The sequence below is a fragment of the Rathayibacter sp. PhB1 genome, from assembly GCF_004362935.1.
GTDB classification, from domain to species: domain Bacteria; phylum Actinomycetota; class Actinomycetes; order Actinomycetales; family Microbacteriaceae; genus Rathayibacter; species Rathayibacter festucae.
Genome location: NZ_SNYD01000002.1, coordinates 57,512 through 286,442 on the forward strand (window position 1 = coordinate 57,512; position 228,931 = coordinate 286,442).

A 228,931-nucleotide genomic window follows, 5' to 3' on the forward strand; every position below is an offset into this window, starting at 1 on the left:
GACCGCGAGGGCGACGACGTAGCTGTTGATGAAGAAGCGGACCTTCGTCGGGTCGCCCAGGATCCCGGCGTAGGCCGAGAACGAGAACGTGTCGGTGATCAGCCGGGGCGGGTACTCGAAGATCTCGGTGTTCGACTTGAACGAGCTGGCGGCCATCCAGACGATCGGCAGGCCCGCGAAGGCGGCGCCGATCAGGAGGAGGACCCAGACCCCGGCCTTCGCGGCGAGGAGTCGCGGCGTGCGGACGGCCGGGCGGGTGGCGGTGGCGGTCACGTCAGTCCCTGGCTTTCTGGTTCCGCACGTAGAAGAACGCGAGGACCATGGTGAGGAGGAGGATCAGGACGGCGCTCGCCGAGGCCACCGAGAACTCGTAGCGGCTGAACGCGAGCTTGTAGGTGTAGGTGCTGAGCATCTCGGTCGCGTCGATCGGGCCGCCGCCGGTCGTCATCCAGATCAGCGCGAACTGCTGCGAGGTCCAGATGATGTCCAGGACCGACATGCTGATGATGATCGGCTTGAGCTGCGGGATCGTGACGTTCCAGAACCGCTGCCAGGCGCTCGCCCCGTCGACCTTCGCCGCCTCGTAGAGGTCGTGCGGGATGCCCTGCAGACCCGCCAGCAGCGTGATCATGTAGAACGAGTAGCCGGCCCAGATGTTGATGAAGGTCACCGAGAGCAGCGCGGTCGCGGGGGAGGCGAGCCACTCGATGCCCTTGTCGGTCAGCCCGAGCGAGATCAGCGCGTAGTTGATCACGCCGTTCGGGTTCAGCAGCAGCCGCCAGAGCACCGCGATGATCGCGACGGTGAACAGCCACGGCAGGACGTAGACCACGCGGAAGAGCGACTTGGCGACGGTCGGCACGAGCGGCGAGTTCAGCAGCATCGCGAAGCCGAGGCCGAGCACCAGGTGGGCGGCGACGCTGACGCCGACGAAGACAATGGTGTTGCCGGTGGCCGTGCGGAACTTCGGATCGCCGAGGACCTCGAGGTAGTTGGCGAGGCCGACGAAGGCGGGCTTCGGGTTCGTGATGACGTTGTCGAAGAACGAGTACCCGATCACCAGCAGCACCGGCACGAGCATCAGGACGAGCATCACGATCGCCGTGGGGGAGAGGTAGAGGTAGGGCGCGACGTCGCGGCGCTTCCGGCGGCCCGTGGGGGCGGGGGCGGGCGTCCCGGAGGCGGGACGCTGGGGGGCGCTCAGCAGGGAGACCACGGCGCTCCTCCTTCGATCGGGGACGGGGTGAGGGGGGACCGCGCCGCGGGAGAGGACTCCCGCGGCGCGATCGGGGACGGACGGGTCACGGCTCAGAACTCGCCGAGCCAGGCTTCCTGGGACTTCTCCAGCGCCTCGTCGACGCTCTGGTCGCCGTTGAGGGCGGCCTGCAGCTGCTCGTCGAAGTCGCGCATCAGCTGCTCCGCGACGGGCAGTCCGACGAACTCGTTCGCCGGGTAGCCGGCCGAGTAGATGTCGAAGGCCTCCTGGTACAGCGGGTCGCTGTCCGAGAAGTCCGGCGTCGAGGCGGTGTTGCCGGGGAAGGCGTTCGCCAGCGTGGACAGCTTCGAGTTCGTGTCGCCGCTCATCAGGAACGACACGAGCTTCGCGGCCTCGGCCGGGTGCTCACTGCTGGCCGAGACCCCGATGCCCCAGGAGGCGAAGGGGATGCCGCGCTCGCCGCTGAAGCCGTCCTCGGCCGGGATGGCCGAGATGCTGAACTTCAGGTCGGGGTTGGACTCGCGGATGGTGGCGATGTGCGAGAGGGAGTCGATCATCATGCCGACCCGGCCGTTGGTGAACTCCTCGACCTTGTCCTGCTCCTTCATCGTCGCGGCGCCGGGGGCGATCACGCCGTCGGCGTCGAGCTGCGCGATGTAGTCGACCGCGCTGGTGACGGCGTCGTTGGTGAGATCCGGCTTGCCGTCGTCGAGCATGCTGCCGCCGGAGGCCCAGACCCAGGACATGACGTCGTTCTGGATCCCGTTGGGGGAATCGCTCGAGAGCGGGAGCACCCAGCCGCTGGTGTTGTCGCCCAGCGCCGTGATCGCCTTGGCCGCGGACTCGAACTCGCTGCGGGTCGAGGGCGGAGCGGCGACGCCCGCCTCGGAGAGCAGGGCGTCGTTGGTGAAGAGCGGGTAGACGAAGTTGACGACCGGGACCATGGCGGTCTTGCCGTCGACGACGACCGTCGAGGAGAGCTGGCTCTCGTCGAAGCCCGCGTCCGAGAGCAGGGGACCGAGGTCGGCCAGCGCGCCCTGCTTGGCGAAGTCGCTGATCCAGGCGCCGTCCAGTCCGACGACGTCGGACATCGTGCCGGCCGCGGCGCCGGCGAAGAGCTGCTCCTTGGTCGAGGCGTACGGGCCGCTGAGCAGGTCGACCGTGATGCCGGGGTTCGCGGCCTCGAAGTCGTCCATCAGGCCGCGGAGGGCGCCGTCCGAGAGCTCGGGCTCCCACCACTGCGCGAATTCGAGGGTGACGTCTCCGCCTGCCGCGGAGTCGCCGCCACCCTGACTGCAGCCGGTCAGCATCGTCGCGGCGAACGCCGCGCTGACGGTGAAGACGACGGCTCTCTTGATGCGAGCACCTTTGCTCATGTCACTCCCTGCAACTCTGCAGTTATCTGCTGTTGTGTGCGCATTCTTGCGCTTGTGTTCTGCGAATGTACCTGGCGATGCGTGGTCATGCAAGAACCGGCAGGAAATTGCCGAGATGTGCGACAGACGAGGACCAGACCGCAGGATCCACCGCGATCCGAGTGCGACAAGTTGCAGGATCCGGCACGGCGGTGTTAGACAACGCACATGCCCGACACCGACGACGCCCCCGCCGCGAACGACGTCCCGCTCCGTCTGCCGGCCGGCCGGAAGGCCGATCTGGCCGCCTACGTCGCCGAGGCGGGCGAGGTCACGGTCACCACGCTCGCCCGCCGCTTCGCCGTCTCGGCCGACACCGTGCGCCGCGATCTCGACCAGCTCGACGCCGACGGCTACCTCGTCCGCACGCACGGCGGCGCGGTGAGCCTCTCGGTGATGCCCGCGACGGAGAAGCGCCTGGACGTGCGCCTGGGCATCCAGCGCGGCGCGAAGGAGAAGATTGGCGCGCTCGCCGCCGGCCTCGTCGAGAACGGGGCGGTGGTGATGCTGAACGCGGGCACCACCTCGCTGGCGGTCGTCCGCCACCTCAACGACCACCGCGAGCTGACCATCGCGACGAACAACCTGCGCGTCCCCGCCGAGATCGGCTCGAAGACCTGCCGCGACCTCTTCGTCTTCGGCGGCGCCGTCCGCCTCGGCGGCCAGTCGACGGTCGGGCCGGTGGGCTTCGCCGCCGCGGAGCCGGGCGGCGCCGTCGACCTGCACTGCGACATCGGCCTGATCTCCGTCGGCGCCGTGTCGGCCGAGAACGGCTACTCGACCAGCAACCTGGCGGAGGGCGTGATGATGAGCGAGATGATCGCCCGCTGCGAGCGCGTGGCGATCCTGGCCGATCAGACCAAGTTCGGCCGGACCCTCTTCGCCCAGGTGGCGGAGCTCGGCCGGGCCGACTACCTCGTCACCGACGCGCCGCCGCCGCCGGAGCTCGAGGAGGCGCTGCGCGAGAAGGGCGTCCAGGTGGTGCTGCCGCCGGTGGCTCCCGTCCGCGAGCGCTGACCCGGGCGTGCCGGCGTGCGAGCGCCGAGCCGCGAGCGCCGGCCGGTCTCAGAGCACGTTGATCGCGGTCGCGCGCCAGCGGGCGTCGGTGCCCTCCAGCCGGATGGCGACCGCTCGGGTGCGCACCCGGTTGTGCACGAGGACGACCGCCTCGACGATCCCGTCCCGCGGCTCGGTGACGACGACCCGGCCGACGGTGGACGGGAGGCGCTGCGTCGACCGCCCCTTGAGGCTGCGGGCGCGGGCGGCCATCACCACCCGCTTCTGCAGATGCCGGTAGACGTCGTCGCTCAGCCAGCGGGCCAGCTGGTCGATCTCGCGGGAGCCGGCCAGGACCTCGACCACCTGCAGCGTCAGGCAGGCGAGGATCGGCTCGGGATCGGGCAGCTCCGCCCGCGTGGCCGGCTGCGGGGCGAAGAACGCGGCGGCCGACGTCGCGGGGGCCGCCGCGTCGGCGTCGAGCGGCAGGGTGCGGTAGTGGAACGCGTTGGTGGGGTGGATCATGCGGCGTGCTCCAAAGGCAGGACGAGCGACTCACGGTTCGGATCTCCTCTCGGCTCGGGCGGTACGTGCCGCAGCAGGACGAGCGCGACGGGGTGCCCTCATCGAAGCAGCCGAGCGATGCTCACGTCAGGCTCAGCGCCGGACTGTGGATAACCGGGCGCGGGGCACCGCAGGTGCGGTGCGCGCGATGACGGGACCTAGGCTTGTCGGGTGTCGACCCTCAGTGATCTCGTCCTCTCCCACGGCCGCTCCACGGACGCGGACGTCGAATGGCTGCACCTCCTCGTCGGCGACCTCCAGCTCCTCGCCGACCTCGCCTTCGCCGACATCGTGCTCTGGGTGCCGACCGCCGAGGGCGGCTTCGTCGCCGTCGCGCACGCCCGGCCCTCGAGTGCGGCGACCCTCTTCTACCGCGACTTCGTCGGGCAGAAGATCAAGGCGGAGTGGCGCGCCCAGGTCGCCGAGGCCTTCGAGAGCGCCCGCATCGTCGACACCTCGGCCCCGGACTGGTTCGAGGAGACGCCCACCCGCGTGCGCGCCGTGCCGGTCATCCGGCGCCTCGGCGGCTCCGACAGCGCGACCATGGATCAGCCGATCGCGGTCGTCACCCGGCACACCAACCTCAGCGAGACGCGCACGCCCAGCCGCCAGGAGCTGACCTTCAACGACTGCGCGAACGACCTCTTCTCGATGATCGCCTCGGGCGACTTCCCTGACCTGGGCGCGCCGACCGGGCCCCGGCGCGGTGCCCCGCGCGCCTCCGACGGCCTGATCCGCCTCGACGTGGACGGGATCACGACCTTCGCCAGCCCGAACGCGCTGTCGGCGTTCAACCGCATCGGCTTCGCGGACGAGCTCGAGGGCGAGTCGCTCGCCGAGGTCACCACCGGCCTGGTCGCCGGCAAGGTCGTCATCGACGAGTCGCTGCCGCTGGTCGTGACCGGCCGTGCACCGTGGCGCACCGACATCGAGGCGCGCGGGGTCACCGTCTCGCTGCGCGCCATCCCGATCCGCGACCGCGGGGAGCGCGTCGGCGCCGTCGTGCTCTGCCGCGACGTGACCGAGCTGCGCCACCAGGAGCGGGAGCTGATCACCAAGGACGCGACGATCCGGGAGATCCACCACCGGGTGAAGAACAACCTGCAGACCGTCGCGTCGCTGCTGCGGATCCAGGCCCGGCGCACCCATTCCGATCTCGCCCGCGAGGCGCTGACGCAGGCCATGCGGCGCGTCGCGGCGATCGCGGTCGTGCACGACACGCTCTCCGAGGGGCTCGCGCAGAACGTCGACTTCGACGCGGTGTTCGACCGGGTGCTGCTGCTGATCGCCGAGGTCGCCTCGACGCACAACACCACCGTGCACCCCACCTTCACCGGCAGCTTCGGCGACCTGCCGAGCGAGTACGCCACTCCGCTCGCCCTCGCGCTGACCGAGCTGGTCACCAACGCGGTCGAGCACGGGCTCGCCGGCCGGGAGGGCGACGTCGAGATCGTCGCGACCCGCGGCGACGACGAGCTCACGGTCAAGGTGCGCGACACCGGCGTCGGACTGCCGGAGGGCAAGGTCGGCTCGGGTCTGGGCACGCAGATCGTGCGCACCCTGATCCAGGGCGAGCTCGGCGGCACGATCGACTGGCACACGCTGGTCGGCCGCGGCACCGAGGTGACCATCGAGGTGCCGCTGCGCTGGCTGAAGGGCCCGCGGGTCTGAGCCGGACCGCTCCGAGCCGGACCGGTCCGCGCCGCGCGGCCCCGGCTCCCGCCGGGCGTCCTCGGGAACGACGCGACCCCCGCTGCCGGAGGGCGAGCGGGGGTCGGGGTCGTGCGGTGCCGGGTGGTCCCGGTGCCGGCGCTACGAGGCGCGGCGGGCGCGGGCGGCGCGGCGCTTGAGGGCGCGGCGCTCGTCCTCGCTGAGGCCGCCCCAGACGCCCGAGTCCTGACCGGTCTCGAGGGCGTACTGCAGGCAGACCTCGGTGACGGTGCAGCGACCGCAGACGGTCTTCGCCTTCTCGATCTGGTCGACCGCGGGTCCGGTGTTGCCGACCGGGAAGAAAAGCTCGGGGTCAGCGGTGAGGCAAGCGGCCTTGTCGCGCCAGTCCATGCGGGTGCTCCTTGTGTGACAGCGTGCGTGGAGGAACCACGCAGTGTTCGGGTGGGATGATCGAGTCACACCGACGGCCTGGACCATCGGTATGCACCGGGCGCCCGAACCGGCGCACGCCACGAGACCCTGCGCAGCTGCGCAGGGCGGTTCGGGTGCGGGACCGGACGGTGCTCGGTTCTTCCCGACAGATCGCCCCGCTCGCACGCATGCCTCTCGGCACGGCAGGATCGGGGTGTTCACATCGGCGGTAACCCACGACCCTGTGAGCGGTGAAACGAACTGCACTAGCCTGTCACGGAGGCAGGCTCGAATCAAGAGTGCTGGATGGGATGCAGCTGTGATCATGGACGGGAACCGGCCTCCGACCAGGCCGGGAAGCGGCCGGCGGCCCCTCGGCCTGCTCCTCCTGGTCGCCGTTCTGGCGCTGGAGACCGCTGCCGTGGCGTGCATCACGGGGTGGCTCGTGATCGAGCTCCTCACCACCCGGGCCGGCTCGATCGGCGGCGGGATCGCGATCGTCGTGCTCTCCTTCATCGCCCTGGCCTGGGTCGCCGCGACGACCGTGGGCACCGCCCGGCGCCGCAGCTGGATCCGCGCCTCCGCTCTGACCATCCAGCTGGTGATGATGGCCGTCGCCCTCGGCGCGTTCCAGGGGCAGTACGCCGTGCCGGACATCGGCTGGGCGCTGCTGGCCCCGGCCCTGCTGGCCGTGGTGCTGCTCTTCCTGCCGAGCACGGTCGCCGCCACCCGCCGCGATCCCGGGCTGGGCTAGCGTCTCCGAGCCGGCCGCCCCGGGCCGGCGTCACTGGGCTAGCGTCGGAGGATGGACTCCACCCGACTCGGCCTCAGCGGCCTCCAGGTCTCCCCGATCATCCTCGGCTGCATGAGCTTCGGCGCCCCCGACCGCGGCGCGCACGGCTGGAGCATGGGGGAGGAGGAGTCGCGGCCCTTCCTCCGCCGGGCGCTCGAGCTCGGCATCACCACCTTCGACACCGCCGACGTCTACTCCGACGGCACGAGCGAGGAGTTCGTCGGCCGGGCGCTGGCGGACTTCGCCGTGCGCGAGGAGGTCGTCATCGCGACCAAGGTGCACGGCACGATGCGTCCCGGAGCCAACGGCGGCGGGCTCTCGCGCCGCCACATCCTCAGCGCGATCGACGACAGCCTCCGCCGCCTCGGCACCGACTACGTCGACCTCTACCAGATCCACCGCTGGGACCCGCAGGTGCCGATCGAGGAGACGATGGAGACCCTGCACGACGTCGTCCGCTCCGGCAAGGCCCGCTACATCGGTGCGTCGAGCATGTGGGCGTGGCAGTTCGCGAAGGCGCAGTACACCGCGGACCTCGGCGGCTGGACGCGCTTCGTCTCGATGCAGGACCAGTACAACCTGATCCAGCGCGAGGACGAGCGCGAGCTGCACCCGTTCTGCCTCGACCAGGGCGTCGGCGTCATCCCGTGGTCGCCGCTGGCCCGTGGGCGCCTCACCCGCGACTGGGACGCGACCACGTCGCGCACCGAGACCGACCTCTACGGCAAGACGCTCTACCACCAGCAGGAGGAGGCCGACCGCCGGACCGCGGGCACCGTCGAGTGGATCGCGGCCGAGCGCGGCGTCCCGCGCGCGCAGGTCGCCCTCGCCTGGGTGCGCCAGCAGGAGGCGGTGACCGCCCCGATCGTCGGCGCGACCAAGATGCAGCACCTCGAGGACGCGGTCGCCTCCGTCGACCTCGAGCTGACGGCCGACGAGCTCGACGCCCTCGGCGCCGACTACGCCCCGCGCTTCAACGAGGGCTTCTAGCCCTCGGCGGATCTCGATGCGCCCGCTGCGCGGGCTACTCGATCAGCATGGAACGCCGGAACGGCGGGCAGCCGCCTTGCACGGCGCGCCGGAACGCCCGGCGGCTGCCTCGCGTGGTGTGCCGGAACAGCGGGCGGCCGCCCTGCATGCTGATCGTGGAGGTGCCGAAGGCGTCGTATCGAGCGGCGAAGCCGCTTTGCGTCTCGGTGGTGAGGGAAAGGACGCGGCTGCGCCGCGTCATGCTGGTCGAGTAGCCCCGCAGGGGCGTATCGAGACCCGCCACCACCAGCAGGGCGGGTCTGCAGACTCGCGTTCTGACGGTGGTGGATCTCGATACGCCCGCTCCGCGGGCTACTCGATCAGCATCGTTCTCCCATACGTTTCGGGTGATCTTTCCTAAAAGACCCGGCGGGTCAGGCCAGCTTGAGCTTCTTGCGCAGGGCCTGCACGTGGCCGGTGGCGCGCACGTTGTACTGCGCGAACTCGAGGGCGCCCTCGGGGCCGACGACGAAGGTCGAGCGGAGGACGCCGACGACCGTCTTGCCGTAGCTGTTCTTCTCGCCCCAGACGCCGTAGGCGCGGTGCACGCTCATGTCCGGGTCGCTCAGCAGCGGGTAGGCGAGGCCGTGCTCGTCGGCCCAGCGGCGCAGCGCCTCCGGGGTGTCGCGCGAGACGCCGAGCACCTCGTAGCCGGCCGCCTGCAGGGCCGCGGTGCTGTCGCGGAAGTCGCACGCCTCGGTCGTGCAGCCGGGGGTGTCGGCCTGCGGGTAGAAGAAGAGGATGACGCGGCGGCCGCGCAGGCCCTCGAGGGCGACCGGGCGGCCGTCCTGGTCGGGCAGCGTGAAGTCGGGGGCGGCGTCGCCCGCGGCGAGGCGCTCGTCGACGGGGATCGGGGGGAGGGCGGTGTCGGTCATCGTCTGCTTCCGTCGGTGGTGGCGAAGGTGGTCAGGAGGCGCTGGAGCGAGTCGAGGCGCTCCGGCCCGCTCGCGCCGAGCAGCCCGCCCTCGACGGCCTCGATGATCGCGCAGTCGGGGGAGTCGGGGAGGTGCGTGCAGCCGCGCGGGCAGTCCTCGGCGAGCACGGCGAGCGTGGTGAAGGCGCCGAGGATGTTGTCGGTGTTCACGTGGCCGAGGCCGAAGGAGCGCACGCCCGGGGTGTCGATCACCCAGCCGTGCCGGTCGCCGCGCTCGACGCGCAGCGAGACGGTGGAGGAGGAGGTGTGGCGGCCGCGCCCGGTCACCGTGTTCACCCGGCCGATCGCCCGGTGCGCGTCGGGGACGAGCTTGTTCACGAGCGTCGACTTGCCGACTCCGGAGTGGCCGACCACGACGGTCTCGTGGCCGAGCAGCGCCTCGGCGATCTCGTCGACGGGCGGCTCGTCCTGGCTGGAGAGGAAGACGCGGAGGTCGAGGCCCTCGAAGTTGCGCAGGAACGGCGCCGGGTCCGCCAGGTCGGTCTTGGTGATGCAGAGCATCGGCGTGATCCCGGCGTCGAAGGCGGCGACCAGGTAGCGGTCGACCAGCCGGGTGCGCGGCTCCGGGTCGGCGGCGGCCACCACGCAGACCATCTGGTCGGCGTTGGCGACGATCACCCGCTCGATCGCGTCGGTGTCGTCGGCACTGCGGCGCAGCAGCGTCGAGCGCTCGCGGATCCGCACGATGCGGGCGAGGGTGCCCTCGTCGCCGCTGGAGTCGCCGACCACGTCGACGCGGTCACCGGGGACAATCGCCTGCTTGCGCAGCTCGCGGGCGCGCGCCGCCGTGAACTCGTGCTCCTCCGGGGTGCCGTCGCCGATCATCACCGTGTAGCGGCCGCGGTCGACGCCGAGGACCATCGCGATCTCGGCGTCCTCGTAGGCCGGCCGGTTCTTCGTCCGCGGCTTGGTGCCCTTGGGGTTCGGCCGCACTCGCGCGTCCGACTCGTCGTAGCCGTCGAAGTCGTCGAGCACTCCGTCGGCGTCGAGGCCGCTGTCCGTCCACCACGACACGGGTCAGACCCCGCCCGCGAGTGCGGTCCAGAGCTCGGGGAACTGCGGCAAGGTCTTCGACGTCGTCGCGATGTCCTCGATCGCGACGCCGGGGACGACCAGGCCGATCAGCGCACCGGCGTGGGCCATGCGGTGATCGGAGTAGGTGCGCCAGCGGCCGCCGTGCAGCGGCGCGGGCTCGATCCGCAGGCCGTCCTCCAGCTCGGTGACGGAGCCGCCGAGGCCGTTGATCTCGGCGGCGAGGGCGGCGAGGCGGTCGGTCTCGTGGTGGCGGATGTGGCCGATGCCGGTCAGCGTGCTCGGGCCGCTCGCGAGCGCGGCGAGGGCCGCGAGGGCGGGGGCGAGCTCGCCGCCCTCCGAGAGGTCGAGCTCGACGCCGAGGATCTCGTCCCCGCCGCGGACGACGAGGTCCTCGCCGTCGCGCTCGACGCTCGCGCCGAACAGCGGCAGGATCCGCTCGAGGTGCGCGCCGACCTGGGTGGTCTCGGCCGGCCAGTGCCGGAGCCGGACGGTGCCGCCGGTGACGAGTGCGGCGGCCAGGAACGGCGCGGCGTTGGAGAGGTCGGGCTCGATCAGGACCTCGGCACCGGCGATCCGCTGCGGGGCGATCGACCAGGTGCCGGGGGTCGAGGCGTCGACGCTCACGCCGCGGGCCGCGAGGGCGGCGATCGTCATGTCGATGTGCGGCTGGCTCGGCAGCGCGCCGCCCTCGTGCGTCAGGCGCAGGCCCTCGTCGAACCGGGCCCCGGCGAGGAGCAGGGCCGAGACGAACTGGCTCGAGCGGGTGGCGTCGACCACGGCGTCGCCGCCGCGGATCGAGCCGGAGCCGTGCACGGTGAAGGGGAGCGAGCCGCGCCCGTCGTCCGCCACGTCGACGCCGAGCGAGCGGAGGGAGGCGATGGTCGCGCCCATCGGCCGCTTGTAGGCGTAGGCGTCGCCGTCGAAGGTGGTGGGCCCGAGCGCCAGCCCGGCCAGGGGCGGCAGGAAGCGCATCACCGTGCCGGCCAGTCCGCAGTCGATCGTCGTGGAGCCGAAGAGCTCCTCGGCCGGCTCGACGACGAGATCGGCGCCGAAGGAGCCGGTGGCGCCCTCCTCGCGGATCGTCGTGCCGAGCGAGCGCAGGCCCTCGATCATCAGGGCGCTGTCACGCGAGTGCAGCGGCGCGCGCAGCACGGACGGAGCGTCGGCCAGAGCGGCGAGGACGAGCTCGCGGTTCGTCAGCGACTTGGAGCCGGGCAGCTCGACCACGGCGTCGAGGGCGCCGGCGGCGGACGGCGCGGACCAGTCCTCCTCGCCGGGGAGCGCGCGGGCGTCGCCGTACGGATCGAACTCGGGAGCGGAATAACGCGAGAAGACCATCGGTTGTCAGAGTAGTCGGCGAACGGACCGACGGCAGGATCAGGCGGGAGGCGAGGCATGACGGCGACGATCGACCTCGTGCGACCCCGGCCGGCCCGGCAGGCCGCCGCCCGGCGCCGCGGCCTAGAATCGCGTGTGATGACTCGCGACGACAGCACACGCCCCAGCACCGCCGACGAGGCGCAGGCGACCGAGGAGACCGAGACGATCGAGGAGACCGTCGAGGAGGCTCTCGACGACGCCGCTCCCGACGCTCCGGTCGATCTCCGCGCGCTGTTCGAGCAGCAGGCGCTGCCCTTCATCGACCAGCTCTACGCGGCCGGCCTGCGGATGACCAAGAACCCCTCCGACGCCCAGGACCTCGTCCAGGAGACCTTCGCGAAGGCGTTCGGCGCGTTCAAGCAGTTCGAGCAGGGCACGAACCTCAAGGCGTGGCTGTACCGCATCCTCACCAACACCTTCATCAACTCGTACCGCAAGAAGCAGCGCGAGCCGTACCAGAGCGCGATCGACGAGCTCGAGGACTGGCAGCTGGGCGGCGCCGAGTCGACCACCGCCACCTCGAGCCGCTCGGCCGAGGCCGAGGCGATCGACCACCTCCCCGACACCGCCGTCAAGGAGGCCCTGCAGGCGATCCCGGAGGACTTCCGGCTCGCCGTCTACTTCGCCGATGTCGAAGGCTTCTCGTACCAGGAGATCGCCGACATCATGAAGACCCCCGTCGGGACCGTGATGAGCCGGCTGCACCGCGGCCGGCGCATGCTGCGCGAACGACTCACCGACTACGCACGCGAGCGCGGGATCCGCGCCGCTTTCACCACCGGGAGCACGAAATGACCGACTGCGGCTGCACGAAGGCGAAGGCCGAGCTCGAGGAGTACCTCCACAACGAGCTGTGCAAGGAGGACGCCGCCGACATCCGCGAGCACATGGCGAACTGCCCCGACTGCTCCGGTGAGGCGAAGGTCGGCGTCGTGCTGACCGTCGCCGTCCAGCGCGCGTGCAAGGAGACGGCGCCGGAGGACCTCCGCGCCCAGGTGCTCGGCATGCTGCGCGATGCGCAGGCGAGCCACGCGGCGGCTCCGGCGCGCGTCTAGCGCTCAGCACTCCCCGCTCGACGACCTCCGGCTCGTCGGAACGTGCCCGGCCCGCAGGAGCCGCCCGTTCCGGCGAGCCGGAGGCGTTTCTGTGTGCCGGAGGTGGGCCGGGCAAGCGCTCGACGAGGTCCGGCACGCGGAACGACGTTCGGCTCGCCGGATCCGAGGATTCCGACGAGCCGAACTCGATTCTGCGAGCCGGAGCCGCCGCCGAGGGGGGCGGCTCCGGTCGGGCGGTCAGCGCTGCAGCGCCCGGCCCAGCAGATCGGCCTGCTCGGAGGCGTGCCGCTTCGCCGAGCCCGCGGCGGGGGAGGCCGCCGCCGGGCGCGAGACGACGCGGATCGGCCGGTCCAGCTGCGGAGCGACGTTCAGCGCGATGAACGGCCAGGCGCCCTGGTTCTCGGGCTCGTCCTGCACCCAGACGAACTCCGCGTCCGGGTAGCGCGCGGCGATCGCGCGCAGCTCCTCGATCGGCGCCGGGTAGTACTGCTCGACGCGCACCAGCGCGATGCCGTCGTCCGGCTTCTTCTCCAGCTCGGCCTTGAGGTCGTAGTGCACCTTGCCGGCGTGCAGGAGCACCCGGGTCACGGCCGACGCGTCCTGGACGCGGGCGTCGTCGATCACGGGCTCGAAGCGGCCCGAGGTGAAGTCCTCGACCGGGCTCGACGCCCCGCGCAGGCGCAGCATGGCCTTCGGCGTGAAGACCACCAGCGGGCGGCGCGGCCGCGAGTACGCCTGGCGGCGCAGCAGGTGGAAGTACGACGCCGGGGTCGACGGACGCGCGACGGTCATGTTCCGCTCCGCGCACATCTGCAGGTAGCGCTCGATGCGGGCGGAGGAGTGGTCCGGGCCCTGGCCCTCGTAGCCGTGCGGGAGCAGGAGCACGAGCGACGAGCGCTGGCCCCACTTCTGCTCGGCGGAGGAGATGAACTCGTCGATGACGATCTGGGCGCCGTTCGCGAAGTCGCCGAACTGCGCCTCCCAGAGCACGAGCGAGTCGGGGCGCTCGACCGAGTAGCCGTACTCGAACGCCATCGCGGCGTACTCCGAGAGCAGCGAGTCGTAGATCCACAGGCGGGCCTGCGAGTCCGACAGGTTCATCAGCGGCAGCCACTCCTGGCCGTTCTCGCGGTCGTGCAGCACCGCGTGGCGCTGGACGAACGTGCCGCGGCGGGTGTCCTGGCCGACGAGGCGCACCGGGGTGTCCTCGAGCAGCAGCGAGCCCAGGGCGAGCAGCTCGCCGAACGCCCAGTCGATCGAGCCGGAGCGGCTCATCTCCTGACGCTTGGTGAGGAGCTGCTGCAGCTTCGGGTGCACGGTGAAGCCCTCGGGCGGCGAGGTGAACGCGTCGCCGATGCGGGTGACCACCTCGGCCTTGACGCCGGTCACCTCGGGCTCGCCGGGGTAGTCCTCGCCCTGCTGGGCGTCCGGCAGCTCGAGGTCGGCCACGGAGTCGCCGTCGGCGCTGATCACCGGGATCGCGCCGGTCTGCGCGGCGTGCGTCTCGGCGAAGGCGCGCTCGAGGCGGTCCTGGAAGTCCTGGTGCGCCCGGTCGTACTCCTCCTCGGTGATGTCGCCGCGACCGACGAGCGCCTCGGTGTAGAGCTTGCGCACCGAGCGCTTGGCCTCGATCAGGCTGTACATCAGCGGCTGGGTCATCGAGGGGTCGTCGCCCTCGTTGTGGCCGCGGCGGCGGTAGCAGATCAGGTCGATGACCACGTCGCGGTTGAACCGCTGGCGGTACTCGAACGCGAGCTGGCCGACGTGCACGACGGCCTCGGGGTCGTCGCCGTTCACGTGGAAGATCGGCGCCTGGATCGTCTTCGCCATGTCGGTCGAGTAGATCGAGGTGCGCGCCTCGTGCGGCGGGGTCGTGAAGCCGACCTGGTTGTTGATGTTGATGTGGATCGTGCCGCCGGTGCGGTACGCCCGCAGCTGGGACATCTGCAGGCCCTCGACGACCACGCCCTGGCCCGCCATCGCGGCGTCGCCGTGGACGAGGATCGGCAGGGTGGTGAAGGTGCCGATCGGCTTGCGGTCCTGCTTGGCGCGGACGATGCCCTCGAGCACGCCGTTGACGGCCTCGAGGTGCGAGGGGTTCGCCGCCAGGTAGACGGGGATCTCCTCGCCGCCGGCGCCGCGGAAGGTGCCCTCGGTGCCGAGGTGGTACTTCACGTCGCCCGAGCCCTGGACCGTCTTGGGGTCCTGGGTGCCCTCGAACTCGCGGAAGATCTGGCCGTAGGTCTTGCCGGCGATGTTGGTCAGCACGTTGAGGCGGCCGCGGTGGGCCATGCCGATGGCGACCTCGTCGAGGTCCGCGTCCGCCGCGCCCTGCAGGACGGCGTCCAGCAGCGCGATCAGCGACTCGCCGCCCTCGAGCGAGAAGCGCTTCTGGCCGACGTACTTGGTCTGCAGGAAGGTCTCGAACGCCTCGGCCTCGTTGAGGCGGCCGAGGATCCGCAGCTGCTCGTCGTGGCCCGGCTTCTCGTAGCCGCGCTCGAGCTTCTGCTGCATCCAGGCGCGCTGCTCCGGGTCCTGGATGTGCATGTACTCGACGCCGACGGTGCGGCAGTAGGAGTCGCGCAGGATGCCGAGGATGTCGCGGAGCTTCAGCTGGCGGGAGCCGCCGAAGCCGTCGGTGACGAACTCGCGGTCGAGGTCCCAGAAGGTGAGGCCGTGGCTCTCGATGGCGAGGTCGGGGTGCGAGCGCTGGACGTACTCCAGCGGGTCGACGTCGGCCATCAGGTGGCCGCGGACGCGGAAGGAGTTGATGAGCTCCTGCACCCGCGAGGTCTTCGAGACCCGCTCGGCGAGGTCGACGGCGATGTCGGTCGACCAGTGGATCGGGTCGTAGGGGATGCGCAGCGCGGAGAAGATGTCCTCGTAGAAGCCGCGCTTGCCGAGCAGCAGCTCGTGCACGATCTTGAGGAACTCGCCCGAGCCGGCGCCCTGGATGACGCGGTGGTCGTAGGTCGAGGTCAGCGTGATCGTCTTGCCGATGCCGAGCTCGACGAGCGTCTTCTCGGACGCGCCCTGGAACTCGGCCGGGTACTCGAGGGCGCCGGCGCCGATGATGCAGCCCTGGCCCTTCATCAGGCGGGGCACGGAGTGCACGGTGCCGATGCCGCCCGGGTTGGTCAGCGAGAGGGTGGTCCCGGCGAAGTCGCCGGCCGCCAGCTTGTTGCCGCGGGCGCGCTTGACGAGGTCCTCGTAGGCGGCGAGGTAGGCGGTGAAGCTCAGCGTGTCGGCGCGCTTGATGCTCGGGACGAGCAGGGCGCGGGTGCCGTCGGGCTTGGGCATGTCGATCGCGATGCCGAGGTTGATGTGCGCCGGGGCGACGACCGAGGGCTTGCCGTCCGGCTCGTCGTAGTAGACGTTCTGGCTCGGGAAGTCCTTCAGCGCGCGGATCAGCGCCCAGCCGATCAGGTGGGTGAACGACACCTTGCCGCCGCGGGTGCGCCGCAGGTGGTTGTTGATGACGATGCGGTTGTCGATCATCAGCTTCGCCGGGATGGTGCGCACGCTGGTGGCCGTCGGGATCGACAGGCTCGCGTCCATGTTCGTGGCGAGGCTCTTGGCCATGCCGCGCAGGGGGGAGACGACGTCCTCCTCCACGGCGGCGGCGGGCTCGGCCGGCTTGCTCACGGGCGCGTCGGCCGGGATGGGCTGCGCCTTCGGCTGCTTCGAGGTGGTCTTCGCCGTGCTGGTCGCCGAGGTGGCCGGGTGGCTCACCGCTCCGCCCGCGCTCGTGGACACGCGCTCGGCGACGGGCGCCTTCGCCGGGGCGGCGGGGGCGGCGGCCGCAGGGGCCTCCGCGCCGGCGGGGGCGGCACCGCCGAGCTGCTTGCCGTAGCGCTCGAGGATCGGCCACCAGGACTCGTCCACCGAGGCCTTGTCGGCGCTGTACTGCTCGTACAGCTCCTCCACCAGCCACTCGTTGGCCCCGAAGTCCTCCGAGCCCTGATCTGTTCCCGCTCCGGTCAACTGGCTCGACACAGCCGATCGCCCACTCTCTCCGTTGATTCGTTCTCGATCATCCGGACGGCACCGTCGCATCCGACACGCATCTGGGCGTCGTCGCCCGGTCCCGTCCCGGTCGTCAAGCCTAGCCCGGATCCTCCGGCGAAGGTCCCCAGCCGGGCCGGAGTAGCGTCGTCTCCATGCGCTTCTACGGTGGAACACCCTCCGGCGACCTCACCTACTCGGACGTCTTCCTCGTTCCCGGCCGGTCCTCCGTGACCAGCCGGCTCGACGTGTCGCTCGCTCCCGGTGACGGCACCGGAGCCAGCATCCCGATCGTCTCCTCGAACATGAACTCGGTCACCGGGCCCCGGCTCGCGGCGACGCTCGCCCGGCGCGGCGGCCTCGGCGTCCTGCCGCAGGACATGCCGCTGCAGCAGCTCGACGCGGCCATCCGCTGGGTGAAGGACCAGCCGGTCGCCTTCTCCGGCGCGCTCACCGCCTCGCCGTCGACGACGGTCGAGGAGGCGCTCGCGATCCTCCCGGCCGTCGCGGGCCACGGATTCGTGGTGCAGGAGGAGGACGGCACGATCCTCGGCTGCGTCCCGGCCGCGCGGCTCGCCACTGCCCTGGAGGACGCCAGGCTCGGCGACCTCGTGCACGGCGCCTCCGCCTCGATCGACGCCGACGACGTCACCACCGCGCGCGCCGCCTTCGACCTGATGGTCGCGGCCGATCTCGACTTCGCCCCGGTGCTGCACCACGGCGCACTGGTCGGCACGCTCTCGCGCACCGGCGCGCTGCGCTCGACCATCTACGACCCCGCGCTGGACGCCGACGGGCGCCTGCGGATCGCCGCGGCGGTCGGCATCAACGGCGACGTCGCGGCCAAGGCGCGCGCCCTCGTCGCCGCGGGCGTCGACGTGCTCGTGCTCGACACGGCGCACGGCCACCAGGAGGGGATGCTGCGCGCGCTGCGCACCGTCTCGGCGCTGAAGCTCGGCGTGCCGATCGCCGCCGGCAACATCGTCACCGCCGACGCGGTGCACGACCTCGTCGACGCGGGCGCAGACATCCTCAAGGTCGGCGTCGGCCCGGGCGCGATGTGCACCACGCGGATGATGACCGCTGTCGGGCGGCCGCAGTTCTCCGCGGTGCTCGAGACGGCGGAGCGGGCCCGCGAGCTCGGCGCGCACGTCTGGGCCGACGGCGGCGTGCGCTACCCGCGCGACGTGGCGCTCGCGCTCGCGGCCGGTGCGGCCTCGGTGATGATCGGCTCCTGGTTCGCCGGCACGATCGAGGCGCCGGGCGAGCTGCGCAGCGACGCGGCCGGCCGGATCTACAAGGAGAGCTGGGGGATGGCCTCGGCCAAGGCGGTGCAGGAGCGCTTCGACCGCCTCGACCCCTACGAGCTCGCCCGCAAGCGGCTCTTCGCCGAGGGCATCTCCTCGTCGAAGATCTACCTCGACCCGCTGCGCCTCTCGCTCGAGGACCTGCTCGACATGATCACCTCGGGCGTGCGCTCCTCCTTCACCTACGCCGGGGCGCGCAGCGTCGCCGAGTTCCACGAGCGCGCGCTGGTCGGCCTGCAGTCGGCGGCCGGCTACGAGGAGGGCAAGGCGCTGCCGGTCAGCTGGTGACCGCTCGCCGGTGACCGTCAGCCGGTGCCCGGCGCGCGCGTGCTAGAACCGAGGCCATGACGATCGTCGACAACGCCGTGTACGTCGGCGGTCACCGCATCCGGAACCCCGACTCGCTCGAGGACACCTTCGAGCTGATGCGCGACGAGCACGGCATGGCCTGGATCGGGCTCTACCGCCCGAGCCGTGAGGAGGTCGAGGCGGTCGCCCAGGAGTTCGGGCTGCACCCGCTCGCCGTCGAGGACGCGCTGAGCGGCCACCAGCGGGCGAAGCTCGAGCGCTACGACGACGGGCTCTTCGTGGTGCTCCGTCCGGCGCGCTACGTGGACTCGGCCGAGACGGTCGTCTTCGGCGAGCTGCACGTGTTCGTGGGCCCGGACTTCGTGGTGACCATCCGGCACGCCGACTCGCCGGACCTGGCGGCGGTGCGCAAGCGGCTCGAGGGGGATCCGTCGCTGCTCTCCCGCGGACCGGAGGCGGTGCTCTACGCGATCCTCGACCAGGTCGTCGACGAGTACGCGCCGGTGGTGCACGGCGTCCAGGGCGACGTCGACGAGATCGAGGACCAGCTCTTCGGCGACGGCTCGGACGACGGGCTCTCGGAGCGCATCTACCGGCTCTCCCGCGAGGTCATCCACTTCCAGCGCTCGGTGCAGCCGCTGACGGCGCTGCTGCACGAGCTCGCCGAGGCGCCGGATGCGGCCCCGGGCGTCGACGCGACGCTCGACCACGTCGAGCTGCACCGCTCGCTCCGCGACGTGCTCGACCACACCATCCGGGTGACGGAGGCGGTCGACGCGCTGCGGGCGATCCTGGACAAGGCGCTGACCGTGCACTCGACGCTGGTCTCGCGGCGGCAGACCGAGACCGGGCTGGCCCAGAACGACGTGGTGCGGAAGATCTCGTCCTGGGCCGCGATCCTGTTCGCGCCGACGCTCGTCGCGGGCATCTACGGCATGAACTTCGACGACATGCCGGAGCTGCACTGGCGGCTCGGCTACCCGTGGGCGATCGGGCTGATGCTGGTCTTCGGCTTCGTGCTCTACGCCGTGTTCAAGCGCAAGAAGTGGCTCTGAGCGCGGCCCTGCCGGAGCCGGGCTGCCGCTAGACTCGACGCCACAATGGACGACCCCCCTTCTGCGCATCCGCCCTCGCACCGGCTCGTTCGGATCTCCCCGATCCCCTCGCGCTCGATCCTGCAGCCGCTCCCGCTTCCGCTGACCGGGGGTGACCCCCGTGGGCACTGAGTGGCTCCTGCTCGGCGTCGGCCTGCTGCTGACGCTCGGCACCGGCGTGTTCGTCGCCAGCGAGTTCGCGCTGGTCAACCTCGACCGCGCCGATCTCGAGGCCCGCCGCGACCGCGGCGAGACCCGCCTCGGCATGACGATCGCCGCCCTCCGCGTCACCTCGACGCATCTCTCCAGCGCGCAGCTCGGCATCACGCTGACGACGCTGCTCACCGGCTACACGATGGAGCCGGCGCTCTCGGCCCTGCTGCGGGTGCCGTTCGGCGGCCTCGGCATCCCGGACGAGGTGCTGACGCCGATCATGACGGTGCTCGCCATCGTCATCGCGACGCTGCTGTCGATGATCCTCGGCGAGCTGGTGCCGAAGAACTTCGCGCTGGCGCTGCCGCGGGCGACGGCGAAGCTGGTCGTGCCGATCCAGACCGCGTTCACCACCGTCTTCCGCCCCGCCGTCGCACTGCTCAACGGCAGCGCCAACGCCTTGCTCCGCCTGGCCGGCATCGAGCCGAAGGAGGAGCTCTCGGGCGCCCGCAGCGCCGAGGAGCTCTCGAGCCTGGTGCGGCACTCCGCGAGCGCCGGACTGCTCGAGGAGGACACGGCCGACCTGCTCGGGCGCACCCTCCGCTTCTCCGCGCTCTCGGCGGGTGACGTGATGACGCCGCGGCTGCGGCTGTCCACGCTCGAGCGCTCCAGCACCGCGCAGGACGTCCTCGACCTCGCCCGGACCACCGGGCTCTCGCGCTTCCCGATCACGGACGACGACATCGACGACATCGTCGGCGTCGTGCACGTCAAGCAGGCGGTCGCGGTGCCGCGCGGCAAGCGCTCCGAGGTGCCCGTCACCGCGCTGCGCTCGGAGCCGCTCCGCGTGCCCGAGACCATGAAGCTCGACGTGCTGCTCACCGAGCTGCGCGGCCGCGGCTTCCAGCTCGCCGTCGTCGTCGACGAGTACGGCGGAACGGCGGGCGTCGCGACGCTCGAGGACCTCGTCGAGGAGCTCGTCGGCGAGGTGGCGGACGAGCACGACCGCTCCCGCCCCGACGTCGTGAAGCTGCCCGGCTCGACCACCTTCCCCGGCATGCTGCGGCCCGACGAGGTGCGCGACCGCGCCGGCGTCGTCATCCCCGAGGAGGGGCCGTACGAGACGGTCGCCGGGTTCGTGATGAGCGAGCTCGGCCGCCTGCCCGCCGTCGGCGACGAGGTGCCCGTCGAGGGCGGCTCGCTGCGCGTCGAGCGGCTCGACGGCCGGCGCATCGACCGGCTCCGCTTCACCCCGGACCCCGACGCGGCGGGCGAGGGCATCCCCGACCCGCTCGCCGACGTGGGCCGGCCGCACCGAGGACGCCAGGAGGCCGACCATGAGTGACTGGGCAGGAATCGCCTGGCTCGTGGTGCTGCTCGCCGCGAACGCCTTCTTCGTCGGAGCGGAGTTCGCGGTCATCTCCGCGCGCCGCTCCCAGATCGAGCCCCTCGCCGAGAGCGGACGCCGCAGCGCGATCACCGCGCTCGCCGCGATGGAGCACGCCACCCTGATGCTGGCGACGACGCAGCTGGGCATCACCGTCTGCTCGCTGCTGATCCTCAACGTCAGCGAGCCGGCGATCCACCACCTGCTCGAGGTGCCGCTGCACGCGGTCGGCATCCCGGACGAGTTCTCGGGCACGGTCGCCTTCGTGATCACCCTGGTGATCGTCTCGTTCCTGCACGTCGTGCTCGGCGAGATGGTGCCGAAGAACATCTCCTTCTCGATGCCGGACCGCGCCGTGCTGCTGCTCGCGCCGCCGCTCGTCGCGATCGCCCGCGTGATCAGCCCGATCATCGTCGCGCTCAACGCGATCTCGAACGGGGTGCTGCGGCTCTTCCGGGTCGAGCCGAAGGACGAGGCGAACAGCACCTTCACGCTCGAGGAGGTGCAGACGATCGTCGACCAGTCGACCCGCGAGGGCACCCTGCGCAGCAACGGCACCCTCCTCGCCGCGTTCGAGTTCACCGAGAAGAAGGTGCACGACGTGGCGCTGCCGCTCGACGGCATCGTCAGCCTCCCCGCCGGAGCCTCGCCCGCCGACGTCGAGCGCGCCGTCGCGAAGCACGGCTTCTCGCGCTACGTCGTGCTCGGCGAGGACGGACAGCCCGAGGGCTACATCCACCTCAAGGACGTCCTCGACCTCGACGGCGACACCGAGGGGCCCAAGTTCCGCCTGCCCATCCCGGCCAAGCGGATCCGCCAGCTCGCCTCGATCTTCGAGGCCACCGACCTCGAGGACGCCCTCGCGATCATGCGCCGCACCGGCGCCCACCTCGCGCGCGCCTTCGACGAGCAGGGCCGCGCGACCGGCGTCCTCTTCCTCGAGGACATCATCGAGGAGTTGGTCGGCGAAGTCGACGACGCCACCCGCCGCTGAGGCGCGGGCCGGGGAGGCGGCGCTCGCGGCGTTGTCGTCGGACGCGATACCGCCGGTATCGCTCCCTCCTCCGCCTTGCGATCACCACCTCCCCGGCCCGCGCCTCCACTCGAGGTGGGGTGGCAGCGGCTTCGCCGACTGCGGTGGGCAGCGGCTTCGCCGACTGCGGTGGCAGCGGCTTCGCCGACTGCGGTGGGCGGCGGCTTCGCCGACTGCGGGAGCAGCGGCTTCGCCGACTGCGGTGGGGTGGCAGCTGCTTCGCCGGCTGAGGTGGGCAGCTGCTTCGCCGACTGGGCTTCTCGGCGGCAGCGTCACCGGCTGCGGGTGCAGCAGCGGCGGCCCTTCATGCTGGTCGAGTAGGCCCGCAGGGGCGTATCGAGACCCGCCATCACCAGTAGGGCGGGTCTGCAGACTCGCGTTCTGACGGTGGTGGATCTCGATACGCCCGCTCTGCGGGCTACTCGATCAGCAGGGTTCTCCCATACGTATGAGGTGATCTCTCCTAGGAGACCAGGCGCCATCAGGCGCGCGGCTGCCGACGTTCTGCTGCGGGTGGATCTCGCAGAGGGCGGCGTCGGGGGTGCGACCTAGGCTGGCGGGATGACGGATGGGCAGAGGGAGTTCGGGCTCGCGGAGGCGGCGTCGGCCGTGCGGGTGCCGCGCGCCGACGACGACAAGTACAGCCGCGGGGTGCTCGGGATCGCAACCGGGTCCGAGCGCTACCCGGGGGCGGCGGTGCTCGGCGTCGAGGCGGCGGTGCGCACGGGCCTCGGCATGGTGCGCTACCTCGGGCCGGAGCGGCCATCCGCGCTCGTGCTGGCGCGTCGCCCCGAGGTCGTCACCTCGGCCGGGCGGGTGCAGGCCTGGCTGCTCGGTTCCGGGACGAGCGCGGACGACCGGTCCGAGGACGAGCGCGCCGCGCTGCTCGAGCAGCTGCACTCGGGGATCCCCGTGGTGCTCGACGCAGGCGCGCTCGACCTGATCGGCGAGGCCCGCGGGCCGGTGGTCATCACTCCGCACTACCGCGAGCTCGCCGGCCTGCTCACGCGGGCCGGGGTGGACGTCGACGCGGCGGCGATCGCCGCCGACGCGAGCGGCTGGGCGCGGCGCACCGCCGAGCGCTTCGGGGTCTGCGTGCTGCTCAAGGGCAGCACCACGCACGTGGTCTCCGGGAGCACCGCACACGAGGTCAGCGGCTCGACGCCCTGGCTCGCCACGGCGGGCAGCGGGGACGTCCTCGGCGGAGTGCTCGGCGCACTGCTGGCCGGCCGGGCCGCGGACGCGGAGAGCCGGGGGACGGCGCTCGGGGACGAGGATCTCGCGGCGGTGGCCGCCGCCGCGGCCGTCCTGCACGCGCAGGCCGGCGCGGCGGCGTCCGGAGGCGGGCCGATCGCGGCCCTCGACATCGCCGAGCAGCTCCCCGGCGTCGTCGCACGGCTGCTGAACTGAAACGCCGGCATCGCCTGCCGCACTGAACCGATCGCGTCCTCGGCCCGTTGACACAGGAGAGACGGCCTTCCCCCGCGACCCGGACATCGGAGCCGCACAGCCGCCTCATCGGAACCCCCGAGCTCCCGGCCCTAGCGTCGGAGACGACAGCCGCGTCCGCCCCCCATACAGGAGAACAGACATGACCGCGAAGACCACGACTCCCGTCCGCTACGCCCTCACCCTCCTCGCCGGCGCCGGCACCCTCGCGGCCCTCGCCGCCTGCTCGAGCACCGCCACCGCCGGGACCGAGGACGCCGGCTCGAGCGCCGCCGCGACCAGCGCGCCCGCCGCCACCTCCAGCGCCGCCCCCGCGTCGACCGATTCCGCGTCGACCGGCTCCGCCGCGACCGGCGCCTACGCCGACGGCACCTACGAGGCCGACGGCTCCTACACCTCGCCCGGCGGCAACGAGTCGGTCGGCGTCGAGCTGACCCTCGAGTCGGGCGTCGTCACCGCCGTCACAGTGACCCCCGAGTCGGAGAACCCGACCGGCCAGGAGTACCAGACCCGCTTCGCCAGCGGCATCTCGGGCGAGGTCGTCGGCAAGAGCCTCGACGAGCTCGACGTGACCAAGGTCTCCGGCTCCTCGCTCACCTCCGGCGGCTTCAACGACGCCGTCGAGACGATCAAGGCCGATGCCGCGGCCTGAACCTCTGCACCCTGACGCCGCGCCGACCGCGACCCGGCGCGTCCTCGAGAGCGCCTGGCGGTTCGAGGCGATCGGCACCACCTGGCAGATCGACACGGACGCGCCGCTGGACGCGCTCGTGCGCGAGCGGGTCCGCGCGCGCATCGAGGCCTACGACCGGACCTGGTCGCGGTTCCGCGACGACTCCGCCGCCTCGCGCCTTCGGACCGAGCCCGGCGAGCACGTCTTCCCGGCGGAGGCGGTCGAGCTGTTCGCCCTCTACGACGAGCTCTTCGCGCTGACCGGGGGCGGCGTCACGCCGTTCGTCGGCGTCGCCCTCGAGCAGCTCGGCTACGACCCGGCCTACTCCCTGGTGCCGCGCGGCCCCGTCGCGCCCGCTCCGTCCTGGGCCGCGGCCCGCGGCGGCGGGGGAGCGACGCTCCGCACGGCCGCCGGAGTCGTGCTCGACGTCGGCGCGGCCGGCAAGGGTCAGCTCGTCGACCTCGTCCTGGACGAGCTCGCGAGCGCCGGCGTCGAGCGCGCCGTCGTCGACGCGAGCGGCGACCTGCGCGCCCGCGGGGTCGGCGCCTACCGCGTCGGCCTCGAGCACCCCTTCGACGCGAGCCGCGCGATCGGCGTCGCCGAGCCGGGCGAGCGCGCGCTCTGCGCCTCGGCCGGCAACCGCCGGGCCTGGGGCGACGGGCTGCACCACGTCCTCGACGGCCGCACCGGCCGCCCGGTCGACACCGTCATCGCCACCTGGGTCGTCGCCGACAGCACCCTCGTCGCCGACGGTCTCGCGACCGCCCTCTTCGTCTGCCCGCCCGAGGTGCTCGCCGAGCGCTTCGACTTCGAGTTCGTCCGCGTGCTCAGCGCCGGCGGCCTGCACTACTCGCCCCGCTTCCCCGGAGAGGTCTTCTGATGATCGGCACCCTCGATCGCGCCCTCGGTCGCATCACCATGTACCGGCTGGTCTGGCTGACGCTCGCCGCGCTCCTCGTGGTCGCGCTCGGCTACTCCGCCGCCGGGCTGATCTTCTTCACACCGATCGAGATCGCGGCGACCGCGGTCGTGGCGATCGTCTCGACGACCGGGGCGACCTGGCTGATCGCCCGGCTGGTCGGCTCGCCCGCCCACCTCGAGTCGTCGCTGGTGACCGGACTGCTGATCGCGTTCCTGCTCTTCCCGACCTCGGAGCCGCGCGCGCTGCTCGTCGTCGCGCTGATCGGCGTGATCGCCGCCGCCTCGAAATACGTGCTGGTCTGGCGCGGACGCCACCTCTTCAACCCGGCCGCCGTCGCGGTGCTGATCGTGGGCATCGCGCAGGGCCTGCTGCAGGACACCCCGTTCGCGGGCTCGCTGACCGCCGCGGCCTGGGCGCTGCCCACCGGCGCGCTCTGGCCGTGGGTGCTGCTCGGCGCGCTCGTCGTCGTCGCACGGGTGCGCCGCTGGGCGATCGTCGTCGTGTTCATCGCGGTCGCCGGCGCCGTCTCCGTGCTCAACTCGGTGATGAACGGCCAGGAGCCCGGAGCCGCGCTGTCGCTGGTCCTGACGGCGTACCCGTTCGTGTTCGCCGGCGCCTTCATGCTGACCGAGCCGCTGACCCTCGCCCCGCGCCGCTCCCAGCAGCTGATCGTGGCCGTCGTCGCGGCTCTGCTCACGACGGTCCCGTTCTCGCTCGGACCGCTGCACGCCAGCCCGGAGCTCGGCCTGGTCGCGGGCAACGCGATCGCTTTCTTCTTCGGCCAGCGCCGGCGGCTGTCGCTGGAGCTGCGCTCCTCGAGCGTCATCGCGCCGGGCATCACGGAGTACCGCTTCGCCCCGCGGACGCCGGTGCGCTTCGAGGCGGGCCAGTGGCTCGAGCTCGACGTGCCGCACCGCTCCGACGGCCGGGGGAGCCGCCGCACCTTCTCCATCGCCTCCGCTCCCGCCGACGGCGAGATCGCCGTGGCCATGCGGCTGCCCGAGAAGTCGAGCAGCTTCAAGCGGGCGCTCGCCGGGCTCGAGCCCGGCGCCGTGGTCCGCGCCACGAGCGTCGGCGGCGACTTCGTGCTGCCGGCCGACCCGGCGACGCCGCTGCTCCTGGTCGCGGGCGGGATCGGCATCACCCCGTTCGCGAGCCAGCTCACGGCGATCGCGGCCGGACCGGAGCGCGACGTGGTCGTCGTCTACGCGGCCGCCCGGCTGGAGGACGTGGCGTACCGCGAGCTCCTCCGCGCCTCCGGGGCCCGCGTCGTGCTGGTCTCGCCCGAGGCGCCGGATCGGCTGCCCGAGGGCTGGTCGCACGTGGCCGGACGGATCACGGCGGATCGCCTCGCGGACGCCGTGCCCGACGCGCCCCGTCGCGTCGGCTTCGTCTCCGGGTCGCCCGCGTTCGTCGACTCAGTCCGCGGCGCCCTCCGCTCGGCCGGTGCGAAGAAGGTCCGCACCGACGCCTTCGCCGGCTACTGATGCGGGCGGTGGCCGCTCAGGGAGGGGTTCCCGGGGCCGTTCAGGGGTCCGATGAGGGCGCCGTCTACACTGACGCGGTGCCGACCCCTGCCGCCTCAGAGACCGCCGCCCCCCGGGCCTCCTCGCGCCCGATCGCGTGGCTGCGCGAGAACCGCGACTCCGCCGCCGTGCTGTGGTGCGGCTTCGCCCTCGTGCACGTCCTGCTCTCCCTGCTCGCGCTCTACGCCCCGGGACTGCCGATGGGGGACGTCAGCGTCGTCTACAAGGGCTGGATGCGGACCGCCGTCGAGGGCGGCGGGCTCGTCGGCTTCGACGGCGGCTGGGTCTACCCGATCCTCGCCCTGGTGCCGATCAGCGCCGCCTGGCTCTTCGGAGAGGCGGGCTACGACCTGACCTGGCTGGCCGGCGTGCTCGCCGTCGATGCGGCGGCCTTCGCGCTCCTCCTGCACCGGGGCGTCCCCGCCCGGCTCGCCGCGGCGCGCTGGTGGCTGCTCTTCCTGGTGCTCCTCGGGCCGATCGCCGTCGGCCGGATCGACGCCTTCACCGTTCCGCTCGCCATCGCCGGGCTGCTCTGGGCCTCGAGCCGCCCGGTGATCGCGGCGCTCGCGCTCACCGTCGCCACCTGGATCAAGGTCTGGCCCGCGGCCCTGCTGGGCGCCGCCGTCCTGGTGCTGCGCGGCCGCTGGCGGCTCGTGGCGGTCGGTGCCGGGCTCTCCGTCGCGATCATCGCCGGCGTGTACGCGCTCGGCGGCGGCGAGTACGTCTTCAGCTTCGTCACCGACCAGACCACGCGCGGTCTGCAGATCGAGGCGCCCGTCAGCACGCTCTGGATGTGGCTCTCGATCGGCGGCTGGGCCGGCAGCTACGTCTGGTACGCGGCCGACATCAACACCTTCGAGATGCACGGCCCGTTCACCGACGTCGCCGCCGAGCTGATGAACCCGGCGCTCGCGCTCGCGGTGATCGGCACGGTGCTGCTCGGCCTGCGCGCGCTGCGGGCGAAGGCGTCGCCGGTGCGGCTGCTGCCGCTGCTGAGCCTCGGGCTCGTCCTGGTGCTGATCGACATCAACAAGGTGCTCTCGCCGCAGTACATCGTCTGGCTCGCGCCGCCGGTGATCGTCGGGCTCGTCGTGGCCGGTCGCGACTTCGCGACGCCGGCGAAGCTGACCCTGGCGATCGCGGTGTTCACGCAGATCGTCTACCCGTACCTCTACCTCTTCCTGCTCTGGTCGAACGCGGGCATGGTGCTGGCGCTGACCGTGCGCAACGTCCTGCTGCTCGTGCTGCTCGGCTGGGTGCTCCGCGAGCTGTGGCGGACGGGGAGCCGCGCGAAGGACGTCTCGCCGGAGGCCTCGGGGGAGCGGTCGCCGCTCGCGCAGGCCGTGGTGACCGACGGCGCCGTCGGCGGTCCGCGCGCCTAGGCTGGACGGCGGGTCCGGTGGTCGGGTCCGCTGGGAGGTCCCTCGTGCTGGTCGCATTCTCCGTCGCTCCGTCCGGCGGTGAGGGTCCCGACGCCTCCGTCCACGACGCCGTCGCCGCCGCCGTCCGCATCGTCCGCGACTCCGGCCTGCCGAATCGCACGACCTCGATGTTCACCGAGCTCGAGGGCGAGTGGGACGAGGTCTTCGACGTGATCAAGCGCGCCACCGAGGCGGTCGGCGCCTACGGGTCGCGGGTCTCGCTGGTGCTGAAGGCCGACATCCGGCCCGGCTACTCGGGCGAGATCGACGCGAAGATCGAGCGGCTCGGCCGCGCGCTCGAGGAGTGAGGCACGCGAAAGCGCTCTCCGACTCGAATCGTTTCGATCCGCTTCCGATCCTCGCTATCGTGGTCCGGTGACCCTCTCCCCGGCCCGGACCCGCCTCGCCCTGCTCGCCCTCGCGATGGGGGGCTTCGGCATCGGCTCGACCGAGTTCGTCGCGATGGGGCTGCTGCCGCAGCTCGCCGCCGACCTGCTCCCGGACGTCTACGCCGCGAGCTCCGAGCAGGCGAACTCGCAGGCCGGACTGCTGATCTCCGCCTACGCGCTCGGCGTCGTCGTCGGTGCTCCGACGATCGCCGCGGCCGCCGCTCGCTGGCCGCGCAAGCGCCTGCTGCTGATCCTGCTGGCCGCGTTCACGATCGGGACCGTCGCCTCGGCCCTGCTGCCGACCTTCCCGCTCGTGCTGGCCGCCCGCTTCGTCGCGGCGCTTCCGCACGGCGCGTACTTCGGCATCGCCTCGCTCGTCGCCGCGGACCTGATGGGGCCGGGCAAGCGCGGCAAGGGCGTCGCCTTCGTGCTGTCGGGGCTCACGATCGCGAACGTGGTCGGGGTGCCCGCCATCACCTGGGTGGGGCAGAACGCGGGCTGGCGCAGCGCGTACCTCGTCGTCGCGGCGATCTTCGCAGTGACCGTGGTGGCCGTGTGGCTGCTCGTGCCGTTCCAGCGGGGGAACCCGGGCGCGACCATGCGCAACGAGCTGAAGGCGTTCGGCCGGCTGCAGGTCTGGATGACCCTGCTGATCGGCGCGATCGGCTTCGGCGGGCTCTTCGCGATGTACAGCTACATCACGCCGCTGTCGACCGAGGTGACCGGGCTGCCGCTGGGCGCGGTGCCGTGGATCCTGGTGGTGATCGGCCTGGGCATGACGGTCGGCAACCTGGCGGGCGGCTGGGCGGCCGACCGGAACGTGCGGCTCGCGCTCGTGGTGCTGTTCCTCGGGGTGCTCGTCTCGCTGATCGGCCTGGCGCTGACCGCGACGTCGGTCGTGGGCCTGGTCGTGTTCACGTTCCTCGCGGCGGGCTTCTCGGCGGGGGCGTCGCCGGCCATCCAGACCCGGCTGATGGACGTCGCCCGCGACAGCCAGACCATCGCCGCGGCGCTGAACCACTCCGCACTCAACATCGGCAACTCCGTCGGCGCCGCGCTCGGCGGGGTCACGATCGCCGCCGGCCTCGGCTACCTGTCGCCGATCTGGGTGGGCGTGGTCCTCACCGCGGCCGGCATCCTGCTCGCGTTCGCCAGCATCGCCATCGACCGGGCCCGCGGCACCGTCGACGCGCCGCGCGACCCCGCCCGCCCCGCCACGGGCAGCGTCCCGGTCAACGCCCTGTAGGGCTTCGCTGCCGCACATGCAGGCACCGGACGGGGGTCTGCATGCCACCCTGTCGACGCCGGTGGGTCTCGATACGCCCCTGCGGGGCTACTCGACCAGCATGGAAGAGGGCACGGATCTATCGTGACTGAGGACCGCGCATGCTGATCGAGTAGCCCGCGCGAGCGGGCGTATCGAGATCCACCGGCAACGCACGGGGGGTCTGCAGGCCGCTCTGTTGACGTCGGTGGGTCTCGATACGCCCCTGCGGGGCTACTCGACCAGCATGGAAGGGGGCACTACTCGGTGGGTCTTGCCTGCAGACGAGCCAGCCACGCAGCGGCGCAGACGGAAATCCGCGTGCCAGCGGATTTCCGCAGCCGCGGCGAGACGCTCTGCGGAACGCGCCCACTTCGTGGAGCCGACTGCGGCGGGGGCGGGCGGGGACCGCCCCCGCGAACGGATTCAATTCGTCGCGCCGCGCGGCGCGACGAATTCAATCCGTTTCGATCAAGATGCCGTCGTGGATGGCGCGCTTGCGCAGCGCGACCTTGGTGCCGACGTCGATGCCGACCACGCGGTACTTCTCGCGGATGCGCTTGAGGTAGGACTTCGCGGTCTCCTCGGAGATGCCGAGCTCGAAGGCGACGGACTTGACGGGCTCGCCGCCGCCGTAGAGCGCCATCACCCGGCGCTCCTGCGCGCTGAGCTTGGGGGCGCCGTCGGAGTCGCCGGTGGAGAGCGCCATGTCGAGCTCGTGCGAGATGTAGGAGTGGCCGTCCTTGGCCGCGCGGATCGCCTCGACGATCATGTCGGCGTCCTCCGTCTTGACGAGGTAGCCGAGGGCGCCGGAGGCGAGGGCCTCGCGGACCACGGCCGGCTCGGAGTAGGTGCTCATCAGCACGGTCTTCACGCCGGTGGTCTTCAGGGTGGAGAGCTTGACCGAGATCGGGATGTTGTCCTTGAGGTCCAGGTCGAGCAGCACGACGTCGACGGGGAACTCGGGGTGGGTGAGCAGCTCCGGCCAGGAGGCGACCGCGGCGACCAGCTGGATGTCCGACGCGGCGCCGCGGATCCATTCCGTGAGGGCACCGAGGAGCATCTTGTGATCGTCGACCACGGCGAGCGTGATCTTCGGTTCTGCGGTGGAGGTCATCGGTGTCCTTCGGCTCGGCGGGAGGGCGGGGCGGTCGTCTCTGCTCAGCGATCGGCCGGATTCTCGACGTAGCAGTCGATCTCGATCCGGAGCGCGTCGTCGTGGGACGTGTCGCGGAACGCACCGACCTGTGCGATAGCCTCCCACGTCGCGGGATCGACTCCGCGCACGGGCACGCCCTCGGACTGCAGAGTGAGCGGCACCAGCAGGGAGCGCGGCGGCGCGTCGGCGTCCGGTTCGCGCGGTGCTCCGGCCTCGACGTGCAGCACGACGGTGAGCCCGGAGGTGCCGTCGAGGATGAGCCAGATGGCGGAGAGCAGGCCGTCGCGCTGCTGGTGGCCGAGGAGGCCGGCGGTGCCGTCGGGGTCGTGCAGCTCGACGAGCGGGGCCAGCAGCTCGGACTCCTGGATCGCGTGGTGCAGCCAGGTCTCGCGGCGCCCCTCGATCAGGTGCAGCCGGAGGCTGGTCGCGAGCGCGGCGGCGTGCGCGGCCCGGTGCGGGTCGAGCGGCAAGACCGTCGTGCCGTCGCCGACCTCGGCGAGCAGGCGCTCGGCCGCGAGGTCGAGGCGGGCGAGCTCCTCCGAGGCGAGCATGCCGACCGCGTAGCGCGGCCCGAGCGTGGTGCTCTGCACGAGGGCGCGGTCGATCTCGAGCTGCACCATGCGGCGGAAGCCGCGCATCATCACGACGGCGACGACGGCGGGCGCGAGGGTCACGGCCATCGCGCTGATGCGCACCGAGAACGAGGTCTCGTCGCCCGCGCCCATGGCGCCGTAGGCGATCAGCTCGGCGACGGCGATGGCGAGGGCGACCGCGAGGACCTCGATGCTGCGGCGGTGCACGATCATCGCGGCGTGGGCGACCGCGGCGGCCACCGCGGCGGTCGGGACCGCGGCGGACGGGCCGTGCCCGGCGACGGCGATCAGGTCCAGCGCCACGGCCCCGGTGATCCCCACGAGCAGGCCGACGTAGGCGGCCGTGGGCAGCCGCTGCCCGCAGGCGTGGATGGCGACGACGGTCGCCGTGAAGGAGGCGACGAGGAGGAGCCAGGCGACGACGACCAGCCCCGGCCGCGCGTAGTCGTCGACGGTGGCGAGGAAGACCAGGAGCTCGTAGGCCATCAGCGCCGCCGCGATGCCGGTGAGGCCGCTGCCGAGGTAGCTGGTGCCCAGGGTCTCCTGCTGTCCCTTCCGCGCGCGGGCGGAGCGGGGCGAGCCGTCGGGCCGGCGAGGAGCGGCGCCGGGTCCGCCGAGGAGGGGGGAGGCCCGCTCGGTGCCGGCGCTCACTTGGGCACCTCCAGCACCACGGTCGTGCCGGAGCCGGGCGAGCTGAAGAGCCGGGTGCGGCCGCCGACGTCCGCGAGCCTCGCGACGACCGACTCCTTGAAGCCGAGCTTCGTCGCGGGCACCGTGGCGATGTCGAAGCCGGCACCGGCGTCCGTCACCATCGCGCGGACGGTCTGCTCGTCCTCGGTGATGGTGACGTCGGCGGACTCGACACCGGAGTGCCGCCGCACGTTCTCGAGGCACTCGGCGAGGGCGAGCAGGAAGGAGTCGAGCGCGGCGCCCTCGAGGACGACCTCGCCGGAGCCGTGCAGGACGACCTCGAGACCCAGCCGGCCGAACCGGTCCCGGACGTCCTCGAGCGAGGTCGCGGCGGGCGACGCCGTGACGCTGGTCAGCTGGTAGGAGCCGGACGCGCTCGGCGTCGGCGTCCCGCCGAGGCGCAGCTGGCGCAGGAGCTGCGCGTCCTGCGCGGCCTGGCGGCGGAGCGCGTCCTCGGAGACGCCGCGGCCGGAGTGGGCGAGCAGGGTGAGCGTCGCCAGCACCGTGTCGTGCAGGAGCCGCGCTCCCTGGCGGCGCTGCGCCTCCGTCTCGCTGGCCTGCCGCTCGACGCGGTGCGCGTTGCCGATGCTGTCGATGCGCCGGACGACCCGGGGGACGGCCGTGCTGATCCAGAGCGCGAAGCCGGCGAGCGTGCCCCAGGGCAGCAGGCTCTGCACGAGTGCGTTGGACAGCATCGCCTCCTCGGCGACCAGCACGGAGACGACGACGCTCGGCACCAGGACGGGCAGGAGCAGCAGCAGCCGACGGACGGAGGTGGTGATGACGACGGCGACGGTGCTGGTGACGGCGTTGGCGGTGCCGACGAGCACGTACCCCTCGAAGCCGCTGCTCACGCCGATGGCGCTCGCGAGCCCGATGCTCAGCGCCAGGCCGCCGACGGCGAGCAGGAGCACCCAGAGCGTGCGTCCGCTGCGGCCGAGCTGCAGGTGGAGGACGGCGAGTCCGAGGAGCAGCGCCACCGCGAACGGCACGGCGTCGGGCGCCAGCGCCCCGGGGCCGAGGACCAGGGCGATCGCCGTGGCGTCGATCAGGAGGCCGATGCCGCACGCGGACTGGCGGAGGAGGCGGTCGCGCTCGCGAGCGCTGCGGACCAACGGCACGGGCACGCTCCTTCCGGTGGGCGGCGCGGGGCGGACCCCCGTCTCACGATAGTCACAGACCGGCGGTCGGCCCGCGGGACGGCCGGGATCGGGTCAGACCGCCAGGAGCCTCGCGAGGTGGCCGCCGACCGCGTCGTCCTCGATGAGGAAGGCGTCGTGCCCGAACGTCGAGCTGATCACCGCGACCTCGTCGTCGTCGATGTTGCCGCGGGCGTGGGCGGCGATGATCCGCTGCCCGTCCACCGGGAACAGCCGGTCGCTGTCGATCCCGAGCACGAGCGTCGGGCTGGTGATCCGCTCGAGCGCCTCCGCCTCGCCGCCGCGCCCGCGCCCCACGTCGTGCGAGTTCATCGCCTCGACGAGGGTGATGTAGCTGTTGGCGTCGAAGCGCCGGGTGAACTTGTTGCCGTGGAAGTCGAGGTAGGACTCGACCGCGAACCGGCCGCCGCCGCCCAGGGGGCTGAGGCCGGACTGCCAGCTCCGCTCGAAGCGGTCGTTGAGCTCGGACGGGCTGCGGTAGTTGAGCAGCGCCATCCGGCGGGCCAGCGCGAGGCCGTGGTACGGGCCCTTGCCGTCGCCGGCGTCGTAGTAGGCGCCGCCCGCGAAGGCGGCGTCGTTGCGGATCGCCTCGAGCTGGACGAAGTTGAGCGCGATCTGGTCGGAGGTGGCGCGCGGAGGAGCGGCGAGGACGGCGAGCCGGGCGACCCGCTCGGGGTGGTCGATGCCCCACTCCAGGGCCTGCATCCCGCCCATCGAGCCGCCGATGACGGTGTGCCAGCGGTCGATGCCGAGCCGGTCGGCGAAGAGCGCCTGCACGGCGACCTGGTCGCGGATCGTCGTGTACGGGAAGCGCGCACCCCACTCGTGCCCGTCGGGGGCGAGCGAGGCGGGGCCGGTCGAGCCCTGGCAGCCGCCGAGCATGTTCGGAGCGACGACGAAGTAGCGGTCGGTGTCGATCACGAGACCGGGGCCGACGAGCCCGGACCACCAGCCGTCGGTCGCGTGACCCGGGTCACCGCGGCCGATCAGGTGCGAGTCGCCGGTCAGCGCGTGCAGGACGAGGATCGCGTTGTCGCGCGCGGGGGAGAGCTCGCCCCAGCTCTCGTACGCCACCCGGACGTGGGGGAGGCGACCGCCCGCCTCGAAGGCGAACGGGCCGATCTCGACGAAGCGCCGCCCGCCGGGGTGGTCGCCCTCGCGCCAGGCGCCGGTGGCGGGCGGCTTGCCGATCACCGAGCGGAGCTGGCGCTCGGTGACGAACGCCGAAGGGACGGTGTCCTCGAGTGTCTGCTGCCAGTCCATAGCGGTGTCCATCGTGGCAGAGCGCGGCGGGCGCCCGGCCTTTGTTACGCGGGGGTGACGCTCGTCCTGCTGATCGAGTAGGCCGCGGCGCGGCCGCCCGCCCATGCTGATCGAGTAGGCCGCGGAGCGGACCCCTGCTGATCGAGTAGGCCGCGGAGCGGCCGTATCGAGATCCGCCGTTCTCAGCACGGTGGGTCTCGATACGCCGCTGCGCGGCTACTCGACCAGCATGAAGGGCGCCGCTGCGCGGCTGCTCAACGGACGGAGGCGCGCCGTTTCATGCTGATCGAGTAGGCCGCGGAGCGGCCGTATCGAGATCCGCCGTTCTCAGCACGGTGGGTCTCGATACGCCGCTGCGCGGCTGCTCGACCAGCATGACGGGGCCGTCAGGCGTTGGCGCGGGAGGCCTCGACGACGCTGCGGGCGGCCTGCAGGGCCTGGGCGAGGTCGGCGCGCAGGTCGTCGATGTTCTCGAGGCCGACCGAGAGGCGGACGAGCCCGGGGGTGACGCCGGCGGTGAGCTGCTGCTCCGGGGTGAGCTGCGAGTGCGTGGTCGATGCCGGGTGGATCACCAGCGAGCGGACGTCGCCGATGTTCGCCAGGTGCGAGAACAGCACGAGCGAGTCGACGAACGCGCGTCCCGCGTCCACCCCGCCCTTGAGCTCGAACGAGAGCACCGCGCCCACGCCCTTCGGCGCATAGTGGTTCGCCGCCGCGTACCAGGGCGAGGTGGGCAGCCCCGAGTAGTTGACCGTCGCGATGTCGGAGTGGTTCTCGAGGTACTCCGCGATCTCCTGCGCGTTCTGCACGTGGCGCTCGATCCGCAGCGACAGCGTCTCGATGCCCTGGATCAGCTGCCAGGCGCTCGCCGGGGCGATCGAGGCGCCGAGGTCGCGCAGCAGCTGCACGCGGGCCTTGATGATGTAGGCGAGGGAGTCGCCGACCGCGTCCGTGTACACGGCGCCGTGGTACGAGTGGTCCGGCGTGGTCAGCCCGGGGAACTTCGCCGCGTTCGCGGTCCAGGAGAAGGTGCCGCCGTCGACGATCGCGCCGCCGATCACCGTGCCGTGACCACCGAGGAACTTCGTCGCCGAGTGCACGATGATGTCCGCGCCGTGCTCGAACGGGCGGATCAGGTACGGCGTCGCGATGGTGTTGTCGACGATCAGCGGGACGCCCGCCGCGTGCGCGACATCGGCCACGGCGCGGATGTCGAGGATGTTGATCTTCGGGTTGCCGATGGTCTCGGCGAAGAAGAGCTTGGTGTTCGGGCGGACCGCGCGGCGCCACTCCTCCTGGTCGTCCTGGTTCTCGACGAAGGTCGTCTCGATGCCGAGCTTGGCCAGCGTGTACTTGAAGAGGTTGTAGGTGCCGCCGTAGATCGACGACGACGAGACGAGGTGGTCGCCCGCCTGCGCGATGTTGAGGACCGCCGCGGTCTCGGCCGCCTGGCCGGACGCGAGCAGCAGCGCCCCGGAGCCGCCCTCGAGCGCGGTGAGGCGCTCCTCGACGACGGCCTGCGTCGGGTTCTGGATGCGGGTGTAGATGTTGCCGAACTCCGCGAGCGAGAAGAGGTTCTTCGCGTGCTCGGCGTTGTCGAAGACGTAGGAGGTGGTCTGGTAGATCGGGGTCGCGCGCGCCTTGGTGACGGGATCGGGCGCAGCTCCGGAGTGGATCTGCTTGGTCTCGAACTGCCACTTCTCGGAGTCGGTCATGGTGCATCCCATCGCATCGTCGGTTCGGAACGGAAGGCCGTTCCCCGTCGCGACGAGCCTAGGTGCGGGTCCCCGGCGCGGCCAGGGCGCCCGACACACGGGGTAACCGCGACGGATCAGCGGCCGGTGCGGATCCCGGACGTCGGATGCGGGTCGCGCTTGGACCCGGTCGGGTCGGCCCGGTTCGGGCGCTCGGGCCGCTCGTCGACCACCGGCGCGAACAGCCACGCCGCCCTCGGCTCGACGATCTTGTGGAAGACGGTGCGCGTCCAGCCCAGCGAGAGCACGATCGCGACCGCGATGCAGAAGACGATCATCAGGATCAGCGCGACCGTGCTCTCGGTCGCGGACAGCAGCCCGGACTCGCGCAGCGGGTAGAGGACGAAGCTGTGCAGCAGGTAGACGTACATCGTCGACTGCCCCCAGGCCGTCATCGCGGTGCGTCGGCGCGGGATCAGGCTGAACAGCGCGAGCGAGAGCACGACCGCGGTCGCCATCAGCGCAAGCCGGACGAGCCCCGCCCACCACGCGGTCTCGCCGAGCGCGTCGTACGGCCGGTCGTAGAAGAACCAGTAGCGCAGATCCGCCGCGCGGAAGGCGTCGATGTTGACGGTCATCACGACGACCGTCGCCGCGAAGAGCGCGACGGCGATCACCCGGGAGAGCAGGATCTGCCGCGGCGTCAGGTCGAGCCAGCGGTCCACCAGCAGCCGCGAGCCGGCCTTCCAGCCGCGCAGCCGCCAGCCGAAGACGAAGAACGGCAGGATCCCGATCGCCCGCGCGAGCGAGAAGGTCGAGTCGATGTTGTCGTAGTAGCTGACGCCGACGGCGAGGACCACGCTGATCAGCAGCGGCCAGCGCAGCAGCGCGAGGTAGGGGAGGACCAGCCGGAAGATCCCGAGCGCGAGCAGGAACCACAGCGTCCAGCTCGGCTTGGTCGGGTTGAACTCCTGCTTGCCCTCGACCGCGAACTGCACCAGCGTCCAGATCGTCTCCATGATCAGGTAGGGCAGCAGGATGTCGGTGAGCACCCGGCGCATCGCGCGGGCGTTCGGCGCTCCGCCCTTGGAGAAGTAGCCGGAGATGATCGCGAAGGCCGGCATGTGGAAGGCGTAGATCGTCAGGTAGACGACGAGCGACGTGTCCGAGTTCGCGGTCAGCCGCTGGATGCCGTGGCCGATCACCACGAGCGCGACGCAGACGAAGCGGGCGTTGTCCCAGAGGGGCACGCGGCGCTTGGGGGCGGTGGGCGACCCGGCGGTGGCGGGAGCCGGGTCGGCGGGCTGCATGCGGCCAGGCTAGCGTTGGCTCCGACGACGGAGTCGATGGTGTCCGAGGCTTGACGGAAAGAGGACGAGCGTGGTTCGACGCGTCGTGGTGACAGGAGCGAGTTCGGGGATCGGTGCGGCGACGGTCCGCCTGTTCCGCGAGCACGGCTGGGACGTGGTGGCGGTCGCCCGCCGCCGGGAGCGGCTGGAGGCGCTCGCCGCGGAGACCGGGGCGGGCCTGTTCGTCGCCGATCTCACCGACGCGGCGCAGGTCGACGCGCTGCGCGACCACCTCGCGGAGACCGGTGCGGTGCACGCGCTCGTCAACAACGCCGGCGGCGCGCTCGGCCTCGACTCGGTCGAGGCGTCCGACCCCGCCGACTGGACCCGGATGTTCGAGATCAACGTGCTCTCGGTCAAGCTCGTCACGAGCGCTCTGCTCCCGCTGCTCCGGGCGGGCATCGCCGACGCCGGCTCCGAGGGCTCGGCCGACATCGTCACCGTCACCTCGATCGCAGGCCACGTCGCCTACGAGGGCGGCGGCGGCTACAACGCCGCGAAGTTCGCCGCGCACGCGCTCGTCGCGGTCCTGCGCCTCGAGCTCGCCGGCGAGCCGATCCGCGTGATCGAGATCGCGCCCGGGATGGTGCACACCGAGGAGTTCTCCCTGGTCCGCTTCGGCGGCGACAAGGAGCGGGCCGACAAGGTCTACGCCGAGGTCCCGGCCCCGCTGGTGGCCGAGGACGTCGCCGCGGCGATCGTCTCCTCCGTCGAGCTGCCGCCGCACGTCAACCTCGATCTGGTGACGATCAAGCCGGTGGCGCAGGCCGCCCCGCACAAGGTGATCAAGGGCGCGCTCACCCCGAAGGCGTGACAGGTGCCCGTCGCGGGGCCCCGTGATGTGACGCGGGGCCTCGCGACGCTCTAGCCTGTCCCTCATGGTTTCCGACGCCGACGACTCCGCCGCCCTCCTCGCCGCCACGGAGAAGGAGGTCCTCGGCTGGCTCGAGTTCGGTGACGCCGCTCGCCATCTCGCCGACGACGTCGTCGCCTCCGGCTACCGCCCGGAGCTGGTCGTGGCCATCGCGCGCGGCGGTCTGCTGCTCGCGGGCGCGGTCGCCTACGCGCTGGGCATCAAGAGCTGCGGTGCGCTGAACGTCGAGTTCTACACCGGCGTCGAGGCGCGGCTGGCGGCCCCGGTCGTGCTGCCGCCGCTGCTGGACGAGGCGTCGGTGCGCGGCAAGCGCATCCTCCTGGTCGACGACGTCTCCGACTCCGGCCACACCCTCGCCCTCTCGGTCGACCTGATCCGCGCGATGGGCGCCGAGGTGCAGACCGTCACGCTCTACACGAAGCCCCGCACGGTGCTCGAGCCCGACTTCTTCTGGCGGCGCACGCCGCGCTGGATCGTCTTCCCCTGGTCGGCGCTGCCCCCGGTGGCCGGCGCCCTCGCGGAGGACGACGAGTGAGCGTCCACCTGATCGGCGGCGGCGGCGGAGCGGAGCACGACCCGCAGCTCTACGGAGCGTTCCTGGCGGAGGCGCACGACCGCGCCGTCGACGCCGGCCGCATCGAGGGCCCGCGGATCGCGATCGTCGTCGTGCACGACGGCCTCGGCCCCGAGGTCTACGCGGGCTGGGCCGCGACGCTCGCCACGGTCGGCAAGCTCCTCCCGTTCGCGGTGATGAAGCCCGAGGGCGGCCGGATCGACCCCGCGGTCTTCGACGACGTCGACGGGATCTTCGTCGGCGGCGGACTCACCCCCGCCTACCGCGACGCGCTCGAGGCGTCCTTCCCGCGCCTGCGCGACCTCGTCTCCTCCGGAGTGCCGTACGCCGGCTACTCGGCGGGCGCCGCGGTCGCCGCCGACCGCGCGATCGTCGGCGGCGACCGCATCGGCGGAGTCGCCGTGGCGCCGGAGCACGCGGCCGAGGAGCTGGACGAGGTGACGGTGCTCGAGGGCATCGGCCTCGTCGACGTCTCGATCGACGTGCACGCCGCGCAGTGGGGCACCCTCGGCCGCCTGGTCGCGGCCGTCGAGGCCGGACTGGTGGACGGCGGCGTCGCGATCGACGAGTCAACCGTCCTCACCGTCGGCACGGGTGCCCTGCGCGTCCGCGGCGCCGGCTCGGTCTGGCGCGCGAGCGCGGGCGAGGCCGGAGTGTCGGTCGCCACCCTCGCCGCGAGCTGAGCGTGGACCTGCAGGAGCTGGCGGGTGCCGGCCTGATCGACCGCGGCTGGGCCGAGGCGCTCGCCCCGGTCGCCGGCGACATCGCGGCGATGGGCGACTTCCTCCGTGCGGAAGTGGCGGCAGGGCGGCCCTACCTCCCCGCCGGGGCGCAGGTGCTCCGCGCGTTCGCCGCGCCCCTGGAGGACGTCCGCGTCCTGATCGTCGGGCAGGACCCGTATCCGACACCCGGGCACCCGATCGGGCTGTCCTTCGCGGTGGACCGGCACGTCCGGCCGCTGCCGCGCAGTCTGCAGAACATCTACCGCGAGCTCCGCGACGACCTCGGTGTCGCCCCGCCCGAGCACGGCGATCTCAGCGGCTGGACGCGCAGCGGCGTGCTGCTGCTCAACCGCGTGCTCACCGTCGCGCCGGGCGCACCCGCCTCGCACCGCGGCAAGGGCTGGGAGCGGGTCACCGAGCACGCGATCCGCACGCTCGTCGCCCGCGAGCAGCCGCTCGTCGCGATCCTCTGGGGGCGCGACGCGGCGAACCTCCGGCCGCTGCTGGGCGACTCCGGGATCGTCGAGAGCGTTCATCCCAGCCCGCTGTCCGCCTCCCGCGGCTTCTTCGGCTCGCGCCCGTTCAGCCGCGCGAACGAGCTGCTCGCCGAGCGCGGGGCCGAGCCCGTCGACTGGGCGCTCCTGCCCTGAGCCTCGGGGCCCGACACCCCGGCCCGCCGCGCGTGCGGTGCTCCGCCACCCCGGCTACGCTGGCCCGGATCGCGGCCGCCGCCCGGGATCAGCGACGCCGACCACCACCGCCGAGAAGGAGCGAGATGCTCGAGGAAGAGTACGAGCAGCGCCGGGTCCTCCCGCCGCACCTGCGCCGGGCGCCCGCCCCCGAGCCAGAGTTCTCCTTCGAGATCCGCGAGGCGCGCAGCGCGGATCTGCCGGACATCCAGGAGATCTACAACCACTACGTCCGGAACACCGTGGTGACCTTCGACGAGGACGACTCGACGCTCAAGGAGTGGCGCTCGAAGTTCGCGCGCAATCAGAAGCTCGGGCTGCCGTTCATCGTGGCCGTCTCGCCGTCGGGGCAGATCCTGGGCTACGCGATGGTGTCGCCGTGGTCGTCCAAGCGCGCCTACCGCTTCACCGTCGAGAACTCGATCTACCTCCGCGCGGCCTCGACCGGCAAGGGCCTCGGCAAGGCGCTGATGACCGAGCTGCTCGACCGGGCGAAGGCGGTCGGCATCCGCCAGGTCATGGCCGTCATCGCCGACAAGGGGGCGGAGGCGTCGCTGACGATGCACGCGAAGTACGGCTTCGTCGAGGTCGGCCGGATGGGCCGCGTCGGCTTCAAGTTCGAGCGCTGGCTGAGCACCGTGCTGATGCAGAAGACGCTGAAGTAGCGCCACCGGCGTCTCTGCGAATGCGCCGGACTGCGAAGAACGGCGCGGGGTCCTTCCCTACACTTGTCGGCATGGAATGGCTCGTCCCGCTCATCGTCGTCGTCGTGCTCGTCGTGATCCTCGGGATCTACCTCTGGGCGACCTACAACTCCCTGGTCACGCTGAACGTCCGCGTGGACGAGGCCTGGAGCGACATCACCGTCCAGCTGAAGCGGCGGGCGGATCTCATCCCGAACGTCATCGACTCGGTGAAGGGCTACGCCTCGCACGAGCGACAGGTGTTCGATTCGGTGACCCGCGCCCGCGCCGAGACGCTCTCCGCGCAGGGTCCGGCCGAGGCGTCCGCCGCCGAGGACCACATGCAGAAGGCGCTGAAGTCGATCTTCGCCGTCGCCGAGGCGTATCCGCAGCTGCAGGCCAGCCAGAACTTCCTGCAGCTGCAGGGCGAGCTGGTCGACTCGGAGGACAGGATCCAGTCGGCCCGCCGCTTCTACAACGGTGGCGTCCGCGAGATGAACACCAAGGTCACCGTCTTCCCCAACACGCTCTTCTCCCGCCGCCTCGGCTTCTCCGAGCGCGAGTTCTTCGAGGTCGGCGACCTCGCCGCCATCTCGGAGCCGCCCCGCGTCCAGTTCTGACGCCACCCACCCGCGCATGCTGGTCGGGTGACGGCGGAGCGGCGCATCCATGCTGGTCGCTGAGCCGCAGAGCGTTGCAGTCATGCTGGTCGAGTAGCCCCGCAGGGGCGTATCGAGACCCACCGTCATCGACACGCCGGGTCTGCAGACTCGACTTCCGACGGTGGTGGATCTCGATACGCCCGCTGCGCGGGCTACTCGATCAGCATGTGCTTCCTCGGTCGCGTGAGCTGCGGAGCCGCGCAGCGGCGCCTCCCTGCTTTCCGCAGGGCCGCGGAGCGGCCCTGCATGCTGGTCGAGTAGCCCCGCAGGGGCGTATCGAGACCCAACATCGTCAGCAGGGGTGGTCTGCAGACTCGACTTCCGACGGTGGTGGATCTCGATACGCCCGCTGCGCGGGCTACTCGATCAGCATGTGCTTCGTCGGTCGCGTGAGCTGCGGAGCCGCGCAGCGGCGCCTCACTGCTTTTCAGACGGCCGCGCAGCGGCGCATCCATGCTGGTCGATCAGCCGCGCGGCGACGCTTTCATGCTGGTCGAGTAGCCCCGCAGGGGCGTATCGAGACCCCGCGTCAGCGCGCGTCCGGGGCTCCCGCCGCGAGCGGGCCGCCGTCGAGCGTCGTGAGGTACTCGTCGAAGACGGGGGACGGGTCGGTGCCCGTCGCTACGGCGTCCACGAGGGCGCGCCGCACCAGCGCGAGCACGACCGTGGCGAGCACGGCCGCGCGCGGCTCGTCCGCCGCGGGCAGGCCCATCCGCTGGGCGATGCTCGGGGTGAGCGCGGCCTCGCCGTCGTGCAGCGACTGCGCCCAGACCGCGCGCATGCCGGGCGTCTCGGTGAGCAGCGGCATCAGCCGCAGCGTCCGCTCGAGCTGCGGGCCGGACGCGGCCGCGGCGAAGGCGGCGCCCAGCGCGGTGTTCAGCGACTCCGACTCCGGCCGCGCGACGAGCTCGCGCGCCATCGCCGCGATGGCCGCGTAGAGCACGGGCCGCACGCAGTCCTCCTTGCCGCCGAGGTAGCGGTGGAAGGTGCGCAGCGAGATGCCGGCGGCGTGCGCCAGGTCGATCGAGCTGACGCCCTTCGTTGTCCCGCGCTCGAGCAGCAGGGCGACGCACTTCTCGGACAGGGCGAGCGCGATGGTGCCCTGCCGCTCCTGCGGACCGCTCATGCGAGGACCTCCCGGTGGCCGGTGGTGAGGGCGACGAGGAGCTCGGGCGCGAGGGTGCCCCGCCCGACGACGTCGACCGTGTCGAGCCCCTGCCAGTGCGCGGCGGCGACGAGCAGCGCGGCGAGGCGCTCGGCCGTGTCCGGCGGCGCTCCGGGCTCGCGCCACGCGGCCTGCACCCGCAGCACGCCGTTCTGCCGGTCGCTCTTGAGGTCGACGCGCGCCGCGATCACATCGTCGAGCAGCACGGGCAGCACGTAGTAGCCGTGCACGCGCTGGGCCGCGGGGGTGTAGATCTCGATCCGGTAGTGGAAGTCGAAGAACAGCTCGGCGCGCGGGCGGTGCCACACCACGGGGTCGAAGGGGGAGAGCAGTGCGTCGGCCCGCAGCTCGCGCGGTCGCCGCGCCGCGGTGTGCCGCCAGAGGGGCAGTGGGCGCCCCGAGCGCTCCCAGCCGCGGACCTCGACCGGCACCAGCTCGCCCGCGTTGACGAGGTCGTGCACGGCCGCGAGCGTCGGCGCCTTCAGCAGCCGGTGGTAGTCGGCCAGATCGCCGAGCGTGCCGACGCCGAGCGCGAGGGCGGAGCGGCGCACCAGCTCGCGGACCGCGTCCTCGGTGGAGAGCTCGGCGTCGAGCACCTCGCGGGGCAGCACCTGCTCGGCGAGCGCGTAGGAGCGCTCGAAGCGCGTGCGCCCGGCGGTCACCACCTCGCCCCAGCGGAAGAGCACCTCGAGCCCGCGCTTCATGTCGGACCAGCCCCACCACGGACCGGTCCGGGTGTTGGCCTCGTGCTCGATCTCCGACGCGCGCAGCGGCCCGTCGGCGAGGGCCGCCCGCAGCCAGTCGAGCGTCGACCGGTTCTCGGCCGCCCAGCCCTCGTGCTCGGGCAGGCGCACGCGGCGGTAGTGCTCCATCCGCCAGCGGTAGAGCGGGAGGTCGGCGCGGCGGATCAGCGCCGCCTCGTGCGCCCAGTACTCGAGGTAGTGGCCCTTCGGCGAGAACGCGACCGCGTCGAGGAGGGCGCGGTCGTAGGGGCCGAGCCGGGCGAGGACGGGGAGGTAGTGGCTCCGCTCGAAGACGTTGACCGAGTCGAGCTGCAGCGGCCGGATCCGGTCGATCACGCCGAGGATCTGCCGCGTGCCGACCCGCGGCGGCGGCGCGGCACCGAAGCCCTGGGCGGCCAGGGCGATGCGGCGCGCGAGCGCGGGGCTGAGCTGCTCGGTCATGGTGCCCCCACGCTAGCGAAGGCCGCCGACATCGGCCGATCCCGCCCCGGCGCCGAGTGTTCCCGTCCGGTTCATCCGGGTGGCCCCGGGATGTCGGGAGCCGCCCCTACGTTTCCCGAGGCGCCCGCAGGGGCCCACCCACCCGACTCCTGGAGGACTCTTGACGACCCAGCGCTTCCCCCGCGCCGGCGTGCTCGCCGCCGCGACCGCCGCTCTCGCTCTTACCCTGACCGCCTGCTCCGGCGACGCCGGCGCCTCGTCCGGCGACGCGTCGGTCGACGCCTCGACCGCGACCTCCGCCGCCGACGTCGGCGGGCTCGACGCCCTGGTCGAGGCCGCGACGGCCGAGGGCGAGCTGAACGTGATCGCGCTGCCCGACAACTGGGCCAACTACGGCGAGCTCATCTCGGGCTTCGAGGACGAGTACGGCATCACCGTCAACTCGGCCGACCCCGACGTCTCCTCCGCCGAGGAGATCAGCACCGCGCAGAACCTGGCCGGCCAGGACACCGCTCCGGACGTCTTCGACCTCGGTGCCGCCGTCGCGCTCGCCAACACCGACCTCTTCGCGCCGTACAAGGTCGAGACCTGGGACGACATCCCCGAGGGCAACCGCGAGGAGACCGGCCTCTGGGTGAACGACTACACCGGCCTGATGTCGATCGGCTACGACGCCGACGCCGTGCCCGCGCCGGAGTCGCTCGACGACCTGCTCGGCGCCGACTACCGCGGCTCCGTCGCGATCAACGGCGACCCGACCCAGGCCGGTGCCGCGGCGGCCGCCGTGCAGCTCGCCGCCCTGCAGTCGGGCGGCTCGGCCGACGACGTCCAGCCCGGCATCGACTTCTTCGAGAAGCTGAACGACGCGGGCAACTTCCTGCCGCTGGACCCGACCGACGCGACCGTCGCCTCCGGCGAGACCCCGGTCGTCTTCGACTGGAGCTACAACAACCTCGCCGCCGCGAAGGCGAACGAGGGCACGCGCGAGTGGACGACGACGGTGCTGCCCGGCACCGCGGTCGGCAGCTACTACAACCAGGCGATCAACGCCGACGCGCCGCACCCGGCCGCCGCGCGCCTCTGGCAGGAGTACCTCTACTCCGACGCCGCGCAGAACCTCTACCTCGCGGCCGGCGCCTACCCGGTGCGCCTGGCGGCCATGGTCGACGCCGGCACGGTGGACAAGGACGCCCTCGACGCGGTCGGCGCCGCTCCGGAGGACCTCGTCCAGTTCACCTCCGAGCAGACCGAGGCCGCCTCGGCCCTGCTGGCCGAGAAGTGGGGCGCGGCGATCCAGTGACGACCGCCGCCGTCCGCGCCGTTCCCGGGGCCCGCGCGCCCCGGGGACGGCGCGGTCTCCCCGCAGCGCTCGGCGTCGCTCCGTTCGCGGTGTACGTCCTGCTCTTCCTCGCCGTGCCGACCGTCCTCGCGGTCGGGACGGGCTTCGTGGACGGCGACGGGCGGCCGACGCTCGCGAACGTCGCGGCGCTGGGCGACCCGGTCGTCCTGTCCGCCTTCGGCGCCTCGCTCGGGCTGTCGGCGCTCACCGCCGTCGTCGGCGCGGTCCTCGGCGGCATCGTCTGCCTCGCCCTGCTCGGCGCCGATCCGCGCGGACCGCTCCGCACGATCGTCGACGCCGCGGCGAGCGTCCTCGCCCAGTTCGGTGGTGTGATGCTCGCCTTCGCCTTCATCGCGACGATCGGCGTGCAGGGCCTGGTCACGACCCTCCTGGCCGGCGCCGGCGTCGACCTCTACGCCGACGGCGTGTGGCTCTACCAGCTGCCCGGGCTGATCCTGCCCTACCTCTACTTCCAGGTGCCGCTGATGGTGCTGACCTTCCTGCCCGCCCTCGAGGGTCTGCGCCCCGAGTGGGCCGAGGCGAACGCCGTGCTCGGCGGGGGAGCGGTGAGCTACTGGTGGCGGGTCGCGGTCCCCGTGCTCGCGCCCTCCTTCCTCGGCTCGGTGCTGCTGCTGTTCGCCAACGCGTTCTCCTCGTTCGCCACGGCCGCCGCGCTGATCAGCCAGGGCGCGCAGATCGTGCCGCTGCAGATCCGTGCCGCGCTCGTCAGCGAGACGGTCCTCGGCCGGGAGAACCTGGCCGGCGCGCTCGCGCTCGGGATGCTCCTCGTGATGATCGTGCTGATGTCCGGCTACGCGCTGCTGCAGCGCCGCGCCCGGCGGTGGCAGCGATGACCCGCGCCCTCTCGCGCATCGTCCTGGTCGTCACCGGCCTCGGCTTCGCGGTGCCGCTGATCGCGATGGCCGAGTTCACCCTCCGCGGCGCCGGTGGCTACGACCTCTCGCACTGGACCGCGATCCTCGACCCGGAGAACGAGCGCGGCTACCGCGCGCTCTTCCAGGGCATCGGCAACTCGCTGATCCTCGCGGTCGTCACCGCCCTGATCGTGCTCGTGCTGCTGGTGCCGACGATGCTCCTCGTCGAGATCCGCCTGCCGCGCCTGCGCCGGGCGCTCGAGCTGGTCTGCCTGCTCCCGCTGACCGTCCCCGCGATCGTGCTGGTCGTCGGGCTGGCCCCGGTCTACTCGGTGATCACCCGGCTCGTCGGCTCGGCGCCCTGGACGCTCGCGCTCGCCTACGGCGTGCTCGTGCTGCCCTACGCCTACCGCGCGATCGCTGCCGACCTCGCGGGCCTGGACGCGATCACGCTCTCGGAGGCCGCCCGCTCGCTGGGCGCCGGCCCGGTAGGCGTGCTCGTCCGGGTGCTGCTGCCGAACCTGCGCCGCGGTCTCGTCGCCGCCGCGCTGATCACGGTCGCCGTGGTCCTCGGCGAGTACACCATCGCCTCGCTGCTCAGCCGCACGACGCTGCAGACCGGTCTCGTGCAGGTGTCGAAGCAGGACGCCTACGTCGCCGTGATCTTCTCCCTCCTCTCCCTCCTGTTCGCCTTCGCCCTGCTGCTCGGGATCGGCCGCCTCGCGCGGATCGGCCTCGTCGCCACCGGGCGCCGCGCCTCGAAAGGAACCTCGTGACCGCGCCCCTCTCCCCGGGCGCCCGCGTCCGCTTCCTCGACGTCGCCCGGCACTTCGGCGCGGCTCGCGCCCTCGACGGCGTCTCGTTCGACGTGGCGCCCGGGGAGTTCATCGCCCTGCTCGGCCCGTCCGGCTGCGGCAAGACCACTGCTCTCCGCGCCCTCAGCGGGCTCGAGCGGATCGACTCCGGCCGCATCCTGGTCGACGAGCGCGACGTCGCCGATCTGCCGGTCGCCCGCCGCGACATGGGCATGGTCTTCCAGTCCTACTCGCTCTTCCCGCACCTGCGCGCCCGCGAGAACGTCGAGTTCGGCCTGCGCACCCGCGGTGTCGCGGCGAAGGAGCGGCGGACGGCCGCGCAGGACGCGCTCGACCTGGTCGGGCTCGGCGCCCTGGGCGACCGCTACGCGCACCAGCTCTCCGGCGGGCAGCAGCAGCGGGTCGCGCTGGCGCGGGCGCTCGTCACCCGCCCCCGGGTGCTGCTCCTGGACGAGCCGCTCTCCGCGCTGGACGCGAAGGTCCGCGTGCAGCTGCGCGACGAGATCAAGCGGCTGCAGTCCGAGATCGGCATCACCACCTTCTTCGTCACCCACGACCAGGAGGAGGCGCTCGCCGTCGCCGACCGGGTCGCGGTGATGAACGCGGGACGGATCGAGCAGCTCGGCGCGCCGGAGGACCTCTACGCCCGGCCGTCGTCGCCGTTCGTCGCCCACTTCGTCGGCCTCTCCAACGTCGTGCCGGGGGTCGTCTCAAGCGGGGCCGTCTCCGTGCTCGGCGCGCGCCTGCCCCTGGTGGACGGCGCGGCCGTCGACGGCGCCGTCTCGGCGTTCCTCCGGCCCGAGGACATCGAGATCGTGCTGGGCGGCGCTCCGGGCGATCTGCCTGCCGTGGTCCTCGCGACCAGCTTCCTCGGACCGGTGCGCCGCTCCACGGTCCGCACCGAGCAGGGGGACGAGCTCGTCGTCCAGCACGCGGCCGGGATCCGGCTCGAGCCGGGGGAGCGGGTCGGCCTCGCGCTCGCGCGGCGGCCGGTGGCCGTCCGCGCGGCCTCGTGAGCTGTCGCGGATTCCGCCCGCGGAATGCGGCGGGGATTAGTCTGGGCGGATGAGACTCGGCCGGTCCCGCCGCACGTCCGGCGCCCGCGACGCCGTCCGCGCCGCCGCGGCTCCCGAGCGGGCTCCGCAGCCCCGCCCGCTCGACCCGGACGTCGCCTTCGTCAGCACCGGGATGCGCATCGCCGGCGCCTGGGCCTGGCGGATCCTCGTGGTCGCCGGCGCCCTCGCCGTGATCGGCCTGCTGGTGATCGAGCTGCGGCTGATCGTCATCCCGCTGCTGCTCGCGATCGTCATCGCGGCGCTGCTCGTGCCGTTCTCGACGTTCCTGCAGCGCCACCACTGGCCCAAGTGGCTCGCGATCGTGGTGGCCGAGCTCGGCATCGTCCTCGTGATCGGCGGCCTGCTCTTCCTCGTCGTCACCCAGGTCACCTCCGGCTTCGACGACCTCAGCCGCCAGACGGTGCAGTCCTACGACGCCCTGAAGTCGTGGCTGCTCGAGGGGCCGCTGCACCTGACCGAGACCGACATCAACCAGTACGCGCAGCAGGCGCTCGCCGCCGTGCAGCAGGACTCGGGGATGCTCGTCAGCGGCGCGCTGAGCGTCGGCTCGACGGTCGGGCATGTGCTCACCGGCGTGCTGCTGACCCTGTTCTCGACCCTCTTCATCCTGATCGACGGTCCGAACATCTGGCGCTGGGTCGTGCGGCTCTTCCCGCACCGCGCCCGGAGCGCCGTCGACGGGGCCGGCCGCGCGGGCTGGATCACGCTGACCAACTTCGTCAAGGTGCAGATCCTGGTCGCCTTCGTCGACGCGGTGGGCATCGGGCTCGGCTCGTTCCTGCTCGGCGTCCCGCTCGCGATCCCGATCGGCGTGCTGGTCTTCCTCGGCTCCTTCGTGCCCGTGATCGGCGCGGTCGTCACCGGCGCGCTGGCCGTCTTCATCGCTCTCGTCTACAACGGACCGGTCATCGCGCTGATCCTGCTGATCGTCGTCCTCGGCGTGCAGCAGCTCGAGGGGCACATCCTCCAGCCCCTGATCATGGGCTCCGCCGTCAAGGTGCACCCGCTCGCCGTCGTCCTCGCGGTCGCCGGCGGGTCGATCGTCGCCGGCATCGCGGGCGCGTTCTTCGCGGTCCCCGTGGTCGCGACCCTCAACGTCATGGTCAACTACGTCGCGAGCGGAGCCTGGCGCTCGCCGACCCGAACCCCCGAGAGAGTTGCCGAAGAGCATGCAGACTAGCCGCGTCGTCGGACCGACCCTGAGCGAGTTCGAGGCGGCCCGAACCGTCCTCGCCCCCGTCATCGCGAACACCCCGATGGAGACGAGCACGTTCCTCGCCGAGGTGCTCGGCTCGCCCGTCTTCCTCAAGTGCGAGAACCTGCAGCGCACCGGCTCGTACAAGATCCGCGGCGCCGTGTTCCGGCTCTCCCACCTCACCCCCGAGGAGCGGGAGCGCGGCGTCGTCGCCGCCTCGGCCGGCAACCACGCCCAGGGTGTCGCCTTCGCCGCGCGCGAGCTCGGCATCAAGGCGACGATCTTCATGCCGATCGGCGTCGCGCTGCCCAAGCTCGCGGCGACCCGCGACTACGGCGCGGAGGTGGTGCTCAGCGGGCACATCTTCAACGAGGCGCTCGCCGCGGCGGCCGAGTTCGCCGAGAGCACCGGCGCCGTCTTCATCCCGCCCTACGACCACCCCGACGTGATCACGGGCCAGGGCACCATCGGCCTCGAGATCCTCGAGCAGGCGCCGGGTGTCGAGACGCTCGTCGTGCCCATCGGCGGCGGCGGGCTCATCGCCGGCGTCGCGTCGGCGGCGAAGCAGAAGGCCGCCCAGGAGGGCCGCACGCTGCGCGTCATCGGCGTCCAGGCGGCGAACGCCGCGCCCTACCCGCTCTCGCTCGCGGCCGGCGAGCCGATCGCCATCACGATCTCGCCCACCATCGCCGACGGCATCGCGGTCGCGAAGCCCGGCCAGCTGAACTTCGAGATCATCCGCGAGGTCGTCGACGAGGTCGTCACCGTCGAGGACGACGACACCGCCCGGGCGCTGCTGGTGCTGCTCGAGCGCGCGAAGCTCGTCGTCGAGCCGGCCGGAGCGGTCGGCATCGCCGCGATCCTCACCGGCAAGATCCGGAACGCGGGCCGCACCGCGGTCATCCTCTCCGGCGGCAACATCGATCCGCTGATGATGGAGCGGGTGATCAGCCGGGGCCTCGCCGCCTCCGAGCGCTACCTCAAGATGAGCATCGGCCTGCCGGACCGACCGGGTCAGCTCGCGCGGATCGCCGACCTGATCTCGGAGGCGAACGCCAACGTCGTCGAGGTGCTGCACACCCGGCACGGCCGCGGCCTGCAGATCAGCGAGGTCGAGCTCGAGATCAGCGTCGAGACCCGCGGCCCCGAGCACGCCGACCGCGTCCTCCAGGTCCTCCGCGACGCCGGCTACAGCCCGCGCCTCTCCCGCGGCTAGCCCTGCAGAAACGCGAGATGCCACTTGTGACGTCCCGACACGGCGTGTCGAGCGCACAAGTGGCATCTCGCGGAGTGCGTCAGCGCTGAGGGTCAGTGGCCGTTCCAGGTCTCGACGTCGACGACCTTGACGGTGATGTTCCGGCCGTTGGGGGCCTCGAAGGTGGTGGAGTCGCCGACCTTCAGGCCCATGATCGCGCCGCCGAGCGGGCTCTGCGGGCTGTAGACGTCGAGGTCGCTCTCGCCGGCCATCTCGCGGTTGCCGAGGAGGAAGCGCGACTCGTCGCCGGCGATCTCCGCGGTGATGATCGTGCCGGCCTCGACGACGCCGTGGCTCTCGGGCGGCGTGCCGATCTCGGCCTCGCGCAGCAGCGCGGTCAGCTGGCGGATGCGCGCCTCGATCTTGCCCTGCTCGTCCTTGGCGGCGTGGTAGCCGCCGTTCTCCTTGAGGTCGCCCTCCTCGCGCGCGACCTCGATGCGCTTGGCGATCTCGAGGCGTCCGTTGGTGGACAGCTCGGTGTGCTCCGCCTGGAGGCGGTCGTACGACTCCTGGGTCATCCAGGTGACCTGAGGCTGGTCGGCCATGGTGGGCTCCTCACATGACGGCCGCGCGCGACCGACGGTGCTGTCGGGCGCCTGGCCCGTCGAGCGGATCGACCGAGGGCGTGCGGCGGGGGAAAAGACAAGGCCCCGACGAGTCCGTCAGGGCACCCCGACACCCTACGGGAGCCAGCAGGAGGAGATCAAACCTGTCGTGGCGAGCTCCGTGGTGCGCACCGTCTCGGTGTAGGAGCGGAAGCGATCGCTGGACGCGGGGTACTCGACGACGAGCCAGCCGACCACGGCGGACTGCTCGTTGAGCGCCTGGACGGCGCAGGCGGCGTCGCGGCCGGTGGGGACGGTCAGGTCGAAGGACACCTCGACCGTGCGGTCGTCGACGACCTGGTGTGCCGTGTCCTGCACGTCGACGCCGTCGCGGGCGCCGTCGAGACCGGCCCAGATCACCCAGGCGGCGAAGACCGCGACGAAGGCGACGGCGACGAGGGCGAAGAGGCGGCGGTCGCCCCGGCGGCTGCGCGGGGTGCGCCCGTAGCGGGAGGCGAGGGGTCCGGCGGCGCGGACGGCGTCCGGGTCGAGGGCGGGGTCGCTCGCGCGCTCGTCGCTCTCGGACGTTCGGGCGGCCACGGAACTCCCTGGGTGAAGCGACTATTCTGGCGGGTGACGTGCGCCGGTGAGAACCGAGCGACGCCCCCCATTAAACCCCGAGGAATCGAGCGATCGTGTCCCAGGCCGTCCAGGTCTCCGCAGATTCAGAGGCGCGTGCAGCTGTGGCGCCGCGCGAGGTCCCGCGCCTGCTCGCCGTGCACGCCCACCCGGACGACGAGTCCAGCAAGGGCGCCGCGACCCTCGCCTCCTACGCCGATCGCGGCGCCGAGGTCATGGTCGTCTCCTGCACCGGCGGCGAGGCCGGCTCCGTTCTGAACGAGGCGCTCGGCGCCCGCGCGCACGCCGAGCGCGACATGGGCGGCCTGCGCCGCTACGAGATGGCCGCCGCGCAGCGGGCGCTCGGCATCGAGCACGCCTGGCTCGGCTTCGTCGACTCCGGGATGCCCGAGGACGGCGCCGTCGCCGCGGACTCCTTCGCCGGCCTGCCGCTGCCGACCGCCTCGGCACCGCTGGTGCGCCTCGTCCGCCGGTTCCGCCCGCACGTGATCATCAGCTACGACGAGAACGGCGGCTACCCGCACCCGGACCACATCCGCGCGCACCAGGTCGCGGTCGAGGCCTTCCGCGCCGCGGGCGAGGCCGACGAGTACCCCGGCACCGGCGCCGCCTGGTCCGTCTCGAAGCTCTACTACGACCGCGTGTTCTCCTCGCAGAAGCTGCGGGCCATCGCCGAGCACATCCGCTCGATCGACCCGGAGGACCCGCTGCTCGCCTCCTTCGAGGAGATGAAGCGCTGGAACGAGGAGACGCCCTACCTCGCCACCACGAAGATCGTCGTCTCCGGCTTCCACGACCGCCGCGACGCGGCCCTGCTCGCGCACGCGAGCCAGGTCGCTCCCGACAACAAGTTCTTCTTCCTCCCGCACTCCGCGATCGACGCCGCCTGGCCGACCGACGACTTCCAACTCGTGCAGAGCCGGGTCGACTCGCCGACGCCGGAGACCGACCTCTTCGCCGGGATCGACGTCGCGCTGCCGGGTGACGCCGGCCCGGCCGCCACCACCGTCCCCGAGGAGCAGCCCGCATGATCGTCGCGACCGTCCTCGAGGCCGCCCACGTCGCCCTGATCCGCGCCGCCGAGGCGACGCCGGTGCCGACGACCGCGCCGGAGTTCAACGAGGACACGGTGACGCCCGGCCTGTTCGGCTTCATCACGATGTTCGTGATCGCGCTCGCCGCCGTGTTCCTCGCACTCGACATGGTCCGCCGGGTCCGCCGGACGACCTACCGCGCGCAGGTGAACGAGCAGCTCGACTCCGAGGAGCGCGAGCGCGCCGAGGACGCCCCGTCCGGACGCTGACGCCCGGGCGCTGACGCGCCCTGCGCTGACGGCGCCCGGCGCTCAGCCGACGTTGTAGGTCGGGTGCAGGCAGACGATCAGCGCCGCCGTCCAGTGGCAGAGGAACGCCACCGCGGTCAGCGCGTGGAAGATCTCGTGGAAGCCGAAGACCCCGGGCACCGGGTTCGGCCGCTTGATCCCGTAGATCACCGCGCCGACGGAATAGCAGAGGCCGCCGACCAGCACGAGCACCATCATCGCCGCGCTCGCCTCGAACAGCGGGCCGAGGTACATCACGGCCGCCCAGCCCAGCAGCAGGTAGAGCGGCACGTAGAGCCAGCGCGGCGCGGAGATCCAGAACACCCGGAAGCCGATCCCGAGCAGCGCCCCCGCCCAGACCAGCACGAGCAGCAGCGAGCCCTGCGCGGGCGGCAGGGCGAGCGCGGCGAGCGGCGTGTAGGTGCCGGCGATCAGCAGGAAGATGTTCGCGTGGTCGATCCGCTTGAGGATCATCTTCGTCCGCGGCGACCAGTCGAAGCGGTGGTAGAGCGCGGAGTTGCCGAAGAGCAGCAGCGACGAGACGGCGAACACGGCCGCCGCCCACTTCGCCGGTGCGCCGTCCGCGACGCTGACCAGGACGATGCCGGCGACGATCGTGACCGGGAACAGTCCGGCGTGGATCCAGCCGCGCCAGGTCGGCCGCGCCTCCGTCGCCGCACCGTGCGCGATCTCGTCCTCGACGAGCGGGAGAGCGGGGAGCGAGGGGCCGGCCGCGTCGTCCTCCGCCACGGCGCGCGCATCCGGATCGGGCGTGGGGGAGGTCGGCCGGTGGCTCATACGGACGAGGATACGACCCGCCACCGCAGGGCGCCCGGGAGAGCCCGCTCGAACGGGGGAACAGCGGTGGTCCGGTACCGGGCCGCGGTTTCGACTACCGTGGCACCGTGCCGAAGCCGAGACTGCCCGTGGGGAGCGACTTGCTCTACGGCGTCTACAAGAAGCGGCTGCGCTCGAGTCTCGAGGGCGCCGCGCTGCCGAACCACGTCGCGATGATCATCGACGGCAACCGCCGCTGGGCCCGCCAGCGCGCGCTGGAGACGGCCGCGCACGGCCATCGGGCGGGCGCCGCGAAGGTGCACGAGTTCCTGCAGTGGTGCGACGAGCTCGGCATCCGGCACGTCACCCTCTACCTGCTCTCGCAGGACAACCTGGTCGGCCGGGAGAGCTCCGAGCTCACCGAGCTGATCGCGATCATCGCCGACCTCGCCGAGGAGGTCTCGCAGCAGCCCGAGTGGCGGGTGCAGCACGTGGGCTCGGACGACGGGCTGCCGGAGTCGCTCGTCTCGGCGCTCGACCGCGCGGAGGAGCGCACCGCTGCGCACACCGGCCTGCACATCAACCTCGCGGTCGGCTACGGCGGCCGCCACGAGATCGCGCAGGCGGTCCGCAGCATCCTCGACGAGCACGGCAAGCGCGGCTCCTCGATCGAGGACGTCGCGGGCCTGCTCACGCCCGAGCTGATCGGCGAGCACCTCTACACCAGCGGTCAGCCCGATCCGGATCTGGTGATCCGCACCTCGGGCGAGCAGCGCCTCTCCGATTTCATGCTCTGGCAGAGCGCGCACAGCGAGTTCTACTTCATGGAGGCGCTCGGCCCCGACATCCGCGAGGTCGACTTCCTCCGGGCGCTGCGCGACTACGCCGGCCGGCACCGCCGCTTCGGCAGCTGAGCTGCGGCTCCCGCGCGCGCTGTTCACATAGCCGTTACACGTTCGTCTCGGCAAGAACCACACGGCTGTCATTTCCGGGATTAGGTTCGGATCATCAGGTGACGCACCTGGTCGAGTCGGCCACACAAGTACGACTCGATGACTGCCAGTGAAGGAACTGCGCGGTGCCGAGACGCACCACCGGCCGACTCGAATCCTCTGAAGTGAGTCGGGGGCTCCGGCCCCCGGAATGTGGAGAGTCGACGTGACAGTTCCCCAGGGTACGGATCCGCAGAACGGCACGCAGGGCGCGGTCCACCGCCGCGCGCAGCACGGCTCCTCGGATCGCACCGAGCAGCTCCAGCGCACCTACGTCCTCGACACCTCGGTGCTGCTGTCGGATCCCTCCTCGATGTTCCGCTTCGCGGAGCACGCCGTCGTCCTGCCGATCGTCGTGATCAGCGAGCTCGAGGGCAAGCGCAACGACCCCGAGATCGGCTACTTCGCCCGCCAGGCGCTGCGGCACCTCGACGAGCTGCGGGTCAAGCACGAGCGGCTGGACTTCCCGATCCGCGTCGGCCGGGGCGGGACCCTCCGCGTCGAGCTGAACCACTCGAACATGTCGGTGCTGCCCAGCGGGCTGCAGCTCGGCGACAACGACTCCCGGATCCTCGCCGTGGCGATGAACCTGCAGAGCGAGGGCGCCCTCGTCACCGTCGTGTCCAAGGACATGCCGATGCGCGTGAAGGCCGCCTCGATCGGCCTCGCCGCGGAAGAGTACCTCGCCGAGCTCGCCCCTGAGTCGGGCTGGACGGGCATGGACGACGTCACCCTCCGGGGCGACCAGATGAGCGAGCTCTACGACCGCGAGCGGCTGTTCACCGACGAGGTCGCCGACATCCCGATCAACACCGGCCTGGTCGTGCACTCGGATCGCGGCTCCGCGCTCGCCCGGGTGACCGGCAAGCGCCAGATCACGCTGGTGCGCGGCGACAAGGACGTCTTCGGGCTGCACGGCCGCTCCGCGGAGCAGCGGCTGGCGATCGACCTGCTGCTCGACCAGGAGGTGGGCATCGTCTCGCTCGGCGGCCGGGCCGGCACCGGCAAGTCGGCGCTCGCACTCTGCGCGGGGCTCGAGGCGGTGCTGGAGAAGCGCCAGCACAAGAAGATCATGGTCTTCCGGCCGCTCTACGCGGTCGGCGGCCAGGACCTCGGCTTCCTGCCCGGCGACGCCGCCGAGAAGATGAACCCCTGGGCGCAGGCGGTCTTCGACACCCTCGGCGCGCTGGTCTCGCAGAACGTGCTCGACGAGGTGATCGAGCGCGGGATGCTCGAGGTGCTGCCGCTGACGCACATCCGCGGGCGCTCGCTGCACGACGCCTTCGTGATCGTGGACGAGGCGCAGTCGCTCGAGCGCAACGTGCTGCTGACGGTGCTGTCCCGGGTCGGCCAGAACTCGCGGGTGGTGCTCACGCACGACGTCGCGCAGCGCGACAACCTGCGGGTCGGCCGCTACGACGGCGTCGCCTCGGTGATCGAGACGCTGAAGGGGCACCCGCTGTTCGCGCACGTGACGCTGACCCGCTCCGAGCGCTCGGCGATCGCGGCGCTGGTGACCGAGATGCTGGAGTCGAACGAGTCGGCCTGATCCTCCCTGCCTGAGGCTTGCGTCTGGCGGCCTCCGGCTCGCGGAACAGGTTCCGGCTCGCCGGAACGGCTGGTTCTCGCGAGCCGGAGGTCGTTCCGCGTGCCGGAGGTGCTCCGCGACGGGAGTGATCCGGTGCTGCGGCGCGTAGCGTGGGGCGGGTGAGCATCCTCGACGACGCGCTCCTCGAGCGCTTCCGCCTCCGCGCGGCCGACTACGACGCGCGCAACGTCTTCTTCAGCGAGGATCTCGAGGAGCTGAAGGCCGCCGGGTATCTGACGATGCTCATCCCGGCGGAGCTCGGCGGCGGCGGCCTCGGCCTCGAGCAGGCCACGGCCGAGCACACCCGGCTGGCGACGGCCGCTCCCGCGACCGCGCTCGCGACCACGATGCACCTGGTCTGGACCGGGATCGCGAAGGCCCTGCGCGCCCGCGGCGACGCCTCGCTCGAGCACGTCCTCGTCGACGCGGCGGCCGGGCACGTCTTCGCCTTCGGCAACAGCGAGCCCGGCAACGACCTCGTGCTCTCCGACTCGCTCACCCGCGCGGACCCGCTCGGCGACGGCGGCTACCGCTTCACCGGCACCAAGATCTTCACCTCGCTCTCGCCGGCCTGGACCCGGCTCGGCGTCTTCGGCCGCGACGACAGCGGGCCGGAGCCGCGGCTCGTGCACGGCTTCGTCGACCGGCCGTCGCCGGACGCGCCGGTGGCGGGGCTCACCGTGCACGACGACTGGGACACCCTCGGCATGCGCGCCACGCAGAGCCGGACCACGGTGCTCGACGGCGTCGAGGTGCCGGCCGCACGGATGTTCCGCTCGCTGCCTGTCGGCCCGACCGCCGACCCGCTGGTCTTCGCGATCTTCGCCGACTTCGAGCTGCTGATCGCCTCGGTCTACCTCGGGGTCGCCCAGCGCGCCCTGGAGCTCGGCGTGGCGTCGGCGCGGAAGCGGACGTCGCTCCGGGCCGGCGGACGGCCGCTGTCCGAGGACCCGGACATCCGCTGGCGCCTCGCCGACGCCGCGATCCTGCTCGACGGGCTCCGGGCACCACTCGCGAGCGCGGCGGCCGACGTGGACGCGCTCGTGGACCGCGGGGCGGGCTGGTTCCCGTCGCTCGTCGGTGTGAAGATCCGCACCACCGAGGCGGCGCTGCGCATCGTCGAGAGCGCGGTCCGCGTCTCGGGCGGCTCGTCCTACCGCCGCGACTCCGAGCTCTCCCGGCTCTACCGCGACGTGCTCGCCGGGCTCTTCCACCCCTCCGACGACGAGTCCGCGCACGGGCTCTTCGCGAACGCGCTGCTCGGGCCGGTGCCGCCGAGGGAGTGAAGGGTGGCCGTCCGGCATCGCCTGTGGAGAACTCCGGCGGGCGCGGGGCGATCGGCCCTACAGTCTCCGGATGCATCGGCTCCAGGACCTCTCGGCGGTGGTCGTCGGCGCGGTCCTGCTCGGCGCGATCGGGCTCGCGCGGGTCGAGGGGCGGGCGGCGATCGTCGTCCTCGTCGTCGCCATGGCGACCGTGCCGCTCGTGGTCGCGGACGTGCGCGAGCGGCGGCTGCCGAACGCAATGACGGTGCCGATCCTGCTGGCGGGGCTCGCGTCGACGGTCGGCGGGGTCGTCGCGGGCCGGACGCCGGGGGAGCTGCCCGTAGTGCTCGCCACGGCTCTCGCGCTCGGAGTGCTGAACCTCGCGGGCGGGCTCGGCCGGGGCGACGTGAAGCTCGGGACGGGGCTCGCGCTTCCGCTCGCGGCGGTCGATCCGGGGCTCGCGCTCCTGGCGCCGGTGCTGGCGTTCCTCCTGGCCGGGGCGTGGAGTCTGCCGTCGGCGCTCCGGGGCGGGGGCGAGCGGATCCCGTTCGGACCCTTCCAGCTCGCCGCGTTCTGGCTCGTCATCGCCGGGGCGTGACGGGCGAGCCTCGGACGCTGGTCCGCACGGTCGCGGAGGTGTAGACCGGGTGCCGAGCGAGGAGGCCGACGTGGCGGACGGCGACGGGGACGACGGGGTGGACGGCGGAAGCACGGTGCGGGAGCGGCGGACGACCTGCGCGATCGTGGGCGGCGGCCCGGCGGGCCTGGTGCTCGGTCTGCTGCTGGCGCGGGCCGGCGTCGCGGTGACGGTGCTGGAGAAGCACGCCGACTTCCTCCGCGACTTCCGCGGCGACACGGTGCATCCGACGACGCTGGGGCTGCTCGAGGACCTCGGGCTCCTCGACCGGTTCGAGGCGATCCGGCACTCGCGGGTGGAGCGGGTGACGATTCCCGGCCACGACGGGCGCGACGTGGTGATCGCGGACTTCACGCGGCTGCCGGTGCGCCACCCGTACGTCGCGATGGTGCCGCAGTGGGACCTGCTGGTCCTGGTCGCCGAGGCGGCGCAGGCCGAGCGCTGCTTCACACTCCTCACCGAGCACGAGGTGACCGGCGTCGTCCGCGAGGGCGGGCGGGTCGTCGGTGTCGAGTACCGGTCGCCGGCCGGGGAGGGGCGCCTGCTCGCCGATCTGACGGTCGCCTGCGACGGGCGCTGGTCGGCGGTGCGTCGCTCGGCCGGGCTGCGGGTGCGGTCGCTGCCGGTCGGCTTCGACGTCTGGTGGTATCGCCTGCCGACCGCGCGGGCCGTGGGCGAGTCGCTCCTGCCGCGGATCGGGCGCGGGCGGGTGTCGATCGCGATCCCGCGCGACGGCTACCTGCAGATCGCGCGGCTGGGGCCCAAGGGGACCGACGCGGTGGTGCGGGAGCGGGGGATCGAGGCGTTCCGGGCGGAGGCGGCCGAGCTGCTCCCCGAGGTCGCCGAGGACGTGTCGGGGATCGCGTCGATGGACGATGTGAAGCACCTCGACGTCCGGCTCGAGCGGCTGCCGCGCTGGCACGTTCCGGGGGTGCTCTGCCTCGGCGACGCGGCGCACGCGATGTCGCCGGTGGGCGGCGTCGGCATCAACCTGGCGGTGCAGGACGCGGTGGCGTCGGCGCGGCTGCTGGCCGGGCCGCTGCGCCGCGGGGTGCTGCGGACGGCATCCGGCGAGCGCGTCCTCGCGCGGGTGCAGCGGCGGCGCGCGCTGCCCGCCCTGCTGATCGAGTCGCTGCAGCGGGTGCTGCACGCGCGCCTGATCCTGCCGGCGCTGGCCGGGCGGCTCTCAGGGCCGCCGCCCGCGCTGGCGGCGCTGCTCCGGCTGCTGCCCGGGCTCGCCGTCGTGCCGGCGGCACTGGTCGGCATCGGTCCCCGACCCGAGCGCGCGCCGTCGTGGGCGCGGCGGCCGGCCGCGCGCTGACGGCCGACGTCCCGGCCGCGGTGGGTCTCGATACGCGCCTGCGGCGCTACTCGACCAGCATGGTGTGGGCGCCCGTCCCACGGCGGCGGCCCGGTCCATGTTGATCGAGTAGCCCGCGGAGCGGGCGTATCGAGATCCACCAGGGTCAGGACGTGAGTCTGCAGACTCGCCCTGCTGAGCACGGTGGGTCTCGATACGCGCCTCCGGCGCTACTCGACCAGCATGCAGGCGGCGCCCGTCGCGCGGCCGCCGATCATCGCATACCGCAGGGTGGGCATGCTGTGCATGCTGATCGAGTAGCCCGCGCAGCGGGCGTATCGAGATCCACCGTCATCAGGGCGTGGGCGGCTGCATGCTGATCGAGTAGCCCGCGGAGCGGGCGTATTCCATGCTGATCGAGTAGCCCGTGGAGCGGGCGTATCGAGATCCGCCGTTGTCCGGAGGGTGGGTCTCGATACGCACCTCCGGCGCTACTCGACCAGCATGGGAGGGCGGGATTCAGCCCGGGTGGGTCATCGACATGACGTCGAGGGCGCTGTCGAGCTGCGCCTCCGTCACCTCGCCGCGCTCGACGAAGCCGAGGTCGACGACGGACTCGCGGACGGTGATGCCCTTCGCGACCGAGTTCTTCGCGACCTTGGCGGCGGCCTCGTAGCCGATCACCTTGTTCAGCGGCGTGACGATCGAGGGCGAGGACTCGGCGAGGGCGCGCGCGTGCTCGACGTTCGCCTCGAGGCCGTCGATGGTCTTGTCGGCGAGCAGCGTGGCCGAGGCGGTGAGCAGGCGGATCGACTCCAGCAGCGCCGTGCCCATCACCGGGATGGCGACGTTCAGCTCGAAGGCACCGGAGGCTCCGGCCCAGGCGATCGTCGCGTCGTTGCCGATCACGCGGGCGCACACCATCAGGACCGCCTCCGGGATCACCGGGTTCACCTTGCCGGGCATGATCGACGAGCCGGGCTGGAGGTCCGGGATGCTGAGCTCGCCGAGACCGGTGTTCGGGCCGGAGCCCATCCAGCGCAGGTCGTTGTTGATCTTGGTGAGGCTGACCGCGAGGACGCGGAGCGCACCGGAGGCCTCCACGAGCGAGTCGCGGGCGCCCTGCGCCTCGAAGTGGTTGCGCGCCTCGGTGACGGGCAGCCCGGTCTCCTCCGCGAGGCGGGCGATGACCTTCGCCGGGAAGCCGGCGGGCGTGTTGATGCCGGTGCCGACGGCGGTGCCGCCGAGCGGGACCTCCGCGACCCGGGGGAGGGCGGACTGCACGCGCTCGATGCCGAGGCGGATCTGCGCCGCGTAGCCGCCGAACTCCTGGCCGAGGGTGACGGGCGTCGCGTCCATCAGGTGGGTGCGGCCGGCCTTGACGACCTCGGCCCACAGCTCGGCCTTGGTCTCGAGGGCCTCGGCCAGGTGCTCGAGGGAGGGCACCAGGTCCTGGATCAGCGCGCCGGTCACGGCGACGTGCACCGAGGTCGGGAAGACGTCGTTCGAGGACTGCGAGGCGTTGACGTGGTCGTTCGGGTGCACCGGGCGGCCGAGCGCGGTGGTCGCGAGGGTGGCGAGCACCTCGTTCATGTTCATGTTCGACGACGTGCCGGAGCCGGTCTGGTAGACGTCGATCGGGAAGTGCTCGCCGTAGCCGCCGCCGACGACGAGGTCGGCCGCGTCGGCGATGGAGCGGGCGATCTCGCCGTCGAGCACGCCGAGATCGGCGTTCACGAGGGCCGCGGCCTTCTTGATCCGGGCGAGGGCCGCGATCTGGGCGGGCTCGAGGCCGGCGCCGGAGATCGGGAAGTTCTCGACCGCGCGCTGCGTCTGCGCGGCGTAGAGCGCGTCGCGCGGAACGCGGACCTCGCCCATCGTGTCGTGCTCGATGCGGAAGGCGTCGTCGGCGCCGGAGTCGGTCGGGGAGGTGTCCACCACGCTGTGTTCGTCCTGTTCTGTTCGGTTCATCGGTTCGGAGAGAGGAGGTCGAGGGCCGGCTACTCGGCGGCCGGAGCGGTCGCGTCGGGGCTCGACACGCTCTGCAGGGGGCTGGAGGTGCGCTCCTGCTCCGAGCGGTACGGGCTCATCTGCGGCGGGTCGATGCCGAGGACCACGTCGGAGTCGACGGTGCCGTCGGCGAGGCGGTAGTTGGCGCCGACGACCGCGAGCTCTCCCGAGGCGACCGCGTCGGCGATGAGCGGGGAGCGCTGCAGCAGCTCGGCCACCGTGTCGCGGAGGTGCTCGCGGCCGACCGCGAGGGCGTCGGTCGTCGACGGGTCGACGAGCACGCGGCCGTCGGGCTGCGGGCCGACGATGCGGCGGACGGCCGGGATGATCGGCTCGATCAGGTGCTCGATGTGCGGCGGGAGGCGCTCGGCGTCGGGCGCCTGCGACTGGATCGCGGCCTTGACCGCTCCGCACTCGTCGTGCCCGAGGACGAGGATCAGCTTCACGCCGAGCACGGCGACGCCGTACTCGAGGGAGCCGATGATCGAATCGGCGATGACCTGTCCGGCGTTGCGGACCACGAAGAGGTCGCCCAGGCCGAGGTCGAAGATGATCTCGGCCGCGAGGCGTGAGTCGCTGCAGCCGAACAGCGCGGCGAGCGGCTTCTGCTCGGCGGCGAGCTCGTTGCGGCGCTCGACGTCCTGGCGGGGGTGGCGGGGCTCACCGGCGACGAAGCGCTGGTTGCCGCGCAGCATCTCCTTCCAGACCCACGACGGCGGGCGCGATTCGCGCGCGACGGCGATGCTCTGCGGGACCTCGTGCTGGGGACTCGACGGATCGAAGCTCAACGGGACTCCTCCTGGCCGATCTGCGGGGTGATGGCGTCGACGACCTGGCGGATCTCGTCCGTCGGCGCCGTGCCGTAGACGAGGTAGGTGCTGCCACCGGCCGTCGTCTCGAGGGCGTAGGGGCTGTTGCCGGTCTCGCCGGCACCGTCGCGGTGGTCGTAGACCGTCCACTCGCGGCCGTCGATCTGCTCGACGCCGGTCGCCGCTGCGCTGTCGAGCTGGCCGGAGACCCAGCGCTCGTCGGCGTCGAAGCCCTGGCTGACGCCGATGTAGCCGTTCTTCGGCGTGATCAGGCCGACGTACCAGTACTCGATCCCGCCGTCCTCGCGCAGCTCGGCCGCGTTCGAGGACCAGGAGTCGGGCATGTCGGGCGCGGCGAGGGTCTCGCTCTCGCCGAGCTGGAACTGGGCGGCGACCGCCGGGACGTCGACGGGATCGCGGACGGTGCCCTCGCCGCGGGGGACGATCAGGACGATCAGCGCGACGGCGCCGACGGTGGCGAGCAGCGAGAAGACGAGGTTGTTGACGGTCTTGCGCTGGCGGTAGAGCCGGGAGTTCTCGGCCTTGCGGGCCGCGGTCTCGGCAGCCGTCTCGGGACGGCCGAGCTCGGCGACGACGCGCGGCGGCTTCTCGCGGCTCATCCGGCGCTCGATCCGCCGGCGGCCGATCCGCCCGAGCGGGCGGCGTCGAGCCGGGCGCGGGCGCCGATCAGCCACTCCTCGCAGCGGGCGGCGAGGGCCTCGCCGCGCTCCCAGAGGGCGAGCGAGCGCTCGAGGGTGGAGCTGCCCTGCTCGAGCTCGGAGACGACGCGGACGAGCTCGTCGCGCGCCTGCTCGTAGCTGAAGCCGGAGACGTCGGTCTCGCGGGTCGGGACGGGGTCGCTCGACGGCACGGCGGGGGAGTCGGTGCGGGCGTCGGCCATGGGGGTGATCCTATCGATCGGGGCTGCGAGGAGGGCGCGGGCGGGTGGGAGCGGGACGGGTCAGCCGCGGCCGGCGGGATCGGCCGCGGGCCCGGTCGAGCGGGCGGCGACGGCGCCCTCGGCGAGGGTGAGCACGAGCGCCTCGCCCTCGGCCGCGTCCTGCGGCGTGCGGACCACGTGACCGCTGCCGTTCTGCACGATCGCGTAGCCGCGGTCGAGGGTGTGCTGCGGCGACAGCGCGCGGAGCTGGCCGTGCAGGCGCTCGACCTCGAGGTGGGCGCGCTCGATCCGACGCTCGACCAGCTCGGCACCGCGGGCGACCCAGCGGGTCAGCTCCTCCGAGCGCTGGTCGACGAGGACCCGGGGCTGCGCGAGGACCGGCCGGGAGCGCAGCTGCGACAGGCGGTCGATCTCGTGCGAGACGAGCCCGCTGACCCGGGTGGTCATCCGCAGCCGCGCCTGCTGCACCCGGAGCAGCTCGTCGGAGACGTCCGGGACGACCCGCTTCGCCGCGTCGGTCGGGGTGGAGGCGCGGAGGTCCGCGACGTCGTCGAGCAGCGGGCGGTCCGCCTCGTGCCCGATCGCGCTGACCACGGGGGTGGTGCAGGCCGCGACCGCCCGCATGAGGGACTCGTCGCTGAAGCCGAGCAGGTTCTGGAAGTCGCCGCCGCCGCGGGCGATCACGATCACGTCGATGCTCGCGTCGGCGTCGAGGGTGCGCAGGGCGGAGGTCACCTCGGACACCGTGCGCTCGCCCTGCACGGCGGCGTGCACGACGCGGAAGCGGACGGCCGGCCAGCGCAGCTGCGCGTTGCGGAGGACGTCCTTCTCGGCGTCGGAGTCCTTGCCGGTGATCAGGCCGATCCCGTGCGGGAGGAAGGGCAGCCGCTGCTTGCGCGCGGGCTCGAACAGCCCCTCCGAGGCGAGCTGCCGGCGCAGGCGCTCGAGCTTCTCGAGCAGATCGCCGAGCCCGACGTGCCGCATCTCGAACACCTGCATCGAGAGCGTGCCGCCCTTGACCCAGTAGTTCGGCTTGACCAGGGCGATCACCCGGTCGCCCTGCTTGAGGTCCGCCGGGAGGCGGGCCCGGATGGAGGACCAGACCGTGAAGCCGACGGTGGCGTCGCCGGAGAGGTCCTTCAGCTTGCCGTAGACGTTGCCGCCGGAGACGCCCCACTGCGTGATCTCGCCCTCGACCCACGCGGTGCCGAGGCGCTCGATCCAGCCCTTGATCTTGCTCGCGAGCAGACCGACCGGCCAGGGAGCATCGGCGGTGGGAGGGGCGTCTGTCATCGGTGCCTTCGCTGGAGCGGGCGGGTGGAGGAGCGGGCGGCGGACCCGCGACGACAACGGTACGGGATGCCTCCGACACCTCGGTGGCCGCGGCGCCGGGCGGGCGCGAGGCCGCCCGTCCGGGCGCCGGTCAGCGGATCCGGCCCTTCCGCGGGGAGCACAGGATGCACCGCGTAGAATCGCGGGGTGAGTGAAGCCCCGATCAGCCTGCCCATGCCGCGCATGCCCCGCGCTACCGGGCGCCTGCGCGACGAGCCCGTCGACGGCGCCAAGCGGGTGCTCCTCGCCGCCCCGCGCGGCTACTGCGCCGGCGTCGACCGCGCGGTCGTCGCCGTCGAGAAGGCCATCGAGCACTACGGCGCCCCCGTCTACGTGCGCAAGCAGATCGTGCACAACGTGCACGTCGTCTCCACGCTCGAGAGCCAGGGCGCGATCTTCGTCGAGGAGGTCGACGAGGTCCCCGAGGGCTCGCACATCGTCTTCAGCGCGCACGGCGTCTCGCCGGCGGTCGTGCAGGGCGCGGCGGATCGAGGCCTCCAGGCGATCGACGCGACCTGCCCCCTGGTCACCAAGGTGCACCGCGAGGCCGTCCGCTTCGCACGCGATGACTTCGAGATCCTCCTGATCGGCCACGAGGGGCACGAGGAGGTCGAGGGCACCGCGGGCGAGGCCCCCGATCACGTGACCCTGGTCGGCAGCCCCGACGACGTCCCGAACATCGTGGTGAAGGACCCGGACAAGGTCGTCTGGCTCTCGCAGACCACGCTCTCGGTCGACGAGACGATGGAGACGGTCCGCCGCCTCCGCGAGCGCTTCCCCAATCTGCAGAACCCGCCGAGCGACGACATCTGCTACGCCACCCAGAACCGCCAGGTCGCGATCAAGAAGGTCGCCGAGCACGCCGAGCTGGTCATCGTGGTCGGCTCGGCCAACTCCTCGAACTCGGTCCGCCTCGTCGAGGTCGCGCTCGAGTACGGCGCGAAGGCCGCGTACCGGATCGACTACGCCAGCGAGATCAAGCAGGAGTGGCTCGACGGCATCCGCACCGTCGGCGTCACCAGCGGCGCCTCGGTGCCCGAGGTCCTCGTGCGCGAGGTGCTCGACGACCTCGCCGCCGCCGGCTACGGCGACGTCGAGGAGGTCAAGACGGCCGAGGAGGACCTGATGTTCTCGCTCCCCAAGGAGCTCCGCAAGGACGTCGCCGGCAAGCGCGACGCCCGCGGGGCCGGCGGACGCGTGAGCGCCTCCGTCAGCGCCTGACGCTCCGCACGCAGAACGCCGAGAAGGCCGCCGCTCCCGAGGGAGGGCGGCCTTCTCGCGTGAGCGGGTCCGGGCGCTAGACGTCCGTGCCGGTCCCGGCGGACATCCGCGAGACGTAGTCGGCGAAGGTCGGGTCGCCGAGGATGGCGATGGCCGCGACCGTCAGCGAGAGCACGACCGTCGCGACGATCCCCAGGATCGGCACCAGCACGGCGCGCTTGCCGGCCCACAGCCGGCGGATCGAGATCCAGACCGCGAACGCGACGATCAGCGCCTGCGCGAGCGCCACGACCAGCCCGAGGGTGCGGGCGAGTTCGGGGGAGGCGTAGGTGCCGATGCCCTGGCTCGTGTAGAGCTCGGAGAGCGTGGTGGCGAAGCTCGACGGGTCGAGCAGCGTCGGCACGGCGAAGAAGACGCCGAGCGCCAGCAGGATGATCGTGATCAGCCGGTCGACGGGGTGCGCGACGGTCCTCGCCGACGGCGCGGTGGCGGGCCGCGGGTCGGTCTCGGACCCTCGCGGGTCGGGGACGACGACGGCGTCCTCCGGAGGCGTCCACGACCAGCCGGGCGGCGCGTACTCGCCGTACTGCGGTTCCGGGCGCGGGGAGCCGCTCGGCTGGTCGTGTGCGTTCGTCACGGAGCGGTGCCCTACTTCCCGGAGTGGCCGGCGGAGCCGAGCTGGCGGGTCGCCTCGGCGACGCGGACGGCCATGGCGGACTCGGCGATCTTGCCCCACGAGCGCGGGTCGTAGACCTTCTTGTTGCCGACCTCGCCGTCGACCTTGAGGAAGCCGTCGTAGTTCTTCAGCACGGTGTCGGCGACCGAGCGGCTGAAGGCGTACTGGGTGTCGGTGTCGATGTTCATCTTCACGACGCCGTTGCGGACAGCCTCGGCGATCTCCTCGTCGGTCGAGCCGGAGCCGCCGTGGAAGACGAGGTCGAGCGGGAGGGCCTCGGTGCCGTACTTCTTCTGCAGGCCGTCCTGGATCTCGCGGAGCAGCTCGGGGCGCAGGCGCACGTTGCCGGGCTTGTAGACGCCGTGGACGTTGCCGAAGGTCAGCGCGGCCATGTAGCGGCCCTGCTCGCCGAAGCCGAGGGCCTCGACGGTCGCGATCGCGTCGTCGAGCGTGGTGTAGAGGTGCTCGTTGATGTCGTGCGAGACGCCGTCCTCCTCGCCGCCGACGACGCCGATCTCGACCTCGAGGATCGCGTTGATCGCCTTCACGCGCGGCAGGATCTCCTGGGCGATCTTCAGGTTCTCGTCGAGGGGCACGGCCGAGCCGTCCCACATGTGCGACTGGAAGAGCGGCTCGCGACCGGCCTTGACCTCCTCCTCGGAGGCGGCGATCAGCGGGTAGACGAAGCCCTCGAGCGCGTTCTGCGGGCAGTGGTCGGTGTGCAGCGCGACCGTGACCGGGTAGTTCTTGGCGACCTCGGTGGCGAACTTCGCGAAGGCGATCGCTCCGGCGGCGCGGTTCTTGACCGTGTGGCCGGCGAAGTAGTCGGCGCCTCCGGTCGTGACCTGGATGATGCCGTCCGAGCCGGCCTCGGACAGGCCCTGCAGCACCGAGTTGATGGTCTGCGAGGAGGAGACGTTGAACGCGGGGTACGCGAAGCCGCCCTTCTTCGCCTTGTCGAGCATCTCTGCGTACTGGTCCGGGGTAGCGACGGGCATGGCATCTCCTTTGACGGATGAACGGGAGGGGGTCGGGCGAGGCCCGCGTCGGCGTCGAGTCTAGCGAGGCGGCTGCGGGGCATCCCCCGGGCGCGGGGCACGCCTCCGATAGGCTTCGCCCTGGGATGGGGATCCGCTCCGCGGGTCCTGCGACGACGCCGTCTGCACGAACTCGAACGCGAAGGACTCCGCGCTGTGACCGATATCGACCACGACTCGCTCTACCTCCACCCGGACCGCAACCTCGGCATGGAGCTCGTCCGAGCCACCGAGGCGGCGGCGATCCGCGCCGTCCCCTTCATCGGCAAGGGCGACAAGAACGCCGCCGACGGCGCAGCCGTCGACGCGATGCGCACCTTCCTCGGCACCGTGAACTTCGACGGGGTCGTCGTCATCGGCGAGGGCGAGAAGGACAACGCGCCGATGCTCTACAACGGCGAGCACGTCGGCAACGGCTCCGGGCCGGCCGCCGACATCGCCGTCGACCCGATCGACGGAACGTCGCTGACCGCGGCGGGCCGGCAGAACGCGCTGTCGATGATCGCCGTCGCGGACCGCGGGGCGATGTTCGACCCGTCCGCCGTGTTCTACATGGAGAAGATCGTCACCGGGCCCGAGGGCGTGGGGATCATCGACATCGAGCGCCCGATCGGCGAGAACATCCGCGCGCTCGCGCGGGCCAAGCGCAAGCCCGTCGACGAGATGCGGATCGCGGTGCTCGACCGCCCGCGGCACGCGCAGCTGATCGACGACATCCGCGCGGCGGGCGCCGGCACGCGGCTGCTGCTCGACGGCGACGTCGCAGGCGGCATCAACGCCGCTCGGCACGACTCGCGGGTCGACATGTGCGTCGGCACCGGTGGGACGCCCGAGGGCATCATCACCGCGTGCGCGATCCGCGCGCTCGGCGGCGTGATCCAGGGCATCCTCCGCCCCAAGGACGACGACGAGCGCCAGCGCGCGATCGACGCCGGCCACGACCTCGACCGCGTCCTGCACGCGAACGACCTGGTCCGCAGCGACAACACCTACTTCGTCGCCACCGGCGTCACCAACGGCGGGCTGGTGAAGGGCGTCCGCAAGGAGGGCCACATCATCACCACCGAGTCGATCGTCCTGCGCTCGCGCTCGGGCACGATCCGCCGCGTGACGGCCCAGCACCTCGCGGAGAAGTGGGTCTAGGCCGAGGCCGCCACACGCCGGTCGAGTAGCCGCGGAGCGGCGCACCCATGCTGGTCGAGTAGCCGCGGAGCGGCGCCCACATGCTGGTCGAGTAGCCGCGCAGCGGCGTATCGAGACCCGCGTTCATCCGTGGGTGGATCTCGATACGCGCCCCGGGGGCGCTACTCGATCAGCATGGACGGCGCGCTCGGCCGCTGCATGCACGGCGCGTGCGGTCGTACGACGTCGACGCGTCCCATGCTGGTCGAGTAGTCGCGGAGCGGCGTATCGAGACCCGGCGGCTCAGGCCGTGCGCTCGTCCGGGGCGAGGAGCTCGACGGCCGTCAGGCGGCGCGGCGACGTCGTGACGCCGCCGGCCGGCGCGATCACGCGGGACTCGTCGAGGGTGTCGAACTGGCGCGCGGTGACGAGGACGCGGGTCTCGAGCGAGCCGGCGAAGGCGTTGTAGGAGTCGACCGTCTTCTCGATCGAGCGGCGCAGCCCCTCGGCGTGGTCGGCGAGGGTGGCGAGGCGGGCGTAGAGCGTCTTGCCGAGGTCGAGCAGCCGCTTCGCGTCGTCGGTCAGCACGTCCTGCTGCCAGGTGTAGGCGACGGTCTTCAGCACCGACCAGAGCGTCACCGGCGAGGCGAGGGCGACCCGCTTGCGGAACGCGTACTCCAGCAGCGTCGGGTCGGCGTCGAGCGCGCTGGCGAGCAGCGGCTCGCTGGGGATGAACGCGATGACGAACTCCGGGCTCGCCGGCAGCCCGGTCCAGTAGGCGCGGCCGGCGAGGGCGTCGATGTGCCCGCGGAGGGCGCGCACGTGCGCGCGCAGCAGCCCGGCACGCCGCGCCTCCTCCTCGGCCCCCGCCCCCGCGGGGATCGCGCTCGCCTCGAGGTACGCGTCGAACGGCACCTTGGCATCCACGGCGATCGCCTTGCCGCCGGGCAGGCGCACGACCATGTCGGCGCGGCCCCTCCCGCCCTCGCCCTCCAGGCCGAACTGCACGTCGAAGTCGACCCGCTGGGTCAGCCCGGCCGCCTCCACCACGTTGCGCAGCTGCGTCTCGCCCCACGCACCCCGGCTGGCGCTCGAGCGCAGCGCCGAGGCGAGCGTCTCGGTGGTCGAGCGGAGCCTCTCCCCGGCGAGCCGCTGCCCCTCCAGCTGCTCGGTGATGGCGCCGAACTGCGCGGCGCGCTCGCTCTCGAGGCGGCGCACCGACTCCTGCATCCCGCGCAGGCTCTCGGCGACGGGGGAGAGCGTCTGCAGGATCCGCGCGTCGTGGCGCTCGCGCTCGGCGACGACCCGCAGCTGCTCCTGCAGCTCGCGGATCTGGTCGCGGGCGGAGCCGAGGTGCTCGCGGTGCTGCTCGACCACGGACTCGTGCCGCTCCTCGAGCCCCTCGGCCCGCGCCTGCGCGGTGGCGAGCTCCAGGGCGAGCGCGGTGTCGGGAGTGCGGGCGCGGGCGAGCAGCACGGCGACGACGGCGGCGAGGAGCGCGCCGACCGCGAGGCCGAGGACGAAGCTGAGTTCCATGCGCCGAGGAGACCACGGACCTCCGACATCCGAGCGGCGGCGCTCCGGAGCGGCCGCTCTGCGCCCCGGGAGAGGTGCTCGACGGAGTGTCCTCCACCGGTTCGCGGGGCGCCGGCCACGCGATCGGACGCTGCCGCGCGGCTCGCGCCCTGCGGCGGACCGTCCGGCGCCCGGCCGCTAGCGTGGAGGGATGAGCCCGGCCGATCCCTCACCGGCCGCCGCCTCCCCGTCCGCCGTCCGACGGCGCCGCGGAGGGACGGCGGCCCTCGCCGCCCTCGCGGTCGTGCTGCTGCTCACCGGAGCCTCGGACCTGAGCGCCGCGGCCGCTCCCGCAACCGAGGTGCCCGGCATCCGGATGTGGACGGACCTGGCCGGCGGCGTGGACGAGTCCGGCTTCGATCCGGGCGACATCGTCTCGGACGAGGTCTTCTTCGACGGCGGCGCGCTCGGCCCGCTGACCGTGCAGGCGTTCCTGAACGCGCGGGTGCCCTCCTGCGCCGGGACCGACGTCCCCTGCCTGCGCGACTACGCCGAGGACACCGGCGACGTCGCCGCCGCCGAGCAGTGCGACGCGTACCTCGGCGGGCAGGACGTCTCCGCCGCGGAGATCGTCAGCGCGGTCGCGGGCGCCTGCGACGTCAGCCCCGCCGTGCTGCTGACACTGCTGCAGAAGGAGCAGTCGCTGGTGACCGACAGCGCGCCGAGCGAGCGGCAGTTCCGCAGCGCCACTGGCTACGGCTGCCCGGACACGGCGGACTGCGACAGCGACTACTTCGGCTTCTTCGGCCAGGTCTACGGCGCGGCCTGGCAGTTCCAGCGCTACCGGAACCCCGACAGCAGCTTCGACTGGTACCCGGTCGGCGAGACCAGCGAGATCCAGTACTCGCCCGACGCCGCCTGCGGGACCGCTCCGGTGCGGATCGAGAACGCGGCGACGGCGGGGCTCTACTACTACACGCCGTATCAGCCGAACGCCGCGGCGCTGGCGAACCTCTACGGCTCGGGCGACGCGTGCTCGGCCTACGGTAACCGCAACTTCTGGCGCATCTTCAGCAACTGGTTCGGCGACCCGCGCGCGGGGGAGTGAGTAGCAGGGGCTCTCGGATCGCCGGCCCGGGCGTCAGGCGGCGACCGGCGCCTTCGGCCGCAGGCGCTTGACCGAGACTCCGGCCAGCTCGCCGAGCTCGGCCAGGCTCCCGGCCCCGTGCCGGCGGGCGGCGTGCACCACGATCGCGGCGCAGGCCTCGGCGTCGGCCGAGGCGTCGTGGTGACGGAAGTCGTCGTAGCCGGCGGCGAACGCGACGGACGGCAGGCGGTAGGACTCGAGCTGGTAGGTCCTGCGGGCGAGCTGGAGCGAGCAGAGGTAGTCGTAGGCGGGGAGCTCGAGAGCGGTCGCGGCGCAGGCGGCGCGGATGACGCTCATGTCGAAGCCGGCGTTGTGGGCGACGAAGACGTCCTCGCCGGCGAAGGCGACGAGGTCGGCGAACTGCTCGACCCAGGAGGCCGCGCCGTGCACGTCGTGCTTGCGGATGCCGTGGATGCGGGTGTTCCACTCGAGGAAGTCGTCGTAGCCGTAGGGCGGGCGGATGAGCCAGCCCGCGCGGTCCACGACGCGGCCGTCGCGGACCTTCACCAGCCCGACCGAGCAGGCGGACGCTCCGTGCGAATTGGCGGTCTCGAAGTCGATGGCGGTGAAGTCGATGGGCACGACTTCACCCTCTCACGCACCTCCGACGCCGCCGGGACCGGCACGCGGCGCCCCCGCGACCACGCCGTAGGATGGATGCCCGTGGCTCTCACTATCGCAATCGTCGGACTCCCCAACGTCGGCAAGTCGACGCTCTTCAACGCGCTGACCAAGAACACGGTGCTCGCCGCGAACTACCCGTTCGCGACGATCGAGCCCAACGTCGGAGTCGTGAACCTGCCCGACTCCCGCCTCGAGGTGCTCGCCGGCATCTTCGGGTCCGAGCGCATCCTCCCCGCGCCCGTGTCGTTCGTCGACATCGCCGGCATCGTTCGCGGCGCGTCGGAGGGCGAGGGCCTGGGCAACAAGTTCCTCGCCAACATCCGCGAGGCCGACGCGATCGCGCAGGTCATCCGCGGCTTCGAGGACGCCGACGTCGTGCACGTCGACGGCAAGGTCGACGCCGCGAGCGACATGGAGACGATCAACACCGAGCTCGTCCTCGCCGATCTGCAGACCCTCGAGAAGGCCGAGGCGCGCTACGAGAAGGAGCTGAAGGGGAAGAAGATCGAGCCGATCGTGCTCGAGACGGCGAAGAAGGCGCGCGAGTTCCTCGACTCCGGCAAGCCGCTCTCGGCGTCCTCGATCGAGCTCGAGCCGATCCGCGAGCTGGGCCTGCTCACCGCGAAGCCCTTCATCTACGTCTTCAACGTCGACGAGGCCGTGCTGACCGACGACGCGCGCAAGGCCGAGCTGGCCGCGCTGGTCGCTCCGGCGCACGCGATCTTCCTCGACGCCAAGATCGAGTCCGAGCTGATCGACCTCGACGAGGCGGACGCCGCGGAGATGCTCGAGTCCACCGGCCAGACCGAGTCGGGCCTCAACCAGCTCGCGTCCATCGGCTTCGACACCCTCGGCCTGCAGACCTACCTCACGGCGGGCCCGAAGGAGACGCGCGCCTGGACGATCGGCAAGGGCTGGACCGCCCCGCAGGCGGCCGGCGTGATCCACACCGACTTCCAGAAGGGCTTCATCAAGGCCGAGATCATCTCGTTCGACGACCTCGTCGAGACCGGCTCCATCGCCGAGGCCCGCGCCAAGGGCAAGGCCCGCATCGAGGGCAAGGACTACGTGATGCAGGACGGCGACGTGGTGGAGTTCCGCTTCAACGTCTGACGCTTCGCCGGGCTCCGGCTCGCGGAACGGCCTCCGGCTCGCAGGATCTAGATGATCCGGCGAGCCGGAGGTGTTTCCGCGTGCCGGAGGGCCGCGTCGGCCGACGTGCCGAGCCTCAGTTGAGGATGTCGCCGATGATCCAGCTGGAGAGGCCGACCAGCGTGCAGACGCCGACGACGACCCAGGCGACGGTGCGGCGGGTGGACCGGGCCACGGCCTCCGAGGTGCGCGGGGTCGGGCGCAGCGGCGCTACGTAGGCGGGCGGTGCCTCCGTGGCGCCGGGGATCAGGTGGGGGAGGGTCGCCGGGCGGCCGTCGACCCAGTCCGCGGGCAGCTCGGCGGCCCGGGCCGCCTGCAGCGTCAGCTCGGCTTTCAGCGGCGAGCCCTGGAGCGAGCAGTAGGCGACGGCGGTGAGGCCGAGGCCGGCGAGGTGGCGGAGCGTGGGCGCGAACTGCTCGGACATCGCCGCGGTCAGCTCGCCCACGCGGTCGCCGTCGAGGCGGATCTCCACGAGGCCGCCGACGGGGTGGAGCGTCACGAGGAGGAGCCCGCGGCCGCCCTCGGGGACCACGCCGGCCAGACGGACGAAGTGCTCGTCCTCGCGCTGCACCTGCAGGGCACGGCCCCAGGGCAGGATCGAGTAGCGCTCCTGGGGCGGAGCGTTGAGCGGGATCAGCAGCTCGGGGGCGACGAGGGCGACCGTGACGGAGGCGCGCAGTCCCTCCTCCGTCCGCTCGGCGCGGAGCCGGGCGGTGGTGCTGGGGGCGGCGCGACTCGCGACCACGCGGTAGAGCCCGGGAAGCGCGGGGGAGCGGCGGTAGGCGTCGGGGAGGTAGCCGATCACGCGTCCGCCGGCCCGGACCGAGACGGCGGGAGTGCCGGTGGGGTGGTCCGGCTCGGGCACGAGGACGACGTCGAGGATCTGGTCCGAGATCTCGCCCACGCGCAGAGGGCGGCCGACGACGGCGGCGATCTCCTCGATCCGCTCCGCCTCGTCGACGGCGTCGACGGTGGGGGTGCCGGCGGAGTGGGGGAGGCGGTACTCGACGTGCTCGGGGGCGGGGTCCGGCAGCCTGCGCTTCTCCTGCTCGTCCGGGTCGCCGGGCTTCGAGTCCTCCGCGGAGCGGCGGGCGTCGGTCCAGGCGGTGCCGTCCCACCAGCGCATCGACCCCGGGTGGGCGTCATCGCGGTACCAGCCCGCAGGTGCGGCGCGTTCGTCGTCCACCGGGTCCCCGTTCTCTCGGCCCGTCGAGTCTACGAGGGGCCCGCGGCATCCCTCCGCCCGGCGGGGGAGGCCGCGACTCCGCAGAAGTCGCGGTAGTCGCGCTCGACTACCGCAACTCTCGGGGAGTGGAGCGAGGCCGGGAGGCGGAGGCACCTCCGAGTCCGCGGAAGTCGCGGTACTCGCGCTCGACTACCGCGACTTCGGAGGAGTGGGGCGAGGCGGCGACGTGCCGGGTGACGCGGTGGCCGTCGGTGCGCTCAGAGGGCCGGGTTCTCGTCCGCCGGGTCCTCCGTCGCGAAGGCGACGAGCTGGGCCGGGGCGCCAGCGCAGTCGCGGAGCGCCGGGGCGGAGTCGAGGGCGCCGGCGAGCAGCCCGCTCACGTGCCGGGCGTGCCCCGGGTTGATCGGCGCGGGGTCCTCGAGGACCTCCACCAGTCGGTGGAGCACGGCGCAGGTGTCCGGACGCGACATGCGATCCACCGTATTGACGGCCCTCGCCGCCCGGTAGAGGCGATTCGCGCCAGACCCCCCGTCTACGCTTCGGACATGACTCGTTTCGAAGGCTCCGTCGTCCTCGTCCTCGGTGCCTCCGGCGGCCTCGGGCGGCTGATCGCGGACGAGCTGGAGCAGCGCGGCGCGACCGTGGTCCGCTCCGGGCGCCGCGCCGCCGACCTCGGCGACGCGCCGCTCGTCGCCGATCTGCTCGGCGAGGACGCCCCGCAGCGCCTGGTGGACGAGGTCCTCCGCCGCCACGGGCGCCTCGACGGCGTCGTCGTCGCGGCCGGCGTCGTCGCCTTCGGCCCCTCGGCCGAACTCGATCCGGCGGTGCTCGAGGAGCTCGTCGACGTGAACGCCCTGGCGCCGATCCGCGTGCTCACGGCGTCGTTCGCCGCCCTGTCCGCCTCCGGGAATCGGCCCTTCGCGGTCACGATCAGCGGGGTGGTCGCCGAGGCACCGACCGCCGGTCTCGCGGCGTACTCCGCCTCCAAGGCGGCCCTGTACTCGTTCGTCCGGGCATCGGCCCGGGAGTACAGGAAGTCGGGCGTCCTCCTGCTCGACGCGCGGCCCGGCCACACGGAGACCGCGCTGTCGCAGCACCCGCTGGCGGGCACGGCTCCGCGCTTCGGCGCGGGGCACTCGCCGGAGTCGGTCGCGGCGCGCATCGTCCGCGCCGTCGAGGACGGCGAGACGGACCTGCCGCCGGCGGCCTTCGACGCCTAGACGAGTCCGGGAACAGAAGCGGTCGCTCGTCCCTCCACAGCCGCGAGATCGCGCGGCCCTCCCCAGATCTCGGGATCCGGCGCCGGAGCGAGCGTGGCCCTCGCCAGCATCGACGCATGGGAATCCGTTATTACGCTTACGCCTTCGATGCCGATCTGACCGAGCGCGCGCTCGCCGACCCGCGGAGCGTGATCGGCGAGACCGCACTGGCCGGCGCCTGGGGGATGCCGCACGGCGCCGCGATCGAGGCCGCCGACCTGCCGCAGCCGGTTCCGGAGGACGACATGCTCTGCCTCGACCGGGCGTGGTCCGGGTTGCAGGCGCTGACCGCTCCGCGCTCGCCGGGGCAGCCGCCGCGGCCGGCGCACCGGATGCTGGAGGGCCGGGTCTCGCTGCGGGGGATGTGCTGGGACCCGTGGACGCGCGCCGTTCTCCCGGGCGAGGTCCCCGAGATCGCCGACGATCTCCTCGCGCTCCGGCAGGAGCTCGAGGAGGGCCTGTCGCAGCATCCTGAGGGGGAGCAGCTCGGGCAGTACCTGGACCGCGCCGTGGACTTCGCGTCCCGGATCGCGCGGTCGGGTCGCGGCTTCGTCTACCTGATCGGCTAGCGCGTGCCTCGCCCGGACCGGCCGGCGCGAGAGGGCGGACACCCGCCGTTCACCCCGGCGTCGCTCGGGCGCCCTAGCGTCGCTCCGTGCCCTCCGTCTCCGATCGCTCCCTCAGCTCCGACGCCGTCCTCGATGCCGCTCCCGACGCCACTCCCGATGCCGCTCCCCACGGCGCCCTCGTGCCGACGCCCGAGCTGCTCCGCTCGCTCACGCCCGAGGACGCCCGCGATCTCGTCGTGCTCGACGAGGACGACGACGATCCGGTGCTGCTGCGCCGCGACGGCACGCAGATCGACACCTGGCGCGAGGGCTACCCGTACGACGAGCGGATGTCGCGCGAGGAGTACGAGGCCGGCAAGCGGCTGCTGCAGATCGAGCTGCTCAAGCTCCAGAACTGGATCAAGAAGCACGGCCGGCGCCTGGTCGTCGTCTTCGAGGGGCGCGACGCCGCGGGCAAGGGCGGCACCATCAAGCGCTTCACCGAGCACCTCAACCCGCGCGGCGCCCGGGTCGTCGCGCTCGAGAAGCCGACCGAGCGGGAGGGCACGCAGTGGTACTTCCAGCGCTACGTCTCGCACCTGCCCGCCGCGGGTGAGATCGTGCTGTTCGACCGCTCCTGGTACAACCGGGCGGGGGTCGAGCGCGTGATGGGCTTCTGCACTCCGGAGCAGTACGACGAGTTCGTCCGGCAGACGCCGCTGTTCGAGAGCATGCTCGTCGGCGAGGGCATCGACCTGGTCAAGCTCTGGTTCTCGGTCTCGGCCGAGGAGCAGCGCACCCGGTTCACCATCCGGATGATCGACCCGGTGCGGCAGTGGAAGCTCTCGCCGATGGACCTCGCCTCGCTGGACAAGTGGGACGACTACACCGCGGCCAAGGAGGCGATGATGGCGGCGACCGACACCGCCGACGCGCCGTGGACCATCGTCAAGAGCAACGACAAGAAGCGCGCCCGGCTCGAGGCGATGCGCTACGTGCTGAGTCTGTACGACTACGACGGGCGGGACGACGAGGTCGTGTCGCCGCTCGGGCCGGACCCGCTGATCGTCGGCTCGGCGGCGGACGTCTACGAGCGCGGCGAGCACGCGGCGACCGCTCGGGCCGCCGAGTAGCGCCGGACCGGGGGAACGGGATCATGGGGGACACGACCGTGGGGGACGGGATGAGGAACGACGACGGCGTGCGCGATCTGCCGGGGGTGCACCTGCGCTGGCTCGCGCTCGACGAGCAGCGCCTCGACGCCGAGCGGCTGCTGCCGCTGCTCGGCACGGCGGAGCGGGAGCGCTACCGGGCGACGGGGTCGGCGGCGGTGGCGGAGCGCTTCGTCTTCGGCCGCGTCCTGCTGCGCATGCTCGCGGGCGAGCTCCTGGGGCTGTCCGCCTCGATGGTCCGGGTCACCGCCCGCTGCTCCCGCTGCGGCGGTCCGCACGGGCGCCCCTGGATCGAGGGCGCCGAGCACCTCTCCGTCAGCATCGCGCACTGCCCGGGCGCGGTCGTCGTCGCGGCCAGCAGCGCGGGCGTCGTCGGGGTCGACGTCGAGCCGGTCGCGGGTCCGCCCGAGCGCGGCGTCGCGATCACGCGGATCGCCGGCGCTCCGTTCGCCACGGGCGGGTTCCGCGCGGCCGACCCGATCCTGCACTGGACCCGCATCGAGGCCGCGCTGAAGGCCGACGGCCGCGGGCTGGACGTCGACCCGCGGCGCGTCCGGATCCACGAGTCGCGCTTCACCGCGGAGGCCCGGATCGACACCTCGCGCTTCCGGCTCGCCGAGCCGCACCTCGACCCGTCGCTCCGGGTCAGCGTCGCGCTGGGCGACTCCGTCGGCGGTGCCGGTCCGATCATCGGCTGGCGCCGCGAGCACGGCGACGCGCTCGAGGACTCGCTGGTCTCAGCGGGCGGCCGGTAGCGGCGGCAGCCGCACGTCGACGAGCCAGGCGTCGAGCAGCGATTCGACCGCCGTGACGGCCGTGCCGCCCGCGATCGCCGAGCCGCCGGCGACCTCGGCGCAGAGCGCGCGGAAGTCGTCCTCGCTCGCGGTGGCGGACGCGTGCCGCGCGGTCCAGGTGCGCAGGAGCCGGAAGAACGCCTCGTCGCCGAGCCGGAGCCGCAGCGCGTGCAGCGTCAGCGCGCCCCGCTTGTAGACGCGGTCGTCGAAGAGGTCCACCGGTCCTGGGTCGCCCAGCACGAGGTCCTGGCGCTGGAACCGCAGGAGCGCGTGGTGCCGGCGGGCCTGGGCGTCGGCGCTGAGTCCGCCCGACTCCTCCGACCACAGCCACTCGGCGTAGCAGGCGAAGCCCTCGTTCAGCCAGATGTGCCGCCAGCGGGCGAGGCCGACGCTGTTGCCGAACCACTGGTGCGCGAGCTCGTGGGCGATCAGCCGCTCCGAGCCGCCGCGGCCGTCGACGTGGTTCGCGCCGAACACGGCCATGCCCTGCGCTTCGAGCGGGATCTCCAGCTCGTCCGCGGTGACCACGACGGTGTACTGGCGGAACGGGTACGGGCCGAAGACCCGGGAGAAGAACGCGAGCATGGCGCTGAGCGGTGCGAAGTCGCGCGCGACCCGCGTGGCCAGCGCGGCCGGGCGCGCGAGCGTGACGGCCACTCCGGCGAGCAGGCGGTCCTCGAGCACGTAGCGGCCGATCTGCACCGACGCGAGGTAGCTCGCGGTCGGCTCCAGCTGCTCGTACAGCCAGGTGCGGCGGCCCGAGCGCTCGCTCGTCTCGAGCAGCACGCCGTTCGCGAGCACGGAGTAGCCCTCCTCCGCGCTCACCCGGATCCGGTAGGTCGCCTTGTCGGCGACGTCGTCGTTGCAGGGGTACCAGGTCGACGCGCCGGAGGGCTGCGAGGCGACGAGCACGCCGTCGGTCAGCTCCTCCCAGCCGAGCTCGCCCCAGTGGCTGGCGCGCGGCCCGGGGTGCCCGCCGTACTCGATCTCGACGACGGCGCTCGCGCCGGCCTCGAGCGGCTCGGCGGGGGTGATCCGGAGCTTGTGCGCCGCCTGGTCGCTGCGCGCCTTGCGTCCGGCGACCCGCACCCGCGTCGCCCGGAGGCGGCTGAGATCGAGCGAGAAGCGGCGCAGCGGCTGCAGCGCGACGATCCGCAGGGTCGCGCGGCCGGCGAGCCGGTTGCTCGAGACCCGGTAGTCCAGGTCGAGCTCGTAGGACTCGACGCGGTAGCCGGTGTTGCCGATGCCGGGGAGGTACGGGTCGCCCGCCGTCTCCAGCCCGGTCTGCGCGTCGCTCACGCGACGGGCGCGTGGTAGTCGCCGACGCGGACCTCGCGCCACGGGCCGATCGGGTTGCCGCTCCAGCGGCTGCCCGCGGGCACGAGCTCGCCGCGCATGACGAGGGAGGCGGGGCCGACCGTGCCGTGCGCCGCGATGGTCGCGGCGGGGAGGATCACGCTGTGCGGGCCGAGGGTCGCGCCGGCGTCGAGACTCACGAGATCCATGCTCATGATTCGATCATGGAACAGGTGGGTCTGCACGACGCAGCCCCGGTTCACGGTCGCTCCGTCGCCCAGATCGACCAGATCGGCCTCCGGGAGCCAGTAGCTGTCGCACCAGACTCCGCGGCCGATCCGCGCGCCGAGGCTCCGCAGCCACCAGACGAGGGCGGGCGTTCCGGCCGCGGCGTGCGCGAACCACGGCGCCGCCACCATCTCGGTGAAGGTGTCGGCGAGCTCGCTGCGCCAGACGAAAGAGGACCAGAGCGGGTGCTCGCTCGGGCGGACGCGCTGGATCAGGAGCCACTTCGCCGCGGTCGAGACACCGGCGGCGACCGCACCGGCGGCGAGCAGGACGACGCCGCCTGCGACCGCTGTCGCGATCGCCCCGGTCGCCGGCACCAGTGCCAGCAGGGCCGCGACGACGCCGAGGCCGATCGCCATCGAGACGACGACCGGCACGAAGCGCAGCAGCTCCCAGACGATCCGGGCGGCGCGGAGGCGCATGGCCGGCCGGAACGTGCGCGCCGACTCCGCCTCGACCACCGTGCGCCGCAGCCGCACCGGTGGCGAGCCGAGCCAGGACGAGCCCGCCTTCGACTTCCGGGGGGCGGAGGAGAGCACCGCGACCAGTCCGCCCGCCGGCACCGTGTGGCCGGGCGCCGCCATCCCGGAGTTGCCGAGGAAGGCGCGCTCGCCGATCTCCGCGCGGGCCAGCCGCATCCAGCCGCCGCCGAGGGCGTAGGAGGCGACGAGGGTGTCGTCGGCGAGGAAGGCGCCGTCGCGGATGGTGGTCATCGCGGGCAGCAGCAGCACGGTCGAGGCCTCGACGTCGCGGCCGACCTTCGCGCCGAGCAGCCGCAGCCAGACCGGTGTGAACAGGCCGGAGTAGAGCGGGAAGAGGAGGGCGCGGGCGTGGTCGAGCAGGCGCTCCGTGGACCAGACCTGCCAGCCGATCCGGCCACGGACGGGATGCGTGCCGGCCTCGACGCCGCGACCGAGCAGGCGCACGAGCACGACGACCAGGCCCGCCAGCACGACGCCGGTGACGGCGACCGCGGGGACGAGGGCGGCGACGGCGCGGGGGAGCGCCTCCGCGAGATCCGCTGCGCCCTGCACGGCGAGGGCGAGCACGCCGAGTCCCGCCGCGAAGGAGACGACCGGCACGGCGGCGAGGCCGACCGCCGAGACCGCGTAGGCCCAGACCCACGGCGTCGCACGCGGCGGCCGCTCGGCGGGGAAGCCCGCGCTCGCCTTGCCGAGGCGCTGCGCCGGCGAGCCGCCCCAGCGCTGGCCGGCCGGCACCCGGCCGAAGACCGCGGAGCCGGGCTCGATCTGCGCGTTCTTGCCGATGCGGGTGCCGGGCAGGAGGGTGCTGCGGGCGCCGACCGTGCTGCCGGCGCCGACGCGGACCGCGCCGACCCGCAGGACGTCGCCGTCGATCCAGTAGCCGGAGAGATCTACCTCGGGCTCGATGGCGGCGCCGCGGCCGAGGGTGAGCATCCCGGTGAGCGGCGGCAGCGAGTGCAGGTCGACGTCGTCGGCGATCCGGGCGCCGAGCGCACGGGCGTAGTGCGCGACCCAGGGTGCTCCGGCGAGGCTGACGGCACCGAGCTGGTGGGCGATCCGCTCGGCGAGCCAGAGCCGCAGGTGCACCCCGCCGCCGCGCGGGTGGTCGCCGGCGCGCACCCCGCGCAGCAGTGCGCGGGCGGCGAGGACGGTGAGGCCCATCCGGCCGAACGGGGTGCAGAAGAGCGCGAACGCGACGACGAGCCCGGGCAGCGGCACGGTGGGCAGCCAGCCGAAGCCGGGCAGGAGGTCGAGGAGGGCGCAGACCGTGAGCACCACCGTCGTCCAGCGGGCGCCGCTCAGCACCAGGAGCGGCGCGCCGAGGAGGGTCTGCAGCACCTGCATCCGGCGCGGGACCGGGGCGATCCGGTGGCTCGAGACCTCGCCGGCGCCGGTCGCGCGACTCGCGATCTCGGCCGACATCGCCGCGAGCCGGGGGTGCGCGTAGACGTCGGCGACGGTGAACTCGGGGTCCTGCTCGCGGATCCGGGCGACGAGCTGGGCGGCGGCGAGCGACCCGCCGCCGAGGTCGAAGAAGTTCGCCCTCTCGTCGACCGGGACGCCGAGGACCTCGCGCCAGAGTCCGGCGAGCCAGGCGGTCCCGGCGTCGAGCCCGGGGTCGGCTGCGGTGCTCTCGGGCAGCGGCCAGGGCAGAGCGGCCCGGTCGACCTTGCCCGACACGCGCGTCGGCAGCTCGTCGACCACCGCGAGCAGCGGCACGAGGGCGGCCGGCAGCTCCTCGCGCAGCCGCGCCAACGCGACGTCGCGGTCCAGCTCACGACCGCCGGCGAGGGCGAGGTAGCCGACGAGCACCTGGATCCCCGCGCCGGTGGTGCGGACGGCGGCCGCCGCGCCCGAGACTCCGGGGAGCCCCTGCAGCGCCGCCTCGACCTCGCCGAGCTCGATCCGCCGGCCGCCGAGCTTGACCTGATCGTCGGCACGGCCCTGGAAGACCAGCCCGGCGCTCTCGAAGCGCACGAGGTCGCCGGAGCGGTAGGCGCGCTCCCAGCCCAGCGTCGGCGCGGGGGCGTACTTCTCGGCGTCCTTCGCCGGGTCGAGGTAGCGGGCCAGGCCGACGCCGCCGATGATCAGCTCGCCGACCTCGCCCTCGCCGACGCGGCGGCCCTCGGGGTCGACGACGGCCAGCCGCCAGCCGTCCAGCGGCAGGCCGATCCGCACCGGGCCGGACCCGCCGAGGGGAGCGGCGCAGGCGACGACGGTCGCCTCGGTCGGGCCGTAGGTGTTCCAGACCTCGCGGCCGTCGACGGCCAGGCGCTGGCCGAGCTCGGGCGGGCAGGCCTCGCCGCCGAAGATGAGCAGGCGGACGTTCTCGAGCGACTCGGCGGGCCAGAGCGCGGCGAGGGTGGGCACGGTCGAGACGACGGTGATGCCGTGCGTCGTCAGCCAGGGGCCGAGGTCCATCCCGCTGCGCACGAGCGAGCGCGGCGCGGGCACGAGGCAGGCGCCGTGCCGCCAGGCCAGCCACATCTCCTCGCAGGAGGCGTCGAAGGCGACCGAGAGGCCCGCGAGCACGCGGTCGCCGGGGCCGAGGGGCTCGGCCTGGAGGAAGACGCGCGCCTCGGCGTCGACGAAGGCGGCGGCCGAGCGGTGGCTGACGGCGACGCCCTTCGGCGTGCCGGTCGAGCCCGAGGTGAAGATGATCCAGGCGTCGTCCTCGAGGGTCGGCGGCTGCAGCAGCGGGATCGAGGCGGTGCTGGGGTGCGGTGCCGACCCGGTGAACAGTCGCGCGGGCTCCGCGTCGGCGCGCTCGAAGCGGCCGGAGCCGGTGACGACACCGCGGACGGCGGCCTCGCCGAAGACGAGTCGCGCCCGCTCCTCGGGGTCGTCGGCGTCGACGGGGACGTAGGCGGCGCCGGCGGCGAGGATGCTGAGGATCGCGAGGTAGAGCTCGCGCGAGCCGCTCGCCATCCGCACGCCCACCCGGTCGCCGCGACGCACCCCGGCGGCGGTCAGCTCGGCGGCGGCGGAGACGACGCGGGCGAGCAGCTCCCGGTAGCTGAGGGCGCCGGCGGGATCCTCGAGCGCGGAGGCGTCGGGGTGGCGCTCGGCGGTGTCGCGGAGGACGTCGATCAGCGTGCGCGGTGCCGGGGCGAGGGCGCCGGCGTCGAGGAGGTCCTGAGGATGCGCGTCCGTGCTCACGAGTGCTCTCCGTTCCGGCCGCGCGTCCGGGAGCGGGTCGGCCGGGGCGCCACGGTAGGGGCACCCGGTGTCGCGGAGGTGAACAGCCGGTGCCCCGCGCTGACGCGGAGCACCGGCGGTCGGCCTAGTGCGCGACGACCGGGCGCGGGCCGTCCGTCTCGGCGGGGCGCTTCACGAAGAAGGCGGCGACGATCGCGGCGGTCGCGATCGAGGCTCCCCAGACGAACGCGGAGTGGATGCCGCCCGCCGTGGCGACGACCTCGTCGACGCCGTCGCGGGCGAGCGCGGCCGACTGCACCGAGAGCACCGTGACGAACAGCGCCGTGCCGGCCGCGCCGCCGAGCTGCTGGACCGTGCCGATGATCGCGCTGCCGTGCGAGTAGAGCGCGGGGCGCACCGAGCCGAGGCCGGCGGTGAACAGCGGAGTGAAGACCAGCGCGAGGCCGAGGCTCAGCACGACGTGCAGGGTGAGGATGAACCAGGAGACCGAGTTCTCGTCGAGCGTCGTGTAGCCCCAGAGCGCACCGGCCACGATGATCGAGCCGGGCACCAGCAGCACCCGCGGGCCGAAGCGGTCGTAGCCGCGGCCGACGAACGGCGCGAGCAGACCCATCAGCAGCCCGCCGGGGAGCAGCAGCAGGCCGGTCTCGAGCGGGGTGAGGCCGAGGACGTTCTGCGTGTAGAGCGGGAGCAGGATCAGCGTGCCGAAGAGCGCGGACATGCTCACCGCCATCATCACGATGACCACGGTGAAGTTGCCGGAGGAGAAGGTGCGCAGATCCATCAGCGCGCGGTCCGTCCTCTGCAGCAGCAGCTGGCGGACGATGAACGCCGCGAGCGCGACACCGGCGACGACGAAGGGCACCCAGGGCGCGACGATCGCCTCGCCGCCCTCGCCCAGGCTGCTCAGGCCGTAGACCAGCCCGCCGAAGCCGAAGACCGAGAGGACGACGGAGAGCGAGTCGATCGGGATCTTCCGCGGCTCGGTGACGTTCTCGACCTTGCGGAGGCCCAGGATGAGCGCGCCGACGGCGATCGGCAGCACGATCCAGAACATCCAGCGCCAGCTGAGGAAGTTGAGGATGACGCCCGAGATCGTCGGCCCGACGGCAGGTGCGACCGAGATGACGATCGAGATGTTGCCCATCATCCGGCCGCGGATCGCCGGCGGCACGAGGGTCATCACGGTGGTCATCAACAGCGGCATCATGATCGCCGTGCCGCCGGCCTGCACGACGCGCGCGGCCAGCAGGACCTCGAAGGTCGGCGCGAGCGCGGCGCTGAGCGTGCCGAGGCTGAAGAGGGTCATCGCGGCGGCGAAGAGCGTGCGGGTGTGCAGCCGCTGGATCAGGTAGCCGGTGATCGGGATGACGACCGCCATCGTCAGCATGAACGCGGTGGACAGCCACTGGCCCACGTGAGCTTCGACACCGAAGTCGCGCATGAGGTCGGGCAGCGCCACGCTCATGATCGTCTCGTTGAGGATGACGACGAAGGCCGAGACCAGCAGCAGGCTGATGACCAGGCGGCTGCGCGGATCGAGCGCCGTCGAGGGCGTGTCGGTCGCGGCGGCGGGCCGCGTCTCGGGAAGGGTGCGCTCGGTCACTGGTGCGTCTCCGGTCGTGAAGGGGATCGTCGTGAGGGGGCGCATCGCCAGGGTGACGTCGATGCGACGGGTGGTACGAGACTCAGAACACTGCCAGGCGCCTCCGACATTCCCGATCGGCCGACATCCGTCGCGCATCCGGCGTGTCGGCCGCGAGGCGAGCGGTGGCGCGACGGCGCACCGCCGCCGCTCTGCAAGCTGGTCGACTAGCCCCGCAGGGGCGTACCGCATGCGGGTCGAGCAGCCCCGCACGGCCTGTCGCGACTGCATGCGGGTCGAGCAGTCCCGCACGGCCTGTCGCGACTGCATGCGGGTCGAGCAGTCCCGCAGGGCCTGTCGCGACTGCATGCTGGTCGAGTAGCCCCGCAGGGGCGTATCGAGACCCACCGTCCCCAGCAGGGCAGGTCGACAGTCGTCTCGTCTGTCCCCGGTGGATCTCGATACGCCCGCTCTGCGGGCTACTCGATCAGCATGAAGGGCGCAGCGACGTCTCGAAGAGTGCCCGTCACTCGACGGGAATCGGATCCCCGATCAGGCACCGACCGGTCGCGAGCGGCGCGACGACCGCCCCGAGGTACCTCGGGTCGCCGTCCTCGCCCGAGGCCTTGTGCCGGTACTGACCCACGAGGCAGGAGTCGCCGACCCTCACCGCGACGAAGACCGCATCGGCCCTCTTGTCGGCGGTCGTGACGTCGGCCGTGACCTCGAGACCGGCCCGGTCCACGCCACCGGCGGCCAGCGCCCGCGTCAGATCCGCGCCGCTCGGGTCGCCGATCGACGCGACCGTTGCGCTGTTGATCGCATCGAACTCCTCGAGATCGAGAGGCACGGCCGGACCGGGTCCGTCGACGCTCGGGACGGCGCTCGGAGCGGGCGACGGCGGTGCGGATCCATCGATCGGCGGCAGTCCGAGTGCGCAGCCGCTGAGGACGGCGGTCACGACCGCGAGGACGGTCGCCGCCCCGGCGCCGGTTCGGGAGGGCGACGGCGTCCGCTCGCGAATCCTCATCTGCACACCGACCGATCGTCCTTCTGCAGGATCGTCGTCGTCCTGGTCCGTGGAGGACCCTAGGCACGGTCGACAGCCAGAGCCTTCCCGGCGCAAGAACTCGAGGACATCGGCGCACGACGTCTGGTCAGTGGGTCGGGCCGCACGCACATGCTGGTCGAGCAGCCCCGCAGGGGCGTCTCGAGAACTGCCCCGTCGGTAGGTGAGCGCTGAGGGCCCTGCTCGGGACGGTGGTGGATCTACTGGGAAGAGACGCCCGCAGACATGCTGGTCGAGTAGCCCCGCAGGGGCGTATCGAGACCCGCCCCCGCCGGCGCGCGGGCTCGAGGGCCCTGCTCCTGACGGTGGTGGATCTCGATACGCCCGCAGCGCGGGCTACTCGATCAGCAGGGAGGAGGTGTGCCTGCTCCACTCCTCACCAGCAGGGAGGAGGTGCACTCGCGCCGCGCCCTACGCCCGCGCGAGCACCGCCGCGAACGCGTCCGCCGCCGCGTCCGCGTCCGCCGGCGTCGACTCCGCCCCGAAGCTGAACCGCACCGCCGTCTGGGCGACGGCCGGCTCGAGCCCGAGCGCCAGGAGCGTCGGCGACGGCTCGTCGCGGCCGGCCGCGCAGGCCGAGCCGCTGGACACCACGACGCCGCGCTCCTCCAGGGCGAGCAGGATCGACTCGCCGCTGCGTCCCGGCACGACGAACGACGCGATCGAGGGGAGCCGGTGCTCCGCCGCCCCGAGCGGCACGGCCCGCGGCACCTCCGCCGCCACCCGCGCCGCGAACGTGTCGCGCACCGCCGAGACGCGGGCGCCCCGCGCGGGATCCACGAGCTTCACCGCCGCCCCGAGTGCCACCGCGAACGCCACGTTCTCGGTCCCCGAGCGCCGCGCCCGCTCCTGACCGCCGCCGTGCACGAGCGGCTCGAACGGCACGCGACTGCGCAGCAGCAGTGCCCCCACGCCCTTCGGCGCCCCGAGCTTGTGCCCCGAGATCGACACCGCGTCCGCGCCGAGTCCGACCAGGTCGATCCACCCCGCCGCCTGCACCGCGTCCACGTGCAGCGGAATCCGGTGCGGCCGGCAGAGCGCCGCGATCGCCGGCACGTCCTGCAGCGTGCCGATCTCGTTGCTCGCCGCCAGCACCGAGACCAGCGCCGTGTCCGGTCTCAGCAGTGCGGCGAGCGCCGCCGAGTCGAGCCGCCCCGCGCCGTCCACCGGCGCGACCGACACCTCGAAGCCGTGCAGCCGCCGCAGATGATCGGCCGACTCCACCGTCGCCTCGTGCTCGATCGCCGAGATCACGACGTGCCGACCGCGTCCCGCGGCGAGACCGCCGAGCGCGATGCCCTTGACCGCCGTGTTGATCGACTCCGTCCCGCCCGAGGTGAAGAGGACCTCCGAGCCGCGCCCGCCGAGGAAGCGCGCCACGTGCCGCCGCGCCTCCTCCAGCGCACGCGCCGCCGACGCGCCCAGCGCGTGACTGCTCGACGGGTTGCCGTACTCGCCGGTCAGGAACGGCCACATCGCCTCGAGCACCTCGCGGCGCACGGGCGAGGTCGCCGCGTGGTCGAGGTAGATCACGCGGCCGGAGCCTCGATCGCGATGTCGAGGCCGAGGTCGAGCGAGCGGACGCTGTGCGTGAGCGCGCCGACGGAGATCACGTCGACGCCGGCCTCGGCGATGGCGCGGACCGTCTCGAGGTTCACCCCGCCGCTCGCCTCGACCACGGCCCGGCCGCCGATCAGCACGACGCCCTGCGCCAGCTGCTCGGGGGTGAAGTTGTCGAGCATGATCGTGTCGGCGCCGCCGGCCAGGGCCGCGCCGATCTGCTCGAGCCGGTCGACCTCGACCTCGATGTGCGTCGTGTGCGAGACGGCCGCGCGCGCCGCGAGCAGCGCCTCCGTCAGGTCGAGTCCGCGCTGGGCGAGGATCGCGAGGTGGTTGTCCTTCGCCAGGATCGCGTCCGAGAGCGAGAAGCGGTGGTTGTGCCCGCCGCCGCTGCGCACCGCGTGCCGCTCGAGGGCGCGCAGCCCCGGCGTGGTCTTCCGGGTGTCGACGATGCGCGCGCGGGTGCCCGCCGCGGCCTCGACGTAGCGCGCGGTCAGCGTCGCGATGCCGCTCATCCGCTGCACGAGGTTGAGTGCCACGCGCTCGCCGCGCAGCACTCCGCCGGCCGGTCCGTCGATCCGCGCGAGGACATCGCCGGCCGCGAAGACCGTCCCGTCCGCGACGACGTCCTGCACGCGGATCCGCGAGTCGGCCTGCAGGAAGGTGCCGAGCAGCACCGCCCCGCCGCTGAAGACGCCGGGCTCGCGGGCGACGAGGGCCGCGGAGGCCGTCGCGTCGGCGGGCAGCAGGGTGTCGGAGGTGAGGTCGCCCCAGGGGGCGTCCTCCTCCAGGGCCAGGGTGACGATGCGCTCGATGCTCTGACGGGTCAGCACGGGACGGCGACCTTTCTCGTACCGGCGACGCGGTAGGCGCTCGCCGAGGGGTGGGGGTGGTCGGTGCGGTGGTGGGCGCCGCGCGACTCGGCGCGGGCGAGGGCGGCGTCGATCAGGGCGAGGCCGCAGGCGCGGAGGTTCGCGTCCTCGAGGGTCCCCCGGGACAGCGCGGCGGGGGAGCGGGCGGCGGCGAGAGAGGTCCGTGCCGTCTCGAGGCCGGCGGCGTCGCGCGAGAGACCTGCGCCGGTCCAGAGCGTCTCCTGCAGGAGCGCGCGGTCGAGCGCGAGCGGCACGAGGGCGGAGGGCTCCGGCGCCTCGGTCGAGGGCACCGCGGGCGGTCCGTCGAGCGCCGCCGCGACCCGCCGCGCGAACACCACGCCCTCGAGCAGGCTGTTCGACGCCAGCCGGTTCGCGCCGTGCACGCCGGTGCAGGCGACCTCGCCCACGGCGAAGAGCCCGGGGAGGCTGCTCCGCCCGTCGAGATCGGTGGCGATCCCGCCCATCCAGTAGTGCGCGGCCGGCGTCACGGGGATGAGGTCGTCGGCGAGCGAGAGTCCGCCCGCCCGGCAGGCGGCCGAGATGGTGGGGAAGCGGTGCGCGAGCACGTCCGCGGGAATGGCGCGCGCATCGAGGTGCACGGGCAGCCCGCCCTGGAGCAGCATCCGGTCGGCGATCGCGCGGGCGACCACGTCGCGGGGCGCCAGCTCGGCGTCCGGGTGCACGCCGACGAGGAAGCGCTCGCCCGCGGCGTCGCGCAGCACCGCGCCCTCGCCGCGGACCGCCTCCGACACCAGGAACCCGCCGGCCAGCGCGAGCCAGGTCGGGTGGAACTGGTAGAACTCCAGGTCGGCCGTCTGGGCACCGGCCCGGAGCGCCGCGGCGAGCCCGTCGCCGGTCGCCACCGCGGGGTTCGTGGTGTGCCGGTAGAGCTGCCCGGCGCCGCCGGTCGCGAGGACGACCGCGTCGGCGTCGATCCGCTCGACCCGGCCGTCCCGCAGCACATCGACGCCGGTCACGGCGGCTCCCGGGCGCACCAGGTCGACCAGCACCGTCTCCTCGAGCACCGTGACCGCGGCCGCGCGCACCGCGGCGACGAGCGCCTCCTCGATCGCGGAGCCGGTCGCGTCGCCGCCGGCGTGCAGGATCCGCGGCCGCGAGTGCGCCCCCTCCAGCCCGCGGGCGAGGTCGTCGCCGTCGCGGTCGAAGCCGACGCCCCAGGCCTGCAGCGCGGCGACCGCCGCCGGCCCCTCGGCGCAGAGCACCTCGACGGCCGAGCGCGAGCAGAGCCCGGCGCCCGCGGTCAGCGTGTCCTCGACGTGCAGCGCGACGGAGTCTCCTGCCGCGGTGACGGCGGCGATCCCGCCCTGCGCGGCACGCGTGCTCGACTCCTCGAGCGCGCCCTTGGTGACGAGGACGACCTCGTGCCGGCGCGAGGCCAGCAGGGCGACGACCAGGCCGGCGATCCCGCTGCCGACCACGACGACGCGGGCCATGTCACACCCCCGCGACGGGAGCAGGAGCGGGAGCGGCCGGACCGGCCGGCGGCACCGCGGCGAGCATCCGCTCGAGCGCCACGCGCGCCTGGTCCTGCACGGAGTCGTCGACCGAGATCCGGTTGTGCACCGTCCCCGCGACCAGTCCCTCCAGCACCCAGGCGAGGTACCCCGGGTGGATCCGGTACATCGTCGAGCACGGGCAGACCACGTCGTCGAGGCAGAAGATGGTGTGCTGCGGGTACTGCACCGCGAGGCGCTGCACGAGGTTGATCTCGGTACCGATCGCGAAGGTGCTGCCCGCCGGCGCCGCCTGGATCGCCTTGACGATGTAGTCGGTCGAGCCGTACTCGTCCGCCGCGTCGACGACGGCCATCGGGCACTCCGGGTGCACGATCACGCGGACGTCCGGGTGCTGGAGCCGCGCGCGCTCGATCTGCGCGACGGTGAAGCGCTTGTGCACCGAGCAGAAGCCGTGCCAGAGGATGACCTGCGCGTCGAGCAGCGTCGCCTCGTCCGAGCCGCCGCCCGGCTTCCGCGGGTTCCACATCGGCATCCGCTCGAGCGGCACGCCCATCGCCTTCGCAGTGTTGCGGCCGAGGTGCTGGTCCGGGAAGAAGAGGACCCGCTGCCCGCGCGCGAACGCGTCCTCGAGCACGGTGGTCGCGTTCGACGAGGTGCAGACCACGCCGCCGTTCCGTCCGCAGAAGGCCTTCAGTGCCGCGGAGGAGTTCATGTAGGTCACCGGGATCAGCGGCACCCGGCCGTCGGCGTCCGGCTCGGTGCCGTAGAGCTCGGTCAGCTCGGCCCAGGCGTCCTCGACCGAGTCGATGTCGGCCATGTCCGCCATCGAGCAGCCCGCGGCGAGGTTCGGCAGGATGACCGCCTGGTCCGGCCGGGAGAGGATGTCCGCCGTCTCGGCCATGAAGTGCACGCCGCAGAAGACGATGGCCTCGGCGTCGGGCCGGTTCGCCACCGCCTTCGCGAGCTGGAAGGAGTCGCCGACGAAGTCCGCGTACTGCACCACCTCGTCGCGCTGGTAGAAGTGGCCGAGCACGACGACGCGCTCGCCCAGCGTCTCCTTCGCCGCGAGGATGCGGCGGTGCAGCTCGTCGGCGCTCGCCGCGGTGTACTCGTCGGGGAGGCGGCCCTGCACGGGCGACGCCGCCGGGATCGGGTCCGCCTGCGAGGCGCCGGGTCCGTAGGCCGGGAGGCCGAGGTCGAACGCCCAGGGCGCCTCGGCGAGCTCGGGTGCGCAGGTCGCGCCGGGGGCGGCTCCCCGCTCGATGAGCTGGATGGTGCTGTCGACCGATGTCACGGTGTCTCCTCGATGGTGCGGTTCGGACGGGGGCGGCGGCCGGTGCGGGGTCGGCGGCGGCCTGGTGCGGGCGGCGGCCGGTGCTAGACCGGCAGGGGCCCGTTGTCGACGAGTGCCACGGACCCGTCGTAGCGGTACAGCCGAGGCGGGCGGTGACGGGTGCCCGTCAGTCGCTGCTCGGTCGGCACCACGGTCTTGGAGGCCTCGATCGTCCGGCGGAAGTTCGCCGGGTCGAGGGGCTTCTGCAGGACGGCCTCGTGCACCTCGCGCAGCTGGGCGAGCGTGAAGGTCTCGCCGAGGAAGGCCTGCGCGATCCGGGAGTACTCCATCTTGTTGCGCAGGCGCCACAGGGCGTAGTCGACGATCAGCCCGTGATCGAAGGCCAGCTCGGGCAGCAGATCGGTGCAGAGCCAGGCGACGTTCTCGTCCACGATCGCCGCGTCGGCCTCGGAGGTGCGCACCAGCGCCCAGTAGACGATCGACACCACCCGGCGCTCGCCGCGGGAGCGCTCGGTGCCGCCGACGGCGTACAGCTGCTCCAGGTAGCGCGGCGCGAGGCCCGTCGTCTCGCGGAGGGTGCGGCGCGCCGCCTCGGCGAGGTCCTCGTCGGGCCGGAGCGGGCCGCCGGGCAGCGCCCAGAGCCCCTGATACGGATCGCGGAGCCGGCGGACGACGGGGATCCAGACGGCGGCGGCCCCGGTCTCCGGATGCGGGCGCAGCGCGAAGATCACGGTCGACACCGCGAGCTGCGGCACTGCTGCCTCCACGAGACCCCCCTAAAGGTCACCCTGACCCTAACGACTCCCTCGAGCTTAGTGTCACCCCGACCCGAACACCAACCCGGCACCCGTCCTGCTCCCCGCCGCGAGATGCCACTTGTGTACGCGACACGCCGCGAGAAGCGTGCACAAGTGGCATCTCGCGAGGGGGAGGGACAGCGCGCGCACCCGCCCGCTAGGGTGAGCGGACAACCGAATACCGGGCCGCATACGCGACGCGGGAGAGCCGACTCCGGTCGGCACCGAAGGAGCAAGCCTCCCCGCCAATCTCTCAGGTCTTGTACCGCGTCGAACTGGCCACTCTGGAAAGCGATCCGCAGAGGATCCGCCGATGGTGAAAGCGATCGCCCCGCGAGGGGCGGCGTGAATCTCTCAGGCACCACGACAGAGGGGGAGTTCCCACGGCACTGCTGTGCCACGCATCACCGACCTGTGCGGGCGCGTGCGCAGCACTGCGACGAATTGGAGAACTCCCACATGTCCGAAGAAAACTCCGTCGACGAGAACTCCGTCGAAGGCATCTCTGCCCCGACGACCCCTGCCGAGTCCGGCGCCCCCGAGACCGGCGGCATCGAGATCGACTCGCCCGACGCCACCGCGCCGAGCACCGAGCCCCGCCGCTCGCCGCTGCACGACGTGCACGTCGCCGCCGGCGCCTCCTTCACCGACTTCGCCGGCTGGTGGATGCCCGTCCGCTACTCCGGCGACCTCGCCGAGCACCACGCGGTTCGCACCGCGGCGGGCCTCTTCGACCTCTCCCACATGGGCGAGATCCTCGTCGTCGGACCCGAGGCGGTGGACGCCCTCGACTACGCGCTCGCGAGCGACCTCTCCGCCGTCGCCGTCGGCCGCGCGAAGTACACCCTCCTGCTCGACCGCACCGGCGGCGTGATCGACGACCTCGTCGTCTACCGCACCGGCGAGGACCGCTTCATGGTCGTCGCGAACGCCGCCAACCGCCACGTGGTCGCCGAGCAGCTGCGCGACCGCACCGCGATGTTCGAGTGCGAGCTCTACGACGAGAGCGATGACGTCGCGCTGATCGCGATCCAGGGCCCGCGCTCGCTGGAGATCCTGCAGAACGTGCAGGGCCTCGCGATCGAGGTCGACCGCGGCGAGGAGTCGGTGCTCGACACCGACGACGCCGCCCGCCTGCTCGAGGAGCTGCGCTACTACCGCGCCGTCCCCGGCACCTTCGAGGCGCACCCGATCCTGATCGCCCGCACCGGCTACACCGGCGAGGACGGCTTCGAGATCTACGTCGCCCCCGACACCGCCCCCGCGCTCTGGGAGGCGCTCGCCGAGACGGGCGCGGGCGCGGGCCTCGTCCCCGCCGGGCTCGCCGCGCGCGACACCCTCCGCCTCGAGGCGGGCATGCCGCTCTACGGCCACGAGCTCTCCCGCGACGTCTTCCCGGCGCAGGCCGGCCTGGGCCGCGTCGTCGCCCTCGGCAAGCCGATCGACTTCGTCGGCCGCGCGGCCAGCGAGGAGGGCCCCTCCGGCGACGCTCCTGTGCTCGTCGGCCTGATCGGCGAGGGCCGCCGCGCCGCCCGCGCCGACTACAGCGTCCACGGCCCCGACGACGACGTGATCGGCGTCGTCACCAGCGGCATCCTCTCGCCCACCCTCGGCGTGCCGATCGCGATGGCCTACGTCGCGCCGGCCTCCGCGCAGCCCGGCAGCGTCGTCTCCGTCGACATCCGCGGCAGCCGGCTCCCGATGACCGTCACCGAGCTCCCCTTCTACTCCAGAAAGAAGAACTGACCATGGCCGTTCCCACCGAGCTCCAGTACACCTCCGACCACGAGTGGATCCTGGTCGAGGGCGAGACCGCGACCGTCGGCATCACCGCCTACGCCGCCGACAAGCTCGGCGACGTCGTCTTCGTCGAGCTGCCCGAGGCGGGCACGCGGGTCGAGGGCGGCTCCGTCGTCGGCGAGATCGAGTCGACCAAGTCGGTCGGCGAGCTGTTCGCGCCCGTCGACGGCGAGGTCCTCGAGACCAACACCGCGGTCGTCGACAGCCCGGAGCTGGTCAACGCCGACCCCTTCGGCGACGGCTGGCTGATCAAGGTGCGCTTCGACGCGCTGCCCGACGGCCTGCTCGACGCCGCCGCCTACGACGAGCTGGTGGGCGAGTAGATGGCGGCCCGCACCCCCGGTGAGTTCGAGTCCCGCCACATCGGGACCGACGCCGACGCCCAGCGCACCATGCTCGCCGCCCTCGGCTACGACTCCGTCGACGCGCTGGTCGAGGCCGCCGTCCCCGAGTCGATCCACGTCCGCGACCTCGCGCCGGTGCTCCCCGCGCCGGCCACCGAGGCCGAGGCGCTGGCCGAGCTGCGCGCCCTCGCCGCGCGCAACACCCTCCGCCGCCCGCTGATCGGCCTCGGCTACCACGGCACGCTCACCCCGGCCGTGATCAAGCGCAACGTCCTCGAGAACCCGAGCTGGTACACGGCCTACACCCCGTACCAGCCCGAGATCTCGCAGGGCCGGCTCGAGGCGCTGATCAACTTCCAGACGATGGTCGCCGACCTCACCGGTCTCGACACCGCCGGCGCCTCGATGCTCGACGAGGGCACCGCCGTCGTCGAGGCGATGCTGCTGGCCCGCCGCGCCTCGAAGGCGAAGACCGACGTCTTCGTCGTCGACTCCGACGCGCTGCCGCAGACCCTCGCGCTGCTGCGCGGCCGGGCGGAGGCGGTGGGCATCCGCATCGTCGAGCTGCCGCTCTCGCGCACCGACGCGGACGACGTGCCCGAATCCTTCGGCGCCCTCGTGCAGTACCCCGGTGCCTCCGGGCACCTCTGGGACCCGTCCGCCGTCCTCGGCGCGGTCAAGGCGCACGGCGGTCTCGCGATCGTGGCGGCCGACCTCCTCGCGCTCACCCTCGTCCGCTCGCCGGGCGAGCTCGGTGCCGACGTCGCCGTGGGCACCACCCAGCGCTTCGGCGTCCCGATGGGCTTCGGCGGGCCGCACGCCGGCTACCTCGCCGTCCGCAAGGGCCTCGAGCGCCAGCTGCCCGGACGCCTGGTCGGCGTCAGCCAGGACGCGGCGGGCAACCCCGCGTACCGGCTCTCGCTGCAGGCGCGCGAGCAGCACATCCGCCGCGAGAAGGCGACCTCGAACATCTGCACCGCGCAGGTCCTGCTCGCCGTGATGGCCGCGATGTACGCGGTCTACCACGGGCCGGACGGCCTGGCCCGGATCGCCGAGCAGGTGCACTCCCGTGCCGCGCTGCTGGCCCGCCTCCTGCTCGACCGCGGTCACGCGCTCCGGCACGCCGACTTCTTCGACACCGTCGCGGTCGTCGTCCCGCAGGGCGCGGAGGCGGCCGTCGCCCGCGCCCGCGAGGCCGGCTTCGACCTGCGCCTCGTCGACGCGGACACCGTCGCGGTCGCCCTCGACGAGACGGTGACCCCGGAGGAGGTCGTGGCGGTCGCCGTCGCGATCGGCGACCTCGACGCCCGGCACGGCGTCCTCGCCGGCGCCGCGCGCAGCATCCCCGGTGCGCTGGAGCGGACCACGCCGTTCCTGGTGCACCCCGTCTTCAACACGCACCGCAGCGAGACCTCGATGATGCGCTACCTCAAGCGCCTTGCCGACGCCGACTACGCGCTGGACCGCGGCATGATCCCGCTGGGCTCCTGCACGATGAAGCTCAACGCCGCCGCCGAGATGGAGGCGGTCAGCTGGCCCGAGTTCGCCGGTCTGCACCCCTTCGCGCCCGAGGCCGACGTCGAGGGCTCCCTCGCCCTGGTCGACCAGCTCGAGCGCTGGCTCGCGCACCTCACCGGCTACGACTCCGTCTCGCTGCAGCCCAACGCCGGCTCGCAGGGCGAGCTCGCCGGGCTCCTCGCGATCCGCGGCTACCACCGCTCGCGCGGCGACGAGGCGCGCACCGTCTGCCTCATCCCCTCGAGCGCCCACGGGACGAACGCGGCCAGCGCGGTCCTCGCCGGCATGCGCGTCGTGGTCGTCGCCTGCGACGAGCTCGGCAACGTCGACCTCGACGACCTGCGCGCCAAGATCGCGGAGCACGCCGAGGGCCTCGCCGCCCTGATGATCACCTACCCGTCCACCCACGGCGTCTACGAGCACGAGGTCGCCGAGATCTGCCGGCTCGTGCACGAGGCCGGCGGCCAGGTCTACGTCGACGGCGCGAACCTCAACGCGCTGCTCGGCTTCGCCCGCTTCGGCGACTTCGGCGGCGACGTCTCGCACCTCAACCTGCACAAGACGTTCTGCATCCCGCACGGCGGCGGCGGCCCCGGCGTCGGCCCGGTCGCCGCGAAGGCGCACCTCGCGCCGTTCCTGCCGGGCCACCCGCTCGCGCAGCGGCTCGAGCACTCCGTCGGCCAGCACGGCGACACCGTCGTCCACGGCGGCGCGCCCGTCTCGGCGGCACCGTACGGCAGCCCCGGCATCCTGCCGATCTCGTGGGCCTATGCCCGGATGATGGGCGAGGACGGCCTGCGCGCCGCCACCGGCGCGGCCGTCCTCTCGGCCAACTACGTCGCCGCCCGCCTCCGCGAGCACTACCCGGTGCTCTACACCGGCGGCAGCGGCCTCGTCGCGCACGAGTGCATCCTCGACATCCGCCCGCTCACCGCGGCCACCGGAGTGACCGTGGACGACGTCGCCAAGCGCCTCGTCGACTACGGCTTCCACGCGCCGACGATGAGCTTCCCCGTCGCGGGCACGCTGATGGTCGAGCCGACCGAGAGCGAGGACCTCGCCGAGATCGACCGCTTCATCGACGCGATGATCGGCATCAAGGCCGAGGCCGACCGTGTCGGCGCGGGGGAGTGGCCGGTGGACGACAACCCGCTGCGGGGCGCCCCGCACACCGCGGAGTGCCTCGTCGACGCCGAGTGGTCGCACCCGTACAGCCGCGAGGAGGCCGTCTACCCGGTCCGCTCGCTGGTGCGCGGCAAGTACTGGCCGCCGGTCCGCCGCGTCGACCAGGCCTACGGCGACCGCAACCTCGTCTGCGCCTGCCCGCCGATCGAGGCCTTCGCCTGATCAGCGCCTGACGCCCGCCGACGATCCGTCGCGGACGGTCGTGTCCGCTCTCTCGACACGATCGTCCGTGACGGATCGTCTCGGTGTCGGACGACGAGGGTCGTCAGGGGGTCGGAGTGACGGAGGGCGTCGGCTGCGGCGCCGGCGCCGCGAAGAGCTCCGGCCAGAGGGCGACCGCCAGCGGGTAGCCCACGAACGACACGATGTCGATGATCGAGTGGGCGATCACCAGCGGCAGCGTCCGCCCGAAGCGCTGGTAGAACAGCCCGAAGACCACGCCCATGATCACGTTGCCGATGAACGGCCCGATGCCCTGGTACAGGTGGTAGCTGCCCCGCAGCAGGGCGCTCGCGAACAGGATCCTCCAGCGCCCCCAGCCGAGATCGCCCAGGCGCGCGAAGAGGTAGCCGATCATGATCACCTCCTCCTGCACCCCCGCCCGGATCGCCGAGAGCACCAGCACGGGCACCGTCCACCAGTAGGCGTCCAGCGGTGACGCGACCACCGCGACCGTGATCCCGAGCGCCCGCCCGAGCGCGTACAGACCGATGCCGGGTGCGCCGATCGCCACCGCGAGCACGACTCCCGAGCCGAGGTCGGGGAGCGGCCGGTTCAGGTCGAGCCCGAGCCGCCCGAGCGGACGCCGGCCGCCCTGCCAGAGCAGGAAGACGCAGAGCAGCACCGGCACGAGGTCGAAGAACAGCGCGAGCAGCTGGTAGATCAGGTCGAAGGCCGGCCGGTCGCTGAGCGCCCCGTTGATGGTCGTCGACTGCTGCCCGAGCGAGACCGAGCGGGTGAGCTTGTTGGCGATCGAGACGACGGAGTAGACCGCCGACGCCCCGAGGGAGAGCCCGAGGACCAGGAGGATCTCCGCCCCGATCCGGCCCCGGGACTGTGCGGACGCTGGGGGAGCGGTGGACACGCGGGCCCCTTCCTCGGATTCGCTGGTGTGCGCGGAACGACGCGCAGACGCACGTTTCGTGCGAATCCGCGCAAGGATTCCACCTCCTGGTTACCGCTGTGTAACGGTTTCCTCATCGTTTTGTGGCGATAGGCAGTCGATACATAGTCTCGACGGAGGCATTCGCGCGGTGGCCACCAGTCTCGCGCGCCGACGTCGTCGCCACGCGCACGGCACTCCACGCGTCAGGGAAACCACTTCTCGCGCGCCCCCACACCACTGGAGGAATTGTGAAAATCAGACGTTACGGCCTCGGAGCTCTGGCGCTCGTCGCCGCGAGCACGCTGGTCCTGGCCGGCTGCAGCAGCTCGAACGACTCGGGCGGGGGAGACGCGAGCGGCGACACCGCCGCGATCATCTCCACCAACGGCTCGGAGCCGCAGAACCCGCTGGTCCCGACCAACACCAACGAGGTGGGCGGCGGCAAGATCCTCGACGAGATCTTCGCGGGCCTGGTCTACTACGACGCCGAGGGGGCGCCGAACAACGACGTCGCCGAGTCGATCGAGTCGGACGACGCGCAGAACTACACCATCACCATCAAGGACGGCCTGACGTTCACGAACGGCGACCCGGTGACCTCGAGCTCCTTCATCGACGCCTGGAACTACGGCGCGAAGCTCTCGAACAACCAGCTCAGCTCGTCGTTCTTCGCGAACTTCGAGGGCTACAGCGACACCGAGGACAGCGAGCTCACCGGCCTCAAGGCCGTGGACGACACCACCTTCACCGTGGCGCTCAAGTCCCCGCAGTCGGACTTCCCGATCAGCCTCGGCTACTCGGCGTACTACCCGCTGCCCGCCGTCGCGTTCGACGACATGGCCGCGTTCGGCGAGAACCCGATCGGCAACGGCCCGTACAAGCTGGCCGGCGACGACGCGTGGCAGCACGACGTCCAGATCGACCTGGTCAAGAACGAGGACTACTCCGGTCCCCGCGAGGCGCAGAACGGCGGTCTGAAGATCGTCTTCTACGCCACCCAGGACGCGTCCTACGCCGACCTCCTCGGCGGCAACGTCGACGTGGTCGACCAGATCCCGGACTCCGCCTTCGGCACCTTCGAGAGCGACCTCGGCGACCGGGCCGTCAACCAGCCCGCCGCGATCTTCCAGTCCTTCACCATCCCGGAGCGCCTCGCGCACTTCAGCGGTGAGGAGGGCCAGCTGCGCCGTCAGGCCATCTCGATGGCCTTCGACCGTAAGGAGATCACCGACGTGATCTTCGAGGGCACCCGCACCCCCGCCTCCGACTTCACCTCCCCGGTGATCGACGGCTACAGCGACTCCCTCGAGGGCGCCGACGTGCTCGAGTACAACCCCGACGAGGCCAAGGCGCTGTGGGCTCAGGCCGACGCGATCAGCCCCTGGGACGGCACCTTCAAGATCGCCTACAACGCGGACGGCGGCCACCAGGGCTGGGTCGACGCGGTGACCAACTCGATCAAGAACACGCTGGGCATCGAGGCCGAGGGCGACGCCTACCCGACCTTCGCCGAGGCGCGCACCAAGATCGTCGACCGCTCGATCGAGACGGCGTTCCGCACCGGTTGGCAGGCCGACTACCCGAGCCTCTACAACTTCCTCGGACCGCTCTACGTGACCGGCGCCTCGTCGAACGACGGCGACTACTCGAACCCCGAGTTCGACGCTCTCGTCGCCTCGGGCCTCTCCGACGCCGACACCGACGCTGCGAACACCACGTTCCAGCAGGCGCAGGAGACCCTCCTCACCGACCTCCCGGCGCTGCCGCTCTGGTACGCGAACGTGACCGGCGGCTACGGCGAGGGCGTGTCGAACGTCGAGTTCGGCTGGAACTCGGTGCCGCTCTACTACGAGATCACCAAGAACTAAGCTCGAACCACTGGGGCGCTTCGCCCGTGCCGCCGGCCACCAGGTCACGGCACGGGCGGAGCGCCCTGTTTCGGTCACAATCGAATGAGGTCCCCATCCATGCGACTCCGGAACCGGCTGGGCTGACATGCTCGCCTACATCGTCCGACGCATCCTGCAAGCCGTCCCCGTGCTCATCGGCACCACGTTCCTCATCTACTTCATGGTCTTCTCCATGCCGGGGAACCCGCTCCTGTCGCTCTTCGGCGACAAGACGCCGAGCCCCGCGCTCCTCGCCCGCCTCGAGGAGCAGTACCACCTGAACGAGCCGTTCATCGTCCAGTACCTGTACTACCTGGGAGGCGTCGTCCGCGGCGACTTCGGCATCTCGTTCTCGGGCCAGTCGGTCAACGAGATCCTCGCCCGCACCTTCCCGGTGACCCTGACCCTCGCGATGATGGCCATCATCATCGAGATCGTCGTGGCGCTGACCATCGGCCTCATCAGCGGACTGCGCAAGGGCAGCTTCTTCGACGCGAGCGCCCTGGTCGTCAGCCTCCTGCTCGTCTCGGTGCCGATCTTCGTGCTCTGCTTCATCGCGCAGTCGTTCTTCGCGATCCAGCTGGGCTGGTTCCCTCCGACGGTCGGTGCCGACGCGTCGTTCCAGAGGCTCCTGCTCCCGGCGATCGTGCTCGCGCTGTTCGTGGTCGCCTCGGCGATCCGCCTGACCCGCGGCTCGGTCATCGAGACCGCCGGCTCGGACTTCGTGCGCACCGCGTACAGCAAGGGACTCTCGCGTCGTCGCGTCATCCCTGTGCACGTCCTGCGCAACTCGCTGATCCCGGTCACCACGCAGTTCGGAGCCGACTTCGGCCTCCTGATCGTCGGTGCCACCGTGACCGAGGGCATCTTCAACGTTCCCGGCGTCGGGAACACGCTCTACCAGGCGATCATCCGAGGGGAGCGACCGACCGTCGTCTCCTTCGTCACGGTCATGGTGCTGTTCTACCTCGTGGTGAACATCCTCGTCGACCTGCTCTACGCCGTACTCGACCCGAGGATCCGCTATGCCAAATGAGTTCTCCGGCGGCGCGCAGAAGGCCCGCCGCATCGACCACTTCGTCGCCCCGCTCGAGGAGACGCCGATCGCGTCCGTCGACGCGGTCAGCCTCGACGAGAAGCCCAGCAACCTCTGGACCGACGCCTGGCGCGACCTGCGCAAGCGCCCGATGTTCTGGATCTCCGGCGTGATGATCGTCGTGATCATCGCGGTCGCCCTGCTCCCCGGCCTGTTCACCTCGGTGGACCCGCGGCAGTGCGCGCTCTCGTTCAGCAACCAGGGCCCGGGCGGCGGCAGCCTGCTCGGCTACACCAAGCAGGGCTGCGACGTCTTCTCGCGCATCATCCACGGCACGTCCACGTCGCTGACCGTCGGTCTGATCGTGATCGTCATCACGACCGTCTCCGGCGTCATCGGCGGCGCGCTGGCCGGCTTCTTCGGCGGCTGGGTCGACACCGTGATCATGCGCCTCGGCGACATCTTCTTCTCGATCCCCTACATCCTCGCCGCGGTCGTCATCATGTCGGTCTTCTCGGCCTACCGGAACGTCTTCGTCATCGCCCTGGCGATCGGAGCGTTCGCCTGGCCGACGACGGCGCGCGTGCTGCGCTCCGAGGTCCTCCGCGTCAAGCAGTCCGACTTCGTCGGCGCCGCCACCGCGACGGGCCTGTCCAAGATGGCGATCCTCTTCCGGCACGTGCTGCCGAACTCGATCGCCCCCGTCATCGTCGTCACGACCATCTCGCTCGGCGCCGCCATCACCGCGGAGGCGACGCTGTCGTTCCTCGGCGTCGGCCTGCCCGGCTCGGTGATGTCCTGGGGCAACGACATCAGCCAGGCGCAGCGCGACCTGCGCACCAACCCGCAGACGCTGATCTACCCGTCGATCGCGCTGACGGTGACGGTGCTGAGCTTCATCCTCCTGGGCGAGTCGCTCCGCGACGCGCTCGACCCGAAGGCGAGGGCCCTCCGATGACGTCCACGACACCGAGCACCCCGCAGGGGCCACTGCTCCAGGTCACCGACCTCGAGGTCGGCTTCCAGACCGGCAGCGGACTGGTCCCCGCACTCCGCGGCGTCAGTCTGACGATCGAGCACGGCCAGACCGTCGCGATCGTCGGCGAGTCCGGCTCCGGCAAGTCGACGACCGCCGCGGCGATCATCGGCCTGCTCCCCGGCACCGGCACGGTCACCGGCGGCTCCGTCCTGTTCGACGGCAAGGACCTCGCGAAGGCGACCAGGACCGAGCTGGAGGACATCCGCGGCCGCCGGATCGGCTACGTGCCGCAGGACCCGATGTCCAACCTCAACCCGGTCTGGTCGGTCGGCTTCCAGGTCGAGGAGACGATCAAGGCCAACGGCCTCGCCTCCGGCCGCAAGGAGGTCCGCGCCAAGGCGATCGAGGTCCTGCAGAACGCCGGACTCGCGGACGCCGAGAAGCGTCTCAAGCAGTTCCCGCACCAGTTCTCCGGCGGCATGCGCCAGCGGGTGCTGATCGGCATCGGCCTGGCCGCGTCGCCGCAGCTGCTGATCGCGGACGAGCCCACCTCGGCGCTCGACGTGACCGTGCAGCGGCGCATCCTCGACCACCTCGAGACCCTGACGAGGACCGACGGCACCGCGCTGCTCTTCATCACGCACGACCTGGGCCTCGCCGCCGAGCGCGCCGAGAAGCTCATCGTGATGTACAAGGGCCGGATCGTGGAGTCGGGCGCCTCGGTGGAGGTGCTGCAGAACCCGCAGCACCCCTACACGCAGCGCCTGATCGCCGCGGCGCCGAGCCTCGCCTCGCGCCGCATCCAGTCGACCGCCGGGAAGGCCACCGAGGCGGTGCCCGGCGAGTCCGAGGCCGTCCGCGAGGTCGACCTGGTCGGCGCGGCCGGCGCCCACCACGGTGCGGCGACCACCACCGCGCGGCCGATGATCGAGCTCGACGGGCTCACCAAGGTCTTCAAGATCCGCCGCGGCGGGCTGAAGGCCGAGGACTTCACGGCCGTCGACGACGTGTCGTTCTCGATCCCCAAGGGCACCACCACGGCGCTCGTGGGGGAGTCGGGCTCGGGCAAGTCGACGATCGCCCGCCTCGTGCTCGGTCTCGAGACGGCGACGTCCGGCGCGATCTCGATCGACGGCCGTCGGACCGAGAAGCTCCGCGGCAAGGAGATGCTGGCGCTGCGGCGCTCGATGCAGCCGGTGTTCCAGGACCCGTACGGCTCGCTCGACCCGCTGCACAACATCGGCAACACCATCTCCGAGCCGCTGCGGGTGCACAAGGTCGGCGACCGCACCTCGCAGCGCGAGCGCGTGCTCGAGCTGCTCGACCAGGTGTCCCTCCCGCGGGTCATCGCGAGCCGCTACCCGAACGAGCTCTCCGGCGGCCAGCGCCAGCGAGTGGCCATCGCCCGCGCGCTCGCGCTCAAGCCCGAGATCGTGGTGCTCGACGAGGCGGTGTCGGCCCTGGACGTGCTCGTCCAGGCGCAGATCCTCCGCCTCCTGGCCGATCTGCAGGCCGAGCTCGGGCTGACCTACCTGTTCATCACGCACGACCTCGCGGTGGTCCGCGTGATCGCCGACGACGTCTGCGTGATGCAGAAGGGCCGGATCGTCGAGCACGCGTCGACCGACACCGTGTTCGAGTCGCCGCAGCAGGAGTACACCCGCGAGCTGCTCGCCGCCATCCCCGGCGCCGGGATCGAGTTCGCGGTCTAGTCCGCCGGATCCACTCCACGAGGGCCCCGTTCCGGCCCGGCGACACCCGATGTTCATCGGGTCGCCGGCCCGGAACGGGGCCCTCCGCCGTCTCGGCGCGAGCCTGCGGTACGATGGAGGGTCCCCCTTACTGCACGAGAACACGAGACGAGTCCGTTCACATGGCAAGTGCCACCCGCTCCGACCTGCGCAACGTCGCGATCGTCGCCCACGTCGACCATGGCAAGACCACCCTGGTGGACGCCATGCTCAAGCAGACGAACTCCTTCGACGCGCACGCCCACGTGGACGAGCGCGCGATGGACTCGAACGAGCTCGAGCGCGAGAAGGGCATCACGATCCTCGCGAAGAACACCGCTGTGTCCTACAGCGGCAAGCACGCGGTCGACGGCCCCATCACCATCAACGTGATCGACACCCCCGGCCACGCCGACTTCGGCGGCGAGGTCGAGCGCGGCCTGTCGATGGTCGACGGCGTCTGCCTCCTCGTCGACGCGTCGGAGGGCCCCCTCCCGCAGACCCGCTTCGTGCTGCGCAAGGCGCTCGAGGCGAAGCTCCCCGTCATCCTGCTGGTCAACAAGACCGACCGCCCCGATGCCCGCATCGACGAGGTCGTCGCCGAGAGCCAGGACCTGCTCCTCGGCCTCGCCTCCGACATGGCGGACGACGTCCCCGACCTCGACCTCGACGCCATCCTCGACGTCCCCGTCGTCTACGCGTCCGGCAAGGCCGGCCGCGCCTCCGCGAACAAGCCGGAGGACGGCACCCTGCCCGACGCCGAGGACCTCGAGCCGCTGTTCGAGGCGATCCTCAAGCACATCCCGGCGCCGACCTTCGACGACGAGGCGCCCCTCCAGGCCCACGTCACCAACCTCGACGCGTCGCCGTTCCTCGGCCGCCTCGCCCTCCTCCGCGTCTTCAACGGCACGATCAAGAAGGGCCAGACGGTCGCCTGGGTCCACCACGACGGCTCGCACACCAACGCGCGCATCACCGAGCTGCTGATCACCAAGGCGCTCGACCGCTACCCGGCCGAGACCGCCGGCCCCGGCGACATCGTCGCGATCGCGGGCTTCCCCGAGATCACCATCGGCGAGACCATCGCCGACCCGGAGGACATCCGCCCGCTGCCGGCCATCACGGTCGACGACCCGGCGATCTCGATGACCATCGGCACCAACACCTCGCCGCTGGTCGGCAAGGTCAAGGGCCACAAGCTCACCGCGCGCATGGTCAAGGACCGCCTCGACCGCGAGCTCATCGGAAACGTGTCGCTCAAGGTCCTCGACATCGGCCGCCCCGACTCGTGGGAGGTCCAGGGCCGCGGCGAGCTCGCGCTGGCCATCCTCGTCGAGCAGATGCGCCGCGAGGGCTTCGAGCTCACGGTCGGCAAGCCCCAGGTGGTCACCCGTCAGGTCGACGGCAAGGTGCACGAGCCCTTCGAGCACCTCACCATCGACGCTCCGGAGGAGTACCTCGGCGCGATCACGCAGCTCCTCGCCGCTCGCAAGGGCCGCATGGAGAACATGGCGAACCACGGCACCGGCTGGGTCCGCATGGAGTTCATCGTCCCCTCGCGCGGCCTGATCGGCTTCCGCACCGAGTTCCTCACCACGACCCGCGGCACCGGCATCGCGAACGCGATCCTGCACGGCTACGAGCCGTGGGCCGGCGCCATCGTCACCCGCAACAACGGCTCGATCGTCGCCGACCGGACCGGCGTCGTGACGCCGTTCGCGATCATCGCGCTCCAGGAGCGGATGACCTTCTTCGTGAACCCCACCGAGGAGGTCTACGAGGGCATGGTCATCGGCGAGAACTCGCGCAACGACGACATGGACGTGAACATCACCAAGGAGAAGAAGCTGACCAACATGCGTCAGTCCACCTCCGACACGTTCGAGTCGATGACGCCCTCGCGCCAGCTGACGCTCGAGGAGTGCCTCGAGTTCGCCCGCGAGGACGAGTGCGTCGAGGTCACCCCCGAGATCGTGCGCATCCGCAAGGTCGAGCTGGACGCCAACGCCCGCGCCCGCGCGACCAGCCGCCTCAAGAAGCAGGCCTGATCCCAGGGCGCCCCAGCGGCGCCCTCCTACGACGCACGACCGGCCGGAGCCCCGCTCCGCCGGTCGTTCGTCGTTGAGCGCATGCTGATCGAGTAGCCCGCGACGCGGGCGTATCGAGATCCACCCGGGCCAGAAGGACGAGTCTGCAGAGCGGCGTGCTGATGACGGCGGGTCTCGATACGCCCTCTCCGAGGGCTGCTCGACCAGCATGAAACGCAGCGCCGTCGCAGACGGCTCGGCCGGCGTGGAGTGCACCGCCGTCGTCTGCTGCTCGGCCGGCCTCCCGCGAGGACCGCTCCATGCTGGTCGAGTAGCCACGCAGCAGCGTCTCGAGACCGAGGTCCGGCAGAGGGTGGGTCTCGATACGCCCTCTGCGAGGGCTGCTCGACCAGCATGGGCTGCAGCATGCTGGTCGAGTAGCCGCGGAGCGGCGTCTCGAGACCGAGGTCCGGCAGAGGGTGGTTCTCGATACGCCCTCTGCGAGGGCGCTCGACCAGCATGGGCTGCAGCATGCTGGTCGAGTAGCCGCGGAACGCGGCGTATCGAGACCCGGGTCCGGCAGAGGGTGGGTCTCGATGCGCCCTCTGCGAGGGCTGCTCGACCAGCATGGGCTGCAGCATGCTGGTCGAGTAGCCGCGGAGCGGCGTATCGAGACCCGGCCGTCAGCCCGCGGGCGTCGGCGTCGGCGACGCGGTCGCGCCCTCCGCCTCGAGCGTCGCGGTGATGAAGGCGACGAACGCGTCGGCGTCGTCCGGCTTCCCCGTGTACTGCTCGCCGTTGACGAGCACGGTCGGCGTCGAGCTCAGCTTCGCCAGCGTCGAGTTCGCCAGGGGCCCGGTCGTCGCCCGCTTCGTGGCCGCCGCGACCCACGGCCGGAACTCCCCGCTCGTGATGCAGGCCAGCACGTCGTCGTCCGTCACGCCCGCCCCGGTCACCAGCGCTCGCAGCTCGTCATCGCTCAGCCCCGTCGTCCCCTCCGCCGGCTGCTTCGCGAACAGCGCCTCGTGCACGGCGAGGAAGCGGTCCGGATCCTCGTCCGCCACGCAGGCCGCGGCGTTCGCCGCCCGGCTCGAGTACTCCGACCCCGCCGAGGAGGAGTCGAGGATCGCGACCGGATGGATCTCGAGCGTGATCGCCCCCTGCGTCAGCCACGACTGCAGATTGTCCATATTCGCGGTCTCGAACTGCCCGCAGTACGGGCAGAGGTAGTCCACGTACAGGTCGACGGTGACGACGCCGCCCGCGCGCGTGGCGGCCTCGTCGGTCGGCACGGGCTCCTCGCCCGCCTCGAGAGGGGCGGTCGTCACCGGAGTGACCGCCGACTCCGCCCCCGCGAGCACGATCCCGTCGCTCAGCATGTTCGCCGGCCCGGTGCTCGCGATCTCCTGCTGCGACCAGACGTTCCACGCGACGAGCGCCACGACGGCGAGCACGCCGACCACCGCGCCGCTCTGCCCGAGCAGCCGGTTCCGCCGCTTCCGGCGCCGCTCCTGCTCGCGCCGCTCCTTCGCCTCGAGGCGGGCGAGCTCCTGGCGCTCGCGCTTGGTCGGCTGGTTCTTCGCACTGTTCCCGGACATCGCCGTCGAGGCTAGGGAGCCGACCTTGCCGCACTCGGAGAGGCAGCCGCCGACGACCTGTGCCGGGATGGAGATTCCCTCAGGAACGCGAGCGGCTCAGGCGAAGAGCCCCGACCCCACGAAGTCGCTCTCGTCGCGGACGCCCGGCGGGACGGCGAAGACCGCCGAACCCACGTGCTTGATGTACTCGTTGAGCGCATCGGTCGCGAGGTTCCTCTGCACGGTGATGAACTGCTCCGGCGACCGCTGGAACGAGAGGAAGAACAGCCCCGCGTTCAGCCGCCCGAGCTCGTCGTTCCCGTCGACGAAGTTGTAGCCGCGGCGCAGCAGCCGGACGCCGTTGTTGACGGTCGGGTGCGCGAGCCGCACGTGCGACTCCTTGTCGACCAGCGGCACGCCGGTCGCTCCTGCCGCCTCGAAGTCGGGCTCCGTGAACTCGCCGCCGCCCGAGAGCGGGGCGCCGGAGCCCTTGCTCCGGCCGATCACGCGCTCCTGCTCGCCGAGCTGGCTGCGATCCCAGGTCTCGATGATCATCCGGATCTTGCGCGCCACCAGGTAGCTGCCGCCCGCGAGCCAGGCCGGGCCGTCGGCGTCCTGCACCCAGACGTGCTCCTGCACGGCGTCCGGCTCCTCGGACTTGATGTTGGCGGTGCCGTCCTTGAAGCCGAAGAGGTTCCGCGGAGTGGCCTGCGCCGTCGAGGTGGAGGAGGTGCGGCCGAAGCCGAGCTGGGACCAGCGCAGCGAGGCGCGGCCGAAGGCGATGCGGCTGAGGTTGCGGATCGCGTGCACCGCGACCTGCGGGTCGTCGGCGCAGGCCTGGATGCAGAGGTCGCCGCCGCCCGCGGTCGGCACCAGCGCGTCGCCGCGGAACCGGGGGAGCGCCGCGAGCTCGGCCGGCCGGCGGTCGGCGAGGCCGAAGCGGTCGGCACCGGACTCGTCGGTGAAGAGCGTCGGCCCGAAACCGAAGGTCAGGGTGAGTGAGGACGCGTCGAGGCCGAGCGCCTCGCCGGTGTCGTCCGGCGGCGCCGTGTCCGGGCCGCCGACGGCGCCCTCCTCGCTGACGTCGAGGCCCTGCGTGAGGCGGGCGGCCGCGAGGGTCCAGTCCTGGAGCAGCTCGATCAGGTCGTCGCGGGTGGCGCCGGAGGCCAGGTCGAAGGCCGCGAAGTGCAGCCGGTCCTGCGCCGCCGTGGTGATGCCGGCCTGGTTCGCGCCGTGGAACGGCACGACGCGCGTCGCCGCGGAGGAGGCGCTCGCGCTGGTCGCCGAGGTGACGGCGACGGTCCCGCCGATCCCCGCGGCGAGGCCCGCGGTCCCGGCCGAGACGAGGCCGAGCAGCCCGCGCCGCGAGAGGCGGCGGGGCTGCTCGGCGGTCGGGCCCGACTCGGTGCCGGGGCCGGCGGCGTTCTGCTCGGGCTCCACTACTCCGCGGGCTCCTCGACGCCGAGCACCGTGTGGGTCAGCTGCGAGAGCGGCTCGGACAGGGCGTTCACCTGGTCCGACAGCTCCTTCTTCTGCTCATCGGTCACGCTCGAGTAGGCGACGAAGCCGGAGTCGAGCGAGCCGTACTGCGCGAGCATCGCGTCGAGCTCGGCGAAGCGCTGGCCGATCTCGGCGGTCAGCGCGGCGCCGTCCTCGCCGGAGGCGGTCGCGATGGGCTCGACGTTGCCGAAGGCCACTTCCGCGCCCTGCACGTTCGCGGCGAAGTCGGTCAGGTCGGTGCCCGACCACCAGTCCTCCTCGCCGGTGATCTTGCCGGCGGCGACCTCGTCCAGCAGGCCGATCGCGCCGTTCGAGATGTCGCCGACCGAGACGGTGAAGTCGGGCGCGGCGACGAGGTCGTAGAGGTCCTGCACGTCGGAGACGAGCCCGTCGGCGAAGGCGGTCCGCTGCTCGGGAGTGGAGGGCGCCCAGTCGAGCCAGGCGCTCGTGCCGTCGGAGTTCAGCGCGTCGGCGGCGGGGACCCAGAGGTCCTTCTCGATGCGGTGGAAGCCGGTCCAGTCCAGGCCCTCGGCGACGGCGTCGACCTCGCGGTAGTCGATCTTCGGGTCGAGGTCGCCGAACGCCTCGGCGGTGGGCTCGATGCGCTCGTAGAAGACGCGGGTCGCGGCGAAGAGGCTGCGGGCCTTCTCGTCGTCACCGGCCGCGTACGCGTCGGCGAAGGCCGTCACGGCGGGCAGCAGCTCGCCGGACTGCGACTGCACGTAGGAGACGTAGTTGGTGACGGCGGCCTCGGTCGCGGCCTGCTCATCGGCCGACTGCTCGGTCGCCTCGCCGGTCACGGTGAACTCGGCGAGCCCGACGGGAGCGCCGACCTGCTGGAACTTGCAGGCCGTGTAATAGGTGCCGGGCTCGAGCTGGGCGACGTAGGAGACGCTCTGACCGGGAGTGACGTTCTCCTTCTCGCCCACGATGCGCAGCTTGTCCTCGGCGAGGATCTCGAACTCGTTGACGTCCGATCCGGTGTTCTCGAGCGCGAAGGTGACCGCACCCGCCTCGGCCGTCGCGGCCGACACCGCGCAGGCGCCGTCGTCGATCGCGACGTCGAGGGCCGCGGCGGAGGAGGCGGCCGGGGTGTTCGGCACGCAGCCGGTGAGGAGCAGGGCGAGAGCGCCGGCGCCGGCGAGGCCGGTGGCGACGCGGGGGAGGCGGGGTCGAGTGCGCGGGGGCATGGTTCTCCTGGTGGTGGGAGGTCGTTCCGGCGGTGCCGGGGCGAGATCAGACGGAGGTGGCGACGGGAGCGGCGACCGGGGCCGCGCTGCCCCGTCGCGGCCGGCGGGAGCGGACCTGGCGGACGAAGAGGGACCCGACGACGACGAGGTAGAGCAGCCAGGCGGAGAACTGCAGGGCCGTCGGCTCGGGCGTGTAGTTGAAGAGTCCACCGAGGACGGCGGCGACCGTGGCCGGCAGGATCGGGCCGAGGTCGAACAGCGGAGTGCCCCAGCCGGGTAGCAGCGCCGCCTCCTGCAGGTCGCCGACACCGTAGAGCAGCACGCCCGCCGCGACGACGATGAGGAAGCCGCCGGTCCAGGTGAAGAAGCGGCCGAGGTCGATCCGGACGAAGCCGCGGAAGATCAGGTAGGAGGCGACGACCGCGCTGAGGATGCCGAGGAACGCGCCGATCGTGCCGACCCAGGCGTTCGAGGCGGAGGAGGCGCTGCTCGAGGAGACGCTCGCCCAGACGAACAGGGCGGTCTCGATCCCCTCGCGGCCGACGCTGACGAAGCCGAGCACGACGATCCCGAGGGCGGAGCCGCTGACCGCCGCGTCCAGCTTGGACTCGAGCTCGCCCTTGAGGCTGCGGGCGTTCGCCCCCATCCAGAAGATCATCCAGGTGACGAGGCCGACGGCGAGCAGCGAGAGGCCGCCGCCGAGGAGCTCCTGCGCGGTGAAGCTGAGCCCGTAGGGGCCCCAGGTGAGGATCGCGCCGGTGACGAGGGAGAGGACGACCGCGGCGGCGATGCCCGTCCAGAGCCGGGGGAGCACGTCGCGCCGCTGCAGCTTGGTCAGGTACGCGACGAGGATGCCGACGACGAGCCCGGCTTCGAGGCCTTCACGGAGGCCGATGAGGTAGTTTGCGAGCACGTGTGTTCTCTTCGTCGTCTGCACGGGAGGACGGTGCGAAGCCCACCCCCGGGCCGCATCCTCAGGTAAGCCTTGCCTAACCCGTGGATGACTGTAGTGGCCATCCGGTCGCGTGTCCACACATGACGCCGGGCGTGCGATGTGCGGCGCCGAGCAGCCGGTCGGAGACGCTCCGGGCGGGGCCGCGCGGCGGAACGAGAGCACAGGACGGACGAGAGGCGGAGAGTGGACGCGAGTCGAGACGGCGCAGGCGAGCGGGTCGTGGCGGTGCACGCCCATCCCGACGATGAGACCATCACGATGGGCGGGACCCTCGCGCGACTCGTCGCGGACGGCGCCGCGGTCACCGTCGTCACCGCGACGCGCGGCGAGTGCGGCGAGGTCATCCCGGCCGATCTCGCGCACCTCGAGGGCTCGGACGAGCTCGCCGCGCACCGCACCGCCGAGCTGGTCGTCGCCCTGACCGCCCTCGGCGTCGCCGATCACCGCTTCCTCGGCGACCCGGCCGCCCGGGCCGCAGGTCTCACCCCGCGGGTCTACCGCGACTCCGGCATGCAGTGGGGCCCGGGTCGCGTGCCCGTCCCGCTCGAGCCGGTCGACCCGCGCTCCTTCACCTCCGCGCCGGAGGAGGAGGCGATCGCCGATCTCGTCGCCGTCCTCGTGCAGACCGGCGCGACCCTCGTGCTCTCCTACGACGTCGGCGGGGGCTACGGCCACCCCGACCACATCCGCGCTGCCCTGATCGCCTCGACGGCCGCCGAGCGGCTCGGACTGCGCTACCTGGCCGTACTGCCCGAGGCCGTCCCCGAGCAGCCCGGTGACGTCGCGATCGAGCTCGACGACACCGATTACGCCCGCAAGCGCGCCGCGCTCGAGGCACACCGCACGCAGCTCGTCGTCGACGGCGACGAGCTGCGGCTCTCGAGCGGCCCGTCGTTCCCGATCGGCCGCCTCGAGCGCTTCCGCCCCGAGGGTGCTCCGACCCCGCCGGAGCCGGTCGCCGAGGAGCGGCCCGATCTCGGCACCCGCATCGTCTCGGGCCTGCTCTCGGTGCTGACCGGCGCCGTGGTCGGCGCGATCACGACCGTCGCGCACCAGAGCACCGTGACCGTCGGCGACGCGGAGCTCCCGGTCGGCCTCGCCGTGTCGCTGGCCGCCGTGCTGCTCCTGCTGCTCGGACTCCGTCTCGTGATGGTGGACCGCTTCGTCGCCTTCTGCACCGCGATGGGCCTGCTCGGCGCGATCGGGCTGCTGGCGCTGCGCAGCACCGGCGGCTCGGTCCTCGTGCCGGCCAACGGCCTCGGCGTGGTCTGGACCTTCGCCCCCGCGCTGATCGCCCTCGTGGTGATCGCCTGGCCGCGGGTCCGCCCGCCGTCCCGCCCCGCTCCGGCGGAACCGGCGGCCGACAGCACCGCCCCGCCGCTCCCCGTACGATAGAGAACACTGTTCGAAGGGACGTCCACGACCGTGACCTACGTGATCGCACTTCCGTGCGTCGATGTCAAAGACCGCGCCTGCATCGACGAATGCCCGGTCGACTGCATCTACGAAGGCGAGCGCTCGCTCTACATCCACCCCGACGAGTGCGTCGACTGCGGGGCGTGCGAGCCGGTGTGCCCCGTCGAGGCCATCTACTACGAGGACGACCTCCCCGAGGAGTGGTCCGACTACTACAAGGCCAACGTCGAGTTCTTCGACGAGATCGGCTCGCCCGGCGGTGCCGCGAAGGTCGGAGTGATTGCGAAGGACCACCCGGTCATCGCCGTCCTCCCGCCGCAGAGCCACTGAGCGCGCGTCCGTGGCACTCGGACCGCTGCCGGACTACCCCTGGGACCTGATGGGTCCCGCCACCCGGGTCGCCTCCGCGCACCCCGGCGGCCTCGTCGACCTCTCGATCGGCTCGCCCGTCGATCCGACGCCGGAGCCGATCCGCGAGGCGCTCGCCCGGGCGACCGACGCCCACGCCTACCCGACCACGGTCGGCACGCCCGCCCTGCGCGAGGCGATCGCCGCCTGGTACGCCCGGCGCCGGGGCGTCCCGGGGCTCGGCCTCGACGAGGTGCTGCCGACGATCGGCTCGAAGGAGCTCGTCGCCTGGCTGCCGTTCCTCCTCGGTCTCGGCGAGGGCGACGTCGTCGTCCACCCGCGCGCCGCCTACCCGACCTACGCCATGGGCGCCGCCATCGCCGGAGCCTCGGTGCTCGCCTCCGACGAGCCCGACGAGTGGCCGGCCGAGACGCGCCTGGTCTGGCTGAACTCGCCCGGCAACCCGGACGGCGCCGTGCTCGACGTCGACGCGCTGAGGCGCGCGGTCGACCGGGCGCGCGAGCTGGGCGCCGTCGTCGCGGGCGACGAGTGCTACGCCGAGCTCGGCTGGGACGGCCGCTGGGCCGACGAGCCGATCCCGAGCGTCCTCGATCCCCGCGTGGCGGGCGAGGACCGCCGCGGCGTGCTCGGCGTCTACTCCCTCAGCAAGCAGTCCAACCTGGCCGGCTACCGCGCCGCCTTCGTCGCGGGCGACCGCGAGCTGATCGCTCGGCTCGTCACCGTCCGCAAGCACGCCGGGATGATCGTCCCCGCCCCGCTGCAGGAGGCGATGGTCGTCGCTCTCGCCGACGACGGCCACGTGGCGGAGCAGAAGGAGCGCTACCGCTCCCGGCGCGACCTCCTGCGCCCGGCGCTCGAGGCCGCGGGCTTCCGCGTCGACCGCAGCGAGGCCGGCCTCTACCTCTGGGCGACCGAGGGACGACCCGCCTGGGAGTCGATCGACCGTCTCGCGCGCCTGGGGATCCTCGCCGGCCCCGGCGTCTTCTACGGCGACCACTTCACCGAGCACGTCCGCCTCTCGCTGACGGCCACCGACGAGCGGATCGCGGCCGCCGCCGAGCGGCTGGCAAGCGGTCTCTGACCCTCGGCTCACCGCGATCCTGAAGGATCCCCACAACGGACGGGGGCGAGCACTGGGCGGTGTCACAGTGCCGCCGCTTTGCCCATAGGCTGTATGGGGTTCGGTCAGCGTCGCCACAAACGGCCCTGGTTCCGGACAGTTCCAGCCCCCGGCGCCGCCCGCTCCGCGCGAGCGCACCCGGGTGCGACCGATGACCTGGGAGGCGTTGTGACCGAATCCGGCACGCAGAGCGACGGAACCGCGACGGTGGAGACACCCGAGCCCGCCACGGAGAGTGCGCCGGCCGCGGCCGAGGTCCTGCCCGAGAAGGTGACGCTCACGTTCGGTGATCGCACCGCGGAGTTCCCGGTCCTGCGCAGCGTCGACGGCTCCTCGAGCATCGACTTCTCGACCCTGTCGAAGCAGACCGGTCTGATGTCGCTCGACTACGGCTTCGTCAACACGGCCGCCACCAAGTCGAGCATCACCTACATCGACGGCGACGAGGGGATCCTGCGCTACCGCGGCTACCCGATCGAGGAGGTCGCGACGAACGCGACGTACCTCGAGGTGGCCTGGCTGCTGATCTACGGCGAGCTGCCCACCGCGGACGAGCTCGCCGGCTTCGACGACCGCATCCGCCGGCACACGCTGCTGCACGAGGACCTCAAGCGCTTCTTCGACGCGCTGCCGCACAGCGCGCACCCGATGTCGGTCCTCTCGGCCGGTGTCTCGGCGCTGTCGACCTACTACGAGGACAGCTCGAACCCGAAGGACCCGGAGGCGGTCGAGCTGACCACCATCCGCCTGCTCGCGAAGCTGCCGGTGATGGCGGCCTACGCGCACAAGAAGGCGATCGGCCAGGCGTTCCTCTACCCGGACAACTCGCTGAGCTTCGTCGACAACTTCCTCCGCCTGAACTTCGGCACCATGGCCGAGCCGTTCGAGGTGGACCCGGTGCTCTCGAAGGCGCTCGACCGCCTGCTGATCCTGCACGAGGACCACGAGCAGAACGCGTCGACCTCCACCGTCCGCCTGGTCGGCTCGACCGAGGCGAACCTGTACGCGTCGGTCTCGGCCGGCATCAACGCCCTGTTCGGCCCGCTGCACGGCGGCGCGAACGAGGCCGTGCTGACGATGCTCGGCCGCATCCGCGAGTCGGGCGAGAGCGTGCAGACCTTCGTCGAGCGGGTGAAGAACAAGGAGGAGGGCGTCCGCCTGATGGGCTTCGGCCACCGGGTCTACAAGAACTACGACCCGCGCGCGAAGCTCGTCAAGGAGAGCGCCTCCGAGGTGCTGCAGGCGCTCGGCGTCAAGGACCCGCTGCTCGACATCGCGATGGAGCTCGAGGCCCTCGCCCTGGAGGACGACTACTTCAAGGAGCGCCGCCTCTACCCGAACGTCGACTTCTACACCGGCGTCATCTACAAGGCGATGGGCTTCCCGACCCGGATGTTCACCGTGCTGTTCGCCATCGGCCGCCTGCCCGGCTGGATCGCGCACTGGCGCGAGATGAACACCGACAAGCAGACCAAGATCGGCCGCCCCCAGCAGCTCTACACGGGAGCCCCCGAGCGCCACTGGCCCACCGACCGCTGACCCGGCCTACGGGCGCTTCATGCTGGTCGAGTAGCCCGCTTGCGGGCGTATCGAGACCCGGCGTCCCTCGACGGGTGGGTCTCGATACGCCGCGTCCCGCGGCTACTCGACCAGCATGTACCGCGCAGCGTTCAGCGGTGCGCGGCTGCCTGCTGGTCGAGCAGGCCGCGCAGCGGGCCCATCATGCTGGTCGAGTAGCCCGACTGGTCGAGTAGCCCGCACGCGGGCCCACCATGCTGGTCGAGTAGCCCGCGAAGCGGGCGTATCGAGACCCCGCGTCCGCCGAGGGGCGGGTCTCGATACGCCGCGTGCCGCGGCTCCTCGACCAGCAGGTGCCTCGACCCCGCGTCAGGCGTGCAGGGCCGTGTTCAACTCGATGCCGGCTCCGGTGCGCGGGAGCACCTCGACCGCGCCGGTGAGCGAGTTGCGGCGGAAGAGCAGGTTCGGCACGCCCGACAGCTCGACGGCCTTGACCGTCTGCGGCCGCCCGTCGGCGCGCGGGGCGCCGCCGACGACGACGACCTTCGTGCCCGCCGTGACGTAGAGCCCGGCCTCGACGACGGTGTCGTCGCCGATCGAGATGCCGATGCCGGAGTTCGCGCCGAGCAGCGCCCGCGCGCCGATCGACACGCGCTGCACGCCACCGCCGGAGAGCGTCCCCATGATCGAGGCGCCGCCGCCGATGTCCGAGCCGTCGCCGACGACGACGCCCTGCGAGATGCGGCCCTCGACCATCGAGCTGCCGAGCGTCCCGGCGTTGAAGTTGACGAACCCCTCGTGCATGACCGTCGTTCCGGGAGCGAGGTGCGCGCCCAGGCGCACCCGCGACGTGTCCGCGATGCGCACCTTCGCCGGCGTGACGTAGTCCGTCAGTCGCGGGAACTTGTCGATCCCCGCGGCCTGGATCCCGTGACGCCGCAGCGACGGACGCAGCCGGGTGAACGAGTCCGGTGCGACCGGCCCCGCGTTCGTCCACACGACGTTCGGCAGGTGCGCGAAGATCCCGTCGAGGTTCACGGTGTTCGGCTGGACGAGCAGGTGCGAGAGCAGGTGCAGCCGCAGGTACGCGTCGGAGGTCGAGGCCGGCGCGTTCTGCAGGTCGATCTGCAGCGTCACCACGTCGATCCGCACCTCGCGCCGCGCGTCCTCACCGGCGAGGGCCTCGAACTCGGCGGGCACGATCCACGGGTCGCGTCCCGCCGGGATGGTGCCCAGCCGCGGCTCCGGGAACCAGGTGTCGAGGACGGTCCCGTCCGAGGCGATCGTCGCCAGCCCGTAGCCCCAGGCGGAGGCGGGCGCGGGCACGGCGGAGTCAGCGGCGTTCTGGAGGCTCATGTCGCCCAGGGTAGCGCGCACGATCCGGCCGGTACCCTGGGGCGCATGGCCGTACCGACCTCCGCCCCGGCGCCCGTCGCGCCCCTCGATCTGCGCTCCGATCCGATCGCCCTGACCCGGGTGATCTGCGACATCCCCTCCGTCTCCGGGGACGAGCTGGCGCTGGCCGACGCGGTCCAGCTGGCCCTCGAGCAGTACCCGCACCTCGAGGTGATCCGCGACGGCCACACCGTCGTCGCCCGGACGAACCTCGGTCGCGAGCAGCGCGTCGTCATCGCCGGCCACCTCGACACGGTGCCGATCAACGAGAACCTCCCGGTGCGCGCCGAGACGATCGACGGCGTCGAGCACCTCGTCGGCCGCGGCACCACCGACATGAAGGCGGGCGTCGCGGTGCAGCTGGTCCTCGCCGCCGAGCTGACCGATCCGGTCGTCGACGTCACCTGGATCTGGTACGACAACGAGGAGGTCGCCTCCGACCTCAACGGCCTCGGCCGCCTCTCCCGCCACCGCCCGGACGTCTTCGCCGCCGACTTCGCCGTCCTCGGCGAGCCGACGCGGGGCGAGGTCGAGGGCGGCTGCAACGGCACCCTCCGCGTCGACGTGACGACGCACGGCCGCCGCGCGCACTCCGCCCGGAGCTGGGTCGGCGAGAACGCGATCCACGCCGCCGCCCCGATCCTGGACCGCCTCGCCGACTACGAGCCGCGCGAGGTCGAGGTCGAGGGCCTCGTCTACCGCGAGGGCGTCAACGCGGTCCGTATCAGCGGGGGAGTGGCGGGCAACGTGATCCCCGACCTCTGCACGGTGCACGTCAACTACCGCTTCGCGCCGAACCGCTCCGGCGAGGAGGCGGTCGCGCACCTCCGTGAGCTGTTCGAGGGCTTCGAGGTCGAGGTCGTCGATCTGGCGGAGGGCGCGCGCCCCGGGCTCGACGCGCCGCTCGCGCAGGCCTTCATCGCCGCGGTCGGCGCCGAGGCCAAGCCCAAGTACGGCTGGACCGACGTCGCCCGCTTCTCGGCGATGGGCATCCCCGCCGTCAACTACGGCCCCGGCGACCCGCTCAAGGCGCACGCCGACGACGAGCACGTCGCCGTGCACGAGATCACCGACTGCACCGAGGGCCTCCGCCGCTGGCTGAGCGGCTCCGCGTGAGCGCCGTCCTCACCGGGCTCCCGGTCCGCCGCCGCGCGCAGCTGCGCCTCGTCCCCTGGTGGGCGCGCGTCCTCGCGGTCTTCGTCCTCACCCGCATCGTGACGACCGTGATCATGCTGCAGTTCGCCGCGAACCAGCAGGCGAACTCGTGGACCGGCCCGTCGCCGGCCTACGTCGACTTCGCGACGATGTGGGACGGCCGCTGGTACGAGATCATCGCGACCGCCGGCTATCCGACCGAGCTGCCCGTGACCGAGGCGGGGGAGATCGGCGAGAACGCCTGGGCGTTCATGCCCCTCTACCCGGTCGTCGTGCGCCTGCTGATGGTGCTGACCGGGCTCGGCTGGGCGACCGCGGGCGTCGCCGTCTCGGTGATCTGCGCGGCCGTCGCCTGCCTGGTGCTCTACCGGCTGATGCGGCACTCGCTGAGCGAGTCGCAGTCGCTCGTCGCCGTGCTGCTCTTCTGCGTCGCGCCGACCTCGCCGATGCTGCAGATCGCCTACGCCGAGTCGATGGCGATGATGCTGACCGCGATCGTGCTGCTGCTGCTCGTCCGGCGCCGGTACGCCTGGGTCTTCCCGGTCGTGCTCGCGCTCGGGCTGACGCGCCCGAGCGGGCTGGCCTTCGCCGCGGCGATGGGCCTCTACGTCGTCTACCGGTTCGTCCGGCGCGCGAAGGAGCCGTTCCCGCGGGCCGACGCCGTCCCTGCCGTCGCGCTGACGGTCTGGGGCCTCGTGGTCGGCTTCCTCTGGCCGGCGGTCGCCTGGGCGGTCACCGGCTCGCCGACGGCCTACACCGACACCGAGCTGGCCTGGCGGGCCTCCTACATCGGCTACCAGGAGCTGTTCCCCTTCACCTCCTGGTTCCAGGGCGGCGCGTGGTGGGGCGGCTGGTGGTTCGGCGCGCCGATGGTCGGCATCGCTCTGGTCGTCGTCCTCGTGCTGCTGTTCGTCGGTGTCCTGGCCTCGCCGTGGACGCGGCGGCTGGACCTCTTCAGCCGCGCGTGGGTCGCGGGCTACGGCGTCTACCTCTTCGCCTTCTTCTTCCCGCAGTCGAGCACGTTCCGCCTGCTGGGCCCGATGTTCCCGCTGGTCGGAGCACTCGCGGTGCCGCGCTCGCCCCTGTTCCGGAGCGCGCTGGTGCTCGTCTCGATCGCCGGCCAGATCGGCTGGATCACCATCGGCTGGGCCGTCGACGGCTACGACTGGACGCCGCCGTGATGAGGGTCCTCCGGGGGAGCGCGCGCCGGCGGAGCTTCTGAGCGGCAGTCCCGAGAACGCGTGTTTCGCGTCAGCTCGTCCTGCGCGGCGTCGTTATGCTAGCGGGAATGTCTCCCCTCACTCCCGCCGGTGAGTCGCGACCTCGGCTGCCGCACCCTGCGCGGTCGCCGATCCCGACCGCGTGCCACGCGACCTCCTCGTCCTCCGTCCGTCGCCCCGCTTCTCCGCCTGCTCGCGCGGTCGCCGGAGAGACGACGTGACCGCCACGGCCGCGCAGGCGGCACTGCCCGCCCCCTCCGCGGAGACCGAGCGCCGACGGCGCTCCTTCCTCCCGTGGTGGGTCCAGGTGCTGCTCGTCTTCGCCGTGACCAGGGTGATCACGACGGCCATCATGCTCCGCCTCGCGATGAGTCAGGGCGGCGTCCCCTGGACCGGTCTGCGGGACACCTACGTCCGCTTCGCGACGATGTGGGACGGCGGCTGGTACGAGAAGATCGGAACCGTCGGCTATCCGCTCGTCCTGCCGCTGTCGCCCTCCGGCGACGTCGAGCAGAACACCTGGGCGTTCATGCCCGTCTTCCCGTTCACCGTCCGTGCCGTGATGACGGTCACCGGCCTCGACTGGTCGACCGCGGCGGTGGCGGTGGCGGTGGTCTGCGGCGCCGGCGCCTGCCTCGTCCTGTACCGTCTGCTGCGCGTCTCGCTCAGCGAGGGGCAGGCGCTGATGGGCATCGTCTTCTTCTGCGTCGCTCCGACCTCTCCGATGCTGCAGATCGGCTACGCCGAATCGGCGTCGATCCTGCTGACGGCGACGATGCTGCTGCTGCTGATCAAGCGGAAGTGGCTGTGGGTGTTCCCGCTGGTGCTGGTGCTCGGCCTCCTGCGTCCGAGCGGCCTGGCCTTCGCGGCGATGATGGGGATCTACTTCCTCTACCGGGTCTGGCGCCACGCCCGCGGCACCGAGCAGTTCCCGCGCTCCGAGTGGATCCCGACCGTCGCCCTGACCGTCTGGGGTCTCGTGGTGGGCTTCGCCTGGCTGCTCATCGCGTGGGGCGTCACCGGCTCCTTCACGGCGTACACCGACACCGAGCTCGCCTGGCGCGCCGTCTTCATCGGCGACACCGAGCTCGTGCCGTTCACCTCCTGGTTCGCCGGCGGCGAGTGGTGGGGGCGGCTGTGGTTCGACTCGCCCCTGGTCGGCATGGGCATCGTCGTCGTGCTGGTGCTGCTCTTCCTCAACATCCTGTTCTCTCGGTGGGCGCGGAAGCTCGACATCTTCAGCCGGATGTGGGTCGGCGGCTACGCGGTCTACCTCTTCGCGTTCTTCTATCCGCAGTCGAGCACGTTCCGGCTCCTGCTGCCGATGTTCCCGCTCGTCGGTGCGCTGGCCGTACCGCGCTCGCCGCTGTTCCGGACCTTCGTCGTCGCGGTCTCACTGGTCGGCCAGGTCGTGTGGCTGATCCTGTGCTGGGTGTTCACGCCCGGCGACTGGACTCCGCCGTGATCCCGCGAGAGGGGGACGATTTCGTCCCTGGCGCGGATGCACGATAATAGACGGATACGTCACGAAAGGGGAACTCTATGGCGGCCATGAAGCCGAGGACCGGAGACGGACCGATGGAGGCTGTTAAGGAGGGGCGACTCATCGTCGTGCGCGTTCCGCTCGAAGGCGGCGGACGCCTCGTCGTCTCAGTCAACGATGCAGAGGCGAAGGAACTCCACGACGCTCTCGCGTCGGTGGTGACTCCAGCCTGACCCACCAGCACCGTCGAGAACGCCCGCCGCATCCGATGCGACGGGCGTTCCCTCGTTCCCGGGGCCGGGACGTGCTACGCGCGGCGCTTGTTCGCCTGGAGCAGCCCGTCGCCGATCGGCGACAGCACGCTGACCACGGCGGGGGAGCCGCAGACCTCGGCGACCAGCGTGCGGAAGGCGGAGGCGATCTCGTCCCGCTGCGCGGGGTTGGAGACGCGGCCGCGCCAGAGCGCGTGCGGCACGAGGACGGTGCCGCCGACGCGGACCAGGCGCAGCGCGTGCTCCACGTTCTCGATGACCTGCAGCGGATCGCCGTCGACGAAGACGATGTCGTAGGAGTTCTCGTTCATCCGCGGGAGCACCTCGAGAGCGCGGCCGGGGATGAGGCGCAGGCGGTTCGGCGAGATGCCGGCCTCGTGGAACTGCGCGCGGGCGTGCTGCTGGTGCACCGCCTCCGAGTCGATCGAGGTGAGCATGGCCTCCGGGGCGCCGTCGAGCAGCCAGAGTCCGCTCACGCCGGTGCCGGTGCCGATCTCGATGATCGACGTCGCCCGGGCGGCCGCCGCGACGAGGGCGGACTGCGCGCCGATCGAGGGCGCGATCGCATCGATGCCCAGCTCGACGGCGACCCGCCGGGCGGAGGCGATCGCCTCGGGCTCGACGACGGCGTCCTCGGCGTATTTCCAGTTGGCATCCTTGTCGGACACGGGTGGGCTCCTCTGGTGGTGGTCGCGGCGGGCGGATCGCGCCTGCGCATCGCCAGGGTACGGGGGTCCGTGCGGTCGTCGGCGCAGGCGCGGCGGACTAGGGTGGTCCCGTGTTCGGTTTGACGTTCGACAAGCTCCTCATCATCGGAGTCATCGCCGTCTTCGTGCTGGGCCCTGACCGCCTCCCCTACTACGCCTCGCAGCTCGCTGCGCTGGTGCGGAAGGTCCGCGGATTCGCCACGCAGGCGCGCGAGCGCGTGAAGGACGAGATGGGCGACGAGTTCGACGAGGTCGACTGGCGCAAGCTCGATCCGCGGCAGTACGACCCGCGGCGCATCATCCGCGACGCCCTGCTCGAGGACGAGCCGGCCCCCACGGTCAAGCCGCCGTCGGCGGTCTCCGCGCCCGTCACCGCGGGCGGCGGCGCCTCCACGGCGGACAGCTACTACACGACGATGAAGCGCTCGGCCGGAGCCGGCGAGCTCTCGACGGTGGCGCCCCCGCCCATCGACCTCGAAGCCACCTGACGCGCGCCTGTCGGCCGAGCAGCCCGACGAGCGGTCCTCATGCTGGTCGAGTAGCCCGCGGCAGCGGGCGTATCGAGACCCACCCTCCGTCAGCCGCACGCGCCGACGACGGTGGGTCTCGATACGCCCCTCCGGGGCTACTCGACCAGCATGGACGGGGCGATCATGCTGCACACGCTGAGGCTCTCCTTGCATGCTGGTCGAGTAGGTCGCGCAGCGGCCGTATCGAGACCCGCTCAGGCCGGAGCGTGCGGCGAAGGCCTCAGCCGACCGACATCGGGAGGCGACGGCCCGTCAGGCCGCGAGGCCGCGAGGCGAGCGTTCGGGCCAGCTCCGTGATCGCGACGGCGGCCGGGTCCTCGGGATCGCCGATGACGACCGGAAGCCCGTCGTCGCCGCCCGCCCGCAGCGCCACGCTGATCGGCAGCGTCGCGAGCAGCGGCACGTCCTCTCCGCTCGCGCTGAGCCGACGGGCGACCTCCGCGCCGCCGCCGCTGCCGAAGAGCTCGAGCACCGACCCGTCGGGCTGCGGCAGCCCTGACATGTTCTCGACCACGCCGACGATGCGCTGCCCCGACTGCCGGGCGAGTGCGCCGCTGCGCTCCGCCACGTCGGCGGCGGCCGGCTGCGGCGTCGTCACGATCAGCACCTCCGCGTGCGGCAGGAGCTGACCGATCGAGATGGCGACGTCGCCCGTTCCCGGCGGCAGGTCGAGCAGCAGCACGTCCAGATCGCCGAAGTACACGTCGGTGAGGAACTGCGAGATGGTGCGGTGCAGCATCGGTCCGCGCCAGGAGACGGCCGCGCCGCGGGTGTCGCCCTCGAGGAACATCCCGATCGAGATCACCTTCACGCCGTGCGCGACCGGGGGGAGCATCAGCTCGCCGACCCGCGTCGGCCCGGCGACGCGGCCGTCGTGCATCAGCCCGAGCAGCCCCGGGATGGAGAAGCCGTGCACGTCGGCGTCGACCAGCCCGACCGCGAGCCCGCGCCGGGCCAGGGCCACCGCGAGATTCGCGGTGACGGTCGACTTGCCGACCCCGCCCTTGCCGCTGGTCACCGCGTAGACCCGCGTCAGCGAGTCCGGGCCGAACGGCATCTCGCGCCGCCCGCCGCGCAGCCGCTCGGTCAGAGCCGTGCGCTGCGCCGGCGTCATCACGCCGACCTCGACCCGCACCGCGGCGGAGCCCGCCGCCGACTCCGCCGCCGCGCGGACATCGCGCTCGATCGCGGACGCTGCCGGGCAGCCGACGATCGTCAGCCGGATGGCCACGGTCACCGCGCCGTCCTCGCCCATCGATACCGAGTCGACCATGTCGAGCTCGGTGATGGGCTTCCGGATCTCCGGATCGATGACCCGGGCGAGGGCCGTGAGCACCGCGCTCTCAAGAGCGGCGGGATCCGCCGGACCCGTCACGGGGGCGTCAGGCATCGCGCCGCTCGCTCGCGATCGACTCCGCCCGGTCCTTCTCGAGCTCCTCGACGAGGCTGCGCAGCTCGGAGCGGATGAAGTCCTTGCTCGCCATGTCGCGGATCGCCAGGCGGAGCGCGACGACCTCTCGGGCCAGGTACTCCGTGTCGGCGAGGTTGCGCTCGGCGCGCTGGCGGTCCTGCTCGATCTGCACGCGGTCGCGGTCGTCCTGGCGGTTCTGCGCGAGCAGCAGCAGGGGCGCCGCGTAGGAGGCCTGCAGCGACAGGATCAGCGTGAGCACCGTGAAGCCCAGGGCCTGGGAGTCGAAGCGCGACTCCTCGGGGCCGTAGGTGTTGAACAGCAGCCAGAACACGCAGAAGATCGTCATGCCGACGAGGAACCACGGCGTGCCCATGCCGCGGGCGAACGACTCGGTGAGGCGGCCGAAGCGGTCGCTGCTCTGGCGGTTGCGCCGGGGGAGCACCCGCGTGCGCAGGCCCTTCGGGGCGTCGAGCCGTCGATCCTGCTTGGTGTCCCTAGCCACGCGCACCCCTCCGTCCTCGTCGTCCTGCCTTGAACCTGCCCGTCGCCGCCACCGGTGCCGCGATCGGTATGCCCTGGGTCGTCGTGCTCACCGGCACACGCGGTTCGTCGTCGCCGTCGTGGCTGCGCCAGTCGTCGGGGAGGAGGTAGTCGAGCACGTCGTCGATCGTGACGACGCCGACCAGGCGGTGCGACTCGTCCACGACCGGCACCGAGACGAGGTTGTAGCTCGCGAGGATGCGGGCGACCTCGGCCGCGGAGGTGTCGGGCGTGATCGGGTCGAGGCTCTGGTCGAGCAGCGTGCCGAGGCGTTCGTGCGGCGGGTAGCGGAGCATCCGCTGGAAGTGCACCATGCCGAGGAAGCGGCCGGTCGGCGGCTCGTAGGGCGGGAGGGTCACGCAGACGGCGGCGCCGAGCGCCGGGGCCAGCTCGTGGCGGCGGATCATCGCGAGGCCCTCGGCCACGGTCGCCTCGGACGAGACGATGATCGGCTCGGTCGTCATCAGTCCACCGGCCGACTCGGGCGCGTAGGAGAGCAGCATGCGGACGTCGTCCGCCTCCTCCGGCTCCATCAGCTCGAGGAGCGCCTCGCCGCGCTCGTCCGAGAGCTGCGCGATCAGGTCGGCCGCGTCGTCCGGCTGCATCTGGTCGAGGACGTCGGCCGCGCGGTCGTCGTCGAGCCGGCCGAGGATCTCGACCTGCTCGCTCTCGGGCATCTCCTCGAGGACGTCGGCGAGCCGGTCGTCGGAGAGCTCGCCCGCGACCTCGAGCATCCGCTGCTGCGGCAGGTCGAGGAGGGTGCTGGCGAGGTCGGCGGGCTTGAGCTCGGAGAGGCTCGCCACGTACTGCTCGGCCGACTGCGCTTCGGTGGACACGCTCTCGCGGACCTCGCGCCAGCCGGCGAAGGTCGTCGCGCCCTTGGCGAAGGGGGAGGGGCTGGTCTTCGGGCGGCGGACGAAGAGCTGTGCGAGCTCCCACTCGCCCGGCCCGACCTCCTCGATCGCGACGTCCTCGACGATCGCGTCGCCCGAGCCGTCGACGAAGGTCATCCTCCGGCCGAGCAGCTCGGCGATGACGCGGACCTCGCCGCCGCGCTGCTCGAAGCGGCGCACGTTGATCAGACCGGTCGTGATGATCTGCCCGCTGCCGATGCTGGTGACCCGTCCGATCGAGACGAACACCCGTCGGCGGCCGGGGATCTCGACGACGAGGCCGACCACGCGCGGCGCGTCGTTCTGACGGTGCACGAGCAGCACGTCGCGGACCTTGCCGACGCGATCGCCCGCCGGGTCGAAGACGCTGCAGCCGGCCAAGCGCGCTACGAAGACTCTGGCGGAACTCACGGCTACCAACCTAGACCCGGGCGCCCCTGCGGAAGCCGAGCGCGGGGTCCAGCGCTCCCACCGCGCGCTCGGGAAGCTCCCGATCCGTGTCCAGAGTGCTCCAAGTCCTCTGTGACAGTCTGAGCAGGTGACTCAGCAGATGCCCATGAACAACCGCCGGGGCGCCGCCTCCCCGACGATCCCGCGCGGCGAGATCCTCGCCACCTTCGACACCTACGAGAAGGCGCAGCAGGCCGTCGACGTCCTCGCGCGGGCCGACTTCCCGGTCAAGCAGCTGGCCATCCTCGGCAACGACCTCAAGAGCGTGGAGCGCGTCACCGGCAAGCTCACCTGGGGCCGCGTCGCTCTCGCCGGCGCCGCCTCCGGCGCCTGGCTCGGTGTCTTCCTCGGCCTGCTGCTGATCATCTTCTCGCCGGCCACCGAGTTCTCCTTCCTCATCGCGGCCGTGCTGCTCGGTGCCGGCTTCGGCATGCTCTTCGGCCTGGCCTCCTATGCGGTCAACCGCCGCCGCCGCGACTTCACCTCGACGATGCAGGTCATCGCCACCAGCTACTCGGTGATCGTCGACCCCGAGGTGGTGAATCGCGCGCGCAACCTGCTCGACGGCACCCCCGCCGAGTCGACGGCGCCGGTCTGGTCGCCGCCTCCCGCGGACGCGGAGCCGGTGCCGATCCGTCCGGAGGACGAGCGGCGCTGACCCACCTCGAAGGCCCCCGGAGCGATCCGGGGGCCTTCGTCGCGTCCGGGCCGTGGTGACCGGACCGTCCTGATCGGACGGCCCGTGCGCCGGGCCGTCGCCTCAGCGGGCGGCGGAGCCCACCGGAGGTAGAACGATGTCGACCGCGAGGCCGTGCGGCTCCCTGTTGGAGAGCGCGACCGTCCCGCCGCCGGAGAGCACGGTCGTGTGCACGAGAGCGAGACCCAGGCCGCTGCCGCCCGAGGCGATCGTGCGCGAGTCGTCGGGACGGGAGAAGCGGTCGAAGGCGACCGGGATGAACTCCGCCGGCATGCCCGGGCCGTCGTCGGAGACCGTCAGCAGCAGCCGGCCGTCCTTCTGCGCGAGCGCGGCGACGATCGTCCCGCCGTGGCCGATCGCCTGGATCGCGTTGCGGACGAGATTGTCGATCACCCGGCCGAAGTCCTGGGTGGCGACGGCGTAGAGCCGGGCGGGCTCGCGCTCGTCGATCTCGTAGTCGATCTCGACGTCCGACTCGGCTGCGAGCAGCCGGGTGCGGTCGACCGCGCCGACCAGCTCGTCGACCAGCTCGGCGAACGGCGAGGCGGGCCGGGCCGACCGGCTCTCGATCCGGGAGATGTCCAGCAGTGCGGAGGCGAGGCGGACCAGGCGGTCGACGCTCTTCTGCGCGTCGAGGATCACGCGGTCGACGGCGACCGGGTCCTCGACGCGGTGGTGCGCGATCTCGAGCTGGGCCGAGAGCGCGGCGAGCGGCGTCCTCAGCTCGTGGCTGGCGTCCGAGACCATCTGCTTCTCCCGCGCCAGGGAGGCCGTCTGCTTGGCGAGGAACGCGTTGAGCGTCTCGGCGAGCTCGTCGATCTCGTCGCGGGTGCCGACGACCGGCAGCTGATCGCCGGGAGTGGGGTCGGCGGCGATCTGGTCGGCGCGCGCGCGCATCCGGCGCACCGGGGCCAGAGCCGCTCCGGTGAGGATCCAGGAGGCGAGCCCGAAGGTGACCACGAGGAAGATCGCCGCGTACACCAGCACGTGCGCGAAGTCGTCGAGCACCAGCTGCGACGCGGCCTGGTCGCGTGCGGTGGCGACGCTCCAGGTGCCGTCCTCGCCCTCCACCGCGGTGATGCGCACCAGGTAGCGCGTGGTGGCGGTGGCGACCTCGGTGTAGCGCGGCACCGCGTCGGCCGCGCGGTCGCGCAGCTCCGCCTGCACCGAGCGGCGCACCTCGGTCGGCATGGTGGTCGCGTCGACCGCGCCGTCCGGGGTGATCGCGAGGTAGAGCTGTCCCGTGGAGGAGTCCCGGACCCGAGGGACGTCGCCGGCCGCGATGTCGCGGCGGATCTCGTCCTCGATCGAGACGAGGATCGTCCGCTCGCTGCGCTCGACGATCCCGGTGACGACCTGGTAGAAGAGCATCGCCGCGAGGGCGAAGAGCACGGTCGCGACGGCGACGGAGCCGACCGTGATCCTGGCGCGGATCGACAGCGCTCCCGAGCGCCGCCTCGCGGCACGCGCCGCGGCGAGCGGGCTCGGAGCGGCCATGCGGCTACTCGACCGGGCGGAGGAAGTAGCCCTTGCCGCGCACCGTGACGATGCTGACCCCGGTGTCCTCGGCGGGCAGCTTCTTGCGGAGGTAGCTGACGTACTGGTCGACGATGTTGTTGTCGACGATCTCGCCGCCGCCCCAGATCTCGGAGAGGATGCGCTGGCGGGTGACGACCGAGCCGACCGGCGAGATGAGCAGCTTCAGCAGCTCGAGCTCCTTCGGGCTGACGTGGATGCGCGTGTTGTCGGCGGTGCGGCGGATGCTCGAGCCGTCCACCGTGATGCGGCCGACCTCGATCGAGGTGGACATCAGCGAGGGGCTCCGCCGCAGCAGCGCCCGCAGCCGCGCGTTGAGCTCGGTGAACGCGAACGGCTTCGTCAGGTAGTCGTCGGCGCCGGCGTCCAGGCCGAAGACGCGGTCCTCCACGGAGTCGCGGGCGGTGAGCAGCAGGATCGGCGTGGAGCGGCCCAGCTCGCGGATGCGCCGGCAGATCTCGAAGCCCGACATCGCGGGGAGCATCACGTCGACGATGGCGGCCGAGAACTCGGCGTTGCTGAACGCGACGAGCGCGTCGATGCCGTTCGTCGTCAGCTCCGCCTCGTAGCCGGCGTCTTCTAGGCCGCCCACGAGTGCTTCGCCCATGGCTGGATCGTCTTCGACGACAAGGATCTTCACGCGCTCACCCTACGACGCCGCTCTCAGGAACGGCGTGTGCGCCGAGCGTGTCTCGGCGGGGCAGAGGGGAGGTGCAGGCTCCGTGCGCCCGCTCCAGCCGGCTCCCGTGCGGGGTGGAGGAGCCGCTCGGACGTGCCCGCGCGCGTGACACGGATCGTGGTGTCTGTCAGGAGTTGCACGGGATTTCACCCTTCATGGACCCCTACGGGGGTCGTACAATGCGTCAAGATGCGACGACCCGAAAGTCGCATGGATACGGTGCGCTGATGCTCATGAAGATCTCTCGACCACCCTCGTTCCTCGCCCGGATTGTCGGTGCTCTCCTCCGACGTCCCTGCGAGTACTGCGGGAAGACGACCCCCGCGGCCGAGCCCTACTGCTCGTCGACGTGCGCTCGCCGAGCGCAGAGGTTCGATCTGAACCCCTGACGACGGCGTCGCGGAGAGTGGTGGACGCGCCGTCGCGGAGAGTGGTGGACGCGCCGTCCCGCGCCAGTTCCGCCGCCGGCAGCGTCCTGAGGACGAGGGCCGGCGCCGATGCGGCAACCTGCTGACGTCCCCCGCTGCGATCGCCGCGAGCTCCGCCGCGTCCGGGTGACGGGACGGAGCGGCCGCGATGACCTACCGAGCCCTCGACTCCGTCCGGGCCTGCGCCGCGCTGCTCGTTCTCGTCGCCCACGTGCGACAGGCCTTCCTGGTTCCGGCTGCTGAGACGCGACTCGGCCCCGCCGATAGCGCGCTCTACGCGCTGACGTCCCTCGGTCACGGCGCCGTCATCGTCTTCTTCGTCCTGAGCGGCTTCTTCGTCGGCGGCTCCGTTCTCAGCGCTTTGTCCCGCGACGCCTTCAGCTGGACGAGGTATCTCACCTCCCGGCTGACCCGGCTGTGGCTCGTCCTGATCCCGGCCCTCGTGCTCACGGCCGTCCTCGACGCCGTCGGCGTCGCCTTCCTCTTGGACCGGCCGCAGTACGCGCCGGGCGGTTCCGCCCAGGTCGACGGCGGCATCCTCGGGGCTCTGGGCAACGTCGTCTTCCTCCAGCCGCACCTGGTTCGGCCCTTCGGCACCGACCAGCCGCTCTGGTCGATCGGCTACGAGGCCGGGTACTACCTCCTGTTTCCGCTGCTCCTCGTCGGGCTCACGCGCGGCTCCGGGCGGCGGAGAGTGCTGTGCGCCGCGGCCGCCGTCGTGGTCGTCTTCGTTCTCGGGCCGGCGGGCACGGGCCTCTTCCTGGCGTGGCTCGCCGGTGCGGCGGTCGCCTGGAGGGGAGCGGCGGCCACGCGGTTCCTCGCCCGGCTCGGGCGGAAGGGCACCGCCGCCTCGATCGTCGCGGTACTCCTGCTCGTGATCTCGGCGATGTCGGTCGACCGGCTCGCGAAAGCCGGCCCGGACGACCTCGGCTGGACGACGTGGGCGACGACGATCGCGGCGGCGGCCCTCGTCGTCGTGCTGTGCCACTCCGAGGGGACTCCAGGGAAGAGTCTCGACCGTCTGCTGCGCGGCGGCACCTGGGTCTCGGGGTTCTCGGTCTCGCTCTACGCGACGCACGTGCCCGTGCTGATGCTGCTCCACGCGCTGCTGTTCCCGCCGCCGTCGGCCTGGTGGCAGCCGTCGGTGGCGAGCTGGGCGGGGGTCCTCGCCCTCGCGCTCCTCGCCTGCGCCGTGGGCTGGGCCTTCGGCGCGCTCACGGAGCGGAGGACCGAGGCCGTGCGTGCCGGGGTGCTCGGCGTCGTCGAGCGTCTCCGGCGACCGCGGCGCGCGGCCACTGGCGGCGGCTGATGAACCCAGGACCCTGACCTGGTCGAGGCGGCCGTTTGAGAAAGCGGGCGGGAACGAAGAAGGCCCGGTTCACGCTGCCTTCCGCGCGATCCCGGGCCTTCGAGAGTGGTGCCCCCAGTAGGATTCGAACCTACGCCCCTGCCTCCGGAGGGCAGTGCTCTATCCCCTGAGCTATGGGGGCCAGGAGTGCCTGTCAACATTAGCACCCGGGGTGGGCGCCGCCGGACGCCCTGGCGGGCCGTGCGGTCGTGCCACGATGGGGGCATGCTGCGCACCGTCTCCGCCTCGCTGGGCCTGCGACTGAACGGGCCGACCGACCTGATCTTCCTCCTGGCGGCGACGCCGACCGGAGACGGGTTCGAGGACTCGTTCACCGTCACTCTGGACGGCGAGCCCGTCCAGGTGCGGGAGTTCCCGGCGCGGCACGGCGCGCGGGTGCACCGTGTCGCGGCGAACGCCGGAGCGATGCAGGTGGAGTACCGCGGCCGCGTCTCCGGGCGCGGCGTGCCGGACGAGCCGAGCGAGCTCGAGCTGGTCGAGTACCTGCGGCCGAGCCGTTACGCCGAGACGGACGCGCTCGGCGGCATCGCCCGGCGCGAGTTCGGCCGGGCGCGGGGCTTCGAGGCGCTCGCCGCGGTCGAGGAGTGGGTGCACGCGCACCTCTCCTACGTCTACGGCTCGACGGTCGCGACCGGGGGAGCCGCGCAGGTGATCGAGAGCGGGCAGGGCGTCTGCCGCGACTTCGCGCACACCGTCGTGGGGCTGCTGCGCGCGCTCGACATCCCGGCGCGGGTGACCGCCGTCTACGCTCCCGGCCTCGAGCCGCGCGACTTCCACGCGGTGTCGGAGGCCTGGGTCGACGGGGCCTGGCACGTGGTCGACGCGACCCGGCTCGCTCCGCGGCCGTCGATGCTCCGGATCTCCTCCGGCCGCGACACCGCCGACACCGCCTTCCTCAGCAGCTACCTCACCGACCTGCGGCTCGAGACGATGAACGTCGAGGCGACCTGCGACGAGGTCGTCGAGGACGACCACGTCTCGCCGGTGCGCCTGGGCTGAGCCCGCACGTTCCGACCGGGTGGTCAGCCGGCGAGGGCGGCGAGCGCCGCGCGCACGAGCGGCTCTGGGTCGCCCGGCTCGACGAACGACGCGCTGGACGCCTCGAGCCAGTGGTCGCCGATGAAGGCGTCCGCGATGCCCCGGCTGTCGGCGACCTCGTAGTAGCCCTCGATCTCCGGGGGCCGACCGTAGGTGGGGACGGCCTCGCTCGTGGTGAAGAACTCGTTCTTGAGGGCCTCGATGACGGCCGGGTCGAGCCGGGCGACCGCCAGCTGGAAGTCGGCGCCCTCGGAGTCGGCCCAGCCGCAGACCAGGCCGTCGTAGCCGGCGATCTCGGCGGAGACCGCGGTCGGCTCCACCGCGTCGCTGGGGGAGAAGCCCGCCCAGAGCCCGGTCAGGGCGGAGGCGGGCACGAGCTGCTCGCAGGTGACGGGAATCGGAGTGCCGGTGACCGCGTCGCTCGCGCTCGGCGCCGGATCCGCGGCCGGCGCGCAGCCGGCGAGGGCCGCGACGGCGACGATCAGGGCGAGGGCGGCGGGTCGGCGCATGCGCTGCACACTAGCAATCGCGGCGGGCGGGGCGCCGGGGCGTGGGCGGGCGGGGTCCGGCAGGTGGGCTCTCGGTGACGGCGGATCTCGATACGCCGGCTGCGCCGGCTACTCGATCAGCATGAAAGCGGTGGATCTCGATACGCCGGCTGCGCCGGCTACTCGATCAGCATGAAAGCGGTGGATCTCGATACGCCGGCTGCGCCGGCTACTCGATCAGCATGACGACGGCGGCCCGATTGGCAGGAAGAAGGCGCGTGGGGACCGGCCGGTAGAATCGTGCCCCGTGACTCCCGAACAGCTCGCCGCCTCCCTGCACGCCCTCGTCCTCGACGCCGTGCAGCGACGAGGGAGCGACGCCGAGGTCGCGCTCGGCGACGTCGTGCTCGAGCGACCGAAGAACCGCGACCACGGCGACTGGGCCTCGAACATCGCGATGAAGATCGCGAAGAAGGCCGGGGCGAACCCGCGCGAGCTGGCGACCGAGCTCGCCGAGGGCCTCGGCGCGGTCGACGGCGTGGCCTCGGTCGAGGTCGCCGGACCCGGGTTCCTCAACGTCCGGCTCGACGCCGCCGCCGCGGGCGCGCTCGCCGGCGCGATCGTCGACGCGGGCGAGTCCTACGGCACCGGCTCCGCCTACTCCGGTCTGAAGATGAACCTCGAGTTCGTCTCCGCGAACCCCACTGGCCCGATCCACATCGGCGGCACCCGCTGGGCGGCGGTCGGCGACAGCCTGGCCCGAGTGCTGATCGCGCAGGGCGCCGAGGTGACCCGCGAGTACTACTTCAACGACCACGGCGCGCAGATCGACCGCTTCACCCGGAGCGTCCTGGCCGCCTACCGCGGCGAGCCGACTCCGGAGGACGGCTACGGCGGCGCCTACATCGCCGACATCGCCGATCGCGTCGTCGCCGCCTACCCGGGCGACCTCTCGGTCCTGCCCGAGGCGGAGCTGAACGAGACCTTCCGCTCGATCGGCGTGGACCTGATGTTCGGCGAGATCAAGCAGAGCCTGCACGAGTTCGGAGTCGACTTCGACGTCTACTTCCACGAGAACTCGCTGCACGAGTCGCGCGCCGTCGAGCGGGCGATCGAGCGCCTCCGCGAGCTCGGCCACATCTTCGAGGCCGACGGTGCGACCTGGCTGCGCACCACCGACTTCGGCGACGACCGCGACCGCGTCATCATCAAGAGCGACGGGGAGGCGGCCTACATCGCCGGCGACCTCGCCTACTACCTCGACAAGCGCGAGCGCGGCTTCGACCGGGCGATCATCATGCTCGGCGCCGACCACCACGGCTACATCGGCCGGATGATGGCGATGTGCGCGGCTTTCGGCGACACCCCGGGCGTGAACCTCGAGATCCTGATCGGGCAGCTCGTCAACCTGCTCCGCGACGGGCAGGCGGTCCGGATGTCCAAGCGCGCGGGCACCGTCGTGACGATGGAGGACCTGGTCGAGGCCGTGGGCGTCGACGCCGCGCGCTACTCGCTGGTGCGATCGTCGGCCGACTCCTCGCTCGACATCGACCTCGACCTGCTCACCAAGCGCAGCAACGACAACCCCGTCTACTACGTGCAGTACGCGCACGCCCGCACGCGGCAGGTGGCGGCCAAGGCGGAGGCGTCGGGCGTGCCGCGCGAGCCGTTCGCCCCCGAGACGCTGGTGCACCCGAGCGAGTCGGCGCTGCTGGGCGGACTGCAGGAGTTCCCGCGCATCGTCGCTCTCGCGGCCGAGCTGCGCGAGCCGCACCGCGTGGCCCGCTACCTCGAGGAGATCGCCGGCCTCTACCACCGCTGGTACGACAACTGCCGCGTGGTCCCGCAGGGCGACGACCCGATCGAGGCCGTGCACTCGACCCGCCTGCGCCTGAACGACGCGACCGCGCAGGTCCTGCGCAACGGGCTCTCGCTGCTCGGCGTGACCGCTCCGGACCGGATGTGACCGCCGCCGACGCCGGTGCGCCGCGCCGCGGACGCCGGATCGCGATCGTCGCCGTGATCGTGATCGTGCTGCTGGCGGTGGCCGCCGTCGTCGGCGACGTGCTCGCTCGCCGCGCCGTCGCCGACACCGCGTCGTCGAGCATCCGGGAGGCGCTCTCGCTCCCCGCGGACCACCCCGTCGAGGTCGAGGTCGCCGGCTGGGCGGTGCTGCCGCAGCTGATCGCCGGCTCGCTCGACCGGCTCGACATCCGCAGCGAGGACGTCGCGTTCGGCGACCTGAACGGCGATGTCGACGCGACCCTCGAGGGCGTCCCCGCGAGCGGCGACGGTCCGCTCGAGGCGGGACGCGCGACCGTGGCCCTCGACCCCGACTCGGTGAGCACGCTCGTCGCCGCGCGGAGCCAGGTGCCGATCGACGGTGTGACGCTCGACCCGCCGCTGGTGCGGGTGAACACCTCGGTCGACGTGCTCGGGCTCACCCTCGCCGCGGGCGTCGGCATCGAGCTCGGCGCGGCCGACGGCGCGATCGAGCTGACGCCGTCCGAGGTGACGGCGGGCGGCACCACGATCAGCGCCGCCGACGTCGAGGACCGCTTCGGCGCCGTGGCCGAGGGGCTGCTCGCCGCGCGCTCCGTCTGCATCGCCGACGCCGTGCCGCAGGGGCTCGCGCTCACCGACGTCGCCGTGACGGCCGACTCGCTGGACGCCTCCTTCGACCTCTCTCCGACGTTCCTCAGCGACCCGGCGCAGCAGGAGACCGGCGTCTGCTCCTGACCCGCGACGGACGCGCAGCGCCCGACCGGTAGGATCGGAGCCCTGTGCCCGCGTGTCCCGCGGGCCGAACGCCGGCAGTGCGCGCACCGAGAGCACTGCCACCGACAGCACTCTCAAGGATCTTGCTGGCTTCAGGGGTCAATCCGGACTCGCTCGCCACGCAGTGACGCTCCCACTCTCTCCTGTGAGGTCTCACCCGTGGCACACGCCGACGCACCCGTCCGCGCCCCCCGTCATCCCCTCGCTCCGGACTGGCTGCACCGCCCCGAGGACGCGAACGCGCTCGCCGACGGCGTCTGGTCCGGCGGCACGCTCCGCTCGGCGGACGGCGGCATCGAGATCGCCGGCGTCGCGGCCACCGAGCTGGCCGCCCGCTTCGGCACCCCGCTCTACGTCGTGGACGAGGACGACGCCCGCCGCCGCGCTGTCGTGACGCGCGAGGCCTTCGAGCGCGAGCTCGGCCGGATCGGCACCGGCGTCACCGTCTACTACGCCGGCAAGGCGTTCCTCTCCACCGAGGTCGCGCGCTGGATGCGGGCCGAGGGCCTGAACATCGACACCTGCAGCGGGGGAGAGCTCGCCGTCGCGCTCGCCGCCGGCGTCGAGCCCGAGCACATGGGCCTGCACGGCAACAACAAGTCGCTCGCCGAGATCGACCGGGCGGTCGAGGCCGGCGTCGGCGCGATCGTCCTGGACAGCGTGCTCGAGATCGAGCGGGTCGCCGCGGCGGCCGAGCGCCACGGCCGCGTCCAGCCGGTGCGGCTGCGGGTGAACAGCGGCGTGCACGCGCACACCCACAGCTTCCTGGCCACCGCGCACGAGGACCAGAAGTTCGGCATCACCCTCGAGGACTGCCCGGACGCCGTCGCGCGGATCCGCTCGCACGGGAGCCTGCGCTTCCTCGGCCTGCACTGCCACATCGGCTCGCAGATCTTCGGCTCGGCCGGCTTCGCCGAGTCGGCCTCGCGACTGCTCGCGGTGCACGCGGGGCTCCTCGCGGACGGCCCGGTCCCGCAGCTCAACCTCGGCGGCGGCTTCGGCATCGCCTACACCAGCGCCGACGACCCGACCCCGATCGACGACATCGCCGCGGCGATCGCGGACGCGGTCGGCGAGCAGTGCGCGAGCCGCGGGATCCCGGTGCCGCACATCGCCATCGAGCCGGGCCGCTCGCTGATCGGGCCCGCCGGGCTGACCCTCTACGAGGTCGGCACCATCAAGGACGTCGCGGTCGGCACGGACGGCGTGCGCCGCTACGTCAGCGTCGACGGCGGGATGAGCGACAACGCGCGGCCCGCCCTCTACGGCGCGGACTACACGGCGCGGATCGCCAACCGCGTCTCCGACGCCGAGCCCGCCCTCGTGCGCGTGGCCGGGAAGCACTGCGAGTCGGGCGACATCGTCGTCCACGACGACTTCCTCCCCGCCGACGTGCAGCCGGGCGACCTGCTCGCCGTCGCCGCGACCGGCGCCTACTGCTGGTCGCTCTCGAGCAACTACAACCACCTCGGCCGCCCCCCGGTCGTCGCCGTCCGGGACGGAGTCGCGCGCGTCATCGTGCACGGCGAGACCGAGGACGACCTCCTCCGCCGCGATGCCGGCATCGAACGAAAGGCCATCCTCCGATGATCGAGTACCGCAGCCTCCGCGTCGCCCTGCTGGGCGCCGGGTCCGTCGGTGCCCAGGTGGCGCGCCTCCTGCTCGACCACGGCGACGAGCTCGCCCAGCGCGTGGGGGCGCCGCTGGAGCTCGCCGGCGTGGCCGTCCGGGACCTCGACGCACCGCGCACCGCGGACATCCCGAGGGAGTACCTCACCACCGACGCCGAGGCGCTGATCCTCGGCGCCGACATCGTCGTCGAGCTGATCGGCGGCCTCGAGCCGGCGCGCAGCTACATCCTCAAGGCGATCTCCTCCGGTGCCGACGTGATCACCGCCAACAAGGCGCTGCTCGCCGCGCACGGCAACGAGCTGTTCGAGGCCGCCGACCAGGTGGGCGCGCAGCTCAACTACGAGGCCGCGGTGGCCGGGGCGATCCCGATCATCCGCCCGCTTCGCGACAGCCTCGCCGGCGACCGGGTGCACCGGATCCTCGGCATCGTGAACGGCACCACCAACTTCATCCTCGACCGGATGGACACCGAGCACGCCACCCTCGAGGAGGCGCTCGCGCTCGCCACCGAGCTCGGCTACGCCGAGGCCGACCCGACCGCCGACATCGAGGGCTACGACGCCGCGCAGAAGGCGGCGATCCTCGCCCGGCTCGCCTTCCACACCGACGTCCCGGTCTCCCTGGTGCACCGCGAGGGCATCACCGGCGTCACCCAGCAGCAGGTCGAGCAGGCCCGCGCCTCCGGCTACGTCATCAAGCTGCTCGCGATCTGCGAGCGCCTCGTCGACGCGAAGACGGGGGAGGAGGGCGTCTCGGCGCGGGTCTACCCCGCGCTCGTGCACCGCACGCACCCGCTCGCCGCCGTGCACGGCGCGAACAACGCCGTCTTCGTCGAGGCGGAGGCCGCCGGCAGCCTGATGTTCTACGGCGCGGGAGCGGGCGGCGTCGAGACCGCCTCGGCCGTGCTCGGCGACGTCGTCTCGGCCGCCCGTCGCCACGTCGTCGGCGGCCCCGGCCTCGTCACCAGCGCCAGCTCCGGACTGCCGGTGCTGCCGATCGGGCACGTCACCACCCGCTACCAGGTGACGCTCGAGGTGCTCGACCGCCCCGGCGTGCTCGCCCAGATCGCCGGCGTCTTCGCCGAGCACGGGGTCTCCGTCGAGACGCTCGTGCAGACGCCGCCCGTGCTCGACCCCCTCGCCGACACCGGTGCGGAGCGGCGCGAGCCGACCGCTACCCTGGTCATCGGCACGCACGCCGCGGCAGAGTCCGATCTGGCGGCCACCGTCACCGCTCTCCAATCCCACGGGTTCGTCGGCGCCGTGACGTCCGTTCTACGAGTTGAAGGAGCCTGAGATGGCCAAGCAGTGGCGCGGAGTCCTGCACGAGTACGCGGACCGCCTCGATGTCACCGAGGCGACCCCCGTCATCACGCTCGGCGAGGGCGGCACCCCGCTCATCCCGGCGGCGGCTCTCTCGGCCCGCACGGGCGCGAAGGTCTGGGTCAAGTACGAGGGCATGAACCCCACCGGCTCCTTCAAGGACCGCGGCATGACCATGGCGATCTCGAAGGCCGTCGAGCACGGCGCGAAGGCCGTGATCTGCGCCTCGACCGGCAACACCTCCGCCTCGGCCGCGGCCTACGCGACGCACGCCGGCATCACCGCCGCGGTGCTCGTGCCCGAGGGCAAGATCGCGCTCGGCAAGCTCAGCCAGGCGATCGCGCACAACGCGCAGCTGCTGCAGGTCCAGGGCAACTTCGACGACTGCCTCGACATCGCCCGCGACCTCGCGAAGAACTACCCGGTGCACCTGGTCAACTCGGTGAACCCGGACCGCATCGCCGGTCAGAAGACCGCCGCCTTCGAGGTCGTCGAGGTCCTCGGCGACGCGCCGGACTTCCACATCGTCCCGGTCGGCAACGCCGGCAACTACACCGCCTACTTCCGCGGCTACTCCGAGGAGCTCGAGCGCGGCGAGTCGACGAAGCTGCCGCGGATGTTCGGCTTCCAGGCCGAGGGCTCCGCGCCGATCGTGCACGGCGCCCCCGTCCGCCACCCCGAGACCATCGCCAGCGCGATCCGGATCGGCAACCCCGCGTCGTGGGAGCTCGCGCTCAACGCCCGCAGCGTCAGTGACGGCTACTTCGGCGCGATCAGCGACGAGAAGATCCTCGAGGCGTACCGCATCCTCGCGGGCGAGGTCGGCGTCTTCGTCGAGCCCGCCTCCGCGATCAGCGTCGCCGGCCTGCTCGAGCGCGCCGAGGCGGGAGCGATCCCCAAGGACGCCACCGTCGTGCTGACCGTCACCGGCCACGGCCTGAAGGACCCGCAGTGGGCCCTCCGCACCGCGGACGGCGAGGACATCACGCCGACCGTCGTGCCCGTGGACACCGCGGCGATCGCCGACGTGCTGGGGCTGGCCGGCGCATGACCTCGGCGGTTCCCGTCGGCCGCTCCGTGCACGTCAAGGTCCCCGCGACCTCGGCGAACCTCGGCCCCGGGTTCGACACGCTCGGCCTCGCGCTCTCGGCGTACGACGAGCTCGAGGTCACGGCCGTCACGGCGACGGGCGCCCGGGTCGCGGTGCACGGCGTGGGCGAGGGCGAGGTGCCGACCGACGAGACGAACCTCGTCGTCCAGGCCATCGCCTACACCTTCGCGGACCAGCGGCAGGAGATGCCCGGCATCGAGGTGACGGCGCGCAACATCATCCCGCACGGCCGCGGCATGGGCTCCTCGGGGGCGGCGATCGTCTCCGGGATCATGGCGGCCAAGGGTCTGCTCGACGGCATCGTCGAGCTCGACTCCGACGACCTGCTCCGGATCGCGACCGAGATGGAGGGGCACCCCGACAACGTCGCGCCGGCGCTCTTCGGCGGTCTCACCATCGCCTGGGTGGAGCCCGGTGCCGAGGGCGGGCCGGAGGCGCCGCTGCGGCCGCGCTCCAAGAAGCTGATGGTGCACCGCGGCGTCTCGCCGGTCGTCTTCGTGCCCGAGCACACCATGTCGACGCGGCTGGCGCGCTCGCTGCAGCCGATCAGCGTCCCGCACGAGGACGCGGTCTTCAACGTGTCGCGCTCGTCGCTGCTGATCGCGGCCCTCATCCAGAGCCCCGAGCTGCTGTTCGCGGCGACCGAGGACAAGCTCCACCAGAACTACCGGGCGGCCGCGATGCCGCAGACCTCCGAGCTGATCGCGCTGCTGCGCTCGCACGGCTACGCGGCCGTCGTCTCCGGCGCCGGACCGAGCGTCCTCGTGCTCTGCAGCGACCCCGCGCAGCGCCTCGCCGCCGCGGATCTGGTGGCGAAGGAGGCGCACACGCCGTGGCGGGCGCACATGCTGGCCGTCGACTTCAAGGGTGCTACAGTGGGGATCGCATCCCGAGGAGCCGCGTAACGAGCGGAATCTGTCCGACGGATCGTCCCGATAATCACGGCCATCACATCGTGTGAAGGGCGCCCCTGCTTCTCGTGCAGATCAGCGCCTGGTCGCTCGTGCCCTCTCTGCGCTTCCCGAGGCAGGTCGAGCCGGCGACCGAGAGCATCGCGTGGATCAGAACTCGCGATGGACCCGCACGGCTGATGTGCTCTCCCGGTGAGCGATCGCTCCCGGGGGGAAGGAACCCCTCTCCAGTGACAGATGTCAACACCCGCGGTACCGCCGCGGACACCAACGCCGATCTCATCGGCCTCCGCGTCGCGGAGCTCCAGGCCCTCGCGACGAGCCTCGGCATCGGCGGAGCCTCCAAGCTGCGCAAGGGCGAGCTCGTCTCGGCCATCTCGGACCTCCGCGCCGGTGCGGACTCCGAGGGCGCCGAGCCCGCAGCTCCCGCCGAGGAGCAGGCGCCCGCCGAGCCCTCGGTCGCCGAGCAGTCCTTCGCCGAGCCGGCCGAGGCCGAGCCCGTCGTGGACGGCACGAGCGTCGAGGCAGAGCCCGCCGACGTCGCCGAGCAGAGCGCCCCGGCGCTCGAGACGCCCGTCGAGTCGACCGCGCCCGCCGAGAGCACGGAGGCGGACACCGCCGACGTCCTCGAGCAGGCCGCCACCACGGTCGAGGAGCCGGCGCCCGCCGCCGCCGAGGCCGCCCCGGTCGAGCTCGAGCTCCCCGTCGCCGCCGAGCCGGTGGCCGAGCCCGCCGCCGAGCGCGCGCCCCGTCGCCGCGGCTCGCGTCGCGCCTCCAGTGGCACCGTCGCCGCCGGCGAGCACCTGAACGTGCCGGCCGGCAGCGGCGTCGAGTCGCTCATCCCCGAGCTCCCGCCCGTCCTCGAGCAGGCCCCCGACGCCGAGCAGGCGCCGCGTCCGGTCATCGAGATCGAGCTGCCCAACGGGCCGGAGTCGGACGACTCCTCCCGCGAGGGAGGCCAGCGCGAGCGTCGCGGACGCCGTCGCAGCCGCGGCGGCAGCGCCGAGCAGAGCGAGCAGCCCGAGACCACCGACGCCGTCGAGTCCTCCGCGCAGGACGCCGGCGACGAGCCGGACTCCGGCGACCGCCAGGACGACCAGCAGAACTCCGGCGAGCAGCAGAACGACGGCCAGCAGAACGGCGGCGACCAGCAGGGCACCGGCCGCGGCCGCAACCGCCGCAACCGCAACCGCCGCGGCGAGGACCGCCAGGCGAACGACGGCCAGCAGAACGGCCAGGGCGGCAGCGCCCAGAGCAACGGCGGCCAGAGCAACGGCCAGAACGGCGGCGGCCAGAACGGCGCCGCGCAGAACGGCAACGGCCAGGCGCCGTCGAACCAGGGCGGCAACCAGGGCAACCAGGGTGGCCAGCCGCAGGGCGGCAACGGGCAGAACGCCCAGGGCTCCTCGCAGAACGGCCAGCAGGCCGACGGCGAGGACGGCCGCCGCAGCCGCTACCGCGACCGCAAGCGCCGCGGGGGAGCGGTCGGCGACGACTTCGAGCCCGAGATCAGCGAGGACGACGTCCTCATCCCGGTCGCCGGCATCCTCGACGTCCTCGACAACTACGCCTTCGTGCGCACCACGGGCTATCTGCCCGGTGTCAGCGACGTCTACGTCTCACTCGGGCAGGTCAAGAAGTACAACCTGCGCAAGGGCGACGCCGTCGTCGGCGCCATCCGTCAGCCCCGCGAGGGCGAGGGCGGCGGCCGCCAGAAGTACAACGCCATCGTCCGCGTCGACTCGATCAACGGCCAGACCGTCGACGAGGCCGCCGCGCGCGTCGAGTTCCACGACCTCACGCCGCTCTACCCGACCGAGCGCCTGCGCCTCGAGACGGAGCCGGGCAAGCTGACCCAGCGGATCATCGACCTGGTCGCCCCGATCGGCAAGGGCCAGCGCGGCCTCATCGTCGCGCCGCCCAAGGCCGGCAAGACGATCGTCCTGCAGCAGATCGCCAACGCGATCGTGCAGAACAACCCCGAGGTCCACCTCATGGTCGTGCTCGTCGACGAGCGTCCCGAGGAGGTGACCGACATGCAGCGCACCGTGCGCGGCGAGGTCGTCGCCTCCACGTTCGACCGCCCGGCGGAGGACCACACCACGGTCGCCGAGCTCGCCATCGAGCGCGCCAAGCGCCTCGTCGAGCTGGGCCACGACGTCGTCGTGCTGCTCGACTCGATCACCCGCCTCGGCCGCGCCTACAACGTGACCGCCGCTCCCTCGGGCCGCGTGCTCTCGGGTGGCGTCGACGCGTCGGCGCTGTACCCGCCGAAGAAGTTCTTCGGAGCGGCGCGCAACATCGAGAACGGCGGCTCGCTCACCATCCTCGCGACGGCGCTCATCGAGACCGGCTCGAAGATGGACGAGGTGATCTTCGAGGAGTTCAAGGGCACCGGCAACATGGAGCTCCGTCTCTCGCGCCACCTCGCCGACAAGCGGATCTTCCCCGCCGTCGACGTGAACGCGTCGGGCACCCGCCGTGAGGAGATGCTCCTCAGCTCGGACGAGGTCAAGATCACCTGGAAGCTGCGCCGCGCCCTCGCCGGGCTCGACCAGCAGCAGGCGCTCGAGATCATCCTGTCCCGCCTGAAGGAGACGTCCTCGAACGTCGAGTTCCTGATGCAGGTCTCGAAGTCCGCCGTCGGCCCGACCACCGCGAACCACGGCAACGGCCACCACTAGCTGCCCCGACGTCCGCGGTCGCCCCTCAGGGGGGCGGCCGCGGGCGTTTTCGCGTCCGTCGGCACCTTCCTCTGCCGAGCGGGCCGCGCAGCGGGCCGCATGCGCATGAGCAGTCCGCGCAGCGGGCCGCCCTGTGGGTCGGTCAGTCCGCGCACCGGGCCGTCCATGCTGGTCGAGTAGCCCGCACAGCGGGCGTATCGAGACCCACCCCGCTGAGCACGTCGGTCTCGATACGGCGCCTGCGGCACCTACTCGACCAGCATGTGCTGCCCACCCCTCCACCACCACCCGGAAACCAGGAACCCCATGTTCGAATCCGTCAGCGTCCTCCTCGCCGAGCACGAGGACCTCCAGACGCAGCTGTCCGACCCCGCCCTGCACGCGGACGCCGCGCGCGCGAAGAAGGTCAACCGCCGCTACGCCGAGCTGAACCAGATCAAGTCGGCGCACGCCGCCTGGATCCAGGCCGGCGAGGACCTCGAGGCCGCGCGCGAGCTCGCCCGCGAGGACGACGCCTTCGCCGAGGAGGTGCCGGAGCTCGAGGAGTCCCTGCGCGTCGCGCAGGAGAAGCTGCGCCGCCTGCTCATCCCGCGCGACCCGGACGACGGCCGCGACGTCATCATGGAGATCAAGGGCGGCGAGGGCGGCGCCGAGAGCGCGCTGTTCGCGGCGGACCTGCTCCGGATGTACCTGCACTACGCCGAGGCGAAGGGCTGGAAGACCGAGATCCTCGACCGCGACGAGTCCGACCTCGGCGGCTACAAGAACGTCCAGGTCGCCATCAAGAGCAACGCGACCGACCCGTCGCAGGGCGTCTGGGCGCACCTGAAGTACGAGGGCGGTGTGCACCGCGTGCAGCGCGTCCCCGTGACGGAGTCGCAGGGCCGCATCCACACCTCGACGACCGGCGTGCTCGTCTTCCCCGAGGTCGACGCCCCGGAGGAGGTCGCGATCAACCAGAACGACCTCAAGATCGACGTCTACCGCTCCTCCGGCCCCGGCGGCCAGTCGGTCAACACCACCGACTCCGCGGTGCGGATCACCCACCTCCCGACCGGCATCGTCGTCTCGATGCAGAACGAGAAGAGCCAGCTGCAGAACCGCGAGGCCGGCATGCGCGTCCTGCGCGCCCGCATCCTCGCCCGCCAGCAGGAGGAGATCGCCGCCGCCGCCTCGGACGCGCGCAAGACGCAGATCCGCACGATGGACCGCTCCGAGCGGATCCGCACCTACAACTTCCCCGAGAACCGCATCGCGGACCACCGCACCGGCTACAAGGCCTACAACCTCGACGGCGTGATGAACGGAGCGCTCGACCCCGTGGTCGAGAGCGCGATCCAGTTCGACGAGGAGGCCCGCCTGGCCGACATCGGCTCCGACGAGTCGTGAGCACAGTGACGATGGACCTCGACGCGCGTGCGCTCCTCGCGGACGCCGTCGCCCGGCTGACCGCGGCGCGCGTGCCCACCCCGGACGTCGACGCCGAGCTGCTGCTCGGACACCTGCTCGGCCTCGGCCGCGGGTCGCTCCAGGCGCGCCTGATCACCGGACTCTCGCTCGACGAGACGACCCGCGACGCCTACGACCACGCGATCGAGCGCCGGGCCTCGCGCGAGCCGCTCCAGCACATCACCGGGGTCGCGCCGTTCCGCTCGCTCGAGCTCGCCGTCGGCCCCGGCGTCTTCGTGCCGCGGCCCGAGACGGAGGGAGTGGCGCAGCTCGCCATCGACGCCCTCCGCGCCGTGGCCGACGAGTCGCCGATCGCCGTCGACCTCGGCACCGGCAGCGGCGCGCTGGCGCTCGCACTCGCGCACGAGGTCCCGCACGCCCAGGTGATCGGCGTCGAGAACTCCGTCGACGCCTTCCTCTGGGCGCGGGGCAACCGCGACCGCCTGGGCCTGGAGAACGCCCGCATCGTCTTCGTCGACCTCGCGGACGCGCTGCCCGAGCTCGACGGCACGGTCTCCGTCGTCGTCTCCAACCCGCCGTACATCCCGTCGGCCGCCATCCCGCGCGACATCGAGGTGCAGCGCTACGACCCGCCGGCCGCGCTCTACGGCGGCGAGGACGGGCTCGACGTCGTGCGCTCGCTCTCGCGGACGGCGCTCCGGCTGCTCCGGGCCGGGGGAGTGCTCGTCATCGAGCACGGCGAGCTGCAGGGGGCGGAGATCCGCGCGCTGCTGACCGCGGACGGCTGGCGCGGGGCGACGACGCAGCGGGATCTGACCGGGCGCGACCGGTCGACGGTGGCGGTGCGCTGAGGACCCGAGCCTAGGCGGGTCACAGTGCTGTGACGACGAACTCGCTGAACGTCGTCTGCCCCGCACTGACTGAGCTGAAATTGAGCCTCAGCCGGTAATGCGTCGCCCAAGCTGGTGCGACTCGGCTCCACGGCATCGGGCCGTTCCTTCGAACGTACGGAAGCGAGGAGCGGATGGTGCTCATCGCCACGTTCGTCGGTCCACGAGCCTCACTCCTCGATACGACAGGCATGTTTCGGGAATCGATGGAGGACACCGCGATCCAGGACTCGATGATCGCCATCGTCCCTGTGGATGTAGAGCTGTCGATGGTGAAGAGACTCCCGTAAGTGAGCCCGTGTGTTACTGGGACATCGATTGCAAGCATGACGGACTTCGTTCCAATACGTGTCACCACTAACTTTTCATCGGCTATGGTCAGCGTCATGAGAGGGCCATTGGTTCGACTCGTTGCATCGCTTGCATTGACGAACTGATCGATGACAGCAGGGAGAGTAAAATCTCCGTTCACCAGCAGATTGGCGCTTCGGTAAGGCATGATCGCACCGTTGCTAGCTCCGGTCGAATTGCCATCGTATTGAATCAGATCGGTGAAGTGCGCCTTCTCGGTTCCCCCGCAGAGGTACCCGGTCGACGTTGCAGAATTGTACATCGTTAGTTGGCTCACGAAGATCCCACCGCCCCATCCCACGTGCCGAGTCTCGAAGATGTAAGGCGCGATTGGCGTCACGGTGTAGAGAAGGATTCCTCCGTTGATTGTGATCTTCGCGCTCTGATTGGCGCCGGTCACGAATTGCGGGTTGAGGGAAGCGGCGCCGGTCTCGTGAAGTTCGATGTGCGGCTGCGACAAGAAGATCCCGCCGTACTCCGCGAGAGCCGCTTGCAAACACAGATCGATAGACACGGCAGTGAGGTGCAGATTGCCGTTCGGGTTGGCGTTGTAAATCGCGAGATCGCATGTGCCGATCCCGCCGCCCATGAACTTGATGTTCTCACCGTAGTTACTCTTGCCGGCAGGCATTGACACGCCTGTCTTGCACCTCGAGACGTGGAAGTTGTAGAACGACAGGAGGTATGCATTGTTCTCGAAGGAGAGACCCGTCTCGAAGGCGGCGACTTCCAAGCCGTAGAAGCCCACTCCGCGTATGCTGCCGCCAGTGGTGTCGAAGAGGAGACCAACAGAATCGGATGAGGATGCGCCGGGCCCAATCAGCCGTAGACCTCGGACCGAGGATCTATTGTAGGCGTAGCCCGATGTGCTCGAACTCCTGAATTGGAAAGCGGGTTTACCGCTCAGAGCCGTTGCATCGACATTTCCTGTCGTAAAATCCAACGAGATGTAGGAGGTGTCGACAACGAGCGTGTCCGTGATGACAAAACTGCGAGAAACTGTGAGCGTCACTTCCTGGCGGGCGGTGACGAAGTAGTCGACAGCCATTCGGAACCGGTTCTCGTCGCTGATGCTCGGGTCACCAAATTCGAGGATGTTGTGAACCCCGTGAACGGTGAGAGGGTTCACGACAGAATCCGCTGCCTGGGCCTGCGGAGCCACCGCGGTCGATGCTGCGATTCCTCCCAGCGCACTTAGGCCTGAAAGCGCGATGAAGCCTCTGCGGCTATTCGGCTCGAATTCACGAGAAGTTGTCATGGGGACATGGTAAAAGTATTGCTCGCTTTTATTGCAAGTCACTCGTGCCCCAAAGAGGGGGCACGAATGCTAAGGGAACGTCATCTGTGCGACTGGTGTGCTCATGATGAGTACATCGTCTGCTCCCCGACGCGGGCGGGACATGAGCGAAGTCGACCGGCCGCCATGTCGTCCACCGGCGAGCCCGCTGCCGCGGCGAAGTGGAAAGCTCGCGTGGAGTGCGGGTACGAAGGAGGCGGCGACGGCGCTACGCTGTGTCGATTGACCAGTCGGGGGAGGCTCGTGGCTCAGCGTTCAGTTCAAGCTCGGAAGTCGGATTCACGACAGTCTCGATTGACGGGGCTGGCGAAGATGAAAATCGCTGACTCGGCGTTGCTCGGATCGGTAGTGCTTCTTCCGTTTCAGCAGGCGGCCACGCTGAGCGTAGGATTTCCGTTGAAGTTGTCGGAGATCTTCGCCGTACTCGGAATCGGCTTGCTTGCATTAGAAGGACGGTCGAGGCAGCGTCGCAACCCCGCCGCCCCCCTGATGGTCGTCATCGGCGTCATCGTGCTGTTGTCGCTGTTGCGGGCTGAGGTGTCATCCTCGAACGACAGCGCTGAGGGCTACCCGCTTGGGCTGGCAGTCGACGCGGTCGTTTACTCGGCGTACGCCGTCCTTGCTCTTGTCCTAGCGTATTCCCTCTCCACGTTGGTAGACGTGAAGAGAGTGGTGCGTGCTTATCTCATCGGTGTGCGATTGGCCGCGATCTATGCGGCAGTCCAGGCGGTGCTGTGGTTCGCGGGTTCAACATTGCTTTCCACACTCAATGGCGCGACCCAGACCGGAACTCTTTACGGTTTGGCCCTTCCGCGTAATGGACCGTTTCTCGAGGGGAACTACTTCGGATTCTTCGCGGCGGCGGGTGTCTTCATTGCAATGTACGCGAAAGATAGAACGGGGTTGGTTCTCTCTATCGCTCTTGTTCTGTACTCGCAGTCGTCGGGTGCGACGCTCGGAGTCGTGGTGGGGCTGCTTGTGCTTGTAGCGCTTCGCCCTCAGATCAAGACGACCTCGATCATCTCCTTCTTCGCTGTCGTCGTCGTCGTCGCGGCCACCGCTATTCCTGCGGTCGGTCTCTACGCGCAACGACAATTGATCAAGGTCGGGCTCTCGCAGAACACGCTGAACGAGTCACTCGGGTACTCGATTCGTTCCCGCTCCGCGAACGCCGACACGGGCTTTGCGATGGGAATAGGAAATCCAATGCTCGGAGTGGGACCTGGGCGGTACGGAGCGAACTATTTCGATTATCTCGACCGTACTGGTCTGCCGGCCGGGTTCGGTCAGCGCGCGATTCGTCCGATTGCGAACAATGTGTATGCGCACATCGCTTCCGAACTGGGCCTGATCGCTCTGGCTCTCTTCGGTCTCATGCTGGCTCTGCTTCTCGTTCGGGCTTTCCGTAGAAGTGGCCCGATCTTCGGACTCGTCACGTTCGTCGTGGTTGCGATGGTCGCAGCACCGGCCTGGACGGGGCTGCCCATTTGGATCGTCCTGGCCATCGTTATGGCCGTCGTGAGTGACGAGCGGAGCGCCGCGGCGGTCTCGCCGAGTGGTGTTCGGGTCAGGAATGTGCCGGGACAAGCCCTTTCATCCGGACGCCTGCGCGCAATCCCGCCGGCCTAGCCGCCAGCTCTCTTCTCGCGCTGAGTCGGAAGACTGCGCACTAATGATGCTTGTTCGGGCGCACGTGTCGTGGCTCGCAACCAGAAGTCCTGCCGGCGGCAGAGGGGGTCTGCGGAGCGCCGGCGCAAGACAGACGCCAGGAAGCGGCTAGCCGATGAGGGCCGCGTGACTCGGCTTTTGCGCCCGTCAGGCTGCGGGAGATGTGTTTTCGTGTGGCCTGTGAAGGAGGACTCCCTCTGCAAGGAGGTGTTCGAGAAATCTCTTGCAATCTGACCTGATCAAGTGCTCGGACACGTCGTAGATTGCGGCGACGGCCGCGACCAGCTCTTCGAAGCTCGGGGCCGCCAGTGCTTCTCGCCATATCGAGAGAGCGGAGTCGGTGAACTCAGAGATTGCTTCTTCCTTCGCCACATCCAGGACCAGTACTCTGTCCTCGGCATCGACATAAGCGATTGTCGCGCCTAATTCCAAGTAGGGCGCGGGTGGTACTTGTTCGGCATCGATCGCATCTGACACGTCTTCTCGATTCTGGGGTGGGCCCCCGTCTGTGGGACATCGATGTCCAGGATCCATCAGTGCAGAAGCCGCCTGACGCCCGATTTCAGGGACTGTGTCATGCTTCCGGCTCCACGCCACCCGGACTGGGGCGGAACACTCCGCTGAGCGAATTGTCTGCCGCTGCCTGTTCCTGTAGGCCGTTGTGCGAGGTGACGCTACGCACTCCCGGTGCCTCCGGCAAGCGACTGGCCGTGGGTTATTCTTGTCCCTTGGAAGCCCCGTGAGGCGTCGACCCCAGACGGGGTGCGGCGAAGTGAAAGCTGATCGTGGGATCGCGGAGTCGCGCTCGTTCGTCGGTCGCCTGTCCCGCCTCTGAACTGTGGCGGCGAAATCAGATGTTGGAGCTCACGTGACCGTTAGTCGTATGCGCCGTGGCGCGAGCCCGGCGATGGGCGGCGAGACGGTCGTGCACGTGGCGGAGAGCTTCGCGGGAGGGGTGTCCGCCGCCGTGCGGGACTATGTGGGCAGCACTCCGCAGTACCGCCACGAGCTGGTTTACGCTCCTCGGGATGACGCGCCTCTGAACATCGACGATCTCGAGGGGTTCGAGCGTGTCACTGAACTGCCGGGCGGCACGCTGGCGCGCGTGAAGACCGTGCGATCGGTCGTGCGTCGCCACGAGTCGGTGGTGGTTCACGCGCATTCGAGCTTCGCTGGTGTCTACGCGCGTCTCGCGGTGCGCAAAGGCCGGCCGGCCGCCATCGTCTACACGCCCCATTGCTACGGCTTCGAGCGCCGCGACGTATCTGCTGGCGCCCGCTCGATCTACCGAGTCATCGAGGGTGTCCTCGCGCTCAACACGTCGGGCTACGCCGCATGCTCGCCGCGTGAGGCCAAGCTCTCCCACTGGCCTCTCGCCCGGGCGGTGAGCTGTTTCGTGCCGAACGTGGCGCCGCTGAACATGCCGAGTCCGATCGAGTCCGTTTCGACTGACGGGGCGCTGCGCGTGGTCGGTGCCGGCCGACTCGCGCCTCAGAAGGACCCGGATTTCTTCATCGAGTGCGTCAGCGCACTGCGCGCGTCGGGTCTCGAGATCGACGCTGTATGGATCGGCGGCGGCAATCCCGTCATCGAGGATCGTCTCCGAAGCGGTGGCGTCACACCCACCGGTTGGCTCGCGCGGACCGCTGCGCTGGAAGAGCTCCGAGCGGCAGACCTCTACATCCACTCGGCCGCCTGGGAGGGGTTCCCCATCGCCGTACTCGAGGCAGCGGCGCTCGGAGTCCCCACCATTGCTCGACGCATCCCTGCCTTCGAGGGCGTGGACATGCCCGAGCTGTTCGACTCGCCCCAGGAGCTCGGTCGCCTGCGGCCGGTTCTCGAGTCTGAGCGGGGACGCCGGCGGCTCCTCGAGGATCTGCAGCTGGCAGTGGCCTCCTTCAGCCGACCTGAGCAGGCCCGTGTCTTGACCGAACTCTACGAACGAAGCTTCCAGCGCATGCGGGTCGCTTCCTGATGGGGAAGGCCCTCCACCGCCGATGACGAAGGTTCTTGTTTCGGGTCGTGTCCTCGACGCCCAGACCGGTGGAAACACCAGGTACGCGCGCACTGTCTACGCAGGGCTCGGCTCCTTCGGGGTGGAGCACAAGGTCGCCCGGGTGTCCGGACTGCGCGGTGCAGCCCGCTCGGCCGCTTACGGTGCACTCGAAGGGTTCGTCTGGCCGATGACTCCGGGGCGGGACGTCGATGTGATCCACTTCCCCGCGGATACTGGAGCGCAGATCCCGTCCTCGAGACCGATCGTGTCGACAGTGCACGGACTCGCCACCCTCCACATCGACGGTGTCCGCAAGCCCAGTGCAGACCGGCTCTGGCTGCAGCGCGTGACCCGACTGGTCGAACTGAGCAAGACGGTGATCACCGTGTCGGAGTCGTCTGCTCGGGACATCGCCACCCTCGTACCAGCGGCAGCATCGAAGATCGTGCCGATCCTGCACGGAATCGACCACTCGGTCTTCAACACGGTCGGGGCCGAGCACGACTCGGCGGTCCTCGCGGCGGAAGGGATCGATGGCGAGTACTTCCTCTACCTCGGCAATCTGGACCCGCGCAAGAACGTGATCGAACTGAGTCGTGCCGCGTCGGCCGTCTTCGATCAGACCGGAATACCGCTTCTCATCGCCGGTGCACCGGCCTGGGAGAGTGACGAGATCGTCCAGGCGGTGAAGGGCACGAGGGGTGTGCGCTATCTGGGGCGAGTGAGTGACGAACTCATGGTCCCGCTCATGCGGAGTGCTCTCGCGTTCTGCTTCCCCTCGCGCTACGAGGGATTCGGTCTGCCCGTCGTCGAAGCGATGGCGTGCGGAACTCCCGTCATCTGCAGCGACCGTGGCTCCCTAGGGGAGGTCGCCGGTGGTGCTGCGATGATCGTGACCGACCTGAGCGCGGCGTCGATCGAGGCCCGGATGCTGGAGATCGCTCGGGACTCCTCGTTGAGGACGGAGCTTCGCGACCTCGGCCTCGCCAACGCTCAGCGCTTCCACTGGAGTGAGTCGATCGCGAAGCATGTCGACGTCTTCGAGGGGGCTGCGCGGTGAGGATCGTCCTCGTTCATGCCTACAGTCGAACCAACTCGGGTGACGGTCTTCTCGTCGATGAGGCCGTCGAGCTGGCTCGGCAGGCTTTTCCTTCCGCAGACTTCTCGCTCGTAGCACTCGATCCCGATTCGTTCTCCGAGGATGGACTCTCGAGGGTCATCCATCCGCTGACCGGCAACACTCAGAGCGTCGGCACCGTTCAGTCGCTGAGCGCCGGGTTTCGCCACCTGGTTCTGCAGTCCCGACCGAGCGCCGTTCAGCAGCTGATCGACTCCGCTGACCTCGTCGTCGCTGTGGGCGGCGGGTATCTCCGGGCGAAGCACCCGGTCGAGGCGGTGAAGACACTGCTGGCGCACCGACTGCAGCTGCCCAACCGTGCCGACAAGACTCGCTACATCTATCTCTCGCAGAGCATCGGCCCGTTCACTTCGGGCACGCGCGCACTCTTCCTGAGTCGGCTCCGCCATGCGGCGAAGGTCGTCGTGCGTGACGACCGTTCGATGCAGCTTCTTCGGGGCCGTTCGAACGTGCTTCGTGCTCCCGACATGGCGCTTCTCGGTCTGCCGGACGAATGGAGCAACGATGCGATCGTTGACCCGCGTGGCGGTGGTCCGGTCGGATTGGTCGCCCGCGCGCTCAGTGGCTCCTCGGCTCGCCGCAGGCGATACCGAGACGCGATCAGCGAACTGCACGATTCCGGCATGGAGTACCTGGTCCAGGCGAACGCCCGTGGCAACAACGACACCGATTTCTACAGATCACTGGGATTCACCGGCAGCGCGCGACTCTTGCGTGACAGCGTCCGCGCCGGTGCCTCTGAACGACCGAGCGTCGTTGTCTCCGTGCGGCTGCACGGGTCCCTGCAGACGATTCGATCCGGTGTTCCGAGTGTCCACCTGAGCTACGAACGGAAGGGGTGGGGCGCCTACGACGATCTGGGAATCGCCCGATACGTCCATAATGCGTTCGACTTCGATGCTCGGCTCGTGAAAGACCAGGTCGAGGAGTTGCGGGAGGATCCGAGCGGCTACTGGGGAGCGGTCTCCTCCTCCATCGGCTCACTCCGCGACCGTCGCGCCGACCTCGTCGCGCTGCTCCGTTCCACCGCCGAAAGCGGGGACTCTCAGTGAGAATCGCCTTCGCGAGCCACACCGCGGAGGTCGGTGTCTTCAAAGTGGGCAGCCACCACCTGGCTCGGGAGTTCGCCAAGGCAGGTCATGAGGTTCTGCATGTCTCCTCTCCGGCCAGTTTTCTTCACCTCGCCCGCGTGCGTGATCGGACGGTTCGAGAGCGCTTGAGATTGGCTCTCACCTCACCTCGGCTCGATGAGTACGGCGTGACGCACGTCGAGCCGTTCGTCGTCGTGCCGCCGGGCAGGCTGTCACCCGCACTTCGCGCTTTCGAGCTTCGGCATCCACTTCGCCCCTGGTCCAGGACCCTTCGCGAGTGGGGGCGGAAGCCGGTCGATGTCCTCTTCATCGACCAGCCGCTTCTGGGTACAGCGATGATCGACGTCCTCACACCCCGGAAGGTCGTCTACCGGCCGACCGATGCCCACTACGACACCGTTCTCCGCCAAGCCGAGCTCTCCGTGCTCGAGGCGGCTGACGCCGTCGTGGCGACGTCCCGACCAGTGCTCGACGATGTGTTGTCGGAGTCGTCCCGCTCCCTTCCCGAACTCGTGATCGAGAACGGGGTCGAGTACGACCGGTTCCATGAGTCCGATAGGGGAAACCGATCGCGTTCCGGAGTCGTCTACCTAGGTGCACTCGATCGCCGGTTCGACTGGGCGACACTCGCCGGACTGGCTGCTTCGCACCCGGAGACACCGTTCGAGATCGCCGGCCCCGTGGCTGTCCAGCCATCGATGCAGCTGCCGCCGAACGTCCGGCTTCGAGGCGGAGTCCCCTATTCGGCCGCCCCCGATCTTCTGAGATCCTGCAGCGTCGGACTGCTCCCTTTCTCGGACGACCCCGGCAATCAGGGGCGAAGCCCGATGAAGTACTACGAGTACCTCGCCGCCGGGCTCTTCGTGGTGGCCAGCACTTCGCCCGCTCTCGCTACTCGCTCCGCGCCCGGAGTGTGGCTCTACTCGAACCTGCCCGAGGCGAAAGCCGCTCTCGGCGGCGCGCTCGCGGTAGCCGGCCGATCGAACGAGGACGGCGCTGCTTACGCCGCTCAGTACAGCTGGGCGAGTCGGGCAGCTGCTCTCGCTCACTTCGTCAGGGGGCTCGAGTGATCGCGGCGCTCGACGGATGCACGACCACCACCGATCCGGGAGGGAATCGATGAAGGCCGACGTCGCTGACGCCGAGTTCTCTCGTCGCCGCTCCCTGGGAAGCGCGGCCTGGGCGACCATCCAGCAGTTCGTGACACTCGGATCGACGGCGCTCAGCGGCATCATCCTCGCGCGCTTGCTCTCCGTCTCGGACTTCGGCATCTTCAGCTACGCGACCAGCCTGGCTTCGATGGGCATGGTCGTCGTCACTGCGGGACTGTCCGGGCTGGCGTTGAAGCTGCTCGTGAGCGAGCGGTCGAACGAGCGGGCCCTGATGACGGGTTTGATCCTGACCCGGGAGTTCTTCGCCCTCATCGCCTACCTGGTGCTCCTGGCCGTCGCGCTGCTCTCGGGGAGCGGTGCCAACGTCGCAGCGACGGCGATCGCGCTCCTGGTCATGTTCGCCCGGGCTTTCGATGCGAGCGAGTACTGGTTCCAGTCACGTGCTGAGAGCAGCAAGACCGCTCCGATCCGCATCTCCGTCGTTCTTCTCTTCCTCGCGGTCCGCATCGCGCTCGCTCTGCTGGGTGCAGAACTGATCGTCTTCCTGTTGCTCTACGTCGCCGAATCGGTCGTCGTCTCGATCGGGCTGGTCGCGCGCTATATCCGCGACCCCCGATCTCCGGGATTCGGTCGGCCAGAGGCGGCGACACCCAGGCGGATGCTGCACAGCTCGTGGCTGCTCCTCCTCTCCGGCATCGCCGGACAGATCAACTCCCGCGGTGACGTCATCATCGTGCAGGCACTCCTCGGCAACGCCGCTGTCGGCCTCTACTCGGCAGCCGCGCGTTTGTCGGAGCTGTTCTACTTCCTCCCCGTGGTGTTCATGACGGCGACGTTCCCGCGCCTGATCAACATCCGGAACAAGTTCGGGAAGGACTCCGCTCAGTACCGGGTCGAGCTTCAGCGCTCGTACGACCAATCGTGCTGGGTGGGAATCGGGATCGCTGTCCTCGTGTTCCTCGGCGGTCCCTGGGCCTTGGCGCTTCTCTACGGAGAGCGATACGCAGACGCGGGAGCGATCCTGCAGGTGCATGTCCTCGCGCTCCCGTTCGTCTTCATGGCGGCCGTGTTCAGCAAGTGGATCATTGCGGAGAACCTGCTGATCGCGTCTCTGATCCGACACGCCTTCGGCGCGGCGCTCAACGTCGGTCTGAACCTGCTTCTGGTCCCCTCGGTCGGCCTGATCGGCGCCGCCTACGCAACCGTCGTGTCCTACGTCGTCTCCTCCTACCTCGCGTGCTTCGCCACGCGTTCAACGCGTCCCGCAGGCATCCAGATGTCGCTCGCCCTCGTGTGGCCCATCCGTCTCGCCTTCGGCGTCATGAGGAATGCCCTCAAGAAAGGATCTGCTCATGAGTAGCCTCCGTTCCACCGCAGGAAGGGTCAAGCGAGGCCTGACCGTGCGCCTCCGTCAGGGAACCCCTCTCGAACGCGCCCTCTACTACACCTTCATCAGCGACGCCTTCAGTCGAGAGCGCAAGCTGGTCGCCAAGGGCCATCAGGAGTACTCGAAGCGCGTGGAAGGCGGTCGCCAGGAATTCCTCCTCCGTCGCAACATCCACATGCTCGAGAAGGGCCTCACGATGAGGCCTCGGCGTGAGACCTATGGCATTGCCTACATCGAGGAGACGGTCCGGCTCTTCCGCCAGATCCTCGCTGCGCCGACTCCGATCATCTCTGTGGAGGTGGAGCACTGGGCGCGCGAGGTGCTCGACCGGTACTTCGACGCGACGGCGAAGAGCGCTGCGCCGGAGATCCAGCGGGCGCGCGCATCGTACGAGTCGTTCCTCTGGGAAGCCGAAGGCAACAAGCTGAGCGGTCCCCATGCCCCCTTCGTCGACCAGGCTCCCGTCGACATCGATTCGATCACCGCGCTCGCCGTGCGGCGCAAATCGGTGCGGTGGTTCAAGCCTGACAAGGTCGAGCGCGAGAAGGTGGACCGCGCGATGCTCGTCGCCGCAGAGGCGCCGTCGGCCTGCAACCGTCAGCCGTTCAGCTTCAGGATCTTCGATGATCCGGAGATGGTCGCCGCGGTGACGAAGATCCCGATGGGTACCGCCGGCTACGGCCACAACCTTCCGTCGGTCGCAGTGATCGTCGGCAACCAGTCCGCCTTCATCGACGAGCGCGACCGCCACCTCATCTACATCGACGGCTGCCTCGCTGCGATGTCGTTCATCCTCGGACTGGAGTCACAGGGTGTCGCCTCCGTCTGCATTAACTGGCCCGACATCGCGGCTCGCGACAAGAAGATGAGCGACCTGCTGCATCTCGAGTCTTACGAGCGTGTCGTGATGCTCGTCGGATACGGATATGCGGACGAGACCGGCGACACCCCGTTCTCCGCGAAGCGAGCGCTCAAGGACCTGAGGAGCTACAACCAGCTATGACTATCGATATCCGCGGTGTCAATACGCACAACAAGGGCGCGCAGCTCATGATGATCGCGATCGCCGAGCGGATCGGAGATGGCTTCGATCTGTCGGTCTCGCCCAACGGCTCCGAGTACGACATCCGCGCTCGGCTGGGAATGAAGCAGACTCTGCTGCTCAATCAAGCCAGGGGAGCGGCGGCGCCGTTGAGCGACCTCGTGCCCCGAGGTGTCAGACGCGCCTTCGGCTTGGTCAGCGATTCGGATCTCACCGGCGTGCTCGATGCCGCCGGCTTCGCCTACAGCGACAGCTTCGGACCGCAGAGAGCTAGGCGGGAGTCGGCGCACGCTGCTCGGTGGAAGAAGCGAGGTGTACCACTCGTCCTGCTTCCTCAGGCATTTGGCCCCTTCGACAAGCCGGAGCAGCGCGAGTGGTGCAGCAAGCTCCTCACCAACGCATCCCTCGTGTTCGCGCGAGACAGGGTGAGCCTCGACTACGTGAAGAAGCTCGGACTCCCGATCGACGTCAGGCTTTCCCCCGACTTCACCGTCGGCCTCGCTCCGCACGCTGTCGAACGCCAGATCGAGGGAGAGTACGCGGCGATCGTTCCGAATCAGAAGATGGTCAGCCACACCGCCATCGACGAGCGGGCCTACATCGAGATCCTCATCGCTGCTGGCCGGGAGCTCCGAGCCAGGGGGTTGGAGCCGGTCGTCGTCATTCACGAGTTCAACGACATCCCGATCGGGAAGCGAGTGGCGGATGCGCTCGCCTGCCGCACGTTCTCGCACCCCGACCCCCTGGTGCTCAAGCGCGTTCTCGGTGACGCGTCGGCGGCCGTGGCCAGCCGTTTCCACGCGATCGTCGGCGCCCTCTCCCAGGGGACGCCTGTGCTCGCCTTCGGCTGGTCGCACAAGTACAAGGAGCTGCTCGCCGACTTCGGTGTCCCTCAGTGGCTCTTCGATGAGAAGTCGGATCCCGCGTCGAGCATCGATACGCTCTTCGCCGACGGATCGAGCCGCACTCTGGCCGACCACGGCACGGAGCTTCGGGGGAAGAACGATCGCATGTGGGACGAAGTGGTCGGGCTCCTCGAGTCCGCCGACCACTGAATCGGCAGGGGTGCTGATGGTGAGTGCTCGGCGGACGTCCGGAGCGCAACCTGGTCGCGGCTCAAGCGCACGGTCCAGAGACCGCCACTTTTGCGAAAGCGAGCGACTGGTAGAGGTAGGCGAGCGACCAATCGGTGATCGAACGGGGACCGTCGACCGCACGGACGGCCGTGTGCACCGTCAGGCATCGGTCCGCGAGGAAGGTCACGCGCGCTACGTGAGGGGTGGCTGTCAGCAGAATCACCTCGGTCCATCCATGCTCTTGCGAGAGAGCATCGATCGCTTTCATCTCGCCTGCGGTCGAGAACGGCTTCGGCGCGAAGCAGTCGACCGCCACGGATGCCGGCCTGGTGCATTGCGGGGCCGCGAAGGATCCGTCCGGTCGGAGGGCGGAGGATACGGCGACCGTCTGTGCGCCACTCTCTTCCGCGGTATCGATTCCTGCTGCGATCCTCTCGGCAGTGGCGGGCCCGAGCACGACGACCGCGCTCGGGTCTGCCGCGCTGCGAGAGGTGTCGGGAAAGATGAAGAGGGGCGCGCCAATGGCACCGATCACGGCGATCGACGTGGTCACCGCGAAAAGCGCTCTCTGATACCGGAGGAAGCGTCTCTGCCAACGCTGCGTCCCCGAGATGGACGAAGCGACGAACATGCTCTCCGTCGCGGCGAGGCTGGCTCCCACGACGCTTCCCGCCACCGTGGCGCCGACGACCGCGAGCAGTTCGTCGGTACTCGAGTCTGCCGCACGCCATCCGGCCACGGCGAGTGCGATCGCAGAGACCGCGGGGATCATCGCGGCTCTCCATGGGCGCGCCCTGGCCAGGGCGCCGGAGAACCACCCGCATGCCGCGACGAACCAGAAGACCACCAGCGCGGCGACGACTTTCGGTGTGAGCAGGTCGGCGATGGGGTTCGGGAGCTGGCGAGCGACAGCAGTGACGATTCGGAAGCTCCGCTGCGAATCCGAGGGATTCGCGACGAGGTAGAGGAGCACCAGCGACACGGAGTGGCCGACCAGGAGACCGGCGATCTCGCGACGAGAGGTGCGCACCGCTCCATCCTGCCTCACCGCTCGGGACCGCCGTCTCATCTCGGTGCACCAGAGGGGCGCTTGAGCCAGCCCTACAATGAAATGGGCTCCGTCCGCAGAGATGAGCGATGCTGCTCCGTCCGCTGCTCGGCCCACAGCCGAGCAGTACAGGAGAGTGAGTGATGACCCCCTCCTCTTCTCTCGCAGGCGGGATAGCAGTGCCCCTCGTCTACGCCTACGTCGATCATCTTGCGAAGACCGCCGGTGCGCGTGTTCTTGCGATCAAGGGCGCGGTCGCCATCGCACATGGCTATCGCGACGCCGGCAGCTTCTCGAGTGACGCCGATGTGATCGTCGAGCCCGCCCGGTTCGGCGATTTCATAGCGCTTCTCGAAGCGCGCGGGTGGAAGAGACGTCGCGAGGCTCGGGCGCCGCGGTACTTCGGAACGCATTCGGCGTCGCTCTACCGGGAGGACTGGCCGTGCGACATCGATGTCCACTTTCGATACCCGGGGTTCTTCGCTGACGCCGGTGAGGCGTTCGACGTCATGTGGGCGCGACGAGTCTCGATCTCGGTCGCTCACCGATTCATCAGCGCGGTCGACCCGGTAGTCGGCGGTATAGTCCTCGCCGTCCACGCGCTTCGCGATCCCGAGCGATCCCGCAGCAGAAGTGACCTGGACTCCGTCGCGAGAAGGTTCAGTGAGTCGCGATCGGACTCCTTCGATGAGGAGCTCGTCCTCCTCGCGGAGCGACTCCGAGCCCGATTCGTCCTCGTGCCGCTCTTCGAGCGGATCGGGTTGGACGCTGGACCCTCTGATCTGACGGAGTCGGAGATGGAGTCCTGGCGGTTCGTCGTGGCAGGAGTCGGGTCGACGGCGTTCCACTGGTGGGTCGCTTTCCGCCGAGCGAGTTTCGCGCAGCGCCTTCGCCTGGTTCCGGACCTTCTCGCGGCCGTGGCGGTAGCATCACTGCCGCGAAGCCGAACGGCACCAGACGGTTCGATGGCTCCTCCGCCCTGGCGCCGTGTTCGCCAGTTGCGTCGGGAGATCCGAGAGGGCCGGTCTCACCTCGAGCGCTGAGCGAGGACGGACCCTTCACGCGTGCTCCGGAAGGGTGGTGCCGCGGATCAGCTCGCAGCCGCCGAGTACTTCGCCTCGGTCGCCGCCTTCTGCGGACGCCACCAGTCCTCGTTCTCGCGGTACCACTGCACGGTCGCCGCAAGACCCGACTCGAAGTCCGTGTAGCGCGGCTCCCAGCCCAGCTCCGTGCGCAGGCGCGTGGAGTCGATCGCGTAGCGGAGGTCGTGGCCGGGCCGGTCGGTGACGTGGTCGAAGGCGTCGGCGTCCTGGCCGAACTCCTTCAGGATCAGCCCGATCACCTCGAGGTTGTTCTTCTCGCCGTCCGCGCCGATGAGGTACGTCTCGCCGAGCGCCCCGCGCTCGATGATCGCCCAGACGCCGCTGTTGTGGTCGTCGACGTGGATCCAGTCGCGGACGTTCTCGCCGGCGCCGTAGAGCTTGGGCCGGACGCCGTCGATCACGTTCGTGATCTGCCGGGGGATGAACTTCTCGACGTGCTGGTACGGCCCGTAGTTGTTCGAGCAGTTCGAGATAGTCGCCTTCACGCCGAAGGAGCGGACCCACGCGCGCACCAGCAGGTCGCTGCCGGCCTTCGTCGAGGAGTACGGGCTGGAGGGGTTGTACGGCGTCTGCTCGGTGAACTTCGCCGGGTCGTCGAGCTCGAGGTCGCCGTAGACCTCGTCGGTCGAGATGTGGTGGTAGCGGACGTCGTGCTTGCGCACGGCCTGCAGCAGCGTGAAGGTGCCGATGATGTTGGTCTCGAGGAACGGGGTCGGGTCGTTCAGCGAGTTGTCGTTGTGCGACTCCGCGGCGAAGTGCACGACCAGGTCCGCGTCGGCGACCAGGCGGTCGACCAGCTCGGCGTCGGCGATGTCGCCCTCGACGAACGCGATCCGGTCGGCGACCGGGGCGAGGGAGGCGCGATTGCCCGCATAGGTGAGCTTGTCCAGCACGGTGATCCGCGCGTCGGGCCGCTCGCGGAGGGTCAGGTGGACGAAGTTGCTGCCGATGAAGCCGGCTCCGCCGGTGACGAGGATTCGCACGAGTGCTCCTGCTGTGAGTGGGAGGGACGGGGACAGGGGCTTCCAGCAGGGACGTTACCGCACCACGAGCGGACGCCCGGACGGCATCGCGGAGCTCACCGGCCGGGAGCGGCCCACCCGACGCGGGCGACGTCCCGCGCACGCGGACCCGCGATGCCGCGCCCCGGGGCCGTTCTCCGGCCGACGGCTCCTACGGTTTCCTGCGGCGCGGATCCGCGTCCCGGAGGACGGAGGAGGGCAGCCACCATGCGACCCACCGTCGACCTCCCGCTCGCCGCCGCCGTCGGCCTGGTCCACGCTCTGGTGGACGACCTCGCCCGCGGCGCGGGGATCCGCACCCTGTTCCTCAAGGGACCGATCGCCGACGCGCACCGGATCCGCCGTCCCCATCCCTCCAGCGACGCGGACGTCCTCGTCGCCCCGGGCGACGCGGACCGGCTGCTGACCCTGCTCGGAGAGCGCGGCTGGTCGGTCCGGCCGGGATCCGCCGCGCACCGGGCGTTCGTGACCCACTCGATCACCCTCCTCCACCCCTCCTGGCCCTGCGACATCGACGTGCACACCAGCTGGCCCGGCTTCTTCGTCGATCCGCAGCTCGCCTTCGAGGTGCTCTGGCGGACCCGCTGCGAGATCGTCGTCGCCGGCGTTCCGGTGCGGGCGATCGGCTTCGACACGTCCGTCGTGGTCTCCGCCCTGCACAGCCTGCGCTCGCCGTATCAGCAGCGCAGCGAGGAGGAGTTCGAGGAGCTCGTCGCCGTGGTGGCGGCACAGGGCCGGGAGGAGTCGGTGGTCGCTCGAGCCGCGGAGCTCGGCTGCCTGGAGCCGATCGCCCCCTTCCTCGCGCGGATCGGCAGGACCGTCGCCCTGCCCGCCCGGCCGAGTCGCCAGTACGCGCTCTGGCGGCTGCGCACGCGCCGGCCGAGCAGGACGGCCGACTGGCTGCTGGCGATCGTCCAGGCGCCGACTCTCGCGGAGCGTCTCGTCGTGCTCCGGCGAGCGCTCCACCCCACCGGCCGGGACCTCGTGATCGACCACCCGCTGCTCCCGCCGACCGCCTCCGCCCGCCTGGCGATGCGTGCCCGGCGCTTCGTCGCCGCGACGCGTGCGCTCCTGCCCGCGATCCAGGACCTCGTGGCCGTGCGCCGCGCCTCTCCGATGGGAGCCGACCCGATCGCTGCTCCGGGACTCGCGCCCGGGAGGACCGCTCCCGTCGGCGGAGCTCCCGCGCCGGCGCCCGTCACCGAGCGGACGGCTCCGTCGGCCGGGCCGGTCGTCGACGGCGCGCGGACGTCCTGCGGGCAGTCCGCGACGGGGTCCCGCGTGGCGGCGATGGCGACGCCGCACGGCCTTTACCTCTTGCCCCTCGGTGCAGCCGCGGAGGCGCAGCCGGTCGTGCTGAAGGGGTCGGCTCGGCTGCTCTGGGAGCGGTTCTCCGCTCAGGACGCGCACTCGAGGGCAGGGGCCGCCGAGGTCGTCCACGCCACGGACGACCTCGGCGACGTGCTCGACGACGGCCGTCGGGCGGAGATCGAGCAGCTCCTCGACGAGCTCGTCGAGCTCGGCCTCCTGACGGCCTGACCCCGGGACCCGGCGACCCGGCCCGGGGAGCCGACGGCCCACCCGGGGGATCGACGGCCCGACCCGGAGGTCCGGCGACGACTCAGCGCACGGAGAGGAAGCGCCCCCGGCTGCCCGCGACGACGCCGCGGAGGATCGTGCGGGTCGTCGCGGTCCGGCCCCATCGCAGGCCCCGGGCCGCCAGCGCGGCGCAGTAGAGCCCGCGGTTCAGCGCGAAGACGCTGCCGCCGCGGCGCCCCTCCGTCCGGGCCAGCTCGAGGTCGAGGGCGGTCCGGTTCCGGACGGCGAGGTAGAGCTCGCGGGAGTTCGAGGAGTGCAGGAGTACGTCGGTCGCCGACGCGCGCTCGGCCGCGCTCCGGCACCGGTCGAGATCGTCGATCCGGCTGAGGGGGTGGAGAGTGATCGTGAATCCGGCCCGCGTGATCCGCCGCGTCCACTCCCGGTCGTCGCCCTGGAGCACGAACTCCTGACGCGGCGGCTCCACCTCGACGAGCGCGGCCCGAGAGACCAGCAGGCCGCCGTAGGGCGCGATCGGCACCACGATCGGCGCCTGCGGGCGCGCCCCGCACCGGCCGCCGGCTCCGCGCTTCAGAAGCCGGCGCACGTCGGTGTCCAGGAACCGGCCGGGACTCGGGAACACCTCGGCGGCGGGCCGACCCGTGACGAGCTGGGACTGGTAGAAGTCGGTCTCGCGCAGACTCGCGTGGCAGGCCCGCGGATCGAGCGCCAGGGGAGAGGCCAGCAGCACGGCGAGCGCGTCCGGCCGCGGCGCGGTGTCGTCCTCGAGGAGCCAGGCGTAGTCCAGCTCCTGCGTGCGGCAGTGCTCGATCGCGGCCCGGAAGCCGCCGGCGGTGCCGAGGTCGTTCGGAAGGACCGTGGAGCTCACTCGGGCGTCGAGGCCCGCCGGGAGCAGTCCGCGCAGCACGCGCTCCTGGCCGCCGTTGCCGCTGAAGACGATGTGCACCGAGTCGGCGCCGGCCTGCAGAGCCGCCTCGACGACGCGGGCGAGTGTCGCCGTGCGCTTTCCGGTGGTCACGGTCACGGCGATGACCCGGGGTTCGGTGCCGTCGAGGCGTCGGAGCATGGCGGTGGTCTCTTCTTCGGTGAGGGGCGGGAGCACGAGGCGGGCGCCGAGAGCGGCGCAGCCTCGAGCGAGGAGGACAGGAACAGCACCGTACACGAGAAAATGAGGTGTGCTCGCTATTGCGAGAGATTCTCTCAGTTCCGCCCGCGTCGCGGACCGCAGCCAGCCCGAGCATCCGTTCCCTGTGCCCCCTTTTCGGCGAGGACGATGTCGAGCACCCGCTCCGCGTAGGTGGTCCAATCGGTGATCGACGTCGCCGCGGTGCGCGCCGAGTCCGCGATCGCCCGCCGGGTCGCTCGATCGAGCGGCTGCACCCGGCCGAGCGCGTCCCGGAGCGCCGGGACGTCGCCCGCGGGCAGGACCGTGCTGTGCCGCGGGTCGAGGAGGGCGGAGGCGCCGTTGGCGTCGGTCGTGATGACCGGGAGCCCGGAGGCCGCGGCTTCGGCGACGACCAGGGAGCAGGCGTCCTCCAGCGTCGGGAGGACGAAGGCGTCGGCGGCCCGGAACTCCCGCGCGAGCTCCTCCGCGGAGAGCGGGCCGGTGACGATCACGTTCGACGGGGCACCGCGCAGGAGGCGCCGATCGAAGACCCCGCCGGCCAGGACGAGGTCGACCGGCAGCCCTCGAACGGCGTCCAGGAGCTGGGGGATCCCTTTGCGATGCGAGAGATGGGCCGCGCAGACGAGTCGTCGCCGCTCGGGGTCCCGATCGACGGACGGTCCGTCCGGGGTGAAGCCCGTCAGGCTCACGCCGTAGGGGATCTGCACGATCTTCGCGCGATCGACGCCGTACCGGGCCATCTGCTCCGAGACGAGCGCCGAGGGGGTGAGGACGATGTCGGCGAGCCTGAGCTCCTTCTCGATCCGGCGCACGAGTCGCCCGGGGTAGCGCTCGTCCCAGGTCCGGCGGCGGGAGAAGTGCCGGAGGAGCTCGCCGTTGTGCGCTCGCGGATGCGCGTCGACGGCGTGGAGGACCCGCCGGGCGTCGGGGTGGGCGCGGAAGAGCGCGAGGCAGGCGCCCGGGAAGCCCAGCACGACCGCGCCCTCGGGGAGCTCGACAGCCGCCGCCGCGCGGTCGAAGAGGACCTTGGAGAGGTAGGACGCCCGCAGCGCGAGACCGGGAGAGGGCAGCCGGAGACCCGCGCGGAGCACCATCTCGGCCAGATGCGACACCCGCTCGACCCGGTGGGAACGAGCCGTGGCGTAGCCGTCCCGGAGGACGCGCATCCGCCGCCCGAAGGTCGTGCGGGCTGCAGCGGACGGGAGGGGGAGCGACGCGGCGAGAGCGACCAGCCTCGTCCGCGGAAGGATTTCCGCGGCCAGAGCCCGGCGGGACGCCGCGCCGGCGATCAGAGCCCTGGCCGCCCCCTCGGAGTACGGGCTCGCGACGACGAGTGCACGTCTCGGCGGCGTCATCGCAGCATCGCCCGGAGCTCCTCGCCGATGCGGCGCACGAACTCGGTCCGCGAGAACGCCGCCCGGGAGTGCTCGTGCGCAGCCCGGCCGAACGACTCCACGGCAGCACGATCCAGCCCCTCGAGGACCGCGACCCACTCCTCCACCGCGCCGGGCGTGAGCGTGCGCCCGGTCACTCCGTCCAGCACGATCTCGGGGAGCCCGCCTGAGCGGCTGACGAGTGCTGCTCGTCCGGCTGCGGCGGCCTCCAGGGCGATCGTCGGCAGGGGATCGGGCGACGTGCTCGGCACGACGACGACATGAGCCGCGTCGAGCACTTGCCGCACGTCCTCGCACTCGCCTCGCACCTCGACGGACTCGCCGTTCCGCATGCCCGCCACGATGGCGGGGACGTCGACTCCGGCCCCGCAGACCGGAGGCCCGCCGAGGACGATCAGCCGCACGTCCCGGCGCTCGAGGCGGCTCCACGCCCGGAGGAAGTGCTCGTGGCCCTTCCATGCGTTCCACCGGCTCGCCAGGACGAAGACGAGTTCGTCTCCCTGCGGGAGCGGGACCGGCGGCGCGCTCTCGAATCCGTTGTGGACGACGGTCGACCGTCTCCGGTTCGAGGCGGTCAGCGTGTCCGCGACCGCTCGGCTCACGACGACGAGGCGGTCCGCTGCGCGGAACAGCAGGCAGAGGACCCACCGCTCGATCCCTCGACTGTGCTCGTGCAGGTGCAGGAGGGTCGGTGCACCGAGGAGGCGGGCGACGGGCAGCACGAGCGCGAGCGCGGCGGTGTTCACGTAGACGAGTGCCGGATCGAGCTCGCGGATCGCCCGGCCGGTCGCTGCGGTCCGCCGCAGGAAGGAGAGGAGGTGGCGCGGATGGAGGTAGGCGCGCCGGAGCACCGGCAGCGGCATGCGGCGCACGGTGACACCGCGTTCCTCGAGCAGGCGGGTGAGGGGGCGAGCCGGGTAGTCCAGGTCGTCCGGGAGCCAGACCTCGGCCGTCACGTCCTCGGGGACCGCTCGCAGCGCCTCGAGGAGGACCCGATCGGCGCCGTAGGTCTCGTCGGAGGGATGGAGGAACAGGACCGTCCGCGGGCAGGACGCCGCAGCCGGAAGGCGGGGACGGCGTCGTCGGCCGACGGACCCGCTCACCGGCTCACCAGCGGGCGGCGGTGGGCGCGCGGGCGCGGCGACCGTGCCGAGGCGCCGTCCACCAGCCCGGCGAGGGTCTCCTCGTAGGCGGTGCAGACCGCTTCCCAGGTGTAGTGCTCGCGGGCGCGCTCGCGGGCCGCGTCGCTCGCGGCGCACTGCTCGTCGGGGGAGAGGAGCATCCGCCGCACGGCCGCGGCGATCGACGGGGCGTCGGGTGCGACGAACACGCCGGCGTCCCCGAGCACCTCGCGGTTGTAGACGGTGTCGCGGGCGACGGTCGGAGCGCCGCAGGCCATGGCCTGGACCAGCGCGGGGTTGGTGCCGCCGACGCTGTGACCGTGGAAGTAGGCGCCGGCGTGCTGCCAGAGCGAGAAGAGCCGGGCGTCGTCGCGGAGGTGACCGAGGTGGTGGATGCGCTCGTGGGACGCCGCCAGGCGAGCGGCCCGCTGATCCAGCGCGCCGCCGCAGCCGGTGGAGCCGACGATGACGACGTCGTGGGTGCGCGCGATCGCGGGAGCGGCGGCGAAGAACTCCTCGACGGTGTTCTCGGGAACGAACCGCGAGACGAGGAGGGCGTACGACCGGTGCCGGAGCCCGGGCTCGACGGGCAGGGCCGGCGGGACGTCGCCGCCGTAGGGCAGGAAGACGCCGTCGCGCTGGAAGTCGGTGCCCCAGCGCCGGGCGATCTCGTGCGAGTCGAAGGCGAGCTCGGTGGCGTGCGCCGCGGTCATCCGCGCGCCCCTCCGGAAGACGGATCGCGCGAGAGGCCCCCACTTCTCCCGCTCCCACTCCATGCCGTCCACGTTGACGAGGGTGGGGATGCCGGCTCGCTCGAGCAGCGGGAGGAAGAGGCCGTTCGCGGCGTTCATGACGAGTGCGACATCGGGGGCGCGTCGCACCGCGTCGCGGGTCGCGCTCAGCCCGTGGCTCAGCGTGCTCAGCGACCGGGAGTCCCAGCCGGAGGTGACGACGGTGCGGACGCGCGGGTCCCGGCTCTCGGCGTCGTCGACGGTCGCTCCGGGGCGCCCGTAGACGGTGACGTCCCAGCCCGCGTCGACGAGGTGGGGGGCGAGCCGGCGGACCGCGGTCTCGAAGCCGCCGTAGTAGCTGGGGTAGCCGCGCGTGCCGATGACGGCGAGGGATCTTGGCATGGCGGGGACGCTATTCGCGTGGGACCGAGCGTCGACCCGGAGGGACGTGTTCGTCGGGGAACTGGCGCGCAGCGCCGCTCGGACCGCGTCAGACGCGCCGGAATCGACGCAGGTGGCGCAGGATGCACGTCATCGCCGACCGGCGGCGCAGACCGACGTAGGTGCTCGGCGACACGGCGATGAGGGCGAGTGCGCCTGCGACGGCGAGGTGCCCGTCTCGGACGGTGCGGAGGACGTCGCTCGCTCGGACGTCGGCCTTGACCTCCCGCTCGATCGTGCTGCCGACGTCGCCCGCGGACGGGTGCTCGGCGACGTGGTGCAGCGCCGACAGGTGGGCGACCCGCGCCGTGTAGGAGCTGACCGAGGGGTGCGCGGCGAGTCGGGGGAAGTCCGCCTCGAGCAGGCGCACGACGTGGCGGACGTTCCTCGAGAGGTCCAGGAGGTCGACCCGCAGGCCGTCCGTGATCGCGCCGGGGCGGACGGAGTAGACGTAGAGCTCGCGATCGACGAACGAGACCGTGCGCGCACGGGCGAGCAGGACGGCCATGAGTGCCGTGTCCTCGTAGGAGCGGGAGCCGGGGAAGCGGAGGCCGTCGTAGAGCTCGCGTCGGACGAGCTTGTTCCAGAGGAAGGCCCAGAGCCGGAACTCGAAGAGCTCGACCGCGGCGTCGCATCCCGTCCAGAGGCGGTGCCCGGTGTACGGCATCGCTCCGACGGGCAGCCGCTCGCCCGACTCGCCGACGGCGATCAGGCCGGTCACGACGACGTCCACCTCGCCGGACATCGCGTCGACCATCGCGGCGAGCATGCCGGGATGGACGTGGTCGTCGGAGTCGACGAACCAGAGCGCGTCTCCGGCGGCGTGCTCGAGGATCGTGTTCCGCACCTCGGCGAGCCCAAGATTCGACTCGTGCGTCACCACCAGCACCGAGAACGACCCAGGCGCGTCCGCGATCGACGCGCGGACCTTCACCATCGAGTCGTCGGGGCTCGCGTCGTCCACGATGATCACCTCCACCGCGCATCCGGGCGGCAGCGCGAGCGCCCAGATCGAGGAGAGGCAGCGCTCCACGTACGCGGAGACCCCGTAGACCGGGACGCCGATCGTGACCGAGCGGGGACGCGCCGTGCTCGGGCGGGTCATCGATGCTCGCTCGAGGCCGTCGCCCCGCCGATCGTCCGGCCGTCGCCCTCGAGCAACTGCTGGGCGGCCGCGAGCAGGTCCGGTGCCACCGCGTCCGCGGTGAAGGCGTGGATCCCGCGCGCCGCGCGATCGGTGAGGCGCTCCCTGAGCTCCGGCTCATCGAGCAGTCGTCCGATCGCCTCGCTGAGCGCCGAGCGGTCGTCCCGAGGCACCATCAGCGCATCCACGCCGTCTTCGCAGAAGTCGTCGAAGCCGCTGCCGGTGGTGGCGACGAGCGGGGTTCCCACCGCCTTGACCTCGAGCGCCGCGTTCCCGAAGCCCTCCCAGCGCGAGGGACAGGTCACCACGGAGGCGGCCCTGATCGCGGCGAACACCTCGTCACCGCCGACGTGGCCGAGGAACGTGAACCTGTCGCGGTGCTCGTCGGCGACCATGCCGAGGAGCTCGGCCTCCGTCGGCTCGAGGAAGCAGAAGGCTCCCGCGAAGACGAAGGAGACGTCCGGACGGGTCCGGGCCAGTGTCTCGAAGGCGTGCATCGCGGTCTCGACGCCCTTGCGCCGCTCGATGCGGCTGAGGAAGAGCACCACGGGACCCGGGCCCGGCGGCCAGCCCTCCGGGAGGTCGCCGGACCGCGCGCTCCGCTGCACCGTCGGCACGTCGATGCAGTTGCGGACGACGACCGAGGGCGGAAGCTCGGGGATCCGCGTCGAGTACCAGTCCCGGACCGCGCGGGAGATCGGGACGAGTCCGCGCGACCGTCTCATCTGGCGGGTCTCGAGGCGTTTCTGGAGCCCGATCAGCAGGCGCGTGCGGAGGGTGCGCCCTCTCGCCGACCCGCCCGCGATCCAGTCCGCGATGCGGTAGCCGGTCGCGAGGTTCGTCACGAGCGGGGCGTGCCGCGGGAGCAGCGCGCCCAGGCCTTCCCACTCGGCGAGGAAGATCGCGTCGTAGCGGGTGCGGCGGACGAGCGCGCGCAGGTGGAGCGCCCGCTGCAGGAGCCGGCCGATGGCGGGCCGGCGGCGCAGGCGGACGTACTCGAGGATCCGCACGCCCTCGGGATCGAAGCCGTCGAGTGGCGGGTCGCAGGAGAGGACGACGAGGTCGACCTCGACGCCTGCTCTCACGAGCGCCGGCAGCAGCGAGGCGAAACCGCGCCCGATGCCACCGGTGTAGGGCGTCAGCCCGGCGTACTCCGTCGTGGCGACCAGCCAGCGCCGCGTCGATGTCATCAGCACTCCTCGGTGTCCGCCGGGGACGGGGTGTCCAGCGGCTCGGGGGACGCTACCAAGACGCTCGCCGCCCCTGCGGGGTGAGGCGCGGTCTCCGGTGCTCCTGGCGCGTCGCGGCCGGAACGACCCGATCGTCGCCGGTCCGGCTGCTCCGAGGCGCCTGTCCTGCACTGTTGGAACGGCGAGGGTGCGTGCTGCTCGAGGAGCGCTCGCCGGGGCGGACGCGGCGCAGAGGGACGGATGGGAGTGCGCGCGGCGGTGCCGGTTCCGACCGGGCCTCCGCGATGGTCAGCAGGAGGGCGAGCGCCGGGATGATCAGAGCGGCCGGCGCCGACTCGAGGAGGTTGAAGGCCGACGCCGCCACCAGGTAGGCGACCAGCATCGCGGGACCGGCCACCGCACCCCGTGCGATCGAGCAGATCAGGACGATCAGGAGGTGGGCCAGCAGGAGCGTCGTGCCGATGAGCCCGTAGCTGAAGACCGTCTGCCACAGGCTGCTCTCGAGGACGTAGGTCCCCCCGCCGTTCTGCGCGAAGACGACGCCCGACAGTCCTCCGCCGGAGCCGAAGACGCCCGACTCCGTCGGCAGCACCTTCAGACCGATCCGGAGGACCAGGTCGCGGACGTCCGCGGACCGTGCGCCCTCCTCCGTCTCGGAGCGGGAGTCGAAGGCCTGAGCGCCCACGGTCGACACGATCACGAGGAGAGGGGCGAACGCGAGGATCAGTCTGACGAGGCGGCTCCCCGTGAGGCGGAAGAGGGTCACGCCGCCCGCCACCAGGACGCCGACCGCGATCGCGATCACGGCGCTGCGCGATCCGGAGAGCAGCACCCCTGCGCAGCAGGCCGCGAAGCCGAGGAGGGCACCCGGTCGTCTGCCCTTCAGGAAGAGCCCGAACGCGAGGGACCCGACCGAGGCGAAGAAGGTGCCGTTCACCAGCGGGTGCCCGAGCGTCGTCAGGATCCGGTACACGCTCCACTCCTGCGTGAGCGGGAACGGGGCGGAGGCGAAGATCTCGGCGTAGAGGTTCGACCGGGTCGTGGACTCGACCGTCCCGACGATCGCGAGGGCGATCGAAACCAGGAGGAGGGCGGTGGTCAGCGGCCGGAAGACCGAGGGGTCGCTCATCCACAGCGGAAGGGCGATCAGCGCGATGACGACGACGGCCGTCCACGAGGCGATCGTCTCGATCTGCCCCTGCGGCCGGAGGACGGGGATGACCAGTGCGTAGACCGTGAACGCGATGGGCGCCACCAGTCGGGTTCTGCGGAGCCAGCGCGGTGGTGGAGCTCCGGTGGCGACTGCCAGCAGTGCCGCGAGGACGATGATCGGACTGAGGACCTGGAACGGCGCGGGCAGCGCCAGGTAGTCGAACGGGACGACCGCGTAGAGGACGAGGACGAGCGTCAGTGCGGCGGCCGGCGAGAGCAGTCGGGCGACGATCAGCACGCAGGCCGCCGCGGCGGCGAGCGCCGGGATCCGGAGCTCGCCGGTGACGACCGCGACCACCGCGGCGCCGAGCAGGAGGACCGCCAGGGCGGGAAGCCAGACGGCGTTCGAGCGCTGCGCGGGCGCTCGGCCCGGGCGCGCGGACTCCGGCTGACCGGGCGGTGGCGGCAGTCGTCGTGGAGACCGCGCGAGCGATCGCCGGTGCGAGCCGGTGGGAGGTGGTGTCATGGCGGGTCGCCTCAGAGGTCGGGGGGGTCGGGGCACGGGTGGTCAGCTGTAGGGGAGGAGCGCGGCGCAGAAGCCTGCGGCGCCGATGAGCACGCCGGCCGCGAGGCAGCCGGAGACGCGGAGGAGGCCGGCGCGGCCGATGTCCTGCCCGACGTGCGGCAGGCGACCGGCGAGGGCGACGGCGTCGCGGAGAACGGCGGCGCACGCGCCCGCGAGCAGATCGGCGGCGACGGCGAATCCGGCTCCGACGCTGAGAGCGACGCCGATCCAGTGCCACGGCACGAGCACGCTCGCGCGGCCCTGCACGATCAGGAACGAGGAGGCGCACCACATGCAGGCGATCGGCGCGGAGGAGATGGAGAGGATCGGCACGATCAGCAGGGCGGGATGCCAGGAGGAGTCGAGGACGCGGCCGAGGACGAGGAGATCCAGGGCGACCATCGTCGCCTGGACGACCAGGGCGCCGACCGCTGCCTGCGTCATCACGGAGCGGAGCACGGCGCGCCGCTCCTCGTCCGTCCGGGAGTTGGCCACCCGGGCGCGGAGGACGTTGGTGAGTCCGAGGACGACGGCGTCCGAGACGGCGCGCGCGATCTGACTCGCGATCGAGTAGAGCCCGAGTGTCGTGGCTCCGCCGAGAGCGGAGAGGACGATCCGCTCGGACTGGCCCTGCAACCAGCCGAAGACGTTGCTCTGCAGGGTGGGGATCACGTAGTCCCTGAGCATCGGCCGACGTGGCAGGTCGGGAGTCGGCAGCGTCCCCCGTCTCGAGAGCAGCAGGAGGAGCATCCCCTCGGTCACCCCGGTCTGGAGCGATCCGGCCGCGATGCCGAGCACGGGAGCGAGTGGGACGCAGACGACGATCGAGGCGATGCTGCCGATGGCCTGGCCCCGCGCGATCGAGGCCCATCGTCCCTCGTACTGCGCCCGGGTCAGTGCGGGCAGGATCGCTCCGTGGAGTGCCGCGACGGCGACGAACGGCAGGAGGGCGACGGCGTGCGCGGCGGACGCCGCCGACAGGGCCCAGAGCAGACCGATCGCGACCGCCATCGCCGTCGCCCCGCCGACGGAGACGACGGTGGCGGCGCGCCGGAGCTGGCGCGCGCCCCCCTCCCTCCGCCACATCGCGACGCCGAGCGGGCGCACCGTGTTCTCCCCGATCTCCTGCAGGAGGGAGAGCGCGAGGAACGCCATCGCGTAGACGCCTGCTTCCGCGGGCGACACGTGGACGGCGACGACGAGGCCGACGACCGCGCTCGTGCCGCGGGAGACGAGCCGTTCGAGGGCGGCGTTCGAGGAGCTCCGCGCTGTCGGAGAGCGCAGCAGTGCGGCGACGCGGAGGATCATCGAGCTCCGGGGCGGAGAGCCCCGGACTCCGGCGCGCGGCAGGACGTCCGGTCCATCGAGGGTGCCTCCCGATCGGGGATCACGACGGCAGGCGAGCCGCCGGGACACGGTAGGACGCCCCCGTTCCACATCGCCTCGCGTGGCGCGTCCCGGGGCGCGGATCGCCTGGTCGCCTGCAGCGGGCCCCCTCTCGGCGCGGTCCCTCGGTGCAGGAGCCGTCCGCCGGAGCGGCGCGCGCCCTCCGGGTGGTCGCCGCCGGTGGTCCCGTATCATTGCGGCGTTATGTCACGCATCTACGACTGCTCCGTCGACACGGACCTCCTGACCGGCACCCGTCTCGCGCGCACCGCGATCGGCCGGGGCGAGCTCGTCGTCCTGCCGACCGACACGGTCTACGGGATCGCGGCCAACGCCTTCGACGCCGCGGCGGTGCAGCGCCTGCTCGACGCGAAGGGGCGCACCCGCCAGTCGCCGCCGCCCGTGCTGATCGGCGATGTGGCCGCGCTCGACGCCCTCGCGGAGAACGTGCCCGAGGCCGTCCGCGAGCTGGCGAAGGCCTTCTGGCCGGGTGGGCTCACGATCGTGCTGCACGCGCAGCCCTCCCTCGTCTGGGACCTGGGCGAGACTCGGGGCACCGTCGCCCTCCGGATGCCCGACAATCCGGTCACCCTCGAGCTCCTCGCCGAGACGGGGCCGCTCGCGGTCTCCTCGGCCAACCGCACCGGCCGCCCGTCCGCCACCACCGCCCAGGAGGCGCTCGACCAGCTCGGCGACTCCGTCGACGTCTACCTCGACGCGGGCACCGCCGGGAGCCGCTACAGCGACCGGCCGGTCGGCGCGAGCGAGTCCTCCACCATCGTCGACGCGACCGCGCTCAGCTTCGAGGGCGGCACCCTGCGCATCCTCCGCCAGGGCGTCGTCTCGGCCGAGAGCATCCGCGAGGTCGTCGGCGACCTCCTCCTCGACGGCGTCGCCACGGCCGAGGAGCCCGAGGCCCCCGCGCCGGTCGCGTCCTACGACGCCTCCACCGAGCTCAGCGACCCGACCGTCGAGGACGACGAGCCCGTCGCCGCCGAGGAGCAGCCCGCTCCCACGGCGCGACCGGACTGGGCGTCGCGCGCTCAGGTGCAGGACGAGCCGGCGGCGAGCGGCACCGCGCGCCCCGACTCCACCCCGGGTGAGTAGCCGATGATCACCTTCGTCCTGGTCTCGCTCGCGGTCGCGGTCGTGACCTGCGGGCTGTCGTGGGTCATCTGGAAGCTCAGCCTGCGGTACCGGCTCTACCCGGCGATCCGGGTGCGCGACATGCACACCCGGCCGACCCCGCGCCTCGGCGGCATCGCCATGTTCCTCGGGATCCTCGTCGGCTTCGGCATCGCCTCGCAGCTGCCCTACTTCCGGCTGGTGTTCGCCAACCCCGAGCCGATCCTCGCGATCCTCGGCGCGAGCCTCCTGATCGTCCTGATCGGCGTGGCCGACGACATCTGGGACCTGGACTGGACGACGAAGCTCGCCGGGCAGATGATCGCCGCGGGCCTGATCGCCTGGAAGGGCGTGCAGATCGTCTCGCTGCCGATCGGCGGCCTCACCGTCGGCTCGCCCTGGATGTCGCTGATCATCACCGTGCTCGCGATCGTGCTCGTGACCAACGCGCTGAACTTCATCGACGGCCTCGACGGCCTCGTCGCCGGCGTCGCGCTGATCGCCAACGGCGTGTTCTTCCTCTACAGCTACCTGCTGGTGCAGCAGACGTCGCCCACCGACTACTTCAACCTGGCCTCGCTGATCGCGGTCGTCCTCGTCGGCGCCTGCGCGGGCTTCCTGCCGATCAACTGGCGCCCGGCGAAGATGTTCATGGGCGACGGGGGAGCGCTGCTCGTCGGCATGCTGATGGCGACCTCGGCCATCGCCGTCACGGGGCAGATCGACCCCTCGCAGCTCGCGGCGAAGGAGCTGCTGCCCGCGTTCATCCCGATCATCCTGCCGTTCGCCATCCTCGTCGTCCCGCTGATGGACTTCGGCCTCGCGGTGATCCGGCGGCTGCGCGCGGGCAAGTCGCCGTTCAGCGCCGACCGCAAGCACCTGCACCACCGGCTGCTCGACATGGGGCACTCGCACCTGCACGCCGTGCTGATCTTCTACGCCTGGACGGCCGTCGTCGCCTTCAGCTGCCTGCTGATGTTCGTCGTCGACGTGCTCTGGGTGCCGCTCGCCTTCCTCGCGATCGGGCTGCTCGTCTGCACCGTCGTCACGCTCCTCCCGCTCAGCCGCCGCAAGCGGCTCGAGGCGGCGGCGCAGTCGGCGGAGGCGTCCCCCGTCCTCGACCCCCTCGACCGCGCGTCCGAGACGGACACGAGCCGTTCGCCGATCGGCCTGCCGCTCGGTCGCGACACGACAGCGCCGCATCAGGCGCGGAAAGAAGCATCATGACCGGAGCCTCCCCGGCCGCCCCCCGCCCCCAGCCCGCCTCGGTGCCCGTCCTCCGGCGCACGCTCGCCGTCGGCGGCGTCTTCGTCCTCGCTCTGGCCGTCGTCGGCGCGATCGTCGGATTCCTCGCCGCCGGCGGGGAGGGCGCCGTCGGCGCCCTGATCGGCGCCGTCGTCGGCGGGGTCATGGTGGCGCTCACCGCCGCCAGCATCCTCGTCGCCAACCGGATGGACATCGGCGGCTTCTTCGCCGTGGTGCTCGGCACCTGGCTCGCCAAGTTCGTCCTCTTCGTGATCGCGGCCCTCGTGCTGCGCGACCAGCCGTGGCTGAACAGCACCGCGATGTTCGTCACGATCATCGCGGCGGTCCTCGGCTCGCTCGTCATCGATGTGCTCGTCGTCTCGCGCTCGCGCATGGCGAACGTCAGCGACATCGCCCGATGAGCGCGCCCCGAGTGGCGTCTGAGAGGATCACGATTCGGCTCTCAGGCCGTTCTGTTGCTACAGTAGGGTCCAATCCCCGCAGGCGACGTGTGCCCGTCCTCAGGTCGTCTCATCGTTGATGTCGACCGCCGAGTGCGAACGCCGTCCGAGCGGAATACCCCACCTTTCGTCGTCGCGAGAGCGTTGCGTCCGAACGATTCACGTCGTTCGTCTGCCACGTGCCACGCCCCGAATTCCAGGAGCTAGCGCTGTTTGCTAACGCTGTGACCCTGTTGGTCTCGTCCTCGACCGGTGAGAGTGACTTCCACACCCCGTCGATCTCCGAGTTCTTCCCGCCCGGTTTCCTCTTCGAGGGAACCCCTTTCGAGATCAACCGCGTCATGCTGGTCCGCTTCATCGCGGTCATCGCACTGATGCTGTTCTTCTACCTCGGGACGCGCAAGATGCGCATCGTCCCGGGCCGCTTCCAGAGCGTCGTGGAGATGGCCTTCGACTTCGTCCGCGTGACGATCGCGAAGGACATCCTCGGCGAGAAGGACGCGCGCCGCTTCCTGCCGATCCTGGTGACGATCTTCTTCGCGATCATCGCGATGAACCTCACCGGCATCGTCCCGTTCCTGAACATCGCGGGAACGTCGGTCGTGGGCATGCCCCTCTTCCTCGGCCTGGTCGCGTACGTCACCTTCATCTACGCCGGCATCAAGGACCGGGGGATGGGCTTCTTCAAGAACGCCCTCTTCCCGCCCGGAGCCCCGTTCCTGATCTACTTCATCCTCACGCCGATCGAGCTGCTGCAGACGTTCATCATCCGTCCGCTCTCGCTCGCGCTGCGGCTCGTGATGAACATGATCGTCGGGCACCTCCTCCTGGTGCTGTGCTTCTCGGCCACGCAGTTCTTCCTCTTCAGCTCGCAGATCGACCCGGGCTTCAAGCTCTTCGGTGTCGTGACCTTCGCCTTCGGCGGCGCCTTCACGCTCTTCGAGCTGCTGGTCGCGGTGCTGCAGGCCTACATCTTCACTCTCCTCGCTGCGGTCTACATCCAGTTGGCCGTCGCCGAGGAGCACTGACCCCACTACTCACGGGCTCCCGCCCGTTCACACGATCACCCCACTGAAAGGACCCACTCGTGGACTCAGTCACCGTTCTCGCCGAACTCACCGGCAACATCGCGACGGTCGGTTACGGCCTCGCAGCGATCGGCCCCGGCATCGGTGTCGGCATCGTCGCGGGCAAGACCGTCGAGGCCATGGCGCGCCAGCCCGAGATGGCCGGCCGCCTCCAGACCACGATGTTCCTCGGCATCGCGTTCACCGAGGTGCTCGCGCTCATCGGTCTCGCCACCTACTTCATCTTCGCGGCGTAGTCGTGTTCAGCACCGCTGTGAACATCGCTGCGGAAGAAGGTGACGTCCCCGCGGTCATTCTGATCCCGGAGTTCTACGACTTCTTCTGGTCGGGGGTGATCTTCCTCATCCTGCTGTTCTTCTTCTGGAGGCTGGTCCTGCCGCGCATCCAGACGATGCTCGACGCGCGCTCCGCCGCGATCGAGGGGAACATCGCGAAGGCCGACGAGGCCCAGCGACAGGCTGAGATCGCACTCGAGAAGTACACCGCTCAGCTGGCCGAGGCCCGCGCCGAGGCCGGAGTGATCCGCGAGAAGGCGAACGCCGACGGCAACGCGATCGTGGCGGCGAAGAAGGAGCAGGCGCAGGTCGAGGCCGAGCGCATCCTCCAGAACGCGCACGCCCAGATCGAGGCGGACCGCCAGTCGGCCGTCGTCGCTCTGCGCTCCGAAGTCGGAACCCTCGCCATCGATCTCGCCTCCGGCGTCATCGGCGAGAGCCTCAACGACGACGCGAAGGCGTCCGCGATCGTGGACCGCTTCCTCGCCGACCTCGAGGCCTCGGAGAAGGCGAACAGCTGATGGGCAGCGCGTCCAGGCAGGCACTCGCGTCGGCGAAGGCGGAGCTCTCCGCCCTCGGCGGCCAGGCGTCCCTCGACACCGCCCAGCAGCTCTTCGAGGCGGCCCGGGTCATCGACGGGCAGGCGCAGCTGCGCACGGTCCTCTCCGACCCGAGCACCGACGCGGGCAGCAGGCAGGCCCTCGTCGCCCGGGTGTTCGCACCCTTCGGCGAGCCGGCCAAGCGCCTGCTCACCGTCGTCGTCGGCCACCGCTGGTCGAGCCCGAGCGATCTGATCGCCGGGATCGAGGAGGTCGGGGTCCGTGCGATCGCGTCCGCCACCCCGGAGGGCGTCTCGCTCGAGACCGAGCTGCAGACCTTCGGCGCCGTCGTGGCGTCGGATGCTCAGCTCGAGCTCGCGCTCGGCAGCAAGCTCGCCGCGGCGGACTCGAAGGTCGCGCTCGTGCAGCGCCTCCTCGAGGGCAAGGCCTCCGCGGAGACCCTCGCCATCCTCCGCCAGCTGATCGCGCACCCGCGCGGTCGCCGCATCCCCGAGCTCGTCCGCTTAGCGGCGGGCGTCGTCGCGGACCAGGGCGGCTTCACCATCGCCACGGTCTCGGTCGCGGCTCCGCTGCACCCCGAGCAGCTCGACCGGCTCCGCTCGGCGCTCACGCGCCAGTACGGCCGCCCGGTCTCCGTCAACGTCCTGGTCGACCCCTCCCTCCTGGGCGGCATGCGACTGCACGTCGGCGACGAGGTCATCGACGGCACCGTCTCGGCGCGGCTGTCCGACCTGAAGCTCCAGCTCGCGTCCTGACGGACGCACGTATCCTCAGGGAGCGGCTCGCGCCGCCTCCGACCTCCGCACCACCCAGGTCAGGCCCCGACGACCGCTTCGGCTCGCACGGACCCAACGAATAGGAATTCCCATGGCAGATATCACCATCAGCCCGGATGAGATCCGCGACGCGCTGAAGGACTTCGTCTCGTCGTACGAGCCGGGCAAGGCGTCCACCACCGAGGTCGGCTACGTCATCGACGCCGCCGACGGCATCGCCCACGTCGAGGGACTCCCCGGCGTCATGGCGAACGAGCTGATCCGCTTCTCCAACGGCGTGCTGGGCCTCGCCCAGAACCTCGACGAGAACGAGATCGGCGTCGTCGTCCTCGGCGAGTTCTCCGGCATCGAGGAGGGCATGGAGGTCACCCGCACCGGCGAGGTCCTCTCCGTCCCCGTCGGCGACGGCTACCTCGGCCGCGTCGTCGACCCGCTCGGCAACCCGATCGACGGACTCGGCGACATCGCCTCGGAGGGCCGCCGCGCCCTCGAGCTCCAGGCCCCCGGCGTCATGTCGCGCAAGTCGGTCCACGAGCCGCTGCAGACCGGCATCAAGGCCATCGACGCGATGATCCCCGTCGGCCGCGGCCAGCGCCAGCTCATCATCGGCGACCGCCAGACCGGCAAGACGGCCATCGCGATCGACACGATCATCAACCAGAAGGCCAACTGGGAGTCCGGCGACACGAACAAGCAGGTCCGCTGCATCTACGTCGCCATCGGCCAGAAGGGCTCGACCATCGCCTCGGTGAAGGGCGCGCTCGAGGACGTAGGAGCGATGGAGTACACGACGATCGTCGCGTCCCCCGCCTCGGACCCCGCCGGCTTCAAGTACCTCGCCCCCTACACCGGCTCGGCCATCGGCCAGCACTGGATGTACGGCGGCAAGCACGTCCTGATCATCTTCGACGACCTGTCGAAGCAGGCCGAGGCCTACCGCGCCGTGTCGCTCCTCCTGCGCCGCCCGCCGGGACGCGAGGCGTACCCCGGGGACGTCTTCTACCTGCACTCCCGCCTGCTGGAGCGCTGCGCGAAGCTGTCCGACGAGCTCGGCGCCGGCTCGATGACGGGTCTCCCGATCATCGAGACCAAGGCGAACGACGTCTCGGCGTACATCCCGACCAACGTGATCTCGATCACCGACGGCCAGATCTTCCTCCAGTCCGACCTCTTCAATGCCAACCAGCGTCCGGCGGTCGACGTGGGCATCTCGGTCTCGCGAGTCGGCGGTGACGCCCAGGTCAAGTCGATCAAGAAGGTCTCCGGAACGCTGAAGCTCGAGCTGGCGCAGTACCGCTCGCTCGAGGCCTTCGCGATGTTCGCCTCGGACCTCGACGCCGCCTCGCGTCGTCAGCTCGCCCGCGGCGCGCGCCTGACGGAGCTGCTCAAGCAGCCGCAGTACTCGCCGTACCCCGTCGAGGAGCAGGTCGTCTCGATCTGGGCCGGAACGAACGGCAAGCTCGACGAGGTGCCCGTCCCCGACGTGCTGCGCTTCGAGCGCGAGCTGCTCGACTACCTGGGCCGCAACACGCAGGTCCTCTCCACGCTGCGCGACACCAACGTGCTCTCCGACGACACCGTCGCCGAGCTGCACCGTGCCGTCGACGGCTTCAAGCTCGAGTTCCAGACCGGTGAGGGCAAGCCGCTCGCCTCGGTCGGGCGCGAGGAGCACAAGGCGATCTCGGCCGACGAGGTCGGCCAGGAGAAGATCGTCAAGGGCCGTCGCTAACAGCGGCCCCCTGACGATTCAGAGAAGGACAACAGGAGACACATGGGAGCGCAACTCCGGGTCTACCGGTCGAAGATCCGCTCGGCCCAGACGACCAAGAAGATCACCCGCGCCATGGAGCTGATCTCGGCCTCGCGCATCCAGAAGGCGCAGAACCGCGTCGCCGCCGCGGCGCCGTACTCGAACGCCATCACGCGCGCCGTGTCGGCCGTCGCGACCTACTCGAACGTCGAGCACCCGCTCACGACCGAGCGCGAGAAGCTCGACACGGCCGCGATCGTGATCTTCACCTCCGACCGCGGCCTCGCCGGCGCGTTCTCCTCGAGCGTGCTCAAGGAGGCGGAGGAGCTGGCCTCGCTGCTGCGCAGCGAGGGCAAGGAGGTCGTCTTCTACCTGGTCGGCCGCAAGGCGAACGCGTACTTCTCGTTCCGCCGGCGTCCGAGCGTCCGCATCTGGACGGGCGGCACCGACCAGCCGGTGTTCGAGACGGCGAAGGAGATCGCCGACGCGGTCGTCGACTCCTACAACCTCGACGACGAAGAGGGCGGAGTGGACGAGATCCACCTCGTGTACAACCGCTTCGTCAGCATGGTCACCCAGCAGCCGACCGTCGTCCGGCTCCTGCCGCTCGAGGTCGTCGAGGGCGCCGAGGATCAGAACACCGATCTGTACCCGCTCTACGAGTTCGAGCCCGACCCCGAGACGGTCCTCGACCGCCTCCTGCCGGTCTACGTCGAGAGCCGCATCTTCAACGCGATGCTGCAGTCGGCGGCCTCCGAGCACGCGGCGCGCCAGAAGGCGATGAAGTCGGCCAGCGACAACGCCGACACCCTCATCAAGACGTACACCCGGCTCGCCAACAACGCGCGCCAGACCGAGATCACGCAGCAGATCGCCGAGATCGTCGGCGGCGCCGACGCCCTGTCGTCCTCGAAGTAGACGGCGCACCTCCCCGACACGAAGCCTCCGCCCTCCGGGTGCGGTGAGACCACAGAAGGAAGAAGCAATGACACTGACCGCACCTGAGGCGGCGACCGGGACTCCGGGCGGGGCCGTCGGCCGTATCGCCCGCGTCACCGGCCCCGTCGTTGACATCGAGTTCCCCCACGACGCGATCCCCGAGGTCTACAACGCGCTCTACACGCATGTCGAGGTCGAGGGCGTCTCGTCCAAGCTGACCTTCGAGGTCGCGCAGCACCTGGGCGACGACCTCGTCCGCGCCATCTCGCTCAACCCGACCGACGGACTCGTCCGCGGCCAGGAGGTCCACGACACCGGCCTGCCGATCTCGGTCCCGGTCGGCGACGTGACCAAGGGCAAGGTCTTCAACGTGATCGGCGAGGTGCTCAACGCTGACGCCGACGGCACGATCAACGGACAGTCGTTCGAGATCACCGAGCGCTGGCCGATCCACCGCAAGCCCCCGGCGTTCGACCAGCTCGAGTCGAAGACCGAGCTCTTCGAGACCGGCATCAAGGTCATCGACCTCCTCACCCCGTACGTACAGGGCGGCAAGATCGGCCTGTTCGGCGGAGCGGGCGTCGGCAAGACCGTCCTCATCCAGGAGATGATCCAGCGCGTCGCGCAGGACCACGGTGGAGTGTCCGTGTTCGCCGGTGTCGGCGAGCGCACCCGTGAGGGCAACGACCTCATCGCCGAGATGGAGGAGGCGGGCGTCTTCGACAAGACGGCCCTCGTCTTCGGCCAGATGGACGAGCCGCCGGGAACCCGCCTCCGCGTCGCGCTCTCCGCGCTGACGATGGCGGAGTACTTCCGCGACGTGCAGAAGCAGGACGTGCTGCTCTTCATCGACAACATCTTCCGCTTCACGCAGGCCGGCTCGGAGGTGTCGACCCTGCTGGGCCGCATGCCCTCCGCGGTGGGGTACCAGCCGAACCTCGCCGACGAGATGGGCGTGCTCCAGGAGCGCATCACCTCGACGCGCGGACACTCGATCACCTCGCTGCAGGCGATCTACGTCCCCGCCGACGACTACACCGACCCGGCGCCGGCCACGACGTTCGCGCACCTCGACGCGACGACCGAGCTCTCCCGTGAGATCGCGTCGAAGGGCCTCTACCCGGCCGTCGACCCGCTGACCTCGACCTCGCGCATTCTCGACCCCCGCTACCTGGGTGCCGACCACTACCGCGTGGCCACGAACGTCAAGCAGATCCTGCAGAAGAACAAGGAGCTGCAGGAGATCATCGCGATCCTCGGTGTCGACGAGCTCTCCGAGGAGGACAAGATCACGGTGTCGCGTGCGCGCCGGATCCAGCAGTTCCTCTCGCAGAACACCTACATGGCGAAGAAGTTCACCGGCGTGGAGGGCTCGACCGTCCCGCTGAAGGACACCATCGAGTCGTTCGACGCGATCGCCCGCGGCGAGTTCGACCACGTGGCGGAGCAGGCGTTCTTCAACGTCGGCCCGATCACGGACGTCGAGGAGAAGTGGGCTCAGATCCAGAAGGAGAACGGCTGATCATGGCCGCGTTCCTGAAGGTCAGCGTCGTCTCCGCGAACGCGGAGGTCTGGGCGGGTGAGGCCAAGCAGATCTCGGCCCGCACCGTCGAGGGCGAGATCGGCATCCTGGTCGGTCACGAGCCGATGCTCGCGATCCTCGCCTCGGGCGAGGTCCGCGTCACGGCCGTGGACGGCAGCCGGATCACCGCGCAGGCGGACGACGGCTTCCTGTCCGTCGAGAACGACGTCGTCACTGTCGTGGCCCGCGAGGCCGCGCTGGTCTGACGACCCGCCGCCTCGAGCGGCGACCGGGGGGGCCGGGTGATCATCGCGATCGCCCGGCCCCTCCGTCGTGCGCGGCGTTCCCTCGCCGCGTTCCCCGCGTGCGCTCTCGCACGCCGTCCTCCCGAGGAGTCCCGTGCACGTCCTGCTTCCCCCGTCCGAGACCAAGCGCGACGGCGGCTCGGCCGAGTTCCGGGTCGAGGAGCTGTCGTTCCCGGAGCTGACCGAGCGTCGAGTCGCCCTGCGCGATGCGCTGGTCGCGCTCGCCGGCGACCGGGACGCGGCTGCCCGCGCACTGAAGCTCGGTCCCCGGCAGCTCGGCGAGATCGAGCGCAACGCGGCACTGCCGACCGCGTCGGCGATGCCCGCTGTGGACCGCTTCGACGGTGTGCTGTTCGACGCGCTCGAGGCGGCGTCCCTCTCGGCCGGGGCTCGCGGCGTTCTCGGCCGGATCGTCGTGGTGCAGTCCGCGCTCTGGGGTCCCGTCCGGGGCCTCGACGGCATCCCCGCGTACCGGCTGTCGCACGACTCGCGTATCCCCGGGATGCCGCTCAAGCGCTGGTGGGCTGCCGAGGCGGGGCGTGAGCTGTCGGCGCTCCCGGGTCTCGTCCTCGACCTGCGCAGCGAGTCCTACGCGGCGCTCGGGCCACTGCAGCCGGGGGAGGGGCGCTTCTTCGTCCGGGTGCGGTCGCGCGACGCGACGGGGCAGCTGCGCAACCTCAACCACTTCAACAAGCAGGGCAAGGGTCTCTTCGTCCGCGCGCTCGCGGAGGACGGCGTCGAGACCGACTCCCTCGCCGAGCTGGTCGAGTGGGCGGCGTCCCGCGGGTTCGAGCTGGCGCCGAACGCCGGCAGCGGCGAGCTGGATCTGGTCGTGCGGTCGGCCTGAGCGTCAGGAGCGGGCGCGGAAGCAGCCGGTGAGGTGGTCGTCGACGACGCCGGCCGACTGCAGCAGGGCGTACATGGTCGTCGCACCGACGAAGCGGAAGCCGGCCTTCCGGAGCACCTTCGAGAGCGCGAGGGACGCCGGCGTCGAGGTGGGGACGTCGGCGGGGCGGACGATGCGGTCGGACGGCGTGTCCTCCTCGAACGACCAGACCAGGCGGTCGATCGCGCCCTCGCCGTCGCTCTCGCGCAGGGCGACGGCCGCCTGCGCGTTGCCGATGGTCGCGAGGATCTTGGGGCGGCTGCGGATGATGCCGGCGTCCTCCATCAGCCGGTCCACGTCGTCCGTGTCCATCGCCGCGACGACGTCGAGATCGAAGCCGTGGAAGACCTCGCGGAACCGAGGCCGCTTGCGGAGGATGGTGATCCAGGAGAGCCCCGCCTGGAAGCCCTCGAGGCAGATCTTCTCGAAGAGCGGCCGGTCCCCGTGCAGGGGGACGCCCCACTCCTCGTCGTGGTAGCGGCGGTACTCGACGTCGTCGCCGCTCCAGCCGCAGCGGACGGTCCCGTCCGCGTCGGTGATCAGCCCGTCCTCGGCCGTCATCGGTGGGCGATCCCCTCGTGATCGAGCAGCCAGGCTTTCGTGGCGACGCCCTCGCCGGCGCTGAAGCCGGTGATCCGGCCGTCTCCGGCCAGCACGCGGTGGCAGCCGACGAGGATCGGGATCGGATTCGCGCCGACGGCGCCGCCGATGGGCCGGCCGGAGCGGAGCCGTCCCGTCGCCTGCCCGAGGGCACCGTAGGAGGTGATCTCGCCGAAGCCGATCCCCTGGAGAGCTCCCCAGATCTCCAGCTGGAAGGGCGTTCCGCGGAGCAGCAGCGGCAGGTCGAAGGTGCGCCGCTCACCGGCGAAGTACGCGTCGAGCTGATCCACCGCGCTGCAGAGGACGGGGAGCGAGCCGTCGGGCAGGTGGTCGTGCGGGAGGGTCCCGCCGTTCTCGATCGCGAGCGAGACGATCGACTCGCCGTCGCTGCCGACCTCGATCCGGCCGAGGGGGCTGACGGTGCGGCGCACGTGCAGGGGAGTCGTTCTCATGCCACGAGAGTATCCGCGGGACCCTCGGCCGACCGGCGGGAATCGGACATCGGTGGAGGGCTCCGCAGCTAAGCGGCCTGTGGAGGACGGAACGGGCGCGTCGAGATCCACTGACTTCGCAGTCCCGCCGTGCTGACGGTGGGCGGGTCTCGATACGCCCCTGCGGGGCTACTCGACCAGCAGGGAGGAGGTGCTTCCAGCTGAAGGTCTGCAGCGCCGAGCGCTTCATGCTGATCGAGTAGCCCGCGGCGCGGGCGTATCGAGATCCACCCACCGAGAGACGGTGGGTCTCGATACGCCGCCTGCGGCGGCTACTCGACCAGCATGACCGGGCGCGCGATGGGCTGCGGCTGGTCGACCAGCAGGTGGGCGCGCGTCCGGGCGCGGTCGGCGGGCGTCCTCCACAGGAGGCGTTCCGACGATCTGTCTTCCGGTCGCCGTGGGCCCCGCCCCGCAGCGACGCCGGGCCCGCCACCGTTGCCGCATGACATCCACTGCATCGCCTCCGGTCCGTCCCGTCGATCACAGCGCCGTGCTCGCGGCGATCCCTCGCCTGGTCGGGCACCCGCCTCACGAGAGCGTCGTCCTCGTCCCGCTGAGGGGCGGCACGCTCACCGGCGCCCTCCGCTTCGACCTCGCTGTCGGCGATCCGACACGAGCAGCACGGGTCTGGATCGGGGCCCTCGGGCGCTTCGGGCGCGTGGAGCGCCTGGTGATCGCGCTGTTCTCGAGCGGTCGACGCGATCCGTCCGCGAGTGCGCTCCTCGGTGCGCTGAGCAGTCGAGCGCAGGAGCTCGGACTCGCCGTGGAGGTGCTCGTCCCCTCGGGCGCCCGCCGCCCGACTCGACCGGGCAGCGGAACGACGGTTCTCAGGAGGGCCGACGACACCCCCTCGGCGGAGCTGCTGCCCGCCGTCGACCGAGGGGAGGCGCTCGCGATCGCGGCGGAGGTGGACGCGCTGCTCGACCGGCACCCGCGCGCTCGTCTCCCCGAGGCGGCGACGGCCGACGTCGAGTCCCTCCTGCTGCGCGCGGCCGCGGGTCGTCCCTGGCAGCCGCGGACCCGCGCCCTCGCCGCGCTCATCGTCGGCGCGCAACGGCGGGAAGGCCGGGAGCGGGTGATCCGACTCGTCGCCTCTCCCGACCGCGCCGCTGCGCCGTCCGTCATCGGGCTCGTCGCGCACGCCGCCGCGGCGGCGCCGGGGACCGAGCGGGGACCGCTGCTGGTCCTGCTCGCCACGCTCACGCTCCACTGGTCGTCGGGGTCGACCCGCTCAGCGGCGCTCCTCGCGCGGGAGGCGGTCCGCCTCGACCCGCACGATCACGACTCGCGGATCCTCGTGGCCGCACTCGAGGACGGCGAGCCGTGCCCGTGGGCCGTCGAGGGGCGACGTGCCGCGTGAGGGCGTGCTCAGCGGGCTCGTGCGCGCCGCCACTCGATCCGGCGGCGCGCACGAGCACGTCAGAGTCGCGCCCAGGCCTCCGTCAGCACCGAGCGCAGGATCTGCTCGATCTCGTCGAACTCCTTCGGACCGATCGTGAGCGGCGGCGCGAGCTGCACGACGGGGTCGCCGCGGTCGTCCGCCCGGCAGTACAGCCCGGCGTCGAACAGCGCCTTCGAGAGGAAGCCGCGAAGCAGGCGCTCGGACTCCTCGGCGTCGAAGGTCTCCTTGGTCGTCTTGTCCTTGACCAGCTCGATCCCGAAGAAGTAGCCCGCGCCGCGGACGTCGCCGACGATCGGCAGGTCGAGCAGCTTCTCGAGCGTGGAGCGGAAGAGGGGCGAGTTCTCCCGCACGTTCTCGTTGAGCTTCTCCTCCTCGAAGATGTCGAGGTTCTCCAGCGCGACCGCGGCCGAGACGGGGTGCCCGCCGAAGGTGTAGCCGTGCGGGAAGGAGACCTCGCCGTGCCGGAAGGGCTCGTAGATGCGGTCGCTGACGATGGTGGCGCCGATGGGGGAGTAGCCGCTGGTCATGCCCTTCGCGCAGGTGATCATGTCCGGCACGTAGCCGTACTCGTCGCAGGCGAACATGTGGCCGATCCGCCCGAAGGCGCAGATCACCTCGTCCGAGACGAGGAGCACGTCGTGCCGGTCGCAGATCTCGCGCACCCGCTGGAAGTAGCCGGGCGGCGGGGGGAAGCAGCCACCGGAGTTCTGCACCGGCTCGAGGAAGACGGCGGCGACCGTCTCGGGGCCCTCGAACTCGATCATCTCCTCGATGCGGTCCGCCGCCCAGACTCCGAAGGCCTCCAGGTCGTCGCCGTGCTGGGGCGCGCGGTAGAAGTTGGTGTTCGGCACGCGGAAGCCGCCGGGCACGATCGGCTCGAACATCGCCTTCATCGCCGGGATGCCGGTGATCGCCAGCGCGCCCTGCGGAGTGCCGTGGTAGGCGACCGAGCGCGAGATCACCTTGTGCTTGCCCGGCTTGCCCTGGAGCTTCCAGAAGTGCTTCGCCAGCTTGAAGGCCGTCTCGACGGCCTCACCGCCACCGGTCGAGAAGAACACGCGGTTGAGGTCGCCCGGTGCGTGATCCGCGAGACGATCGGCGAGCTCGATCGCCGAGGGCGTCGCGTACGACCAGAGCGGGAAGAACGAGAGCTCTGCCGCCTGCTTGGCCGCGGCCTCCGCGAGCCGCCGCCGGCCGTGGCCCGCGTTGACGACGAAGAGCCCGGAGAGCCCGTCGAAGTACTTGCGCCCGGTGCTGTCCCAGATGTGATGTCCCTCGCCCCGGGTGATGATGGGGACCCCCGCGCCGGAGTCCATCACCGACTGCCGGGTGAAGTGCATCCAGAGGTGGTCCTTGGCCTTCTTCTGCAGCGCGGCGTCGTCGAAGCCGGCCGGGGCGTCCTCGCCCTTCACCGGATCGCCGGACGCGAGGCCCTGGCTCGAGAATGCTGTCTCTGTGGTCATCGGTTACCGCGTTCCCCAGTTGTAGAACTGCTTGTGGAGTTTCAGATAGACGAAGGTCTCGGTCGAGAGCACCCCCGGGAGCGACCGGATCTCCTGGTTGAGCAGGGCGATCAGGTCGTCGTCGTTCTCGCAGACGACCTCGGCGAGGATGTCGAAGGTGCCGGCCGTCAGCACCACGTAGTCCACCGCGGGTATCGCCGCGAGGCTGTCCGCGACCACCCTGGTGTCCCCGGTGACGCGGACGCCGATCATCGCCTGCCGGTAGAAGCCGAGCTGCATCGGGTCGGTCACGGCGACGATCTGCATCACGCCCGACTCGGTCAGCTTCTGCACCCGCTGGCGGACGGCCGCCTCGCTGAGCCCGACCGCCTTGCCGATCTCGGCGTAGGACCGCCGGCCGTCGGCCTGCAGCTGCTCGATGATCGCCTTGGACACGTCGTCGAGCTGGAGCGGGCGCGGCGCAGGAGGGCGGGAGGGGCTCATGCGATGATCCTGGCAGCCTCGGCGGGGCCCGGCAAGTGAATCCGCATCGGCGAGGCGTCCCGGATGACGGAATCCACTGTCGCGGAAGCGCTCTCGCCCACGCGGGCGACGGTCGGTCCGATCCTCCGAGGGGGCGCTGCGCAGCGCCGCTGAGCGGGCGTCTCCGGTGCTCGCACAGCCGCTAGCATCGGAGGGATCGGCCCGCGTGCGCGGAGCCGGCGGAGGCGAGGAGACGCGATGACGCAGATCGGCCGCAGCCGAGCGTCGGTGACCGTCCCCGTCTCGGCCTGGTCGTCGGACACGCCCTCCGCGGAGGTCACCCTCGGCTGGGCGGCGCGCACCGAGGTCGGCCTGGTGCGCAGTGCCAACGAGGACAGCTACCTCGCGAAGACGCCGCTCTTCGCCGTCGCCGACGGGATGGGCGGCCACGCGGCCGGAGAGGTGGCGAGCGACGCCGTCGTGTCCCGGCTCTCCCTCGCCGCGACCGGCAGCACGGTGGGAGCGGAGGAGATCGACCGCGCGCTCCGTGAGGCCGTGGACGACATCGCCCGCCAGTCGCAGACCGCCGACGGCGGGACCGGGACCACCGTCACCGGAGCGGCACTGACCGCCGTGGGCGGCGAGCCCTACTGGTCCGTCTTCAACATCGGCGACTCGCGCGTCTACCTCTGCGTCCAGGGCGCCCTGGTCCAGCTGACGGTCGACCACTCGATCGTCCAGGAGCTCGTCGATGCGGGCCTGATCACCCGGGACGAGGCCGACGTGCACCCGCACAGCAACGTGATCACCCGGGCGGTCGGCTTCCACGAGCCGCCCGTCCCCGACTACCGTCTCGTTCCCGTCATCGCCCCGTCGCGGCTGCTGATCTGCTCGGACGGCCTGACCAAGGAGCTCACCGACGCGGGCCTCGAGCACGTGCTCTCCACCGCGGAGACGGCCCAGGACGCCGCCGACGGACTGGTCGAGGCGGCGCTCGGCAACGGCGGACGCGACAACGTGACGGTGATCGTCGTCGACGTGCTCGCCGTCACCGGCGAGAGCGACTGATCGAGGACCCGGGAGGCCCACTGGAGCCCCGGGTAGCATGGGTCGAGGAGGGGTGGTCTCGGTGATCTGCAGCACGTGTGGCTCCACCCTCGATCCCGGGGCGATCCTCTGCGGAGAGTGCGGCACCTCGGTGGCCTCGCACGCGACTCCCGGCGCCTCCCGCCCCGCGTCGAGCGGCGACACCACCGTCCTCGACCCCTCGCGCCGTGCCTGGCTCCCCGGTCTCGCACCGGGCCGGCACCGGCGGCCCGCTCCCGGGGCGCCCATGGCGCCGCCGAGTCAGGGGCTCGTGAAGCTGATCTTCGCCTCCGGGCAGCACGCCATCGTTACCGGCAGCGGTCTCATCGGCCGCCAGCCGCTGCCGGATGCGGGCGAGACCTTCCGGCACATCCTCGCGGTCCCGGATCCGACGCGCTCGCTGTCGAAGACGCACCTCGAGTTCGGCTTCGACGAGGGCGGCCTGTGGGTCAGCGATCGCTGGTCCGCGAACGGCACCGTGCTGGTCGCCCCGACGCAGGCCCCGCTCCCGCTCGAAGCGGGCCGCCGCTACCGCGCGAAGATCGGCAGCAGGCTCCTGCTGTCCGCGGTCGAGATGGCGGTGGAGCGGGTCGACGGTTCCTCCACAGCCTCGAACCGTCCACCGATCACCCGCTGACCCACCGCGCGCGGCCGGCGTCCGCTTCGCTGGTCGGATGACGATCCAGCACCCCCGGGCACGGCTCCTGCCGCCCACTCCGCCGCCCACTCCGCCGAGCACGCCGCCGCGGCCGCCGTTCCCGTGGATCGCGGCGCTGACCCCGGTGCTGTCGTCCCTGGTGCTCTACGCGCTGACCTCGTCGCCGTACACGCTGGCCCTCGCCGCTCTCGGACCGGTGGTCGCGCTCGCTTCCTTCCTCGACGCGGCTCGTCTCCGCCGCCGCACCGCGCGGCGGGAGGCGGAGCGCTACTCCCGGGAGCTCGCGGAGCACGCCGTTGCGACGGCGGAGGCGCGGGCGGAGGAGCTCGCCGCCCTCCGCCGCGCGTCGCCGCTCCCGCTCGACGTCCTCGAGCAGCGCGTCCCGGCGGACGCCCGCTGGCGTCGGCCGGCGGAGGGACTCGAGGTCGTGCTCGGTCGGGCGAGGGGAACAGGGGAGGGGGCGCGAGAGGACGGGGAGGTGCTGCTCGCAGCGATGTCCTCGGGAATCGGCGTCGTCGGCCCCGCCGTCCTCACCCGCGCGCTGGTGCGGGGGCTCCTGGTGCAGATCGCGGAGCTCGTCGCGCCGGAAGCCCTCCGCATCGAGCTGCCGTCCGGAACCGGCTGGCGCTGCCTCCGCGCTCTTCCGCACACGCGGTCGGTCGGCGCGCCGCTCGCCCTCGCCGTCCTGGAGGGGGACGCGGCGACCGAGGCGGACGCCGTTCTCGCCCTCGCCGGCACAGCGGCCGAGCTGCCGAAGCGGTGCCGCTGCATCGTCCAGCTCGGCGGGGCCGGCGTCGCGAGCGTCGTCGGCCGGAGAGGGCCCGGCACCACGGAGCCGCTGGTCGTCGACTTCGTGGCAGCGGAGCAGGCGCGCGGCTACGCCGAGTCGCTCGCCGCCGCCCGCGGCGCAGGACCGGCGGAGCTCCCGGAGACCGTGCTGCTCTCCGACCTCGGTGGCAGGGACGGACCCGACGACGGCACCGGCCTCCCGGTGCTGCTGGGGCGGACGCCGAGCGGCCCGATCGAGATCGATCTGGTGCGCGACGGGCCGCACGCCGTCGTCGGCGGGACGACGGGGAGCGGCAAGAGCGAGCTCCTGATCGCCTGGGTCGTGGGGCTGGCGATCCGGCACCCGCCGACCGCCGTGACGTTCCTGCTCGCGGACTTCAAGGGCGGCGCGGGGTTCAGCGCGCTCCGGCCCCTCCCGCACGTGACCGGGGTGATCACCGATCTCGACACCGAGGGGGCTCTCCGCGCCTTCACCAGCATCGCCGCCGAGCTGCGCCGTCGCGAGGTGGTCCTCGCCGAGCGCGGCGTCCCGGACATCGCCCGGCTGGCACCCGGTGTGCTCGCGCGACTGGTCGTCGTCGTCGACGAGTGCGCGGTCGTGCTGGAGCGCGCACCGGAGCTGCACCGCACCTTCGCCGACATCGCCGCGCGCGGGCGCTCGCTCGGCGTCCACCTCGTGCTGTGCACCCAGCGGCCGGTGGGCGTCGTCCGCGACGCGGTCGCGGCGAACTGCGGCCTCCGGATCGCGCTCCGGGTGCACGACGCCGCCGACTCGCGAGCGCTGATCGGCTCGGACGCCGCCGCGCGGATCCCGCATCGCGCGGCGGGCCGGTGCGTGGTGTCGATCGGCGGCCGCGGGCAGCTGGTCCAGGCGGCCCTCGCGCAGGAGGACGACATCGCCAGGGCGAGGCGGAGCGGCGCCGGGTCGGCCCCGGCGCACCGGCCCTGGCTCGACCCGCTCCCCGACCGGATCCCCCTGCCGGAGCGCCGGCGGACGGGCCGGATCGCGCTCGGCGTCGTCGACCGCCCGGCCGAGCAGCGCCAGGACGTCGTCCACCTCGATCACCGCTCCCTCCTCGTCCTCGGAGCAGCGGGCTCCGGTCGCAGCGGCGCGCTCCGCACGGTCGCCGCGCAGCTCGGCGGCGCTCGCACGGTCGGCCCGCTCGACGTCGAGGAGGCCTGGGACGCGGTCGTCGCCGAGGAGGGGCCGTCCGGTCCGCTCCTGCTCGACGATCTGGATCTGCTCTTGCGGCGCTGCACCGAGGACGAGCGCCGGCGACTCCTCGACGCCCTGCAGACGGCGCTCCGCTCCGGCGGGGAGCCGATCGTCGCCACCGCCCGCCGGGCGACCGACGGGCTCGCCGGCCTCCGGGACGCCTTCGACGACGTCCTGCTGCTGCGCGCCGCACACCGGCAGGAGCACCAGCTGCTCGCGCTGCACGGCGAGCCGTACCGCGGCGACCTGCCCCCGGGCGGCGGCTGGTGGCGCGGGGAGCGGATCCAGGTCTTCGCGTCGCCGCCGTCGCCGCCGGGCAGGCGTCCGGCGGCCGTGCCGGTCGTGCCGAGGGGCGAGAAGCCCTTCGCGGTCCTGACGAATCGCGCGGGGGCGCTGAGGGCGAGGCTCACCGCGGCCGGCGTCCCCGCGCTCCCGGTCCCGGCGGTGGCGGACGGGCTGCCTCCGGCCGGCGCGGCGATCCTCGGGTCGGTCGCGGAGTGGTCCGTGGCGAGGGCGCTCCTCGCCCGCCTCCGCGCGAGCGCTCCCGTCGTGCTCGACCTCCCCCCGGCCGAGGCGCGGGTCGTGCTGGGTCCGCTCCCGCCGGCACCTCTCTGCGCGGGCGACAGGGTGCTGCTCCTGGTGGACGACCGTCTCCGTCGTGCGCGCTGGCCGGACGCCCCGGCGTCCTGACCACCGGCGCCGAACAGGAGGAATCCGTGGTCGGAGAGCCCTCGGAGCGCGGATTTCGTGACAATCATGTTTCCAGATCACCGATCTCCTCCGTCCGTCATCGACAGACGTCCGAGCACTGTGCCAGTATTTCCCCACGTTCACGCCGGTGGGCCCGAGCACCGACGCAGTCAGGAGCCGCAGCCATGACCCGTCCTCTCCCGAGGGACCCCGTCCTCCGCGAGGCCATCGCCGTCGCACGATCCCGCGAGCGGGAGCGGCGCGCGATGCTCTCGCGGCGCGCGGTCCTCGGCGGTCTCGGGCTCGGCGTCGGCGCGCTGGCGCTCGCCGGCTGCGCCCCGGTCTCGCGCGCCGCCCCCACCGCCGCGGTCGACGAGTCCGCCTCCGATCCGAGACTGGTCTGGGACAACTGGCCCGCCTATCTCGACGAGGACGACGACGGCGGCTACCCGACTCTGACGGCGTTCGAGGAGCAGTCCGGCATCTCCGTCACCTACAACGTCGCGGTCGACGACAACAACTCCTACTACGGCAAGGTCAAGGACCAGCTCGCGCTCGGCCAGTACATCGGCGCCGACACCGTCTGCCTGACCGAGTGGATGGTCTCGCGGCTGGCCCGGCGCGGCTACATCCAGGAGCTCGACCACGCGAACATCCCGAACATCGCGAACCTCACCCCCTCGCTCGCGAACCCGGACTTCGATCCGGGCCGCCACCGCTCCCTGCCGTTCCAGGCCGGCTTCGCCGGGATCTGCTGGAACAAGGAGAAGCTGCCGAACGGACTCGCGAGCGTGGAGGACCTCTGGGACCCGGCACTGCGGGGCCGGGTCGGCGTGCTCAGCGAGATGCGCGACACCATCGGGCTGATCATGCTCGCCCAGGGCACCGACATCGCCGGCTCCTGGGGGGACGACGAGTTCATGAATGCGATCGACGTCTTCCGGAAGCAGGTCGACGAGGGCCAGATCCGCAACATCAAGGGCAACGCGTACCTGAACGACCTGCAGAACGAGGACACCCTCGCGGCGATCTGCTGGTCGGGCGACATCACGCTGATCAACACCGAGGCCGGCGACAAGTGGGAGTTCGCACTCCCCGACTCCGGCGGCACCCTGTGGAACGACACCTTCGTCGTGCCGATGGGCTCCCAGCGCAAGGCCAACGCGGAAGCGCTGATGAACTACTACTACGAGCCGGAGGTCGCCGCCGAGGTGGCCGCCTGGGTCAACTACATCACCCCCGTCGACGGAGCGAAGGACGCCATGGAGAGCATCGACCCGGAGCTGGCCGAGAACCAGCTGATCTTCCCCGACGAGGACACGCTCGCGCAGTCCCACATCTTCCGGACGCTCACCGCGGACGAGGAGAAGGACTACCAGGCCGAGTTCCAGAAAGTGCTGCTGGGCATCTGATGGCGATGGGAACCTTCGCCGAGCGCGGCGCCGACCTCGAGCTGGTCGGGATCAGCAAGCAGTACCCGGGCTTCACCGCCATCGACTCGCTGGATCTCACGATCCCCGCGGGCTCCTTCTTCGCCCTGCTCGGACCCTCGGGCTGCGGGAAGACCACCACCCTGCGCCTCGTCGCGGGCCTCGAGGAGCCCAGCGCCGGCCGGATCCTCATCGGCGGGAAGGACGTCACGGCCACCAAGACCTTCCAGCGCCCGGTCAACACGGTCTTCCAGTCGTACGCGCTGTTCCCGCACATGTCGATCCTCGAGAACGTCGCCTTCGGTCTCAAGCGCCGGCGGATCGACGACCCGGTCGGCAAGGCGCACGAGGCGCTCCGGCTGGTCGAGCTCGACCACCTCGCCCAGCGCCGCCCGGCCCAGCTCTCGGGCGGGCAGCAGCAGCGGGTCGCCCTCGCTAGGGCCATCGTCAACCGGCCCGCGCTCCTGCTCCTCGACGAGCCGCTCGGCGCGCTCGACCTCAAGCTCCGCCGCCAGATGCAGCTCGAGCTGAAGTCGATCCAGGAGGAGGTCGGCCTCACCTTCCTGCACGTCACGCACGACCAGGAGGAGGCCATGACCATGGCCGACACGGTCGCGGTGATGAACAAGGGCCGGATCGAGCAGATGGGCGCCCCCGAGGCGCTCTACGAGCTCCCGCGGACGGTCTTCGTCGCGAACTTCCTCGGCCAGTCGAACCTCTTCACCGGCGAGGTCGTCGGCTCGACCGCCACGGCGCTGACGATCGCGGCCGGCGACGCCCGGATCGTCGTGCCCACCGCCCGTGCCGCTCGCGAGTCCGGGGAGATGACCATCGGCGTCCGCCCCGAGAAGCTCCTCCTGCTCACCGAGGCGCCGGCCGACACTCCGGACCGCAACGTGCTCGGACCGGGCCGCGTGGTCGACGTCTCCTTCAGCGGCGTCAGCACCCAGTACACGATCGAGATCCCGACGCTCGGCTCGATCGTCGTCTTCGCGCAGAACATGGTCTTCGGGCCGGTCGTCGGCGAGGGCGCGCAGGTCTGGGTCAGCTGGAGCATCGAGCACGGCTTCGGTCTGGCCGACGAGCCGGGCACCGTGCCCCGCTTCGCCGCCGACGACTCCACCCGCTCGATCGCCCTGCAGAAGCGCGGGCTGCTCGCCGGTCGCTCCGGAGGGGCGTAGGCATGGCCTTCGCCGCGTTCGCGACCGGCTCGGCCGACACGCTCGATCCGCCGGTCCGCCGGCGGTCGACGATCGCCCTGGTGCTCCTGCTGCCGGGCATCGTCTACATGCTGCTGTTCTTCCTGACGCCGCTGATCTCGCTCGTGCTGACCTCGTTCCAGGTCGAGGTGCCGGACGGCGACATCGGCGAGTACGCGCCGGGCTTCGCCTGGCAGAACTACCTCGTCGTGATGGCCGACTACTGGCCGCACGCGATCCGCTCCTTCGGCTACGCGCTGATCGCCACGGTGCTCGCGCTTGTCATCAGCTACCCGCTCGCCTACTTCATCGGCGTCAAGGCGCGGCCGTGGCCGCTGCTGCAGAACCTGCTGCTGACGCTGGTGATCGCCCCGTTCTTCATCAGCTTCCTGCTGCGCACACTGGCGTGGAAGCAGATCCTCGCCGACGAGAGCCCGCTCGTGCAGGCGCTCAAGACCGTCGCGATCCTGCCCTCCGACGGCCACCTCACGGGGACGCCGATCGCGGTCGTCTTCGGCATCACCTACAACTTCATCCCCTTCATGACCCTGCCGCTGTACACGACGCTGGAGCGGCTGGACACCCGGCTGCTCGAGGCCGGCTCCGACCTCTACGCCCGCCCCGCCTCGGTCTTCTGGAAGGTCACCGTGCCGCTCTCGATGCCCGGCATCGTCTCGGGGACGCTGCTCACCTTCATCCCGGCCGCGGGCGACTACATCAATGCGAGCCGGGACTTCCTCGGCTCGTCGCAGACCTCGATGGTGGGCAACGCGATCGAGGCGAACTTCCTGACCCTCGAGAACTATCCGGCCGCCGCCGCGCTGTCGATCGTGCTGATGGCCGTGATCCTGGTCATCGTCGGCTTCTACGTGAAGCGCAGTGGAACGGAGGACCTCCTGTGACCGCCACCGCCGACCGGCCCGTCGCGAGCGCTCAGGAGGCGCTGGGGGCACCCGCTCCCGCACCGGTGCGAGGCCCTCGTCGCTTCAAGGGCCTCGGGCTCGGGATCTACACCGCTCTCGCCCTGATCTTCCTGCTGATCCCGATCGGCTACACCTTCGTCTACTCGTTCAACGACTCGGGCAAGAGCAACCTCGCCTGGCGGGGCTTCACCTTCGACAAGTGGGTGTCGGCGTGGACGAGCGAGGAGGTGATGACGGCGTTCGGCAACAGCCTGCTGGTCGGCGTCGTCGCGACGGTGCTGGCCACTGCGCTCGGGACGATGATCGCCATCGCACTCGTGCGGTTCCGCTTCCGGTTCCGCTCGGCGATCAGCCTGCTGCTGTTCCTGCCGATGGCCACGCCCGAGGTGGTGCTCGGCGCCGGTCTGGCCGCCCAGTTCCTCGCGGTCGGCACGGAGAAGGGCCTCGTCACGATCATCCTGGCGCACACGATGTTCTGCATCAGCTTCGTCGTGGTGACGGTGAAGGCGCGCGTCGCGAGCCTCGACCCGCGACTCGAGGAGGCGGGGCGCGACCTCTACGCCTCACCGGGCCAGGTCTTCTGGCGGATCACCTTCCCGCTGCTGCTGCCCGGCATACTCGCGGCGGCCCTGCTCTCGTTCGCGCTGAGCTTCGACGACTTCATCATCACGAACTTCAACTCCGGCTCCGTCACCACGTTCCCGAAGTACATCTACATCGCGGCGGCCCGCGGCATCCCCGCCGAGGCGAACGTGATCGCGTCGGCGGTGTTCGTGCTGGCGATCCTGATCGTCGTCGTCACGCAGGTGTCGGCGGCGGCCCGGGCGAAGCGGCTGGCGCGCACGCAGTAGCGGCGCGACCGGCCGCTCCGGCGGCGCCCCGGCGCCTCAGACGTAGGAGGCGCGGACCGCGCCGACCGGCTTGCCGCCGCCGGTGACGACCGGGTTGAGCCGCGCCAGCACCTCGTTCGCCGCCGTGCGGTCCACGGTGCCCGCCTCCACCAGCAGCTTGAGCGCCACCACCGTGGCGGCGCGCAGGCTGCCGTCGAGGATCTTGAGCGCGACCGTCGTGCCGTCGGGCGAGGCCATCACGAGCACTCCCTCCGCGCCGAGCTTGGCGACCAGGCCGAGCCGCTCGATCACGACGGTGTTGTCGCGACCCGGCCCGTCCAGCGCCCACGCGTTCTCGAGGATCGCCTCGGTGAGCACGCCCGCCTGCCGGTAGAGCCCGAACGGCGAGGCGGGGGAGGAGGAGACGATCCGCGAGATCCCCTTCGCCAGCGCGGTCAGCGGCAGTGCGTGCACCGGCGCGCCGCAGCCGTCGACGGCCGAGCCCGCGATCCGCTCGCCGGTCAGGCGCTCGATCGTGTCCACGATGTGCTGCTGCAGCGGGTGCGAGCGCTCGAGGTAGTCGTCGGTGCTCCAGCCGTTCTGCACGCAGGCGAGCAGCATCGCCGCGTGCTTGCCGGAGCAGTTCATGTAGAGCGGGTCCGCGCTGGCTCCGGCGCGCAGCAGCTTGGTGCGCGAGGCCGAGTCGCTCGGCCAGTCGGCCGGGCACTGCAGGGCGGTGTGGTCGAGGCCTGCACGGAAGAGCAGGTTCTGCACCAGGGCGACGTGCTGCGGGATGCCGGCGTGGCTCGCGGTCGCGATCACCGCCTCCGCCCCGCTCAGCTCGACGCCGGCGGTCATCACGGCGAGGGCCTGGAAGGGCTTGAGGCAGGAGCGGGGGAGGACCGGCGCCGTCGGGGTGCCCAGGGTGCGGGCCACGCGGCCGTCGGAGTCGAGGAGCACGGCCGATCCGGCGTGGCGCGACTCGACGAAGCCGGAGCGCTCGACCACCGCCAGTTCGACGGACTCGGCGAGGGTGAAGGTACCTGCGGACATCCCCCCATCTTGCCCGACGGCCCGGCGCCTCCTGAGCGGAGGGGCCGGGCCGTCGTCGGTGGGGGCGGGGCTCAGAGGGTCGCGAACGCCTCGCCGAGGACCGCGACGGCCTCGTCCAGCAGCTCGTCCGTGAGGGCGAGGCTGGGGAGGAAGCGCACCACGTTGCCGTAGGTGCCGGCGCTGAGCACGAGCACGCCGTGCTTGGCGGCGTAGTCGATGATCGCGGCGACCGCCGCGGTGTTCGGTCGCTTGGTCGTCTGCGCGGTCCCGGGCTCGACGAGCTCGATCGCCATCATCGCGCCGATGCCGCGCACGTCGCCGATGATGTCGTAGCGCTCCTGCAGGGCGTGCAGCGCGGCACCGAGACGGGCGCCTATCCTGTCGGCCTCGGCGAGGAGGCCGTCCTGCTCGATCCGCTCGAAGACGGCGACCGCCGCGGCTGCTGCGACGGGGTTGCCGCCGAAGGTGCCGCCGAGGCCGCCGGCCTGCGCGGAGTCCATGATCTCGGCGCGACCGGTGACGCCGGCGAGCGGCAGGCCGCCCGCGATGCCCTTGGCCGAGAGCACCAGATCCGGGACGAGGCCGAAGTGCTCGCTGGCGAACCAGGCGCCGGTGCGGGCCATGCCCGACTGGATCTCGTCGGCGACGAAGACGATGCCGTTCGCGGTGCACCACTCCTGCAGCGCGGGCAGGAAGCCCTGCGCCGGGACCATGAAGCCGCCCTCGCCCTGGACGGGCTCGACGACGAGGCAGGCCAGCGCGGACGCGCCGACCGTCTTCTCGAGGTAGGAGATCGTCTGCTCGGCCGCCTCGGCGCCCGAGAGGCCGTCGTGGTAGGGGTACGAGCTCGGCGCGCGGTGGACGTCGCTCGCGAACGGGCCGAAGCCGAGTCCGTAGGGGAGCGCCTTGAAGTTCATCGCCATCGTCAGGTTCGTGCGGCCGTGGTAGGCGTGGTCGAGCACCGCGACGCCGGGGCGGCCGGTGTGCTTGCGGGCGATCTTGACCGCGTTCTCGACGGCCTCGGCGCCGGAGTTGACCAGCACGGTCTTCTTCGCGTGGTCGCCGGGGGTGTGCTCGCCGAGCAGCTCCGCGACGCGGATGTACGGCTCGTAGGGCGTGACGGTGAAGAGCGTGTGGGTGAGGCGGCCGAGCTGCGCGGTGGCAGCGGCGACGACCGCGTCGTCGGTGTGGCCGATCGTCGTCACGCCGATGCCGGCGCCCAGGTCGATGAACTGGTTGCCGTCGACGTCGACGAGGATCGCGCCGTGCGCGCGGTCGATGTAGACGGGGAGCGCGGTGCCGACTCCGGTGGGGACGACGGCGAGGCGGCGCTCGTGCAGGGCCCTCGATCGCGGCCCCGGGATCTCGGTCGCGACGCGACGCTCCTGGGGGACGGCCGACGTGGGAACCTGGGGAGCGAGCGTGTCTGTCATGGTCCCCCGAGTGTACCCGCGGGCCTCGGAGGAGCAGGGGTCCAGACCGTCGAGACCGGCCTGAACCACGGCCGAGAAGGAGGATTCCGATGCAAGCGGAGCACGATTACGCCGTATCCGTCGTCTGGGAGGGCAATCGCGGAACCGGCACCAGTGGGTACCGGGACTACGGGCGCCAGAACGTCCTCGTCGCCGAGGGCCCGCCGCCGCTCCTCGGCTCGGCCGACAAGCCCTTCCGCGGCGACCCGGACCGCTGGAACCCCGAGCAGCTGCTGCTCGCCGCCCTCGCGCAGTGCCACCTGCTCTCGTTCCTGCACGTCGCGGTGAAGAACGGCGTCGTCGTGACCGAGTACGTCGACGACGCCGCCGGGCGGATGGTGCAGGAGGGCGAGGGCGGGCGCTTCGTCTCGGTGACCCTCCGGCCGCGGGTCCGCGTCGCGCACGAGTCGATGGTCGAGCTCGCGCAGTCGCTGCACGGCGAGGCCTCCCGGCTGTGCTTCATCGCGAACTCGGTGAACTTCCCCGTGGGACACGAGCCGCAGACCTCGGCGGCCGACGCGCACTGATCCGGGCGGGCCCGGGCAGCGGCGACCGGAGCCGTCAGCGCCGCTCGTGCGGCAGCGCCCGCCGGATCCTCTCCACCGTGGTGACCGGCGGCGACTCGTTGTAGACGCCCGCGGCCTCCTGGCCCGAGAGCGCGTGGATCGCGGTCATCACCTCGTCGGTCGCGTGCCGGCGCGCGCGTCCCGAGTCGGCCGAGCCGTGCCGGGAGAGGTCGAGCGGATCGCCGAAGCGCACCGTGATCCGGTGCAGGCGGGGGATCCTCGAGCCGACGGGCTGCAGCTCCTGCGTGCCGACCAGCCCGACCGGGACGACCGGTGCGCCGGTGGTGAGGGCGAGCCACGCCACTCCGGTGCGCCCGCGGTAGAGGCGGCCGTCGCGCGAGCGCGTGCCCTCGGGGTAGACGGCGAACGCCTCGTCGCGCTCGAGGATCGCGCGGCCGAGGTCGAGGGCCTCCTGCGCGGCCTGGCCGGCGCCCCGCTCGACGGGCACCGCCCCGACCGCCGTGAAGAACGAGCGCGACGCGGCACCGCGCGCGCCGGTGCCGGTGAAGTAGTCGGCCTTCGCGAGGAACTGCACCGGCCGCGGCGCCAGCAGCGTCAGGACGGGGGAGTCGATGAACGACAGGTGGTTGCTGGCGAGGATGACCCGGCCGGTGCGCGGGACGTTGTCGCGGCCCTCGACGATCGGGCGGTAGATCATCCGGCCGAGGCGGCTCATCGTGAAGCGGGCCACGCGCGCGGAGACGCCGATCCCCGGGGGTGTCGGCGGTGCGGGAGCGTCGTCGGTCGGCATTCGCCCGACGCTACCGGCGGGTGCATGCCGCTCGGGTCATGCTCCGCCGACCGCTCCTCCGACCGCTCCGCCGGGGGCCTTTCCGCGGGCCGGGGCGGACGACCGCGGGCCGCCCCTCGTGACGAGGAGCGGCCCGCAGGTCGACGCAGAGGGGGTGACTCAGCCGAAGGTGGCGAGCGCCTCCTCGATGACACCGGCGGCGTCGTCGATCAGCTCCTCGCTGATGACCACGCTCGGCATGATGCGCAGGACGCTGTCCCAGCTGCCGGCGTCGAGGGCGATGACGCCGTTGGTCGTGACGTGCTTGAGGACGGCGGAGAGCGCCTCCGGGTTCTGCTTCTTCGTGCCGGGGTGCACGAGCTCGACGCCGAACATCGCGCCCTTGCCGCGGACCTCGCCGACGACGGCGAAGCGCTCGGCCCAGTCGCCGATGCGGGCCTGCAGGGCGCGCTCGACGCGCTGCGCCTCGGCGATGAGCCCCTCGGACTCGATCGCCTCGAAGGTGGCGAGCGCGGCCGCGGTCGAGACGGGGTTGCCGCCGAAGGTGCCGCCGATGCCGCCGGGCTGCACGGCGTCCATGATCTCCGCACGCCCGGTGACCGCGGCGAGCGGGAAGCCGCCGGCGATGCCCTTGGCCGAGGTGATGAGGTCCGGGACGACGCCGAAGTGCTCGATCGAGTACCAGGCGCCGGTCCGGGCGATGCCGGCCTGGATCTCGTCGGCGACGAAGACGATGCCGTTCTCGGTGCAGAACTCCGACAGCCGCTCGAAGTAGCCGGCCGCCGGGATGATGATGCCGCCGTCACCCTGGATCGGCTCGACGAACAGCGCCGCCAGCTCCTCGGCGCCGATGTGGGTGCGGATGTAGTCGATCGAGCGCTCGGCCGCCTCCTCGCCCGTCATGCCCTCGGGGTCGCGGAAGGGGTAGCTCATCGGGAGGCTGTAGATCTCACCGGGGAACGGGCCCATGCCGGCGCGCTCGGGCCAGGGGCGGTAGGTCATCGCCATCGTGAGGTTGGTGCGGCCGTGGAAGGCGTGGTCGAGCGAGGCGATGGCGCGGCGACCGGTGTGCTTGCGCGCGATCTTGACCGCGTTCTCGACCGCCTCGGCCCCGGAGTTGACCAGGATCGAGTGCTTCTCGAAGTCGCCGGGGGTGATCTCGGCGAGCTTCTCGGCGACCCGCACGTAGTTCTCGTACGGGGTGACGGTGAAGAGGGTGTGGGTCAGCTTCTCGGCCTGCGCGGCGGCGGCGGCCGCGACCGCGGGGTGCGCGTGGCCGATGGTGGTGACGCCGATGCCGCAGCCGAGGTCGATCAGGCGGTTGCCGTCGACGTCGACCAGGACGGCGCCCGAGGCGTGATCCATGTAGATGTTGGCGAGGGTTCCGGCGCCGCGGGAGACGCTGGCGACGCGGCGCTCCTGCAGCGCGATCGAGCGGGGGCCGGGGAGCTCGGTGACGAGCGCGCGGGACTGGGGGACCGAGAATTCACGCATTCCTCCATGCTAGGCGCGGCTCCCGGGGAGGGGGCCGGGGACGCTCCGGGGCGGCGCGACCGGGTGGGCGCCGTGGAGGGATCGTTCAGCCGGGGCAGAGGCGCAGCCCGCAGGATGGACCGATCCCCCCGACGTCGTCCCGCTCCCTGCCGGGCAGGAAAGGTGCACCCGTGCGCAGAACCCTCGCGATCCTCGCCGTCCTCGGCGCCTCCCTCGGCCTCGCGGCCTGCACGCCGGGCACCCCCGGCACCCCCGAGGCGACGCCGAGTGCGAGCCCGACTCCGCTCTCCTGCATCTCCTCCGGAGACGCGTCCGAGGCGGTGGACGCGGCGGGCGACTTCGGGACCAAGCCGGTCACCGTCTTCCCCACCCCGATGAGCGTCGACGCGACCGAGGGCACCACCGTCATCGACGGCACCGGCGAGACGGTCGCCGAGGGCGACACCGTCCTCGTCGACTACACCCTGTACAACGGCACGAGCGGCGCGGAGTTCTCGGCGAGCAGCTACGCCTCCGGGGGCCGCGCGGCCTTCGAGGTCGACACCGAGCAGTACCTGGCCGGCCTGGTGAAGGCGGTCAACTGCGCCACCGTGGGCTCGCGCGTCGTCGCGGTCGTCCCGCCCGCCGACGCGTTCGGCGACGCCGGCAGCACCGACCTCGGGATCGCCGCGGACGACTCCATCGTGATGGTCATCGACGTCGAGGGCATCGTCCCCTCGGCCGCGACCGGCGAGCCGCAGGCCCCGGTCGACGGGCTGCCGACGGTGGCGCTCGCCGAGGACGGCGCCCCGACCGTGACGATCCCCGCGACCGACCCGCCGGCCGAGCTGCAGCTCGAGGTGCTCAAGAAGGGCGACGGGCAGACCGTGGCGGACGGCGACTCGCTGATCGTCCAGTACCAGGGCGTGGTCTGGGGCACCGGCGAGGTCTTCGACCAGAGCTGGGGCAAGGGCACGCCCGCGTCCTTCGGCACGGGCGACGTGATCGAGGGCTTCAAGGAGGCGGTGGTCGGCCAGACCGTCGGCTCGCAGGTGCTCGTGGTCATCCCGCCGGACAAGGGCTACGGCGAGGCGGGCAACGCGAACGCGGGCATCAGCGGCACGGACACCCTCGTCTTCGTGGTGGACATCCTCGCGGTGAGCTGACCCGGAGGGGCTGTCGGCCCGGGAGGGCCGGGAGCCGCCGTGCCAGGATGGGCGCATGCGCAGGGTCATCATCCTCGGCTCGACCGGGTCCATCGGCACGCAGGCCCTCGACGTCATCGGCGCGAACCGCGACCGCTTCGAGGTGGTCGGCCTGGGCGCCGGCTCCAACCGAGAGGTCGTCGCCCAGCAGGCGCGAGACTTCGGCGTCGAGCACACCGCCTTCGGCGCCGCGGAGGCCGAGCAGCTGATCCGCTCGGTCGACGCGGACGTCGTCCTGAACGGCATCACCGGCTCGGTCGGCCTCGGCCCGACGCTCGCGGCGCTCGAGGAGGGCCGCACCCTCGCCCTCGCGAACAAGGAGTCGCTGATCGTCGGCGGCGAGCTGGTCACCTCGCTCGCCGCTCCCGGCCAGATCGTGCCCGTCGACTCCGAGCACTCGGCGATCGCGCAGGCGCTGCTCGCGGGGGAGCACCGCGAGGTCCGCCGGCTGGTGCTGACCGCGTCGGGCGGTCCCTTCCGCGGGCGCGACCGCGCCTCCCTCCGCGACGTCACCCCGGCGGAGGCGCTCGCGCATCCGACCTGGGACATGGGCCTCGTGGTCACCACCAACTCGTCGACGCTCGTCAACAAGGGCCTCGAGGTGATCGAGGCGCACCTGCTCTTCGACGTGCCGTACGACCGGATCGACGTGACCGTGCACCCGCAGTCGATCGTCCACTCGATGGTCGAGTTCGTCGACGGCTCCACGATCGCCCAGGCCTCGCCGCCCGACATGCGGCTGCCGATCTCCCTCGGCCTCGACTGGCCGCACCGCGTCGCCGGCGTCGGCGTGCCGCTGGACTGGACCCGCGCGCAGTCCTGGACGTTCGAGCCGCTCGACGAGGAGGCGTTCCCCTCCGTCCGGCTCGCGAAGAAGGTCGGAGTCGCGGGGGCCTCCTACCCGGCCGTCTTCAACGCCGCGAACGAGCAGGCCGTGCAGGCGTTCCACGCCGGGCGGATCGGCTACCTGGACATCCTCGCGACGGTCGAGGCCGTCGTCGACGCGCACACCGTGGACGGCGAGCTGACCCGCGAGTCGCTGGCCGAGGCCGAGGCCTGGGCGCGCCGCACGGCGGACGCGCGGATCGCCGCCGCCTGAGCGCTTCAGCCGGGCAGCAGCCGCACCATGCTGGTCGAGTAGCCGCGGAGCGGCGTATCGAGACCCACCCACCGGACGACGGTGGATCTCGATACGCCCTCTCCGAGGGCTACTCGATCAGCATGCCTCTGCCGGTCCGGCTGTCCGCCCTCAGGCGAGCGCGCGCTCGACGGAGGACCGCAGGTCGGCGGCACGGCGTGCTCGGTGCGCGAGAGCACCTCGATCGGGTCGCCGGCCTCGAGGCGCTGGGCGCGCCGCACGGCCGACGTGCGGATCGCCGCCGCCTGAGCGCGACGGGCTGATCGCGCCCTCACCGCGATCCTCCAGCGCCTCTCCAGCCGGGGGGTCACCCCGCGGCCTACAGTGACCGAGTGGAATCCGTGCTGCTCTTCGTCCTCGGCGTCGTCATCATCGCCGTGGGCGTCGCCCTGTCGATCGCGCTGCACGAGGTCGGGCACCTCGTTCCGGCGAAGCTCTTCGGGGTCAAGGTCACGCAGTACATGATCGGGTTCGGCCGGACGGTCTTCTCCGTCCGCCGCGGCGAGACGGAGTACGGCGTCAAGGCTCTGCCCCTCGGCGGCTACATCGCGATGATCGGGATGTACCCGCCCAAGCACCCGGGCGACCGCGTCGGCGAGTCGAGCACGGGCTTCTTCAACGGACTGAACGGCAACGAGTCGGCGCCCGACCCCGAGCCCCGCCGTGGGGGCTACGCGACCATGATCGACGAGGCCCGCGCCGCCAGCGCCGAGACCATCGGCGAGGGCGAGGACCACCGCGCCTTCTACCGGCTCGCGGTCTGGAAGCGCGTCATCGTGATGTTCGGCGGCCCGTTCATGAACCTCGTGATCGCCACCGTCCTCTTCGCGGTGCTGCTCTGCGGCATCGGCGTCGCCCAGAACACGTCGACCATCTCCACCGTCTCGCAGTGCGTGGTCCCGGCGAGCGACACCACCACCGAGAGCTGCTCCGCCGACGACCCGCTCGCGCCCGGCGCCGCCGCCGGCATCCTGCCCGGTGACACCATCACGGCGATCGACGGCACGCCCGTCTCCTCCTGGAACGACCTCACCCCGATCATCCGCGCGTCCGCCGGCGTGCCGCTCAGCGTCGCCGTCGAGCGCGACGGGCAGCCCCTCACCCTGACGATCACCCCGGCCGAGAACGAGGTGGCCGTCACCGACGCCGCGGGCAACGCGGTGCTCGACTCCTCCGGCGCGGTCGAGACGCAGACCGTCGGCTTCATCGGCATCTCGCCGACCCAGGCCCTCGTGCAGCAGCCGATCACCGCGGTCCCCGGCACCGTCGGCGAGAACATCAGGAGTGTCGCGGGGGTCATCCTCAACCTGCCGCAGCGCCTCATCGACGTCGCGCAGGCCGCCTTCGGCACCGAGGCCCGCGACGCCAACGGCCCGATCAGCGTCGTCGGCGTCGGCCGCATCGCCGGCGAGATCGCCGCCTCCGACCAGCTGCCCGTCGTCTCCAAGGTGCAGACGATGGTCGGCGTCCTCGCCTCCCTCAACGTCGCGCTCTTCGTCTTCAACCTCGTCCCCCTCCTCCCGATGGACGGCGGCCACATCGCCGGCGCCCTCTGGGAGGGTCTGCGCCGCCGCATCGCCAAGCTCTTCGGCCGCCGCGACCCCGGCCCCGTCGACATCGCCAAGCTCCTCCCGCTCACCTACGCGGTCGTCCTGCTCCTCGGCGGGATGAGCGCGCTGCTGATCTACGCGGACATCGTGAAGCCGATCCAGCTGTTCTGAGCTGTCTTGCGAGCCGGTCCCTGCCCGGCTCGCCGCAGTCGGGCTGTGCTTGTTCGACGCCGGTCCCTGCCCGGCGTCGCGCTGTCGGCTCGGCGACGGGTGGTGTTGGGAGGAGCGGGTTGCGGTCGGCTAGCGCGAATCGCTGGCACGCGATTCGCGCGTTCGCCTTCGAGGTGGCGCCGGTCCTTGCCCGGCCCGCCGCAGTCGGCTTCGCGACGGGTGAGGTTGGGAGGAGCGGGTTGCGGTCGGCTGGCGCGAATCGCTGGCACGCGATTCGCGCGTTCGCCTTGGAGGTGGCGCCGGATCCGGCCCGGCCGGCTGAGCTCGGTTCGATGTGCAGGAGATGTGCCGGAGGCTGCTCGCGGGGACGGGGGTGCGCACGCTATCTGCCGGGGATCTCCTGCAGATCGGACGGCGGCGGTTCCGGAATCCGGTCGAGGAAGGCGTGGCGCGGACGGCGGAGATCGGCGGGACCTGGGAACCGGGGGAGCGGCGGCGTCCGGCCGCGCGGCGCGCGTACGATGGGGCTCGTGCCTGCTGTGAATCTGGGTTTGCCCAAGGTCCCCGTGACCCTCGCCCCCCGCCGGAAGACCCGTCAGATCAAGGTCGGGAAGGTGCTGGTCGGCGGCGACGCCCCGGTCAGCGTGCAGTCGATGTGCACCACGCCGACCACGAACATCAACGCGACGCTCCAGCAGATCGCCGAGCTCACCGCCTCCGGCTGCGACATCGTGCGCGTCGCCGTGCCGAGCCGCGACGACGCGGAGGCGCTGCCGATCATCGCGAAGAAGAGCCAGATCCCGGTCATCGCGGACATCCACTTCCAACCGAACTACGTCTACGCCGCGATCGACGCGGGCTGCGCGGCCGTCCGGGTGAACCCGGGCAACATCCGCAAGTTCGACGACCAGGTCGGCAAGATCGCCGCCGCCGCGAAGGCCGCGGGCGTCTCCATCCGCATCGGCGTCAACGCGGGCTCGCTCGAGCCCAGCCTGCTGCAGAAGTACGGCAAGGCCACCCCCGAGGCGCTCGTCGAGAGCGCCGTCTGGGAGGCGAGCCTCTTCGAGGAGCACGACTTCCACGACTTCAAGATCTCGGTCAAGCACAACGACCCGGTGATCATGGTCCAGGCCTACCGCCAGCTCGCCGAGCGCGGCGACTGGCCGCTGCACCTCGGCGTCACAGAGGCCGGCCCCGAGTTCCAGGGCACGATCAAGTCGGCGACGGCGTTCGGCATCCTGCTCGGCGAGGGCATCGGCGACACCATCCGCGTCTCGCTCTCCGCTCCGCCCGCGCAGGAGGTCAAGGTCGGCCTGCAGATCCTGCAGTCGCTCAACCTCCGCGAGCGCAAGCTCGAGATCGTCTCCTGCCCGAGCTGCGGCCGTGCGCAGGTCGACGTCTACACGCTCGCGAACGACGTGACCGCCGGCCTCGAGGGCATGAGCGTCCCGCTCCGCGTGGCCGTCATGGGCTGCGTCGTCAACGGACCGGGCGAGGCCCGCGAGGCCGACCTCGGCGTCGCCTCCGGCAACGGCAAGGGCCAGATCTTCGTCAAGGGCGAGGTCATCAAGACCGTCCCCGAGTCCGAGATCGTCAAGACGCTCATCGAGGAGGCCAACCGCCTGGCCGCCGAGATGCCCGCCGACGACACCTCGACCGGCTCCCCGGTGGTCGTCGTCTCGAAGTGAGCGCGGGCGGCGGACCGGCACGCGCCCGGTCCGCCGCCACCCCGGTCCGCGCGGGACACCCCGCCGCGGACTCCGGATAGGATCGTCCCTCGTGGTTACCCGTCTCTCGCACCTGTTCGTCCGCACCCTCCGAGAGGATCCGGCCGACGCCGAGGTCGCGAGCCACCGCCTCCTGGTCCGGGCCGGCTACATCCGGCGTCAGGCCCCCGGCGTCTTCGCGTGGCTGCCCCTCGGGCTGAAGGTGAAGCGCCGCATCGAGGCGATCATCCACGCCGAGATGGCGGCCGCCGGTGCGCAGGAGGTCCACTTCCCCGGGCTGCTGCCCCGCGAGCCCTACGAGCTCTCCGGCCGCTGGACCGAGTACGGCGACGGCGTCTTCCGCTTGAAGGACCGCAAGGACGCGGACTACATGCTGGCGCCGACGCACGAGGAGTTCTTCACCCTCCTGGTCAAGGACCTCTACTCGTCCTACAAGGACCTGCCGCTCTCGCTCTACCAGATCCAGGACAAGTACCGCGACGAGGCGCGCCCCCGCGCCGGCCTCCTGCGCGGCCGCGAGTTCACCATGAAGGACGCCTACTCCTTCGACTACACCGACGCCGGTCTCGACGCGAGCTACCAGGTGCAGCGCGACGCGTACGAGCGGATCTTCGCGCGCCTCGGCCTCGAGTACGTGATCGTGCAGGCGGACGCCGGCGCGATGGGCGGCTCGCGCAGCGAGGAGTTCCTGCACCCGACCCCGGTCGGCGAGGACACCTTCGTGCGCTCGGCCGGCGGCTACGCCGCCAACGTCGAGGCGTACCGGACGCCCGTGCCCGAGGCGCTGCCCGTGGACGGACTCGCCGCGGCGCGCGTCTTCGACTCGCCCGGCACCCCGACCATCCAGTCGCTCGTCGACCTCGCCAACGCCCAGGAGCCGCGCGCCGACGGCCGAGCCTGGACCGCCGGCGACACGCTCAAGAACGTCGTCCTCGCGCTCACCGCGCTCGACGGGGCCCGCGAGCTCGTCGTCGTCGGGCTGCCCGGCGACCGGGACGTCGACCTCAAGCGCGCCGAGGTCGCCTTCGCCCCCGCCGAGGTCGAGGCCGCGACCGAGGAGGACTTCGCGAAGCACCCCGCGCTGGTCAAGGGCTACATCGGCCCCTGGTCGGCCGAGGGCGCCGTCCTGGGGGAGGAGTCCGCGAGCGGCATCCGCTTCCTGCTCGACCCCCGCGTCGTCGAGGGCACCTCCTGGATCACCGGAGCGAACATCGCCGGGAAGCACGTGCTCGACCTCGTCGCCGGCCGCGACTTCTCCGGCGACGGCGTCGTCGAGGTGGCCGACGTCCGCAGCGGCGACCCCGCTCCCGACGGCTCCGGCCCGATCGAGACCGCCCGCGGCATGGAGATCGGCCACGTCTTCCAGCTCGGCCGCAAGTACGCGGACGTCCTCGGCCTCAAGGTCCTCGACGAGAACGGCAAGCTCGTCACGGTCACCATGGGCTCCTACGGCATCGGCGTGACCCGGATCCTCGCGATCATCGCCGAGAGCAACCACGACGACCGCGGGCTGATCTGGCCCGAGAACGTCGCGCCGTTCGACGTGCACGTGATCGCGACCGGCAAGGACCCGGCGGCGCTCGCGCTCGCGGAGTCGGTCGGCGCCTCGCTCGAGGCCGCGGGCCGCGACGTGCTGATCGACGACCGGCCCAAGGTCTCGCCGGGCGTCAAGTTCGGCGACGCCGAGCTGATCGGCGTGCCGCTGATCGTCATCGCCGGCCGAAGCGCCGCCGACGGCATCGTCGAGCTCTGGGACCGGCGCACCGGCGAGCGCGAGCAGCTGCCCGCCGCCGAGGCGCTCGCCCGCCTCGGAGCCTGAGCGGCTCCGGTCCCTCCGTCCCGTCCGCCCTCAGCGCGGTCGGTTATGCTCAATGGTCCCGACGCGCGGGCCCGGCTCCGGCCGTGGCGCCGCCGGCGTCGGACCGGTTTTCGACGTGGTCGCGCTGCGCCGCCACGCCCCAAGTGAATAGAGAGAAAGGCCCGCCCATGGACATCGACCTGAGCGTTCTGCGCCTGCTGGAGCGCGAGCGCGAGATCCCCTTCGAGGAGCTCGTGCAGATCATCGAGCAGGCGATCCTCACCGCCTACCTCAAGCACATCGGCCAGGCGGACGACGCCGACAAGGCCACCGCCGTGGACGCCCGCGTGCACCTCGACCGCAAGACCGGGCACGTCAGCGTGTTCGTGCCCGAGATCGACGAGGAGGGCGCCGTCGTCGGCGAGTCCGAGGACTCGCCGCGCGACTTCGGCCGCATCGCGGCCTTCGCCGCCAAGCAGGTCATCAACCAGCGGCTGCGCGACATCGGCGACGAGAAGGTCCTCGGCGAGTTCAAGGGTCGCGAGGGCGACATCGTCGCCGGCGTCATCCAGCAGGGCCCCAACCCGAAGATGATCCACGTCGACCTCGGCTCGATCGAGGCGATCCTCTCACCCGAGGAGCAGGTGCCCGGCGAGGACTACAGCCACGGCCGCCGCATCCGCGTCTACGTGACCAGCGTCAGCCGCGGCCCCAAGGGCCCGTCGGTCCAGGTCTCGCGGACGCACCCGTCGCTCGTCCGCAAGCTCTTCGCCCTCGAGGTCCCCGAGATCGCGTCCGGCGTCGTCGAGATCGTCTCGCTCGCCCGCGAGGCCGGCCACCGCACCAAGATCGCCGTGCGGGCGACCGAGCCGGGCGTCAACGCCAAGGGCGCGTGCATCGGCGAGCTCGGCCAGCGCGTGCGCGCGGTGACCGCGGAGCTGAACAACGAGAAGATCGACATCGTCGACTACTCCTCCGACCTGCCGACCTTCGTCGCCAGCGCGCTCTCGCCCGCCAAGGTGACCAGCGCCTTCGTGATCGACCAGAGCCTCAAGGCCGTCCGCGCCCTCGTGCCGGACTACCAGCTCTCGCTCGCGATCGGCAAGGAGGGCCAGAACGCCCGACTCGCCGCCAAGCTCACCGGCGCCAAGATCGACATCCAGCCCGATTCGGTGATGGACGGGGAGTGATCCCCGCTGTCGGCGGTGCGGGGAGGCGCTCCCGGGAACGAGGGAGTACAGTGGAACCCGTCAGAACGTGCGTCGGCTGCCGTCTGCGCGCCCCAAGGGCCTCACTTCTGAGGCTCGTCCTCCCCTCGAACGTCCTCGTGGTAGATCCGCGGGGTGTCCGTGCTGGGCGGGGAGCGTGGCTGCACGACGCGTACGACTGCTACGAGCTCGCGGTGAAGCGCCGCGCGTTCAGCAGGGCGTTCCGGACGCGCGAGAGCGTGGATGCGAGCGCCGTGGAGCAGTACGTCACCCGTGACCTGACCGGCGCGGCTCCTCACCCTGAGGAACCGGCCAGGCGAACGATCACACCGCAGAGAGAACAGGCAGAACGGCCCGTGAACTGATCATGAGCAACGACTGATGAGCGGCTCGAAATGAGATCCGTCCGTTTGTGATGGCCTGCCCCGTCTTGGGCGCAGGTCCGAGACAGGAGAGAAGTGGCTAAACCACGCGTGCACGAGATCGCCGCCGAACTCGGCGTCGACAGCAAGGTCGCACTTGCGAAGTTGAAAGAACTGGGCGAGTTCGTCAAGGGACCGTCCTCCAGCATCGAACCCCCCGTCGCCCGCAAGCTCCGCCAGGCCCTCCAGGGCAGCGCGAGCACGGGTGCATCGTCGACCCCGTCGGCGCCCACCGCCGGCACCGCCCGTCCCGGGGCTCCCCGCCCCTCGGGCGCACGCCCCTCCGCGCCGATGCCCGGCCCGGCCAAGCCGCCCGCTCCGGCGCCGGCTCCGCCGATGTCGGTCGCCGAGCGTCAGGCTGCCGCTCAGGCCGCCCAGGAGGCCGCGGCCGCGGCTCGCGCCCAGGCCGCTGCGAACGCCCCCGCCGCTCCGGCTCCGACCGAGGCCGCCGCTCCGGCGCCCGCGGCCGAGAAGCCCGCTGCAGCGACCCCCGCCGCCTCGCCCGCCACCCCCGGCGGACCGAAGCCGGCGACCCCGCGTCCGGCCCCGGCGGCAGCCCCGCCGAAGTCCGGCGGCAGCAGCTCCGCTCCCGGCGGCTCCAGCCGTCCCGGTGGTGCCCCGCGTCCGGGCAACAACCCCTTCGCGAGCAACCAGGGCATGGGCCAGCGTCCCGCGACGCCCCCGCGTCCGGGCAACAACCCGTTCGCCAGCTCGCAGGGCATGGGCTCGCGCCCGACGCCCAGCAACATCCCCCGTCCCGCGGCTCCCCGCCCCGGTGCGCCCCGACCCGGTGGACCCGGCATGGGCCAGCGCCCCGCCGGCTTCGGCCAGCGTCCCGGCGGTCCCGGTGGCGGAGCCGGTCGTCCCGGCGGCCCCGGCCGTCCGGCCGGCGGCGGCTTCCAGCGTCCCGGCGGCGCCCCTGGAGCGGGTGGCGGCTTCGCCCCTCGTCCCGGTGGCGGCGGCGGTCGCGGTCGCGGCCCCGGCGGTGGCACCGCTGGTGCCTTCGGTCGCGGTGGCGGCAAGAGCAAGGCCCGCAAGTCGAAGCGCACGAAGCGTCAGGAGTTCGAGCTCAGGGAGGCCCCGTCGCTCGGCGGCGTCAGCGTCCCCCGCGGCGACGGCAAGACGGTCATCCGTCTGCGCCGCGGCGCGTCGATCTCGGACTTCGCCGACAAGATCGAGGCCATGACCGGCGTGCCGGTGCCCCCCGGCAACCTGGTCACCGTCCTCTTCGCCCTCGGCGAGATGGCGACGGCGACCGAGTCGCTCGACGAGGCCACCTTCGAGGTGCTCGGCGGTGAGCTCGGCTTCAAGATCCAGGTCGTCTCGCCCGAGGACGAGGACAAGGAGCTCCTCGAGGGCTTCGGCCTCGACCTCGAGCAGGAGCTCGAGGACGAGACGGACGAGGACCTCCAGATCCGTCCCCCCGTCGTCACCGTCATGGGTCACGTCGACCACGGAAAGACGCGCCTGCTCGACGCGATCCGCAACGCCAACGTCGTCGCCGGCGAGGCGGGCGGCATCACGCAGCACATCGGTGCGTACCAGGTCGTCGCGGAGCACGAGGGCATCGAGCGCCCGATCACCTTCATCGATACCCCGGGTCACGAGGCGTTCACCGCCATGCGAGCCCGCGGTGCCCAGGTCACGGACATCGCGATCCTCGTGGTCGCGGCGGACGACGGCATCATGCCGCAGACCATCGAGGCGCTGAACCACGCCCAGGCGGCCAACGTGCCGATCGTGGTCGCGGTCAACAAGGTGGACAAGCCCGACGCCAACCCGGCCAAGGTGCGCCAGCAGCTGACCGAGTTCGGCCTCGTCGCCGAGGAGTACGGCGGAGACGTCATGTTCGTCGACGTGTCGGCCCGCGCGAACACCGGCATCCAGGACCTCCTGGACGCCGTGCTGCTCACCGCGGACGCCGGTCTCGACCTGCGCGCCAACCCCGACAAGGAGGCCCGCGGAGTCGCGATCGAGGCCAAGCTCGACAAGGGACGCGGTGCCGTCGCGACGGTCCTCATCCAGTCGGGAACGCTGCGCGTCGGCGACGCGATCGTCGCGGGAACGGCCTACGGCCGCGTCCGTGCGATGGCCGACGAGAACGGCGTCGCCGTGCTCGAGGCCGTGCCGTCGCGACCGGTGCAGGTGCAGGGACTCTCGTCCGTGCCCCGTGCCGGCGACACCTTCCTCGTCACCGAGGAGGACCGCACCGCCCGCCAGATCGCCGAGAAGCGCGAAGCCGCTCAGCGCAACGCCCTGCTGGCCAAGGCCCGCAAGCGCATCTCGCTCGAGGACTTCACCCGTGCTCTCGAGGAGGGCAAGGTCGAGTCGCTCAACCTCATCATCAAGGGCGACGTGTCCGGTGCCGTCGAGGCGCTGGAGGAGTCGCTCGTCAAGATCGAGGTCGACGACTCGGTGCAGCTGCGCATCATCCACCGCGGCGTCGGTGCGATCACGGAGTCGGACGTCAACCTCGCGACGATCGACAACGCGATCATCGTGGGCTTCAACGTCCGCCCCGACCCGAAGGCCCGCGAGCGCGCTGCTCGAGAGGGAGTGGACATCCGCTTCTACTCGGTCATCTACAACGCGATCGAAGAGGTCGAGAACTCGCTCACGGGCATGCTCAAGCCCGAGTACGAGGAGGTCCAGTCCGGTGTCGCCGAGATCCGCGAGGTGTTCCGCTCCTCCAAGGTCGGCAACATCGCGGGTGTCATCGTCCGCTCCGGCACGATCACCCGCAACTCGAAGGCGCGCGTCATCCGCGACGGCGTCGTCGTCGGGGACAACCTCGCCATCGAGTCGCTGCGTCGCTTCAAGGACGACGTCACGGAGGTCCGTACGGACTACGAGGCCGGTATCGGTCTCGGCAAGTACAACGACATCCAGATCGGCGACGAGATCGAGACGATCGAGATGAAGGAGAAGCCGCGAGGCTGACCCTGATGCTCACTGGAAGGCCCGGGTCCGCCCGGGCCTTCCGGCGTTACTGGGCCTCCGGGTTCTGGCTTCCGGCGTTCCGCTCGTCTTCTGAGGGGGGATCGGGAGCCCACTCCTGCCCTCGCGCGACTTCCCGCGGGCCTGCGGCCCGCCCGCCAGACCCGAGCCTGTCGCGCGAGGGCAGGAGTGGGCTCCCTCCCTTCGGGAGGATCGCTCCGTCAGCACGTGCGGAGGGGGCCCGGTCTCCGAGGCATGTCGCGTCGGGTACCGGCACCAGCACGTGGGGTGGGGCGCCTGCGCGGGAGGGGGACCGGGAGTACGGACTTCCGCCGGTATTGACGGGAGGTGCGGGTGGGGTGTCTCGTCGCGGCTCCTGGCTCGGGTCTGGCGGGCGCGGCGCAGCCGCGCGGGAAGGATCCGCGGCGAGGCACCCCACCCGCGCCGGCGCAGCCGCGCCTGACGAGTCGAGCACAGAGCAAGCCCCCGGCAGGACTGCCGGGGAGTGGTTAGATGGCGAGCCGAACGGTTCGTCGAGAGAGATGAGGACCAGCCATGGCAGATCCGGCACGGGCGAGGAAGCTCGCCGAACGGATTCAGGTGATCGTCGCCAAGCGGCTCGAGCGCGGACTCCGCGACCCCCGACTCGGCTTCGTCACCATCACCGACGTGCAGGTGACCGGTGACCTGCAGCACGCCTCCGTGTTCTACACGGTCTACGGCACCGACGAGGAGCGCGCCGACTCGGCGCTCGCTCTGAAGGCGGCGACCGGCATGCTCCGCACGGAGGTCGGCAAGAACATCACGGCGCGGCTGACGCCGTCGCTCGAGTTCATCCTCGATGCGATCCCGGAGAACGCGAAGCACATCGAGGACCTCCTCGCGACGGCGCGCAACCAGGACACCCAGGTGCAGTCGCTCGCCGCGAAGGCGGACTACGCAGGCGACGCGGACCCCTACGTGAAGCCGCGCGAGGACGAGGACGAGGACTAGGCAGCAGGCCTGAACACCGCGGAGCCCGTGGCGACGTCGACCAATTCCAGGACGACGACGACACGGGCTCCCGGCGTCTGCGGCACCGGGACGTCGACGGTCATCTCCGGGTCGAGCAGCTGGACCTGCGAGCGGGTCCTCGCGGAGGAGACGACGACGCCCTCGAAGGTGGAGCCCTCGCGGCCGCGGAGGATCGCGGCCTCGACGACGGCGGTGGCGGCGCGGGAGGCGGCTCCGGAGCGGCGGTCGCTCGCGGTCATCAGGGCGGGCAGCTCGGGCAGGGCCGTGCGGAGCCAGGCGGGGAGCTCCGCTCCGGTCGAGATCGCGAGGCAGGTGGCCAGGCCGAAGCGGTCGACCAGGCGGCGGAGCGGAGCCGTGACGTGCGCGTACGGGGCGGCGAGGGCGGACTGCTCGGGCTGCTCGGGGGCGGCGCCGTCGAAGGCGGTGTAGCCGGCTCCGCGGAAGAGCGTCGCCGCGGCGGACATGATCGCGAGCTGCGCCGGGTCGGCGGTGTCGAGGCGGCGGAGGTAGGCGCCGTAGGGCTCGTCAGCGCCCCAGGGGACGCCGAGGGCCTCGGTGCGGGCGCGGAAGGCGGCGACAGTGTCCTCGTCGGCCGCGGGCATGGTGCGGAGGATGCCGACCCCTGCGTCGAGCATCATCGTGGCGGCCGCCATGCCGGTGAGCAGCGAGACCTGGGCGTTCCAGCCCTCGGACGCGAGGGGTGCTCGGCGCTCGATCCGGTAGCCGCCGTCGACCGCGACGATCTCCTCGTCGGGGAGGGCCAGGCTCGCTCCGCCGCGCTCGGCCTCGCGGGCCTGGCGCTCGGTGCCGAACCAGGGGAGCAGCGCGATCGAGGGGTGCGGCTCGCCGGCGTCGACGCTGCGCTGGACGCCGTCGTAGTCGAGCCGGGCGGTGCTGCGGACGAGGGCGCGCTCGAGGCGGACGGCTGTCGGCTCGGCGCTGTCGTCGAGCTCGAGGGTCCAGACCAGGGCGCGGCGCTCGAGGTCGGGGAGGAGCGAGGCGGTGCCCTCGGAGAGGACGGGCGGGTGCAGCGGGACGCGGCCGTCGGGGAGGTAGTAGGTCTGGCCGCGGCGGCGGGTCTCGGCGTCGAGGGCGCTGCCGGGGCGGACGACGGCGGGCACGTCGGCGATGGCGTAGCGGAGCACGACTCCGGAGGACCGCCGCTCGAGGTGCACGGCCTGGTCGAGGTCGAGGGAGCCGGGCGGGTCGATGGTGACGAAGGGGACGCCCGTGAGGTCGATCCGGCCCGCGTCGTCGGCCGTGCGGTCGGCCTGCCCGGCCTCGGCGAGGGCCTCGGGCGGGAAGGCGCCCGGCAGGTCGTTCGCGGTCCGGACGGCGGCGAGCGCGCTGTCGAGCTCGGCGTCGGGGCGGGGGAGTCGGAGTCGGCGACCGGTCACGGCGCCACGCTACCCGCCCCGTCCGACACCGGAGCGCCGCTCAGGAGTGGGGGAGCAGGTAGCCGTCGTCCGGCGAGCCCGTGGCGAGGCCGTCGGCGAGGAGGCCGGCCAGGGCGCGGTCGCGCTGCTCGGCCTCCGGCCAGAGGGAGGCGATCTCGGCGGCGGTCACCGGGCCGTGCGCGGCGCGGAGCTCGGCGAGGATCAGGCCGCGCACCTGCCGATCGGAGCCCTCGTACTTCTTCTGCCGCGCCTTGACCGGGCCGTCGTAGGCCGGGTAGCCGGCGGCCCGCCAGGCGCAGGCGTCGCGGATCGGGCAGGCGTCGCAGCGGGGAGCGCGCGCGGTGCAGACGATCGCGCCGATCTCCATCGCGCCCGCGTTGAAGGCGGCGGCGTCGGCGAGGTCCTCGGGGAGGAGCGCCTCCATCGCGGCGAGGTCGGTCTTCGCGCGCGGCGGGCCGGGCTCGGCCGCGCCGTCGATCGCGCGGGCGATCACCCGCCGCACATTGGTGTCGACGACGGGGTGGCGGTGGCCGAAGGAGAAGACGGCGATCGCGCGCGCCGTGTAGTCGCCGATGCCGGGGAGGGCGAGAAGCGTCTCGACGTCGTGCGGGACGACCCCGCCGTGCTGCTCGGTGATCGCGACGGCGCAGGCGTGCAGGCGCAGCGCGCGGCGCGGGTAGCCGAGCGACTGCCAGGCGCGCACCGCCTCACCAGGAGGAACGGCTGCCAGATCGGCCGGGGTCGGCCAGCGCTCGAGCCACTCGGCGAGCCGCGGGATCACCCGGACGACCGGCGTCTGCTGGAGCATGAACTCGCTGACGAGGGTGCCCCAGGCGGGGAAGCCCTCGCGGCGCCAGGGCAGGTCGCGGGCGTTCTCGCGGAACCAGTCGACGATCGCGGCGGACAGCGCGGGCATCGGTGCGACGGGCACCGATGCGGCGGGCGTCGATCCGGTGGGCATCAGGTCACCCTAGGCCGTCCCGCGTATCGTGGGCGAATGACCAAGTGGGCTCCGCAGAAGGCCGATGTGCTCGACGCTCTCGCGGCGGAGGTGCTGCACAACTACGGGCACGGCCGCGTGGCGGTCGGGATCGACGGCGACGACCCGGAGGTGTCCGGCGCGTTCGCGCTCGCGCTGGCCGAGGCGATGCGCCGGGCGGGCCGGGACACGGTGGTCGCGCACCTCGCCGACTTCCGCCGTCCCCGGGCCGAGCGGGAGGATCCGTCGATTCCGGAGGCGCAGCGCGCCTACCTCGCGGGCTACGACTACGAGCTGCTGCGCCGGGTGCTGCTCGATCCGTTCAAGCTGGGCGGGAGCACCGGCTTCGTCCTGGCCGGTTACGACGGCGTGCGCGACGAGGCGCGGCAGGCGCGCTGGCGCACCGCCGGACGCGACGCCGTGCTGCTCGTCGACGGGCCGTTCGCCCTGCGCCCCGAGCTCCGCGGAGCGTGGAGCACGTCGATCCGGCTCGACACCCAGGAGCCGCCGGTCGACGAGGCCTACCGGGCGAGCACGGATCCGAAGCGGATCGCGGGGATCCTGGTGGACGTCCGCGATCCGGAGCACCCGCGCCGGCTCTTCGCCGACTCCTGCTGAGTCGTCCCGGTCTCCTCCGCTAGACGGAGGACGCGCGCCGGACCACGTCGTCCGCGGGCAGGAAGGCGCCCGAGCGCTCGACCTCGTGCACGAGCTCGACGAGCAGCTGGTTGACCGGCGCCTCGCGCCCGAGGCGGTGCGCCGTGCGGACGACGGCGCCGGCCAGATGGTCGATCTCACTCGGGACTCCGCGCCGCACGCTCTGCAGCGTGGACCCCGGGTTCGGCACGTCGCCCATCCGGGTCGCCATCCGCCGCGGCAGCAGCTCGACGACCGGCAGCGGCGCGGCGGCGAGCGCGCGGATCCGGGCGTCGGAGAGTCCCTGCAGCGCGCCGAAGCGGACGCCGGCGGCCAGGCCGGTCCGCGCCGCCTCCCGCATCGCCCGCGCGAGCAGCCGGCGCAGGCCCGGGTGCGCGATCGTCTCCTGGACCGAGAGGCCGGTGATCGCGGGCAGCGCGTTGACCTCGTTGATCAGCAGCTTGGTCCACTGCGCCCCGAGGAAGTCGTCGGTGGTGGCCGTGGGCACCGCCTCGCCGAGGATCGCGGCGGCCCGGCGGACGTCGTCGTCGGCGGGGCGGCCGGGCACGCCGAGGGTCGTCGTCGCCGGGGCGGTCACCGTGACGCGGCCGGGCTCGAGGTGGCTGGCCGCGAAGAGCGCGAGGGCGCCGACGAGGCAGGCGTCGCGGACCTGCCGGGCGGCGGCGTCCAGGCCGTCGAGCCCGTTCTGCACCACGACGAGGAGCGTGCCGTCGACCGTGCGGCGGTTGGCGCGGAGCGCGTCCTCGGCGTCCTGCGCCTTCGTGCAGAGCACGGCGAGATCGGGGACGAGGTCGAGCGTCTCACCGCAGCGGACCCAGGCGGTGTGCTCGCCCCAGGCGCCGTCGAGGCGGAGGCCCTGCCGCCGGATCGCCGTCAGGTTCTCGCCGCGGGCGGTCACCTCGACGTCGTGTCCTGCGCGGTCCAGGAGGGCGGCGACGGTGCCGCCGACGGCGCCCGCTCCGAGTACGGCGATCCTCATCCGGACAGCCTAGAACCGCGGCGGGCGGGGTCCGTCCCGGGCGCGGGCTCCGCGGGGCCGACTCCCGAACTGCGCGTGTATCCTCGCACCCGTGCTCGAGACTCCCAGCCCTTCTGCGGCGGCTCCGAACGGGATCCTCCTGCTGGACAAGCCGGGCGGGATCACCAGCCACGACCTCGTCTCGCGGACCCGCCGCCGCGCCGGGACGCGCAAGGTCGGGCATGCCGGGACGCTCGATCCGATGGCGACCGGGCTGATGATCCTGGGCCTCGGCCCCTCGACCCGGCTCCTCACCTACCTGGTCGGCCTCGACAAGGAGTACGAGGCGACGATCCGCCTCGGCGCCGCGACGAGCACCGACGACCGCGAGGGCGAGACGCTCATGACCGCCGAGCCCGGTGCCGTGGCGGCCCTCACCGCGGAGACGGTCGACGCCGTCGTGGCGACCCTCACCGGCGCGATCGAGCAGATCCCGAGCGCCGTCAGCGCGATCAAGGTGGACGGTCGCCGCGCCTACGCCCGGGTGCGCGACGGCGAGGAGGTCGTGCTGCCGGCGCGACCCGTCACCGTGAGCGCCTTCGACGTGCTCGAGCGCCGCGAGGCCGACGGCTTCCTCGACCTCGACGTCCGCGTCACCTGCTCCTCCGGCACCTACATCCGCGCGCTCGCGCGCGATCTCGGCGCCGCGCTCGGCATCGGCGGGCACCTCACCGTGCTCCGCCGCACCGCCGTCGGCCCGTTCCGGGTGGCCGGGGCCGGCGTCATCGACGAGCTCGACGTCCCCGCCGCCCTGCTCACGCCGACCGCGGTCGCGGGCGAGCTGTTCCCGCTGCTGCACCTGGACGCCGGCGAGGCGGTCGACCTCGCGAACGGCAAGCGGATCCCGGTGCCCGAGGCGTTCGCGGGGGCCAAGGGCCTGCTCGCCGCCGTCGGTCCGGGGGAGCGCCTGGTCGGCCTCGCCGAGCGCCGCGGCGCCGCGCTGAAGAGCGTCGTCAACTTCCCCACCGAGGAGCTCCGGGTGGGCGCATCGTGATCGACTGGTTCACCACGCTCCAGGTCGGCATCGCCGTGGCGGCGGGTCTGCTCTGCCTCGTGCTCGGGATGATCGGCCGGCGCCCCTCCGACGTCACGGTCGGCGCCATCGCGATCGTCGAGCTCCTGCTGATCGTCCAGCTCGCCGTCGCGATCGTCTCGCCCCTGGTCGGCAACCGGCCCTCGGGCAGCCTGCCGGAGTTCTACATCTACCTGGTCTCGGCGCTGATCCTGCCGCTCGCCGCCGGCTTCTGGGCGCTGATCGAGCGCAGCCGGTGGAGCACGGTCATCCTCGGCGTCGTCTGCCTCGCGATCGCCGTGATGGTCTACCGGATGCACCAGATCTGGTTCTTCCAGGCCGCCTGACGCCCCCGATCCCCGGCCGAGGGGGAGAGGGCGCAGCGAGCGCCTACCATTGACCCTGCGATGTCGAACCAACCCAGCGATGCGCCCGGACGGGCGGCCCAGGACCCAGCTCTGCCGAACCCCGATCAGCGCCCCGCCCGCTCGGCGCGGTCCCGGGGGATCGGCAGCCTCCTCGTGGTCGTCTACGGCATCCTCGCGCTCGCCGCGACGGGCCGCTCGGTCTTCCAGATCATCGACCGCTTCGACGAGGCGCCGCTCGCGTTCTCGCTCTCGGCGCTCTCCGCCGTCGTCTACATCGTCGCGACGATCGCCCTCGTGGCTCCCGGTCGCATCTGGCAGCGCATCGCCTTCGTGACCATCACCTTCGAGCTGGTGGGCGTGCTCGTCGTCGGCGCGATCAGCGTGCTCGTGCCGCAGCTGCTCGGGCTCTCGAGCGCGGATCCGTTCGGCCGGCAGTCGACGGTCTGGGCGGCGTTCGGCGCGGGCTACCTGCTCATCCCGCTCGTGCTGCCGGTGCTCGGGCTCTGGTGGCTGCGGGTGCAGGGCCGGCGCTCCTCCGCGGGGAAGCAGGCCTGATGCGCGTCGAGCAGCGCCCGGCCGACCTCACCGGCATCGGCCCGTCCGCGGTCACCATCGGCAAGTTCGACGGCGTGCACACCGGCCACCGGGCCGTCATCGACACCCTGCACGCGCGGGCCCGCGAGCGCGGTCTCGCGGCGGTCGTCGTCACCTTCGACCGCAATCCGCTCAGCGTCATCGCTCCGGAGAAGTGCCCGCCGGCGCTGGTCGGCAACGAGCAGAAGCTCGAGCTGCTGGCCGGGACGGGGATCGACGCGACCCTGCTGCTGGCGTTCGACGAGCGGTTCCGCGCGCTCACCCCCGAGGAGTTCGTGCAGCAGGTGCTCGTCGACGCCCTGGAGGCGCGCGTGGTGCTGGTCGGCTCCGACTTCCGCTTCGGTGCCCACGGCGCCGGCGACGTCGCGATGCTGCGGGAGCTGGGGGAGACCCACGGCTTCGAGGTCGAGCTGATCGACGACGTGCGGCCGGAGCACGGCCGCCGGGTGTCCTCCACCTGGATCCGCGAGCTGCTCGCCGAGGGCGACGTCGAGCACGCGACCTGGCTGCTCGGCCACGAGCCGGTGGTGCGCGGGGTCGTCGTGCACGGCGCCAAGCGCGGCCGCGAACTCGGCTTCCCGACCGCGAACCTCTCGCCCGAGTCGCAGGGGCTGATCCCCGCCGACGGCGTCTACGCCGGCCGCTTCGTCACCGAGGGCCGCAGCTACCCGGCCGCGATCTCGGTCGGCAGCAACCCGACCTTCGTCGGCGTGCCGCCCAAGCAGGTCGAGGCCTACCTGCTGGACGAGACGATCGACCTCTACGACCGCGTCGTCGACGTGGCCTTCGTCTCGCGCATCCGCGGCCAGGTGGCCTACGAGGGCGTCGAGCCGCTGATCCGGCAGATGAACGACGACGTCGAGAAGGTCCGCACGATCCTCGGCGCGGAGCGACCGGCCGGCTGACGCTCCCGGACTCGGCAGGGCGGCCCCGGCGGTCCTAGCAGTGGCCGGAGCGGCGCACCAGCGGGAGAGCGCCCAGGGGCGGCGGCGTACCGTGGCTCGCATGAGCGAATCCTCACCCGCCCCGTCGCGCCCCTCTGACCCGTCGCGCCCGCTGGCGCTCGTCACCGGAGCGACCGGCTACATCGGCGGCCGCCTCACCCCGCGCCTGCTCGAGGCCGGCTACCGGGTCCGCGTGCTGGTCCGCGACCCGCGGAAGCTCGCCGAGGTCCCGTGGGCCGAGGAGGTCGAGGTGGCGCAGGGCGATCTCAGCGACCCGGAGTCGCTGGCGGCCGCGTTCGAGGGCGTCGACGTCCTCTACTACCTCGTGCACTCGATGGGCTCGGGCGCCGATCACGCGCGCTTCGAGCAGGTGGAGAGCCGCGCCGCGATGAACGTCGCCGAGGCCGCGCTCGCGGCCGGTGTCGACCGGATCGTCTACCTCGGCGGTCTGCACCCCGACGTCGAGAAGCTCTCGCCGCACCTGCGCTCGCGGGCCGAGGTCGGCCGCATCCTGATGGCGTCCGGCGTGCCGACGATCGCGCTGCAGGCCGGCGTCATCATCGGCTCCGGCTCCACCTCGTTCGAGATGGTCCGCCACCTCACCGACGTCCTGCCGTACATGCCCGCGCCGCAGTGGGTCCGCAACTTCATCCAGCCGATCGCCGTCCGCGACGTGCTGCACTACCTGCTCGGCGCCGCCGCCCTCGAGGACGCGACGCTGAACCGCACCTTCGACATCGGCGGGCCGGACGTCCTCCGCTACGGCCAGATGATGAACGGCTACGCGGTCGAGGCGGGGCTCGCGCAGCGGCCGATCGCCTCGTTGCCGGTCTTCACGCCGTGGCTCGCCTCGCAGTGGGTCAACCTGGTGACGCCGATCCCGCGCTCGCTCGCGGTGCCGATCATCGCGTCGCTGCAGTACGACTGCGTGGTGCGCGAGGACGACATCCGCGCGCTGATCCCGGACCCCGAGGGCGGGCTGACGCCGTACCGCCGCTCGGTCCGGCTCGCGCTGGGCAAGATGCAGGCGGGCGAGATCGAGACCAGCTGGCAGAACGCCGAGGTCGTCGGCGCCCCCAGCGACCCGCTGCCGAGCGACCCGGAGTGGGCCGGCCACACGGTCTACGTCGACCTCAAGGTGCGCCGGACGGACGCCGACCCGGCGAAGCTCTGGCGGGTCATCGAGGGCATCGGCGGCACCAACGGCTGGTACTCCTTCCCGCTGGCCTGGGCGATCCGCGGCTGGATGGACAAGCTCGTCGGGGGAGTGGGCCTGCAGCGCGGGCGCCGCGACTCCGAGCGGCTGCACGCGGGCGACGCCCTGGACTTCTGGCGCGTCGAGGCGATCGAGCGGCCGACGCTGCTGCGCCTGCGCGCCGAGATGAAGGTGCCCGGCGGCGCCTGGCTGGAGATGCGCGCGGAGCCCGGCGAGGACGGCGGCTCGGTCTACACCCAGCGTGCCGTGTTCTTCCCGCAGGGGCTCGGCGGGCGGCTCTACTGGTTCGCCGTGCTGCCGTTCCACGGCGTGATCTTCAACGGGATGGCCAACCGCATCACGGCCACCGCGACCGACCTCGCCGACGCCGGCGAGGAGCGCTCCCCTGGTGGGCGCGGGGCGCAGCGGTGACAATGGAGGGGTCCGCGGGCGGCGACGCCGCCTCGGACGCGAACGAGAGGAGCACGATGAGCGAACGATCGGACACGGACGCGGGGCGCGATCTCCAGCTGGGAAAGGTCGCCTTCATCGGCGACAGCATCATCCAGGGCGGGTCCTGGGACGAGTGGTTGACCGCGTCGACGGTCGTCGACGAGGGCATCGGCGGAGCGACCAGCGACGACGTCGTCGAGCGGCTGCCCGAGCTCGTCGAGGCGGCGCCCGACACGGTGGTCCTGCTCGTCGGGACGAACGACCTGGCCTACCACCGCACGACCGAGCACATCGTGCGCAACATCGAGACCATCGTCGCGACCTTCCGCCGAGACCTCCCGGACGTGCGGATCCTGGTGACCTCGATCCTGCCGCGCGCCCGCGAGTTCGGCGCGCAGATCCGCGAGGTCAACCGCCACCTCTGGCAGTTCGCGCCCACCGCGCACGCCGGCTACCTCGACCTCTGGCCGGTGCTCGCCGGCGAGGACGGCGCCCTGCTCGAGCAGTACTCGCCCGACGGCCTGCACCTCAACGAGGCCGGCTACGGCGCCTGGCGCGAGGCCCTCGGGCCGGCCCTCGACTCGGTGCTGCGGATGCCGCCGCGCACCCGGCCGATCACGCTGCCGTACGACGAGTTCGCGCGGCCGAAGACGGCGTAGCGCCTCACCGTCGAGCAGCTCTGCGGAGCCGGAGGGAGCCATGACCGAGGGGTCCGGCTCCCTCCGTTGTTCCCGGGCGCTCGAGAGAGTGCGCGGCCGGGGGACGGCAGAGCTCTTCGGGGATCGATCATCGGCTCTTGCCGGGGGCATAGGCGGCGACGGCACTCTCGAATCTGCACCCGGCCGGGTGCGGACGAGAGCCGGAGGCGCAGCATGAGCAGCACGATCGAGAACCAGGGACCGACGACGGCGGAGTGGCCGCCGCCGACGGCGGGGACTGCGGCACCGGGCGCGGCGGAGCCGGCACGGTCGCGACAGCCGCTCTGGCGGCGACGCCGCGCCCGGTGGATCGCGCTCGCCGTCCTCGCCGGTCTGCTGCTGCTGGGCGGCGGCTTCGGGATCGGCTACGCCGTCGGGAACTCGGTCGGGTCGTCCGCCGTCGGCGGATTCGACCCGTCGCAGCGGGGCGGGATGCCGGACGGCGGCTTCCCCGGCGGTGGCGGGCCCGGGTCGTTCGGCGATCAGGGGAGCGGCACCGGGACGGACTCGGGCACGGACTCCGGTACCGGAGTGGACGCGGGTGCCGGCGCCGCGACCGGGACGGCGAGCTAGCCGAGCGCCGCGCGGAAGGCGGCGAGGGCGTCGTCCGAGAAGAGGACGAAGCGGATCTCGTCGAGGGCGCCCGGCCCGTCCTCGGCGGCGGCGAGCCGGACGGAGTCGACGGCGATGCGGGCCGCGCCGGCCATCGGCCAGCCGTAGACGCCGGCGGAGACGGCCGGGAAGGCGACGGTGCGGGCGCCGAGGGAGCGGGCGACGCGGATCGACTCGGTGTAGGCGGAGGCGAGGACGGCGGAGCGGTCGTCACTCCGCGAGTACACGGGGCCGACGGTGTGCACGACCCAGCGGGCGGGGAGGCGGCCGGCGGTGGTCGCGACCGCGGAGCCGGCGGGGAGTCCATCGCGCAGCTCGCCGGCCCGGAGGCGCCGGCACTCCTCGAGGATCTCGGGACCGCCCGCGCGGTGGATCGCGCCGTCCACCCCGCCGCCGCCCAGCAGCGACGAGTTGGCGGCGTTGACGATCACGTCGATCTGCTCGCGGGTGATGTCGCCGCGGACGGCGGTGAGCGCGGTCACGAGCGGTTGTTCGACAGCTCGAAGATCTTCACGAGCTCGGCGATGGCGGCCTCGCGCGCGTCGCCGCCCTCGTCGAACATCGCGGTCACGTGGGTGCGCAGGTGGTTCTCGACGATCAGCTTGTTCAGCGAGCCGAGCGACTTCTGGATGGCGAGCGACTGCGTGACGATGTCGACGCAGTAGTCCTCGTTCTCGATGGCCTTCTCGAGGCCGCGCATCTGGCCCGCCAGGATGCGGGCGCGGTGCAGGGAGCGCTTCTTCAGATCCTCGATCACCCGCCCAGTTTACGCCGGGACGCCGATACCCGGCGGGGGTATGCCGCCCCGGGGGTGTCCGGATCCTCGACAGATCTCCGCCCCGTACGATCGACGGGTGAACGCTGAGAAGTCCGGCCCCCCGCGCGGCGGCACGACCGCCCGCTACCCGTCCCGCTCGAGCGCGCGGATGGCGCTGGCGCCGGGGATCCTCGAGGCGATCATCCTGCTCGCGGGGCTCGCGCTGGTCGGCGGCGACGCCTACGACTTCGTCCGGTACCCGGTGGCGATCCTCGCGGCCGTCATCGGCTGGTTCGCGATCCAGGCGAAGGCGTACTACTGGTTGATCGGGCTCGCGCCGATCGTCGTGCTCTGGAACCCGGTCTTCCCGTTCTCCTTCCCGGACGCCGTCTGGTCCTCGCTCCACCTCGCCGCGGTCGGCGTCGTGGTCGCCGCGGGCCTGATCATCCGGGTGCGCGTCGCCGAGTGATCCCGCGGGCGCTGAACGCGACCGGAGGCGTGGGGTGCGGCCGATCCGGCGCTGAGGAGTAGACTCGTCGCGCACCCGCACGCCGGGGATGCTGCGACCGGGTCTCAGACCCGTTGCTCGGAGCTCCCGACGGCCACCGGGTGCATCGGTGCCCGTCTCGTCCCCGACGCGACGCGGCCAGTGCAACACACGCGGTGCAGTCAAGACACGCACAGCACGCAAGACACGCACAGTGCAATGCGACGGTAGAGCGCGGGAACCCCTCCTCCGCCCCCGTCCACGTCGAGGAGGAGCATGGCTCGCAGCGGCCAGCGTCAGTCCGGTCAGTCGCGTCGTTCGACGAGCGCGAGCCCGGGAACTCGGCCCCGATCGCGCCCGCGCGGCGTCGACAACTCCGGGATCATCCCGATCCTCGCCCGTCGCGTGCGCGAGGTCGAGGCGAAGGCCCAGACCGGCAAGGTCGGGCCCACCAACCGGACGAAGTTCCTGGTGATCGCCTTACTGATGCGCGAGGAGCGCAAGCGGGTGAAGACCGACACCGAGCTGAGCGACTCGCAGCGCGCGGAGGAGATGAAGCGCCTCGACGGCATCGCGACGATCCTCGCGAAGACCGCGGCGCGCGACACCAGCCTGATCGCCCTGCTCGAGTCGGAGGCCGGCATCACCGCGGCCGCGCAGAAGCTGCGCCGCGACTGGCTGCTGGAGGCCGGCGCCGAGCTGAGCCCCGACGAGCTGCTGATCGTGACCGAGCCGGAGCCCAAGCCGGAGGTGCCGGTCAACCAGGTCGTGCCGCCGTCGGTGCGCGCGCGCCAGCTCGCCAACCCCTTCCTCCCGCCGGACTTCTCGATCGCCAGCGCGCCCACCCCCGCCCGCCGTCGCCTCGACGACTGGGAGCTGCTCGGTCCGCTCTTCAAGGCGTTCGAGTACGGCGCCGGCGGCCGCGCCGCCAGCATGGAGCTGCCCGAGCCGCCGAAGATCGACCGGGTGACGCCGCGCGGGCGCGACCTGATGCCGCACCAGGCCCGCTTCATCGAGGGCGCGCGCGAGGGGCACCGCAGCTTCCTGCTCGCCGACGAGCCGGGCCTCGGCAAGACGGCGCAGAGCCTCCTCGCCGCGTCCGTCACCGGCTCCTACCCGCTGCTGGCCGTCGTGCCCAACGTCGTGAAGATGAACTGGGCGCGCGAGGTCGAGCGCTGGACGCCGCAGCGCCGCGCCACCGTCATCCACGGCGACGGCGGCACGCTCGACGCGTTCGCCGACGTCGTGATCGTCAACTACGACATCCTCGACCGGCACATCGGCTGGCTCGGCAGCCTCGGCTTCCGCGGCATGGTCGTCGACGAGGCGCACTTCATCAAGAACCTCCGCTCGCAGCGCTCGCAGAGCGTGCTGGCGCTGGCCGCGAAGATCCGCGAGACGACGCCGGGCCACGACCCGCTGATGATCGCCCTCACGGGAACGCCGCTGATCAACGACGTGGACGACTTCCGCGCGATCTGGCGCTTCCTCGGCTGGATCGACGAGACCAAGCCCGGGCCCGAGCTGATGAGCCTGCTCGAGGACACCGGGCTCACCCCCGCGGACACCGGCTTCTACCCGGAGGCGCGCGAGGCGGTCATCGACCTCGGCATCGTCCGGCGGAAGAAGATCGACGTCGCGGCGGACCTGCCCTCGAAGCGGATCGTCGACCTGCCGGTCGAGCTGGACGACGACCTCGGCCGCTCGATCCAGAAGGCGGAGCGCGAGCTCGGCGCCCGGATGCTGCAGCGCTACAAGGCCGTCACCGCGTCGATCACGCACGAGCTCGACGACGACGAGCGCGAGCGCTTCGTCCGCATCGTCGCGCAGAGCGAGCTCGAGGAGTCGAAGTCGGCCAAGACCGGCGAGAACGTCTTCACGATGGTGCGCCGGATCGGCCAGGCCAAGGCGGCGCTCGCCGCCGACTACGCCTCGCAGCTGGCCCGCTCGGTCGGCAAGGTGGTCTTCTTCGCCAAGCACATCGACGTGATGGACCAGGCGGAGGAGACCTTCGAGAAGCGCGATCTCACCTCCGTCTCGATCCGCGGCGACCAGTCGGCGACGTTCCGCCAGTCGCAGATCGACGCCTTCAACGAGGACCCCGACGTCTCGGTCGCGGTCTGCTCGCTCACCGCGGCGGGCGTCGGCGTCAACCTGCAGGCCTCGTCCAACGTCGTCCTGGCCGAGCTGTCCTGGACCTCGGCCGAGCAGACGCAGGCGATCGACCGCGTGCACCGCATCGGCCAGGAGGAGCCGGTCACGGCCTGGCGCATCATCGCAGCGCACACGATCGACGCCAAGATCGCCGAGCTGATCGACGCGAAGGCCGGCCTCGCCGCCCGCGCACTCGACGGCGCGGACGCCGAGGTCGCCTCGGCCGACACGGTTCAGCTGGACGCGCTCATGCACGTCCTCCGCGAGGCGATCGGCTGAGCGGAGCCGCGAAGAAGTCGCGCTCGAACACGCTCGAGCGCAGGAACGCGTCGCCCATGGCGGCGCGTTCCGCGTTCGTGCCGCGGGCGGCGGCCGCCTCGGTGATCGCGATCGCGCGCTCGGTCGCGACGGCGAAGGCAGGATCCGCGTAGGTGACGAGCCAGTCCGCGTAGGGGTGCCCGGGCCGGTTCGCCGCGGCGAGGCGCTCGCCGATGTCCGCGTAGAGCCAGAAGCAGGGCAGCAGCGCGGCGACGATCTCGCCGTAGCTCCCTCTCGTGCCGACCGCGAGCAGGTGGTCGACGTAGCCGCGGGTGACGGGGGAGGCCGTCGCCGGGCGCTCGCCGAGGCGGTCGCGGTGCAGCTGCGCCTCCGCCGCCAGAGCCGAGGCCGACGACTCCGCCCAGAACACCTGCTCGGCGGTGCTCGGCGCGCGCTGCGCCGCGACCGCGAGGACCCGGGCGTACTCGGTCAGGTAGAGCGCGTCCTGCTCGAGATACCACTCGAAGTCGTCGCGGGCGAGGGAGCCGTCGCCGAGCGCCGTCACGAACGGCAGCGCGTCGATCTCGGCGCGGAGCTGCTCCGTCTCGGCCCACATCCGCTCGCAGAACGCCGGGGCGCGCAGGCGGTGGAAGTGGTCGATCGGGCCGTTGCCCTCGCCGACACGGAGCGCATCGGCGCCGCGGAGGGCGCCGTTCAGCCAGTCCTTGGCGTCGGTCAGCGCCTGCGTGAGCACGTCCGGAGTCGTCCCGTTGCCGGCGAGGAGCGTCGCCATCGCGGAGGACAGCGAGCAGCCGGTGCCGTGGGTGTTCCGGGTGGCGACGCGCTCGCCGGGCACCTCGCGCACGCCGCCGTCCGCGGTGACGATCGCGTCGGGCGTCGCGGGGCCGTCGAGATGCCCGCCCTTCACCAGGACCGCGGTGCCGAGATCCCCAGCCACGGAGCGGGCCTGCTCGAGCGCGGAGGACCAGTCGGCGGCCGGCTCCGCTCCGGCGAGGACGGCCAGCTCGGGGAGGTTGGGCGTGACCAGGCCGGCACGGCGGACGAGCGCGCGGACCGCATCCTCCGCCTCGGGGTCGAGCAGGCGGTGGCCGCTGGTCGCGACCATGACCGGGTCGACGACGACCAGCGGCGGGCGGACGTCGTCCAGCCAGGCGGCTATGATCCCGCCCAGCTCGGCGTTCGCGATCATGCCGATCTTCACGGCGTCGATCTCGACGTCGTCGCTGACCGCGTCCAACTGCTCGCGGAGGAAGGCGGCGGGCGGCAGATGGATCGAGCGCACACCGCGCGTGTTCTGCGCGACGAGCGCGGTGACCACGGCCATCCCGTAGCCGCCGAGCGCGC

At 71.8% G+C, this 228,931-nt stretch carries 203 protein-coding genes, 1 tRNA gene and 1 riboswitch (2 of these 205 cut by a window edge); of the genes, 123 read left to right on the plus strand and 81 right to left on the minus strand.

Annotation, left to right across the window (positions count from 1 at the left end):
• From EDF17_RS04480 to EDF17_RS04490, 3 genes are all read right to left on the minus strand, one after another.
• Window positions 1-273, minus strand: the 5' portion of a protein-coding gene (locus EDF17_RS04480) for a carbohydrate ABC transporter permease (protein WP_207901631.1). 591 nt of this gene lie to the left of the window's left edge; only the first 273 of its 864 coding nucleotides appear in the window; the start codon lies at window positions 271-273; its stop codon lies beyond the left edge, outside the window.
• Window position 274: 1 nt separating this feature from the next.
• Window positions 275-1,216 (minus strand): sugar ABC transporter permease, encoded by a 942-nt coding sequence (locus EDF17_RS04485; RefSeq protein WP_243732787.1) that lies wholly within the window; start codon window positions 1,214-1,216, stop codon window positions 275-277.
• A 92-nt stretch (window positions 1,217-1,308) separates the two neighbouring features.
• Entirely contained in the window at window positions 1,309-2,592 is a 1,284-nt protein-coding gene (locus EDF17_RS04490) for a sugar ABC transporter substrate-binding protein (RefSeq protein WP_123444401.1), read from the minus strand.
• Between the two features lie 207 nt (window positions 2,593-2,799).
• Here EDF17_RS04490 and EDF17_RS04495 point away from each other — a divergent pair, with 207 nt between their 5' ends.
• Window positions 2,800-3,648, plus strand: coding sequence for a DeoR/GlpR family DNA-binding transcription regulator (locus EDF17_RS04495; RefSeq protein WP_123444402.1), 849 nt, complete (start codon window positions 2,800-2,802; stop codon window positions 3,646-3,648).
• A 48-nt stretch (window positions 3,649-3,696) separates the two neighbouring features.
• Here EDF17_RS04495 and EDF17_RS04500 read toward each other — a convergent pair whose 3' ends face one another.
• Complete coding sequence (locus EDF17_RS04500; RefSeq protein WP_221181806.1) at window positions 3,697-4,152, minus strand: Rv3235 family protein; 456 nt, start codon at window positions 4,150-4,152, stop codon at window positions 3,697-3,699.
• A 210-nt stretch (window positions 4,153-4,362) separates the two neighbouring features.
• Between EDF17_RS04500 and EDF17_RS04505 the strand changes: the two genes are divergently transcribed.
• Window positions 4,363-5,862, plus strand: coding sequence for a PAS domain-containing sensor histidine kinase (locus EDF17_RS04505; protein ID WP_123444403.1), 1,500 nt, complete (start codon window positions 4,363-4,365; stop codon window positions 5,860-5,862).
• A gap of 141 nt (window positions 5,863-6,003) precedes the next feature.
• Here the strand turns inward: EDF17_RS04505 and EDF17_RS04510 are convergent, their stop codons facing one another.
• On the minus strand, window positions 6,004-6,252 hold the full coding sequence (locus tag EDF17_RS04510) for a WhiB family transcriptional regulator (RefSeq protein WP_056045195.1): 249 nt from the start codon (window positions 6,250-6,252) through the stop codon (window positions 6,004-6,006).
• Window positions 6,253-6,718: 466 nt separating this feature from the next.
• Between EDF17_RS04510 and EDF17_RS04515 the strand changes: the two genes are divergently transcribed.
• Both EDF17_RS04515 and EDF17_RS04520 read left to right on the plus strand, forming a co-directional pair.
• Window positions 6,719-7,027, plus strand: coding sequence for a hypothetical protein (locus tag EDF17_RS04515; protein WP_243586432.1), 309 nt, complete (start codon window positions 6,719-6,721; stop codon window positions 7,025-7,027).
• 51 nt (window positions 7,028-7,078) lie between these two features.
• Complete coding sequence (locus EDF17_RS04520; protein ID WP_123444404.1) at window positions 7,079-8,056, plus strand: aldo/keto reductase; 978 nt, start codon at window positions 7,079-7,081, stop codon at window positions 8,054-8,056.
• 34 nt (window positions 8,057-8,090) lie between these two features.
• On the opposite strand, the gene EDF17_RS04525 is transcribed toward EDF17_RS04520, so the two are convergent.
• From EDF17_RS04525 to aroA, 4 genes are all read right to left on the minus strand, one after another.
• The gene (locus EDF17_RS04525; RefSeq protein ID WP_123444405.1) at window positions 8,091-8,297 is read right to left on the minus strand and encodes a hypothetical protein; all 207 of its coding nucleotides are present in this window, start codon (window positions 8,295-8,297) and stop codon (window positions 8,091-8,093) included.
• Window positions 8,298-8,469: 172 nt separating this feature from the next.
• Window positions 8,470-8,970: a thioredoxin-dependent thiol peroxidase gene (gene bcp / locus EDF17_RS04530; protein ID WP_123444406.1), complete on the minus strand. Its 501-nt coding sequence runs from the start codon at window positions 8,968-8,970 to the stop codon at window positions 8,470-8,472.
• Entirely contained in the window at window positions 8,967-10,043 is a 1,077-nt protein-coding gene (gene rsgA / locus EDF17_RS04535; protein WP_173250401.1) for a ribosome small subunit-dependent GTPase A, read from the minus strand. Before rsgA ends, bcp begins: the two co-directional genes overlap by 4 nt.
• A gap of 3 nt (window positions 10,044-10,046) precedes the next feature.
• A complete protein-coding gene (gene aroA / locus EDF17_RS04540; protein ID WP_123444407.1) occupies window positions 10,047-11,402 on the minus strand; it encodes a 3-phosphoshikimate 1-carboxyvinyltransferase in 1,356 nt (451 codons plus the stop codon).
• A 138-nt stretch (window positions 11,403-11,540) separates the two neighbouring features.
• Between aroA and EDF17_RS04545 the strand changes: the two genes are divergently transcribed.
• Entirely contained in the window at window positions 11,541-12,239 is a 699-nt protein-coding gene (locus EDF17_RS04545) for a sigma-70 family RNA polymerase sigma factor (protein WP_123444430.1), read from the plus strand.
• The gene (locus EDF17_RS04550; protein WP_123444408.1) at window positions 12,236-12,499 is read left to right on the plus strand and encodes a zf-HC2 domain-containing protein; all 264 of its coding nucleotides are present in this window, start codon (window positions 12,236-12,238) and stop codon (window positions 12,497-12,499) included. The genes EDF17_RS04545 and EDF17_RS04550 overlap by 4 nt, the downstream gene beginning before the upstream one ends.
• Before the next feature lie 237 nt (window positions 12,500-12,736).
• On the opposite strand, the gene EDF17_RS04555 is transcribed toward EDF17_RS04550, so the two are convergent.
• Window positions 12,737-16,495, minus strand: a complete 3,759-nt coding sequence (locus tag EDF17_RS04555) for a multifunctional oxoglutarate decarboxylase/oxoglutarate dehydrogenase thiamine pyrophosphate-binding subunit/dihydrolipoyllysine-residue succinyltransferase subunit (protein ID WP_185019933.1) — start codon at window positions 16,493-16,495, stop codon at window positions 12,737-12,739.
• A gap of 164 nt (window positions 16,496-16,659) precedes the next feature.
• On the opposite strand from EDF17_RS04555, the gene EDF17_RS04560 reads away from it, so the two are divergent.
• The 11 genes from EDF17_RS04560 to EDF17_RS04610 all read left to right on the plus strand — a co-directional run bounded on the left by EDF17_RS04560 (window position 16,660) and on the right by EDF17_RS04610 (window position 29,413).
• Window positions 16,660-18,099 (plus strand): GuaB1 family IMP dehydrogenase-related protein, encoded by a 1,440-nt coding sequence (locus EDF17_RS04560; RefSeq protein WP_133671895.1) that lies wholly within the window; start codon window positions 16,660-16,662, stop codon window positions 18,097-18,099.
• A gap of 56 nt (window positions 18,100-18,155) precedes the next feature.
• Entirely contained in the window at window positions 18,156-19,175 is a 1,020-nt protein-coding gene (corA, locus tag EDF17_RS04565) for a magnesium/cobalt transporter CorA (RefSeq protein WP_123444411.1), read from the plus strand.
• Between the two features lie 151 nt (window positions 19,176-19,326).
• Window positions 19,327-20,712, plus strand: coding sequence for a hemolysin family protein (locus EDF17_RS04570; protein WP_123444412.1), 1,386 nt, complete (start codon window positions 19,327-19,329; stop codon window positions 20,710-20,712).
• Entirely contained in the window at window positions 20,705-21,748 is a 1,044-nt protein-coding gene (locus tag EDF17_RS04575; RefSeq protein WP_123444413.1) for a hemolysin family protein, read from the plus strand. Before EDF17_RS04570 ends, EDF17_RS04575 begins: the two co-directional genes overlap by 8 nt.
• A gap of 600 nt (window positions 21,749-22,348) precedes the next feature.
• Window positions 22,349-23,197: an ADP/ATP-dependent (S)-NAD(P)H-hydrate dehydratase gene (locus EDF17_RS04580; protein ID WP_123444414.1), complete on the plus strand. Its 849-nt coding sequence runs from the start codon at window positions 22,349-22,351 to the stop codon at window positions 23,195-23,197.
• Window positions 23,198-23,378: 181 nt separating this feature from the next.
• Window positions 23,379-23,888 (plus strand): FMN-binding protein, encoded by a 510-nt coding sequence (locus tag EDF17_RS04585; protein ID WP_123444415.1) that lies wholly within the window; start codon window positions 23,379-23,381, stop codon window positions 23,886-23,888.
• Window positions 23,875-24,789: an FAD:protein FMN transferase gene (locus EDF17_RS04590; protein WP_123444416.1), complete on the plus strand. Its 915-nt coding sequence runs from the start codon at window positions 23,875-23,877 to the stop codon at window positions 24,787-24,789. Before EDF17_RS04585 ends, EDF17_RS04590 begins: the two co-directional genes overlap by 14 nt.
• Entirely contained in the window at window positions 24,789-26,318 is a 1,530-nt protein-coding gene (locus EDF17_RS04595) for an RnfABCDGE type electron transport complex subunit D (protein WP_123444417.1), read from the plus strand. The genes EDF17_RS04590 and EDF17_RS04595 overlap by 1 nt, the downstream gene beginning before the upstream one ends.
• A gap of 77 nt (window positions 26,319-26,395) precedes the next feature.
• The gene (locus tag EDF17_RS04600; RefSeq protein ID WP_133671897.1) at window positions 26,396-27,739 is read left to right on the plus strand and encodes a glycosyltransferase family 87 protein; all 1,344 of its coding nucleotides are present in this window, start codon (window positions 26,396-26,398) and stop codon (window positions 27,737-27,739) included.
• Between the two features lie 44 nt (window positions 27,740-27,783).
• Window positions 27,784-28,086: a thiamine-binding protein gene (locus tag EDF17_RS04605; RefSeq protein ID WP_123444419.1), complete on the plus strand. Its 303-nt coding sequence runs from the start codon at window positions 27,784-27,786 to the stop codon at window positions 28,084-28,086.
• A gap of 115 nt (window positions 28,087-28,201) precedes the next feature.
• A complete protein-coding gene (locus EDF17_RS04610; protein WP_123444431.1) occupies window positions 28,202-29,413 on the plus strand; it encodes an MFS transporter in 1,212 nt (403 codons plus the stop codon).
• A 475-nt stretch (window positions 29,414-29,888) separates the two neighbouring features.
• On the opposite strand, the gene EDF17_RS04615 is transcribed toward EDF17_RS04610, so the two are convergent.
• The 6 genes from EDF17_RS04615 to EDF17_RS04640 all read right to left on the minus strand — a co-directional run bounded on the left by EDF17_RS04615 (window position 29,889) and on the right by EDF17_RS04640 (window position 37,300).
• The gene (locus EDF17_RS04615; RefSeq protein WP_123445394.1) at window positions 29,889-30,548 is read right to left on the minus strand and encodes a response regulator; all 660 of its coding nucleotides are present in this window, start codon (window positions 30,546-30,548) and stop codon (window positions 29,889-29,891) included.
• A gap of 44 nt (window positions 30,549-30,592) precedes the next feature.
• The gene (locus EDF17_RS04620) at window positions 30,593-31,834 is read right to left on the minus strand and encodes a hypothetical protein (protein ID WP_123445395.1); all 1,242 of its coding nucleotides are present in this window, start codon (window positions 31,832-31,834) and stop codon (window positions 30,593-30,595) included.
• Complete coding sequence (locus tag EDF17_RS04625; protein WP_243732788.1) at window positions 31,831-32,994, minus strand: ATP-binding protein; 1,164 nt, start codon at window positions 32,992-32,994, stop codon at window positions 31,831-31,833. The genes EDF17_RS04620 and EDF17_RS04625 overlap by 4 nt, the downstream gene beginning before the upstream one ends.
• Before the next feature lie 93 nt (window positions 32,995-33,087).
• Window positions 33,088-34,296 carry a homoserine O-acetyltransferase gene (locus tag EDF17_RS04630; protein WP_123445397.1) on the minus strand — a complete coding sequence of 403 codons (1,209 nt, stop codon included), beginning with the start codon at window positions 34,294-34,296 and terminating at the stop codon, window positions 33,088-33,090.
• A gap of 386 nt (window positions 34,297-34,682) precedes the next feature.
• Window positions 34,683-36,011 carry a bifunctional o-acetylhomoserine/o-acetylserine sulfhydrylase gene (locus EDF17_RS04635; protein WP_123445398.1) on the minus strand — a complete coding sequence of 443 codons (1,329 nt, stop codon included), beginning with the start codon at window positions 36,009-36,011 and terminating at the stop codon, window positions 34,683-34,685.
• 116 nt (window positions 36,012-36,127) lie between these two features.
• A complete protein-coding gene (locus tag EDF17_RS04640; RefSeq protein WP_123445399.1) occupies window positions 36,128-37,300 on the minus strand; it encodes an acyltransferase family protein in 1,173 nt (390 codons plus the stop codon).
• A gap of 70 nt (window positions 37,301-37,370) precedes the next feature.
• Between EDF17_RS04640 and EDF17_RS04645 the strand changes: the two genes are divergently transcribed.
• The 6 genes from EDF17_RS04645 (at window position 37,371) to EDF17_RS04670 (ending at window position 41,501) form a co-directional block, all read left to right on the plus strand.
• On the plus strand, window positions 37,371-38,153 hold the full coding sequence (locus tag EDF17_RS04645; RefSeq protein ID WP_243586446.1) for an SDR family NAD(P)-dependent oxidoreductase: 783 nt from the start codon (window positions 37,371-37,373) through the stop codon (window positions 38,151-38,153).
• 64 nt (window positions 38,154-38,217) lie between these two features.
• Entirely contained in the window at window positions 38,218-38,748 is a 531-nt protein-coding gene (locus EDF17_RS04650) for a phosphoribosyltransferase (protein WP_123445400.1), read from the plus strand.
• Complete coding sequence (locus EDF17_RS04655) at window positions 38,745-39,470, plus strand: Type 1 glutamine amidotransferase-like domain-containing protein (RefSeq protein WP_123445401.1); 726 nt, start codon at window positions 38,745-38,747, stop codon at window positions 39,468-39,470. The genes EDF17_RS04650 and EDF17_RS04655 overlap by 4 nt, the downstream gene beginning before the upstream one ends.
• Window positions 39,467-40,159 carry a uracil-DNA glycosylase gene (locus EDF17_RS04660; protein WP_123445971.1) on the plus strand — a complete coding sequence of 231 codons (693 nt, stop codon included), beginning with the start codon at window positions 39,467-39,469 and terminating at the stop codon, window positions 40,157-40,159. The genes EDF17_RS04655 and EDF17_RS04660 overlap by 4 nt, the downstream gene beginning before the upstream one ends.
• A 125-nt stretch (window positions 40,160-40,284) precedes the next feature.
• Window positions 40,285-40,863, plus strand: a complete 579-nt coding sequence (locus tag EDF17_RS04665; RefSeq protein ID WP_123445402.1) for a GNAT family N-acetyltransferase — start codon at window positions 40,285-40,287, stop codon at window positions 40,861-40,863.
• 71 nt (window positions 40,864-40,934) lie between these two features.
• Complete coding sequence (locus tag EDF17_RS04670; protein ID WP_123445403.1) at window positions 40,935-41,501, plus strand: LemA family protein; 567 nt, start codon at window positions 40,935-40,937, stop codon at window positions 41,499-41,501.
• Between the two features lie 571 nt (window positions 41,502-42,072).
• On the opposite strand, the gene EDF17_RS04675 is transcribed toward EDF17_RS04670, so the two are convergent.
• The gene (locus EDF17_RS04675; RefSeq protein WP_123445404.1) at window positions 42,073-42,669 is read right to left on the minus strand and encodes a TetR/AcrR family transcriptional regulator; all 597 of its coding nucleotides are present in this window, start codon (window positions 42,667-42,669) and stop codon (window positions 42,073-42,075) included.
• Window positions 42,666-43,892, minus strand: a complete 1,227-nt coding sequence (locus EDF17_RS04680) for a crosslink repair DNA glycosylase YcaQ family protein (protein ID WP_123445405.1) — start codon at window positions 43,890-43,892, stop codon at window positions 42,666-42,668. Before EDF17_RS04680 ends, EDF17_RS04675 begins: the two co-directional genes overlap by 4 nt.
• Before the next feature lie 160 nt (window positions 43,893-44,052).
• Here EDF17_RS04680 and EDF17_RS04685 point away from each other — a divergent pair, with 160 nt between their 5' ends.
• From EDF17_RS04685 to ilvA, 6 genes are read left to right on the plus strand one after another with little or no spacing between them, the layout of a single operon-like run.
• Window positions 44,053-45,192 carry an extracellular solute-binding protein gene (locus EDF17_RS04685; protein ID WP_185019949.1) on the plus strand — a complete coding sequence of 380 codons (1,140 nt, stop codon included), beginning with the start codon at window positions 44,053-44,055 and terminating at the stop codon, window positions 45,190-45,192.
• On the plus strand, window positions 45,189-46,085 hold the full coding sequence (locus tag EDF17_RS04690) for an ABC transporter permease (RefSeq protein WP_123445406.1): 897 nt from the start codon (window positions 45,189-45,191) through the stop codon (window positions 46,083-46,085). Before EDF17_RS04685 ends, EDF17_RS04690 begins: the two co-directional genes overlap by 4 nt.
• Window positions 46,082-46,882: an ABC transporter permease subunit gene (locus EDF17_RS04695; RefSeq protein ID WP_123445407.1), complete on the plus strand. Its 801-nt coding sequence runs from the start codon at window positions 46,082-46,084 to the stop codon at window positions 46,880-46,882. Before EDF17_RS04690 ends, EDF17_RS04695 begins: the two co-directional genes overlap by 4 nt.
• Entirely contained in the window at window positions 46,879-47,937 is a 1,059-nt protein-coding gene (locus EDF17_RS04700) for an ABC transporter ATP-binding protein (protein WP_123445408.1), read from the plus strand. Before EDF17_RS04695 ends, EDF17_RS04700 begins: the two co-directional genes overlap by 4 nt.
• A 49-nt stretch (window positions 47,938-47,986) precedes the next feature.
• Window positions 47,987-49,177, plus strand: a complete 1,191-nt coding sequence (locus tag EDF17_RS04705; RefSeq protein ID WP_123445409.1) for an AI-2E family transporter — start codon at window positions 47,987-47,989, stop codon at window positions 49,175-49,177.
• Window positions 49,167-50,408: a threonine ammonia-lyase gene (gene ilvA, locus EDF17_RS04710; RefSeq protein WP_123445410.1), complete on the plus strand. Its 1,242-nt coding sequence runs from the start codon at window positions 49,167-49,169 to the stop codon at window positions 50,406-50,408. The genes EDF17_RS04705 and ilvA overlap by 11 nt, the downstream gene beginning before the upstream one ends.
• Before the next feature lie 92 nt (window positions 50,409-50,500).
• Here the strand turns inward: ilvA and greA are convergent, their stop codons facing one another.
• Together greA and EDF17_RS04720 are read right to left on the minus strand one after the other, a co-directional pair.
• Window positions 50,501-50,992 (minus strand): transcription elongation factor GreA, encoded by a 492-nt coding sequence (gene greA, locus EDF17_RS04715; protein WP_123445411.1) that lies wholly within the window; start codon window positions 50,990-50,992, stop codon window positions 50,501-50,503.
• A gap of 135 nt (window positions 50,993-51,127) precedes the next feature.
• Window positions 51,128-51,592, minus strand: a complete 465-nt coding sequence (locus EDF17_RS04720; RefSeq protein ID WP_123445412.1) for a DUF4307 domain-containing protein — start codon at window positions 51,590-51,592, stop codon at window positions 51,128-51,130.
• Between the two features lie 143 nt (window positions 51,593-51,735).
• Between EDF17_RS04720 and mca the strand changes: the two genes are divergently transcribed.
• On the plus strand, window positions 51,736-52,662 hold the full coding sequence (gene mca, locus EDF17_RS04725) for a mycothiol conjugate amidase Mca (RefSeq protein WP_185019950.1): 927 nt from the start codon (window positions 51,736-51,738) through the stop codon (window positions 52,660-52,662).
• Window positions 52,659-52,934, plus strand: coding sequence for a hypothetical protein (locus EDF17_RS04730; protein WP_123445413.1), 276 nt, complete (start codon window positions 52,659-52,661; stop codon window positions 52,932-52,934). The genes mca and EDF17_RS04730 overlap by 4 nt, the downstream gene beginning before the upstream one ends.
• A 42-nt stretch (window positions 52,935-52,976) precedes the next feature.
• On the opposite strand, the gene EDF17_RS04735 is transcribed toward EDF17_RS04730, so the two are convergent.
• Window positions 52,977-53,750, minus strand: coding sequence for a hemolysin III family protein (locus tag EDF17_RS04735; protein WP_123445414.1), 774 nt, complete (start codon window positions 53,748-53,750; stop codon window positions 52,977-52,979).
• A 107-nt stretch (window positions 53,751-53,857) separates the two neighbouring features.
• Between EDF17_RS04735 and EDF17_RS04740 the strand changes: the two genes are divergently transcribed.
• The 5 genes from EDF17_RS04740 to EDF17_RS04760 all read left to right on the plus strand — a co-directional run bounded on the left by EDF17_RS04740 (window position 53,858) and on the right by EDF17_RS04760 (window position 59,532).
• Window positions 53,858-54,643, plus strand: a complete 786-nt coding sequence (locus EDF17_RS04740; RefSeq protein WP_123445415.1) for an isoprenyl transferase — start codon at window positions 53,858-53,860, stop codon at window positions 54,641-54,643.
• A gap of 244 nt (window positions 54,644-54,887) precedes the next feature.
• Complete coding sequence (locus EDF17_RS04745) at window positions 54,888-56,270, plus strand: PhoH family protein (protein WP_243586457.1); 1,383 nt, start codon at window positions 54,888-54,890, stop codon at window positions 56,268-56,270.
• 149 nt (window positions 56,271-56,419) lie between these two features.
• Complete coding sequence (locus tag EDF17_RS04750) at window positions 56,420-57,595, plus strand: acyl-CoA dehydrogenase (RefSeq protein ID WP_123445417.1); 1,176 nt, start codon at window positions 56,420-56,422, stop codon at window positions 57,593-57,595.
• 70 nt (window positions 57,596-57,665) lie between these two features.
• Entirely contained in the window at window positions 57,666-58,172 is a 507-nt protein-coding gene (locus EDF17_RS04755) for a prepilin peptidase (protein WP_123445418.1), read from the plus strand.
• Between the two features lie 70 nt (window positions 58,173-58,242).
• Window positions 58,243-59,532 carry an FAD-dependent oxidoreductase gene (locus EDF17_RS04760; protein ID WP_243732789.1) on the plus strand — a complete coding sequence of 430 codons (1,290 nt, stop codon included), beginning with the start codon at window positions 58,243-58,245 and terminating at the stop codon, window positions 59,530-59,532.
• A 498-nt stretch (window positions 59,533-60,030) separates the two neighbouring features.
• Here the strand turns inward: EDF17_RS04760 and EDF17_RS04765 are convergent, their stop codons facing one another.
• The 5 genes from EDF17_RS04765 to xseA all read right to left on the minus strand — a co-directional run bounded on the left by EDF17_RS04765 (window position 60,031) and on the right by xseA (window position 64,524).
• On the minus strand, window positions 60,031-61,452 hold the full coding sequence (locus EDF17_RS04765; protein WP_243732790.1) for a class II fumarate hydratase: 1,422 nt from the start codon (window positions 61,450-61,452) through the stop codon (window positions 60,031-60,033).
• A gap of 59 nt (window positions 61,453-61,511) precedes the next feature.
• Complete coding sequence (locus EDF17_RS04770; RefSeq protein ID WP_123445975.1) at window positions 61,512-62,216, minus strand: carbonic anhydrase; 705 nt, start codon at window positions 62,214-62,216, stop codon at window positions 61,512-61,514.
• An 89-nt stretch (window positions 62,217-62,305) separates the two neighbouring features.
• Window positions 62,306-62,950 (minus strand): DUF4245 domain-containing protein, encoded by a 645-nt coding sequence (locus EDF17_RS04775; RefSeq protein ID WP_123445420.1) that lies wholly within the window; start codon window positions 62,948-62,950, stop codon window positions 62,306-62,308.
• Window positions 62,947-63,231 (minus strand): exodeoxyribonuclease VII small subunit, encoded by a 285-nt coding sequence (locus tag EDF17_RS04780; RefSeq protein WP_243586462.1) that lies wholly within the window; start codon window positions 63,229-63,231, stop codon window positions 62,947-62,949. The genes EDF17_RS04775 and EDF17_RS04780 overlap by 4 nt, the downstream gene beginning before the upstream one ends.
• Before the next feature lie 60 nt (window positions 63,232-63,291).
• Window positions 63,292-64,524: an exodeoxyribonuclease VII large subunit gene (gene xseA / locus EDF17_RS04785; RefSeq protein ID WP_123445421.1), complete on the minus strand. Its 1,233-nt coding sequence runs from the start codon at window positions 64,522-64,524 to the stop codon at window positions 63,292-63,294.
• Between the two features lie 213 nt (window positions 64,525-64,737).
• On the opposite strand from xseA, the gene EDF17_RS04790 reads away from it, so the two are divergent.
• A complete protein-coding gene (locus EDF17_RS04790) occupies window positions 64,738-65,784 on the plus strand; it encodes a 4-hydroxy-3-methylbut-2-enyl diphosphate reductase (protein WP_123445422.1) in 1,047 nt (348 codons plus the stop codon).
• Between the two features lie 76 nt (window positions 65,785-65,860).
• On the opposite strand, the gene EDF17_RS04795 is transcribed toward EDF17_RS04790, so the two are convergent.
• Both EDF17_RS04795 and fbaA read right to left on the minus strand, forming a co-directional pair.
• Window positions 65,861-66,421 carry a DUF6264 family protein gene (locus EDF17_RS04795; protein ID WP_123445423.1) on the minus strand — a complete coding sequence of 187 codons (561 nt, stop codon included), beginning with the start codon at window positions 66,419-66,421 and terminating at the stop codon, window positions 65,861-65,863.
• Window positions 66,422-66,432: 11 nt separating this feature from the next.
• Window positions 66,433-67,458 carry a class II fructose-bisphosphate aldolase gene (fbaA, locus tag EDF17_RS04800; RefSeq protein ID WP_123445424.1) on the minus strand — a complete coding sequence of 342 codons (1,026 nt, stop codon included), beginning with the start codon at window positions 67,456-67,458 and terminating at the stop codon, window positions 66,433-66,435.
• 249 nt (window positions 67,459-67,707) lie between these two features.
• Between fbaA and glpX the strand changes: the two genes are divergently transcribed.
• Complete coding sequence (gene glpX / locus EDF17_RS04805) at window positions 67,708-68,640, plus strand: class II fructose-bisphosphatase (RefSeq protein ID WP_123445977.1); 933 nt, start codon at window positions 67,708-67,710, stop codon at window positions 68,638-68,640.
• A gap of 282 nt (window positions 68,641-68,922) precedes the next feature.
• Here glpX and EDF17_RS04810 read toward each other — a convergent pair whose 3' ends face one another.
• Window positions 68,923-70,155 (minus strand): DNA recombination protein RmuC, encoded by a 1,233-nt coding sequence (locus EDF17_RS04810; RefSeq protein ID WP_208110573.1) that lies wholly within the window; start codon window positions 70,153-70,155, stop codon window positions 68,923-68,925.
• 190 nt (window positions 70,156-70,345) lie between these two features.
• Here EDF17_RS04810 and EDF17_RS04815 point away from each other — a divergent pair, with 190 nt between their 5' ends.
• A complete protein-coding gene (locus EDF17_RS04815; protein WP_123445425.1) occupies window positions 70,346-71,242 on the plus strand; it encodes a hemagglutinin in 897 nt (298 codons plus the stop codon).
• Window positions 71,243-71,275: 33 nt separating this feature from the next.
• On the opposite strand, the gene EDF17_RS04820 is transcribed toward EDF17_RS04815, so the two are convergent.
• Complete coding sequence (locus tag EDF17_RS04820; protein ID WP_123445426.1) at window positions 71,276-71,863, minus strand: exonuclease domain-containing protein; 588 nt, start codon at window positions 71,861-71,863, stop codon at window positions 71,276-71,278.
• Between the two features lie 81 nt (window positions 71,864-71,944).
• On the opposite strand from EDF17_RS04820, the gene ychF reads away from it, so the two are divergent.
• Window positions 71,945-73,018, plus strand: a complete 1,074-nt coding sequence (gene ychF / locus EDF17_RS04825) for a redox-regulated ATPase YchF (RefSeq protein WP_123445427.1) — start codon at window positions 71,945-71,947, stop codon at window positions 73,016-73,018.
• 115 nt (window positions 73,019-73,133) lie between these two features.
• Here the strand turns inward: ychF and EDF17_RS20110 are convergent, their stop codons facing one another.
• Window positions 73,134-74,243, minus strand: coding sequence for a DUF2510 domain-containing protein (locus EDF17_RS20110; RefSeq protein ID WP_185019951.1), 1,110 nt, complete (start codon window positions 74,241-74,243; stop codon window positions 73,134-73,136).
• Window positions 74,244-74,500: 257 nt separating this feature from the next.
• A complete protein-coding gene (locus tag EDF17_RS04835; protein ID WP_123445428.1) occupies window positions 74,501-74,713 on the minus strand; it encodes a hypothetical protein in 213 nt (70 codons plus the stop codon).
• Window positions 74,714-74,788: 75 nt separating this feature from the next.
• Here EDF17_RS04835 and EDF17_RS04840 point away from each other — a divergent pair, with 75 nt between their 5' ends.
• From EDF17_RS04840 to EDF17_RS04855, 4 genes are all read left to right on the plus strand, one after another.
• Complete coding sequence (locus tag EDF17_RS04840) at window positions 74,789-75,463, plus strand: SDR family NAD(P)-dependent oxidoreductase (protein WP_123445429.1); 675 nt, start codon at window positions 74,789-74,791, stop codon at window positions 75,461-75,463.
• A gap of 116 nt (window positions 75,464-75,579) precedes the next feature.
• The gene (locus tag EDF17_RS04845) at window positions 75,580-76,071 is read left to right on the plus strand and encodes a DUF1877 domain-containing protein (protein ID WP_123445430.1); all 492 of its coding nucleotides are present in this window, start codon (window positions 75,580-75,582) and stop codon (window positions 76,069-76,071) included.
• A 236-nt stretch (window positions 76,072-76,307) separates the two neighbouring features.
• On the plus strand, window positions 76,308-77,183 hold the full coding sequence (gene ppk2 / locus EDF17_RS04850; protein ID WP_243599280.1) for a polyphosphate kinase 2: 876 nt from the start codon (window positions 76,308-76,310) through the stop codon (window positions 77,181-77,183).
• 50 nt (window positions 77,184-77,233) lie between these two features.
• The gene (locus EDF17_RS04855; RefSeq protein ID WP_123445431.1) at window positions 77,234-77,977 is read left to right on the plus strand and encodes a hypothetical protein; all 744 of its coding nucleotides are present in this window, start codon (window positions 77,234-77,236) and stop codon (window positions 77,975-77,977) included.
• Here EDF17_RS04855 and EDF17_RS04860 read toward each other — a convergent pair.
• The 9 genes from EDF17_RS04860 to EDF17_RS04900 all read right to left on the minus strand — a co-directional run bounded on the left by EDF17_RS04860 (window position 77,960) and on the right by EDF17_RS04900 (window position 91,869).
• Window positions 77,960-79,315, minus strand: coding sequence for a M1 family metallopeptidase (locus tag EDF17_RS04860; protein WP_243732791.1), 1,356 nt, complete (start codon window positions 79,313-79,315; stop codon window positions 77,960-77,962). The two genes, EDF17_RS04855 and EDF17_RS04860, sit on opposite strands and share 18 nt — an antisense overlap.
• Window positions 79,312-83,244, minus strand: coding sequence for a Pls/PosA family non-ribosomal peptide synthetase (locus EDF17_RS04865; RefSeq protein WP_123445432.1), 3,933 nt, complete (start codon window positions 83,242-83,244; stop codon window positions 79,312-79,314). Before EDF17_RS04865 ends, EDF17_RS04860 begins: the two co-directional genes overlap by 4 nt.
• Before the next feature lie 124 nt (window positions 83,245-83,368).
• The gene (locus EDF17_RS04870; RefSeq protein ID WP_123445433.1) at window positions 83,369-84,895 is read right to left on the minus strand and encodes a DHA2 family efflux MFS transporter permease subunit; all 1,527 of its coding nucleotides are present in this window, start codon (window positions 84,893-84,895) and stop codon (window positions 83,369-83,371) included.
• 460 nt (window positions 84,896-85,355) lie between these two features.
• On the minus strand, window positions 85,356-85,859 hold the full coding sequence (locus EDF17_RS04875; RefSeq protein ID WP_133671899.1) for a hypothetical protein: 504 nt from the start codon (window positions 85,857-85,859) through the stop codon (window positions 85,356-85,358).
• A 450-nt stretch (window positions 85,860-86,309) separates the two neighbouring features.
• Entirely contained in the window at window positions 86,310-87,431 is a 1,122-nt protein-coding gene (locus tag EDF17_RS04880; protein WP_123445435.1) for a cysteine desulfurase family protein, read from the minus strand.
• On the minus strand, window positions 87,428-88,291 hold the full coding sequence (nadC, locus tag EDF17_RS04885; RefSeq protein WP_123445436.1) for a carboxylating nicotinate-nucleotide diphosphorylase: 864 nt from the start codon (window positions 88,289-88,291) through the stop codon (window positions 87,428-87,430). Before nadC ends, EDF17_RS04880 begins: the two co-directional genes overlap by 4 nt.
• Entirely contained in the window at window positions 88,285-89,784 is a 1,500-nt protein-coding gene (gene nadB / locus EDF17_RS04890; RefSeq protein ID WP_123445437.1) for an L-aspartate oxidase, read from the minus strand. Before nadB ends, nadC begins: the two co-directional genes overlap by 7 nt.
• A gap of 1 nt (window position 89,785) precedes the next feature.
• Window positions 89,786-91,102: a quinolinate synthase NadA gene (nadA, locus tag EDF17_RS04895; protein ID WP_123445438.1), complete on the minus strand. Its 1,317-nt coding sequence runs from the start codon at window positions 91,100-91,102 to the stop codon at window positions 89,786-89,788.
• Window positions 91,103-91,185: 83 nt separating this feature from the next.
• Window positions 91,186-91,869 (minus strand): NUDIX domain-containing protein, encoded by a 684-nt coding sequence (locus EDF17_RS04900; protein ID WP_123445439.1) that lies wholly within the window; start codon window positions 91,867-91,869, stop codon window positions 91,186-91,188.
• Window positions 91,870-92,089: 220 nt separating this feature from the next.
• A riboswitch (glycine riboswitch) is annotated at window positions 92,090-92,177 on the plus strand.
• 181 nt (window positions 92,178-92,358) lie between these two features.
• On the opposite strand from EDF17_RS04900, the gene gcvT reads away from it, so the two are divergent.
• Genes gcvT through gcvP form a run of 3 tightly spaced genes read left to right on the plus strand, consistent with a single transcriptional unit; the run spans window position 92,359 to window position 96,908 of the window.
• Window positions 92,359-93,645, plus strand: coding sequence for a glycine cleavage system aminomethyltransferase GcvT (gcvT, locus tag EDF17_RS04905; protein WP_123445440.1), 1,287 nt, complete (start codon window positions 92,359-92,361; stop codon window positions 93,643-93,645).
• A 2-nt stretch (window positions 93,646-93,647) separates the two neighbouring features.
• Window positions 93,648-94,022, plus strand: a complete 375-nt coding sequence (gene gcvH / locus EDF17_RS04910) for a glycine cleavage system protein GcvH (RefSeq protein WP_123445441.1) — start codon at window positions 93,648-93,650, stop codon at window positions 94,020-94,022.
• On the plus strand, window positions 94,023-96,908 hold the full coding sequence (gene gcvP / locus EDF17_RS04915) for an aminomethyl-transferring glycine dehydrogenase (protein WP_123445442.1): 2,886 nt from the start codon (window positions 94,023-94,025) through the stop codon (window positions 96,906-96,908). It abuts the gene before it with no gap.
• A 103-nt stretch (window positions 96,909-97,011) separates the two neighbouring features.
• On the opposite strand, the gene EDF17_RS04920 is transcribed toward gcvP, so the two are convergent.
• Window positions 97,012-97,830 (minus strand): CPBP family intramembrane glutamic endopeptidase, encoded by an 819-nt coding sequence (locus tag EDF17_RS04920; protein WP_123445443.1) that lies wholly within the window; start codon window positions 97,828-97,830, stop codon window positions 97,012-97,014.
• Window positions 97,831-98,099: 269 nt separating this feature from the next.
• Between EDF17_RS04920 and EDF17_RS04925 the strand changes: the two genes are divergently transcribed.
• From EDF17_RS04925 to typA, 5 genes are all read left to right on the plus strand, one after another.
• Window positions 98,100-99,719 (plus strand): ABC transporter substrate-binding protein, encoded by a 1,620-nt coding sequence (locus tag EDF17_RS04925; protein WP_123445444.1) that lies wholly within the window; start codon window positions 98,100-98,102, stop codon window positions 99,717-99,719.
• 127 nt (window positions 99,720-99,846) lie between these two features.
• On the plus strand, window positions 99,847-100,776 hold the full coding sequence (locus EDF17_RS04930) for an ABC transporter permease (RefSeq protein WP_123445445.1): 930 nt from the start codon (window positions 99,847-99,849) through the stop codon (window positions 100,774-100,776).
• Complete coding sequence (locus EDF17_RS04935; protein WP_123445446.1) at window positions 100,766-101,734, plus strand: ABC transporter permease; 969 nt, start codon at window positions 100,766-100,768, stop codon at window positions 101,732-101,734. Before EDF17_RS04930 ends, EDF17_RS04935 begins: the two co-directional genes overlap by 11 nt.
• Window positions 101,731-103,467 carry an ABC transporter ATP-binding protein gene (locus tag EDF17_RS04940; RefSeq protein WP_123445447.1) on the plus strand — a complete coding sequence of 579 codons (1,737 nt, stop codon included), beginning with the start codon at window positions 101,731-101,733 and terminating at the stop codon, window positions 103,465-103,467. The genes EDF17_RS04935 and EDF17_RS04940 overlap by 4 nt, the downstream gene beginning before the upstream one ends.
• Window positions 103,468-103,628: 161 nt before the next feature.
• Entirely contained in the window at window positions 103,629-105,533 is a 1,905-nt protein-coding gene (gene typA, locus EDF17_RS04945; RefSeq protein WP_123445448.1) for a translational GTPase TypA, read from the plus strand.
• A 662-nt stretch (window positions 105,534-106,195) separates the two neighbouring features.
• Here the strand turns inward: typA and EDF17_RS04950 are convergent.
• From EDF17_RS04950 to efeU, 4 genes are all read right to left on the minus strand, one after another.
• Window positions 106,196-107,110: a thioredoxin domain-containing protein gene (locus EDF17_RS04950; protein WP_123445449.1), complete on the minus strand. Its 915-nt coding sequence runs from the start codon at window positions 107,108-107,110 to the stop codon at window positions 106,196-106,198.
• 96 nt (window positions 107,111-107,206) lie between these two features.
• Window positions 107,207-108,529 carry an iron uptake transporter deferrochelatase/peroxidase subunit gene (efeB, locus tag EDF17_RS04955; protein WP_123445450.1) on the minus strand — a complete coding sequence of 441 codons (1,323 nt, stop codon included), beginning with the start codon at window positions 108,527-108,529 and terminating at the stop codon, window positions 107,207-107,209.
• Window positions 108,529-109,779 (minus strand): iron uptake system protein EfeO, encoded by a 1,251-nt coding sequence (gene efeO / locus EDF17_RS04960; protein ID WP_123445451.1) that lies wholly within the window; start codon window positions 109,777-109,779, stop codon window positions 108,529-108,531. Before efeO ends, efeB begins: the two co-directional genes overlap by 1 nt.
• 46 nt (window positions 109,780-109,825) lie before the next feature.
• Window positions 109,826-110,692, minus strand: a complete 867-nt coding sequence (gene efeU, locus EDF17_RS04965) for an iron uptake transporter permease EfeU (protein WP_123445452.1) — start codon at window positions 110,690-110,692, stop codon at window positions 109,826-109,828.
• Between the two features lie 225 nt (window positions 110,693-110,917).
• Between efeU and EDF17_RS04970 the strand changes: the two genes are divergently transcribed.
• From EDF17_RS04970 to EDF17_RS04985, 4 genes are all read left to right on the plus strand, one after another.
• On the plus strand, window positions 110,918-112,129 hold the full coding sequence (locus tag EDF17_RS04970) for a PIG-L family deacetylase (RefSeq protein WP_133671901.1): 1,212 nt from the start codon (window positions 110,918-110,920) through the stop codon (window positions 112,127-112,129).
• Between the two features lie 30 nt (window positions 112,130-112,159).
• Window positions 112,160-112,480, plus strand: a complete 321-nt coding sequence (gene fdxA, locus EDF17_RS04975; protein WP_085475430.1) for a ferredoxin — start codon at window positions 112,160-112,162, stop codon at window positions 112,478-112,480.
• Between the two features lie 10 nt (window positions 112,481-112,490).
• On the plus strand, window positions 112,491-113,600 hold the full coding sequence (gene dapC, locus EDF17_RS04980) for a succinyldiaminopimelate transaminase (protein ID WP_123445454.1): 1,110 nt from the start codon (window positions 112,491-112,493) through the stop codon (window positions 113,598-113,600).
• Window positions 113,601-113,897: 297 nt separating this feature from the next.
• Window positions 113,898-115,178, plus strand: a complete 1,281-nt coding sequence (locus tag EDF17_RS04985) for a citrate synthase (RefSeq protein ID WP_123445980.1) — start codon at window positions 113,898-113,900, stop codon at window positions 115,176-115,178.
• A 348-nt stretch (window positions 115,179-115,526) separates the two neighbouring features.
• Here the strand turns inward: EDF17_RS04985 and dapD are convergent, their stop codons facing one another.
• Window positions 115,527-116,513 carry a 2,3,4,5-tetrahydropyridine-2,6-dicarboxylate N-succinyltransferase gene (dapD, locus tag EDF17_RS04990; protein ID WP_123445455.1) on the minus strand — a complete coding sequence of 329 codons (987 nt, stop codon included), beginning with the start codon at window positions 116,511-116,513 and terminating at the stop codon, window positions 115,527-115,529.
• A 45-nt stretch (window positions 116,514-116,558) separates the two neighbouring features.
• On the opposite strand from dapD, the gene dapE reads away from it, so the two are divergent.
• The 4 genes from dapE (at window position 116,559) to EDF17_RS05010 (ending at window position 120,643) form a co-directional block, all read left to right on the plus strand.
• Entirely contained in the window at window positions 116,559-117,668 is a 1,110-nt protein-coding gene (gene dapE / locus EDF17_RS04995) for a succinyl-diaminopimelate desuccinylase (RefSeq protein WP_123445456.1), read from the plus strand.
• Complete coding sequence (locus EDF17_RS05000; protein ID WP_123445457.1) at window positions 117,665-118,888, plus strand: mannosyltransferase family protein; 1,224 nt, start codon at window positions 117,665-117,667, stop codon at window positions 118,886-118,888. Before dapE ends, EDF17_RS05000 begins: the two co-directional genes overlap by 4 nt.
• A 256-nt stretch (window positions 118,889-119,144) precedes the next feature.
• On the plus strand, window positions 119,145-120,392 hold the full coding sequence (locus tag EDF17_RS05005; protein WP_123445458.1) for a hypothetical protein: 1,248 nt from the start codon (window positions 119,145-119,147) through the stop codon (window positions 120,390-120,392).
• 77 nt (window positions 120,393-120,469) lie between these two features.
• Window positions 120,470-120,643 carry a DUF3117 domain-containing protein gene (locus EDF17_RS05010; RefSeq protein ID WP_077221916.1) on the plus strand — a complete coding sequence of 58 codons (174 nt, stop codon included), beginning with the start codon at window positions 120,470-120,472 and terminating at the stop codon, window positions 120,641-120,643.
• 74 nt (window positions 120,644-120,717) lie between these two features.
• On the opposite strand, the gene EDF17_RS05015 is transcribed toward EDF17_RS05010, so the two are convergent.
• Entirely contained in the window at window positions 120,718-121,350 is a 633-nt protein-coding gene (locus EDF17_RS05015) for a class I SAM-dependent methyltransferase (RefSeq protein ID WP_123445459.1), read from the minus strand.
• A 110-nt stretch (window positions 121,351-121,460) separates the two neighbouring features.
• On the opposite strand from EDF17_RS05015, the gene EDF17_RS05020 reads away from it, so the two are divergent.
• Window positions 121,461-121,877, plus strand: coding sequence for a Sec-independent protein translocase TatB (locus EDF17_RS05020; protein ID WP_123445460.1), 417 nt, complete (start codon window positions 121,461-121,463; stop codon window positions 121,875-121,877).
• A 262-nt stretch (window positions 121,878-122,139) separates the two neighbouring features.
• Here the strand turns inward: EDF17_RS05020 and EDF17_RS05025 are convergent, their stop codons facing one another.
• Genes EDF17_RS05025 through EDF17_RS05035 form a run of 3 tightly spaced genes read right to left on the minus strand, consistent with a single transcriptional unit; the run spans window position 122,140 to window position 125,174 of the window.
• Window positions 122,140-123,309 (minus strand): Mrp/NBP35 family ATP-binding protein, encoded by a 1,170-nt coding sequence (locus EDF17_RS05025; protein WP_123445461.1) that lies wholly within the window; start codon window positions 123,307-123,309, stop codon window positions 122,140-122,142.
• Window positions 123,302-123,832 carry a DUF1003 domain-containing protein gene (locus EDF17_RS05030; protein ID WP_123445981.1) on the minus strand — a complete coding sequence of 177 codons (531 nt, stop codon included), beginning with the start codon at window positions 123,830-123,832 and terminating at the stop codon, window positions 123,302-123,304. The genes EDF17_RS05025 and EDF17_RS05030 overlap by 8 nt, the downstream gene beginning before the upstream one ends.
• On the minus strand, window positions 123,825-125,174 hold the full coding sequence (locus EDF17_RS05035) for a CBS domain-containing protein (protein WP_123445462.1): 1,350 nt from the start codon (window positions 125,172-125,174) through the stop codon (window positions 123,825-123,827). The genes EDF17_RS05030 and EDF17_RS05035 overlap by 8 nt, the downstream gene beginning before the upstream one ends.
• Window positions 125,175-125,319: 145 nt before the next feature.
• Here EDF17_RS05035 and EDF17_RS05040 point away from each other — a divergent pair, with 145 nt between their 5' ends.
• Window positions 125,320-125,871: a general stress protein gene (locus EDF17_RS05040; protein WP_185019952.1), complete on the plus strand. Its 552-nt coding sequence runs from the start codon at window positions 125,320-125,322 to the stop codon at window positions 125,869-125,871.
• A 102-nt stretch (window positions 125,872-125,973) separates the two neighbouring features.
• Here EDF17_RS05040 and EDF17_RS05045 read toward each other — a convergent pair whose 3' ends face one another.
• On the minus strand, window positions 125,974-127,407 hold the full coding sequence (locus EDF17_RS05045) for a HAMP domain-containing sensor histidine kinase (protein WP_123445464.1): 1,434 nt from the start codon (window positions 127,405-127,407) through the stop codon (window positions 125,974-125,976).
• 4 nt (window positions 127,408-127,411) lie between these two features.
• A complete protein-coding gene (locus EDF17_RS05050; RefSeq protein ID WP_260300519.1) occupies window positions 127,412-128,086 on the minus strand; it encodes a response regulator transcription factor in 675 nt (224 codons plus the stop codon).
• Between the two features lie 615 nt (window positions 128,087-128,701).
• Here EDF17_RS05050 and EDF17_RS05055 point away from each other — a divergent pair.
• Window positions 128,702-129,862 (plus strand): acyltransferase family protein, encoded by a 1,161-nt coding sequence (locus tag EDF17_RS05055; RefSeq protein WP_123445466.1) that lies wholly within the window; start codon window positions 128,702-128,704, stop codon window positions 129,860-129,862.
• 106 nt (window positions 129,863-129,968) lie between these two features.
• Here EDF17_RS05055 and EDF17_RS05060 read toward each other — a convergent pair.
• Window positions 129,969-130,043, minus strand: a tRNA-Arg gene (locus tag EDF17_RS05060).
• 83 nt (window positions 130,044-130,126) lie between these two features.
• Between EDF17_RS05060 and EDF17_RS05065 the strand changes: the two genes are divergently transcribed.
• The gene (locus tag EDF17_RS05065) at window positions 130,127-130,921 is read left to right on the plus strand and encodes a transglutaminase family protein (protein WP_123445467.1); all 795 of its coding nucleotides are present in this window, start codon (window positions 130,127-130,129) and stop codon (window positions 130,919-130,921) included.
• 23 nt (window positions 130,922-130,944) lie between these two features.
• On the opposite strand, the gene EDF17_RS05070 is transcribed toward EDF17_RS05065, so the two are convergent.
• A complete protein-coding gene (locus tag EDF17_RS05070; RefSeq protein ID WP_133671903.1) occupies window positions 130,945-131,469 on the minus strand; it encodes a hypothetical protein in 525 nt (174 codons plus the stop codon).
• Window positions 131,470-131,755: 286 nt separating this feature from the next.
• On the opposite strand from EDF17_RS05070, the gene argS reads away from it, so the two are divergent.
• The 9 genes from argS (at window position 131,756) to prmC (ending at window position 144,147) form a co-directional block, all read left to right on the plus strand.
• Window positions 131,756-133,414, plus strand: coding sequence for an arginine--tRNA ligase (gene argS / locus EDF17_RS05075; protein ID WP_123445469.1), 1,659 nt, complete (start codon window positions 131,756-131,758; stop codon window positions 133,412-133,414).
• Complete coding sequence (locus tag EDF17_RS05080; protein WP_123445470.1) at window positions 133,411-134,187, plus strand: DUF2993 domain-containing protein; 777 nt, start codon at window positions 133,411-133,413, stop codon at window positions 134,185-134,187. Before argS ends, EDF17_RS05080 begins: the two co-directional genes overlap by 4 nt.
• 198 nt (window positions 134,188-134,385) lie before the next feature.
• Window positions 134,386-135,816: a diaminopimelate decarboxylase gene (gene lysA, locus EDF17_RS05085; protein WP_123445471.1), complete on the plus strand. Its 1,431-nt coding sequence runs from the start codon at window positions 134,386-134,388 to the stop codon at window positions 135,814-135,816.
• Window positions 135,813-137,153: a homoserine dehydrogenase gene (locus EDF17_RS05090; RefSeq protein WP_123445472.1), complete on the plus strand. Its 1,341-nt coding sequence runs from the start codon at window positions 135,813-135,815 to the stop codon at window positions 137,151-137,153. Before lysA ends, EDF17_RS05090 begins: the two co-directional genes overlap by 4 nt.
• A gap of 1 nt (window position 137,154) precedes the next feature.
• A complete protein-coding gene (gene thrC, locus EDF17_RS05095) occupies window positions 137,155-138,231 on the plus strand; it encodes a threonine synthase (RefSeq protein ID WP_123445473.1) in 1,077 nt (358 codons plus the stop codon).
• Window positions 138,228-139,196: a homoserine kinase gene (gene thrB / locus EDF17_RS05100; protein WP_123445474.1), complete on the plus strand. Its 969-nt coding sequence runs from the start codon at window positions 138,228-138,230 to the stop codon at window positions 139,194-139,196. Before thrC ends, thrB begins: the two co-directional genes overlap by 4 nt.
• 236 nt (window positions 139,197-139,432) lie before the next feature.
• Window positions 139,433-141,886, plus strand: a complete 2,454-nt coding sequence (rho, locus tag EDF17_RS05105; RefSeq protein ID WP_243732792.1) for a transcription termination factor Rho — start codon at window positions 139,433-139,435, stop codon at window positions 141,884-141,886.
• Between the two features lie 306 nt (window positions 141,887-142,192).
• On the plus strand, window positions 142,193-143,275 hold the full coding sequence (gene prfA, locus EDF17_RS05110; RefSeq protein ID WP_123445476.1) for a peptide chain release factor 1: 1,083 nt from the start codon (window positions 142,193-142,195) through the stop codon (window positions 143,273-143,275).
• A gap of 11 nt (window positions 143,276-143,286) precedes the next feature.
• The gene (prmC, locus tag EDF17_RS05115; RefSeq protein WP_123445477.1) at window positions 143,287-144,147 is read left to right on the plus strand and encodes a peptide chain release factor N(5)-glutamine methyltransferase; all 861 of its coding nucleotides are present in this window, start codon (window positions 143,287-143,289) and stop codon (window positions 144,145-144,147) included.
• A 19-nt stretch (window positions 144,148-144,166) separates the two neighbouring features.
• Here prmC and EDF17_RS05120 read toward each other — a convergent pair whose 3' ends face one another.
• Window positions 144,167-145,795: a hypothetical protein gene (locus EDF17_RS05120; RefSeq protein WP_133671905.1), complete on the minus strand. Its 1,629-nt coding sequence runs from the start codon at window positions 145,793-145,795 to the stop codon at window positions 144,167-144,169.
• 351 nt (window positions 145,796-146,146) lie between these two features.
• Between EDF17_RS05120 and EDF17_RS05125 the strand changes: the two genes are divergently transcribed.
• Window positions 146,147-147,463, plus strand: coding sequence for an O-antigen ligase family protein (locus EDF17_RS05125; RefSeq protein ID WP_166649599.1), 1,317 nt, complete (start codon window positions 146,147-146,149; stop codon window positions 147,461-147,463).
• A gap of 186 nt (window positions 147,464-147,649) precedes the next feature.
• Here the strand turns inward: EDF17_RS05125 and EDF17_RS05130 are convergent, their stop codons facing one another.
• Complete coding sequence (locus EDF17_RS05130; protein ID WP_166649600.1) at window positions 147,650-147,979, minus strand: PqqD family protein; 330 nt, start codon at window positions 147,977-147,979, stop codon at window positions 147,650-147,652.
• 391 nt (window positions 147,980-148,370) lie between these two features.
• On the opposite strand from EDF17_RS05130, the gene EDF17_RS05135 reads away from it, so the two are divergent.
• The 7 genes from EDF17_RS05135 to EDF17_RS05165 all read left to right on the plus strand — a co-directional run bounded on the left by EDF17_RS05135 (window position 148,371) and on the right by EDF17_RS05165 (window position 156,323).
• Complete coding sequence (locus EDF17_RS05135; RefSeq protein WP_133671907.1) at window positions 148,371-149,477, plus strand: glycosyltransferase; 1,107 nt, start codon at window positions 148,371-148,373, stop codon at window positions 149,475-149,477.
• Between the two features lie 121 nt (window positions 149,478-149,598).
• The gene (locus EDF17_RS05140; protein WP_166649601.1) at window positions 149,599-150,558 is read left to right on the plus strand and encodes a glycosyltransferase family 1 protein; all 960 of its coding nucleotides are present in this window, start codon (window positions 149,599-149,601) and stop codon (window positions 150,556-150,558) included.
• Window positions 150,555-151,688, plus strand: a complete 1,134-nt coding sequence (locus EDF17_RS05145; RefSeq protein WP_123445483.1) for a polysaccharide pyruvyl transferase family protein — start codon at window positions 150,555-150,557, stop codon at window positions 151,686-151,688. The genes EDF17_RS05140 and EDF17_RS05145 overlap by 4 nt, the downstream gene beginning before the upstream one ends.
• Complete coding sequence (locus tag EDF17_RS05150) at window positions 151,685-152,797, plus strand: glycosyltransferase (RefSeq protein ID WP_123445484.1); 1,113 nt, start codon at window positions 151,685-151,687, stop codon at window positions 152,795-152,797. The genes EDF17_RS05145 and EDF17_RS05150 overlap by 4 nt, the downstream gene beginning before the upstream one ends.
• Before the next feature lie 49 nt (window positions 152,798-152,846).
• Window positions 152,847-154,199: a flippase gene (locus EDF17_RS05155; RefSeq protein WP_166649602.1), complete on the plus strand. Its 1,353-nt coding sequence runs from the start codon at window positions 152,847-152,849 to the stop codon at window positions 154,197-154,199.
• The gene (locus EDF17_RS05160; RefSeq protein WP_166649603.1) at window positions 154,192-155,229 is read left to right on the plus strand and encodes a nitroreductase family protein; all 1,038 of its coding nucleotides are present in this window, start codon (window positions 154,192-154,194) and stop codon (window positions 155,227-155,229) included. The genes EDF17_RS05155 and EDF17_RS05160 overlap by 8 nt, the downstream gene beginning before the upstream one ends.
• On the plus strand, window positions 155,226-156,323 hold the full coding sequence (locus EDF17_RS05165; RefSeq protein WP_123445487.1) for a polysaccharide pyruvyl transferase family protein: 1,098 nt from the start codon (window positions 155,226-155,228) through the stop codon (window positions 156,321-156,323). The genes EDF17_RS05160 and EDF17_RS05165 overlap by 4 nt, the downstream gene beginning before the upstream one ends.
• A gap of 61 nt (window positions 156,324-156,384) precedes the next feature.
• Here EDF17_RS05165 and EDF17_RS05170 read toward each other — a convergent pair whose 3' ends face one another.
• Window positions 156,385-157,374, minus strand: a complete 990-nt coding sequence (locus EDF17_RS05170) for a hypothetical protein (protein WP_123445488.1) — start codon at window positions 157,372-157,374, stop codon at window positions 156,385-156,387.
• A gap of 161 nt (window positions 157,375-157,535) precedes the next feature.
• Between EDF17_RS05170 and EDF17_RS05175 the strand changes: the two genes are divergently transcribed.
• Window positions 157,536-158,435, plus strand: a complete 900-nt coding sequence (locus tag EDF17_RS05175) for a nucleotidyltransferase family protein (RefSeq protein WP_123445489.1) — start codon at window positions 157,536-157,538, stop codon at window positions 158,433-158,435.
• Window positions 158,436-158,482: 47 nt separating this feature from the next.
• Here the strand turns inward: EDF17_RS05175 and rfbB are convergent, their stop codons facing one another.
• Complete coding sequence (rfbB, locus tag EDF17_RS05180; protein ID WP_123445490.1) at window positions 158,483-159,478, minus strand: dTDP-glucose 4,6-dehydratase; 996 nt, start codon at window positions 159,476-159,478, stop codon at window positions 158,483-158,485.
• A gap of 246 nt (window positions 159,479-159,724) precedes the next feature.
• Between rfbB and EDF17_RS05185 the strand changes: the two genes are divergently transcribed.
• A complete protein-coding gene (locus EDF17_RS05185) occupies window positions 159,725-161,056 on the plus strand; it encodes a nucleotidyltransferase family protein (RefSeq protein ID WP_166649605.1) in 1,332 nt (443 codons plus the stop codon).
• 82 nt (window positions 161,057-161,138) lie between these two features.
• Here EDF17_RS05185 and EDF17_RS05190 read toward each other — a convergent pair whose 3' ends face one another.
• The 8 genes from EDF17_RS05190 to EDF17_RS05225 form a co-directional block, all read right to left on the minus strand.
• Window positions 161,139-162,140 carry a glycosyltransferase gene (locus tag EDF17_RS05190; RefSeq protein WP_123445492.1) on the minus strand — a complete coding sequence of 334 codons (1,002 nt, stop codon included), beginning with the start codon at window positions 162,138-162,140 and terminating at the stop codon, window positions 161,139-161,141.
• 134 nt (window positions 162,141-162,274) lie between these two features.
• Window positions 162,275-163,366 carry a glycosyltransferase family 4 protein gene (locus EDF17_RS05195; protein ID WP_166649606.1) on the minus strand — a complete coding sequence of 364 codons (1,092 nt, stop codon included), beginning with the start codon at window positions 163,364-163,366 and terminating at the stop codon, window positions 162,275-162,277.
• 185 nt (window positions 163,367-163,551) lie between these two features.
• Window positions 163,552-164,697 (minus strand): glycosyltransferase family 4 protein, encoded by a 1,146-nt coding sequence (locus EDF17_RS05200; protein WP_123445494.1) that lies wholly within the window; start codon window positions 164,695-164,697, stop codon window positions 163,552-163,554.
• Window positions 164,694-165,848 (minus strand): glycosyltransferase, encoded by a 1,155-nt coding sequence (locus EDF17_RS05205; protein ID WP_123445495.1) that lies wholly within the window; start codon window positions 165,846-165,848, stop codon window positions 164,694-164,696. The genes EDF17_RS05200 and EDF17_RS05205 overlap by 4 nt, the downstream gene beginning before the upstream one ends.
• Before the next feature lie 88 nt (window positions 165,849-165,936).
• The gene (locus EDF17_RS05210) at window positions 165,937-166,992 is read right to left on the minus strand and encodes a glycosyltransferase family 2 protein (RefSeq protein ID WP_123445496.1); all 1,056 of its coding nucleotides are present in this window, start codon (window positions 166,990-166,992) and stop codon (window positions 165,937-165,939) included.
• Window positions 166,989-168,221, minus strand: coding sequence for a glycosyltransferase family 4 protein (locus EDF17_RS05215; protein ID WP_123445497.1), 1,233 nt, complete (start codon window positions 168,219-168,221; stop codon window positions 166,989-166,991). The genes EDF17_RS05210 and EDF17_RS05215 overlap by 4 nt, the downstream gene beginning before the upstream one ends.
• A 52-nt stretch (window positions 168,222-168,273) precedes the next feature.
• Window positions 168,274-169,899: an O-antigen ligase family protein gene (locus EDF17_RS05220; protein ID WP_133671911.1), complete on the minus strand. Its 1,626-nt coding sequence runs from the start codon at window positions 169,897-169,899 to the stop codon at window positions 168,274-168,276.
• A gap of 42 nt (window positions 169,900-169,941) precedes the next feature.
• Window positions 169,942-171,246 carry an oligosaccharide flippase family protein gene (locus EDF17_RS05225; RefSeq protein ID WP_166649607.1) on the minus strand — a complete coding sequence of 435 codons (1,305 nt, stop codon included), beginning with the start codon at window positions 171,244-171,246 and terminating at the stop codon, window positions 169,942-169,944.
• Window positions 171,247-171,528: 282 nt separating this feature from the next.
• On the opposite strand from EDF17_RS05225, the gene EDF17_RS05230 reads away from it, so the two are divergent.
• From EDF17_RS05230 to yaaA, 12 genes are all read left to right on the plus strand, one after another.
• Window positions 171,529-172,431 (plus strand): L-threonylcarbamoyladenylate synthase, encoded by a 903-nt coding sequence (locus tag EDF17_RS05230; protein ID WP_123445500.1) that lies wholly within the window; start codon window positions 171,529-171,531, stop codon window positions 172,429-172,431.
• A 3-nt stretch (window positions 172,432-172,434) separates the two neighbouring features.
• Window positions 172,435-173,676 (plus strand): MraY family glycosyltransferase, encoded by a 1,242-nt coding sequence (locus tag EDF17_RS05235; RefSeq protein WP_123445501.1) that lies wholly within the window; start codon window positions 172,435-172,437, stop codon window positions 173,674-173,676.
• Window positions 173,673-174,116: a hypothetical protein gene (locus EDF17_RS05240; protein ID WP_123445502.1), complete on the plus strand. Its 444-nt coding sequence runs from the start codon at window positions 173,673-173,675 to the stop codon at window positions 174,114-174,116. The genes EDF17_RS05235 and EDF17_RS05240 overlap by 4 nt, the downstream gene beginning before the upstream one ends.
• Window positions 174,117-174,379: 263 nt before the next feature.
• Window positions 174,380-175,183 carry a F0F1 ATP synthase subunit A gene (gene atpB / locus EDF17_RS05245; RefSeq protein ID WP_123445503.1) on the plus strand — a complete coding sequence of 268 codons (804 nt, stop codon included), beginning with the start codon at window positions 174,380-174,382 and terminating at the stop codon, window positions 175,181-175,183.
• A gap of 59 nt (window positions 175,184-175,242) precedes the next feature.
• Entirely contained in the window at window positions 175,243-175,479 is a 237-nt protein-coding gene (locus tag EDF17_RS05250; protein ID WP_055794702.1) for an ATP synthase F0 subunit C, read from the plus strand.
• Window positions 175,480-175,481: 2 nt separating this feature from the next.
• Window positions 175,482-176,039, plus strand: coding sequence for a F0F1 ATP synthase subunit B (locus EDF17_RS05255; RefSeq protein WP_243582674.1), 558 nt, complete (start codon window positions 175,482-175,484; stop codon window positions 176,037-176,039).
• Window positions 176,039-176,833 (plus strand): F0F1 ATP synthase subunit delta, encoded by a 795-nt coding sequence (locus EDF17_RS05260; protein ID WP_123445504.1) that lies wholly within the window; start codon window positions 176,039-176,041, stop codon window positions 176,831-176,833. The genes EDF17_RS05255 and EDF17_RS05260 overlap by 1 nt, the downstream gene beginning before the upstream one ends.
• A gap of 112 nt (window positions 176,834-176,945) precedes the next feature.
• Window positions 176,946-178,583 (plus strand): F0F1 ATP synthase subunit alpha, encoded by a 1,638-nt coding sequence (atpA, locus tag EDF17_RS05265; RefSeq protein ID WP_123445505.1) that lies wholly within the window; start codon window positions 176,946-176,948, stop codon window positions 178,581-178,583.
• A 42-nt stretch (window positions 178,584-178,625) separates the two neighbouring features.
• On the plus strand, window positions 178,626-179,522 hold the full coding sequence (locus EDF17_RS05270) for a F0F1 ATP synthase subunit gamma (RefSeq protein WP_123445506.1): 897 nt from the start codon (window positions 178,626-178,628) through the stop codon (window positions 179,520-179,522).
• Between the two features lie 67 nt (window positions 179,523-179,589).
• Window positions 179,590-181,065: a F0F1 ATP synthase subunit beta gene (gene atpD / locus EDF17_RS05275; protein ID WP_123445507.1), complete on the plus strand. Its 1,476-nt coding sequence runs from the start codon at window positions 179,590-179,592 to the stop codon at window positions 181,063-181,065.
• 2 nt (window positions 181,066-181,067) lie between these two features.
• Window positions 181,068-181,331, plus strand: coding sequence for a F0F1 ATP synthase subunit epsilon (locus EDF17_RS05280; protein ID WP_123445508.1), 264 nt, complete (start codon window positions 181,068-181,070; stop codon window positions 181,329-181,331).
• 133 nt (window positions 181,332-181,464) lie between these two features.
• Complete coding sequence (gene yaaA, locus EDF17_RS05285; protein WP_123445509.1) at window positions 181,465-182,217, plus strand: peroxide stress protein YaaA; 753 nt, start codon at window positions 181,465-181,467, stop codon at window positions 182,215-182,217.
• A gap of 3 nt (window positions 182,218-182,220) precedes the next feature.
• On the opposite strand, the gene EDF17_RS05290 is transcribed toward yaaA, so the two are convergent.
• Both EDF17_RS05290 and EDF17_RS05295 read right to left on the minus strand, forming a co-directional pair.
• Window positions 182,221-182,817, minus strand: coding sequence for a DNA-3-methyladenine glycosylase I (locus EDF17_RS05290; protein ID WP_123445510.1), 597 nt, complete (start codon window positions 182,815-182,817; stop codon window positions 182,221-182,223).
• Window positions 182,814-183,308 carry a methylated-DNA--[protein]-cysteine S-methyltransferase gene (locus EDF17_RS05295; protein ID WP_123445511.1) on the minus strand — a complete coding sequence of 165 codons (495 nt, stop codon included), beginning with the start codon at window positions 183,306-183,308 and terminating at the stop codon, window positions 182,814-182,816. The genes EDF17_RS05290 and EDF17_RS05295 overlap by 4 nt, the downstream gene beginning before the upstream one ends.
• A 484-nt stretch (window positions 183,309-183,792) precedes the next feature.
• Here EDF17_RS05295 and EDF17_RS05300 point away from each other — a divergent pair, with 484 nt between their 5' ends.
• Window positions 183,793-184,710, plus strand: coding sequence for a DUF4192 family protein (locus tag EDF17_RS05300; RefSeq protein WP_123445512.1), 918 nt, complete (start codon window positions 183,793-183,795; stop codon window positions 184,708-184,710).
• Between the two features lie 59 nt (window positions 184,711-184,769).
• Here EDF17_RS05300 and EDF17_RS05305 read toward each other — a convergent pair whose 3' ends face one another.
• Entirely contained in the window at window positions 184,770-186,215 is a 1,446-nt protein-coding gene (locus EDF17_RS05305; protein WP_123445513.1) for an aspartate aminotransferase family protein, read from the minus strand.
• A gap of 3 nt (window positions 186,216-186,218) precedes the next feature.
• Entirely contained in the window at window positions 186,219-186,698 is a 480-nt protein-coding gene (locus EDF17_RS05310; RefSeq protein ID WP_123445514.1) for an Lrp/AsnC family transcriptional regulator, read from the minus strand.
• Window positions 186,699-186,935: 237 nt separating this feature from the next.
• Here EDF17_RS05310 and EDF17_RS05315 point away from each other — a divergent pair, with 237 nt between their 5' ends.
• From EDF17_RS05315 to EDF17_RS05345, 7 genes are all read left to right on the plus strand, one after another.
• Window positions 186,936-187,745, plus strand: a complete 810-nt coding sequence (locus EDF17_RS05315) for a protein phosphatase 2C domain-containing protein (RefSeq protein WP_123445515.1) — start codon at window positions 186,936-186,938, stop codon at window positions 187,743-187,745.
• A 130-nt stretch (window positions 187,746-187,875) separates the two neighbouring features.
• Window positions 187,876-188,400, plus strand: a complete 525-nt coding sequence (locus tag EDF17_RS05320; protein ID WP_127886211.1) for a hypothetical protein — start codon at window positions 187,876-187,878, stop codon at window positions 188,398-188,400.
• Between the two features lie 37 nt (window positions 188,401-188,437).
• Window positions 188,438-191,116, plus strand: coding sequence for an FtsK/SpoIIIE domain-containing protein (locus EDF17_RS05325; RefSeq protein WP_133671913.1), 2,679 nt, complete (start codon window positions 188,438-188,440; stop codon window positions 191,114-191,116).
• A gap of 185 nt (window positions 191,117-191,301) precedes the next feature.
• Window positions 191,302-192,528 (plus strand): spermidine/putrescine ABC transporter substrate-binding protein, encoded by a 1,227-nt coding sequence (locus EDF17_RS05330; RefSeq protein ID WP_123445518.1) that lies wholly within the window; start codon window positions 191,302-191,304, stop codon window positions 192,526-192,528.
• Window positions 192,528-193,727: an ABC transporter ATP-binding protein gene (locus tag EDF17_RS05335; protein WP_123445519.1), complete on the plus strand. Its 1,200-nt coding sequence runs from the start codon at window positions 192,528-192,530 to the stop codon at window positions 193,725-193,727. Before EDF17_RS05330 ends, EDF17_RS05335 begins: the two co-directional genes overlap by 1 nt.
• Window positions 193,728-193,729: 2 nt before the next feature.
• A complete protein-coding gene (locus EDF17_RS05340; RefSeq protein ID WP_123445520.1) occupies window positions 193,730-194,647 on the plus strand; it encodes an ABC transporter permease in 918 nt (305 codons plus the stop codon).
• A 104-nt stretch (window positions 194,648-194,751) separates the two neighbouring features.
• Window positions 194,752-195,519 carry an ABC transporter permease gene (locus tag EDF17_RS05345; protein WP_243587282.1) on the plus strand — a complete coding sequence of 256 codons (768 nt, stop codon included), beginning with the start codon at window positions 194,752-194,754 and terminating at the stop codon, window positions 195,517-195,519.
• 36 nt (window positions 195,520-195,555) lie between these two features.
• Here the strand turns inward: EDF17_RS05345 and EDF17_RS05350 are convergent, their stop codons facing one another.
• Window positions 195,556-196,551, minus strand: coding sequence for an asparaginase (locus tag EDF17_RS05350; RefSeq protein WP_123445521.1), 996 nt, complete (start codon window positions 196,549-196,551; stop codon window positions 195,556-195,558).
• Window positions 196,552-196,622: 71 nt separating this feature from the next.
• Window positions 196,623-197,984, minus strand: coding sequence for a 4-aminobutyrate--2-oxoglutarate transaminase (gene gabT, locus EDF17_RS05355; RefSeq protein ID WP_123445522.1), 1,362 nt, complete (start codon window positions 197,982-197,984; stop codon window positions 196,623-196,625).
• 89 nt (window positions 197,985-198,073) lie between these two features.
• On the opposite strand from gabT, the gene EDF17_RS05360 reads away from it, so the two are divergent.
• Window positions 198,074-198,550 (plus strand): OsmC family protein, encoded by a 477-nt coding sequence (locus EDF17_RS05360; RefSeq protein ID WP_123445523.1) that lies wholly within the window; start codon window positions 198,074-198,076, stop codon window positions 198,548-198,550.
• A 34-nt stretch (window positions 198,551-198,584) separates the two neighbouring features.
• Here the strand turns inward: EDF17_RS05360 and EDF17_RS05365 are convergent, their stop codons facing one another.
• Complete coding sequence (locus EDF17_RS05365) at window positions 198,585-199,265, minus strand: lysophospholipid acyltransferase family protein (protein WP_243587283.1); 681 nt, start codon at window positions 199,263-199,265, stop codon at window positions 198,585-198,587.
• Window positions 199,266-199,499: 234 nt separating this feature from the next.
• Window positions 199,500-200,834, minus strand: coding sequence for an aminotransferase class III-fold pyridoxal phosphate-dependent enzyme (locus EDF17_RS05370; RefSeq protein WP_123445525.1), 1,335 nt, complete (start codon window positions 200,832-200,834; stop codon window positions 199,500-199,502).
• Between the two features lie 170 nt (window positions 200,835-201,004).
• Between EDF17_RS05370 and EDF17_RS05375 the strand changes: the two genes are divergently transcribed.
• The 9 genes from EDF17_RS05375 to rbfA all read left to right on the plus strand — a co-directional run bounded on the left by EDF17_RS05375 (window position 201,005) and on the right by rbfA (window position 213,962).
• A complete protein-coding gene (locus EDF17_RS05375; protein ID WP_123445526.1) occupies window positions 201,005-201,979 on the plus strand; it encodes an FKBP-type peptidyl-prolyl cis-trans isomerase in 975 nt (324 codons plus the stop codon).
• 55 nt (window positions 201,980-202,034) lie between these two features.
• The gene (locus EDF17_RS05380) at window positions 202,035-203,117 is read left to right on the plus strand and encodes a 1-deoxy-D-xylulose-5-phosphate reductoisomerase (RefSeq protein ID WP_123445527.1); all 1,083 of its coding nucleotides are present in this window, start codon (window positions 202,035-202,037) and stop codon (window positions 203,115-203,117) included.
• Between the two features lie 371 nt (window positions 203,118-203,488).
• A complete protein-coding gene (locus EDF17_RS05385) occupies window positions 203,489-204,877 on the plus strand; it encodes a site-2 protease family protein (protein WP_164874431.1) in 1,389 nt (462 codons plus the stop codon).
• Between the two features lie 530 nt (window positions 204,878-205,407).
• Window positions 205,408-206,565 carry a flavodoxin-dependent (E)-4-hydroxy-3-methylbut-2-enyl-diphosphate synthase gene (gene ispG / locus EDF17_RS05390; protein WP_123445529.1) on the plus strand — a complete coding sequence of 386 codons (1,158 nt, stop codon included), beginning with the start codon at window positions 205,408-205,410 and terminating at the stop codon, window positions 206,563-206,565.
• A 91-nt stretch (window positions 206,566-206,656) separates the two neighbouring features.
• Window positions 206,657-208,423: a proline--tRNA ligase gene (locus EDF17_RS05395; protein ID WP_123445530.1), complete on the plus strand. Its 1,767-nt coding sequence runs from the start codon at window positions 206,657-206,659 to the stop codon at window positions 208,421-208,423.
• A gap of 167 nt (window positions 208,424-208,590) precedes the next feature.
• Window positions 208,591-209,592, plus strand: a complete 1,002-nt coding sequence (gene nusA, locus EDF17_RS05400; protein ID WP_123445531.1) for a transcription termination factor NusA — start codon at window positions 208,591-208,593, stop codon at window positions 209,590-209,592.
• Window positions 209,593-209,642: 50 nt separating this feature from the next.
• On the plus strand, window positions 209,643-209,975 hold the full coding sequence (locus tag EDF17_RS05405; protein WP_123445532.1) for a YlxR family protein: 333 nt from the start codon (window positions 209,643-209,645) through the stop codon (window positions 209,973-209,975).
• Window positions 209,976-210,068: 93 nt separating this feature from the next.
• Complete coding sequence (gene infB, locus EDF17_RS05410) at window positions 210,069-212,972, plus strand: translation initiation factor IF-2 (protein ID WP_123445533.1); 2,904 nt, start codon at window positions 210,069-210,071, stop codon at window positions 212,970-212,972.
• A gap of 552 nt (window positions 212,973-213,524) precedes the next feature.
• The gene (gene rbfA / locus EDF17_RS05415) at window positions 213,525-213,962 is read left to right on the plus strand and encodes a 30S ribosome-binding factor RbfA (RefSeq protein WP_123445535.1); all 438 of its coding nucleotides are present in this window, start codon (window positions 213,525-213,527) and stop codon (window positions 213,960-213,962) included.
• On the opposite strand, the gene EDF17_RS05420 is transcribed toward rbfA, so the two are convergent.
• A complete protein-coding gene (locus EDF17_RS05420; RefSeq protein ID WP_123445536.1) occupies window positions 213,959-215,380 on the minus strand; it encodes an RNB domain-containing ribonuclease in 1,422 nt (473 codons plus the stop codon). The two genes, rbfA and EDF17_RS05420, sit on opposite strands and share 4 nt — an antisense overlap.
• Before the next feature lie 40 nt (window positions 215,381-215,420).
• Window positions 215,421-216,296 carry an A/G-specific adenine glycosylase gene (locus EDF17_RS05425; protein ID WP_123445985.1) on the minus strand — a complete coding sequence of 292 codons (876 nt, stop codon included), beginning with the start codon at window positions 216,294-216,296 and terminating at the stop codon, window positions 215,421-215,423.
• Window positions 216,297-216,377: 81 nt separating this feature from the next.
• Here EDF17_RS05425 and EDF17_RS05430 point away from each other — a divergent pair, with 81 nt between their 5' ends.
• On the plus strand, window positions 216,378-216,977 hold the full coding sequence (locus tag EDF17_RS05430; protein ID WP_123445537.1) for a hypothetical protein: 600 nt from the start codon (window positions 216,378-216,380) through the stop codon (window positions 216,975-216,977).
• A 19-nt stretch (window positions 216,978-216,996) separates the two neighbouring features.
• On the opposite strand, the gene EDF17_RS05435 is transcribed toward EDF17_RS05430, so the two are convergent.
• Entirely contained in the window at window positions 216,997-217,995 is a 999-nt protein-coding gene (locus EDF17_RS05435) for a 2-dehydropantoate 2-reductase (RefSeq protein ID WP_123445538.1), read from the minus strand.
• A gap of 91 nt (window positions 217,996-218,086) precedes the next feature.
• Here EDF17_RS05435 and truB point away from each other — a divergent pair, with 91 nt between their 5' ends.
• The 7 genes from truB to EDF17_RS05470 all read left to right on the plus strand — a co-directional run bounded on the left by truB (window position 218,087) and on the right by EDF17_RS05470 (window position 223,871).
• Window positions 218,087-219,028: a tRNA pseudouridine(55) synthase TruB gene (gene truB, locus EDF17_RS05440; RefSeq protein WP_123445539.1), complete on the plus strand. Its 942-nt coding sequence runs from the start codon at window positions 218,087-218,089 to the stop codon at window positions 219,026-219,028.
• Entirely contained in the window at window positions 219,025-219,393 is a 369-nt protein-coding gene (locus EDF17_RS05445) for a hypothetical protein (protein ID WP_123445540.1), read from the plus strand. The genes truB and EDF17_RS05445 overlap by 4 nt, the downstream gene beginning before the upstream one ends.
• A 60-nt stretch (window positions 219,394-219,453) precedes the next feature.
• Complete coding sequence (locus tag EDF17_RS05450) at window positions 219,454-219,969, plus strand: hypothetical protein (RefSeq protein ID WP_243732793.1); 516 nt, start codon at window positions 219,454-219,456, stop codon at window positions 219,967-219,969.
• Window positions 219,969-220,913, plus strand: a complete 945-nt coding sequence (locus EDF17_RS05455; protein ID WP_123445541.1) for a bifunctional riboflavin kinase/FAD synthetase — start codon at window positions 219,969-219,971, stop codon at window positions 220,911-220,913. Before EDF17_RS05450 ends, EDF17_RS05455 begins: the two co-directional genes overlap by 1 nt.
• Before the next feature lie 100 nt (window positions 220,914-221,013).
• Window positions 221,014-222,579 carry an SDR family oxidoreductase gene (locus EDF17_RS05460; RefSeq protein ID WP_123445542.1) on the plus strand — a complete coding sequence of 522 codons (1,566 nt, stop codon included), beginning with the start codon at window positions 221,014-221,016 and terminating at the stop codon, window positions 222,577-222,579.
• Window positions 222,580-222,635: 56 nt separating this feature from the next.
• The gene (locus tag EDF17_RS05465) at window positions 222,636-223,259 is read left to right on the plus strand and encodes a GDSL-type esterase/lipase family protein (protein WP_123445987.1); all 624 of its coding nucleotides are present in this window, start codon (window positions 222,636-222,638) and stop codon (window positions 223,257-223,259) included.
• A gap of 213 nt (window positions 223,260-223,472) precedes the next feature.
• Window positions 223,473-223,871 carry a hypothetical protein gene (locus EDF17_RS05470; protein WP_123445543.1) on the plus strand — a complete coding sequence of 133 codons (399 nt, stop codon included), beginning with the start codon at window positions 223,473-223,475 and terminating at the stop codon, window positions 223,869-223,871.
• Here the strand turns inward: EDF17_RS05470 and EDF17_RS05475 are convergent.
• Together EDF17_RS05475 and EDF17_RS05480 are read right to left on the minus strand one after the other, a co-directional pair.
• The gene (locus EDF17_RS05475; protein WP_123445544.1) at window positions 223,868-224,392 is read right to left on the minus strand and encodes an O-acetyl-ADP-ribose deacetylase; all 525 of its coding nucleotides are present in this window, start codon (window positions 224,390-224,392) and stop codon (window positions 223,868-223,870) included. The two genes, EDF17_RS05470 and EDF17_RS05475, sit on opposite strands and share 4 nt — an antisense overlap.
• Window positions 224,389-224,667 (minus strand): metal-sensitive transcriptional regulator, encoded by a 279-nt coding sequence (locus tag EDF17_RS05480; protein ID WP_123445545.1) that lies wholly within the window; start codon window positions 224,665-224,667, stop codon window positions 224,389-224,391. Before EDF17_RS05480 ends, EDF17_RS05475 begins: the two co-directional genes overlap by 4 nt.
• Before the next feature lie 97 nt (window positions 224,668-224,764).
• Here EDF17_RS05480 and EDF17_RS05485 point away from each other — a divergent pair, with 97 nt between their 5' ends.
• Both EDF17_RS05485 and EDF17_RS05490 read left to right on the plus strand, forming a co-directional pair.
• A complete protein-coding gene (locus EDF17_RS05485) occupies window positions 224,765-225,136 on the plus strand; it encodes a DUF6804 family protein (RefSeq protein WP_243586532.1) in 372 nt (123 codons plus the stop codon).
• A gap of 294 nt (window positions 225,137-225,430) precedes the next feature.
• A complete protein-coding gene (locus tag EDF17_RS05490) occupies window positions 225,431-227,587 on the plus strand; it encodes a DEAD/DEAH box helicase (RefSeq protein ID WP_123445546.1) in 2,157 nt (718 codons plus the stop codon).
• Here the strand turns inward: EDF17_RS05490 and thiD are convergent.
• A protein-coding gene (gene thiD, locus EDF17_RS05495; protein ID WP_123445547.1) for a bifunctional hydroxymethylpyrimidine kinase/phosphomethylpyrimidine kinase crosses the window boundary here: on the minus strand, window positions 227,556-228,931 show its 3' portion. 106 nt of this gene lie beyond the right edge of the window; only the last 1,376 of its 1,482 coding nucleotides appear in the window; its start codon lies beyond the right edge, outside the window — the gene reads right to left on this strand; the stop codon is at window positions 227,556-227,558. The genes EDF17_RS05490 and thiD overlap by 32 nt on opposite strands.

What these genes read in the sequence shown, in the direction of transcription:
- EDF17_RS05370 (WP_123445525.1), bottom strand. Translation starts at nt 200,834, where the DNA reads ATGCGTGAATTCTCGGTCCCCCAGTCCCGCGCGCTCGTCACCGAGCTC.
- EDF17_RS05315 (WP_123445515.1), top strand. Translation starts at nt 186,936, where the DNA reads ATGACGCAGATCGGCCGCAGCCGAGCGTCGGTGACCGTCCCCGTCTCG.
- rbfA (WP_123445535.1), top strand. Translation starts at nt 213,525, where the DNA reads ATGGCAGATCCGGCACGGGCGAGGAAGCTCGCCGAACGGATTCAGGTG.
- EDF17_RS05270 (WP_123445506.1), top strand. Translation starts at nt 178,626, where the DNA reads ATGGGAGCGCAACTCCGGGTCTACCGGTCGAAGATCCGCTCGGCCCAG.
- EDF17_RS05025 (WP_123445461.1), bottom strand. Translation starts at nt 123,309, where the DNA reads ATGCCTGACGCCCCCGTGACGGGTCCGGCGGATCCCGCCGCTCTTGAG.
- EDF17_RS05280 (WP_123445508.1), top strand. Translation starts at nt 181,068, where the DNA reads ATGGCCGCGTTCCTGAAGGTCAGCGTCGTCTCCGCGAACGCGGAGGTC.
- gcvT (WP_123445440.1), top strand. Translation starts at nt 92,359, where the DNA reads ATGTCCGAAGAAAACTCCGTCGACGAGAACTCCGTCGAAGGCATCTCT.
- EDF17_RS05435 (WP_123445538.1), bottom strand. Translation starts at nt 217,995, where the DNA reads ATGAGGATCGCCGTACTCGGAGCGGGCGCCGTCGGCGGCACCGTCGCC.
- EDF17_RS05260 (WP_123445504.1), top strand. Translation starts at nt 176,039, where the DNA reads ATGGGCAGCGCGTCCAGGCAGGCACTCGCGTCGGCGAAGGCGGAGCTC.
- EDF17_RS04610 (WP_123444431.1), top strand. Translation starts at nt 28,202, where the DNA reads ATGGGGGGCTTCGGCATCGGCTCGACCGAGTTCGTCGCGATGGGGCTG.
- thrB (WP_123445474.1), top strand. Translation starts at nt 138,228, where the DNA reads ATGACCTCGGCGGTTCCCGTCGGCCGCTCCGTGCACGTCAAGGTCCCC.
- xseA (WP_123445421.1), bottom strand. Translation starts at nt 64,524, where the DNA reads ATGACAGACGCCCCTCCCACCGCCGATGCTCCCTGGCCGGTCGGTCTG.
- EDF17_RS05425 (WP_123445985.1), bottom strand. Translation starts at nt 216,296, where the DNA reads ATGCCCGCGCTGTCCGCCGCGATCGTCGACTGGTTCCGCGAGAACGCC.
- EDF17_RS04790 (WP_123445422.1), top strand. Translation starts at nt 64,738, where the DNA reads ATGCCGCGCATGCCCCGCGCTACCGGGCGCCTGCGCGACGAGCCCGTC.
- EDF17_RS04930 (WP_123445445.1), top strand. Translation starts at nt 99,847, where the DNA reads ATGCTCGCCTACATCGTCCGACGCATCCTGCAAGCCGTCCCCGTGCTC.
- EDF17_RS04545 (WP_123444430.1), top strand. Translation starts at nt 11,541, where the DNA reads ATGACTCGCGACGACAGCACACGCCCCAGCACCGCCGACGAGGCGCAG.
- EDF17_RS05340 (WP_123445520.1), top strand. Translation starts at nt 193,730, where the DNA reads ATGGCCTTCGCCGCGTTCGCGACCGGCTCGGCCGACACGCTCGATCCG.
- EDF17_RS04855 (WP_123445431.1), top strand. Translation starts at nt 77,234, where the DNA reads ATGAGGAACGACGACGGCGTGCGCGATCTGCCGGGGGTGCACCTGCGC.
- aroA (WP_123444407.1), bottom strand. Translation starts at nt 11,402, where the DNA reads ATGGTCTTCTCGCGTTATTCCGCTCCCGAGTTCGATCCGTACGGCGAC.
- EDF17_RS05360 (WP_123445523.1), top strand. Translation starts at nt 198,074, where the DNA reads ATGCAAGCGGAGCACGATTACGCCGTATCCGTCGTCTGGGAGGGCAAT.
- EDF17_RS04940 (WP_123445447.1), top strand. Translation starts at nt 101,731, where the DNA reads ATGACGTCCACGACACCGAGCACCCCGCAGGGGCCACTGCTCCAGGTC.
- EDF17_RS04735 (WP_123445414.1), bottom strand. Translation starts at nt 53,750, where the DNA reads ATGAGCCACCGGCCGACCTCCCCCACGCCCGATCCGGATGCGCGCGCC.
- EDF17_RS05155 (WP_166649602.1), top strand. Translation starts at nt 152,847, where the DNA reads ATGAAGGCCGACGTCGCTGACGCCGAGTTCTCTCGTCGCCGCTCCCTG.
- EDF17_RS04815 (WP_123445425.1), top strand. Translation starts at nt 70,346, where the DNA reads ATGAGCCCGGCCGATCCCTCACCGGCCGCCGCCTCCCCGTCCGCCGTC.
- EDF17_RS05205 (WP_123445495.1), bottom strand. Translation starts at nt 165,848, where the DNA reads ATGCCAAGATCCCTCGCCGTCATCGGCACGCGCGGCTACCCCAGCTAC.
- EDF17_RS05125 (WP_166649599.1), top strand. Translation starts at nt 146,147, where the DNA reads ATGAAAATCGCTGACTCGGCGTTGCTCGGATCGGTAGTGCTTCTTCCG.
- EDF17_RS05290 (WP_123445510.1), bottom strand. Translation starts at nt 182,817, where the DNA reads ATGACGGCCGAGGACGGGCTGATCACCGACGCGGACGGGACCGTCCGC.
- EDF17_RS04585 (WP_123444415.1), top strand. Translation starts at nt 23,379, where the DNA reads ATGACCGCGAAGACCACGACTCCCGTCCGCTACGCCCTCACCCTCCTC.
- EDF17_RS04675 (WP_123445404.1), bottom strand. Translation starts at nt 42,669, where the DNA reads ATGAGCGGTCCGCAGGAGCGGCAGGGCACCATCGCGCTCGCCCTGTCC.
- EDF17_RS04595 (WP_123444417.1), top strand. Translation starts at nt 24,789, where the DNA reads ATGATCGGCACCCTCGATCGCGCCCTCGGTCGCATCACCATGTACCGG.
- EDF17_RS05175 (WP_123445489.1), top strand. Translation starts at nt 157,536, where the DNA reads ATGACCCCCTCCTCTTCTCTCGCAGGCGGGATAGCAGTGCCCCTCGTC.
- EDF17_RS05465 (WP_123445987.1), top strand. Translation starts at nt 222,636, where the DNA reads ATGAGCGAACGATCGGACACGGACGCGGGGCGCGATCTCCAGCTGGGA.
- EDF17_RS05300 (WP_123445512.1), top strand. Translation starts at nt 183,793, where the DNA reads ATGACATCCACTGCATCGCCTCCGGTCCGTCCCGTCGATCACAGCGCC.
- efeO (WP_123445451.1), bottom strand. Translation starts at nt 109,779, where the DNA reads ATGCCCCCGCGCACTCGACCCCGCCTCCCCCGCGTCGCCACCGGCCTC.
- EDF17_RS04840 (WP_123445429.1), top strand. Translation starts at nt 74,789, where the DNA reads ATGACTCGTTTCGAAGGCTCCGTCGTCCTCGTCCTCGGTGCCTCCGGC.
- EDF17_RS05210 (WP_123445496.1), bottom strand. Translation starts at nt 166,992, where the DNA reads ATGACCCGCCCGAGCACGGCGCGTCCCCGCTCGGTCACGATCGGCGTC.
- EDF17_RS05240 (WP_123445502.1), top strand. Translation starts at nt 173,673, where the DNA reads ATGACCGGAGCCTCCCCGGCCGCCCCCCGCCCCCAGCCCGCCTCGGTG.
- EDF17_RS05090 (WP_123445472.1), top strand. Translation starts at nt 135,813, where the DNA reads ATGATCGAGTACCGCAGCCTCCGCGTCGCCCTGCTGGGCGCCGGGTCC.
- EDF17_RS04640 (WP_123445399.1), bottom strand. Translation starts at nt 37,300, where the DNA reads ATGCAGCCCGCCGACCCGGCTCCCGCCACCGCCGGGTCGCCCACCGCC.
- EDF17_RS05455 (WP_123445541.1), top strand. Translation starts at nt 219,969, where the DNA reads ATGCGCGTCGAGCAGCGCCCGGCCGACCTCACCGGCATCGGCCCGTCC.
- EDF17_RS04490 (WP_123444401.1), bottom strand. Translation starts at nt 2,592, where the DNA reads ATGAGCAAAGGTGCTCGCATCAAGAGAGCCGTCGTCTTCACCGTCAGC.
- EDF17_RS05470 (WP_123445543.1), top strand. Translation starts at nt 223,473, where the DNA reads ATGAGCAGCACGATCGAGAACCAGGGACCGACGACGGCGGAGTGGCCG.
- EDF17_RS05325 (WP_133671913.1), top strand. Translation starts at nt 188,438, where the DNA reads ATGACGATCCAGCACCCCCGGGCACGGCTCCTGCCGCCCACTCCGCCG.
- fbaA (WP_123445424.1), bottom strand. Translation starts at nt 67,458, where the DNA reads ATGCCCGTCGCTACCCCGGACCAGTACGCAGAGATGCTCGACAAGGCG.
- EDF17_RS05195 (WP_166649606.1), bottom strand. Translation starts at nt 163,366, where the DNA reads ATGCGCGTCCTCCGGGACGGCTACGCCACGGCTCGTTCCCACCGGGTC.
- EDF17_RS05380 (WP_123445527.1), top strand. Translation starts at nt 202,035, where the DNA reads ATGCGCAGGGTCATCATCCTCGGCTCGACCGGGTCCATCGGCACGCAG.
- EDF17_RS04835 (WP_123445428.1), bottom strand. Translation starts at nt 74,713, where the DNA reads ATGTCGCGTCCGGACACCTGCGCCGTGCTCCACCGACTGGTGGAGGTC.
- EDF17_RS05330 (WP_123445518.1), top strand. Translation starts at nt 191,302, where the DNA reads ATGACCCGTCCTCTCCCGAGGGACCCCGTCCTCCGCGAGGCCATCGCC.
- dapD (WP_123445455.1), bottom strand. Translation starts at nt 116,513, where the DNA reads ATGAGCCTCCAGAACGCCGCTGACTCCGCCGTGCCCGCGCCCGCCTCC.
- EDF17_RS05305 (WP_123445513.1), bottom strand. Translation starts at nt 186,215, where the DNA reads ATGACCACAGAGACAGCATTCTCGAGCCAGGGCCTCGCGTCCGGCGAT.
- thrC (WP_123445473.1), top strand. Translation starts at nt 137,155, where the DNA reads ATGGCCAAGCAGTGGCGCGGAGTCCTGCACGAGTACGCGGACCGCCTC.
- EDF17_RS05490 (WP_123445546.1), top strand. Translation starts at nt 225,431, where the DNA reads ATGGCTCGCAGCGGCCAGCGTCAGTCCGGTCAGTCGCGTCGTTCGACG.
- EDF17_RS05070 (WP_133671903.1), bottom strand. Translation starts at nt 131,469, where the DNA reads ATGCGCCGACCCGCCGCCCTCGCCCTGATCGTCGCCGTCGCGGCCCTC.
- EDF17_RS05120 (WP_133671905.1), bottom strand. Translation starts at nt 145,795, where the DNA reads ATGACAACTTCTCGTGAATTCGAGCCGAATAGCCGCAGAGGCTTCATC.
- EDF17_RS05220 (WP_133671911.1), bottom strand. Translation starts at nt 169,899, where the DNA reads ATGACACCACCTCCCACCGGCTCGCACCGGCGATCGCTCGCGCGGTCT.
- prmC (WP_123445477.1), top strand. Translation starts at nt 143,287, where the DNA reads ATGGACCTCGACGCGCGTGCGCTCCTCGCGGACGCCGTCGCCCGGCTG.
- nadB (WP_123445437.1), bottom strand. Translation starts at nt 89,784, where the DNA reads ATGGCCCGCGTCGTCGTGGTCGGCAGCGGGATCGCCGGCCTGGTCGTC.
- gabT (WP_123445522.1), bottom strand. Translation starts at nt 197,984, where the DNA reads ATGACAGACACGCTCGCTCCCCAGGTTCCCACGTCGGCCGTCCCCCAG.
- EDF17_RS05165 (WP_123445487.1), top strand. Translation starts at nt 155,226, where the DNA reads ATGACTATCGATATCCGCGGTGTCAATACGCACAACAAGGGCGCGCAG.
- EDF17_RS05335 (WP_123445519.1), top strand. Translation starts at nt 192,528, where the DNA reads ATGGCGATGGGAACCTTCGCCGAGCGCGGCGCCGACCTCGAGCTGGTC.
- ilvA (WP_123445410.1), top strand. Translation starts at nt 49,167, where the DNA reads ATGCAGACTAGCCGCGTCGTCGGACCGACCCTGAGCGAGTTCGAGGCG.
- EDF17_RS04875 (WP_133671899.1), bottom strand. Translation starts at nt 85,859, where the DNA reads ATGAGGATTCGCGAGCGGACGCCGTCGCCCTCCCGAACCGGCGCCGGG.
- glpX (WP_123445977.1), top strand. Translation starts at nt 67,708, where the DNA reads ATGGAGCTCGTCCGAGCCACCGAGGCGGCGGCGATCCGCGCCGTCCCC.
- EDF17_RS04680 (WP_123445405.1), bottom strand. Translation starts at nt 43,892, where the DNA reads ATGACCGAGCAGCTCAGCCCCGCGCTCGCGCGCCGCATCGCCCTGGCC.
- EDF17_RS05190 (WP_123445492.1), bottom strand. Translation starts at nt 162,140, where the DNA reads ATGCTCCGACGCCTCGACGGCACCGAACCCCGGGTCATCGCCGTGACC.
- EDF17_RS04590 (WP_123444416.1), top strand. Translation starts at nt 23,875, where the DNA reads ATGCCGCGGCCTGAACCTCTGCACCCTGACGCCGCGCCGACCGCGACC.
- EDF17_RS05365 (WP_243587283.1), bottom strand. Translation starts at nt 199,265, where the DNA reads ATGAGCCGCCTCGGCCGGATGATCTACCGCCCGATCGTCGAGGGCCGC.
- EDF17_RS04630 (WP_123445397.1), bottom strand. Translation starts at nt 34,296, where the DNA reads ATGGACTGGCAGCAGACACTCGAGGACACCGTCCCTTCGGCGTTCGTC.
- EDF17_RS04950 (WP_123445449.1), bottom strand. Translation starts at nt 107,110, where the DNA reads ATGTCCGGGAACAGTGCGAAGAACCAGCCGACCAAGCGCGAGCGCCAG.
- EDF17_RS04870 (WP_123445433.1), bottom strand. Translation starts at nt 84,895, where the DNA reads ATGCGCCCCCTCACGACGATCCCCTTCACGACCGGAGACGCACCAGTG.
- EDF17_RS04810 (WP_208110573.1), bottom strand. Translation starts at nt 70,155, where the DNA reads ATGGAACTCAGCTTCGTCCTCGGCCTCGCGGTCGGCGCGCTCCTCGCC.
- EDF17_RS04510 (WP_056045195.1), bottom strand. Translation starts at nt 6,252, where the DNA reads ATGGACTGGCGCGACAAGGCCGCTTGCCTCACCGCTGACCCCGAGCTT.
- EDF17_RS04550 (WP_123444408.1), top strand. Translation starts at nt 12,236, where the DNA reads ATGACCGACTGCGGCTGCACGAAGGCGAAGGCCGAGCTCGAGGAGTAC.
- EDF17_RS04780 (WP_243586462.1), bottom strand. Translation starts at nt 63,231, where the DNA reads ATGGCCGACGCCCGCACCGACTCCCCCGCCGTGCCGTCGAGCGACCCC.
- greA (WP_123445411.1), bottom strand. Translation starts at nt 50,992, where the DNA reads ATGGCCGACCAGCCTCAGGTCACCTGGATGACCCAGGAGTCGTACGAC.
- EDF17_RS05045 (WP_123445464.1), bottom strand. Translation starts at nt 127,407, where the DNA reads ATGGCCGCTCCGAGCCCGCTCGCCGCGGCGCGTGCCGCGAGGCGGCGC.
- EDF17_RS04670 (WP_123445403.1), top strand. Translation starts at nt 40,935, where the DNA reads ATGGAATGGCTCGTCCCGCTCATCGTCGTCGTCGTGCTCGTCGTGATC.
- EDF17_RS05215 (WP_123445497.1), bottom strand. Translation starts at nt 168,221, where the DNA reads ATGACATCGACGCGGCGCTGGCTGGTCGCCACGACGGAGTACGCCGGG.
- EDF17_RS04755 (WP_123445418.1), top strand. Translation starts at nt 57,666, where the DNA reads ATGCATCGGCTCCAGGACCTCTCGGCGGTGGTCGTCGGCGCGGTCCTG.
- EDF17_RS05350 (WP_123445521.1), bottom strand. Translation starts at nt 196,551, where the DNA reads ATGTCCGCAGGTACCTTCACCCTCGCCGAGTCCGTCGAACTGGCGGTG.
- EDF17_RS05235 (WP_123445501.1), top strand. Translation starts at nt 172,435, where the DNA reads ATGATCACCTTCGTCCTGGTCTCGCTCGCGGTCGCGGTCGTGACCTGC.
- EDF17_RS05460 (WP_123445542.1), top strand. Translation starts at nt 221,014, where the DNA reads ATGAGCGAATCCTCACCCGCCCCGTCGCGCCCCTCTGACCCGTCGCGC.
- EDF17_RS04560 (WP_133671895.1), top strand. Translation starts at nt 16,660, where the DNA reads ATGCGCTTCTACGGTGGAACACCCTCCGGCGACCTCACCTACTCGGAC.
- EDF17_RS04520 (WP_123444404.1), top strand. Translation starts at nt 7,079, where the DNA reads ATGGACTCCACCCGACTCGGCCTCAGCGGCCTCCAGGTCTCCCCGATC.
- EDF17_RS05430 (WP_123445537.1), top strand. Translation starts at nt 216,378, where the DNA reads ATGACCAAGTGGGCTCCGCAGAAGGCCGATGTGCTCGACGCTCTCGCG.
- EDF17_RS04615 (WP_123445394.1), bottom strand. Translation starts at nt 30,548, where the DNA reads ATGACCTCCACCGCAGAACCGAAGATCACGCTCGCCGTGGTCGACGAT.
- nusA (WP_123445531.1), top strand. Translation starts at nt 208,591, where the DNA reads ATGGACATCGACCTGAGCGTTCTGCGCCTGCTGGAGCGCGAGCGCGAG.
- EDF17_RS05185 (WP_166649605.1), top strand. Translation starts at nt 159,725, where the DNA reads ATGCGACCCACCGTCGACCTCCCGCTCGCCGCCGCCGTCGGCCTGGTC.
- EDF17_RS04935 (WP_123445446.1), top strand. Translation starts at nt 100,766, where the DNA reads ATGCCAAATGAGTTCTCCGGCGGCGCGCAGAAGGCCCGCCGCATCGAC.
- typA (WP_123445448.1), top strand. Translation starts at nt 103,629, where the DNA reads ATGGCAAGTGCCACCCGCTCCGACCTGCGCAACGTCGCGATCGTCGCC.
- EDF17_RS04775 (WP_123445420.1), bottom strand. Translation starts at nt 62,950, where the DNA reads ATGAGCCGCGAGAAGCCGCCGCGCGTCGTCGCCGAGCTCGGCCGTCCC.
- EDF17_RS04575 (WP_123444413.1), top strand. Translation starts at nt 20,705, where the DNA reads ATGAGTGACTGGGCAGGAATCGCCTGGCTCGTGGTGCTGCTCGCCGCG.
- EDF17_RS04665 (WP_123445402.1), top strand. Translation starts at nt 40,285, where the DNA reads ATGCTCGAGGAAGAGTACGAGCAGCGCCGGGTCCTCCCGCCGCACCTG.
- atpD (WP_123445507.1), top strand. Translation starts at nt 179,590, where the DNA reads ATGACACTGACCGCACCTGAGGCGGCGACCGGGACTCCGGGCGGGGCC.
- EDF17_RS05295 (WP_123445511.1), bottom strand. Translation starts at nt 183,308, where the DNA reads ATGAGAACGACTCCCCTGCACGTGCGCCGCACCGTCAGCCCCCTCGGC.
- EDF17_RS04580 (WP_123444414.1), top strand. Translation starts at nt 22,349, where the DNA reads ATGACGGATGGGCAGAGGGAGTTCGGGCTCGCGGAGGCGGCGTCGGCC.
- EDF17_RS05040 (WP_185019952.1), top strand. Translation starts at nt 125,320, where the DNA reads ATGAACAACCGCCGGGGCGCCGCCTCCCCGACGATCCCGCGCGGCGAG.
- prfA (WP_123445476.1), top strand. Translation starts at nt 142,193, where the DNA reads ATGTTCGAATCCGTCAGCGTCCTCCTCGCCGAGCACGAGGACCTCCAG.
- EDF17_RS04525 (WP_123444405.1), bottom strand. Translation starts at nt 8,297, where the DNA reads ATGACGCGGCGCAGCCGCGTCCTTTCCCTCACCACCGAGACGCAAAGC.
- EDF17_RS05065 (WP_123445467.1), top strand. Translation starts at nt 130,127, where the DNA reads ATGCTGCGCACCGTCTCCGCCTCGCTGGGCCTGCGACTGAACGGGCCG.
- EDF17_RS05310 (WP_123445514.1), bottom strand. Translation starts at nt 186,698, where the DNA reads ATGAGCCCCTCCCGCCCTCCTGCGCCGCGCCCGCTCCAGCTCGACGAC.
- EDF17_RS04705 (WP_123445409.1), top strand. Translation starts at nt 47,987, where the DNA reads ATGAGACTCGGCCGGTCCCGCCGCACGTCCGGCGCCCGCGACGCCGTC.
- EDF17_RS05160 (WP_166649603.1), top strand. Translation starts at nt 154,192, where the DNA reads ATGAGTAGCCTCCGTTCCACCGCAGGAAGGGTCAAGCGAGGCCTGACC.
- EDF17_RS05230 (WP_123445500.1), top strand. Translation starts at nt 171,529, where the DNA reads ATGTCACGCATCTACGACTGCTCCGTCGACACGGACCTCCTGACCGGC.
- EDF17_RS04730 (WP_123445413.1), top strand. Translation starts at nt 52,659, where the DNA reads ATGATCGTCGCGACCGTCCTCGAGGCCGCCCACGTCGCCCTGATCCGC.
- dapE (WP_123445456.1), top strand. Translation starts at nt 116,559, where the DNA reads ATGGCCGTACCGACCTCCGCCCCGGCGCCCGTCGCGCCCCTCGATCTG.
- gcvH (WP_123445441.1), top strand. Translation starts at nt 93,648, where the DNA reads ATGGCCGTTCCCACCGAGCTCCAGTACACCTCCGACCACGAGTGGATC.
- EDF17_RS05450 (WP_243732793.1), top strand. Translation starts at nt 219,454, where the DNA reads ATGTCGAACCAACCCAGCGATGCGCCCGGACGGGCGGCCCAGGACCCA.
- EDF17_RS04635 (WP_123445398.1), bottom strand. Translation starts at nt 36,011, where the DNA reads ATGACCGACTCCGAGAAGTGGCAGTTCGAGACCAAGCAGATCCACTCC.
- atpA (WP_123445505.1), top strand. Translation starts at nt 176,946, where the DNA reads ATGGCAGATATCACCATCAGCCCGGATGAGATCCGCGACGCGCTGAAG.
- EDF17_RS04770 (WP_123445975.1), bottom strand. Translation starts at nt 62,216, where the DNA reads ATGCTGCGCGGCAACCAGCGCTTCGTCGCCGGTGAGCCCCGCCACCCC.
- EDF17_RS05010 (WP_077221916.1), top strand. Translation starts at nt 120,470, where the DNA reads ATGGCGGCCATGAAGCCGAGGACCGGAGACGGACCGATGGAGGCTGTT.
- bcp (WP_123444406.1), bottom strand. Translation starts at nt 8,970, where the DNA reads ATGACCGACACCGCCCTCCCCCCGATCCCCGTCGACGAGCGCCTCGCC.
- gcvP (WP_123445442.1), top strand. Translation starts at nt 94,023, where the DNA reads ATGGCGGCCCGCACCCCCGGTGAGTTCGAGTCCCGCCACATCGGGACC.
- EDF17_RS04500 (WP_221181806.1), bottom strand. Translation starts at nt 4,152, where the DNA reads ATGATCCACCCCACCAACGCGTTCCACTACCGCACCCTGCCGCTCGAC.
- EDF17_RS05225 (WP_166649607.1), bottom strand. Translation starts at nt 171,246, where the DNA reads ATGATCCTCCGCGTCGCCGCACTGCTGCGCTCTCCGACAGCGCGGAGC.
- EDF17_RS04495 (WP_123444402.1), top strand. Translation starts at nt 2,800, where the DNA reads ATGCCCGACACCGACGACGCCCCCGCCGCGAACGACGTCCCGCTCCGT.
- corA (WP_123444411.1), top strand. Translation starts at nt 18,156, where the DNA reads ATGACGATCGTCGACAACGCCGTGTACGTCGGCGGTCACCGCATCCGG.
- EDF17_RS04845 (WP_123445430.1), top strand. Translation starts at nt 75,580, where the DNA reads ATGGGAATCCGTTATTACGCTTACGCCTTCGATGCCGATCTGACCGAG.
- EDF17_RS05055 (WP_123445466.1), top strand. Translation starts at nt 128,702, where the DNA reads ATGACCTACCGAGCCCTCGACTCCGTCCGGGCCTGCGCCGCGCTGCTC.
- EDF17_RS04650 (WP_123445400.1), top strand. Translation starts at nt 38,218, where the DNA reads ATGGTTTCCGACGCCGACGACTCCGCCGCCCTCCTCGCCGCCACGGAG.
- EDF17_RS04695 (WP_123445407.1), top strand. Translation starts at nt 46,082, where the DNA reads ATGACCCGCGCCCTCTCGCGCATCGTCCTGGTCGTCACCGGCCTCGGC.